This is a genomic window from Mycobacterium bulgaricum (assembly GCF_041287165.2).
Taxonomy (GTDB): Bacteria; Actinomycetota; Actinomycetes; order Mycobacteriales; family Mycobacteriaceae; genus Mycobacterium; species Mycobacterium bulgaricum.
Genome location: NZ_JBGGKV020000007.1, coordinates 1 through 226,904, shown reverse-complemented (window position 1 = coordinate 226,904; position 226,904 = coordinate 1). Strand labels below are relative to the sequence as shown.

219 protein-coding genes, 1 tRNA gene and 1 pseudogene (1 of these 221 running past the window's edge) are annotated in these 226,904 nt (G+C 67.4%); 125 read left to right on the top strand and 96 right to left on the bottom strand.

Annotated features, from left to right (window positions below; all coding sequences use genetic code 11):
* The 8 genes from ACAG24_RS19830 to ACAG24_RS19795 form a co-directional block, all read right to left on the bottom strand.
* Positions 1–793: the 5' portion of an acyltransferase family protein gene (locus ACAG24_RS19830; RefSeq protein ID WP_370475761.1), read on the bottom strand. 491 nt of this gene lie to the left of the window's left edge; the window shows 793 of its 1,284 coding nt (coding positions 1–793); its start codon is at positions 791–793; its stop codon lies off the left edge, out of view.
* Between the two features lie 125 nt (positions 794–918).
* The gene (locus tag ACAG24_RS19825) at positions 919–2,550 is read right to left on the bottom strand and encodes a monocarboxylic acid transporter (RefSeq protein WP_370475760.1); all 1,632 of its coding nucleotides are present in this window, start codon (positions 2,548–2,550) and stop codon (positions 919–921) included.
* Positions 2,547–2,897, bottom strand: coding sequence for a DUF485 domain-containing protein (locus tag ACAG24_RS19820; protein WP_370475759.1), 351 nt, complete (start codon positions 2,895–2,897; stop codon positions 2,547–2,549). The genes ACAG24_RS19825 and ACAG24_RS19820 overlap by 4 nt, the downstream gene beginning before the upstream one ends.
* Before the next feature lie 167 nt (positions 2,898–3,064).
* The gene (locus tag ACAG24_RS19815; protein ID WP_370475758.1) at positions 3,065–4,807 is read right to left on the bottom strand and encodes a sodium/solute symporter; all 1,743 of its coding nucleotides are present in this window, start codon (positions 4,805–4,807) and stop codon (positions 3,065–3,067) included.
* Positions 4,804–5,178, bottom strand: coding sequence for a DUF485 domain-containing protein (locus ACAG24_RS19810; protein WP_370475757.1), 375 nt, complete (start codon positions 5,176–5,178; stop codon positions 4,804–4,806). The genes ACAG24_RS19815 and ACAG24_RS19810 overlap by 4 nt, the downstream gene beginning before the upstream one ends.
* Entirely contained in the window at positions 5,168–5,959 is a 792-nt protein-coding gene (locus tag ACAG24_RS19805; protein ID WP_370475756.1) for a LytR/AlgR family response regulator transcription factor, read from the bottom strand. The genes ACAG24_RS19810 and ACAG24_RS19805 overlap by 11 nt, the downstream gene beginning before the upstream one ends.
* A 25-nt stretch (positions 5,960–5,984) precedes the next feature.
* Positions 5,985–7,193, bottom strand: a complete 1,209-nt coding sequence (locus ACAG24_RS19800) for a sensor histidine kinase (protein WP_370475755.1) — start codon at positions 7,191–7,193, stop codon at positions 5,985–5,987.
* Positions 7,194–7,253: 60 nt separating this feature from the next.
* Positions 7,254–7,556, bottom strand: a complete 303-nt coding sequence (locus tag ACAG24_RS19795; protein WP_370475754.1) for a DUF732 domain-containing protein — start codon at positions 7,554–7,556, stop codon at positions 7,254–7,256.
* A 119-nt stretch (positions 7,557–7,675) separates the two neighbouring features.
* On the opposite strand from ACAG24_RS19795, the gene ACAG24_RS19790 reads away from it, so the two are divergent.
* Entirely contained in the window at positions 7,676–8,251 is a 576-nt protein-coding gene (locus tag ACAG24_RS19790; protein ID WP_370475753.1) for an HhH-GPD-type base excision DNA repair protein, read from the top strand.
* Position 8,252: 1 nt separating this feature from the next.
* On the opposite strand, the gene ACAG24_RS19785 is transcribed toward ACAG24_RS19790, so the two are convergent.
* Both ACAG24_RS19785 and ACAG24_RS19780 read right to left on the bottom strand, forming a co-directional pair.
* Positions 8,253–8,645: a recombinase family protein gene (locus ACAG24_RS19785; protein WP_370475752.1), complete on the bottom strand. Its 393-nt coding sequence runs from the start codon at positions 8,643–8,645 to the stop codon at positions 8,253–8,255.
* Positions 8,646–8,676: 31 nt separating this feature from the next.
* Positions 8,677–9,300: a TetR/AcrR family transcriptional regulator gene (locus tag ACAG24_RS19780; protein ID WP_370475751.1), complete on the bottom strand. Its 624-nt coding sequence runs from the start codon at positions 9,298–9,300 to the stop codon at positions 8,677–8,679.
* A 68-nt stretch (positions 9,301–9,368) separates the two neighbouring features.
* Between ACAG24_RS19780 and ACAG24_RS19775 the strand changes: the two genes are divergently transcribed.
* The gene (locus ACAG24_RS19775; RefSeq protein WP_370475750.1) at positions 9,369–11,603 is read left to right on the top strand and encodes a glycoside hydrolase family 3 C-terminal domain-containing protein; all 2,235 of its coding nucleotides are present in this window, start codon (positions 9,369–9,371) and stop codon (positions 11,601–11,603) included.
* On the opposite strand, the gene ACAG24_RS19770 is transcribed toward ACAG24_RS19775, so the two are convergent.
* On the bottom strand, positions 11,563–12,228 hold the full coding sequence (locus tag ACAG24_RS19770; protein ID WP_370475749.1) for a nitroreductase family protein: 666 nt from the start codon (positions 12,226–12,228) through the stop codon (positions 11,563–11,565). The genes ACAG24_RS19775 and ACAG24_RS19770 overlap by 41 nt on opposite strands.
* A 68-nt stretch (positions 12,229–12,296) precedes the next feature.
* Here ACAG24_RS19770 and ACAG24_RS19765 point away from each other — a divergent pair, with 68 nt between their 5' ends.
* A complete protein-coding gene (locus ACAG24_RS19765; RefSeq protein ID WP_011893038.1) occupies positions 12,297–12,443 on the top strand; it encodes a DUF1059 domain-containing protein in 147 nt (48 codons plus the stop codon).
* A 77-nt stretch (positions 12,444–12,520) separates the two neighbouring features.
* On the opposite strand, the gene ACAG24_RS19760 is transcribed toward ACAG24_RS19765, so the two are convergent.
* Both ACAG24_RS19760 and ACAG24_RS19755 read right to left on the bottom strand, forming a co-directional pair.
* A complete protein-coding gene (locus ACAG24_RS19760; protein WP_374150791.1) occupies positions 12,521–13,540 on the bottom strand; it encodes an Rv1157c family protein in 1,020 nt (339 codons plus the stop codon).
* Positions 13,541–13,599: 59 nt separating this feature from the next.
* A complete protein-coding gene (locus ACAG24_RS19755; protein WP_370474977.1) occupies positions 13,600–14,214 on the bottom strand; it encodes a hypothetical protein in 615 nt (204 codons plus the stop codon).
* A gap of 159 nt (positions 14,215–14,373) precedes the next feature.
* On the opposite strand from ACAG24_RS19755, the gene ACAG24_RS19750 reads away from it, so the two are divergent.
* Positions 14,374–15,591: a mannosyltransferase gene (locus ACAG24_RS19750; protein WP_370474998.1), complete on the top strand. Its 1,218-nt coding sequence runs from the start codon at positions 14,374–14,376 to the stop codon at positions 15,589–15,591.
* Here the strand turns inward: ACAG24_RS19750 and ACAG24_RS19745 are convergent.
* On the bottom strand, positions 15,539–15,820 hold the full coding sequence (locus ACAG24_RS19745; protein ID WP_370474976.1) for a 4a-hydroxytetrahydrobiopterin dehydratase: 282 nt from the start codon (positions 15,818–15,820) through the stop codon (positions 15,539–15,541). The two genes, ACAG24_RS19750 and ACAG24_RS19745, sit on opposite strands and share 53 nt — an antisense overlap.
* Before the next feature lie 27 nt (positions 15,821–15,847).
* Between ACAG24_RS19745 and ACAG24_RS19740 the strand changes: the two genes are divergently transcribed.
* From ACAG24_RS19740 to ACAG24_RS19725, 4 genes are all read left to right on the top strand, one after another.
* Positions 15,848–16,249: a (deoxy)nucleoside triphosphate pyrophosphohydrolase gene (locus ACAG24_RS19740; protein WP_370474975.1), complete on the top strand. Its 402-nt coding sequence runs from the start codon at positions 15,848–15,850 to the stop codon at positions 16,247–16,249.
* Positions 16,250–16,336: 87 nt separating this feature from the next.
* Positions 16,337–17,413: a hypothetical protein gene (locus ACAG24_RS19735; RefSeq protein ID WP_370474974.1), complete on the top strand. Its 1,077-nt coding sequence runs from the start codon at positions 16,337–16,339 to the stop codon at positions 17,411–17,413.
* 11 nt (positions 17,414–17,424) lie between these two features.
* The gene (locus ACAG24_RS19730; protein ID WP_370474973.1) at positions 17,425–17,730 is read left to right on the top strand and encodes a hypothetical protein; all 306 of its coding nucleotides are present in this window, start codon (positions 17,425–17,427) and stop codon (positions 17,728–17,730) included.
* Positions 17,731–17,776: 46 nt separating this feature from the next.
* A complete protein-coding gene (locus ACAG24_RS19725; protein ID WP_370474972.1) occupies positions 17,777–17,995 on the top strand; it encodes a hypothetical protein in 219 nt (72 codons plus the stop codon).
* Here ACAG24_RS19725 and ACAG24_RS19720 read toward each other — a convergent pair whose 3' ends face one another.
* Positions 17,996–18,268 carry a hypothetical protein gene (locus tag ACAG24_RS19720; protein WP_370474971.1) on the bottom strand — a complete coding sequence of 91 codons (273 nt, stop codon included), beginning with the start codon at positions 18,266–18,268 and terminating at the stop codon, positions 17,996–17,998. It lies immediately after the preceding gene.
* 287 nt (positions 18,269–18,555) lie between these two features.
* Between ACAG24_RS19720 and typA the strand changes: the two genes are divergently transcribed.
* Entirely contained in the window at positions 18,556–20,463 is a 1,908-nt protein-coding gene (gene typA, locus ACAG24_RS19715; RefSeq protein WP_370474970.1) for a translational GTPase TypA, read from the top strand.
* 35 nt (positions 20,464–20,498) lie between these two features.
* Positions 20,499–22,364, top strand: coding sequence for an ABC transporter family substrate-binding protein (locus tag ACAG24_RS19710; protein WP_370474969.1), 1,866 nt, complete (start codon positions 20,499–20,501; stop codon positions 22,362–22,364).
* On the opposite strand, the gene ACAG24_RS19705 is transcribed toward ACAG24_RS19710, so the two are convergent.
* Positions 22,348–23,580, bottom strand: coding sequence for a chloride channel protein (locus ACAG24_RS19705; RefSeq protein WP_370474997.1), 1,233 nt, complete (start codon positions 23,578–23,580; stop codon positions 22,348–22,350). The genes ACAG24_RS19710 and ACAG24_RS19705 overlap by 17 nt on opposite strands.
* 69 nt (positions 23,581–23,649) lie before the next feature.
* Between ACAG24_RS19705 and mshB the strand changes: the two genes are divergently transcribed.
* The 4 genes from mshB to ACAG24_RS19685 all read left to right on the top strand — a co-directional run bounded on the left by mshB (position 23,650) and on the right by ACAG24_RS19685 (position 28,780).
* Positions 23,650–24,504: an N-acetyl-1-D-myo-inositol-2-amino-2-deoxy-alpha-D-glucopyranoside deacetylase gene (mshB, locus tag ACAG24_RS19700; protein ID WP_370474968.1), complete on the top strand. Its 855-nt coding sequence runs from the start codon at positions 23,650–23,652 to the stop codon at positions 24,502–24,504.
* Between the two features lie 112 nt (positions 24,505–24,616).
* Positions 24,617–25,075, top strand: a complete 459-nt coding sequence (locus ACAG24_RS19695; RefSeq protein WP_370474967.1) for a hypothetical protein — start codon at positions 24,617–24,619, stop codon at positions 25,073–25,075.
* 96 nt (positions 25,076–25,171) lie between these two features.
* Positions 25,172–27,751 carry a bifunctional FO biosynthesis protein CofGH gene (locus tag ACAG24_RS19690; protein ID WP_370474966.1) on the top strand — a complete coding sequence of 860 codons (2,580 nt, stop codon included), beginning with the start codon at positions 25,172–25,174 and terminating at the stop codon, positions 27,749–27,751.
* A gap of 120 nt (positions 27,752–27,871) precedes the next feature.
* Positions 27,872–28,780 (top strand): fumarylacetoacetate hydrolase family protein, encoded by a 909-nt coding sequence (locus ACAG24_RS19685; protein ID WP_370474965.1) that lies wholly within the window; start codon positions 27,872–27,874, stop codon positions 28,778–28,780.
* Positions 28,781–28,819: 39 nt separating this feature from the next.
* Here ACAG24_RS19685 and ACAG24_RS19680 read toward each other — a convergent pair whose 3' ends face one another.
* A complete protein-coding gene (locus tag ACAG24_RS19680) occupies positions 28,820–29,365 on the bottom strand; it encodes a YceI family protein (protein WP_370474964.1) in 546 nt (181 codons plus the stop codon).
* A gap of 99 nt (positions 29,366–29,464) precedes the next feature.
* Between ACAG24_RS19680 and ACAG24_RS19675 the strand changes: the two genes are divergently transcribed.
* The 3 genes from ACAG24_RS19675 to dapC all read left to right on the top strand — a co-directional run bounded on the left by ACAG24_RS19675 (position 29,465) and on the right by dapC (position 32,100).
* Positions 29,465–30,229: a glycoside hydrolase family 16 protein gene (locus ACAG24_RS19675; protein WP_370474963.1), complete on the top strand. Its 765-nt coding sequence runs from the start codon at positions 29,465–29,467 to the stop codon at positions 30,227–30,229.
* A gap of 381 nt (positions 30,230–30,610) precedes the next feature.
* A complete protein-coding gene (gene fdxA, locus ACAG24_RS19670; RefSeq protein ID WP_370474962.1) occupies positions 30,611–30,934 on the top strand; it encodes a ferredoxin in 324 nt (107 codons plus the stop codon).
* A gap of 11 nt (positions 30,935–30,945) precedes the next feature.
* A complete protein-coding gene (gene dapC / locus ACAG24_RS19665; RefSeq protein ID WP_370474996.1) occupies positions 30,946–32,100 on the top strand; it encodes a succinyldiaminopimelate transaminase in 1,155 nt (384 codons plus the stop codon).
* Positions 32,101–32,139: 39 nt separating this feature from the next.
* Here dapC and ACAG24_RS19660 read toward each other — a convergent pair whose 3' ends face one another.
* Positions 32,140–33,063, bottom strand: a complete 924-nt coding sequence (locus ACAG24_RS19660) for a LysR substrate-binding domain-containing protein (RefSeq protein WP_370474961.1) — start codon at positions 33,061–33,063, stop codon at positions 32,140–32,142.
* 71 nt (positions 33,064–33,134) lie between these two features.
* On the opposite strand from ACAG24_RS19660, the gene ACAG24_RS19655 reads away from it, so the two are divergent.
* Complete coding sequence (locus ACAG24_RS19655) at positions 33,135–36,581, top strand: bifunctional proline dehydrogenase/L-glutamate gamma-semialdehyde dehydrogenase (protein WP_370474960.1); 3,447 nt, start codon at positions 33,135–33,137, stop codon at positions 36,579–36,581.
* An 18-nt stretch (positions 36,582–36,599) separates the two neighbouring features.
* On the opposite strand, the gene ACAG24_RS19650 is transcribed toward ACAG24_RS19655, so the two are convergent.
* Positions 36,600–37,100, bottom strand: a complete 501-nt coding sequence (locus ACAG24_RS19650; RefSeq protein ID WP_370474959.1) for an Rv2253 family sensor-like surface protein — start codon at positions 37,098–37,100, stop codon at positions 36,600–36,602.
* Between the two features lie 177 nt (positions 37,101–37,277).
* Positions 37,278–37,865 carry a TetR/AcrR family transcriptional regulator gene (locus ACAG24_RS19645; protein ID WP_370474958.1) on the bottom strand — a complete coding sequence of 196 codons (588 nt, stop codon included), beginning with the start codon at positions 37,863–37,865 and terminating at the stop codon, positions 37,278–37,280.
* 192 nt (positions 37,866–38,057) lie between these two features.
* Between ACAG24_RS19645 and ACAG24_RS19640 the strand changes: the two genes are divergently transcribed.
* From ACAG24_RS19640 to ACAG24_RS19615, 6 genes are read left to right on the top strand one after another with little or no spacing between them, the layout of a single operon-like run.
* Positions 38,058–38,723: an HAD family hydrolase gene (locus ACAG24_RS19640; RefSeq protein ID WP_370474957.1), complete on the top strand. Its 666-nt coding sequence runs from the start codon at positions 38,058–38,060 to the stop codon at positions 38,721–38,723.
* A gap of 31 nt (positions 38,724–38,754) precedes the next feature.
* Positions 38,755–39,978, top strand: coding sequence for a sedoheptulose 7-phosphate cyclase (locus ACAG24_RS19635; protein WP_370474956.1), 1,224 nt, complete (start codon positions 38,755–38,757; stop codon positions 39,976–39,978).
* Positions 39,975–40,814 carry an O-methyltransferase gene (locus tag ACAG24_RS19630; RefSeq protein ID WP_370474955.1) on the top strand — a complete coding sequence of 280 codons (840 nt, stop codon included), beginning with the start codon at positions 39,975–39,977 and terminating at the stop codon, positions 40,812–40,814. The genes ACAG24_RS19635 and ACAG24_RS19630 overlap by 4 nt, the downstream gene beginning before the upstream one ends.
* Positions 40,811–42,157 (top strand): ATP-grasp domain-containing protein, encoded by a 1,347-nt coding sequence (locus tag ACAG24_RS19625; RefSeq protein WP_370474954.1) that lies wholly within the window; start codon positions 40,811–40,813, stop codon positions 42,155–42,157. The genes ACAG24_RS19630 and ACAG24_RS19625 overlap by 4 nt, the downstream gene beginning before the upstream one ends.
* A complete protein-coding gene (locus ACAG24_RS19620; protein WP_370474953.1) occupies positions 42,147–43,187 on the top strand; it encodes a D-alanine--D-alanine ligase family protein in 1,041 nt (346 codons plus the stop codon). Before ACAG24_RS19625 ends, ACAG24_RS19620 begins: the two co-directional genes overlap by 11 nt.
* A gap of 6 nt (positions 43,188–43,193) precedes the next feature.
* Positions 43,194–43,970 (top strand): TauD/TfdA dioxygenase family protein, encoded by a 777-nt coding sequence (locus ACAG24_RS19615; protein WP_370474952.1) that lies wholly within the window; start codon positions 43,194–43,196, stop codon positions 43,968–43,970.
* Here the strand turns inward: ACAG24_RS19615 and ACAG24_RS19610 are convergent.
* Positions 43,967–44,500, bottom strand: coding sequence for an NUDIX domain-containing protein (locus ACAG24_RS19610; protein ID WP_370474951.1), 534 nt, complete (start codon positions 44,498–44,500; stop codon positions 43,967–43,969). The two genes, ACAG24_RS19615 and ACAG24_RS19610, sit on opposite strands and share 4 nt — an antisense overlap.
* Positions 44,501–44,541: 41 nt before the next feature.
* On the opposite strand from ACAG24_RS19610, the gene ACAG24_RS19605 reads away from it, so the two are divergent.
* Entirely contained in the window at positions 44,542–45,960 is a 1,419-nt protein-coding gene (locus tag ACAG24_RS19605; protein WP_370474950.1) for an acyl-CoA synthetase, read from the top strand.
* A gap of 131 nt (positions 45,961–46,091) precedes the next feature.
* Complete coding sequence (locus tag ACAG24_RS19600; RefSeq protein WP_370474995.1) at positions 46,092–46,619, top strand: M15 family metallopeptidase; 528 nt, start codon at positions 46,092–46,094, stop codon at positions 46,617–46,619.
* A gap of 80 nt (positions 46,620–46,699) precedes the next feature.
* Here ACAG24_RS19600 and dapD read toward each other — a convergent pair whose 3' ends face one another.
* Positions 46,700–47,683: a 2,3,4,5-tetrahydropyridine-2,6-dicarboxylate N-succinyltransferase gene (dapD, locus tag ACAG24_RS19595; RefSeq protein WP_445206222.1), complete on the bottom strand. Its 984-nt coding sequence runs from the start codon at positions 47,681–47,683 to the stop codon at positions 46,700–46,702.
* A gap of 58 nt (positions 47,684–47,741) precedes the next feature.
* On the opposite strand from dapD, the gene ACAG24_RS19590 reads away from it, so the two are divergent.
* The 5 genes from ACAG24_RS19590 to ACAG24_RS19570 all read left to right on the top strand — a co-directional run bounded on the left by ACAG24_RS19590 (position 47,742) and on the right by ACAG24_RS19570 (position 54,084).
* Positions 47,742–48,659, top strand: coding sequence for a LysR family transcriptional regulator (locus tag ACAG24_RS19590; protein WP_370474947.1), 918 nt, complete (start codon positions 47,742–47,744; stop codon positions 48,657–48,659).
* A 105-nt stretch (positions 48,660–48,764) separates the two neighbouring features.
* Positions 48,765–50,267: an APC family permease gene (locus ACAG24_RS19585; RefSeq protein WP_370474946.1), complete on the top strand. Its 1,503-nt coding sequence runs from the start codon at positions 48,765–48,767 to the stop codon at positions 50,265–50,267.
* 19 nt (positions 50,268–50,286) lie between these two features.
* Positions 50,287–51,303, top strand: coding sequence for an aminotransferase class IV (locus tag ACAG24_RS19580; RefSeq protein WP_370474944.1), 1,017 nt, complete (start codon positions 50,287–50,289; stop codon positions 51,301–51,303).
* Positions 51,304–51,334: 31 nt separating this feature from the next.
* Positions 51,335–52,399 (top strand): succinyl-diaminopimelate desuccinylase, encoded by a 1,065-nt coding sequence (dapE, locus tag ACAG24_RS19575; protein ID WP_370474943.1) that lies wholly within the window; start codon positions 51,335–51,337, stop codon positions 52,397–52,399.
* 77 nt (positions 52,400–52,476) lie between these two features.
* Positions 52,477–54,084: an ABC-F family ATP-binding cassette domain-containing protein gene (locus tag ACAG24_RS19570; RefSeq protein WP_370474942.1), complete on the top strand. Its 1,608-nt coding sequence runs from the start codon at positions 52,477–52,479 to the stop codon at positions 54,082–54,084.
* On the opposite strand, the gene ACAG24_RS19565 is transcribed toward ACAG24_RS19570, so the two are convergent.
* The gene (locus tag ACAG24_RS19565; protein ID WP_370474941.1) at positions 54,081–54,818 is read right to left on the bottom strand and encodes a type VII secretion target; all 738 of its coding nucleotides are present in this window, start codon (positions 54,816–54,818) and stop codon (positions 54,081–54,083) included. The two genes, ACAG24_RS19570 and ACAG24_RS19565, sit on opposite strands and share 4 nt — an antisense overlap.
* A 298-nt stretch (positions 54,819–55,116) precedes the next feature.
* Positions 55,117–57,102, bottom strand: a complete 1,986-nt coding sequence (locus ACAG24_RS19560) for an AAA family ATPase (RefSeq protein WP_370474994.1) — start codon at positions 57,100–57,102, stop codon at positions 55,117–55,119.
* A 43-nt stretch (positions 57,103–57,145) separates the two neighbouring features.
* Here ACAG24_RS19560 and log point away from each other — a divergent pair, with 43 nt between their 5' ends.
* The 7 genes from log to ACAG24_RS19525 all read left to right on the top strand — a co-directional run bounded on the left by log (position 57,146) and on the right by ACAG24_RS19525 (position 62,877).
* A complete protein-coding gene (gene log / locus ACAG24_RS19555; protein WP_370474940.1) occupies positions 57,146–57,709 on the top strand; it encodes a cytokinin riboside 5'-monophosphate phosphoribohydrolase in 564 nt (187 codons plus the stop codon).
* Positions 57,710–57,743: 34 nt separating this feature from the next.
* Positions 57,744–59,549: a long-chain-acyl-CoA synthetase FadD6 gene (gene fadD6, locus ACAG24_RS19550; RefSeq protein ID WP_370474939.1), complete on the top strand. Its 1,806-nt coding sequence runs from the start codon at positions 57,744–57,746 to the stop codon at positions 59,547–59,549.
* Positions 59,550–59,626: 77 nt separating this feature from the next.
* Positions 59,627–60,502, top strand: a complete 876-nt coding sequence (gene folP, locus ACAG24_RS19545; RefSeq protein ID WP_445206221.1) for a dihydropteroate synthase — start codon at positions 59,627–59,629, stop codon at positions 60,500–60,502.
* A complete protein-coding gene (locus ACAG24_RS19540) occupies positions 60,499–61,458 on the top strand; it encodes a glucosyl-3-phosphoglycerate synthase (RefSeq protein ID WP_370474938.1) in 960 nt (319 codons plus the stop codon). The genes folP and ACAG24_RS19540 overlap by 4 nt, the downstream gene beginning before the upstream one ends.
* A gap of 32 nt (positions 61,459–61,490) precedes the next feature.
* Positions 61,491–61,856 (top strand): DivIVA domain-containing protein, encoded by a 366-nt coding sequence (locus ACAG24_RS19535; RefSeq protein WP_370474937.1) that lies wholly within the window; start codon positions 61,491–61,493, stop codon positions 61,854–61,856.
* The gene (locus tag ACAG24_RS19530; protein ID WP_370474936.1) at positions 61,853–62,461 is read left to right on the top strand and encodes a DNA-3-methyladenine glycosylase I; all 609 of its coding nucleotides are present in this window, start codon (positions 61,853–61,855) and stop codon (positions 62,459–62,461) included. Before ACAG24_RS19535 ends, ACAG24_RS19530 begins: the two co-directional genes overlap by 4 nt.
* Positions 62,462–62,709: 248 nt before the next feature.
* Positions 62,710–62,877 carry a DUF3117 domain-containing protein gene (locus ACAG24_RS19525; protein ID WP_003931055.1) on the top strand — a complete coding sequence of 56 codons (168 nt, stop codon included), beginning with the start codon at positions 62,710–62,712 and terminating at the stop codon, positions 62,875–62,877.
* Between the two features lie 26 nt (positions 62,878–62,903).
* On the opposite strand, the gene glgA is transcribed toward ACAG24_RS19525, so the two are convergent.
* Positions 62,904–64,067 carry a glycogen synthase gene (gene glgA, locus ACAG24_RS19520; protein ID WP_370474935.1) on the bottom strand — a complete coding sequence of 388 codons (1,164 nt, stop codon included), beginning with the start codon at positions 64,065–64,067 and terminating at the stop codon, positions 62,904–62,906.
* A 128-nt stretch (positions 64,068–64,195) separates the two neighbouring features.
* On the opposite strand from glgA, the gene glgC reads away from it, so the two are divergent.
* Positions 64,196–65,410, top strand: coding sequence for a glucose-1-phosphate adenylyltransferase (gene glgC / locus ACAG24_RS19515; RefSeq protein ID WP_370474934.1), 1,215 nt, complete (start codon positions 64,196–64,198; stop codon positions 65,408–65,410).
* 15 nt (positions 65,411–65,425) lie between these two features.
* On the opposite strand, the gene ACAG24_RS19510 is transcribed toward glgC, so the two are convergent.
* The 7 genes from ACAG24_RS19510 to ACAG24_RS19480 all read right to left on the bottom strand — a co-directional run bounded on the left by ACAG24_RS19510 (position 65,426) and on the right by ACAG24_RS19480 (position 71,326).
* Entirely contained in the window at positions 65,426–65,908 is a 483-nt protein-coding gene (locus tag ACAG24_RS19510) for an MSMEG_6728 family protein (RefSeq protein WP_370474933.1), read from the bottom strand.
* Positions 65,909–65,946: 38 nt separating this feature from the next.
* Positions 65,947–66,537, bottom strand: coding sequence for a DUF4126 domain-containing protein (locus ACAG24_RS19505; RefSeq protein ID WP_370474932.1), 591 nt, complete (start codon positions 66,535–66,537; stop codon positions 65,947–65,949).
* A 36-nt stretch (positions 66,538–66,573) separates the two neighbouring features.
* Positions 66,574–67,248 (bottom strand): methyltransferase family protein, encoded by a 675-nt coding sequence (locus ACAG24_RS19500; protein WP_370474931.1) that lies wholly within the window; start codon positions 67,246–67,248, stop codon positions 66,574–66,576.
* A 9-nt stretch (positions 67,249–67,257) separates the two neighbouring features.
* On the bottom strand, positions 67,258–68,877 hold the full coding sequence (locus ACAG24_RS19495; RefSeq protein ID WP_370474930.1) for an ABC transporter permease: 1,620 nt from the start codon (positions 68,875–68,877) through the stop codon (positions 67,258–67,260).
* Positions 68,874–69,776 carry an ABC transporter ATP-binding protein gene (locus tag ACAG24_RS19490; protein WP_370474929.1) on the bottom strand — a complete coding sequence of 301 codons (903 nt, stop codon included), beginning with the start codon at positions 69,774–69,776 and terminating at the stop codon, positions 68,874–68,876. The genes ACAG24_RS19495 and ACAG24_RS19490 overlap by 4 nt, the downstream gene beginning before the upstream one ends.
* Positions 69,769–70,428 carry a TetR/AcrR family transcriptional regulator gene (locus tag ACAG24_RS19485; RefSeq protein WP_370474928.1) on the bottom strand — a complete coding sequence of 220 codons (660 nt, stop codon included), beginning with the start codon at positions 70,426–70,428 and terminating at the stop codon, positions 69,769–69,771. Before ACAG24_RS19485 ends, ACAG24_RS19490 begins: the two co-directional genes overlap by 8 nt.
* A gap of 217 nt (positions 70,429–70,645) precedes the next feature.
* Positions 70,646–71,326: an O-methyltransferase gene (locus ACAG24_RS19480; RefSeq protein WP_370474927.1), complete on the bottom strand. Its 681-nt coding sequence runs from the start codon at positions 71,324–71,326 to the stop codon at positions 70,646–70,648.
* Positions 71,327–71,493: 167 nt separating this feature from the next.
* On the opposite strand from ACAG24_RS19480, the gene sigE reads away from it, so the two are divergent.
* From sigE to tatB, 4 genes are all read left to right on the top strand, one after another.
* On the top strand, positions 71,494–72,309 hold the full coding sequence (gene sigE, locus ACAG24_RS19475) for an RNA polymerase sigma factor SigE (RefSeq protein WP_370474926.1): 816 nt from the start codon (positions 71,494–71,496) through the stop codon (positions 72,307–72,309).
* A gap of 96 nt (positions 72,310–72,405) precedes the next feature.
* On the top strand, positions 72,406–72,801 hold the full coding sequence (rseA, locus tag ACAG24_RS19470) for an anti-sigma E factor RseA (RefSeq protein WP_370474925.1): 396 nt from the start codon (positions 72,406–72,408) through the stop codon (positions 72,799–72,801).
* Between the two features lie 94 nt (positions 72,802–72,895).
* A complete protein-coding gene (gene htrA, locus ACAG24_RS19465) occupies positions 72,896–74,389 on the top strand; it encodes a serine protease HtrA (protein WP_370474924.1) in 1,494 nt (497 codons plus the stop codon).
* Positions 74,390–74,391: 2 nt separating this feature from the next.
* Positions 74,392–74,808 carry a Sec-independent protein translocase protein TatB gene (tatB, locus tag ACAG24_RS19460; RefSeq protein ID WP_370474923.1) on the top strand — a complete coding sequence of 139 codons (417 nt, stop codon included), beginning with the start codon at positions 74,392–74,394 and terminating at the stop codon, positions 74,806–74,808.
* Here the strand turns inward: tatB and ACAG24_RS19455 are convergent.
* The 4 genes from ACAG24_RS19455 to ACAG24_RS19440 all read right to left on the bottom strand — a co-directional run bounded on the left by ACAG24_RS19455 (position 74,805) and on the right by ACAG24_RS19440 (position 79,280).
* Positions 74,805–75,932, bottom strand: coding sequence for an Mrp/NBP35 family ATP-binding protein (locus tag ACAG24_RS19455; protein ID WP_370474922.1), 1,128 nt, complete (start codon positions 75,930–75,932; stop codon positions 74,805–74,807). The genes tatB and ACAG24_RS19455 overlap by 4 nt on opposite strands.
* 52 nt (positions 75,933–75,984) lie before the next feature.
* Positions 75,985–77,364, bottom strand: a complete 1,380-nt coding sequence (locus tag ACAG24_RS19450) for a lytic transglycosylase domain-containing protein (RefSeq protein ID WP_370474921.1) — start codon at positions 77,362–77,364, stop codon at positions 75,985–75,987.
* An 87-nt stretch (positions 77,365–77,451) separates the two neighbouring features.
* On the bottom strand, positions 77,452–77,985 hold the full coding sequence (locus ACAG24_RS19445; RefSeq protein ID WP_370474920.1) for a DUF1003 domain-containing protein: 534 nt from the start codon (positions 77,983–77,985) through the stop codon (positions 77,452–77,454).
* The gene (locus ACAG24_RS19440; RefSeq protein WP_370474919.1) at positions 77,982–79,280 is read right to left on the bottom strand and encodes a magnesium transporter MgtE N-terminal domain-containing protein; all 1,299 of its coding nucleotides are present in this window, start codon (positions 79,278–79,280) and stop codon (positions 77,982–77,984) included. The genes ACAG24_RS19445 and ACAG24_RS19440 overlap by 4 nt, the downstream gene beginning before the upstream one ends.
* 38 nt (positions 79,281–79,318) lie before the next feature.
* On the opposite strand from ACAG24_RS19440, the gene ACAG24_RS19435 reads away from it, so the two are divergent.
* Positions 79,319–80,281: an HpcH/HpaI aldolase/citrate lyase family protein gene (locus tag ACAG24_RS19435; protein ID WP_370474918.1), complete on the top strand. Its 963-nt coding sequence runs from the start codon at positions 79,319–79,321 to the stop codon at positions 80,279–80,281.
* On the opposite strand, the gene ACAG24_RS19430 is transcribed toward ACAG24_RS19435, so the two are convergent.
* Complete coding sequence (locus tag ACAG24_RS19430; protein WP_370474917.1) at positions 80,278–81,012, bottom strand: DUF4190 domain-containing protein; 735 nt, start codon at positions 81,010–81,012, stop codon at positions 80,278–80,280. The genes ACAG24_RS19435 and ACAG24_RS19430 overlap by 4 nt on opposite strands.
* 124 nt (positions 81,013–81,136) lie before the next feature.
* On the opposite strand from ACAG24_RS19430, the gene ACAG24_RS19425 reads away from it, so the two are divergent.
* From ACAG24_RS19425 to ACAG24_RS19415, 3 genes are all read left to right on the top strand, one after another.
* Entirely contained in the window at positions 81,137–81,667 is a 531-nt protein-coding gene (locus ACAG24_RS19425; RefSeq protein ID WP_370474916.1) for a YflT domain-containing protein, read from the top strand.
* An 85-nt stretch (positions 81,668–81,752) separates the two neighbouring features.
* Positions 81,753–82,928, top strand: coding sequence for an ABC transporter ATP-binding protein (locus ACAG24_RS19420; protein WP_370474915.1), 1,176 nt, complete (start codon positions 81,753–81,755; stop codon positions 82,926–82,928).
* On the top strand, positions 82,925–83,518 hold the full coding sequence (locus ACAG24_RS19415; RefSeq protein WP_370474914.1) for a suppressor of fused domain protein: 594 nt from the start codon (positions 82,925–82,927) through the stop codon (positions 83,516–83,518). The genes ACAG24_RS19420 and ACAG24_RS19415 overlap by 4 nt, the downstream gene beginning before the upstream one ends.
* An 83-nt stretch (positions 83,519–83,601) precedes the next feature.
* Here the strand turns inward: ACAG24_RS19415 and corA are convergent, their stop codons facing one another.
* Positions 83,602–84,720, bottom strand: a complete 1,119-nt coding sequence (gene corA / locus ACAG24_RS19410; RefSeq protein WP_370474913.1) for a magnesium/cobalt transporter CorA — start codon at positions 84,718–84,720, stop codon at positions 83,602–83,604.
* Between the two features lie 146 nt (positions 84,721–84,866).
* Between corA and ACAG24_RS19405 the strand changes: the two genes are divergently transcribed.
* Positions 84,867–86,036, top strand: a complete 1,170-nt coding sequence (locus ACAG24_RS19405) for an NAD(P)-dependent malic enzyme (RefSeq protein ID WP_370474912.1) — start codon at positions 84,867–84,869, stop codon at positions 86,034–86,036.
* Positions 86,037–86,041: 5 nt separating this feature from the next.
* Positions 86,042–86,893, top strand: coding sequence for a glycine betaine ABC transporter substrate-binding protein (locus tag ACAG24_RS19400; RefSeq protein WP_370474992.1), 852 nt, complete (start codon positions 86,042–86,044; stop codon positions 86,891–86,893).
* A 95-nt stretch (positions 86,894–86,988) separates the two neighbouring features.
* Here ACAG24_RS19400 and ACAG24_RS19395 read toward each other — a convergent pair whose 3' ends face one another.
* On the bottom strand, positions 86,989–87,819 hold the full coding sequence (locus ACAG24_RS19395) for an SDR family NAD(P)-dependent oxidoreductase (protein ID WP_370474911.1): 831 nt from the start codon (positions 87,817–87,819) through the stop codon (positions 86,989–86,991).
* Positions 87,820–88,116: 297 nt separating this feature from the next.
* On the opposite strand from ACAG24_RS19395, the gene ACAG24_RS19390 reads away from it, so the two are divergent.
* A complete protein-coding gene (locus tag ACAG24_RS19390) occupies positions 88,117–88,470 on the top strand; it encodes a DUF732 domain-containing protein (RefSeq protein WP_370474910.1) in 354 nt (117 codons plus the stop codon).
* Positions 88,471–88,561: 91 nt separating this feature from the next.
* On the opposite strand, the gene ACAG24_RS19385 is transcribed toward ACAG24_RS19390, so the two are convergent.
* Together ACAG24_RS19385 and ACAG24_RS19380 are read right to left on the bottom strand one after the other, a co-directional pair.
* Complete coding sequence (locus tag ACAG24_RS19385; protein WP_370474991.1) at positions 88,562–92,323, bottom strand: multifunctional oxoglutarate decarboxylase/oxoglutarate dehydrogenase thiamine pyrophosphate-binding subunit/dihydrolipoyllysine-residue succinyltransferase subunit; 3,762 nt, start codon at positions 92,321–92,323, stop codon at positions 88,562–88,564.
* 272 nt (positions 92,324–92,595) lie between these two features.
* Positions 92,596–93,339, bottom strand: coding sequence for a hypothetical protein (locus ACAG24_RS19380; protein WP_370474909.1), 744 nt, complete (start codon positions 93,337–93,339; stop codon positions 92,596–92,598).
* A gap of 222 nt (positions 93,340–93,561) precedes the next feature.
* Between ACAG24_RS19380 and ACAG24_RS19375 the strand changes: the two genes are divergently transcribed.
* Together ACAG24_RS19375 and ACAG24_RS19370 are read left to right on the top strand one after the other, a co-directional pair.
* Positions 93,562–94,764 (top strand): multidrug effflux MFS transporter, encoded by a 1,203-nt coding sequence (locus ACAG24_RS19375; protein ID WP_370474990.1) that lies wholly within the window; start codon positions 93,562–93,564, stop codon positions 94,762–94,764.
* A gap of 94 nt (positions 94,765–94,858) precedes the next feature.
* Positions 94,859–96,685 carry an MFS transporter gene (locus tag ACAG24_RS19370; RefSeq protein WP_370474908.1) on the top strand — a complete coding sequence of 609 codons (1,827 nt, stop codon included), beginning with the start codon at positions 94,859–94,861 and terminating at the stop codon, positions 96,683–96,685.
* Here the strand turns inward: ACAG24_RS19370 and ACAG24_RS19365 are convergent.
* The 4 genes from ACAG24_RS19365 to ACAG24_RS19350 all read right to left on the bottom strand — a co-directional run bounded on the left by ACAG24_RS19365 (position 96,682) and on the right by ACAG24_RS19350 (position 103,525).
* Positions 96,682–98,070: an NAD(P)-binding protein gene (locus ACAG24_RS19365; RefSeq protein WP_370474907.1), complete on the bottom strand. Its 1,389-nt coding sequence runs from the start codon at positions 98,068–98,070 to the stop codon at positions 96,682–96,684. The genes ACAG24_RS19370 and ACAG24_RS19365 overlap by 4 nt on opposite strands.
* Positions 98,071–98,088: 18 nt before the next feature.
* Positions 98,089–99,447: an FAD-binding oxidoreductase gene (locus tag ACAG24_RS19360; RefSeq protein WP_370474906.1), complete on the bottom strand. Its 1,359-nt coding sequence runs from the start codon at positions 99,445–99,447 to the stop codon at positions 98,089–98,091.
* Positions 99,444–102,860: a TM0106 family RecB-like putative nuclease gene (locus ACAG24_RS19355; protein WP_370474905.1), complete on the bottom strand. Its 3,417-nt coding sequence runs from the start codon at positions 102,858–102,860 to the stop codon at positions 99,444–99,446. The genes ACAG24_RS19360 and ACAG24_RS19355 overlap by 4 nt, the downstream gene beginning before the upstream one ends.
* A 104-nt stretch (positions 102,861–102,964) precedes the next feature.
* Complete coding sequence (locus ACAG24_RS19350) at positions 102,965–103,525, bottom strand: LppP/LprE family lipoprotein (protein ID WP_370474904.1); 561 nt, start codon at positions 103,523–103,525, stop codon at positions 102,965–102,967.
* A gap of 102 nt (positions 103,526–103,627) precedes the next feature.
* On the opposite strand from ACAG24_RS19350, the gene ACAG24_RS19345 reads away from it, so the two are divergent.
* The 3 genes from ACAG24_RS19345 (at position 103,628) to ACAG24_RS19335 (ending at position 107,254) form a co-directional block, all read left to right on the top strand.
* Positions 103,628–105,316: a DEAD/DEAH box helicase gene (locus tag ACAG24_RS19345; protein ID WP_370474903.1), complete on the top strand. Its 1,689-nt coding sequence runs from the start codon at positions 103,628–103,630 to the stop codon at positions 105,314–105,316.
* The gene (locus tag ACAG24_RS19340) at positions 105,313–106,464 is read left to right on the top strand and encodes an acyltransferase family protein (RefSeq protein WP_370474902.1); all 1,152 of its coding nucleotides are present in this window, start codon (positions 105,313–105,315) and stop codon (positions 106,462–106,464) included. The genes ACAG24_RS19345 and ACAG24_RS19340 overlap by 4 nt, the downstream gene beginning before the upstream one ends.
* 73 nt (positions 106,465–106,537) lie before the next feature.
* The gene (locus ACAG24_RS19335) at positions 106,538–107,254 is read left to right on the top strand and encodes a siderophore-interacting protein (protein ID WP_370474901.1); all 717 of its coding nucleotides are present in this window, start codon (positions 106,538–106,540) and stop codon (positions 107,252–107,254) included.
* Here the strand turns inward: ACAG24_RS19335 and ACAG24_RS19330 are convergent.
* From ACAG24_RS19330 to ACAG24_RS19320, 3 genes are read right to left on the bottom strand one after another with little or no spacing between them, the layout of a single operon-like run.
* The gene (locus ACAG24_RS19330) at positions 107,239–107,829 is read right to left on the bottom strand and encodes a TetR/AcrR family transcriptional regulator (RefSeq protein ID WP_370474899.1); all 591 of its coding nucleotides are present in this window, start codon (positions 107,827–107,829) and stop codon (positions 107,239–107,241) included. The genes ACAG24_RS19335 and ACAG24_RS19330 overlap by 16 nt on opposite strands.
* A complete protein-coding gene (locus tag ACAG24_RS19325; RefSeq protein WP_370474898.1) occupies positions 107,829–109,070 on the bottom strand; it encodes a cytochrome P450 in 1,242 nt (413 codons plus the stop codon). The genes ACAG24_RS19330 and ACAG24_RS19325 overlap by 1 nt, the downstream gene beginning before the upstream one ends.
* A 45-nt stretch (positions 109,071–109,115) precedes the next feature.
* On the bottom strand, positions 109,116–109,700 hold the full coding sequence (locus ACAG24_RS19320; protein ID WP_370474897.1) for an SDR family NAD(P)-dependent oxidoreductase: 585 nt from the start codon (positions 109,698–109,700) through the stop codon (positions 109,116–109,118).
* A 166-nt stretch (positions 109,701–109,866) separates the two neighbouring features.
* Here ACAG24_RS19320 and ACAG24_RS19315 point away from each other — a divergent pair, with 166 nt between their 5' ends.
* Positions 109,867–112,626 (top strand): helix-turn-helix transcriptional regulator, encoded by a 2,760-nt coding sequence (locus ACAG24_RS19315; RefSeq protein WP_370474896.1) that lies wholly within the window; start codon positions 109,867–109,869, stop codon positions 112,624–112,626.
* Here the strand turns inward: ACAG24_RS19315 and ACAG24_RS19310 are convergent.
* From ACAG24_RS19310 to ACAG24_RS19285, 6 genes are all read right to left on the bottom strand, one after another.
* A complete protein-coding gene (locus ACAG24_RS19310; RefSeq protein WP_370474989.1) occupies positions 112,623–114,002 on the bottom strand; it encodes an ATP-binding protein in 1,380 nt (459 codons plus the stop codon). The two genes, ACAG24_RS19315 and ACAG24_RS19310, sit on opposite strands and share 4 nt — an antisense overlap.
* 112 nt (positions 114,003–114,114) lie before the next feature.
* On the bottom strand, positions 114,115–114,765 hold the full coding sequence (locus ACAG24_RS19305) for a nitroreductase (protein ID WP_370474895.1): 651 nt from the start codon (positions 114,763–114,765) through the stop codon (positions 114,115–114,117).
* Positions 114,766–114,775: 10 nt separating this feature from the next.
* On the bottom strand, positions 114,776–115,498 hold the full coding sequence (locus ACAG24_RS19300; protein ID WP_370474894.1) for an SDR family NAD(P)-dependent oxidoreductase: 723 nt from the start codon (positions 115,496–115,498) through the stop codon (positions 114,776–114,778).
* Positions 115,495–116,235 (bottom strand): SDR family oxidoreductase, encoded by a 741-nt coding sequence (locus ACAG24_RS19295; RefSeq protein WP_370474893.1) that lies wholly within the window; start codon positions 116,233–116,235, stop codon positions 115,495–115,497. The genes ACAG24_RS19300 and ACAG24_RS19295 overlap by 4 nt, the downstream gene beginning before the upstream one ends.
* Positions 116,232–116,645, bottom strand: a complete 414-nt coding sequence (locus ACAG24_RS19290; protein ID WP_370474892.1) for a cupin domain-containing protein — start codon at positions 116,643–116,645, stop codon at positions 116,232–116,234. Before ACAG24_RS19290 ends, ACAG24_RS19295 begins: the two co-directional genes overlap by 4 nt.
* Positions 116,638–117,801, bottom strand: coding sequence for an NAD(P)/FAD-dependent oxidoreductase (locus ACAG24_RS19285; protein ID WP_370474891.1), 1,164 nt, complete (start codon positions 117,799–117,801; stop codon positions 116,638–116,640). The genes ACAG24_RS19290 and ACAG24_RS19285 overlap by 8 nt, the downstream gene beginning before the upstream one ends.
* 172 nt (positions 117,802–117,973) lie before the next feature.
* On the opposite strand from ACAG24_RS19285, the gene ACAG24_RS19280 reads away from it, so the two are divergent.
* On the top strand, positions 117,974–118,753 hold the full coding sequence (locus tag ACAG24_RS19280; RefSeq protein WP_370474890.1) for an alpha/beta hydrolase: 780 nt from the start codon (positions 117,974–117,976) through the stop codon (positions 118,751–118,753).
* Between the two features lie 59 nt (positions 118,754–118,812).
* Entirely contained in the window at positions 118,813–119,838 is a 1,026-nt protein-coding gene (locus tag ACAG24_RS19275) for an NAD-dependent epimerase/dehydratase family protein (RefSeq protein WP_370474889.1), read from the top strand.
* 33 nt (positions 119,839–119,871) lie between these two features.
* Here ACAG24_RS19275 and ACAG24_RS19270 read toward each other — a convergent pair whose 3' ends face one another.
* Complete coding sequence (locus ACAG24_RS19270; RefSeq protein ID WP_370474888.1) at positions 119,872–121,233, bottom strand: FAD-binding oxidoreductase; 1,362 nt, start codon at positions 121,231–121,233, stop codon at positions 119,872–119,874.
* 61 nt (positions 121,234–121,294) lie between these two features.
* On the opposite strand from ACAG24_RS19270, the gene ACAG24_RS19265 reads away from it, so the two are divergent.
* Positions 121,295–121,639, top strand: coding sequence for a hypothetical protein (locus ACAG24_RS19265; protein WP_370474887.1), 345 nt, complete (start codon positions 121,295–121,297; stop codon positions 121,637–121,639).
* Here ACAG24_RS19265 and ACAG24_RS19260 read toward each other — a convergent pair.
* Entirely contained in the window at positions 121,614–122,702 is a 1,089-nt protein-coding gene (locus ACAG24_RS19260) for an NAD(P)H-dependent amine dehydrogenase family protein (protein ID WP_370474886.1), read from the bottom strand. The genes ACAG24_RS19265 and ACAG24_RS19260 overlap by 26 nt on opposite strands.
* Positions 122,699–124,732: a molybdopterin-containing oxidoreductase family protein gene (locus ACAG24_RS19255; protein WP_370474885.1), complete on the bottom strand. Its 2,034-nt coding sequence runs from the start codon at positions 124,730–124,732 to the stop codon at positions 122,699–122,701. The genes ACAG24_RS19260 and ACAG24_RS19255 overlap by 4 nt, the downstream gene beginning before the upstream one ends.
* Before the next feature lie 59 nt (positions 124,733–124,791).
* On the opposite strand from ACAG24_RS19255, the gene ACAG24_RS19250 reads away from it, so the two are divergent.
* Positions 124,792–125,385: a TetR/AcrR family transcriptional regulator gene (locus ACAG24_RS19250; protein WP_370474884.1), complete on the top strand. Its 594-nt coding sequence runs from the start codon at positions 124,792–124,794 to the stop codon at positions 125,383–125,385.
* 18 nt (positions 125,386–125,403) lie between these two features.
* Here ACAG24_RS19250 and tap read toward each other — a convergent pair whose 3' ends face one another.
* Positions 125,404–126,642, bottom strand: a complete 1,239-nt coding sequence (gene tap / locus ACAG24_RS19245; protein WP_370474883.1) for a multidrug efflux MFS transporter Tap — start codon at positions 126,640–126,642, stop codon at positions 125,404–125,406.
* 67 nt (positions 126,643–126,709) lie between these two features.
* Positions 126,710–127,384: a sensor domain-containing protein gene (locus ACAG24_RS19240; protein ID WP_370474882.1), complete on the bottom strand. Its 675-nt coding sequence runs from the start codon at positions 127,382–127,384 to the stop codon at positions 126,710–126,712.
* 162 nt (positions 127,385–127,546) lie between these two features.
* Here ACAG24_RS19240 and ACAG24_RS19235 point away from each other — a divergent pair, with 162 nt between their 5' ends.
* A complete protein-coding gene (locus ACAG24_RS19235; protein ID WP_370474881.1) occupies positions 127,547–128,332 on the top strand; it encodes a uracil-DNA glycosylase in 786 nt (261 codons plus the stop codon).
* Between the two features lie 76 nt (positions 128,333–128,408).
* The gene (locus ACAG24_RS19230) at positions 128,409–129,458 is read left to right on the top strand and encodes an LLM class flavin-dependent oxidoreductase (protein WP_370474880.1); all 1,050 of its coding nucleotides are present in this window, start codon (positions 128,409–128,411) and stop codon (positions 129,456–129,458) included.
* Here ACAG24_RS19230 and ACAG24_RS19225 read toward each other — a convergent pair.
* From ACAG24_RS19225 to ACAG24_RS19215, 3 genes are read right to left on the bottom strand one after another with little or no spacing between them, the layout of a single operon-like run.
* Positions 129,455–129,913: a nitroreductase family deazaflavin-dependent oxidoreductase gene (locus ACAG24_RS19225; RefSeq protein ID WP_370474879.1), complete on the bottom strand. Its 459-nt coding sequence runs from the start codon at positions 129,911–129,913 to the stop codon at positions 129,455–129,457. The two genes, ACAG24_RS19230 and ACAG24_RS19225, sit on opposite strands and share 4 nt — an antisense overlap.
* Positions 129,914–129,917: 4 nt before the next feature.
* Positions 129,918–130,355, bottom strand: coding sequence for an HIT family protein (locus ACAG24_RS19220; protein ID WP_370474878.1), 438 nt, complete (start codon positions 130,353–130,355; stop codon positions 129,918–129,920).
* 9 nt (positions 130,356–130,364) lie between these two features.
* The gene (locus ACAG24_RS19215) at positions 130,365–130,838 is read right to left on the bottom strand and encodes a VOC family protein (protein WP_370474877.1); all 474 of its coding nucleotides are present in this window, start codon (positions 130,836–130,838) and stop codon (positions 130,365–130,367) included.
* 27 nt (positions 130,839–130,865) lie between these two features.
* Here ACAG24_RS19215 and ACAG24_RS19210 point away from each other — a divergent pair, with 27 nt between their 5' ends.
* Entirely contained in the window at positions 130,866–131,702 is an 837-nt protein-coding gene (locus ACAG24_RS19210) for a DUF6597 domain-containing transcriptional factor (RefSeq protein ID WP_370474876.1), read from the top strand.
* On the opposite strand, the gene ACAG24_RS19205 is transcribed toward ACAG24_RS19210, so the two are convergent.
* Complete coding sequence (locus ACAG24_RS19205; protein ID WP_370474875.1) at positions 131,680–132,183, bottom strand: DNA-deoxyinosine glycosylase; 504 nt, start codon at positions 132,181–132,183, stop codon at positions 131,680–131,682. The two genes, ACAG24_RS19210 and ACAG24_RS19205, sit on opposite strands and share 23 nt — an antisense overlap.
* A gap of 25 nt (positions 132,184–132,208) precedes the next feature.
* Between ACAG24_RS19205 and ACAG24_RS19200 the strand changes: the two genes are divergently transcribed.
* The 4 genes from ACAG24_RS19200 to ACAG24_RS19185 all read left to right on the top strand — a co-directional run bounded on the left by ACAG24_RS19200 (position 132,209) and on the right by ACAG24_RS19185 (position 137,045).
* Positions 132,209–133,324, top strand: coding sequence for an adenylate/guanylate cyclase domain-containing protein (locus ACAG24_RS19200; protein ID WP_370474874.1), 1,116 nt, complete (start codon positions 132,209–132,211; stop codon positions 133,322–133,324).
* A gap of 40 nt (positions 133,325–133,364) precedes the next feature.
* A complete protein-coding gene (locus tag ACAG24_RS19195; RefSeq protein ID WP_370474873.1) occupies positions 133,365–134,354 on the top strand; it encodes a DUF222 domain-containing protein in 990 nt (329 codons plus the stop codon).
* 866 nt (positions 134,355–135,220) lie between these two features.
* Positions 135,221–136,102: a hypothetical protein gene (locus ACAG24_RS19190; RefSeq protein ID WP_370474872.1), complete on the top strand. Its 882-nt coding sequence runs from the start codon at positions 135,221–135,223 to the stop codon at positions 136,100–136,102.
* Entirely contained in the window at positions 136,095–137,045 is a 951-nt protein-coding gene (locus ACAG24_RS19185; RefSeq protein ID WP_370474871.1) for a DUF2971 domain-containing protein, read from the top strand. The genes ACAG24_RS19190 and ACAG24_RS19185 overlap by 8 nt, the downstream gene beginning before the upstream one ends.
* Before the next feature lie 132 nt (positions 137,046–137,177).
* On the opposite strand, the gene ACAG24_RS19180 is transcribed toward ACAG24_RS19185, so the two are convergent.
* The 4 genes from ACAG24_RS19180 to ACAG24_RS19165 all read right to left on the bottom strand — a co-directional run bounded on the left by ACAG24_RS19180 (position 137,178) and on the right by ACAG24_RS19165 (position 139,642).
* Complete coding sequence (locus tag ACAG24_RS19180) at positions 137,178–137,375, bottom strand: hypothetical protein (protein WP_374150790.1); 198 nt, start codon at positions 137,373–137,375, stop codon at positions 137,178–137,180.
* Between the two features lie 386 nt (positions 137,376–137,761).
* Positions 137,762–138,625 carry a recombinase family protein gene (locus ACAG24_RS19175; protein WP_370474869.1) on the bottom strand — a complete coding sequence of 288 codons (864 nt, stop codon included), beginning with the start codon at positions 138,623–138,625 and terminating at the stop codon, positions 137,762–137,764.
* A 256-nt stretch (positions 138,626–138,881) separates the two neighbouring features.
* Positions 138,882–139,007, bottom strand: a complete 126-nt coding sequence (locus ACAG24_RS19170; protein ID WP_370474988.1) for a recombinase family protein — start codon at positions 139,005–139,007, stop codon at positions 138,882–138,884.
* A 140-nt stretch (positions 139,008–139,147) separates the two neighbouring features.
* On the bottom strand, positions 139,148–139,642 hold the full coding sequence (locus ACAG24_RS19165) for a hypothetical protein (protein WP_370474868.1): 495 nt from the start codon (positions 139,640–139,642) through the stop codon (positions 139,148–139,150).
* A gap of 17 nt (positions 139,643–139,659) precedes the next feature.
* Between ACAG24_RS19165 and ACAG24_RS19160 the strand changes: the two are divergent.
* Positions 139,660–140,173, top strand: a pseudogene (locus tag ACAG24_RS19160) (HNH endonuclease signature motif containing protein); the annotation flags it as partial.
* Here the strand turns inward: ACAG24_RS19160 and ACAG24_RS19155 are convergent.
* Genes ACAG24_RS19155 through ACAG24_RS19145 form a run of 3 tightly spaced genes read right to left on the bottom strand, consistent with a single transcriptional unit; the run spans position 140,174 to position 142,751 of the window.
* Positions 140,174–142,384, bottom strand: coding sequence for a heavy metal translocating P-type ATPase (locus ACAG24_RS19155; protein WP_370474867.1), 2,211 nt, complete (start codon positions 142,382–142,384; stop codon positions 140,174–140,176).
* Positions 142,381–142,551, bottom strand: a complete 171-nt coding sequence (locus tag ACAG24_RS19150) for a hypothetical protein (protein WP_370474866.1) — start codon at positions 142,549–142,551, stop codon at positions 142,381–142,383. The genes ACAG24_RS19155 and ACAG24_RS19150 overlap by 4 nt, the downstream gene beginning before the upstream one ends.
* A complete protein-coding gene (locus ACAG24_RS19145) occupies positions 142,548–142,751 on the bottom strand; it encodes a heavy-metal-associated domain-containing protein (RefSeq protein ID WP_370474865.1) in 204 nt (67 codons plus the stop codon). The genes ACAG24_RS19150 and ACAG24_RS19145 overlap by 4 nt, the downstream gene beginning before the upstream one ends.
* 89 nt (positions 142,752–142,840) lie before the next feature.
* On the opposite strand from ACAG24_RS19145, the gene ACAG24_RS19140 reads away from it, so the two are divergent.
* From ACAG24_RS19140 to ACAG24_RS19130, 3 genes are all read left to right on the top strand, one after another.
* Positions 142,841–143,485, top strand: coding sequence for a DUF305 domain-containing protein (locus ACAG24_RS19140; protein ID WP_370474864.1), 645 nt, complete (start codon positions 142,841–142,843; stop codon positions 143,483–143,485).
* Positions 143,486–143,494: 9 nt separating this feature from the next.
* The gene (gene dtd, locus ACAG24_RS19135; RefSeq protein WP_370474863.1) at positions 143,495–143,926 is read left to right on the top strand and encodes a D-aminoacyl-tRNA deacylase; all 432 of its coding nucleotides are present in this window, start codon (positions 143,495–143,497) and stop codon (positions 143,924–143,926) included.
* A 99-nt stretch (positions 143,927–144,025) separates the two neighbouring features.
* Positions 144,026–144,220, top strand: coding sequence for a hypothetical protein (locus tag ACAG24_RS19130; RefSeq protein ID WP_370474862.1), 195 nt, complete (start codon positions 144,026–144,028; stop codon positions 144,218–144,220).
* A gap of 4 nt (positions 144,221–144,224) precedes the next feature.
* Here ACAG24_RS19130 and ACAG24_RS19125 read toward each other — a convergent pair whose 3' ends face one another.
* Complete coding sequence (locus ACAG24_RS19125) at positions 144,225–145,085, bottom strand: AIM24 family protein (protein ID WP_370474861.1); 861 nt, start codon at positions 145,083–145,085, stop codon at positions 144,225–144,227.
* Positions 145,086–145,162: 77 nt separating this feature from the next.
* Between ACAG24_RS19125 and ACAG24_RS19120 the strand changes: the two genes are divergently transcribed.
* Both ACAG24_RS19120 and abmR read left to right on the top strand, forming a co-directional pair.
* Positions 145,163–145,366, top strand: a complete 204-nt coding sequence (locus ACAG24_RS19120; RefSeq protein WP_370474860.1) for a hypothetical protein — start codon at positions 145,163–145,165, stop codon at positions 145,364–145,366.
* 67 nt (positions 145,367–145,433) lie between these two features.
* A complete protein-coding gene (gene abmR / locus ACAG24_RS19115; protein ID WP_370474859.1) occupies positions 145,434–146,009 on the top strand; it encodes an ATP-binding transcription factor AbmR in 576 nt (191 codons plus the stop codon).
* On the opposite strand, the gene ACAG24_RS19110 is transcribed toward abmR, so the two are convergent.
* The 3 genes from ACAG24_RS19110 to ACAG24_RS19100 all read right to left on the bottom strand — a co-directional run bounded on the left by ACAG24_RS19110 (position 146,010) and on the right by ACAG24_RS19100 (position 151,878).
* A complete protein-coding gene (locus tag ACAG24_RS19110; protein WP_370474858.1) occupies positions 146,010–148,172 on the bottom strand; it encodes a molybdopterin-containing oxidoreductase family protein in 2,163 nt (720 codons plus the stop codon).
* A 62-nt stretch (positions 148,173–148,234) separates the two neighbouring features.
* The gene (locus ACAG24_RS19105) at positions 148,235–150,139 is read right to left on the bottom strand and encodes an ABC transporter ATP-binding protein (protein WP_370474857.1); all 1,905 of its coding nucleotides are present in this window, start codon (positions 150,137–150,139) and stop codon (positions 148,235–148,237) included.
* Positions 150,136–151,878, bottom strand: coding sequence for an ABC transporter ATP-binding protein (locus ACAG24_RS19100; RefSeq protein WP_370474856.1), 1,743 nt, complete (start codon positions 151,876–151,878; stop codon positions 150,136–150,138). Before ACAG24_RS19100 ends, ACAG24_RS19105 begins: the two co-directional genes overlap by 4 nt.
* A gap of 117 nt (positions 151,879–151,995) precedes the next feature.
* On the opposite strand from ACAG24_RS19100, the gene ACAG24_RS19095 reads away from it, so the two are divergent.
* Together ACAG24_RS19095 and ACAG24_RS19090 are read left to right on the top strand one after the other, a co-directional pair.
* Positions 151,996–152,604, top strand: coding sequence for a DUF3558 domain-containing protein (locus ACAG24_RS19095; protein ID WP_370474855.1), 609 nt, complete (start codon positions 151,996–151,998; stop codon positions 152,602–152,604).
* On the top strand, positions 152,601–153,146 hold the full coding sequence (locus ACAG24_RS19090; RefSeq protein ID WP_370474854.1) for a DUF3558 domain-containing protein: 546 nt from the start codon (positions 152,601–152,603) through the stop codon (positions 153,144–153,146). The genes ACAG24_RS19095 and ACAG24_RS19090 overlap by 4 nt, the downstream gene beginning before the upstream one ends.
* On the opposite strand, the gene ACAG24_RS19085 is transcribed toward ACAG24_RS19090, so the two are convergent.
* Positions 153,143–153,661 carry a SixA phosphatase family protein gene (locus ACAG24_RS19085; RefSeq protein ID WP_370474853.1) on the bottom strand — a complete coding sequence of 173 codons (519 nt, stop codon included), beginning with the start codon at positions 153,659–153,661 and terminating at the stop codon, positions 153,143–153,145. The genes ACAG24_RS19090 and ACAG24_RS19085 overlap by 4 nt on opposite strands.
* A gap of 121 nt (positions 153,662–153,782) precedes the next feature.
* Between ACAG24_RS19085 and ACAG24_RS19080 the strand changes: the two genes are divergently transcribed.
* Genes ACAG24_RS19080 through ACAG24_RS19070 form a run of 3 tightly spaced genes read left to right on the top strand, consistent with a single transcriptional unit; the run spans position 153,783 to position 158,894 of the window.
* Positions 153,783–154,931, top strand: a complete 1,149-nt coding sequence (locus tag ACAG24_RS19080) for a metallophosphoesterase family protein (RefSeq protein ID WP_370474852.1) — start codon at positions 153,783–153,785, stop codon at positions 154,929–154,931.
* Complete coding sequence (locus ACAG24_RS19075) at positions 154,928–157,582, top strand: AAA family ATPase (RefSeq protein WP_370474851.1); 2,655 nt, start codon at positions 154,928–154,930, stop codon at positions 157,580–157,582. Before ACAG24_RS19080 ends, ACAG24_RS19075 begins: the two co-directional genes overlap by 4 nt.
* Positions 157,583–157,628: 46 nt before the next feature.
* A complete protein-coding gene (locus ACAG24_RS19070) occupies positions 157,629–158,894 on the top strand; it encodes an alpha/beta fold hydrolase (protein ID WP_370474850.1) in 1,266 nt (421 codons plus the stop codon).
* On the opposite strand, the gene oppA is transcribed toward ACAG24_RS19070, so the two are convergent.
* From oppA to ACAG24_RS19045, 5 genes are read right to left on the bottom strand one after another with little or no spacing between them, the layout of a single operon-like run.
* The gene (gene oppA, locus ACAG24_RS19065; protein WP_370474849.1) at positions 158,884–160,557 is read right to left on the bottom strand and encodes an oligopeptide ABC transporter substrate-binding protein OppA; all 1,674 of its coding nucleotides are present in this window, start codon (positions 160,555–160,557) and stop codon (positions 158,884–158,886) included. The two genes, ACAG24_RS19070 and oppA, sit on opposite strands and share 11 nt — an antisense overlap.
* Positions 160,558–160,568: 11 nt before the next feature.
* Positions 160,569–162,404, bottom strand: coding sequence for an oligopeptide ABC transporter ATP-binding protein OppD (gene oppD / locus ACAG24_RS19060; protein ID WP_370474848.1), 1,836 nt, complete (start codon positions 162,402–162,404; stop codon positions 160,569–160,571).
* Positions 162,401–163,294, bottom strand: coding sequence for an oligopeptide ABC transporter permease OppC (gene oppC, locus ACAG24_RS19055; protein WP_370474847.1), 894 nt, complete (start codon positions 163,292–163,294; stop codon positions 162,401–162,403). Before oppC ends, oppD begins: the two co-directional genes overlap by 4 nt.
* The gene (oppB, locus tag ACAG24_RS19050; RefSeq protein WP_370474846.1) at positions 163,291–164,268 is read right to left on the bottom strand and encodes an oligopeptide ABC transporter permease OppB; all 978 of its coding nucleotides are present in this window, start codon (positions 164,266–164,268) and stop codon (positions 163,291–163,293) included. The genes oppC and oppB overlap by 4 nt, the downstream gene beginning before the upstream one ends.
* 53 nt (positions 164,269–164,321) lie before the next feature.
* Positions 164,322–164,828 carry a hypothetical protein gene (locus tag ACAG24_RS19045; RefSeq protein ID WP_370474845.1) on the bottom strand — a complete coding sequence of 169 codons (507 nt, stop codon included), beginning with the start codon at positions 164,826–164,828 and terminating at the stop codon, positions 164,322–164,324.
* 178 nt (positions 164,829–165,006) lie between these two features.
* Here ACAG24_RS19045 and ACAG24_RS19040 point away from each other — a divergent pair, with 178 nt between their 5' ends.
* The 8 genes from ACAG24_RS19040 (at position 165,007) to ACAG24_RS19005 (ending at position 176,126) form a co-directional block, all read left to right on the top strand.
* The gene (locus ACAG24_RS19040; protein ID WP_370474986.1) at positions 165,007–165,711 is read left to right on the top strand and encodes a response regulator transcription factor; all 705 of its coding nucleotides are present in this window, start codon (positions 165,007–165,009) and stop codon (positions 165,709–165,711) included.
* The gene (locus ACAG24_RS19035) at positions 165,689–167,308 is read left to right on the top strand and encodes a sensor histidine kinase (RefSeq protein WP_370474844.1); all 1,620 of its coding nucleotides are present in this window, start codon (positions 165,689–165,691) and stop codon (positions 167,306–167,308) included. The genes ACAG24_RS19040 and ACAG24_RS19035 overlap by 23 nt, the downstream gene beginning before the upstream one ends.
* A gap of 22 nt (positions 167,309–167,330) precedes the next feature.
* The gene (locus ACAG24_RS19030; protein ID WP_370474843.1) at positions 167,331–169,244 is read left to right on the top strand and encodes a glycosyltransferase family 39 protein; all 1,914 of its coding nucleotides are present in this window, start codon (positions 167,331–167,333) and stop codon (positions 169,242–169,244) included.
* A 4-nt stretch (positions 169,245–169,248) separates the two neighbouring features.
* Positions 169,249–170,523, top strand: coding sequence for a bifunctional glycosyltransferase family 2/GtrA family protein (locus ACAG24_RS19025; protein ID WP_370474842.1), 1,275 nt, complete (start codon positions 169,249–169,251; stop codon positions 170,521–170,523).
* Positions 170,520–172,379, top strand: coding sequence for a glycosyltransferase family 39 protein (locus tag ACAG24_RS19020; protein ID WP_370474841.1), 1,860 nt, complete (start codon positions 170,520–170,522; stop codon positions 172,377–172,379). The genes ACAG24_RS19025 and ACAG24_RS19020 overlap by 4 nt, the downstream gene beginning before the upstream one ends.
* A gap of 230 nt (positions 172,380–172,609) precedes the next feature.
* Positions 172,610–173,539, top strand: coding sequence for a sulfate adenylyltransferase subunit CysD (gene cysD, locus ACAG24_RS19015; RefSeq protein WP_370474840.1), 930 nt, complete (start codon positions 172,610–172,612; stop codon positions 173,537–173,539).
* Positions 173,539–175,395: a sulfate adenylyltransferase subunit CysN gene (gene cysC, locus ACAG24_RS19010; protein ID WP_370474839.1), complete on the top strand. Its 1,857-nt coding sequence runs from the start codon at positions 173,539–173,541 to the stop codon at positions 175,393–175,395. Before cysD ends, cysC begins: the two co-directional genes overlap by 1 nt.
* Positions 175,392–176,126, top strand: a complete 735-nt coding sequence (locus ACAG24_RS19005) for a 3'(2'),5'-bisphosphate nucleotidase CysQ (protein ID WP_370474838.1) — start codon at positions 175,392–175,394, stop codon at positions 176,124–176,126. The genes cysC and ACAG24_RS19005 overlap by 4 nt, the downstream gene beginning before the upstream one ends.
* Here ACAG24_RS19005 and ACAG24_RS19000 read toward each other — a convergent pair.
* Positions 176,113–176,571 (bottom strand): hypothetical protein, encoded by a 459-nt coding sequence (locus tag ACAG24_RS19000; RefSeq protein ID WP_370474837.1) that lies wholly within the window; start codon positions 176,569–176,571, stop codon positions 176,113–176,115. The genes ACAG24_RS19005 and ACAG24_RS19000 overlap by 14 nt on opposite strands.
* An 80-nt stretch (positions 176,572–176,651) precedes the next feature.
* Between ACAG24_RS19000 and ACAG24_RS18995 the strand changes: the two genes are divergently transcribed.
* The 3 genes from ACAG24_RS18995 to ACAG24_RS18985 all read left to right on the top strand — a co-directional run bounded on the left by ACAG24_RS18995 (position 176,652) and on the right by ACAG24_RS18985 (position 178,668).
* Positions 176,652–177,305, top strand: coding sequence for a hypothetical protein (locus tag ACAG24_RS18995; RefSeq protein ID WP_370474836.1), 654 nt, complete (start codon positions 176,652–176,654; stop codon positions 177,303–177,305).
* Positions 177,306–177,338: 33 nt separating this feature from the next.
* On the top strand, positions 177,339–177,938 hold the full coding sequence (locus ACAG24_RS18990; protein WP_370474835.1) for a cysteine hydrolase family protein: 600 nt from the start codon (positions 177,339–177,341) through the stop codon (positions 177,936–177,938).
* Positions 177,939–178,191: 253 nt separating this feature from the next.
* Positions 178,192–178,668, top strand: a complete 477-nt coding sequence (locus tag ACAG24_RS18985; RefSeq protein ID WP_370474834.1) for an Rrf2 family transcriptional regulator — start codon at positions 178,192–178,194, stop codon at positions 178,666–178,668.
* Here ACAG24_RS18985 and ACAG24_RS18980 read toward each other — a convergent pair.
* Positions 178,665–179,051, bottom strand: a complete 387-nt coding sequence (locus ACAG24_RS18980; protein WP_370474833.1) for a VOC family protein — start codon at positions 179,049–179,051, stop codon at positions 178,665–178,667. The genes ACAG24_RS18985 and ACAG24_RS18980 overlap by 4 nt on opposite strands.
* Positions 179,052–179,123: 72 nt before the next feature.
* Here ACAG24_RS18980 and ACAG24_RS18975 point away from each other — a divergent pair, with 72 nt between their 5' ends.
* Positions 179,124–180,146: a nitronate monooxygenase gene (locus tag ACAG24_RS18975; protein ID WP_370474832.1), complete on the top strand. Its 1,023-nt coding sequence runs from the start codon at positions 179,124–179,126 to the stop codon at positions 180,144–180,146.
* 82 nt (positions 180,147–180,228) lie between these two features.
* On the opposite strand, the gene ACAG24_RS18970 is transcribed toward ACAG24_RS18975, so the two are convergent.
* From ACAG24_RS18970 to ACAG24_RS18960, 3 genes are read right to left on the bottom strand one after another with little or no spacing between them, the layout of a single operon-like run.
* A complete protein-coding gene (locus tag ACAG24_RS18970) occupies positions 180,229–181,113 on the bottom strand; it encodes a DUF4097 family beta strand repeat-containing protein (protein WP_370474831.1) in 885 nt (294 codons plus the stop codon).
* 18 nt (positions 181,114–181,131) lie between these two features.
* Positions 181,132–181,776 (bottom strand): response regulator transcription factor, encoded by a 645-nt coding sequence (locus ACAG24_RS18965; RefSeq protein WP_370474830.1) that lies wholly within the window; start codon positions 181,774–181,776, stop codon positions 181,132–181,134.
* Entirely contained in the window at positions 181,764–183,101 is a 1,338-nt protein-coding gene (locus ACAG24_RS18960) for a sensor histidine kinase (RefSeq protein WP_370474829.1), read from the bottom strand. Before ACAG24_RS18960 ends, ACAG24_RS18965 begins: the two co-directional genes overlap by 13 nt.
* 98 nt (positions 183,102–183,199) lie before the next feature.
* Between ACAG24_RS18960 and ACAG24_RS18955 the strand changes: the two genes are divergently transcribed.
* The 3 genes from ACAG24_RS18955 to ACAG24_RS18945 are packed head-to-tail and all read left to right on the top strand — an operon-like array spanning position 183,200 to position 185,952.
* Positions 183,200–184,327, top strand: coding sequence for a TDT family transporter (locus ACAG24_RS18955; RefSeq protein ID WP_370474828.1), 1,128 nt, complete (start codon positions 183,200–183,202; stop codon positions 184,325–184,327).
* 50 nt (positions 184,328–184,377) lie between these two features.
* Positions 184,378–185,253: an LLM class flavin-dependent oxidoreductase gene (locus ACAG24_RS18950; RefSeq protein ID WP_370474985.1), complete on the top strand. Its 876-nt coding sequence runs from the start codon at positions 184,378–184,380 to the stop codon at positions 185,251–185,253.
* Between the two features lie 18 nt (positions 185,254–185,271).
* The gene (locus ACAG24_RS18945; protein WP_370474827.1) at positions 185,272–185,952 is read left to right on the top strand and encodes a DUF899 domain-containing protein; all 681 of its coding nucleotides are present in this window, start codon (positions 185,272–185,274) and stop codon (positions 185,950–185,952) included.
* Here ACAG24_RS18945 and ACAG24_RS18940 read toward each other — a convergent pair.
* Positions 185,949–186,170, bottom strand: coding sequence for a hypothetical protein (locus ACAG24_RS18940; RefSeq protein WP_370474826.1), 222 nt, complete (start codon positions 186,168–186,170; stop codon positions 185,949–185,951). The two genes, ACAG24_RS18945 and ACAG24_RS18940, sit on opposite strands and share 4 nt — an antisense overlap.
* Before the next feature lie 338 nt (positions 186,171–186,508).
* Here ACAG24_RS18940 and ACAG24_RS18935 point away from each other — a divergent pair, with 338 nt between their 5' ends.
* A complete protein-coding gene (locus ACAG24_RS18935) occupies positions 186,509–187,276 on the top strand; it encodes a peptidoglycan-binding protein (protein ID WP_370474825.1) in 768 nt (255 codons plus the stop codon).
* Between the two features lie 18 nt (positions 187,277–187,294).
* Positions 187,295–189,799, top strand: a complete 2,505-nt coding sequence (locus ACAG24_RS18930) for a M50 family metallopeptidase (protein WP_370474824.1) — start codon at positions 187,295–187,297, stop codon at positions 189,797–189,799.
* A gap of 15 nt (positions 189,800–189,814) precedes the next feature.
* On the opposite strand, the gene ACAG24_RS18925 is transcribed toward ACAG24_RS18930, so the two are convergent.
* From ACAG24_RS18925 to ACAG24_RS18915, 3 genes are all read right to left on the bottom strand, one after another.
* Positions 189,815–190,921, bottom strand: coding sequence for an acyl-CoA dehydrogenase family protein (locus ACAG24_RS18925; protein ID WP_370474823.1), 1,107 nt, complete (start codon positions 190,919–190,921; stop codon positions 189,815–189,817).
* Between the two features lie 8 nt (positions 190,922–190,929).
* On the bottom strand, positions 190,930–192,087 hold the full coding sequence (locus tag ACAG24_RS18920) for an acyl-CoA dehydrogenase family protein (RefSeq protein ID WP_370474822.1): 1,158 nt from the start codon (positions 192,085–192,087) through the stop codon (positions 190,930–190,932).
* Between the two features lie 196 nt (positions 192,088–192,283).
* Complete coding sequence (locus ACAG24_RS18915; RefSeq protein WP_370474821.1) at positions 192,284–192,727, bottom strand: nuclear transport factor 2 family protein; 444 nt, start codon at positions 192,725–192,727, stop codon at positions 192,284–192,286.
* A 73-nt stretch (positions 192,728–192,800) separates the two neighbouring features.
* Here ACAG24_RS18915 and ACAG24_RS18910 point away from each other — a divergent pair, with 73 nt between their 5' ends.
* Positions 192,801–193,691: an SDR family NAD(P)-dependent oxidoreductase gene (locus ACAG24_RS18910; protein ID WP_370474820.1), complete on the top strand. Its 891-nt coding sequence runs from the start codon at positions 192,801–192,803 to the stop codon at positions 193,689–193,691.
* 4 nt (positions 193,692–193,695) lie between these two features.
* Here ACAG24_RS18910 and ACAG24_RS18905 read toward each other — a convergent pair whose 3' ends face one another.
* Entirely contained in the window at positions 193,696–194,496 is an 801-nt protein-coding gene (locus tag ACAG24_RS18905) for a DUF1460 domain-containing protein (RefSeq protein ID WP_370474819.1), read from the bottom strand.
* Between the two features lie 108 nt (positions 194,497–194,604).
* Between ACAG24_RS18905 and ACAG24_RS18900 the strand changes: the two genes are divergently transcribed.
* The 3 genes from ACAG24_RS18900 (at position 194,605) to ACAG24_RS18890 (ending at position 196,596) form a co-directional block, all read left to right on the top strand.
* Entirely contained in the window at positions 194,605–195,528 is a 924-nt protein-coding gene (locus ACAG24_RS18900; RefSeq protein WP_370474983.1) for a lytic transglycosylase domain-containing protein, read from the top strand.
* 55 nt (positions 195,529–195,583) lie between these two features.
* Positions 195,584–196,216, top strand: a complete 633-nt coding sequence (locus ACAG24_RS18895) for a GIY-YIG nuclease family protein (RefSeq protein WP_370474818.1) — start codon at positions 195,584–195,586, stop codon at positions 196,214–196,216.
* 92 nt (positions 196,217–196,308) lie between these two features.
* Positions 196,309–196,596 carry a hypothetical protein gene (locus ACAG24_RS18890; RefSeq protein WP_370474817.1) on the top strand — a complete coding sequence of 96 codons (288 nt, stop codon included), beginning with the start codon at positions 196,309–196,311 and terminating at the stop codon, positions 196,594–196,596.
* A 4-nt stretch (positions 196,597–196,600) separates the two neighbouring features.
* On the opposite strand, the gene ACAG24_RS18885 is transcribed toward ACAG24_RS18890, so the two are convergent.
* The gene (locus ACAG24_RS18885; protein WP_370474816.1) at positions 196,601–197,308 is read right to left on the bottom strand and encodes a DUF899 domain-containing protein; all 708 of its coding nucleotides are present in this window, start codon (positions 197,306–197,308) and stop codon (positions 196,601–196,603) included.
* A gap of 160 nt (positions 197,309–197,468) precedes the next feature.
* On the opposite strand from ACAG24_RS18885, the gene ACAG24_RS18880 reads away from it, so the two are divergent.
* A complete protein-coding gene (locus tag ACAG24_RS18880; RefSeq protein ID WP_370474815.1) occupies positions 197,469–197,888 on the top strand; it encodes a hypothetical protein in 420 nt (139 codons plus the stop codon).
* 209 nt (positions 197,889–198,097) lie between these two features.
* Here the strand turns inward: ACAG24_RS18880 and ACAG24_RS18875 are convergent, their stop codons facing one another.
* Positions 198,098–198,328 carry a hypothetical protein gene (locus ACAG24_RS18875; protein WP_370474814.1) on the bottom strand — a complete coding sequence of 77 codons (231 nt, stop codon included), beginning with the start codon at positions 198,326–198,328 and terminating at the stop codon, positions 198,098–198,100.
* 101 nt (positions 198,329–198,429) lie between these two features.
* Here ACAG24_RS18875 and ACAG24_RS18870 point away from each other — a divergent pair, with 101 nt between their 5' ends.
* Complete coding sequence (locus ACAG24_RS18870; RefSeq protein ID WP_370474813.1) at positions 198,430–199,182, top strand: MspA family porin; 753 nt, start codon at positions 198,430–198,432, stop codon at positions 199,180–199,182.
* A gap of 8 nt (positions 199,183–199,190) precedes the next feature.
* On the opposite strand, the gene ACAG24_RS18865 is transcribed toward ACAG24_RS18870, so the two are convergent.
* A tRNA-Arg gene (locus tag ACAG24_RS18865) sits at positions 199,191–199,266 on the bottom strand.
* A gap of 203 nt (positions 199,267–199,469) precedes the next feature.
* On the opposite strand from ACAG24_RS18865, the gene argS reads away from it, so the two are divergent.
* The 6 genes from argS to rho all read left to right on the top strand — a co-directional run bounded on the left by argS (position 199,470) and on the right by rho (position 208,200).
* Positions 199,470–201,122, top strand: coding sequence for an arginine--tRNA ligase (gene argS / locus ACAG24_RS18860; RefSeq protein WP_370474812.1), 1,653 nt, complete (start codon positions 199,470–199,472; stop codon positions 201,120–201,122).
* Positions 201,119–202,546, top strand: coding sequence for a diaminopimelate decarboxylase (gene lysA, locus ACAG24_RS18855; protein ID WP_445206220.1), 1,428 nt, complete (start codon positions 201,119–201,121; stop codon positions 202,544–202,546). The genes argS and lysA overlap by 4 nt, the downstream gene beginning before the upstream one ends.
* Positions 202,543–203,871: a homoserine dehydrogenase gene (locus tag ACAG24_RS18850; RefSeq protein WP_370474811.1), complete on the top strand. Its 1,329-nt coding sequence runs from the start codon at positions 202,543–202,545 to the stop codon at positions 203,869–203,871. The genes lysA and ACAG24_RS18850 overlap by 4 nt, the downstream gene beginning before the upstream one ends.
* Entirely contained in the window at positions 203,868–204,947 is a 1,080-nt protein-coding gene (thrC, locus tag ACAG24_RS18845; RefSeq protein ID WP_370474810.1) for a threonine synthase, read from the top strand. Before ACAG24_RS18850 ends, thrC begins: the two co-directional genes overlap by 4 nt.
* Before the next feature lie 11 nt (positions 204,948–204,958).
* Entirely contained in the window at positions 204,959–205,903 is a 945-nt protein-coding gene (thrB, locus tag ACAG24_RS18840) for a homoserine kinase (protein WP_370474809.1), read from the top strand.
* A gap of 287 nt (positions 205,904–206,190) precedes the next feature.
* Positions 206,191–208,200 (top strand): transcription termination factor Rho, encoded by a 2,010-nt coding sequence (gene rho, locus ACAG24_RS18835; protein ID WP_445206219.1) that lies wholly within the window; start codon positions 206,191–206,193, stop codon positions 208,198–208,200.
* 41 nt (positions 208,201–208,241) lie between these two features.
* On the opposite strand, the gene ACAG24_RS18830 is transcribed toward rho, so the two are convergent.
* Positions 208,242–208,661 carry a MarR family winged helix-turn-helix transcriptional regulator gene (locus tag ACAG24_RS18830; protein ID WP_370474808.1) on the bottom strand — a complete coding sequence of 140 codons (420 nt, stop codon included), beginning with the start codon at positions 208,659–208,661 and terminating at the stop codon, positions 208,242–208,244.
* A 71-nt stretch (positions 208,662–208,732) separates the two neighbouring features.
* Between ACAG24_RS18830 and ACAG24_RS18825 the strand changes: the two genes are divergently transcribed.
* Positions 208,733–209,341, top strand: coding sequence for a maleylpyruvate isomerase family mycothiol-dependent enzyme (locus tag ACAG24_RS18825; RefSeq protein WP_370474807.1), 609 nt, complete (start codon positions 208,733–208,735; stop codon positions 209,339–209,341).
* 67 nt (positions 209,342–209,408) lie between these two features.
* Here ACAG24_RS18825 and ACAG24_RS18820 read toward each other — a convergent pair whose 3' ends face one another.
* Entirely contained in the window at positions 209,409–210,071 is a 663-nt protein-coding gene (locus tag ACAG24_RS18820; protein ID WP_370474806.1) for a TetR/AcrR family transcriptional regulator, read from the bottom strand.
* Positions 210,072–210,167: 96 nt separating this feature from the next.
* On the opposite strand from ACAG24_RS18820, the gene fadD1 reads away from it, so the two are divergent.
* The 16 genes from fadD1 to ACAG24_RS18740 all read left to right on the top strand — a co-directional run bounded on the left by fadD1 (position 210,168) and on the right by ACAG24_RS18740 (position 224,718).
* Positions 210,168–211,748: a fatty-acid--CoA ligase FadD1 gene (fadD1, locus tag ACAG24_RS18815; protein WP_370474980.1), complete on the top strand. Its 1,581-nt coding sequence runs from the start codon at positions 210,168–210,170 to the stop codon at positions 211,746–211,748.
* Between the two features lie 163 nt (positions 211,749–211,911).
* Complete coding sequence (rpmE, locus tag ACAG24_RS18810) at positions 211,912–212,124, top strand: 50S ribosomal protein L31 (protein ID WP_370474805.1); 213 nt, start codon at positions 211,912–211,914, stop codon at positions 212,122–212,124.
* An 87-nt stretch (positions 212,125–212,211) separates the two neighbouring features.
* On the top strand, positions 212,212–213,285 hold the full coding sequence (gene prfA, locus ACAG24_RS18805; protein WP_370474804.1) for a peptide chain release factor 1: 1,074 nt from the start codon (positions 212,212–212,214) through the stop codon (positions 213,283–213,285).
* A gap of 23 nt (positions 213,286–213,308) precedes the next feature.
* On the top strand, positions 213,309–214,136 hold the full coding sequence (gene prmC, locus ACAG24_RS18800) for a peptide chain release factor N(5)-glutamine methyltransferase (protein ID WP_370474979.1): 828 nt from the start codon (positions 213,309–213,311) through the stop codon (positions 214,134–214,136).
* A 13-nt stretch (positions 214,137–214,149) separates the two neighbouring features.
* A complete protein-coding gene (locus ACAG24_RS18795; protein WP_370474803.1) occupies positions 214,150–214,815 on the top strand; it encodes an L-threonylcarbamoyladenylate synthase in 666 nt (221 codons plus the stop codon).
* Positions 214,816–214,877: 62 nt separating this feature from the next.
* A complete protein-coding gene (locus tag ACAG24_RS18790) occupies positions 214,878–216,044 on the top strand; it encodes a glycosyltransferase family 4 protein (protein ID WP_370474978.1) in 1,167 nt (388 codons plus the stop codon).
* A gap of 263 nt (positions 216,045–216,307) precedes the next feature.
* Positions 216,308–216,754, top strand: coding sequence for an ATP synthase subunit I (locus ACAG24_RS18785; protein ID WP_370474802.1), 447 nt, complete (start codon positions 216,308–216,310; stop codon positions 216,752–216,754).
* Positions 216,755–216,764: 10 nt separating this feature from the next.
* The gene (gene atpB, locus ACAG24_RS18780; protein ID WP_370474801.1) at positions 216,765–217,538 is read left to right on the top strand and encodes a F0F1 ATP synthase subunit A; all 774 of its coding nucleotides are present in this window, start codon (positions 216,765–216,767) and stop codon (positions 217,536–217,538) included.
* Between the two features lie 88 nt (positions 217,539–217,626).
* The gene (locus ACAG24_RS18775; RefSeq protein WP_024449289.1) at positions 217,627–217,872 is read left to right on the top strand and encodes a F0F1 ATP synthase subunit C; all 246 of its coding nucleotides are present in this window, start codon (positions 217,627–217,629) and stop codon (positions 217,870–217,872) included.
* Positions 217,873–217,881: 9 nt separating this feature from the next.
* On the top strand, positions 217,882–218,397 hold the full coding sequence (locus tag ACAG24_RS18770; RefSeq protein WP_370474800.1) for a F0F1 ATP synthase subunit B: 516 nt from the start codon (positions 217,882–217,884) through the stop codon (positions 218,395–218,397).
* Positions 218,398–219,735 (top strand): F0F1 ATP synthase subunit B/delta, encoded by a 1,338-nt coding sequence (locus ACAG24_RS18765; protein ID WP_370474799.1) that lies wholly within the window; start codon positions 218,398–218,400, stop codon positions 219,733–219,735.
* Between the two features lie 50 nt (positions 219,736–219,785).
* Entirely contained in the window at positions 219,786–221,432 is a 1,647-nt protein-coding gene (gene atpA / locus ACAG24_RS18760; RefSeq protein ID WP_370474798.1) for a F0F1 ATP synthase subunit alpha, read from the top strand.
* A gap of 35 nt (positions 221,433–221,467) precedes the next feature.
* Positions 221,468–222,400 (top strand): F0F1 ATP synthase subunit gamma, encoded by a 933-nt coding sequence (locus ACAG24_RS18755; RefSeq protein WP_370474797.1) that lies wholly within the window; start codon positions 221,468–221,470, stop codon positions 222,398–222,400.
* A 35-nt stretch (positions 222,401–222,435) separates the two neighbouring features.
* A complete protein-coding gene (atpD, locus tag ACAG24_RS18750) occupies positions 222,436–223,863 on the top strand; it encodes a F0F1 ATP synthase subunit beta (protein ID WP_370474796.1) in 1,428 nt (475 codons plus the stop codon).
* Positions 223,864–223,899: 36 nt separating this feature from the next.
* Positions 223,900–224,265, top strand: coding sequence for a F0F1 ATP synthase subunit epsilon (locus tag ACAG24_RS18745; protein WP_370474795.1), 366 nt, complete (start codon positions 223,900–223,902; stop codon positions 224,263–224,265).
* A 6-nt stretch (positions 224,266–224,271) separates the two neighbouring features.
* Positions 224,272–224,718, top strand: a complete 447-nt coding sequence (locus tag ACAG24_RS18740) for a DUF2550 domain-containing protein (RefSeq protein ID WP_370474794.1) — start codon at positions 224,272–224,274, stop codon at positions 224,716–224,718.
* 19 nt (positions 224,719–224,737) lie between these two features.
* Here the strand turns inward: ACAG24_RS18740 and ACAG24_RS18735 are convergent, their stop codons facing one another.
* Positions 224,738–225,313: a cob(I)yrinic acid a,c-diamide adenosyltransferase gene (locus tag ACAG24_RS18735; RefSeq protein ID WP_370474793.1), complete on the bottom strand. Its 576-nt coding sequence runs from the start codon at positions 225,311–225,313 to the stop codon at positions 224,738–224,740.
* A gap of 82 nt (positions 225,314–225,395) precedes the next feature.
* On the opposite strand from ACAG24_RS18735, the gene murA reads away from it, so the two are divergent.
* Positions 225,396–226,649 carry a UDP-N-acetylglucosamine 1-carboxyvinyltransferase gene (gene murA, locus ACAG24_RS18730; RefSeq protein ID WP_370474792.1) on the top strand — a complete coding sequence of 418 codons (1,254 nt, stop codon included), beginning with the start codon at positions 225,396–225,398 and terminating at the stop codon, positions 226,647–226,649.
* Positions 226,650–226,904 lie beyond the last annotated feature (255 nt).

The window sequence follows — 226,904 nt, the reverse complement described above, 5'->3', positions numbered from 1 at the left end:
GCGTCGGCGGGGACATGTTCTTGAGCTGCTGCGTCTCGATGCCGACCAGGCTCAGCTCATAGGGGCCGACCGCCACAAGTGCCACGTTGACCGCGAACATCGCGGCGCCCAGGAGCAGGGCCGCCTTCGCGGTCAGGAGCCTGCGCCGGTACGCCACGCCGAACATGCCAGGGATCAACCACATCGACAGGTTGAGATAACCGACGAGCGTGGGCACGTCGCCGTTGATCCGGACGGCGTCGACGACCGCCACGACGGCGTACCCGGTCGCCGCCGCCGCGACGAACCGTCCGGTGGTCGTGATGCGGGCCAACAGCGGGACCGCGGCGAGCACCAGAACATAGGCGCCCAGGAACCACAGAAGCTGCGTCGAGATTCCGGCGACGGGCTCGTAGACGTGGATCGGCAACAGCAGCTTCAGCACCACCAGCGTTGCCGCCCAGAACGCGAGGTAGTAGAACACCGGCCGGTACAGCCGGGTGCAGCGGCGCAAAAGCCAATTGCCCCACGGGCTCCCGGGCGTCCAGGACTGCACCGACGCGGCGACGCCCGCGAAGAAGAACAGCGGCATGATCTGGAAGACCCACGTCAGCGCCTGGAAAACCGGCGACGCGGTGAGGAGGTTGCTCCAGATGAACACGTCGTCGCGGATGATGCTCGTCGCCATGACCGTGTGACCGACCACGACTGCCAGCAGCGCGACGATGCGGATGACGTCGATGGCCCGGTCACGGCCGGGTGGGGTGTTCGCCTCGACATCGCCGAGGCGGGGGAACAGCGTGGCTGCGCTCATACATCGATTCTCGGCGCGTGTGGCGCCGCGGGGTCTGAGTAAAACCACCTAGCCGCCGGAATTGCATTCCAGCAGGTGTCATCTCGACCATTTCCTGCTGGAATGCAATTCCGGCTGGGTGTGCCCTAGTGGGCGACCGCCTTCTCGGCACCGATACCGGTCAGCGAGCGGACCTCCATCTCGGCGTTGACCTTCGGGTCACCCCGGTCCGGCGAGGTCAGCGTGCCGACGATGCCGAGGACGAATGCCAGCGGGATCGACACGATGCCCGGGTTGGCCAGCGGGAAGAAGTCGAAATCCGCTCCGGGGATCATGGCTGTCTTGCTGCCCGACACCGCCGGAGAGAAGACGATCAGCACGATGCAGGAGATCAAGCCGCCGTACATGCTCCACAGCGCGCCGCGGGTGTTGAATCGCTTCCAGTACAGCGAGTACACGATGGTCGGCAGGTTGGCCGACGCCGCGACCGCGAACGCGAGCGCCACGAGGAACGCGACGTTCTGGCCGTTGGCGAGGATGCCGAGGCCGATCGCGAACACACCGAGCACGACGGCGGTGATACGCGAAACCTTCACCTGCTCGGCCTCGGTCACCTTGTGAGACTTCAACACGCTTGCGTAGATGTCGTGCGCGAACGACGCCGACGCGGTGATCGTCAGGCCGGCGACGACCGCGAGGATCGTCGCGAACGCGACCGCGGAGATGATGCCGAGCAGGATCACCCCACCGAGTTCGAACGCGAGCAGCGGGGCCGCGGAGTTCACACCGCCCGCGGCGCCGAGAATGCGGTCCGGGCCGACCAGCGCGGCCGCGCCGTAGCCGAGCACGAGCGTGAACAGGTAGAACGCGCCGATCAACGCGATCGCCCAAACGACGGACCGCCGCGCTTCTTTGGCGGTGGGCACCGTATAGAACCGCATCAGCACGTGCGGCAGACCCGCGGTGCCGAGCACCAATGCCAGGGCCAGCGAGATGAAGTTGATCTGCGAGGTCAGCGAGCCGCCGTACTGGGCGCCGGGTGCCAGGACGTCGCGGTCGGCGACGCCGGCAGTGGTGGCGCCACTGATCGCCGACTGCGCCGAACCCAGGATCTCCGAGAAGTTCACCCCGAACTTCACCAGCACCATCACCGTCATGAAACCGGCGCCGGCGATCAACAGGACGGCTTTGATGATCTGGACCCAGGTGGTGCCCTTCATACCGCCGACAAGGACGTAGAGGATCATCAGGATGCCCACCACGGCGATGACTACCGACTGCCCGGCCCGGCTGTTGATGTCGAGCAGCAGCGCAACCAGGCCGCCGGCGCCGGCCATCTGGGCCAGCAAATAGAACAGCGACACCGTCAGTGTGCTGGTCGCCGCGGCCAGCCGCACCGGCCGCTGCTTGAGCCGAAAGCTCAGCACGTCGGCCATGGTGAATTTGCCGGTGTTACGCAGCAATTCGGCGACCAGAAGCAGCGCGACGAGCCACGCGACAAGGAAACCGATGGAATACAGGAAGCCGTCGTAGCCGTAGACGGCGATCGCCCCGGCTATGCCGAGGAAGCTGGCGGCTGACAGGTAGTCGCCGGCGATCGCGATGCCGTTCTGCGGGCCGGAGAAGCCGCGGCCGCCGGTGAAGAACTCGGCGGCGGTGGCGTTGCGCTTGCTCGCTCGGATGACGACGATCATGGTGACGACGACGAAAAGGCTGAAGATGCCGATGTTGGCCAGCGGGTTACCGACCGTCTCGGCGGCCAGCACGGTGGTGGTCATTTGATCTCACTCTCCAATTGCTCGCGCAGCGCCCCGGCGCGCGGATCCAGCTCACGGTTGGCGAATCGGACGTAGAGCCCGGTGATGAGGAAGGTGGACAGGAACTGGCCGAGGCCGATGAGCAGGCCGACGTTGATGTCTCCCCAGACCCTGGTGGCCATGAAATCGTGCGCGAACGCGCCCAGTAGCACGTAGACGGCGTACCAGATCAGGAAGACGGCCGTCATGGGAAAAACGAAGCGGCGCAACCTACTTCGCAGTTCCTGGAACTCCGGGCTGGCTTGCACTTCCAGATAGCGATCGCCACTGATGGCTTCCGGGCGAATCGGAAGGTCTGTTTCGGACACCTTGATCTCACGCTCCTACGACGTTGTGAACCGGTTCTGGGGTGAACGTAGTTGAGATGCAGGTCACATACCCAGCGTTGACGCAGGTCACACGGTGAGCTCGGGGGTGCGTGCGGTGAGCGGTCGATCGGCGACGACGAACGGTGGGCAAGGTGGATCTGGGCGCGTCAGTTCCGAGGCATGCGCTCGATGCCCATGCCCAGGTTCTCCGGCACGTGCATCCGCGCGAACGTCTGGGCCACATCGTCGGGGATGCTCGCGCGGGTCAACCGGCTGACGACGATCATCGTCGCGAACGCCAGCGGCACGCTGACCGCCGCCGGATAGCCGATCAGCACCGCCGGCCAGCCCCCGAGCACGTCCTCGTCGACGCCGCCCACCACCGCGACCGTCACCGCCACGCCGGAGAGCAACCCGCCCACCGCGAGGCCCCACATGGCGCCTCTGGCCGTCAACCCTCGCCACCAGATGCCGAGCACCAGCAGTGGACACAGGGTCGACGCGGCGACGGCGAACGCCAGCCCGACGCTGCGGGACAGCTCCAGGCCGCCAGAAGCCGCCAGCGCCAACGGAATCGGAATCAATCCACCCACCACGGCGGCGATCCGGAAATCGCGGACCCGGCCGGGAAGCACGTCGGTGGCCAGCGCCCCGGCGAAGCTGACCAGCAGCCCCGACGAAGTGGCGAGGAACGCGGCGATCGCGCCGGCGGCCACCAGCGCGGCCAGCAACTGGCCGACCGGCCCCCCGATCGCCGAGCCTGGCGCGAGCAGCACTGCGGCGTCGGCGGTTCCGGTGATCAGCAACTGCGGCACGTACAGCCTGGAGAAGACGCCCAGCAGGGTGGGAAACACGTAGAACAGCGACAGCAGCGCGATCACCGCGAGCGCGGTCCGCCGCGCCGCGCGCCCGTCGGGGTTGGTGTAGAAGCGCACGAGCACATGGGGCAGGCCCATCGTGCCCAGGAACGTCGCGACCATGATCGACAGCACCTGGAACAGCGGGTGAGCACCGCCGAGGCCACCGCCGGACGCGATCCAGTCACCGCCCGCGCTCGGCGTGCCGGCGACGACGGGAGTGGCCGCGCCGGCGGCCAGCGTCAGGGTGCTGCCCGCACCCAACGTGTGCGCGCCGGAGGGGCCGATGGTCGCGTCCTGCACCGGCCGGTCGTCGAGGGTGCCGGTGACCGTGATCCCCGTCGGTTCGGCCACCTGGACGACGACGTCGGTCTCGATGGCCACCGTGGTGTCCTGCTGGACCGTCGGGGGAAGCGGTCCGCCGAGTTCTCCGCCCCGATCGGTCAGGAACAGACCCGTCAGGGCGAGCGCGGGGATCGCGACGGCGGTGAGTTTGAGCCAGTACTGGAACGCCTGCACGAACGTGATGGAGCGCATGCCACCGGCGACGACGTTGGTGATGACGATCGCGCCGACGGCGACCGGGCCGAGCCACACCGGCGTGCCCAGAAGGGTTTTCATCGCCAGACCCGCGCCCTGGTATTGGGGGACCAGGTAAAAGATGCAGACCACGACGACGACAAGCATCGCGACCTTGCGCAGTCGTGCTGAGCCGAGCCGGAATTCGGCGAAGTCAGGGACGGTGTAGGCGCCCGAGCGTCGCAGCGGGGCGGCCACGAACAGCAACAGGCCCAGATAGCCGGCGGTGAAGCCGACCGGATACCACAGCGCGTCGGCGCCGTACTTCGCGATCAGCCCCGCCACCCCGAGAAAGGAAGCGGCCGAGAGGTATTCCCCCGAAATGGCGGCGGCGTTCCACTGTGAGCCGACGGTGCGCGAGGCCACCAGGAAGTCGGAGGTGGTGCGCGAGAACCGGACCCCATAGGCGCCGATCGCGACGGTGGCCACGGCCGCGGCGATCAGCGCGGCAGCCGTCAGCGGTGAGCCCGTCATGGTTCCGCGTCGACGACGCCGACGAAGTCGCGCTCTCCCTGCTCGGCGAGCCGCACGTAGAACCAGCCGATGCCGTAAAGCAGCGGATACACCAGACCTGCCAGCACAAGCCAGTTCAGACGCAGGCCGAACACGGTGACCGCACCCAAACCGGGGAACACCGCGTTCAGCAGGGGGATGGCGCCGATCAGCGCGACCACCACGGCGGCCAGCCGCAGCGCCAGGCCGAGCTGCGCGCGCACGAGCCCGCGCACCAGCGCGTCACCGACCTGGGTCTGTTCCTGGACCTCGACGCGGGTGCGCACCATGCGGGCACCGCGTCGGTGGGCCAGCACGACCCGCTGACGTTGCGGCCGTTCGTTACTGGTCATCCGAACTCCCGGCGGGGCGCAGGCTGCGCATCGGGTTGCGCACCAGCCGGTCTCGCAGTTCCCGGGCCTGCCGTCTGCTCACGGGGAGCTCGACGGCCGGCGACGCGCCGTTGGCTCGCAGCCGTACCAGGACCGCACCGTCGGCGGTGCGCAGACCCGTCACGAGGCGCAGTGCCACGAGGTAGGACCGGTGAACGCGCTGGAAACCGTGGTCACGCCACCGGGTTTCGAGCGTGCTCAGCGGGATGCGCACCAGGTGCGAGCCGGACGCGGAATGCAGCCGCGCGTAGTCACCTTCGGCTTCGACCCAGCCGATGCTGTCACGCGGGACGAGGTGGGTCACCCCGCCCAGCTCGGCGGGGATCACGTCGGACTCCGGCTCCTCGTCGTCCGGCAGCGCGGGGGCTGCGGTGTGCGCGGCGGCGGCGCGGCGCACCGCCTCGTCGAGGCGGTCTTCGCGAATCGGCTTGAGCAGATAGTCGACAGCGCCGACGTCGAAGGCCGCGACGGCTTTGTCGTCGTGGGCGGTGACGAACACGATCGCAGGCCGCTGCGCGTAGTTGGCCAGAACGCCGGCCAGTTCGATCCCCGAGAGGCCGGGCATGTTGATGTCGAGGAACACTGCGTCGATGGAGCGCAGATTGAGTTCTCGCAGTGCCGAAGTCGCGTCGCCGGCACGGAAGACCTCGGCAATGCACGGATGTCTGTCGAGAAGATAGGCGAGCTCGTCGAGGGCGGGGGCCTCGTCATCGACGGCGAGAACGGTGAGCGGCTTCGTCACAGTTCGGTCTTTCGACGCTGTAGCCTCACCCGAATCCACCTCCGCTGGCCCGCACGCCCGACCGGAACTTCGGCACTCTCATGACGACCTTGGTGCCCGCGCCGATCGCGGTTTCGACCACCAGACCGTAGTCGTTGCCGAACGCCGCCCGCAGCCGATGGTCGACATTGGTCAGCCCGACGTGGGCGCCTGCGCGTTCGTTGTCCGCGGCGCTGTCGGAGAGGGCGTCACCGGGTCCGGCGCGCAGCGCGTCGGGATCCATTCCGACGCCGTCGTCTTCGACGGTGATGACGCAGTCGGAGCCCTCGTCGCGCGCGATCAGTTCGATGGATCCGCTGCCGCGTCCCGCGAAGCCGTGCCTCACCGCGTTCTCCACCAGCGGCTGCAACGCAAGGAAGGGGACGACGACGTTGAGCACCTCGGGGGCGACGCGCAGCGTCACCTTCAGTGCTGTCCCGAACCGGGCCCGCTCGAGGGTCAGATAGCGGTCGATGTTGCGCAGTTCGTCGGCCAGCGTGGTGAATTGGCCGGCGGCGCGGAACGAGTAGCGGGTGAAGTCGGCGAATTCGAGGATGAGCTCGCGGGCGCGGTCGGGATCGGTGCGGACGAACGACGCGATCGTGTTGAGGGCGTTGTAGATGAAGTGCGGGCTGATCTGTGCGCGCAGCGCCAGCACCTCGGCGCGGTCGAGCCGGGCGCGCGACGCGTCGAGTTCGGCGAGCTCGATCTGGCTCGCGGCATAGCGGGCGACTTCCCCGACGGCGCCGAGCGTTCCGGGCCCGGGGGAGCGGGTGGTCACGATCACCAGCACGCCGAGCATGTCGCCGGCCTCGTTGACCATCGGCTGGCCCACGACCACCGAGGTCCTGGCGTGCGTCATCACCCGGCGTTCGCCGGAGATCGACTGGCGCGCCGCACGCTCGCAGGCCTCGACGAGGTCGTCGTCCCAGTCGTCGTCGGGGTCGCGGGCGAGCAGTTGGCTGTCGCCGCCGAACACCGCCAGCGCATCGCTGCCGGTGAGGTCGCGCAGGAACGGAGCGGCGGTGCGGGCGGAGTCGCTGGTGAGGCCCCGACGCAACGCCCGGGCGGCCAGGGACGCGGTGTGCAGGGCCGCGTGGACAGCGCGTTCGGTGGGCGTCGCGACGACGCGGCGGGTGCGGACGGCGAGGACGACGGCGGCGACGGCAAGCAGGATCAGGGCGGCGGTCAGAGCGATCGCGAGCTCGCCGGACATCTGTTCTGCTCCTCGCGTGCGGGTGGGCCCAACCCTACGGCGTGGTCGAGGAGCCCCCAGCTACTGGACCGGGCAGGCGTACGTCCTGGCCACGTCGAACACCCGCTCCTGAGCTCCGGGGCCGATCACGCCCTGAGCGGCCAGTTCCAGCCCGATGTAGCCCGGTATGCCGCCGATGCATGCCTGGTGCGAAACACGCCATGCCGTGTCGGGATTGAGGGTGTAGCCATTGCGTTGCAGGCCTTGAAGATAGGCGTCGAACTCCGGCGTGCCCTGGTCCGGTATCGCGTGTGCCGCGGGCGCGAAGGCGAGAGCGGCGGCCGCCGCTGCGGCAAGAGTTGCGAGCACACGTTTCATGTCCATCCCCCACGGATCGGGTCGCGACAGTTCGATACACGGTCGCACACTCCACCGGCACACAAGCCCGGATTTGCGCCAGTCGTCTGTGCCCGAGGGTTCCCGGCACGACTTAGACTCGCCGCGTGGCGAAACTGCAGTTAGTTCAGGAACCCGCGGCCGATGCGCTTCTCGAGGCCAACCCGTTCGCGCTGCTGGTCGGCATGCTGCTTGATCAGCAGATCCCGATGGAGGTGGCGTTCGGCGGCCCGAAGAAGCTCGAGGACCGCATCGGTAGCTTCGTCGCCCGCGTGATCGCCGACTACGACCCGGAGGAGTTCGCCGCGCTGTGCGCACAAACGCCTGCGGTGCACCGCTTTCCGGGTTCGATGGCCAAGCGGGTCCAGGCCTTGGCGCAGGTGATCGTCGACGAGTACGGCGGCGACGCGGCCGCGCTGTGGTCCGACGGCGCCGACGGCGCCGACGTACTGCGCCGCCTCAAGGCGCTGCCGGGGTTCGGCGAGCAGAAGGCCAAGATCTTTCTGGCACTGCTCGGCAAGCAGTACGGCGTCGATGCCAAAGGCTGGCGCGCCGCGGCCGGCGATTACGGCAAGGCGGGCACGCACATGTCGGTGGCCGACGTCAAAGATCCGGGGACGCTGCAAAAGGTGCGGTCGTACAAGAAAGAAGCGAAGGCGGCAGCGAAGGCCGCCAAGGGCTGATTCACGACCTCTGCGCACTCTCGGACGGGCCGACGTCGAGTGCGGCCAGATCGGTCAGCACTTCGGCGACCACACGTCCCGTCGACGTGGCCGTGTCCAGCCCGTTCTGCAGACAGCGCAGCGTGATTCCGCGCGCGGTCAGGTCGGCGACGGTCTGCGCCACCTCGGCCACGGAACGTCCCAGCCGTTCCAGCGCCGCCACGACGACCACATCGCCGGGGCGGGCGTAGCTGAGCAGGGCGAGCAGCCCCGCGCGCATCTTGTCCGCCGAGCCCGCAGTCCTGTCGGTGAAGATTCGCCGCGGATCGACCCCCGCGTCCGCCAGTTGAGAGAGTTGCTCGTCGAGGTCGCCGCGACCGGGTACGGCCGTGGCATAACCCAACGTGACCGTCACCTGTCCAAGGTCTCATGCGGCAGGCGTGCCGTCACCCAGACGCGCCGTCGACATCGGCGGCGAAGAGGGTGCGGCTGACGCGCCGCCACTCCGCTGCCAGGTCGATCTCCCCGTCGGCTTCCAGCCATTGCAGCTGCAGGCCGTCCATCAGTGCCACGACGTGACGTGCCAGTGCGCGGGGATCCGCGGCGAGCGCGGCGAATGCCGCCGCGAACAACGCCAGCGTCCGTTTCCGCCGGGCCCGGAAGAAGTCGTGTGCGGGGTGGTCGGGGGTGAGCGCTTCCGCGCCGAGGACGACGAACAGTCGGATCAGTTCGGGCTGCCGGGCGTTGCGCTCCATGATGGCTGCGCAGACCCTGTGCGCCTGCACGCCGTCGAGTGCCACCGGCTCCTGCGTCTCGCCGAACTGGGCGGCCAGTGCGGCGGCGTCCTCACTGTCGCGATGCGCGAGTACTGCCAGCAGCAGTTCGTCCTTGGAGGGGAAATGGTGCAGGACTCCGGGCACCGTCAGCCCGCACGCGTGGGCGACGTCCTGCACCGACAATCCGAAATATCCGCGCTGCGCGATGAGAGTGGCTGTGGCCGAGAGTATTTGATGCCGCCGGTCGGCGGCGGGCAGGCGGGTGCGCGTACGGGGGGTTACTGATGCAGTCATCTCGCGCCTCTCGTCCCGACAATGCTACCTAGTACCTTATAGGTAGTAAGTAAGAGAAGGGAGACGCTGTGCCGACTACGGAACAGCTCACGCTCGAGGAAAAAGCAGCGCTGCTGTGCGGACGGGACTTCTGGAGCACCACGCCCATCGAACGCGTCGGTGTCCCGTCGATCGTGCTGACCGACGGGCCGCACGGTGTCCGTCTTCAGGAGGGTTCGCCGGATCATCTGGGCTTGCACGACAGCCGCCCCGCGACGTGCTTCCCGCCGGCGGTAGCGGTGGGCAGCAGCTGGAATCCGGCCGTCGCAGAACGCGTCGGGTCGGCGGTCGGCAGGCAGGCTCGGGCGCTGGGTGTGCACGTGGCCCTCGGGCCGGGCGTGAACATCAAACGCTCACCCCTATGCGGGCGCAATTTCGAGTACTACTCGGAAGATCCCCTGCTGACAGGAGTGCTTGCGGCCGCACACGTCCGGGGGCAGCAGGCGCACGGTGTCGGGGCATCGATGAAGCATTTCGCGGCCAACAACCAGGAAACCGACCGCATGCGCGTCAGCGCCGACGTCGACGAGCGCACGCTGCGGGAGATCTACTTCCCGGCTTTCGAGCGCGTTGTCACGGACGCGCGACCCGCGACGGTGATGTGCTCGTACAACCGGATCAACGGTGTTCACGCCTCCGAGAATCGTTGGCTGCTCACCGATGTGTTGCGTGAACAGTGGGGGTTCACCGGGGCGGTGGTTTCGGACTGGGGCGCCGTGCGGGACCCTGTCGCCGCGCTGCGGTCCGGGTTGGATCTGCAGATGCCGGGGACGGGCGGAGCAGGCGCGCGGCGCATCGTCGAAGCCGTGCAGGCGGGCGAACTCGACGAGTCGGCCGTCGACGCCGCCGTCGACCGCGTGTCGACGTTGACGAGGCTGGCGGCTGCCTCCGGCGGCGAGCTCGATCTGGGCGCCGACCACACGCTCGCCCGCGAGCTCGCGACCGAGTGTGCGGTGTTGCTCAAGAACGACCACGACACGTTGCCGCTGGCCGCCGGCGCGCGCATCGCCGTCGTCGGGGAGTTCGCCCGGACGCCGCGATTCCAGGGCGGCGGCAGTTCCCACATCAACGCCACCCAGGTAGACGCGGCCCTCGACGCCATCCGTGAGTTGTGCTCGGGAAGCGTGGCATTCGCGCCCGGATTCAGCACTGACGGGTCCGGTGAGGCCGCCGAGATGGTGGACGACGCGGTGGCAATCTCTCGCCGCGCCGACGTCACCGTCGTGTTCGCCGGGCTGGCCGAGCAGGACGAGTCCGAGGGCTTCGACCGCGACGGAATAGCACTGCCGGACAACCAGATCGCGCTGATCCGCGCCGTTGCCGCCGTCGCTCCCCGAACGGTGGTGGTGCTGTCCAACGGTGGCGTGGTCTCGCTGGAACCCTGGCACGACGACGTCGATGCGATACTCGAAGGGTTCCTGCTCGGCGAGGCCGGCGGCGGTGCCCTCGCAGACCTCTTGTTCGGTGTCGCCAATCCCTCGGGACGACTCGCCGAGACCATTCCGATGCGGCTGGCCGACACCGCCAGCCATGTGAATTTTCCCGGCGAGCTGGGGCATGTCCGCTACGGCGAGGGCGTGATGGTGGGTTACCGCTGGCATGAGACCGTGGGTCTGCCCGCACGGTACCCGTTCGGACACGGGTTGTCCTACAGCACGTTCGACGTCGGTGGGCTCAGTGTGGAGGTCACCGGTGACGACACCGCGCGCGTGTCGGTGACCGTCACCAACGCCGGCGGCCGGGCAGGAAGCCATGTCGTCCAGGTCTATGTGTCGACGTCGGCCGGTCCCGTTCGCCGACCGCGGCGCGAGTTACGCGCGTTCGCCAAGCTTCACTTGGGAGCCGGTGAAACCCGAACCGCAACAATGGAATTGGACCGCCGCGCCTTCGCCTACTGGAACGTCGACCGCGCAGGGTGGGTTGTCGCGCCCGGTGAGTACACCGTGCAGGTGTGCGAGAACGCCGCGACCGTGACCCTCCAGGAATCGGTCACGCTCCACGGCGATCACCTGGTCGACGCGCTCACCATGGAGTCGACGGTCGAACAATGGTTCACCCACCCCGTCGCAGGCCCCGCGCTACTCGCCGAGTTCGCGGCCGGGGCGGACGCTGCCGAGCAGGCGCCCGACATGCTCCGGATGGTCGGATCCATACCGATGAGAACGATCGTCGCCATGCTCGGCGACGCGGCGCCGGTCGCCAAGCTCGAGGAGATGATGGAACTCAGTCGCCGAGAGGCCGACCGTCGAACCTCTCTCGCGTGACGAACTCCGAAACCGGCCGGCGCGTGAGCTTGCTGACCTGGTGCAGCGGCTTGCCCAGCGGCAGCACCGCGGCCACGGCGTAGCCGTCGGGGATGCCGAGCAGTTCCTTGACCCGCGGCTCCTCGGCGACGGCCATCGTGGTCAGCACACCGCCGAAGCCCTCGTTGCGCGCGGCGAGCAACACGTTCCACACGAACGGGTAGACCGACGCGCCCGCGATCACGCCGACGCGGTCGAGGTCCTGGTCGAAGGCTGCCACCACGCCGAGATCGACGCACACGACCAGGACCACGGCCGACGTCAGCAGCGGCGTCGACAGCTCGGCGGGCACCTCGGTGGCCGCGAGCTGCTCGACAGATATCTGCATGGGCTGCAACGGGTTCCACGGGCCTTCGCCGTTGCGCTTCTGCGCGATGTAGCGGCGCGCGCCCGTCGCACACAGTGCGCCGAGGGCCTCCCGCGTGCCCAGGTCGCGCAGCGCGATCACCCGCACGCCCTGGCGATTGCCGCCGCTCGGCGCGAACCGGGCGTTGTCGAGGATGCGCCCGAGGACGTCGTCGGGAAGCGGATCGTCGGTGAACCGCCGCACGGCTCCGGTCGTCCGCATCACGTCGTAGAGGTCCATGTCGACGATCTTGTCTCATGCCGCGGTGGACGCTGCGCCATGGTGAACTGCTGTGCCATTGTGAAGTCATGAAGACTCACCTCAACTGCCCCTGCGGCGAAGCGATCACCGGCAAGGACGAGGAAGACCTCGTCGAGAAGGCTCAGGCGCACCTGTCAGAGGTGCACCCGGGTCGCGACTACGATCGCGACGCCATCCTGTTCATGGCCTACTGACCCCTTCGCGAAATATCATTCCGGGCTGCGCCCGACGCACGGATCACAGCCCGGAATGATATTTCGCGGTTCGGGGGTCAGGGAACGACCGTCGAGCCAATCGTCGGCATGAACTGGCACTGCTTCTCGGTCGTCGTGACCTGACCGAAGATCGTCGACATGATGCTTCCCGATCCCGTGTCGGCGATCGCAGTGAGCGTCGTCGGGCCCTGGGGGTTCAGGTCGGGGCGCGGCTTCAGGGTGACGCTGCCCGATTTGCCGGTCGTGAGGTTCACCCAGGTGGCGTTCAGCGGCAACTTCTGCTCGGCCGCGGGGCCGGGAGTCCCGATCGCGGTGAACACGTAGGCCGTCTGGCCCGGGCCGGGGCCGGGCAGCGGGATCGTCGCCGGGCCCGCCACCGAGATCGCGGCCGCGAGCACATTGCCGCCGTCGGCGAGGCAGCCGTTGCTGATCGACGGGTAGAGAAAGTCCTGCGTGACGGGCGCGTTCGGACCGGTCAACCCCGGTGCAGCAGCCCCGGGGGCCGGTGCGGCCCCAGGCGCAGCGGCAGGAGCGGGCGCGGCGGCAGGCGCGGGAGCCCCCGGCACGCTCACGGGTGTCGCGACCTCAGGTCCCGGCGCGGGCCCGGGCGCCGGCGCAGCGCCGGGCGCGACGGCGGCGGTCGGGGCATGCGCCACCTCGGGCAGCGCCTCCGGCGCGGGGCCGACGGCGTGCGCGGGGTTGATGCCGGCCGGAAGATGCGCCTCCATCCCCGGCACCGCGCCGGTGGCGGGAACGTGGGCGACGGGTTGCGCGGCAAACGTGTTGACCGCCGACGCGACGTCGCGGGAGGGCTGCGGTGCGGCCATGTCTCCCGCGAACACCGCGGCGGCGGCCATCAACATCGATGCCGCATTGGTGGGATCGGACGCGGCCTGCTGGATCACCGGGCCGAGGCTCTGCATCGCGGGCAGGCCGGGGGCCAAGGTCCCGTCGATCGGCAGCGGTGCGGGCAGCGGCGCTGCCGGCTGGGCGTGAGCTACTGCGGTCACGCCGACCGTCAGCAATGCAGCAGACGTGCCCACTGCCATCGCGGTGATGAGCCGGTTCGTGGTCATGATCCCCCAATGCGTCATTGGTTCACTGGATTTCAGGTGGCCTGGATGAGTTCAGCGGGTCACGGCAGAGCCGCGAGCGGGGTGAACATCGGCGGAATCGCAGGAGCGGCCGCAGGTGCGGCGGCCGGCGCGGTTGCCGCCGGTGCCGTAGCGCCGGTGGGCAGCAGGCCGGCCAGCAGGTTGCCTTCGGGCATCAGCCCCGCGAGTCCGAGCTGATCGGTCAGGCCGGCCAGCGGCGACACCGGTGCGGCGGCCGGCGCAGTCGTCGTGGTGTTCGCGACGGGCACCGTCGTGATGTTGCCGCCGGGCAGCGCGGTCGCGCCGGGCAGCGCGGTGGTCGCCGGCACTGCAGTTGCGCCCGGCAGCACGGCTGCCGGCTGGGGCAGATTGATCGACGCCGTCGCTCCCGGGCCCGTCACCGGCGTCGCCGGGGTGGTGGTCGCGGTCGCGGCGGGCGCGTTGCCCATCAGGTTCGTGAAGCCCTGCATCAGCTGCGTGGCGGCGGCCGGGTTGGCGGCCAGCTGCTGGAGGAACGGCAGGCCCGGGATCTCGGGCGCCGGGGCCGGCGCGGGTGCGGGCTGCGCGGTGGCCGAGGCGCTGAACGCCACCGCCGCCGAGACCGCCCCAGCTGCGGCGATCATCGTTGTTGCGAACAATTTCGGGGTGCGGTGCATCAGAGATCTCCCAATCCTTGGTCGGCCGTGAATGACATCGATGTCATGCCTGCACCCGAAGCTAGCCTGTTACTAGAGTTACTCAAGTGACACTTGTGGCATTTATGCAACCGTTACGGCCTTGAAGGCGGATGGTGACCGCTCGCTAGAGTCGGTCGGATAGACACCACCGAATCTGAGGCGCCGACGCTCGGAGCCCGTCTGGCACGGCTCGCGCCCGCGCTTCTGATCCTCAGCATCGCCGCCCGGCTCGCCTGGACCTATCTGGTGCCCAACGGCGCGAACTTCGTCGACCTGCACGTTTACGTAGGGGGCGCCGCCGAACTGGACGGCCCCGGCACCCTCTATGAGTACGTCTACGGCGACCAGACTCCGGACTTCCCGCTCCCGTTCACCTATCCGCCGTTCGCGGCCGTGGTCTTCTTCCCGCTGCACCTGCTGCCGTTCGGGCTCGTCGCGTTCGCGTGGCAGGTCGGCATCATGGCTGCGCTCTACGGCGTGGTGCGGCTCAGTCAACGCCTCCTCGGTGGGGGAGACCGGCGTGTCGCGATGCTGTGGACGGCGGTCGGCATCTGGACCGAGCCGCTGCGCAGCACTTTCGACTACGGGCAGGTCAACGTGCTGCTGGTGCTCGCGATCCTGTACGCGGTTCACACGTCGAAGTGGTGGCTGTCGGGTCTGCTGGTCGGGCTCGCCGCCGGCGTGAAACTCACCCCCGCGGTGGCCGGCCTGTATTTCGTCGGCGCCAGGCGGTGGGCCGCGGTGCTGTTCTCCGCGGTCGTGTTCTTTCTGACGATAGGCGTGTCCGCGCTCCTGGTCAGCGGCCAGACCCGGTACTACTTCACCGAACTGCTCGGCGACGCCGACCGCGTCGGCCCGGTCGGCACGTCGTTCAACCAGTCCTGGCGGGGCGGCATCTCGCGGATCCTGGGTCACGACGCCGGCTACGGGCCCGTCGTGCTGATCGGTGTGGCCGTGACGGCATTGCTGGCGCTTCTGGCGTGGCGCGCGATCGGCGGGGCGACCGACAAACTCGGCGGCATCGTCGTCGTCCAGCTGTTCGGATTGCTGCTGTCCCCGATTTCCTGGACACACCACTGGGTGTGGCTCATCCCGTTGATGATCTGGCTGCTGCACGGCCCGCTGCGCGCGCAGTTGGGTGCGCGAGTGCTGGGCTGGGGATGGCTGACGCTCACCGTGGTCGGAGTGCCCTGGTTGCTCAGTTTCGCGCAGCCGACGATCTGGGTGATCCCTCGGCCCTGGTACCTCGCGTGGGCCGGTCTGATCTACATTCTCGCGACGTTGGCGACGCTGGGCTGGATCGCTATCCGAGGATCCCGTCGATGTCCCGAGCCATCTGCAGATCCTTGTCGGTGATGCCGCCCTCGGAGTGCGTAACCAACGCGAAAGTCACTGTCCGCCAGCGGATATCGATATCGGGGTGATGGTCCTTGCTTTCGGCGTGCTCACCGACGCGCCGGACGGCGTCGATCCCGTCGAGGAACGCGGGGAACTCGACCGACCGCCGCAACGCGCCGTCGGCACGCTCCCAGCCGTTCAGTTCGGGCAGTGCGGCGTCTACTTGTTCATCCGTTAACACAGCCATGTCCTCGAAGGTATACCGTCTGCGCCGATGCCAAACCTGATCGTGGTGGCGGGGGCGCTGATCGAGGACGGGGCGCTGCTGGTCGCACAACGCAACCGTCCCTCCGAGCTGGCCGGGTTGTGGGAGTTGCCCGGCGGAAAGGTTGCGCCGGGGGAAAGCGAACAATCTGCGCTCGCCCGCGAGTTGCACGAGGAGCTCGGCGTGTTGGTGACGGTCGGTGATCGGATGGGAGAGGACATCGTGCTGAGCGCGTCGATGCGCTTGCGTGCCTACGTCGTCACCCGCACCGGCGGCGAACTGACCGCCCACGACCATCGGGCCCTGCGGTGGGTCCGCGCCGACGAACTCGACGACCTGCCGTGGGTGCCCGCCGACAAAGCATGGCTGCCGGATCTGGCGCACGCGCTCGGCGCGGGCGAATTCACGTAACGCTGCGGCGATTTCGCGGCCTCCTTTTCGCCACGGGGTTACGCAACCGGCCGGCCCGGCGTCGGTCGCGCACTATTGTCCCGACTCATGCGCGTGCTGCGGTTCATCTGGCGGGGGGTGCTCGCCTTCGACCGCATCGGGTCGCGCATCCCGCAACTGCTCCAGATGTGGCTGGTCGAACTGTTCTTCGCGCTTCCACTGACGTTCTTCCTCGCCAAGGCGATCGACATCCGCGGGGCATTCGGCGTGCCCGGCACCGGCGAGTCGATGCCGGGGGTCTTCTGGGGTGCGCTCGCGGTTGCGCTGGTGGCCGGCTTCTTCTTCTTTCGTGGGCTGGTTCGCCCGCGGATGGTGCAGGGCTCGTGGACCCCGACGGTCTCGGCCGACGTCGGTGACTTCACCGTCGTCGCGGGCAACCGTTCCTGGACCGCGCACTACGTCTACCTGACGAGCCATCCGTCGTACACGCTGCTCCTGCTGCTGACTGCGCCGATCCCGGCGGTCATGGTGCTCGCGACCGAGAACAACGGCGACAGCACCTTCTACTTCCGGGTGGCCGGATTCGTCGGCCTCATCGTGCTGGCGTGCATGGCGGTGGCGCGGCTGTCGGCCTGGTATCTCTTCCGTTTCGGGCGCAGCGCGCTCGATGCTCAGACGGCCGCGGCGGGGATGTCGCAGCGCAAGCTCGGGTGGGAGATCGCGTGGAAACCGGTGCTGATGTTGATCGTGATGATCTACGCGACCGTCGCGATCCCGCTGGGTTGGATGTTCTGGCAGGAGAAGCGGACGATCGACGCGCTGCCCGTGGTCGCTGCCGGGGACGACTCCGCCGCCGGCGAATATCGGCGGGTCGAGGGACGCTTGGCGGGCGAACCCGTCTACTGGGCCCCCAACGGCACCGGACGCGGTGGCAACAACTTCGCGGGAGCCGGTGTGCTGGTGGACATTCCGACCGGCGGTGAGGTGCTGCTGTTGGCCGAGTCGCTGTCGGTGCCCGACTTCGTCGGCGTCATGAAAGACGTGCGGGACCGCACGGTGCGCGCCCAGGGCAAGGTCATCGACGGCATCACCGAGGATCAAGTCAAGTACTACGGCTTCGATCTCGACGACTTCCCGGAACCGCCGGCCGACGGCCGCGTGATGGTGCTGCTGTCCTATCCCTGAGGAGGAAGACTATGACGACAGACGAACGAATGTGGAAGGCCGCGACGTGGTCCGCGCCGTTCGCCGTTCAGGTGGTGATCGCCGTAACCGGCGTGGCCGCATGGCTTCTGGGCACGATCCATGGAACGGAGGACGACGCGGACCGGCAGTTGGTCCTGCTTCTGGGGACCGCCGTCGCGGTGCTCGTGTCGGCCGTGGTCGGCGGTGTGCTGCTGACCCGGCCGGATCCGAAGCAACGCGGCATCGGCCTCGCGGTCTTCGCGTCGGCCGCGACGGTCCTCATCGGAGGTGCCGGCGTTGCCATCACCTTCTTCTGAGCAGAATCGTTTCGGCCCAGCCTCTTTCGTGGCGTGCGCGGTCAACATGCTGGTACTCGAACTGATCACCTGGTTCCTGATGCCGATGTGGATATTCGTACCGTTCATCGTGCTGCCGCTCGTCGCCGTCAACGCGGCGATCGCCTTCGGCCTGACCAGGATTCGCGCGGCAGCACAGATCGGACGCGGCATGCTGATCTCCTGCATCGCGGCGCCGCTGTCGATCGCGCTCGCCTTCGGCGCGATCGTGAACTTTCAGGTGTGACTAGTAGCGCAGGTGGTCGCTGACGACCCGCACATCCCGGCGAGTGCCCGGGTGGGATATCGCGTGGATCGGATGCGTGAGCACCGGATGCCGGCACTGTGGGCACGAGGCCTGGCTGCGGTTGGCAGAGCTGAACGTCAGGTGACGACACTCGCCGCACCGCACCACGTAGAACGCGCCGATCCAGTTGGCCAGACCCAGGAAGATCGCCAGCGTCGCGAGCGTGGCGAGCATCGTGATCAAAACGATGGTGAGTACCGAGTAAACCGTCATGAAGGCACCTCCAGAAAACGCCCGACGGGTGCTGTCCACGGTACGCCCGGACCCGAACCGGCGTCAGGCCTTCCGGGCTCGCTTGTAGACCTTTTCGAGCTCTTTGCCCCTGATTCCCAGGAGTTCGGCCTTGTGGACCTTGTGCAGGACGAGGGGGCAGCGCTTGCAGCGGGGCTTGCTGCGGCAACACTTTTTCTTCGGTTTGGCGCCGACAAGCTTCTCGATTTTCAAGTGACGGGAATCTCTCGTTTTCGCGATCGGTGCAGTGCACTGCGACAATCACCGGCGTGACTGCACGCCCCGATTTTCGCAACGTCGCCATTGTTGCTCACGTCGACCACGGCAAAACGACCCTGGTCGACGCGATGCTGCGCCAATCGGGTGCGTTGAGCCACCGCGGCGACGATGCGATCGAACGGCTGATGGATTCCGGTGACCTGGAAAAGGAAAAAGGAATCACCATCCTCGCCAAGAACACGGCCGTCCACCGCCACCATGCCGACGGCGGCATGACGGTCATCAACGTCATCGACACCCCGGGCCACGCCGATTTCGGCGGTGAGGTGGAGCGCGGGCTGTCTATGGTCGACGGTGTCGTGCTGCTCGTCGATGCCTCCGAGGGGCCGCTGCCGCAGACCCGCTTCGTGCTGCGCAAGGCGCTGGCCGCGCATTTGCCGGTCATCCTGGTCGTGAACAAGACCGACCGGCCCGACGCGCGCATCGCCGAGGTCGTCGAGGAGAGCCACGACCTGCTGCTCGATGTGGCCTCCGATCTCGACGAGGAGGCGCAGGCCGCCGCGGAGAAGGCGCTCGACCTGCCCACCCTCTACGCATCGGGCCGTGCAGGCATCGCCAGCACCACCGCGCCCGCCAACGGCGAGAACCCCGACGGTGAGAACCTCGATCCGCTGTTCGATGTGCTGCTCGAGCACATCCCGCCGCCGCAGGGCGATCCGGAGGCGCCGCTGCAGGCGCTCGTCACCAACCTCGACGCATCGGCCTTCCTCGGCCGCCTGGCGCTGATCCGCATCTACAAGGGCCGCATCAAAAAGGGTCAGCAAGTCGCCTGGATGCGCGACGTCGACGGCCATCCCGTCATCACCAGCGCCAAGGTCACCGAGCTGCTGCGCACCGTCGGCGTCGAGCGCACCCCCACCGACATCGCCGAGGCCGGCGACATCGTCGCGATCGCCGGTATCCCCGAGATCATGATCGGCGACACCCTCGCCGACCCCGAACACGCGCACGCGCTGCCGCGCATCACCGTCGACGAGCCCGCCATCTCGGTGACCATCGGCACCAACACCTCGCCGCTGGCGGGCAAGGTCTCAGGCCACAAGCTCACCGCGCGAATGGTCAAGAACCGTTTGGACTCCGAGCTCGTCGGCAACGTGTCGATCAAGGTCGTCGACATCGGCCGGCCCGACGCGTGGGAGGTCCAGGGTCGCGGCGAGCTCGCGCTGGCCATCCTCGTCGAGCAGATGCGCCGCGAGGGCTTCGAGCTGACCGTCGGCAAGCCGCAGGTCGTCACCCAGACCATCGACGGCAAGCTGCACGAGCCGTTCGAGGCGCTGACCATCGACAGCCCGGAGGAACACCTCGGCGCCATCACCCAGCTGATGGCTGCCCGTAAGGGCCGGATGGAGCAGATGACCAACCACGCCGCCGGATGGGTGCGGATGGACTTCATCGTGCCCAGCCGCGGCCTGATCGGGTTCCGCACGGACTTCTTGACGCTGACCCGCGGAACCGGCATCGCCAACGCCGTGTTCGACGGCTACCGGCCCTGGGCGGGAGAGATCCGCGCCCGCCACACCGGGTCGCTCGTGTCCGACCGCAGCGGTCAGATCACGCCGTTCGCGATGATCCAGCTCGCCGACCGCGGCCAGTTCTTCGTCGAACCCGGCCAGGAGACCTACGAGGGCCAGGTCGTCGGCATCAACCCGCGCGCAGAAGACCTCGACATCAACATCACCCGCGAGAAGAAGCTGACCAACATGCGCAGCTCGACCGCTGATGTCATCGAGACGCTGGCCCGCCCGCTGGAGCTCGATCTGGAGAAGGCGATGGAGTTCTGCGCCGAGGACGAATGCGTTGAGGTCACGCCGGAGATCGTGCGCGTCCGCAAGGTGGAGCTGACGGCCTCGCTGCGGATGCGGGCGAAGGCACGCGCCAAGCAGCAGGCGCAGTCGTAGCCGGCGCGCGGACGCGCGGTCTATACGCTGAGGACGTGCCGACCGCCCGCCGACTCTTGACCTGCGCGGTCGTGTCGAGTGTGTTGTTCACCGGCGGCTGCACGGTCAGCCCCCCGCCCGCGCCGCAGAGCACGGACACCACCGAATCGACTCCGCCGCCGCCGATGAAGGCGACGCAGATCATCATGGCGATCGATTCGATCGGGCCCGGTTTCAACTCGCATCTTCTGTCCGACCAGTCGCCGGTCAACGCGGCGATCAGCTCACTGGTCCTGCCGAGTGCGTTCCGTCCTGTGCCTGATACCCGGACACCTACGGGCTCGTCATGGGAGATGGACACCTCGCTGCTCGAGTCGGCCGAGGTCACCAGCCAGGACCCGTTCACGGTGACCTACAAGATCCGTCCGGAAGCGCAGTGGACGGACAACGCCCCGATCGCGGCCGACGACTTCTGGTACCTGTGGCGGCAGATGGTCAGCCAGCCCGGTGCGGTCGACCCGGCCGGCTACGACCTGATCACCGGTGTGCAATCCATCGAGGGCGGCAAAACGGCCGTCGTCACGTTCTCCAGGCCGTACCCGGCGTGGCGCGAACTGTTCAACGACATCCTGCCCGCACACATCGTCAAGGACGTCCCCGGCGGTTTCGCGGCCGGACTGGCGCAAGCGCTGCCGGTGACGGGCGGGCAGTTCCGGGTAGACACCATCGACCCGCAGCGCGACGAAATCCTGCTGGCGCGCAACGATCGCTACTGGGGCGAGCCGGCCACCCCCGATTTGATCCTGTTCCGCCGCGCGGGCACATCCGCCGCGCTGGCCGACTCGATCCGCAACGGCGACACCCAGGTCGCCCAGGTGCACGGCGGCTCGACCGCCTTCGCGCAGCTGTCCGCGATTCCCGACGTGCGGACCGCGCGCATCGTGACCCCCCGCGTCATGCAGCTGACGCTGCGCGCCCAGCAGCCCGCGTTGAGCGAGACCCGAGTGCGCAAGGCGGTCTTGGGGCTGCTCGACGTCGACCTGCTCGCCGCGGTCGGCGCCGGCGACGACAACACGGTCACGCTGGCGCAGGCCCAGGTGCGGTCGCCCTCGGATCCCGGCTACGTGCCGACGGCGCCGCCCGCGATGACGCGTGAGGAGGCGATGGCGCTGTTGGGGGAGGCCGGCTACCAGGTCGAGCCGGTCGAGGCGCCGGACCCGCCCGCACCCGCACCGCCGGAGAACAACCGCGGCAGGCTCGTCAAAGACGGTCAGCCGCTGACACTGGTGCTGGGGGTCGCCGCCAACGACCCGACGTCGGTGGCCGTCGCCAACACCGCAGCCGACCAGCTGCGCAACGTGGGCATCGCGGCTTCGGTGTCGGCGCTGGACCCCGTGACCCTGTACGGGGAGGCGCTCGTCGACAACACCGTCGACGCGGTGATCGGCTGGCACCCCGCAGGCGGCGACCTCGCGACGTCGCTGGCGTCGCGGTACGGATGCCCTGCCCTGCAGGCCACCGCGATCCCGACCACGGCGGGGGCGCCGTCGCCCACCCCGGACGCGCCGGAACCACCCGAGACGACGGAGCCGTCACCGCCTCCGCGCACCACGTCAACGCAGACGCCGCCTTCGCCGGCGCCGGAGGCGGGGCAGCTGGTGCAGGCGCCCAGCAACATCACCGGCATCTGCGATCGCAGCATCCAGCCCAGGATCGACGCGGCGCTGCACGGGACCGCCGACATCGCCGACGTGATCGACGAGGTCGAGCCACGGTTGTGGGAGATGTCGACGGTGCTGCCGATCCTGCAGGACACCACGATCGTCGCGGCGGGGCCCAGCGTTGCGCACGTCAGCCTGACCGGCGCGGTGCCGGTCGGCATCGTCGGCGACGCCGGCACGTGGGTCAAGCTTCCGCAGTAGACCTGCGTCGTCGGCGAAGGACGCCGATCCCGTACGACGCGTACGCGCCGACCGCGAACACGGCCAGCAGCCACAGCGGGGGACGGGCGAGCTCCCACACGAACAGTGCCGCGAACAGCGGGGAGCGTTGCGTGATCGCCAGCACGCCCGCCGCGCAGCTCAGCGACACCGCGGACACATGCAATTCCGTTCCCGCCCAATGGTTCACCGCCACCGTCACCAGTGCCCCGGCGGCCGCGCCGGTGGCCAGCGCCGGGGTGAGCAGGCCGCCCACCGCACCCGCCCGCAGGAACAGCGTGGTGAGCAGCGGCTTGAGAATCAGGATCAGCGCCGCCGAGGTCAGCGTCAGCTCGCTGTTCATGCTGACGTCGAGGATGCTGCGGCCGTTGCCCGGTAATTCGGGCAGCCAGATCGAACAGACCCCGGTCAACAAACCCGCGGCGGCGATGCCCGGAATCACCAGCCAGGAGCCGAGTTTCAGCTGCGGCAGCGCATTCATCACCCGGTCGAACGTGAACCCCACGGCCACCGCGAGGGGCGCCAGCGCCAGCGCCAGAAAGCCCAGCAGATACGACAGATCGGCCTCCGGCCACGACAGCGGGTGCTCCAGATGGGTCACGGGTGCCGCGACGGCGACCGCGATGCTCGACGTGATCAGCGCAGCGCCCAGTGCCCGCGGATGCCATGTGCCGAGCAGGATGCGCGCGGCGAACACCGCACCGCCCAGGGGAACGCTGTAGACGGCGCCGAGGCCCGCGCCGGCGGCGCAGGCGAGCAGCATCGTGCGGTCCGCCTCGGTCAGTGCGAGCCGGGAGACACCGAGATCGCCCCATGCCGCGGCCAGTTGGCGTGGTGCGCCCTCGCGGCCCAGCGAGGCCCCGGACCCGACCAGAAGCACCTGAAGGCCCGCGTCGGCGGACATCACCAGCCGCGGAACCGGTTGCTCGCCGGCGAGCGTCGCCGACAGCGAGGGCTGCCTGCAGCGCCTGCGCAGAACCCACCAGCCGAAGCCGGCCAACGCGCCGCCCAGCATCGGGCCCACCGCTCGGCGGACGGGGTTGCTGCCTTCGATGCCGTCGAGCAGCGAGCCGAACGTGTAGTGGTAGGTGAGGTGCTCGAAGCCGTGCAGCAGCAGCGTGGTGGCCGCGCCGGCAATCCCCGCGAGCACGCCGATGATGACGAGCGCGCACCCGAAGTGGACGGCGCGGCGGTGCACGGGAGGCACGAGGGGAATGTATGCCAGGGCGGGCGTCTGCGGCGGGCAACGAGCGGGCAAGCTGGTCGGATGGAGACGCCCCGGCTGCTTTTCGTCCACGCCCACCCCGACGACGAGACGATCACGACGGGCGCCACGATCGCGCACTACGTCGCGCGCGGGGCGCAGGTGCAGGTCATCACCTGCACGCTCGGTGAGGAGAGCGAGGTCATCGGCGACGAGTGGGCGCAACTCGCGGTCGACCACGCCGACCAGCTCGGTGGTTACCGCGTCGCGGAGCTGACCGCCGCGCTGGCCGCCCTGGGGGTCGACCGTCCCCGCTACCTGGGCGGGGCGGGCCGCTGGCGCGACTCCGGCATGGCGGGCACACCCGCCCGCGCGCAGGAACGGTTCGTCGACGGAGACTTCGCCGAACAGACACGCGTCCTCGCGGCGGCGATCGACGAGCTGCGCCCGCACGTCGTCGTCACCTATGACCCGAACGGCGGATACGGCCACCCCGACCACATCCACACGCACCGGGTGACGATGGCCGCCGTCGAGCAGGCATCGTGGCGGGCGCCCAAGCTTTATTGGACGGTGACGTCGGCGACGGCTCTGGCCGCCGGTCTGAGCGACATGGGCGACGTGCCCGACGGGTGGATCAGGGTGTCCGCCGACGACCTGCCTCAGTTCGGTTTCGCCGACGACGCGATCGACGCGGCGCTGGACCTGGCGCCACATTCGGCCGCCCGAGTGGAGGCGCTGCGCGCCCATGCCACCCAGGTGACGGTCGCTCCCGACGGCCGAAGCTTCGCGCTGTCGAACAACCTTGCGCTGCCGGTCGACTCGACCGAGTACTACGTTCTGGTTGCTGGAGACGCGGGCGAGCGTGACGACCGCGGCTGGGAAAGCGACCTGCTTTCGGGATTGACCCTGGGTTGACGGCATCCGAACGGGTAGGCTCCCGGCAACCGACGCGTACGGAGGGATAGGACATGGACCCGGATCTGGATCCCAACCTGCAGCACTGGCAGGACCGTCTCGACAACTACCAGTGGGTCGTCGGCTCGCTCGTCTCGCTGCTCGACAGCATCCCGACCTGACGGCGCCCGTCACGCCGGCCCACAACCGGCTCCGTGTCGTTCTTTTGACGCTGCTCGCCGTCGACGGTGTTCTTTCGGCTCTGATGGCCGTCTTCTTCCTCCCCCTGCGAATCGGCCCCGTCCCGTTCCCGATCAGCGCGCTGCTCAGCGGCGCCCTCAACGCGGCGCTGGTGTGGGCCGCATTCCAATGGACTTCGGTACCCCGTCTTGCTGCGCTTCCGCTATGGGCGTGGTTGGCGACGGTCGTGATGTTCACGGTGGTCAATCCCGGTGAGGACATCGTGCTCGGTGGCAGCGGTGTCATGGAGTTCGGCCCGGTGCTGCTCGTCGCGTTCGGGGCGCTGCCCGCGGCATGGATCGTGACCCATCCGCCGTCGGGTGGGGCGGGCGCCTCACGAAGCGTCCGGTGACTACTGTGATGTCCATGTCATGCGCACGGCAGGCACATCCGGTTTCACATCGTGAGACGCGCGGATGATCCGACACGACGCCGGGGTTACAGGGAAGTGGCTCTGAACAACCAGCGCGGCGCCGATCTGCCCAGCCCGGTAGTCCCACCGAAGTCCGACGCGCCCAGCCCTGCCGCTCTGCGGCGGGTGCTCCGGCGAGCGCGGGACGGGGTGGCCCTGAACGTGGACGAGGCCGCGATCGCGATGACCGCCCGCGGCGAAGACCTCGCCGATCTGTGCGCGTCCGCCGTGCGGGTGCGCGATGCGGGCCTGGAGGCCGCGGGACGCCGCGGGCCGGGTGGCCGGCTGCCGGTCTCGTATTCGCGCAAGGTGTTCATCCCGGTCACCCACCTGTGCCGCGACACGTGCCACTACTGCACCTTCGTCACGGTCCCCGGCCGGCTTCGGGCCGAAGGTCGCGGCATGTTCATGGAGCCCGACGAGATCCTCGAGGTCGCGCGTCGCGGGGCCGAAATGGGTTGCAAGGAAGCGTTGTTCACCCTCGGGGACCGGCCCGAGGCGCGCTGGGACGAAGCCCGGCAGTGGCTCGACGAGCGCGGCTACGACTCCACGCTGGACTACGTGCGTGCGATGGCCATCCGGGTGCTCGAAGAGACCGGTCTGCTGCCGCATCTGAACCCGGGCGTCATGTCGTGGTCGGAGCTCTCCCGGCTCAAGCCGGTGGCCCCGTCGATGGGCATGATGCTGGAAACCACGTCCAGGCGGCTGTTCGAAACCAAGGGCGAGGCGCACTACGGGTCACCGGACAAGGATCCGGCGGTGCGGCTGCGCACCCTCGACGACGCGGGCCGGCTCTCGATCCCGTTCACCACCGGCCTGCTGGTCGGTATCGGCGAAACCCTGACCGAGCGCGCCGAGACGGTGCACGCGATCCGCCGCTCGCACAAGGAGTTCGGGCATGTGCAGGAAGTGATCGTGCAGAACTTCCGCGCCAAGACCCACACCGCGATGGCCGGTGCCCCCGATGCCGGGTTGGACGATTTCCTCGCGACGATCGCGGTGACGCGCCTGGTGCTCGGGCCCAAGATGCGCATCCAGGCGCCGCCCAACCTGGTTTCCCGCGAAGAGTGCCTGGCACTCGTCGGCGCCGGAGTCGACGATTGGGGCGGGGTATCGCCGCTGACCCCCGACCACGTGAACCCCGAGCGGCCCTGGCCCGCCCTCGATGAACTCGCCGCCGTCACCGCCGAGGCCGGCTACGAGTTGGTGCAGCGGCTGACCGCCCAGCCGCAGTATGTGCAGGCCGGGGCGGCCTGGATCGATCCCCGCGTGATGGGGCACGTGAGCGCGCTGGCCGACCCCGACACCGGGTACGCGGTGGACGTCAACCCGGTCGGGCGGCCCTGGCAGGAGCCCGACGAGGCCACCGAGTCCCTGGGCCGGGTCGATCTGCACAGCGCGATCGATTCCGAGGGCCGGTTGACCGAAACCCGCAGCGATCTCGGATCGGCGTTCGGGGACTGGGAATCGATCCGGGCCAAGGTCGAGGAGCTCGCCGCCCGCGCCCCCGAACGTCTCGACACCGACGTGCTGGCCGCGCTGCGCTCGGCGGAGAAGGACCCCGCCGGATGCTCGGATGCCGAGTATCTGGCGTTGGCCACCGCCGAGGGCCCGGCGTTGGATGCCGTTGCGGCTCTGGCTGATTCGCTGCGCCGCGAGGTGGTGGGCGAGGACGTCACGTTCGTTGTGAACCGCAACATCAACTTCACGAACATCTGCTACACCGGCTGCCGGTTCTGCGCGTTCGCGCAACGCAAGGGCGATGCCGATGCCTACTCGCTGTCGACGTCCGAGGTCGCCGACCGCGCGTGGGAAGCCCACGTCGCCGGCGCCACCGAGGTGTGCATGCAGGGCGGTATCGACCCCGAACTGCCCGTCACCGGCTACGCCGACCTCGTACGCGCGGTCAAGGCGCGGGTGCCGTCGATGCATGTGCATGCGTTCAGCCCGATGGAGATCGCCAACGGCGTCACCCGCAGCGGAACCTCGATCCGCGATTGGCTCACCGAGCTGCGGGAAGCCGGCCTCGGTTCGATTCCCGGCACCGCCGCCGAGATCCTCGACGACGAGGTGCGCTGGGTGCTGACCAAAGGCAAGCTGCCGACCTCGATGTGGATCGAGGTCGTCACCACCGCCCATCAGGTCGGGCTGCGCTCGTCGTCGACGATGATGTACGGCCACGTCGACACTCCCAAGCACTGGGTCGGACATCTCAACGTGCTCAAGGGAATTCAGGACCAGACCGGTGGTTTCACCGAGTTCGTGCCGCTGCCGTTCGTGCACCAGTCCAGTCCGCTCTACCTCGCGGGCGGGGCGAGGCCCGGGCCCACGCACCGCGACAACCGCGCCGTGCACGCGTTGGCGCGGATCATGTTGCACGGCCGCATCCCGTCGATCCAGACCAGCTGGGTCAAGCTCGGCGTCGAACGCACCCAGGTCATGCTCAACGGCGGTGCCAACGACCTGGGCGGCACGCTGATGGAGGAGACGATCTCCCGCATGGCCGGCTCCGAGAACGGTTCCGCCAAGACCGTCGCCGAACTCGTCGCCATCGCCGAAGGGATCGGCCGCCCGGCGCGTCAGCGGTCGACGGACTACACCCCACTGGCCGCGTAACGTTCGTCGCCCCGCGAGCGCGCGTGTTTGCACGTCGACGCGCCGTGTGCCGCGGCGTTTCGCGCACGGTCGCGCCCGCTGAGTGCGCGCAGCGCGACGGACGACTGGTAGGACGGACTCATGAAGCTGCGACGCGTGCTCGCCGACGGACGACTGGAACTGCAAGTCCTCAACGCTGACGGCTCGTGGGACTCAGCACCGGACTCGTCAGCGCTGGGCGGGGCGGTGTTCGCACCCGACTGGGAGCTGGCCAATGCCGAACGCCATCACGAGGTCTCGGGCACTGTGCTGCCGTTTCAGCCCGCGTCGTTCCGCGACTTCATGCTCTACGAGAAGCACGCCGTGGACGCCGCGCGCGGACTGGTGTCCCGGTTCATGCCCGCCGCTGCGCCCGTCGCGTCCGTCTTCGAGAAGCTCACGAGGAAGCCGTTCCCGCCGTTCAAGCCGAAGCCGCTGTTCTACCGGCAGCCGATCTACTACATGTCGAATCATCTGAGCTTCGTGCCCAGTGGCACGCCGGTCGCATTTCCCGCGTACTCCGAAGCGCTGGACTACGAGCTCGAGATCGGCTTCGTCCTCAGGGCTCCACTACGGAATGCCGCACCGCAGGAAGCGCTCGACGCGATCGGCGCCTTCGTCGTCGTCAACGACCTGAGCGCTCGCGACGTCCAGCGCGCCGAGATGGTCACCGGGCTGGGGCCGCAGAAGGCCAAACACTTCGCCTCGTCGATGTCTGCCGTCGCCGTCACCGCTGACGAGGTCCTGCCGAAGATCGGCGGTCTGACCGGATCGGTGGTGATCAACGGCCGCACCGTCAGCACGGTCTCCAGCGCGGGTCCGCAATGGCAGCTCGGCGACATGCTCGCCCACGCCTCCCGCGACGAGACACTTTATCCCGGTGAGCTTTTCGCGACCGGGACGCTGCCCGGCGGCAGCGGCATGGAGACGGGGAGCTGGCTGCGCCCCGGCGATGACCTGACGCTGACGATCGACGGAATCGGCGAGATCACCCACACGATCACGCGGTGAAGCCGCTGCGGTGTCGACCGCAGCGGCCCCACCGTGTCGTCATGCCTGCTTGAGGGCCTCGATCTCGAGAGTGATCGTCACCTTGTCGCCGACGACGGCGCCGCCGGTCTCCAGCGGCGCGTCGAAGTCGATGCCGAAGTCTTTGCGGTTCAACACAACCGAGGCCTCGAACCCGGCGACCTCGCCGTGTCCCATGCCGGGGTTGACGCCGTTGAACTCCAGGGCCAGAGAGATCGGACGGGTCACACCCTTGAGCGTGAAGTCACCGTCGAGGACGTAGTTGTCACCATCGGGGCGCACCGCGGTCGACACGAACGTCGCGGTCGGGAAATTCTGGGCGTCGAAGAAATCCGCGGCCTTCAGATGGGCGTCGCGCTGATCGTTGCGGGTGTTGACCGAGCCGACGACGATCTCGGCGGTCACCGACGGGGTTCCGTCCTCGGCGACGGTGATCGAGCCGCTGAAGTCGTCGAAGCCGCCGCGGACCTTGCTGACGACGAGGTGGCGCACCGAAAAGTTGACGGACGAGTGCACGGGATCGATCGCCCAGGTTCCGGCGGGCAGCTGCGTGGTGGCGGTGGTCATTGGACTTCTTCTTTCCTCGACGGTCGGCCGGCGGGTCCGGCGGCTTCACCGCGTGAAACGGACCGTAGTCCGAATTCATTCCCCGGCTAATCTCCCGCTATGGAAGCCAGCAGCTTCGACGAGCGATTCTCCGCAATCGACCCCGGCATCTGGACCACCTCCTACCTGCCGGCGTGGAGTTCGCGGGATGCCGCGGCGGCGACGTTCGACGTCGGTCCCGATGGTCTCAACCTCTCGATCCCGGTGTCTCAGGGATTGTGGTGTCCGGACCTGCACGACGGCCCGCTGCGTGTCTCGGTGATCCAGAGCGCGAACCGTTCCGGTCCGCTCGGATCGACCGACGCTCCGCAGCCGTTCCGCGACGGCCTCGTCGTCCGCGAGGAGCAACCGACCGTGCTCGGCTTCGTCCCGCACTACGGCACCATCTCCGTGACGTGCACGGCTCACCTCAGCTCGCGGTCGATGTTCTCGGCGTGGATGGTCGGGCTGGAGGACGAGCCGGACCGGTGCGGCGAGATCTGTGTGATGGAGGTCTTCGGTGACACGGTGGCCGACGGCCGGGCTGCCGTGGGGCAGGGGATCCACCGGTTCAGGGACCCCGCTCTGCGTGAGGATTTCTCGGCCGAGACGCGGGACCTCGACATCGGGCAACCGCACACCTATTCGGTGGAATGGCGCCCGGATTCGGTCGAATTCTCCATCGACGGCGTGGTCACCCGCACGAGTGACCAGGCCCCCGGCTACCCGATGTTCCTTTTCCTCGGGGTGTTCGACTTCCCAGACCGGCCGGGACCCCGCGATCACGTGCCACGGATGACCGTCAGTCGGCTGACGTATACGCCGCTGCCGTCGCTGAGGTCGTAGTCGTGCTGAGGTCGTAGTCGCGGGCTGCGAACGTGCGCGAAATGCCAACCGCGGCGGCGTGTCGCCGTGCAGACCCGCGCGCTCGCGGTGCGGGGATCGTGGCCGGGTTTGCCGCGGGGTCGGCGTCGGTCGGGCACGCGAGCGGCGTGCGCGGGCGCATGGACCTCAGCGGCGTGGGTACTAGGCGAGCGGTAAGTGAGACGTTTAGTATCTGTAACCACGCGCAACCCTTAACCGGGTTTGCGCGGAAGTTAGGGCACACTGAGACACGCGTCCAACTAACGGCAGGGATACTTGCTGGGATTGGTTGCGGGATCAGCGAGTCCTGCCTAGTCAGCAGCCCACTGGACAGGTAGTTCGAGAGAACTTGAGGAGTAGTTCGTGACGTACGTCATTGCCGAGCCCTGCGTCGACGTCAAAGACAAGGCGTGCATCGAGGAGTGCCCCGTCGACTGCATCTACGAGGGCGCTCGCATGTTGTACATCCATCCGGACGAGTGCGTCGACTGTGGCGCCTGCGAGCCGGTGTGCCCCGTGGAAGCCATCTACTACGAGGACGATGTCCCCGACCAGTGGAGCGGATACACCCAGAACAACGCGGACTTCTTCGCGGAACTGGGTTCGCCGGGCGGCGCGTCGAAGGTCGGCCAGACCGACAACGATCCGCAGGCCGTCAAGGACATGCCGCCCCAGGGTGAGGGCTGAGCACGCCTGAGCTGACCGGCTGGCGACGGGAATCGAAGTCGGCGACCCTGCCGGTCTTCCCGTGGGACACCCTCGCCGACGTGACCGCGGCCGCGCGTGCTCACGAGGACGGCATCGTCGACCTTTCGGTCGGCACTCCTGTGGACGACGTAGCCCCGGTCATTCGCGAGGCGCTCGCCGCCGCGAGCTCGGCACCCGGTTATCCGACGACACACGGCACCCCCGCGTTGCGGGAAGCGGCAGTATCCGCGTTGCACCGGCGCTACGGCATCACCGGTCTCGATCCGGCCGCCGTGCTGCCTGCCATCGGCACCAAGGAGCTCATCGCGTGGCTGCCGACGCTGCTGGGCCTCGGCGCTGGCGATACCGTCGTCGTTCCCGAGCTGGCCTATCCGACCTACGAGGTGGGGGCGCTGCTGGCCGGCACCGCGGTGGTGCGCGCCGATTCGCTGACTCAGCTGGGCCCGTCGGTGTTGTCTGGTCTTCGCGCAAGCGGCTCATCCGCCCCCGCACTGCTCTATCTGAACTCGCCGAGCAACCCGACGGGCAAGGTGCTCGGCGTCGAGCACCTGCGCAAAGTCGTCGGCTGGGCGCGTGAACGAGGCGTCTTGGTCGCCTCCGACGAGTGCTATCTCGGTCTCGGCTGGGACGCGACGCCGCTCTCGGTCCTGCATCCTGACGTCTGCGACGGCGACCACACCGGTCTGCTGGCACTGCACTCACTGTCGAAGACGTCGTCTCTGGCCGGTTACCGGGCGGGCTTCGTCGCCGGCGACGCGGCGGTGGTCGCCGAGCTGCTGGCGATCCGCAAACACGCCGGAATGATGATGCCGACACCGATCCAGGCCGCGATGGTGGCTGCGCTAGCCGACGACGATCACGAGCGCGAGCAGCGTGCGCGGTATCAGCGACGCCGGGACCTGCTGCTCCCCGCGCTGCGGTCGGCGGGCTTCACCGTCGATGACTCCGAGGCCGGGCTCTATCTGTGGGCGACGCGCGGCGAGCCGTGCCGTGACACGGCCGCGTGGCTTGCCCAGCGGGGCATCCTGGTCGCGCCGGGGGAGTTCTACGGGGCGCGCGGCGCGTCGCATGTGAGGGTGGCATTGACGGCGACGGACGAACGCATCTCCGCCGCGGTGCGGCGATTGGCGAACCCGGCGCGCTGAGCGCCGCTGACCGTCGCCGCACGCGCCCGATCGGCGAATTCAGGGCACGGCAAGGTCTTTCGGTACGACGGCCGCGAGCGCCTCGCGGCACGCCCGGATCGCCGGTGTCCGGCGCAGCGCAGCCCTCGTCGCGGTGAACACCGCGCGGCGTCGTGGGTCGACGTCGATGACGCGCAGCGCCGGTCGTCGGCGTACCCGCATCAGATCCGGGAGGATCGCCACGGCGTTCCCGCTCTCGATCAGTGCGATCTGCGCTTCGAGGTCGTCGGTCACGAACCGCACGTCGGGCTCGAATCCGGCTCGCCGGCAGAGTTGTTCGGCCCAATGCCGTGACGCTGTGCCGGCCGGCTCCATGGCCCACGGCAGACCCGCCGTTTGCTCGACCGAGGTGATGCGATCCCAGGGCTCGCCACTGGGCGGAACCGCAAGGCGAAGAAGATCCGTCGTGAGGGGCTGGCGGTCCAGGTCGGGGAACGAGCGTGCGGCGTGGCCCGGATACTCCTCGGCGATCACGAGATCGAACTCGCGCATCCAGGTCTCGTAGAGCGCCTGCTCGGGCTCGCGCTGAGACATCGTGACGCGCAGGCGCGGGTGATGCGCCGCGAGCTCGGTCAGCATCTGCGGCATGAAGGCAGAGGCCGCGGACTGGAAGACGGCGAGTCGGACGGTGCCCGTCGCCTCGGAGCGCCGGGCGGCGACATCCGACGCCGCCACCTCGAGCCGCTCCAGGATGGCCGCGGTGTGCTCGACGAGCACCTCGGCCGCCGGGGTGAGCCGCACCCGGCGACCGACCTTCTCCAGCAGCGGGACGCCGACCTCGTGTTCGAGCTGGGTCAGCCCCTGGGACACCGACGACGGGCTCTGGTGCAGCGCTTCGGCGACCTCGGCGAGCGTGCCGCGCAGGCTCAGTTCGTGCAGCAGCCGAAGGCGGCGGATGTCGAGGAGGTCCGGGCGCCTTTTCATCACTTCTACTTACTGTTCGACGTCAGAAATCATCGCTTATTCTAAGGTTCGCGCGGGCTGATGATGAGTACATGACGCGTATGGGTATCGACGAGCGGCTGGTGACCGAGGTGGAAACCCTGGTCAGACAGTGGCTCGACGAGGCCGCCGGACAACCTGTCGCCCCGGCCGCCCGCCGCCTGGCCGACGTCTTGCGAGACCCTGCGGGGCTGGACTTCACCGTCGGGTTCGTCGACCGGGTGATCCGTCCGGACGACAACCGCGTGGCCGCCGCCAACCTGCGCGAACTCGCCCGCAAGACACCACGATTCCTGCCGCGGCACCTTCGCCTGTTGATCCGGCTCGGCGCGGCACTGTCGATGGTCGCACCCGGCATCGTCATCCCGATTGCCGCGCGGGCACTGCGCGAGATGGTGGGCCACCTGCTCGTGGATGCCACCGATGCGCGGCTCGGCCGATCCATCGCGCGCATCCGCGAACGCGGCGTCTCGCTGAACATCAATCTGCTGGGCGAGGCGGTTCTCGGCCGGCGCGAAGCAGCGCGGCGCCTGACGGGCACCGAGCGGTTGCTCGCGCGCCCCGACGTCGACTACGTGTCGATCAAGGTCTCCGCCACCGTGCCGCCACACTCGGCGTGGGCCTTCGACGAAGCGGTCGACCACGTCGAGCAGAGTCTGCTACCGCTGTTCACCCAGGCGGCGAAGTCCTCCGCGAACTCCGCGGCCAAGTTCGTCAACCTCGACATGGAGGAATACCGCGATCTGGAGATGACCATCGCGGTGTTCACCCGGCTGCTGGACCGACCCGAGCTGCTCGACCTGGAGGCCGGCATCGTGCTGCAGGCCTACCTGCCCGATGCGCTGGGCGCGATGGTCCGCCTGCAGGACTGGGCCCGCGCCCGCCGACAGCGAGGCGGCGCGGGCATCAAAGTTCGTCTGGTCAAAGGCGCCAACCTGCCCATGGAGCGGGTCGAGGCCTCGCTGCACGGCTGGCCGCCGGCCACCTGGTCGACCAAACAGGACACCGACACCAACTACAAGCGGGTGCTCGATTACGCGCTCCGGCGCGACCGTACCGACAACGTGCGGATCGGCGTCGCCGGCCACAACCTCTTCGACGTCGCGTACGCGTGGACACTGGCAGGACACCGCGGCGTTCGCGACCGCGTCGATTTCGAGATGCTCCTGGGTATGGCCGAGGCGCAGGCCGAGGCCGTCCGTCGGACCGTGGGCGGACTCCTCCTGTACGTACCGGTCGTGCATCCGAAGGACTTCGACGTCGCGATCGCCTACCTCGTGCGCAGGCTCGAAGAGGGCGCCAGCCAGGAGAACTTCATGTCCGCCGTTTTCGAATTGCACAGCGATGACACGCTGTATCGCCGGGAACGGGACCGGTTCGTCGCCTCGCTGGCGTCGCTCGATGCAGTGTCCGACGACGGCGGGGTTCCGCAGCGGAACCGCTGCCAGGACCGGCGCACCGACGACCCGGAACTCTCAGCGCGGCAACCCTTCTCGAACGTCGCCGACACCGACCCCTCCCTACCCGATAACAGGGCGTGGGGGCGGACGATCACCGAACGCATCGCCGAGTCGACCGCAGGTGTCGCGCTGGTCGACGAGCACACCATGACAACCGCCGACGCCCTCGAAAGTGCTATCGCCACCGGTGTTTCCGCGGGTTCGAGCTGGTCGGCCCACTCGGGGGCCGAGCGTGCCGCCGTCCTGCGCCGCGCGGCCCGCAGTCTGGAAGCGGCCCGTCCCGAACTGCTCGAGGTGATGGCTGCCGAGACCGGCAAGACCCTCGACCAGGGCGACCCCGAGGTCTCCGAAGCCATCGACTTCGCCAATTACTATGCCTGCCTTGCCGAGGAGCTCGATGAGGTCGACGGTGCGACGGCGGTCGCGGCGGGTCTCACCGTCGTCACCCCGCCGTGGAACTTCCCCGTCGCCATCCCTGCGGGCTCGACACTGGCCGCGCTCGCCGCAGGCAGCGCGGTGATCATCAAGCCCGCCACCCAGGCTCGACGGTCCGGCTCCGTGCTGGTCCAGGCGCTGTGGGATGCCGGAATCCCGCGCGAGGCACTGCAATTGGTGCACCTCGACGAGGGCGATCTCGGTGTCCAGCTGATCTCCGACCCGCGGGTCGGCAGGCTGATCCTCACCGGCGCGTTCGACACCGCCGCCCTGTTTCGCACGTTCCGGCCCGATCTGCCGCTGCTCGCCGAGACCAGCGGCAAGAACGCCATCGTGATCACGCCCCACGCCGACATCGACCTCGCCGTGAAAGACCTCGTGTCGTCGGCGTTCGGCCACGCCGGCCAGAAATGCTCTGCGGCGTCGCTGGGCATTCTGGTCGGGTCGGTGGCACGGTCGGCGCGGTTTCGCGACCAGCTCGTCGACGCGGTGACGTCGCTGAAGGTCGGCTATCCATCGGACCCGACCGTGCAGATGGGCCCGATCATCGAAGCGGCGCAGGGCAAACTGCTGCGCGCACTGACCACCCTGGCGCCGGGGGAGCAGTGGCTCGTCGAACCCCGCAGGCTGGACGGCACCGGACGGCTGTGGTCGCCCGGCGTGAAGACCGGGGTGCGGCGCGGATCCGAATTCCACCTCACCGAGTATTTCGGGCCGGTGCTCGGGCTCGTCGGAGCTGACGACCTCGACGAGGGCATCGCGATCCAGAACCAGGTCGACTACGGACTGACGGCCGGATTGCACTCCCTCGACCGCCAGGAGATCGAGCGCTGGATGGACCGTGTCGAAGCCGGCAACGTCTACGTGAACCGGTCGACGGTCGGCGCCGTGGTGCGGCGTCAGCCGTTCGGCGGATGGAAGAAGTCCGTGGTGGGGGCGGGCACCAAGGCCGGAGGGCCGAACTATCTGATCGGCCTCAGCGACTGGCGGACCACGTCTGCGACCAGAGCCGGTCGGCTCACCGCAAGGATGCAGAAATTCCTCGACGGCACAACACGATTCGGTCTTGCCGGAGCGGCGATGGAGTTTCTGGAACGGTCGCTGGAATCCGACGCGTGGTGCTGGGAAGAGGAATTCGGCGTCGCCCGCGACGTGACGGGGCTGGAGGCGGAGAAGAATGTGCTGCGCTACCGGCCGGTGCCGGTGACGGTGCGCGCCGAGGACGACGTGACGGCGGCACTGCTCAGGGTCGTCGGTGCGGGCGTTCTCGCCGGCTCCGACGTCACGGTGTCGACGCCGGAAGCGCTCGACACCGTGGTCGTCGAGCATCTGCGCTCGTTCGGGGTCGCATGTTGCATCCAGGACACAGGTGCATGGCGGACAGCGTTGCGGGGCAACGCTCCTGAGCGCGTGCGGTTGCTCGGCGGCAGCCGTCAGACATTCGCGGAGGCCAGTGCCGGCCGAGCCGACATCGCGTTGTACGCGCAACCCGTCGTCGAGGCCGGCCGCGTCGAACTGCTCACCTTCCTGCGCGAGCAGGCGGTCTCGGTAACCGCGCACCGGTTCGGATCGCCGACGCCGCTCGTCGCAGATCTGTTCGGCTGACAGTCGGCGGGCGGACCCCTATGCCGGGTACGCCGCGACGGGCATCACGACGGTGCCCTTGCACACGCCTTCCAGGATCTCGGTCCGCCATGTCCCGTACATCGATCCGTCGAGCGTCGGCGCGTAGAAGACCAGCGACCGCGCCGCGGCGTACTCGCGGGGCACGTCGTCGCCGCGGTAGCACTCCCACTGCCAGTTGTAGTTGAAGATCCACTGCCTACCGTCCCATGTGTAGCGGGTCGGCTGGGGAATGGTCGGGTTGGTCGGTACCGGCCCGTCGGACGCCGTGGCCACGCACTGACCGGCGCACGACGTGGTGAACGTGTACTGGGCGCTGAAGTCCGGCTCCGGCTGCTGCGTCGCGATGCTGGTGCCGATCTTGTCGGACGCGAAGGTCACCACCGTGTAGCGCCCGCTCCAGTCCGCCGGAGCCGCGAGTGCCGTCGCCTCGCCGCAAACACAGGCCGCCGCAACAACAGTCGCGGATGCAAGCGCGTGGCGAGCCCCTCGGGCAGACATGGTTCCTCACTGTTCTGGCGTGGCACATGAAACGTAATTGCCTCACCCGTCAAGGTGCCTGACCGACACGGCAGGTACGGGCACGGTTGGATCACGGCTTGGTATCGGAGCGTCGTTCGCGGTCTCAGGTCGAATGGTGTTCGTGCCGAACGGACCTCGGGCCGTGCCGCACGGGTGTCAGCTCGGCGATTGAACCGCGGTCAGCACCAGGTCGACGGCGGCCTCGATCACCGCATCGTCGGGCAGCGTGCCGAACATCAGGGTGGGGCACGCGACCACGCCGGTGAGCATCGACACGGAAGCCTCCAGTCGGGCGCCGTCGAGCACCTCGGAAAGCATGCCCCGGAGCGGGCGTTGACCGTCGCTGTTGATGCGGTCCCGGACGCGCGCCATCTCCTCGACCGAGGCCCATTGGGCCATGACGGACAGGATGTGGTCGAGTCGCAGATCGACGACCGCCTGCCGGAAGACGCGTAGTTCGCCGATCACATCGGCCCGCAGATCTCCTGAGCGCTCCTGGTGCGGCATCTCGCCCAAGGCGTCGAGAGCCAGCATGATCAGGTCGAGGCGCGCCGGCCAGTGGGTGTACAGGGTGGTCTTGGAGTACCCGGCGATCTCGGCGACGTGTGCGTGCGTCAGCGCTTCGCACCCTTCCTCGATGAGGACCTGCAGGGCCGCGCGGCTGACATCGGCGCGGGTGCGTGCCACGCGCGCGTCCTTGCCCTGGGCCTCGGAGGGCCCGTCGTCGGCCGGTACCACCGTCACCTCCCTACCGAGTAGCGCTACCAGTCCGCAGAAGTTATCTAATGGTCATTTTGTTCATTAGTGGTAGACAGGTTCAGGAATGAACGCTTTGATCAGTACTGTACTTCGAGTTCATTAGATCGACGAGGTTTATCGCGGGATCGCACCGCGCGGCACTCGTAACGGGTTCCGCGCACAACCGGAAGGATGCCCATGTCCGCACTGCTCTTCGGCTCCATCAGCACCGTGGCCGACACGTCGGAACTACAACGCCGCGCCTTCAACGAGGCCTTCGAAGCGCATGGCCTCGGCTGGAACTGGTCTCGTGACGACTACCGGACCATGCTGGGCAACAACGGAGGCGAGGACCGGATCGCGCAGTACGCGAAGGATCGCAACGAGGATGTCGACGCCGTCGCCGTGCACCAGACGAAGTCGTCCATCTTCCAGGAACTGCTGTCGTCGGCCGGCGTGTCCGCGCGTCCCGGCGTCGTCGAGACCATCCGGCGCGCCCAGCAGGACGGGGTGCGGCTGGGTTTCGTGACCACAACGTCAGCGGACAACATCAGCGCGCTACTGACGGCGCTGGCACCGGAGGTCAGCGCCGACACCTTCGATCTGATCCTCGACAGCTCGTCGGTCACCGCGCCCAAGCCCGACCCCTCGGTCTACCGCCACGCACTCGAGCAACTGGGTGAGGACGCCGCCCACGTCGTCGCCGTCGAGGACAACGCCGGCGGGGTGAGTGCCGCCACGGACGCGGGTCTGACCTGCATCGCCTTTCCGAACGAGAACACCGTGGGCGCCGACTTCGCCGCAGCCGAGACGACGGTGGAGTCGCTGCACCCCGACGAGGTGGTCGCGCTTCTCAGGTCCTGACCGAGCGCACCCTATTTCCAGGAGACCGAAGATGAGCACCATGAAGGCCCATGTGACCGTGTCCGACAGCACGTTTCACGTCGAGGGCTACGAAAAGATCGAGTACGACCTGCAATATGTGAACGGCGTCTTCGACATCGGGCAATCGGCGCTGGCCGACTGCTACCGGCCCTACGGCCGCGCCCTGATGGTCGTCGACGAGACCGTCTACGCGCTCTACCGCGCACAGATCGACGCGTACTTCGCGCACCACGGCATCACATTGACCGTCCTTCCGATCCAGATCCGGGAGACCGCCAAATCGCTGGAGACGTTCGAGCGGATCGTCGGCGAGTTCGACGCGTACGGGCTGGTACGCACCGAGCCGGTCCTGGTCGTCGGCGGCGGCCTGACCACCGATGTCGCCGGCTTCGCCTGCGCGAGCTACCGGCGCAACACCCCCTACATCCGGATCCCCACCACGCTCATCGGGCTGATCGACGCCAGCGTGTCGATCAAGGTGGCGGTCAACCACGGAAAGCACAAGAACCGCCTCGGCGCCTACCACGCCTCGAAGCAGGTGTTCCTCGACTTCTCGTTCCTGCGAACGCTTCCCGAGGATCAGGTGCGCAACGGCATGGCCGAGCTGATCAAGATCGCCGTTGTCGGCAACGCCGAGATCTTCGATCTGCTGGAAGCGCACGGAGCCGACCTGCTGCGTACGCGGTTCGGTCATCTCGACGGGACCCCCGCGCTGCGTCGCGCCGGCGACCGGCTGACATTTCAGGCGATCGCCACCATGCTCGAGCTGGAGGCGCCGAATCTGCATGAACTCGACCTCGATCGGGTCATCGCGTTCGGCCACACCTGGAGCCCGACGCTGGAGCTGACCCCGCAGCGGCCGTTCTTTCACGGACATGCGATCAACATCGACATGGCGCTGTCGACCACGCTCGCCGAACTGCGCGGTTATCTGTCGGCGGCCGACCGGGACCGCGTGCTGGGTGTGATGAGCACACTCGGGCTCGCGCTTGACAGCGAGTATCTGACGCCGGAACTGCTTGCTGCCGCGACGGATTCGATCCTCAAGACCCGTGACGGGCTGCTACGGGCCGCGGTGCCGGATCCGATCGGACAGTGCCGCTTCCTCAACGACGTCACCACCGAGGAACTGGCCGAGACGCTGACCCTGCATAAGAAGCTGTGCCTGGGCTTCGACCGCGCGGGCGACGGCGTGGACATGTTCACGCCCGCCGAACCGGACCACGCCGGGTGAGCGGGCCCACGGCTGCGAGGATCGCCCGGCCCGTCACGCCGACGACGATCCTGGCCGCTGAACTCGACGACCTCGCCCGTGAGATCGACGCCGCCGCTGGAGTGCCCGCCGATGTCGCCGAGCGGTTGCGGCGTGCCCGGGATCTGGCTGCCGGCCTGGACCCGTACGTGGCCGCCTGCACGACGCCAGAGTCGGCCGACCTGGCGAGGTTGGCCGAGCAGACGGCGGAAACCGACTGGGCCAACAGGGATGCGCCCGACGGCGCGGTGTTCCTGGAGCAGGAGATGCTGTCCGGGCACGTCGAGGGGCAGGCGCTGAAGTTCCTGGTCTGGCTCAGCGGTGCACAGCACGTCCTGGAGATCGGCATGTTCACCGGGTATTCGGCGCTGGCGATGGCCGAGGCGCTACCCGAGGACGGCTCGCTGCTGGCCTGCGAGGTCGACGCCGAGGCGGCCCGATTCGCACAGCAGAGCTTCGGGTCTTCCCCAGCGGGACAACGCATCACGATCGCCGTCGGACCGGCGATGGACACGTTGCAGGCCCTGGCCGGGACAGCCGGCGGCCGCACGTTCGACTTCGTGTTCATCGACGCCGACAAAGCCGGCTACCTGGACTACGTGAACTATCTGCTCGACAGCCCGCTGTTGAGCCCGGATGCCGTCATCGTCGTCGACAACACGCTCATGCAGGGTCAGCCGTACACGGGGCAACAGCGATCGGCCAACGGTGACGCGATCGCCGCGTTCAACACGGCGATCGCCGACGACCCACGGTTGGAGCAGGTTCTCCTGCCGCTGCGGGACGGGGTGACCCTGATCCGTCGGGCCGGTCAGTGACCGGGGTCGCGCACGCTCCCCGCGCCGCGGTTGCCACGCCGGGTTCGGCCAACCCGGGGCGCACCGTGCTGGTGATGGCCGGTCTGTTCGCGACCCTGCCGGTCGATCTCGCCGTCGTCACGGCGGCGCTGGTACGCGGCGCGATGTCGCCGCCGCGGCGTCCGCCCGCCGAGGACGCCAGGACTGTGCTGATCACCGGCGGCAAGATGACGAAGGCGCTGCAACTGGCCCGTTCGTTCCACGCCGCGGGGCACCGCGTCGTGCTGGTCGAGTCCGCCAAATACCGCTTCACCGGTCACCGCTTCTCGCGGGCCGTCGACAGGTTCTATGTCGTCCCCGATCCCGCCGACGCCGAGTATGCGCGGGCGCTGACCGACATCGTGCGTCGGGAGGGCATCGACGTGTTCGTGCCCGTGTCGAGTCCGGCGGCCAGCGTCTTCGACGCCGACGTCGGCGATCTGTTGCGCGGCTTCTGCGATGTGCTGCACGCCGATGCCGAGACGGTGCGCCGACTGGACGACAAGGACCAGTTCAGTGTGCTGGCACGCTCGTTGGGCCTCCAGGTGCCCGACTCGCACCGCATCACCGACCCCGCGCAGATCGAGCATTTCCAGTTTCCCGCCGGGCGCGACTACATCCTCAAACGCATCGCCTACAACCCGGTGGGTCGGATGGACCTCACCCGGCTCGGCGCCGACACCCCGCACCGCAACGCCGAATTCGCCCGGTCCCTCGACATCTCCGAGGACGATCCGTGGATTCTGCAGGAGTTCGTCGAGGGCCGGGAATACTGCACGCACAGCACCGTGCGCGACGGCGCCGTGCATCTCTACGGGTGCTGCGAATCGTCGGCGTTCCAGGTCAACTACGCCTATGTCGATCATCCTGAGATCCGTTCCTGGGTACACCGATTCGTGGCGGGGCTGAACCTCACCGGCCAGGTCTCGTTCGACTTCATCGAGTCGGCAGGTGGCGGTGTGTATGCGATCGAATGCAACCCCCGCACCCATTCGGCGATCACGATGTTCTACGACGACGCCCGCGTGGCGCACGCTTACCTCGACGACGGGTACCCGACCGTCGTGCCGGAACCCGTTGCGCGAGCGACGTACTGGATGTATCACGAGCTGTGGCGCCTGATCACCGGGCCGGGTCGGTGGAGTCGGTTGCGCGGCATCATCTCCGGCAAGGAGGCGATCTTCGACTGGAAGGATCCGCTGCCATACCTGATGGTGCATCATCTGCAGATCCCGTCGTTGTTGATGCAGAACCTCCGCAGCGGCCGCGGCTGGAGCCGCATCGATTTCAACATCGGCAAGCTGGTGGAGCCCGGTGGCGACTGATCTTCCCCCGGTGCGCACCGTGCTCCACCTCGTCGGGTCGCCGGTCGATGAGTTCTTTGCAGAGCTCTCGGCGCTCTACGCGCGGGCCAGCATGGAGGCGCTCGCCGACGCGCAGCGCTATCGGATGCTGGTGGCCTATGTGGCCCCCGGTGGTCGGTGGTCCTTCCCGGACGACCTGTCCCCGCCGTCGCTGGCCTCCGCATCGCCGATGTCGTTGCCGCAGGCGATGTCTCACATCGAGAAGATCGCCCCCGATGTCATGGTGCCGCAGATGTTCTGCCTGCCCGGGATGACCGTCTACCGGTCCCTGTTCGACGCGCTGGGGGTCCCCTACCTCGGAAGCCGCGGTGACGTGATGGCCCTCGGAGCGGACAAGGCGAAGGCGCGGGCGGTCGTCGCCGCGGCGGGCGTCAATGTCCCCGAGGGGTGTGTCGTACGCGACCGTAGCCGCACCCACCTCGAGTATCCGGTTGTGGTGAAACCTGTTTCGTCGGACAACTCCGTCGGGGTCACGCTCGTGACGTGTGACGACGACTACGGGCCGGCCGTCGACGACGCGTTGGCCCACGACGATGCCGCGCTCGTCGAGACGTTCGTCCCGCTCGGTCGAGAGGTGCGGTGCGGCATCGTCGTCCGCGACGGGGAGCTGATCGGTCTGCCTTTGGAGGAGTACGCCGTCGATGCGGTCGCGAAGCCGATCCGCACCCGTGCGGACAAACTCGACCGCGACGCGAACGGGGACCTGCGTCTGGTGGCCAAGAGTGCCGACCGGGCCTGGACAGTCTCCACCGACGACCCTGTGACGCAGAGGGTCTGGGCCGCCGCGCGGCGGTGCCACCAGGCGCTCGGCTGCCGCGACTACAGCCTGTTCGACTTCCGCATCGACCCGTCGGGTGAACCGTGGTTCCTCGAAGCGGGTCTGTACTGCTCGTTCGCACCGAGCAGCGTGGTCGCCACCATGGCCGCGGCCGCGGGTGTGGAGGTGCGCCAACTGTTCGACGACGCGTTGGCCGAACTGGCCGGAAGGTAGACACGTATGCATGCGAATGCCCTGACGCCGCTTGGCGCCGAGGTGACAGGAATCCGCGTCGACACCCTGGATGCGCCTGCGGTGCAATGGATGCGGACCGTGCTGGCCGAGCACGGTGTGGTGATCTTGCGGGACCAGCAGGTCGACGACGACGCGCTGCTGCGGTTCCTGAAGAGCTTCGGCGACATCCAGTTCACCGTCGGTGAGACGCCGGTGTCGACCCATCCCGATCTGAACGTGGTGACCAACGTGGGGCGCAGTCGTCCGCCGCGGTCCACCTTCCACGTCGACACCAGCTACGTGCGCACCCCTCCCGCGTACACCGCGCTACGCGCGGTGACGGTGCCGGAGGAGGGTGGGCAGACATTGTTCAGCAATCAGTACCGCGCCCACGACACGCTGCCCGACAACATCCGCGACGGACTCGTGGGCCGGGTCGTCACGCATGTGGCCACCGGCGTGACCCTCACCGACGGGCAGGAGTCCGCCGCCGAGCACCCCGTCCTGCACCGGCACCCCGTCAGCGGACGGACGTCGCTGTATCTGTCCGCGCTGCAACGCTGTGCCTCCCTGAGTGGCATGTCCGCCGACCAGTCCGCAGAGACGCTGTCGTATCTGCTCGCGTTCTCCACGCGGGTCGACAACGTGCTGCGCCACCACTGGGCCCCGGGAGACGTGGTGATGTGGGACAACCGCTGTGTCATGCACTGTGCGGACCACTCCGGGGTCGTCGGCGACCGCGTGCTGCACCGGGGGATGGTCAGCGACGCCGCCGCCTGCTAGTCGCGCAGCAGCATCTGGGTCCATGCAGCCATCGTCTGGGCATCGGTGATGACCCCGCTGCGCATCATCTCTTCGACCTCGGCGCGGGCGAACCAGGCGCTGCGCATGTCCTGCTCTTCGTGCTCGCGGTCGTGCGGGCCCTCGGTGATGCCGGTGGCCAGGAACACCCGGCCTCGCTGGCTGCTGATTCCCGGCGCGACGTCGAGCAGGCCGATCTCGGTCATCGTCGCGGCGATCAGCCCCGTCTCTTCACGCAGTTCGCGGGCGGCGAGTTCGGGCCCGTCGAGCTCGGCCCGGTCGGGGGCCGTGCCCTGCGGGAACTCCCAGCGGCGCAGCCCCAGCGGATACCGGAACTGCTCGACGAGATGGAAGCGATCGCCGTCGCGAGGGATCACCAGCGCGTAGGTCGGCCGATCTACCACCCCGTAGATTCCAGTGCTCCCGTCAGCCCTACGGACATTGTCCTCGCGAACCGTCATCCAAGGGTTTCGGTACACCTCGCGCGATCCGAGCGCCTCGATGTAATCCACGCCCACAGTATGGCGGGGTGGTGGGGGTAGCCTCACGTTCTGTGCTGCTGGCGTCCTTGAACCCCGCGGCCGTGGCGGCGGGGGCGGACCTCGACGACGCGGTGCGCATCGACGGGGTGTCCCTGAGTCGAAGTGATCTGGTCGGGGCGGCGACGTCGGTCGCCGAACGCGTCGGCGGCGCCTCCCGCGTTGCGGTGTTGGCCACGCCGACCGCCGCGACGGTGCTCGCCGTCACCGGTTGCCTGATCGCCGGTGTCCCCGTCGTCCCCGTACCCGCCGATGTCGGCGCAGCCGAGCGTCGGCACATCCTGGAAGACTCGGGGGCGCAAGCCTGGCTCGGTGAGCTCCCCGAGGACACCGGTGGGCTCGCCCATGTCCCGGTGCGGCTGCACGCCCGGTCCTGGCACCGCTATGCCGAACCGCCGCCGGACGCCCCGGCGATGATCATCTACACCTCGGGCACGACCGGACTTCCCAAGGGCGTGGTGGTCAGCCGCCGTGCGATCGCGGCCGACATCGACATGCTGGCGCACGCATGGCAGTGGACGCCCGACGACACCCTCGTCCACGGGCTGCCGATGTATCACATCCACGGTCTGGTGCTCGGCCTTCTCGGCTCGCTGCGGATCGGGAATCGCTTCGTGCACACCGGAAAACCCAAGCCCGAGTTGTACGCGCATGCGGTCGGTGAGCTCGGTGGCACGTTGCTGTTCGCGGTCCCGACGGTGTGGTCGAGGGTGGTCGACGACGGTGCCGCGGCGCGGGCGCTGGCGCCGGCCCGCCTGCTGGTCTCGGGCAGCGCCGCACTGCCGGTTCCGGTGTTCGACGGGTTGTCCTCTCTCAGTGGGCATCAGCCGATCGAGCGCTACGGGAGCACCGAGACGTTGATCACGCTCAGCACGCTGGCCACGGGGGAGCGCAGGCCGGGCTGGGTGGGGTTGCCGCTCGACGGAGTGACCACACGTCTCGTTTCCGACGACGGGACGGCGCTGGCCCATGACGGGGAATCGATCGGACAGCTACATGTGCAGAGCCCGACGCTGTTCGACGGCTACCTGAACCGCGCCGATGCGACGGCCGAGGTGCTCGGCGACGACGGCTGGTATCGCACAGGTGATGTCGCGGTGATCGACGAGGGGGGAATGCACCGGATCGTCGGACGCGAGTCGGTCGACCTGATCAAGAGCGGCGGGTTCCGGATCGGCGCAGGCGAGATCGAGTCGGTGCTGCTGGACCACCCCGGGGTACGCGAAGTCGCGGTGATCGGGGCGCCGGACGCCGACCTCGGGCAACGCATCGTCGCGTTCGTCGTCGGCGACGCCCAGCCCGATTTGCTGATCGACCATGTCGCACAGCAACTTTCGGTGCACAAGCGACCGCGGGAGGTGCGCATCGTCGACAGCCTGCCACGCAACGCGATGGGCAAGGTGCTGAAAAAGGAATTGGCGCAGTGGGTCTGAGGCCTGCACCGCGAGCGCGCGTGTCTGCTCGCAACACGCCGCCACTTTCCGTGATTATACGCGCGCTCGTCGCGATCGGCGGCGCGCTGACCGCCACGCTGCTGGCGGCGTGCGGGAACGCGCCCGAGGTGATGCTTGTGCAGACCAGCATCACCGTGCCCCCGGCGCCCATCCCGGCGGCGCCGCCGTCCGACACGCTGTCCATCGGCGCCGCGGCCGTCGACACCACCGGCGGGTGGCTGCCCGACGGCACCATGCTGTCGCCCTTCGACACCGCCAACCCGATTCTGTCGCAACTTGATCCGGCATTGCTGACAGCCGTACAGGACGCCACCCGCGCTGCCGAGGCGGCCGGGGTCGCGCTCATGGTCACCTCGGGCTGGCGGTCAAAAGGCTTCCAGCAGAGGCTCTTCGACGACGCGGTCGTCAGCTACGGCAGCGTCGAGAAGGCCGCCGAGTTCGTCGCCACTTCGGAGGTGTCCAAACACGTGATGGGGCAGGCGATCGACATCGGCCCCGTCGCCGCGGATCAGTGGTTGATCGCCAACGGCCGCCAATTCGGGCTGTGCCAGATCTATGCCAACGAGATCTGGCATTTCGAGCTGGCCGTCGACGGCCAGGGCAACTGCCCGCCGCTGAAGCCCAACGCCGCCGGGTAGCGCCGCGGCGAGCGTGCGCAAACTCGCCGAAAAACCCGGTGTGTCGGCCACAGACACGCACGCTCGCGGGGAGGCGCGAACTAGTTCGCGTGCAGCGCCTCGTTGAGCGTGATGCCCGTGCCGTCGCGCTTGACCACCTCGACCGCGCCGGTCACCGAATTACGCCGGAACAGAAGGTTGTTCGCCCCGGAGAGCTCGCGTGCCTTGACCGTCTCACCATCGGTGGTCGTGACCTTGGTACCGGCGGTGACATACAGCCCGGCCTCGATGACACAGTCGTCGCCGAGTGAGATGCCCAGGCCCGCATTGGCGCCCAGCAGGCAGCGCTCGCCGACCGAGATCACCTGCGTGCCACCGCCGGACAGCGTGCCCATGATCGACGCGCCGCCACCGACATCGGAGCCGTCGCCGACCACGACGCCCGCCGAGATGCGGCCCTCGACCATCGAGCTGCCCAGTGTGCCCGCGTTGAAGTTGACGAAGCCCTCGTGCATGACCGTGGTGCCCGCCGCCAGATGCGCGCCGAGCCGCACCCTGTCGGCGTCGGCGATGCGCACCCCCGAGGGCAGCACGTAATCGACCATCCGCGGGAACTTGTCGACGCCGTAGACGGCGACCTGGCCCCGGCGGCGCAGCCGGGCGCGCACGGTTTCGAACCCGTCGACCGCGCAGGGGCCGTGGCTGGTCCACACGACGTTGGTCAGCACGCCGAACAGTCCTTCGGCGTTGAGCCCGTGCGGTGCGACGAGGCGATGTGACAGCAGGTGCAGGCGCAGGTACGCGTCGTAGGCGTCGACTGCCTTGTCCTGCAGCGACGCGATGGTCGTGCGGACGACGACGACGTCGACGTCGCGGTCCTCGTCGCGGCCCGTCAGCTCGGCCAGTTCGGCGGGCACCTCGGCCACCGACAGGCGCACCGTTCCCGTTTCTCCGTCGCCGCTCAGTTCGGGTGCGGGAAACCAGGTGTCGAGGACGGATCCGTCGGCTGCGATGGTGGCGACGCCGATGCCGGACGCTCCAGAAACAGAAGTCACGGTGCCCAAGGCTACCGGTGGGCCTAGCATCGCTTGACGGGGTCCCGACCAGGCCAGGAGGAGAACCACGACCGCTGGAGTCCACGCCGTGACCTTGCGTCAGCTGCGCTACTTCGCCGTGCTCGGCGAGGAGCTGAACTACCGGCGAGCTGCCGAGAAGCTCTTCATCACCCAGCCGGCGCTGTCCACCGCGATCAAACAGCTCGAGCACCAGTTCGGTGTCGTGCTCTTCCACCGCAACACCCGCGAGGTGGCGCTGACCGACCTGGGGGCGGCCTGGCTGCCCCAGGTACAGCAGGCGATCTCGGGCGTGGACGCGATCGTCGACAACCTGATCATGCTGTCCGGTACCCGCCGCGGGGTGCTGCGTGTCGGGTACCTGATCGGCACCGGCGCCGATCTGCTGTTCCGGCTCGTCCGCCATTTCGAAGCCGCCTACCCCGACGTCTCCGTCGAACCCATCGAGTACGACTTCTCGGACCCGACAGCGGGGCTCGCGGACGGCACCACCGAGGTCGCCATCATCCGGCCGCCGGTAGACCTGCCCGACCACCGCATGCTGATCCTCGACTCCGAATCGTGGGTGGCGTGCCTGCCGCGCGACCACCGGTTGGCCGAGCGTCGCGAGGTCGAGATCGCCGAACTTCTCGACGACCCCATCGTGTGTGCCCCGCTGACAGCCGGCACCTGGCGCGACTACTGGCTCGCGATGGACGTCCGTGGCAACCGGCCGCCCACCATTGCCGCGGTTGCGGCGACCTACGAGGCCGAGACGACGGCGATCGCGCGCGGCCTGGGCATCAGCTTCACCACGTCTTCGGTCGCACGGTTCTACGACCGGCCCGGCATCGTCTACGTGCCGATCAGCGATCGACCGCACAGTCATACGGCGCTGGCGTGGAACCCCGCCGACCTCACGCCGCAGGCGGACGCGCTGGTCAGGCACGTGCAGGCGCAGTGGAGTTTCGGCGACGCACCCGATCAGCATGCCGACGGCCACCACTGATAAATCCGGTTTATGAGTAGATCAAAATATGAAACTTCCGGTGGCCGCCGGATGGCGGTTTCCTGTCCCCAGGTGTTCTTCCGACTGGTTTGACCTGGAGCGACCATGACCGACGCAATAGCCCCACCCACTCATTCACCGCAGCGTGGCCTCAGTGCCGAGGACGCGAAGCTCGCAGAGCTCGGCTACACGCAGAAGCTCGACCGCTCGGTCGGCAAGCTGGCGTCGTTCGCCATCGGCTTCGCGACGATCAGCGCCACCACCGCGGTCTTCACCGGATTCGGCGCGGGCTACTTCACCGCGGGCGCCCCGTTCGTGTGGACGCTGCTGCTCGCCGGAGCCGTGTTCGCGCTGTGGACGTTCATCGCCGCCGACCTGACCGCCAAGCTGCCGCTCGCCGGCTACTCCTATCAGTGGATCAGCCGGATCAACGGGCCCAACCTCGCCTGGTTCACCGGCTTCATCGCGTTGATGGGCTGGGTCTGCGGCATGACCGGCGTCGGCTTCATCCTGTCCGGCTACCTGGGCGGGCTCATGGGGTGGAGCATGACGCAGACGACGCAGATTCTGCTCGCCATCGGCGTCGTGTTCGTCTGCGTGCTGATCAACATCTATGGCGTGCGTTTCGCGACCATGGTCAACAACATCGGCGTCAGTCTCGAACTGGTCATCACCGTCGGCGCCACCGCGCTGATCGCCATCATCGCGTTCTCGGCGCCCGAGAACCACCAGCCGATCTCGGTGCTGTTCACCGGCGGCGAATCCGGTGACAAGGACTCCTACATGCTGGCGTGGCTGGCCGCCGCGCTCGGTCCGTTCTTCGGGCTGATCGGTGTGGAGTCCGGCGCCGACGTGGCCGAGGAGACCAAAGACGCGCGCCGGGTGGTGCCCAAGACCATGTTCTACGCGCTGGTCACCTCGATCGTCATCGAGTTCCTCATGTACGTCGTCTACGTCCTGGCCATCAAGGATCCCGTTGCGGTAGAAGCCAACTCGGCCGCGCCCATCGAGGAGATCATCACCCAGCAGGCCGGCCCCACCGTCACCAAGATCGTCGTGGCCATCGCACTGACCAACATTCTCGCGTGCCTTCTGGCCAACATCCTGGTCGCGACCCGACTGACGTACTCGATGGCCCGCGACAACATGCTGCCGTTCTCCCACGTGTGGCGGCACGTGTCGCCGAAGAGCAAGGCGCCGACGTTCGCCGTGCTCGGATTGGGTTGCCTGTCAACGCTTCTGCTGCTCTCAGCCCTGGTCAACGAGAAGGCGTTCAACTACATCATCGGCATCGCGTCCCTGCTGTTCTTCTTCGTCTACATCCTGCAGACCGTCGGGCTGCTCGTCGGCTACAAGCGCGGAACCATCCCCGCGGCCGAGCCCGGAACGTTCGACCTGGGACGGTGGAGATTGCCGCTGTACGTGACCGCGCTGGTCGTGTTCCTCGGCGTCGCCGTCGCCCTGCTCTTCCTCCCGCAGTTCACCAGCAACAAATGGGTGTTCCTCGGCATCGTCGTGCTCGCCGCCATCTGGTGGGCCACCGGCCTCAAGTCACGCCTGAGCAAGGGCGACGCCGGCGCTAACTACGCCAAGACCCACAACCTCTGAGATCTGAAAAGGACTGACAATGACCGTCACTGATCAAGGCACCTCCAACCTCGTCGCCGTCGAACCGGGCGCCATCCGCGAGGACACCCCTCCCGGCTCGGTGATCCAGTACAGCGACTACGAACTCGACACCTCCAGCCCGTTCGCCGGCGGCGTCGCGTGGATCGAGGGCGAGTACATGCCTGCCGAGGAGGCGAAGATCTCGATCTTCGACACCGGCTTCGGACATTCCGATCTGACCTACACCGTCGCGCACGTGTGGCACGGCAACATCTTCCGGCTCGGGGACCACCTCGACCGCCTGCTCGACGGTTCCCGCAAGCTGCGACTCGACCCCGGCTACTCGAAGGACGAACTCGCCGAGATCACCAAGAAGTGCGTGAGCCTGTCGCAGCTGCGCGAGTCGTTCGTCAACCTGACCGTTACGCGCGGCTACGGAAAGCGCAAGGGGGAGAAGGACTTGTCCAAGCTCACCCACCAGGTGTACATCTACGCGATCCCGTACCTGTGGGCGTTCCCGCCCGCCGAGCAGATCTTCGGGACGACGGCCGTCGTGCCGCGCCACGTGCGCCGCGCCGGCCGCAACACCGTCGACCCCACCATCAAGAACTATCAGTGGGGCGACCTGACCGCCGCGAGCTTCGAGGCCAAGGACCGGGGCGCCCGTACGGCGATCCTTCTCGACTCCGACAACTGCGTCGCCGAGGGTCCCGGATTCAACGTCTGCATCGTCAAAGACGGAAAGCTGGCCTCCCCCTCACGAAATGCGTTGCCGGGCATCACGCGCAAGACGGTGTTCGAACTCGCCGACCAGATGGGCATCGAGGCCACGCTGCGCGACGTCACCAGCCACGAGCTGTACGACGCCGACGAGCTGATGGCCGTCACCACGGCCGGTGGTGTCACCCCGATCAACAGCCTCGACGGGGAACCGATCGGGAACGGCGAGCCCGGCCCGATGACCGTCGCCATCCGCGACCGGTTCTGGGCCTTGATGGACGAGCCGTCGCCGCTGATCGAGGCCATCGAGTACTAGGAATCGGGGGCCGCCCGGCTAACGTGGTCCTGTGCTCGACTTACACGGTGACCCGATCGCGCTGACCGCGGCCCTGGTGGACATCCCCAGCGAGTCGCGCCACGAGAAGCGGATCGCCGACGAGATCGAGACCGCCCTGCGGGAGCAGACCACCGGCTTCGAGGTGATCCGCAACGATGACGCGGTTCTGGCCCGCACCGACTTCGGGAAGCCGTCGCGCGTGCTGCTGGCGGGCCACACCGACACCGTCCCCGCCGCGGACAACGTGCCGAGCCGGTTGGCCGACGGGGTGCTGCACGGCTGCGGAACCTCGGACATGAAGTCGGGCGATGCGGTGTTCCTGCACCTTGCTGCGACCGTCCCCGATCCGGCACACGACATCACGCTGGTCATGTACGACTGCGAGGAGATCGAGGCGACCGCGAACGGGCTGGGCCGCATCGAACGCGAGCTCCCCGACTGGTTGGCGGCCGACGTCGCCATCCTCGGTGAACCGTCGGGCGGATTCATCGAAGCCGGATGTCAGGGCACTCTGCGGGTCGTCGTCAGCGCGGCGGGGACCCGTGCGCATTCCGCGCGATCCTGGCTGGGCGACAACGCCATTCACAAACTCGGTGCGGTACTGGCACGGCTGGACGCATACCAGGCCCGCAGCGTCGACATCGACGGCTGCGTCTACCGGGAAGGGTTGTCGGCCGTGCGCATCGACGGCGGTATCGCAGGCAACGTGATTCCCGACGCCGCGACCGTCACCGTGAATTTCCGTTTCGCGCCGGACCGCAGCGTCGAACAGGCTTACGCGCACGTCCGAGAGGTGCTCGACGGACTCGGCGTCACGATCGAGCTCACCGACTCCGCCGCGGGCGCCCTGCCAGGTCTGACCATGCCCGCGGCCGCGGCGCTGGTCGACGCCGCCGGCGGGCAGGTGCGCGCGAAGTACGGCTGGACCGACGTGGCGCGGTTCGCGGCGCTGGGCATACCCGCCGTCAACTACGGGCCCGGCGACCCCAACCTGGCGCACCGGATCGACGAGCACGTCGACGTCACCCAGATCACCGCGGTCACCGACACGTTGCGGCGGTATTTAATCGGTTGACCCCGCCGATAACCTGAACACATGCTCTCGCGCTGACGACCCCGGGTCTTTCGTCCGCACTACATGAGAGCTTTCGCATGCCGTCGATCACCTGTACTCACCTGTCGTTTTCGTGGCCCGACGACACGACCCTGTTCACCGATCTCTCCTTCACCGCAGGCCCGGGCCGCACCGGACTCGTCGCGCCCAACGGCGCAGGCAAGAGTGCGCTGTTGCGGCTCATCGCCGGTGAACTTCAGCCCGCCGACGGCGCGGTCACCGTCGACGGCGTGATCGGTTACCTGCCGCAGACGCTGCCCCTGCTGGACGACCGCGAAGTCGCCGAAGTCCTCGGCATCGCAGCGGTCATCGCCGCGCTGAATGCCTTGGCCGCAGGCGATTCCAGCGAGGAGGTCTTCTCGGCGATCGGCGACGACTGGGATGTCGAGGAGCGCGCCCGCGTCCAACTCGACAAGCTAGGGCTCGAAGACGTCGGCCTCGACCGTTCACTGCGCACGCTGTCCGGCGGTGAGGTCGTGACCCTCGGGCTCGCGCGCGAGCTGCTGCGTCGACCCGACGTCCTGCTGCTCGACGAACCCACCAACAACCTCGACGTCGACGCCAGGCACCGGCTGCACGAGGCGCTCGACGACTTCGCAGGCTGTCTGTTGCTGGTCAGTCACGACCGGGTGCTGCTCGATCGAATGGACCGGATCGCCGAGCTCCACCGCGGTGGGATCGCCTACTACGGAGGAAATTTCACCGCATACCTGGAATCCGTGGCGGAGTCGCAGCGATCCGCCGAAGATGCGGTGCGCAGCGCCGAGCAGACATTGAAGCGGGAGAAGAGGCAACAGCAGCAGGCCCGCGAGAGGGCCGACAAGAAGTCGAGCACCGCCAAACGCACCGTCAAAGACGCAGGGCTGCCGAGGATCATCGTCGGCGCCATGAAGCGGCGGGCACAAGAGACGGCGGGGCGCACCGACGACATCCATGCCAGGCGGATCGACGACGCGAAGTCGCGCCTCGATGACGCCGAACGTACATTGCGTGTCGACGACGCGCTCGTCCTCGACCTACCTCAGACAACGGTGCCCTCCGGTCGAACGGTGTTGGACATCAACGGGTTACGGATCAGCCATGGCGGCCGCCGCGTGCTCGACGCCGTCGATCTGTCGGTGCGGGGCCCTGAGCGGATCGCGCTGACGGGACCCAACGGAGCGGGGAAGACCACGTTGTTGCGGGCACTTCTGGGGGAGATCGTCCCTGATGCGGGCACAGCCGGCGTCGCCGACGGCAGGGCCGCGTACCTGTCGCAACGACTGGATTTTCTCGACGATGACCGCACCGTCGCCGAGAATCTCGCGGTGTCGGCGCCGAGTCTTTCGATCACCAGACGCAGACACCTGTTGGCGCAGTTCCTGTTTCGAGGTGACGCCGTGGACCTCCCGGTGCGGGTCCTGTCGGGCGGCGAGAGGCTGCGCGCCACGCTGGCGTGCGTGATGTTCGCCGAGCCCGCGCCGCAGTTGTTGCTTCTCGACGAACCGACGAACAACCTCGACTTGGTCAGTGTCGAACAGCTCGAGAGCGCCCTGCTCGCCTATCGGGGAGCGTTCATCGTCGTCAGCCACGATGCGGCGTTTCTCGACAAGATCGGCGTCGATCGCGTTCTGCGGCTCGACGCGGACGGTCTGCGGGAGATCTAGGTGATCGCGGGCCGGGTGGGGGCGGGCCTGGGCTCGACGGGCGGCGGCATCGGAGCGGGGTCGAAAGGAGCCTCCGCGCCCGGTGCCGCAGCGGCCTCAGCGCGCTCGTCCGGCGTCTCTTCTTCGGACTCCTCGTCGTCGGGCACTGAGGCCTGCTCGTCGTCCGCCGGCTCGGCGAGTGCCGGCGTGTCGGGAATCTCCGGCGTCTCCGCACCCGTTGCGTTCGAAGCACTCTGCTGCAGGCCCGCCATCAGCTGCTGGGGCAGTTGCTGCAGCGGCTGGGCAAGGGCGGCCAGCGGCGCGGTGAGCGCCTGACCCAGCTGACCCAGCTGACTCAGCTGTCCGACCGCCTGGCCCAGCGCGTCCGTCGCGCCGGCGCCCGGTGAGCCCGCCGCCGCGCCGCCGGCCGACGCGCCAGGCCCCTGCGCGATCTGGTCGGCCGCAGCACGGATCGCGTCGCCGCCCTTCTGGTCGCCGCGCTCGTAGGCCGCCGCGGACTGATGCAACAACTCCGAGATGAGCGCTCCCGCGGACTGGGTGCTGGCGATGGTGCTCGATCTACTGCCCAGTGCCCCGCTCAACGCGGCGTCGACCGAGGCGGCGATGGTTCCGTGGGAAGTTCCGACCGAACCGGGCGGCGCCGCGACGAGCGAGCCGAGACCTGTGGCGACACCGGTGTGGATGTCCCCGAGGGAACGCACCCCGTTCGCATCCACCGACAGGGATTCGGTCATCGACACCTCCGGACTCGTCGGTCCGATCCTAAGTCGCGCTGTCCGAGCCCCGACGCACCAATTCGCGCCCGAACAGCCGCGCAGTCGTACCGTGACGTCGTGGACATCCTCAAGGTCGGGCTGCTGGTGTTCCTGGCCGTCGCGGTGCTGACGGTCGTCGCAGTATTCATCCGCGGGGTGCTGACGAAGGGTTTTCCCGACCGCCGGTCGTCGGGGCATTTCGATCAGATCTACTTCGGCGCCATGCCACCGACACCGAAGCCGCCCTGGCGGACGGACGCGACGACGGACCCGGAAGCTAGCCCCGGGCCGCCCTGGCCAGCGCTTCACGCCCGAACGCGCAGTCGACCTCGCGCGACAGGCGCTCCAGCGATTCCCGGGCCCGTGGGTCACCCAGCCGCACGCCGTCCCGCGATGCTCTCAACGCGACCGCTGTCTGACCGCCACGCTCGGCCGCTTTGACGGCTTCTCGTGCCGCCGCGACGGCACCGTGGTCGTCGCGGCGGGCCGCCATCGTCCACGCCCGCGCCAACGCCAGCTCCGGCGCGAACAGCATGGACTTCAGGCCGTGCCGAGATTCGGCGCGCGACAACGCTTTTCCCGCCTCCACGGTCTGCCCCAGCTGTCCCAGAGCCTGCGCGAGCAGCATCCAGGCCAGCGGTCCCCACGAGTACCCGGTAGGCGCGAGTGTTGCCGCGGCCTCGCGCAACAGGGTCACCGCACGGGGCAGCTCACCGGCGGCGATCAGCGCATCGGCGATCAGCACCTCGCCGATCGCGCGCCCCGGTTGCCGCCGCTGGGCGAAGTCGGTCAATTGCTGCGCCAGCTCCAGAGCTTTCTCCGGCGCGCCGGTCATCACCAGCGTCGACGTCTGACCGAACCCACTGGTGAAGCGCAACAACCCCGGCTGGCCGGCGCTCAGGGCACGTTCGGCCAGCGCGTCGACATCGGGGAAAAGGCCCATCCGCGCCGAACTCAGCGCCGCCGCCGACGCCGCCCAACCCACGGCGGTGTCGTCGGCATCGGGGGAGTCCAGCACCTCGGCCGCGATCTCCCGCGCCCGGGTCACGTTCCCGGCGTTCATCGTGAACGTCGCCGACAGCGCATCCAACGTGGTCCGCGCCGACGGCGACGACACCTTGCCCCGGGTGGCGCGCAGAAACGCCGTCGCCCGTTCCGGCTCGGACAGCATCCAGAACTGGTTGGCCGCCGTCGGCAGCGCCCACGCCATCAACTCGTCCTCGCTCAGCTCGCCGGGGTCGATCTCGGCGAGAACGGAATCGGCCTCCCGTCCGCGGCCCTGCCAGGCGAGCGCATAGCCGACGGTGAGCCGGGCGTCGAGATCCGGGGACTGCCCGAGCGCGGCCCGGCCCAGGCGTTCGCTGAGCTCCAGATCCCCGAGCCGAAGCGCCTCCCTGGCCGCGGCGCACACCTCGGAAGCCGGCTGCGGACGATCGCTGCCGATCGCCAGCGCCGCCATCCGCAGCTGACCGACCACGCCGGGGCTGCCCGCCTTGAGGCGTTCGACCATCGCGGTGCGCAGCCGCCGCAGGTCCGGGCCGCCCAGCGCGTCCCGGACCGCGGCGAGGAAAAGCGGATGCGCCGGGCGCAGCCCGTCACCCGTCTCGACGACCGCCCCGCTGTCGACCGCCGCGCCCACCGCTTCGGGACCCGCGAGCGCCTCGGCGTCCGCGCGCGGCAGCGGATCGGCCACGGACAGGAACTCCAGCACCCGGTGCGCCGCGGCGGGTAGCGCCTCGACGAACTCGTCGACCTGCGCCATCAGCCGGCCGTCATCGTGCCCGGGGGGCTGCAGGTCGACCCGTGTGACCAGACCGTCGCGCCACAGCGCGGTCACCTCGGCAGGCACCGGGCTGTCGCCGGCCGTCGCGGTGACCAGCAGGCGCACCGTGCCGGCCAGGGCCAGCTGATAGACCAGCGCTGCCGACAGCGGGTCCAGCAGGTGCGCATCGTCGACGACCAGCAGGCGCCCGTCGCCGAGCGCCTCCCGGGCCCCGCGCAGCACCGTCGTGGTCGTCCCCGTCTCCGGCACGTCCAGCAGTCCCTCGAACGCGGCGAACGGAACGGTCTGCCGTGACGCCGTCGCGCAGACCCAGTCGACGCGGGCGAAACCCGCCCCGACACGGTCGGCGGCCAGCCGCGCCAGTGTCGTCTTGCCGACGCCCGCGGGGCCGAGGAGCACCCCGCCCGCACGGGTGCGCACGCCGAATTCGAGCTGGTCGAGAGCCGGTTCGGCGGGGGCGATCACCCATCCGAGAGGCAGAGGCGCGGGCACAAGCCGGAGTCTATGTCGCTAGGTTGGTGGTGTGTCCCGAGATCCAGACCGTGAGTGGGCAGTCTGCGTCTATTGCGCGTCGGGCCCGCTTCATCCCGATTTGTTGGAGCTCGCGGGCAAAGTCGGAAAGGGCATCGCGGACCGGGGCTGGACCCTGGTGTCGGGTGGGGGCAACGTCTCGGCGATGGGAGCGGTGGCATCCGCCGCGCGCTCGCACGGCGGATACACCGTCGGGGTGATCCCGAAGGCGCTCGTGCACCGAGAAGTCGCCGACACCGAGGCCGACGAGCTCGTCGTCACGGACACGATGCGGGAACGCAAGCAGGTGATGGAGGACCGCGCGGACGCCTTCATCGCGCTGCCGGGGGGCATCGGGACACTCGAAGAATTCTTCGAAGCCTGGACAGCGGCCTATTTGGGTATGCACACCAAACCGATCGTGATGCTCGACACTGTGGGGCACTACGACGGTCTCCTGGCATGGCTGCGGGGGTTGGTCGGAACCGGGTACGTCGCTGAAGGTGCGATGCGGCGTCTCACCGTCGTCGACGACGTCGAAGACGCTCTGGCCGCCTGCGCTCCACCGCTAGGGTGACCCAACACAATTCGAAGCGGAGGAAATACGGCCGATGACCGAGCAGAAGTCCGGGACCCGCAGCAGCGTCGGGTTGATCGACATCGCCAAACAGGTGCCGGGTCTGCTGAAAGACACGCCGACGATGGTGCGCGGTGTCGTCACCGGCTTCGGCGCCAGGCCATCGGCGAAGACGTCGATCGGCAAGGTCTTCCAGGAGCGCGCAGCCCAGCACGCCGGCAACGTGTTCCTCAAGTTCGAGGACCGCGAGATTACCTACGGCGAGGCCAACGAGATCGTCAACCGCTACGCGGCGGTGCTGGCCACCAAAGGGGTCGGCCACGGCGACGTCGTCGGCATCATGATGCGCAACTCGCCTGAGCCGATCCTGCTGATGCTCGCAGCGGTCAAGTGCGGGGCGATTTCCGGCATGCTCAACTACCACCAGCGTGACGAGGTGCTCAAGCACAGCCTCGGCCTGCTCGACGCCGCGGTGGTGGTCGCCGAGACCGAGTTCGTCGAGCACATCACCGACTCCGGCGCCGACACCGACGGGCTGATCACCCTCGACGATCTCAAGCAGCTCGCCGAGACCGCGCCGACCACCAACCCCGCCACCACCGCGGCCGTGCTCGCCAAGGACAAGGCGTTCTACATCTTCACCTCGGGCACCACCGGCATGCCGAAGGCCAGCGTGATGACGCATTACCGCTGGCTGCGCGCCCTCGCCGGGTTCGGGGGCCTCGGGATGCGGCTCAACTCCCACGACACGCTGTACTGCTGCCTGCCGCTCTATCACAACAACGCGCTGACGGTCGCGCTGTCGTCGGTGCTCAACTCCGGCGCCGCGCTGGCCATCGGCAAGTCGTTCTCGGCATCGAAGTTCTGGGACGACGTGATCCGCTACGACGCGACCGCGTTCGTCTACATCGGCGAGGTGTGCGCGTATCTGCTCAACCAGCCGGAGAAGCCGACCGACCGCAAACACAAGGTCCGGGTCATCTGCGGCAACGGCCTGCGCCCGGCGATCTGGGACGACTTCACCAAGCGCTTCGGCATCAAGCGGGTCTGCGAGTTCTACTCCGCGAGCGAGAGCAACACCGCGTTCGTCAACTTCTTCAACCTCGACAAGACGACGGGCATCTGCCCGAGCCCGGTGGCCTTCGTCGAGTACGACGAGTCCGGCGATCCCGTCCGCGACGACAACGGTCGCGTCAAGAAGGTCAAGAACGGCGAGCCCGGCCTGCTGCTGTCGAAGGTCAGCAGCTTCCAGCCCTTCGACGGATACACCGACAAGAAGGAGTCGGAGAAGAAGCTCGTCCGCGACGCCTTCAAGGAGGGCGACACCTGGTTCAACACCGGCGACCTGATGCGGGCGCAGGGCTTCGGGCACGCGGCGTTCACCGACCGCCTCGGCGACACCTTCCGCTGGAAGGGCGAGAACGTCGCCACCACCGAGGTCGAGGCTGCCGTGTCCACCGACCCGCAGGTCGAGGAGGCCACGGTGTTCGGCGTCGAGGTGCCCGACACCGGCGGCAAGGCCGGAATGGTCGCGATCCAGCTCAAGGACGGCAAGGAGTTCGACGGTAAGGCGTTGGCCAAGGCCGCCTTTGACAAACTGCCCGGGTACGCGGTGCCGCTGTTCGTGCGCATCGTCGAGGAGCTGGCCCACACGTCGACGTTCAAGAGTCAGAAGGGCGACCTCCGCAAGGAGGGCTACGGCGGCTCCAGCGGTGAGGGCGACGAGGACGATGTGAAGGTCGAGGATCCGATTTACGTGCTGTCGGGTCGTGACGAGGGCTACGTCGAGTTCTACGAGGAGTACCTGACCGAGGTCAAGGACGGCAAGAAGCCCAAGTAGGTGGTGATTTCGGCGTGAAAATCGTCGCTCAGCGACGACGAGCACGCCCAAATCGCGGCAAAACGTAGCCTGGTGACGTGCAGTCGACGTTTCTCGGGCGCCCGGTGGCGGGTGATCGCGCGCTGATCATGGCGATCGTGAACCGGACGCCGGACTCGTTCTACGACCGCGGCGCCACATTCACCGACGACGCGGCCAAAGAAGCTGCCGGCCGCGTCATCCGGGACGGTGCGGACATCGTCGACGTCGGCGGGGTCAAGGCCGGCCCGGGCGCGATGGTCGACGTCGACGAGGAGATCGCGCGGGTCGTGCCGTTCATCGAATGGCTGCGCGGCACCTTCCCCGATCAGCTGATCAGCGTCGACACCTGGCGTGCCGAGGTCGCCAAGCAGGCGTGTGCGGCCGGTGCGGACCTCATCAACGACACGTGGGGCGGGGCCGATCCCGACCTGGCGGGGGTCGCGGCCGAGTTCAACGCCGGGCTGGTGTGTTCGCACACCGGCGGCGCGGTGCCGCGGACGCGGCCGTTCCGCGTCAACTACGGGCTGTCCGAGCGGGGCGTCGTCGACGACGTCATCGCCGAGGTGACCTCAGCGGCGGAGCGGGCGGTCGCCCTCGGTGTGCGTCGGGACGGCATCGTCATCGATCCGACCCACGATTTCGGCAAGAACACTTATCACGGTCTTAGTTTGTTGCGCCACGTAGAAGACCTTGTAAAAACTGGATGGCCGGTCCTGATGGCGCTGAGCAACAAGGATTTCGTCGGGGAAACTCTGGGTGTGAGCCTCACCGAACGCCTGGAGGGCACCCTGGCCGCGACGGCACTCGCCGCCGCCGAGGGAGCCGCGATGTTCCGGGTACACGAGGTGGGGCCCACACGTCGGGTACTGGAGATGGTTGCGTCGATCCAAGGCGCCCGTCAGCCGAAACACACGGTGAGGGGACTGGCATGACCGTTCTGTCCGATCGGGTCGACGAATTGACCGCGCACGGGGTGGCCGACCACCCGTGGCTCAACGACCACAGCTGGAGCCGGCCGAGCTGGACGCTCGCCGAACTGGAAGCCGCCAAGCGCGGACGCACGGTGTCGGTCGTGCTGCCCGCTCTCAACGAAGAGGAGACCGTCGCCAGCGTGGTGGAGACGATCACCCCGCTGCTCGGTGGGCTCGTCGACGAGCTGATCGTGCTCGACTCGGGCTCCACCGACGACACCGAGATTCGCGCGGTCGCCGCGGGGGCCAGGGTGGTCAGCCGTGAGGTGGCGCTGCCCGAAGTCGCGCCGCAGCCGGGCAAGGGTGAAGTGCTGTGGCGCTCGCTGGCGGCGACGACCGGTGACGTCATCGCGTTCGTCGATTCAGACCTGATCGACCCCGATCCGATGTTCGTCCCGAAGCTTCTCGGCCCGCTGCTCACCTCCGACGGTGTGCATCTGGTCAAGGGCTTCTATCGGCGACCTCTGAAGGTCAGCGGCAAGGAGGACGCCAACGGCGGCGGCCGCGTCACCGAACTGGTCGCGCGTCCGCTGCTCGCGGCTTTGCGCCCCGAGTTGATGTGCCTGTACCAGCCCTTGGGCGGGGAGTACGCGGGCACCCGCGAGCTGCTGACCGCGGTGCCGTTCGCCCCCGGCTACGGCGTCGAGATCGGTCTGCTCATCGACACCTACGACCGCCTGGGGCTCGACGCCATCGCCCAGGTCAACCTCGGCGTGCGCACCCACCGCAATCGCCCCTTGACGGAGCTGGCCGCGATGAGCAGGCAGGTCATCGCCACGCTGCTGTCTCGGTGCGGCATCCCGGACTCCGGTGTCGGGCTCACGCAGTTCTTCGCCGACGGCGAGGACTACACGCCGAGGACGTCGACGGTCTCGTTGGCCGACCGTCCGCCCATGGTCACGCTGCGGCCACGCTGAGATTTGTCGCCGCCTTCGGGCAGTATCGAGGGGTGACTCTCGTCCTGCTGTATCTCGTCGTGCTGGTTCTCGTCGGCATCGTGCTGTTCGCCGTCGGCTCGGTGCTGTTCGGCCGCGGCGAGGTGCTTCCGCCGTTGCCGAAGGGCACCACCGCCACGGTGCTGCCCGCGTCGGGGGTGACGGGCGCCGATGTCGACGCGGTCAAGTTCACCCAGACGCTGCGCGGCTACAAGACCAGCGAGGTCGACTGGGTGCTCGACCGGTTGGGCCAGGAACTCGACGCACTGCGCGGTGAGCTCGCGGCGGTGCGCGCCGCTCACGGCATCACCGACCCGGCCGACGAGGTCGCAGAGCCCGCACACGCGTTGCCGCCGGAGCTCGCCCGGGACGACGCGTGACCGCAGCCGAGGCCGACACCAGGATCCGCTGCGGGTGGATCGACCAGTCACGGTTGTCCGCAGACGATTTCGAGCTGTACCGCGACTACCACGACACCGAATGGGGCCGCCCGCTTCGTGATTCGGCGGCGCTGTTCGAGCGCGTCAGCCTCGAGGCATTCCAGAGCGGGCTGTCGTGGCTGATCATCTTGCGCAAACGGGAGAACTTCCGCGCCGCCTTCGACGGGTTCGACGTCGAACGCATTGCCGGCTACGGCGACCGCGACGTCGAGCGACTGATGGCAGATGCCGGAATTGTGCGCAACCGCGCCAAGATCGAGGCCACGATCGCCAACGCCCGTGTGGTCGCGGACATGGCCGACGACGGGGTCGACCTCGCAGAGTTGTTGTGGTCCTTCGCCCCAGCCGATCGCGCGACGCGGGTGCGGCCTGCGAGCCTGTCGGACGTTGCCGCGGTGACGGCCGAATCGAAGGCGATGGCCAAGGAACTCAAGAAGCGCGGCATGCGGTTCGTCGGCCCCACCACGGCCTACGCGCTGATGCAGGCGACCGGCATGGTCGATGACCATGTGTCCGCCTGCTGGGTGCCGCGCCCGGACAGCTGACGAAGGTCGGTCCTTGTCGTCGAGGCGATCCGGGAGAGCGGCACAGCGAATCGGAATGGACCATCCGGGCAGCTATAGCCGGGTCTTCGCACACGACCTGGCCCGGATAGGGAACAATGGAGGCCTGTAGCAGTTCAGAGTCGGGTGCTGTCAGAGCATGCGGATGGTGCCTGGCGCCGGCTCAAGGACAGACCGGTTCGTTGAAAGACCAAGCCCTGACGGGCGGCCCATGGTGGAGGGAGCACTCGATGGCGGCGATGAAGCCCCGGACCGGAGACGGTCCACTGGAAGCAACCAAGGAGGGGCGAGGCATCGTGATGCGGGTTCCATTGGAAGGCGGTGGCCGCCTTGTCGTCGAACTCACGCCGGAGGAAGCTGCTGCGCTCGGCGACGAGCTCAAGGGCGTGACGAGCTAGCTCCCCCTGTTCCGTACGCCTGTCGCCTACGCCGAGACTCTCCGGTAGATCTCCAGGGTCTGCTCGGCGATCTGTGCCCAGGAGAATTCGTCGATACACCGACGGCGTCCGGCCGCGCCGTACCGGTGAGCCCTGTCCGGGTCGGCGACCAGAGTGTTGACCGCGGAAGCCAGGTCCTGTTCGAAGGTCACGGTGTCGTCCGGGCTGTAGTGCACCAGCAGACCGGTCTGCTGGTCGGCGACGACCTCGGGGATCCCGCCGACGTCGGAGGCCACGACAGCCGTGCCGCAGGCCATCGCCTCGAGGTTGACGATCCCGAGCGGTTCGTACACCGACGGGCACACGAAAACCGTTGCTGCCGACAGTATTTCGTCGATCTTCGGCTGCGGCAGCATCTCCCGGACCCAGAACACCCCCGTGCGCGCGTCCGACAGGGCCTGGACCGCTGACGCGATCTCCTCGGCGATCTCGGGGGTGTCGGGCGCGCCCGCGCAGAGCACCAGCTGGACCTCGGGGGCGAACTGGTGGGCGGCGGCCACCAGGTGGGCCACCCCCTTCTGGCGCGTGATCCGGCCGACGAACGCGACGATCGGACGCGACAGATCGACGCCGAGGTCGGTCAACACGGAGTCCTCACCGCCGGGTTCGACCGGATGCCACTTGTCGGTGTCGATTCCGTTGAGCACTACGTGCACGCGCTCGGGATCCAGCGCCGGATATGTGCGCAGGACGTCCTCGCGCATCCCGGAGCTGACCGCGATGACGGCGTCGGCGGCCTCGACAGCCGTCTTCTCCACCCAGGACGAGATGCGATAACCACCGCCGAGTTGCTCGGCTTTCCACGGCCGCATCGGCTCGAGGGAATGGGCGGTCAGAACGTGGGGTATGCCGTACAGCATGGCTGAGAGATGTCCCGCCATCCCGGCGTACCACGTGTGCGAATGAGCGACCGTGGCCGCGGAGGCGGAGTTGACCATGGACAGGTCGGCGGACAACGTCGCCAACGCCGCGTTGGCGCCGGTGAGCGCGGGGTCGGGTTGGGCGACCGTCACCCCGGGCCGAGGCGCGCCCATGCAGTGCACGTCGACTTCGCACAGCCGTCGCAGCTGGGCGACGAGCTCCGTGACGTGGACGCCGGCCCCGCCGTACACCTCGGGTGGATATTCCCGTGTCATCATCGCCACCCGCATCCTGTGACCGTATCCAACTTCGCCACGCGGTGCGAAGCATCCCGAATTGTCTTGACGGACAGCCCGAGAACTCGCCGCAAAAGCACGAATGGGTGGCCCCTGTCCTTGCCTGCGGATAGGTTGGCATCATGAGGGAAGCGCCACATGTGCTGGGCATCGTCCTCGCCGGCGGGGAGGGGAAGCGCCTTTATCCGCTGACGGCCGACCGCGCCAAGCCCGCCGTTCCCTTCGGCGGCGGCTATCGGCTCATCGACTTCGTGCTCTCGAATCTCGTCAATGCCCGCTATCTGCGCATCTGCGTGCTCACGCAATACAAGTCGCATTCGCTGGACCGTCACATCTCGCAGAACTGGCGGCTTTCCGGGCTTGCCGGTGAGTACATCACGCCCGTCCCGGCGCAGCAGCGGCTCGGCCCGCGCTGGTACACCGGCTCGGCAGACGCGATCTATCAGTCGATGAACCTGATCTACGACGAGGATCCCGACTACATCGTGATTTTCGGTGCGGACCACGTCTATCGCATGGACCCCGAGCAGATGGTTCAGCAGCACATCGAAAGCGGCGCCGGTGCGACGGTCGCCGGGATCAGGGTGCCGCGCTCCGAAGCGAGCGCGTTCGGCTGCATCGACGCCGACGATTCGGGACGAATCCGGGGCTTCATCGAGAAACCGGCGAACCCGCCCGGAACGCCCGACGATCCGGAGCAGACGTTCGTGTCGATGGGCAATTACATCTTCACCACCAAGGTGCTGATCGATGCGATCCGGGCGGACGCCGACGATGACGACTCCGACCACGACATGGGCGGCGACATCATTCCCCGTCTCGTGGAAGACGGCATGGCCGCGGTGTACGACTTCAACAACAACGAGGTGCCCGGCGCCACCGAACGCGATCACGGGTACTGGCGCGACGTCGGGACCCTCGATGCGTTCTACGACGCGCACATGGATCTGGTGTCCGTTCACCCGGTGTTCAACCTCTACAACAAGCGCTGGCCCATCCGCGGCGGCGCCGAGAACCTCGCGCCGGCCAAGTTCGTCAACGGCGGCTCCGCGCAGGAGTCGGTGGTCGGCGCAGGCAGCATCATTTCGGCTGCGTCCGTGCGTAATTCGGTGCTGTCGTCCAATGTCGTCATCGACGACGGTGCGATCGTAGAGGGAAGCGTGATCATGCCGGGCGCCCGCATCGGGCGTGGCGCGGTGGTCCGTCACGCCATCCTCGACAAGAACGTCGTCGTCGGCCCCGGGGAGATGGTCGGGGTCGACCTGGAGAAAGATCGTGAGCGTTTCTCCGTCAGCGCCGGAGGTGTGGTGGCCGTCGGCAAGGGTGTCTGGATCTGACCGGCGTGACGACCGTCAGCTGACCGGTATCCGCCGCGGACGATCTGAGGCGGGCCAGACGTACATCAGGTCGTCGGGTACCGCGGGAAACAGCGCCCGATAGTGTTCCGGGTCCTTGCGCACCAGGGCCGACTGATGGCTGAGGTGAAACTCGGTGTCGCCGAGCCACGGTGGAAGCTCGTCGGCGGCGGCCAACTCGTCCTGGGTGCGGATCGACGACAGCCCGGTCGCTTCCGCGAGGTCGCTCTGCAGGGTCGCCGCGCAGGTGTCGTCGCGGCCCTGCGCGCACCACACGGCGCAGACGTCGAGTCCGTAGCGCACGAGCGCTTCCTCGTAGCCGGCCCACATCGCCGCGGCGGGGTGGCGACGCCAGCCGTAGCCGGGGACGGTCAGGGCGCGCAGCACCTGGATGGCCTCGACCCGCTGCTTGCCGAGTCGCTTCGTGTCGAGCACCCGCGCCGACTCGGTGAATCCCTGACAGGGCAGAAACGTCTGCATGACGGGCGGGATACCCGCGTTCGGCGGGTGGCCACGGCTCAGCGCCCGCCTGTGCGTTGTCTCGCCCGGCGGCGGCGGAGGATACTGACCGCTGCCCAACTCAGCGCAATCACTGCCACCAGCACGAGGACAGGCACCAGGATCGCGAAGAACACCAGCGCGACGCTGGCGAAATCCTCGACGGTGCTCAGCACCGGTGCGGCCATGCCCGCCGTCGCGACGTTGGCCGCGGGCCGCAACGTCGACTTCGTCAGCGACACCCCCAGTGCGACGGCCACTCCGACGGCCACCGGAATCCATTGGCCGGATTCCGCGAACGCACCGGGGTCGGTCACCGTCGCCGTCTGCGCGGCGGTCCCGGATCCGAACACGATGCCGCCCGAGGTCGGCCGCACGAATGTCTGGACGACGTCGTTGACGCTGTCGAGTGCCGGCACCTTGTCGGCGACGATCTCGACGACGAGCAGGACGGCGACGATCGTCATCACCCAGCCGTTCTCCAGCCACGACCAGCCGGCGGGCAGCGACACCAGGTCGGTGAAGCGCGCCAGGATTCCGAGTAAGAGCAGCGGGATGTAGGCATTGAGGCCCGCGGCTGTCGCCAGGCCGAACCCGGTGAGCAGCTCCATGGAACCAGTATGCGGCGGGTCCGGTCCGTCCCGCCGTCACCACACACCCGGGATCAGCCGATACCGCACCTGGTGCGTGTACTCGCGATAGCCGGCGAGTTCGGCGTCGAGCATCTTCTCCTCGTCGAGGATGCGGGCCGCCAGCACCGGCACCGCGACCGCGACGCCGAGCAGGCCCCACAACGAATCCAGTGCCGGTGGTATGCCGATCATCATGATCATGGTGCCGAGGTACATCGGGTGGCGCACCAGTCCGTACAGACCCGTCGAGACCAGCGGTTGGTCGGCCTCCACCCTGATCGTGGCCGCCGCGTAGTTGTTCTGAACGATCACCAGTTGCGCGATGCTCAGCCCTATCGCGACCGCGAGGTTGCCGACGATGATGAGCCACGTCGGCACCGACGACCAGCCGAAGCGGTGGTCGAGAGCCGACAGCGCTAACGTCGCGAACACCAGCACCACGGTCAAGGTGATGATGATCCGTTGCACGGGCCGACTTTCCGCTGTCGGTCCCGCCTTCATCCGGCGGGCGAGGGCGTCGGGGTACCGCGCCGCGAGCACGACGGAAGGCACAATCGTGGTCACCGCGAACACCGCCACGAAAATCCGTGCCTGCCAGTAGTGGATGGTGCCGGCGGGAACGAACAGTGCGACGCCGAAGAACGCGATGCCGAACACCGTCGACGCCAGCGCCTGCGCGGCCATCCTCATCTTCGGCTCCTACACCGCGTCTCGCCGCTGGTAGAACAGTCCGGCGACCACCGTCAAACCCGTTGCGATCACAGCCATGACGATCAACGTAGGGACGGACACGTCGACGGGCACCGTCGTGCGGCCCACCGGCGACAGGTCGATCAGCCACCGGGGCAGGCGCAGTAGCGCGCCCAGGTACAGCGACAGCACGACGAAAGCGACTGCCAGCCAACCGATCCAGGTCTGCCGCAGTGCGACGGCGAGAGCGGCCACCCCGGCCAGCACGGAAAGCGCCGGGATGAACGCCAAGGCGGCCACCGTCAGCTTCAGCACGGTGCCCGCGTCACCGACCGTGACGCCGGCGCCGAGGCCGTTGCCGAGGCCGGCGAAGAACATCAGCACCGCGGCCCCGAGGATCGCCGACACGAGGGCGGTCGTCAGCCAGCGCCGACGCGACACCGCACCCGCCAACACCACCTCACCGAGTCCGGACTGCTCGTCGGCATCGACCCGAAGCACCGCCGAGACCACGTAGGCACCCGCCGCTGCGGCCAGGAATTGCGTCATCGTCGTGTAGACGCCGTCCGTCCCCTGCGTCGAGACGACGCGGGCGATGAGCTCGTTGCTCTCCGCTCCTTCGAGCAGCGACTTCGTCATCGACCCGAATGCCAACCCGGCGACGAACAGACCGGTCGACCAGCCGATGGTCTGACCTCGCTGCAGGGTCAGGTGTAAGCCGAGTACCCCGCGCACGGGCCGCGCGCCGGGCCGCTCGCCCCGCGAGGCGACGGTGCCGTCGTCGTACTGGCGTCGCGCGTCCAAAGCGCCTGCCACCGCGACCAGCCCCGCGGTCAGCGCGACGAGAAGGGCCAACGGCCACCAGCGAAGGTCGACGAACGCCCGCATCTGTTGTGCCCAGGCGATCGGGGAGAACCAGCTCAGTGCGCTGCCGGAGTTGTCGATCACGTCGCCGATGCCGCGAATGAGCGCCGCGACGGCCAGGGTCGCCATCGCAGCCCCCGTGGCGGCGCGCGCGACGCGCCACATCTGTGCTGTCACCGCGGCGACGGCACCGAACACCATGGCCACCGCCGTGACGCCGAGACACATCGCCGCCGTGTCGGCGGGTTCGAAACCGGCGGCGACCATCGCCGCCGTCATCGTCGCGGCGAGGACGGCGTTGACGCCGGCCACCACGGTCAGCGCCGCGGTGGTACGTGCATAGCGGCCGACAACCGAGGCGAGGACGAGCTCGGCGGCGCCGCCCTCCTCTTCGGCGCGGGTGTGCCGAATCACCGTGAGAATCGACAGGATCGAGGTGGCGACGATGAGCGTCAGCATCATCTCGTTGGCGATCATGGCGCCGAGTTCGGTCTCATTGCCGCCGAACATGGGGCCGCCCAGCATCATTCCGGCGGGTGTCTTGAGTAGATCCACCCTGGCCTGGCGCTGCGCCTCCTCGGGGTAGGCGAGTGTGATCGCCTGCGGGGCATAGGCCATCATCAGTGTCAGCGCGACAATCCACACGGACAGGCGCACTCGGTCACGCCTGAGGGCGAGCCGGATGAGATGGCCGGTGCCGGTCCACGGCGACGCCGAGGGTGCGGCTGCGTGCCGGTGTTGCGCGGTCACCGTTGCGGTGCTCACCGCTGGGCACCTTGATATTCGCGCAGGAACAAGTCCTCCAATGACGCTGGTGCGACGGTCAATTCGTCGATACCGAGCCCGGTGAGATCGGACATCGCGCGGTCGAGGTGGTCGCGGTCCACCGAGAAATGCCACAGGCCGTCGTCAGCGCGCAGATCGTGGACATACGGCGCGCGTTCCAGGCCGCGACCGTCCCCCCGGGTGCGCGCCGTGACGGTGGTGCGCATCAGGTGGCGCATCTCGGCCAGCGTTCCCGACCGCACCGTGCGTCCGGCGCGGACGATGGTGACGGTGTCGCAGAGCTTCTCGACCTCGGCGAGGATGTGGCTGGACAGCAGCACCGCGGCGCCCTGTTCGGCGACCTCACGCACGCACTGCTGAAATGCCTGCTCCATCAACGGGTCCAGGCCGGAGGTCGGTTCGTCGAGAACGAAGAGCTCGCTGCGACTGCTGAACGCGGCCACGATGGCGACCTTCTGACGGTTGCCCTTGGAGTAGGTACGCGCTTTCTTGTGGGGGTCGAGCTCGAATCGGTCGATCAGCTGGTCGCGACGCTTGTCGTCGACGCCGTCGCCGCGCAGCGCGGTGAGGAAATCGATGGCCTGCATGCCGGTCAGGTTGGGCCAGAGGGTGACATCGCCTGGTACATAGGCGATTCTGCGGTGCAGGGAGACGGCGTCGCGCCACGGGTCCCCGCCGAGCAGGCGGGCGGTGCCGCCGTCGGCGCGCAGCAGGCCCAGCAGGACACGGATCGTCGTGGACTTACCGGCGCCGTTGGGTCCGAGGAACCCTGCCACGTCGCCGGGGGCCACCGTGAGGTCGAGGCCGTCGAGGGCCTTGGTGCGGCCGAACGACTTCTGCAGGCCACTGATCTCGACCGCCAATGTGGGATCACTCATCGTGCCTTCCTTCTGTCGAGGTGAACGGAATGCCCTGATTGCGCTGCGCGAGGAAGGCGTCATACATGGTCGGATCCACCATCAGCCCATGGGTGTAGAGCTCGAGAGCCGGAAGCACCATGTCCTCGCTGTAGTCGCGCAGAACCACGCGCAGGTCGGTGCTGTCATGCAACTGGAGGTAGAGCAGGAAGCCGCCGCCGTTGGCCATGGCCAGGAAGCGGGCCCGGGCTTTCGGATCCGCGCTCGGCTTGACGGTGCCGGCCTCGACACCTTCCTGCATGTACCGCTCGACGTTGTCGATCATGTTGCGCCACAGCTTCTTTGCGAACTCTCCGCCGGTTTGCAGACTGCGCACGAGGTAGGCCATCAGCGGCGCGTACTCCTCGATCTCGGCCATCTGCGCGAGCCACGTCGCGGGATCTGAGGTCTGGATCGACTCGCTCTTGCTCGCGTACACCGTCTCGATGACGTGGTCGTCGCAGGCCTTGCGCAGGCCGTCCTTCGAGCCGAAGTGGTGGATGACCAGCCCAGGGCTCACCCCTGCCGCCGTCGCGATCGTGCGCACGCTCACCGCGAAGCCGTCCCGGCCGAACAATTCGAGGGCGGCATCGCGGATGCGGGCCGCGGCGGTGAGATCGTCGGCTGAACGCATGTTCAGCACATTAAACGCACGTTCAGTCCAGCGTCAAGATCAAGGGAAGGGACTTGCACCGCGAGCGCGCGTGTCTGCTCGGCGACGCGCCGTGTATCGGGTGCACTTGCGCGCGGTGCCGGGCGTCGAGCGCGCGCAGAACGACGGCCTCACCGGCGTGTCGGCGCACAGACGCGCGCGCTCGTGGAGCGACGGAACGGGAGTGGAAAAGTGACAGTCAGTCGCGGGCGGCGGCCAGTAGTCCGTCGCCGAGCGGGATCAGCACCGGCGTCAGGCGCTCGTCCTCGGCGATCAGCCGTGCCGCCTCACGGACCGCGGCCACCTCGTTGTCCTTGGCCGCGGCGTCGCCCGCGCGTCCACCGAGCGCCGCGCGGTGCACGACGATCGCCCCGCCCTCGCGCAGCAGGCGCACACCCTCGAGCACGAACTGTGGCTGATCGGCGGGCTCGGCGTCGATGAACACCAGGTCGTAGGACTCGTCGGCAAGCCTGGTGAGCACTTCCTGGGCGCGGCCGCTGATCAGCCTCGTCCGCCCCGGGCCGACACCGGCCTCGCTGAATGCCTGCTTGGCGATGCGCTGGTGTTCGGGCTCGACGTCAATCGTCGTCAGCACGCCGTCCTCGCGCATGCCGGACAGCAGCCACAGCCCGCTGACCCCGGCCCCGGTGCCGACCTCGACCACCGCCTTCGCGCCGGTGAGTTTGGCCAGCACGCACAGCAGCGCGCCTACGGCCGGCGTCACCGCACCGGCGCCGATGTCGACCGCGCGTTCGCGCGCGGCCGCGACGATGGCGTCCTCGGAGATCGAATGTTCGGCGTGGTGGACGATCGCTTCCGCCTGGCTTGCCCGCGCGGTGGAATCGCCGGAGCCGGCTCCGGGCTCATCGGTGCTGGCCATGCCCGCAGCGTAGAGCCAAGCCCGGTCGCCGTCAGTAGCGACACGCCCGGTGCCCGCAGCCGGGATCACACCCGTTTTCCCTGGTGGAAAAAGGGGTAGCGCTGTTTCTCAGGAAATGTTCAGTTTGCTCATATACCTGCCATACGCGTACAGGAGACGGTGATCGCATGACAGACGGCGCACCCAGCGCACGCATCGGCACCGCGCTCCCGGGGAACAACACCGAGTCAGGTCGCGTTGTGCATTTCGAGCGGTCGCCGTCAATTGACCGCAGCCATCACGACCTGGAGGATCCGACGACCACCTCGAACGGCCCCACGACTGTCAATTCCACTGTGGCATCACCCGTCTCGATGGCCCATCTCGAGCAGTACACCGACGCCGAATGGGTGGAGCCGACCGACGAACTGACCGGCACCGCGGTCTTCGACGCCACGGGCGACATCGCGGCCATGCCCAGCTGGGACGAACTAGTCCGCCAGCACGCCGATCGCGTCTACCGGCTGGCTTACCGCTTGTCGGGCAACCAGCACGACGCCGAGGACCTGACGCAGGAGACGTTCATCCGCGTCTTCCGCTCGGTGCAGAACTACCAGCCGGGCACCTTCGAGGGCTGGTTGCACCGCATCACCACCAACCTCTTCCTGGACATGGTCCGCCGCCGTGGTCGCATCCGCATGGAGGCGCTGCCCGAGGATTACGACCGCGTGCCCGCCGACGAGCCGAACCCCGAGCAGATCTACCACGATTCGCGGCTGGGGCCGGACCTGCAGGCCGCGCTCGATTCGCTGGCGCCCGAATTCCGCGCCGCGGTGGTCCTCTGCGACATCGAAGGTCTGTCCTATGAGGAGATCGGCGCGACTCTCGGCGTCAAGCTCGGCACTGTTCGCAGCCGTATCCACCGCGGTCGGCAGGCGCTGCGTGAGTACCTGGCCAGGCATTCGGATGCGGGCAGTGGTCGCGACGTGGCCAAGTCCGCCTGACGTTCGCGCGATGCGACACGGGTTGCCGCGCTACATTCGACGTAAGGACTTCCGACTGGGCAGGCTGCACGACACCGACTGGAGAGGAGCTTGGTGGTGTTCGATCCCGGACATGCATTCCGCCGAGCGTTCTCCTGGCTCCCGTCGCAGTTTGCTTCGCAAAGCGATGCCCCGGTAGGTCCGCGGCAGTTCGGCTCGACCGAGCACCTCTCTACCGAGGCCATTGCGGCGTTCGCCGACGGTGAGCTGCGCATGACGGCGCACCTACGCGCCGCGCATCACCTGTCGCTGTGTCCCGAGTGCGCCATGGAGGTCGACGCGCAGCGGCAGGCCCGTGAGGCGTTGCGGGACTCGTGTCCGGTAGCCATGCCGAGTTCTTTGCTGGGGCTCCTGTCCCAGATCCCGAACCACACTCCGGTGGACACGCCGGACCCAGCTGAATCCGCGCAGTTGGCTGACGGCACAGAGCGTGCTCGTCGCAAGCGCCGGTAGGGTAGATACGACGCTGACCGTCGACGTGTGTCGGCGATTGCTGGCACCTCGACGCAGTGAGTGACAGCCAGGGTGACGGAAGGGCGATGAACGGGTGACCAATCTGGACGAGACCGGTCGGGAACGTCTTGCGCCGCGGCCGGTGTCGCGGCCTCCTGTGGACCCTGCGGCGCAGCGCGCGTTCGGCAGGCCGACCGGAGTGGACGGCTCCTTCCAAGGTGCCGACAAGTACCGGGACCAGGGCGAGTTCACACCGAAAGATGCGCCCCCCGACCCCGTCCTCGCCGAGGCATTCGGCCGCCCGTACTCCGGGAGCGACTCGCTGCAGCGGCACCCGACCGACGCCGGCGCCCTCGAGGCCGAGCGCGCCGGTGACGTCGACGAACCCGACGACCCGTGGCGCAATCCGGGTGCCCCCGCCGCGCTGGGGACTCCCGCGATCACCCAGACCGCACCCGCGGCCGCCCCGGGCGGCCCCGTCGGCAAGCTCGGTGTGCGTGACGTGCTGTTCGGCGGCAAGGTCTCCGTCGTCGCGCTGGTCATCCTGGGCATCTTCGCCCTGGTCATCGGCGTCGTCGGCGGTGTGGTCGGCCGCAAGACCGCCGAGGTCGTCAACGCGTTCACCACGTCGAAGGTAACGCTGGAGACCAGCAGCGACGGTGGCGAAGAGGCGCAGGGCCAATTCGCCAAAGTTGCTGCTGCTGTGGCTGATTCGGTGGTCACGATCGAAGCGGCCAGTGACACCGAGGGCTCGCAGGGTTCCGGCGTCGTGGTCGACGGCCGCGGCTACATCGTCACCAACAACCACGTGATCTCCGAGGCCGCCACCAACCCCAGCGACTTCAAGATGTCGGTCGTGTTCAACGACGGCAGCGAGGTCCCCGCGAACCTGGTCGGCCGCGATCCCAAGACCGACCTCGCGGTGCTCAAGGTCGACAACGTCGACAACCTCTCCGTCGCGCGGATGGGTGATTCCGAGAAGATCCAGGTGGGTGAGGAAGTGATCGCCGCGGGCGCACCGCTAGGCCTGCGCAGCACGGTCACCCACGGCATCATCAGCGCGCTGCACCGTCCGGTGCCGCTGTCGGGCGACGGTTCTGACACCGACACCGTCATCGACGGTGTCCAGACCGACGCATCCATCAACCACGGCAACTCCGGCGGTCCGCTGATCAACATGAATGCCGAGGTCATCGGCATCAACACCGCGGGCAAGTCGCTGTCCGACAGCGCCAGCGGCCTCGGCTTCGCGATCCCGGTCAACGAGGTCAAGCAGGTCGTCGAGACGCTGATCCAGAACGGCAAGATCGCCCACCCGACGCTGGGCCTGACGGCGCGGTCTGTGAGCAACGACGTGTCCAAGGGCGCGCAGATCGCCGACATCAAGCCGGGCAGCCCCGCCGAGGCGGCGGGTCTGGTCGAGAACGATGTCGTGGTGAAGGTGGGGGACCGCGAGGTCGCCGACGCCGACGAGTTCATCGTCGCGGTGCGCCAGCTCAAGATCGGCCAGCCCGCACCCATCGAGGTGGTACGCGACGGGCGTCCGGTGACGCTGACGGTGACGCCCAACGGCGACGACAGCACGTAACGATGTTCGCCAACGTCGGCTGGGGCGAGATGTTGGTCCTGGTGATCGCCGGGTTGGTGATCCTGGGACCTGAGCGGCTGCCCGGTGCCATCCGCTGGACGGCGGGCGCCGTGCGGCAGGCCCGCGACTACGTGACGGGTGCGACGAGTCAGCTGCGCGAGGATCTCGGCGCAGACTTCGACGATCTGCGGGAGCCTCTGTCTGAGCTGCAGAAGTTGCGCGGCATGACGCCGCGCGCGGCACTGACCAAGCATCTTCTCGACGGTGATGACTCGATTTTCACCGGCAAGTTCGATTCACCGCAGGAGGCGCAGAACGGTCAGAGCGCGCCGGAGAAGCCGCAATCGGGACCCGGTCCGGCTCCCGTCAATCAACCGGAGCCGACGGGATCCACCCCGTTCGACACCGACGCGACCTAACGACCTGCCGGGTCGAGTCCGAGTGACATCCCGGCGAGGCCGCGCTTGCGGCTCGACAGCGCATCGGCGATCTTGCGCAGTTCCTTGCCCGCGGCCGAATCCGGAGCGCTGAGCACCAGCGGGACACCGGAGTCGCCGGCGGCCACCAGTTCGGGGTCGAGCGGAACCTGGCCCAGCAGCGGCACCTCGGCGCCGACGGACCGCGACAGGCTCTCGGCGACATGCTTGCCGCCGCCTTCGCCGAACATCTTGATGACGGGCCCGTCGACCATGTTCTCGACGACTCCGGCGATGCGCTGGCGCGTCTGCAACGCGATCGCACCCGCGCGCTCGGCGACCTCCGCGGCCGCCAGCTGGGGGGTGGTGACGACCAGGATCTCGGCGCCGGGGATCAACTGGGCCACGGAGATCGCGATGTCGCCTGTCCCAGGGGGGAGGTCCAGCAGCAGTACGTCCAAATCGCCCCAGTACACATCGGCGAGAAACTGCTGAAGCGCGCGGTGCAGCATCGGCCCGCGCCACACGACGGGGGTGTTGCCCTGGGTGAACATCGCGATGGAGATCACCCGCACCTCGTGCGAGACGGGCGGCAGGATCATCGAGTCGACCTGTGTCGGGCGGTCGGCGGTGCCCATCATCCTGGGCACGGAGTGGCCGTAGATGTCGGCGTCGAGGAGCCCGACGGACAGGCCCCGAGCGGCCATCGCGGCGGCCAGATTCACGGTGACGCTCGACTTGCCGACCCCGCCCTTTCCGGATGCGACCGCGTACACGCGGGTCAGCGACCCCGGCTGGGCGAACGGGATGACGGGTTCGCGGGAATCGCCGCGCAACTGCTTGCGCAGCTCGGCGCGTTGCTCGTCATTCATCACGTCGAGGGTGACCTTGACCGAGCCGGTACCGGGCACGTCCTGCACCGCACGCGTCACCCGGTCGGAGATCTCGGTCTTCTTGGGGCAGGCCGCGGTGGTCAGGTACACCTCGACGTGGACCGAGGAGTCGGTGTCGACCGTGACGTTCTTGACCATGCCGACTTCGGTGATCGGCCGTCGAAGTTCGGGGTCGATGACCTTGTTCAGCGCAGCGCGGACGGCTGCTTCCAGGTCTGTCGGAGTAGAGGACATCACCCGCGAGTCTAGGCCGCGGTGCCCTCAGGACCCGAATTCAGGAGAGCGTTCAGCCCACGGGGCCCGGTGCTGGGCCGGGAGCAGGACCGGGTGCCGGCCCGGGAGCGGGGGCCGCGGCGGGTACCAGCGGGCCGGGGGCGGGGGGCACCGGACCTGCGGGGGCACCGGGCAACGCCGGTGCCGGTGCCAGGCCGAGAGGACCCGCGGGCGCAGGCGCGGGTGCGGGTGCGGCAGGCAGATCCTGAATGCAGAACACCGCGCACTGGGCCGGCTTCTGGGGCGGCGGCTGAACCCACGGCGGCACCCAGGTCGGCGGTGGGGGCGCGGCTGGCTGCGGCATCGCTTCGGGCATCGGACCCGGCAGCGGGCCCAGGGATTGGCCGGCGGCGAACCCGGGCAGAGGCGCGTTGATCTGACTGGCCACGTCGGTGCGTTCCATCAGCGGGATCAGCGACAGCGGATCGGTGGCGGGCAGGCCCGCAGCGTTGATGGGCAGCCCGGGGCCGAGCCCTGCGCGGCGGTCCAGATGGGTCAGGAGGTCGTCGGTAGTGGTCGCCGCCGACGACAGCTCGGGTACCGAGCCCGTGATCGGCGGGAGGTCCATGGGCACCACGCCGGTCGCGTAGGACGCGGCCCAGCTCAGCACGTTCCGGGCATACGCCATCGAGTTGTTGTAGCGCAGGATCGCGGCCATCACGTCGGCCTGGTTGCGCAGGTTCAACCCGCCGCTGCACAGGTAGCGCGCGGCCGCCAGTGAGGCGTCGTAGACGTTCTGGACGTCGGCCTTACCGTCTCCGTCACCGTCGGATGCGTAGCGCGACCATGTTCCGGGCAGGAACTGCATGGGGCCCATGGCGCGGGCATAGACGACCCGGTCGGCGGTCCGGCTCTCCACGATGACCTCGTTGCCGGCCAGGGTGCCGTCCAGCGTGGGGCCGTAGATCGGGCGCACCGCGTTTCCGCGGGAGTCCGTCGCGCCGCCGTAGGAGTGCATCGACTCGATGCGGCCGATGCCTGCCAGCAGGTTCCAGCTCACGCCGCAGCCGGGGTAGGCCGCCGCCATCATCGTCTCCGCGTTGCGGTAGGCGGCCAGGTTCACCGACGGAATCCGCAGTGTGCCAGGGGCATTCACCACGACCGGCGGCGGGGGAGCAGAGGCGGTGCTGGCGACGGTGCGGAACGGCGCCGGCGCCTTGGTGACCGCGACGACCGAGACGCCGGATTGATCGTCGGGTGCGGGGACGACGGCGGCCAGCGGCATGACTGCGGAATCCCGCGTGGGGACATTCGCACTCGGTGCCGAGGCGCCGACCGCGCCCGCCAGCACGAGAGGCGTCAGAACTGCGGCCACCCCGACGGCCGGCGTGCGGACAAACTGCCCTGCCCGACGTCGCGCTGCTCCGAGGGCAGGTCCTCCCCCTATATGCACTCAACCGTCCTAGCTGTGTGGTCGCCAGTGAACCTCGTCACCATACCCAGTCGATCACCGCGGTGTGACAGCAATCGCGCAGCCGTCTCATCCGGATTTCTTGGACTTGCGCTCACCTGCGTCTTGTTTGCTCGAGCCGGTCGACTGAGCCTGCATGTGTTGGAGCATGTCGCGAATTTCGTCCAATTCGCGGCGCACATAGTCACGGGTGGCGACCTCACCGACCGCGAGCCGCAGCGCGGCGAGTTCGCGGGCAAGGAACTCGGTGTCGGCCTTCGTCTGCTCGGCGCGTCTGCGATCCTCTTCCAGCGCGACTCGGTCGCGGTTCTCCTGCCGGTTCTGTGCGAGCAGGATCAGGGGCGCCGCGTAGGCCGCCTGGGTGGAGAACGCGAGGTTCAGCAGGATGAACGGGTACGGATCCCACTGCCAGGCGAACGCTCCCATGTTGAGCAGCACCCAGATGATGACGACGAGCGTCTGGATCGCCAGATAGCGTCCGGTGCCGAGGAAACGGGCAATCCGCTCGCTGAACTGGCCGACGGCCTCGATGTCGAGGCGCGGACCGAACGAGCGCGAAGTCCGTGGCGTGTCGAGTCGCTGCCGCGCCGACGAGTCGCTCATGTCGTCCTCTCAGCGGACACGATCACCGGTTCGGCTTCGTGTTCGCGCCAGTCGTCGGGCAGCAGGTGGTCGAGGACGTCATCCACCGACACCGCGCCCAGCAGATGGTTCTGCTCGTCGACCACCGGCCCGCACACCAGGTTGTAGGCCGCGAAGTATCGGGTCAGCGAGCCCAGCGAGTCTTCCGGAGCCAGGTTGGGCAGGTCGGTGTCGACGATGCCGCTGACCAGAGATGCGGGCGGTTCGCGCAGCAGCCGCTGCAGGTGCACGCAACCCAGGTAGCGGCCGGTCGGTGTCGCCGTCGGCGGACGCACCACGAACACCAGCGACGCCAGCGCCGGTGTCAGGTCTGGATCACGCACGCGCGCAAGGGCTTCGGCCACAGTCGTGTCGGGTGCGAGGACCACGGGCTCTGAGGTCATCAGGCCACCGGCGGTGTTCGGCGAGTGGCTCAGCAGGCGGCGGACGTCTTCGGAATCCTCGGGATCCATGCGGCGCAGAAACTGTTCGGCGTCGGACGGGGTCATCGTTCCGAGCAGGTCGGCGGCGTCATCGGGATCCATCGCCTCCAGCACGTCGGCGGCCCGGTCGGTCTTGAGTTGGCGCAGCAGGGCGACCTGCTGGTCTTCGGGCAGCTCCTGCAGCACGTCGGCGAGGCGTTCGTCGTCGAGCGCGTTGACGACCTCGTAGCGACGCTTGTCCGGCAGGTCCCGGATGGCGTCGGCGACCTCGACGGCGCGCTGCCCCTGGAACTGCTCGAGCAATTGGGCCACGCCCTGGTCGGGCATCGCCAGACCGGACGGGGTGAGGCCGTTGACGTGCTGCCATTCGGTGGAATACACGTTGCTCCGTCGGCCCAGGCGCCGCTGCGGACGCACCGCGACCCGGGTCACCAGCCAGTCGCGGGTGCGGGTCTGCTGCTCGACGGCCAGGTCGACGACCACGACGTCGAGGCCTGCGAGCATGGGCAGATCGGGGTCGTCGACGCGCACCCGCGTCTCGATGACCTGGCCCAGCACCAGCACCTCGCCGGGGCGCTGCGAGAAGCGGCGCAGTGACACGCTGCCCGTAGACAGCGTGACCGCGCCGGGCTCGATCGCGGTCACGCGCAGGATGGGCACGAAAATCCTTCTGCGGCTGAGCAACTCGATGACGAGACCGAGGACTCGCGGCTGGGCGCGCACCAGGCTGATACCGATGACCACGTCGCGGACGCGTCCGATGGATTCACCGTCGGGACCGAGCACCACCATCCCCGCGAGACGAGCCGCATAGACCCTGTTGACCGACGCCATGGTTGTAAAGGGTAGAAGAGTGTCCGGAGGTGCATGCAATGGAAAACCGGTATCGGCCGCGGCGGACCTGTCTGTCCGTGCCGGGCAGCAGCGAGAAGATGATTCGGAAAGCCAAGTCCCTCGCAGCCGACGAGGTGTTCCTCGATCTTGAAGACGCGGTCGCTCCCGACGCGAAAGCCCAAGCGCGCGTTCAGGTTGCGGCTGCGCTGGCTGAGCCGGGCTGGTCGGGTCAGCTGCGCGGGGTGCGGATCAACGACTGGACCACGCCGTGGACCCACGCCGACATCATCGAAGTCGTCGCCCGGGCGGGCGCGTCGCTGGACATCGTCGTGCTTCCGAAGGTGACCAACGTCTCTCATGTCCTGGCGCTGGATCTGTTGCTCAGCCAGCTGGAGGCGACCCATGATCTGCCGCCGGGCCGCATCGGCATCGAGGCGCAGATCGAGGACGCCAAGGGGCTGACCGACATCGACGCCATCGCCGCGGCGCCGCGGGTGCAGGCACTCGTGCTCGGGCCGGCGGACCTGATGGCCAGCCTGAACATGCGCACGCTGGTGGTGGGGGAGCAGCCGGAAGGCTATGACGTCGGCGACGCCTACCACCATGTGTTGATGAGGATTCTCGTCGCCGCCCGGGCCAACGGCATCGCCGCGATCGACGGACCGTTCCTGAAAGTGCGTGATGTGGCGGCATTCCGGCGTGTCGCGGGTCGGTCCGCCGCACTGGGCTATGACGGCAAGTGGGTGCTGCACCCCGACCAGATCGAGGCGGGCAACGAGATCTTCAGTCCGCGCCAGGAGGATTACGACCACGCCGAGTTGATCCTCGAGGCCTACGAATGGCATACGTCGCGGGAAGGCGGCGCTCGGGGCGCCGTGATGCTCGGGGACGAGATGATCGACGAGGCCAGCCGCAAGATGGCACTGGTCATCGCAGGGAAGGGACGCGCTGCCGGTATGCAGCGCACCGGCGAACGGTTCCAACCGCCCCCGCAGAGCTAGGCGGCGGCGATGAGAAGCGCCAGCACGAAGGCGCCGATCAGGCCGAGTGCGCCGATCACGATGCCTGCGATCGCCATCTCCTTGCCGCCCTGGCCGGTCTTCTTCACCTGGTTGAGGGCGACGATGCCGAGCACGATGGCGACGATCGAGGCGACGGTGCCCGAGAAGCACGCGATGTTCAGCGGTATCGCGAGCAGCGATGCGACCAGCGATCCGATGGCCAGGCCGTTGGAGCCTTGAGCGGCGGGGGCGCCGTATCCGTACTCGGAGCCCGGATAGCCGCCGGGATAGGCGCCGTAGGGCGACGGCGGCGGATAGGACGGACCGTAACCCGGCGTTCCGTAACCAGGCGCGCCGTGACCCGGGGCGCCGTAACCTGGCGCGCCGTAGCCCGGCGACGAGTAGGGCGGGGGCGCACCGGCGTCGGGGTACGGCGGCGGGAATCCCGCAGGCGGCGGCGGATAGGGCGGGTTCGAGAAGTCGCCGGACGGAGGGTAGCCGGAGCCGGGCTGATCGGGAGCCGGCGGCACGTAGCTCGGCGGGGGGTTGTATGCCGGCGGCGGCGTGTAACCCTGCGGCGGGGTGTCGTCCGGTCCCGGCTCAGGGGTGCTCGACGCGCTGTGCGACTGCTCGATCGGGGGTGCCTCGTAGCCGGCCGCCGACGGCTCGGACCCGCCCGCGGAGGAATCGGAAGAGCCGGCCCCGCCTGGTTCGTTGTCCGGACTTGTCATGGTGATCAACCTAGCCTAAGGGCAGGTAAGCCGAGGTGAGCGCGCATCGGGGCACCTTTGGGGTGCGCCGGGCGTTGTCGGAGGACTAGCGTGAAATGCGCGGTATCGAAGGAGTGAGTAGACGATGACCAGCCCGTTCCAGCCAGGACAGAATCCCGGCGCGCCTGCCGCGGGCGGCGCAGCGTCGGGACGCGGTCGCCCGGTAGGTCTTCCGACTCCGCCCAAGGGGTGGCCGATCGGTTCTTATCCGACCTACGCCGAAGCGCAGCGAGCCGTCGACTATCTGTCCGACCAGCAGTTCCCCGTCGAACAGGTCACGATCGTCGGCGTCGACCTCATGCAGGTGGAGCGCGTGACGGGCAGGCTGTCCTGGCCGAAGGTGCTCGGCGGCGGTGTGCTGACCGGCGCGTGGCTGGGTCTGTTCATCGGCCTCATCCTTGGCTTCTTCAGCCCCAACCCGTGGAGCGCGCTCATCACCGGCCTGATCGCCGGTGTGTTCTTCGGGTTGATCACCTCCGCGATCCCCTACGCGATGGCGCGCGGCACAAGGGATTTCAGTTCCACGATGCAGCTGGTCGCCGGCCGCTACGACGTCCTGTGTGATCCGCAGAGCGCCGAGAAGGGCCGGGATCTGCTGGGGCGCTTGGCCATCTAGGCCGGCAGCGATGTTGCGCATCGTGCGCCTTTGGCCCTAGTTTTGCCCCGCGGGACCCTACGCCCGTGCGGTGAAAGGGAGCTCGATGGCTGAGATCGTTCTGGACCGGGTGACCAAGAGTTACCCCGACGGTACGGCGGCGGTGGAGAACGTGACGATCACGATCGCCGACGGCGAGTTCGTCATTCTGGTCGGCCCTTCCGGTTGCGGCAAATCCACGACGCTGAACATGATCGCCGGGCTGGAGGAGATCTCGTCCGGCGAGGTGCGCATCGACGGCGAGCGGGTCAACGAGCGCTCGCCAAAACAGCGTGACATCGCCATGGTGTTCCAGTCCTATGCGCTCTACCCCCACATGACGGTGCGCCAGAACATCGCGTTCCCGTTGACGTTGGCCAAGGTTGCCAAGGAGGAGATCGCTCACAAGGTGGAGCAGACCGCGAAAAGCCTTGACTTGACCGATCTTCTGGACCGACAGCCCAACCAGCTCTCGGGTGGTCAGCGGCAGCGGGTGGCGATGGGACGCGCGATCGTGCGAAACCCGAAGGCGTTCCTGATGGATGAGCCGCTGTCGAATCTCGATGCCAAGCTGCGGGTCCAGATGCGCACCGAGATCGCGCGGCTGCACAAGCGTCTGGGTACCACCACCGTCTACGTCACGCACGATCAGACGGAGGCGATGACGCTGGGCGACCGGATCATGGTCATGCATGCGGGTTCGGTCCAGCAGATCGGCACCCCTGACGAGCTGTACAGGACACCGGTCAATCTGTTCGTCGCAGGATTCATCGGTTCTCCGGCGATGAACTTCTTTCCGGCTGCGCTGACCGAGATCGGGGTGCGGCTGCCGTTCGGCGAGATCCCGCTCACCGGAGCGATATACGACCGGCTCAGGGACCGTCGCTCGGCGGGCGACCTGATCGCGGGTGTCCGCCCGGAACACCTCGCCGACGCCGCGGTGATCGACGCCTACGCGCGGATCAGTGCGTTGGTCTTCGACGTCACCGTGGAGATGGTGGAGTCCCTCGGCGCCGACAAATACGTGTATTTCGGGGTCGACGGGCCCAGCGCGCAGGCTACGCAACTCGCCGAGGTCGCCGCGGAATCTGGGCTCGGCGCCGGCGAATTCGTTGCGCGGGTGCCGGTGCAGTCGACCGCCGCGGTCGGGCGGACGCTGCAGCTCGCACTGAATCCCGACGACGTGGTGATCTTCGATCCGCGCACTGGCGCGAATCTCTCGCTCCCGGGGGCTGGCAGGTGAGCGAGGTGACCGACCGGGTCCGGGCCCGTCTGCGCGAGCATTTCGCGCGCAACGGCGTCACCGCCGATCCAGATGAGGCGAGCGTCACCTTCCTCGGAACCGACCGCATCGGCGTCTTGCGCTTCGCGGGACCCGGAGACGGTGCGGTGCACTACGTTTCGCTTGGCTGTTCCCAGCACCCGATGGTCGACCCGGCGGAGATGGTCGCCGACCCCGTCGCCGGTCCCCGAGCTGAGATCGTGGTGGCATTGCGCGGGCCGTCGCCTGCAGGCCTGTCACGGTCGGTGGCCGTGGTGGCGGCGGCCCCGGCGGTCGAGGGGTTGATCCTTGCGCCCGATGCACTGGTCGACTTGGAGACGCCGCTGTGGGAGGGTGCGCCGTTCACGGCATTTCTGTTGGGGCGCAGCGATATCGACGACGTGGAGCTGCCGGAGCCGCTGTCGCCGGTCGTGGTGTTGTCGGCGGTGCCGATCACAGCGACGGAGGCTGCGTGGGTGCGGCTCAAAGGCGCCGACGCGATGAGGCAGGCGTGGGTGCAGGACGGGGTCGACCCAACCGATCCACGGCGGCGGGCCGCCAATCCGACCTGAGCGGCGGGCCGCCAATCCGACCTGAGCGGCGGGCCGCCAATCCGACCTGAGCGGCGGGCCGCCAATCCGGCCTGAGCGGCGGATCACAGCCAGTTGTTGCGGCGGAAGTTCCGGTAGAGCAGGGTGCATACCGCGGCCATGACGAACAGCACCAGTGGATAGCCGAAGGTCCAATGCAATTCGGGCATGTGATCGAAGTTCATACCGTAGATGCCTGCCAGCGCGGTGGGCACGGCGGCGATCGCGACCCACGCCGAGATCTTGCGCATGTCGACGTTCTGCTGCATCGCGACCTTGCCGAGTGCGGCCTGCACCAGGGAGCTGAGCAGTTCGTCGTAGCTGGCGATGCGCTCGGAGACCTTCTTGGCGTGGTCGAGAACATCGCGCATGTAGCGGCGGATCTCGACATTGATGAGGTCATCGTGTTCAGAACCCAGGCGAAGCAGATCGGGCACCAACGGGCTGACGGCACGCCGCAGTTCGACGACCTCGCGCTTGAGTAGATAGATGCATTCGATGTTGGTCTGTGCCAGGGGGGAGAAGATGTCCTCTTCCATTGCATCGATGTCGTGCTCGATGAGATCGGTGACGTCCAGATAGGAGTCGACGACGTGGTCGGCGATCGCGTGCATCACCGAGTACGGCCCCAGGCTGAGCGCCTCGGGTGTCTCTTCGAGGTGCTTGCGCACGCCGGCGAGTCCGCCATGCTCTCCGTGGCGGACCGTCACCACGAAATCGCTGCCGACGAAGATCATCACCTCGCCCGTCTCGACGATCTGACGTGCGTTGTTCATCGATTCGTGGGGGACGTAGGTCACCGTCTTGAGCACGAGGAACAGGGTTTTGTCGTAGCGCTCGATCTTGGGCCGCTGGTGTGCGTGCACGGCGTCCTCGACGGCGAGGGGGTGCAGGCAGAAAACGTCGGCGACGGCCTGCATCTGGTGTTCGTCGGGTTCGTGCAAACCGATCCAGACGAAAGCGCTCCTGCCCTCGGCTTCGATCTCGCGCGCCTTGTTCAACGCCGCGGCATGGGTGTATTTGCCAGGTAGTCGGGTGCCATCGCAGTACACACCGCAGTCGACGACCGACTGGGAGACCGGCACGTGAATCCGGCTCGCGTCGGGACCTTCGACGTGGCCGAGCCCCCGGGCCCGTGATGCTTGTTTGACCAAAGACGGTGGTAGAGCGCGAAACGAAGCCACGGGTCGACCTCCCCTCATTAGGGTGTACGCCCAGCCCACATCTGTTCGAGCGCCCCGGAGAATCGTACGCGCCGCGTAGGCGCTGTTCTCCTCACCGAGGGGGAACCCATTCCTGTGAGTTCGTGAGGTCGGTTACCCTGACGCCCGTGGCTGAACTGACACGCACACCGCAGGTTGTCATCGAGGACAACGAGATTTTCGAGGCTCACGAGGGCGGCAAGCTCTCGGTCGAGCTGAAATCGCCTCTGGACACGCAGCGGGCGCTGTCCATCGCGTACACCCCGGGGGTTGCGCAGGTCAGCCGTGCCATCGCATCGGACAAGACACTGGCCAAGAAGTACACGTGGGCCAACCGGCTGGTGGCGGTCGTCAGTGACGGTAGCGCCGTGCTGGGCCTCGGGGACATCGGCGCCTCCGCGTCGCTGCCGGTGATGGAGGGCAAGAGCGCGCTGTTCAAGACGTTCGGCGGCCTGGACTCCATCCCGCTCGTGCTCGACACGAAGGATCCCGATGAGATCGTCGAGACGCTCGTTCGCTTGCGCCCGTCGTTCGGTGCGGTGAATCTCGAAGACATTTCCGCACCCCGGTGTTTCGAGATCGAGCGCCGCGTCATCGAGGCACTCGACTGCCCGGTCATGCACGACGACCAGCACGGCACGGCGATCGTCGTCCTCGCTGCGCTCCACGGTGCCGCCAAAGTTCTCGACCGTGACATGCACGAGCTGCGAGTGGTCATCTCGGGCGCTGGGGCCGCCGGTGTGGCCTGCGCGAACATCCTTCTTGCCAAGGGTATTTCGGACATCACCGTGCTGGACTCGAAGGGCATCATCCACTCCAGCCGCGGCGACCTGAATCCGTTCAAAGCCGAACTCGCCGCCCGCACCAATCCGGCCGGCCGCACCGGCGGTCTCGCCGAGGCGCTCGACGGCGCCGACATGTTTCTCGGGCTGTCCGCGGGTGTGGTGCCCGAGGAGATCATCGCGACGATGGCGCCGAACGGGATCGTGTTCGCACTCTCGAACCCGGATCCCGAGATCCACCCCGATGCGGCGCGTAAGTACGCGTCCGTCGTCGCCACGGGCCGCAGCGACTTCCCGAACCAGATCAACAATGTGCTGGCGTTCCCCGGTGTGTTCCGCGGCGCGCTCGACGCGGGTGCGCGACGCATCACCGAAAAGATGAAAGTAGCTGCGGCAGAGGCAATTTTCTCCGTAGTGGGTGACGACCTCGCGGTCGACCACATCGTTCCGAGCGCACTGGATCCCCGGGTGGGTCCGGCCGTTGCGGCAGCTGTGGCCGCAGCATCCGAGGACTGAGTCGGCTGAGGCGTCTGCGCAGAGCCGTCGTCCTGGCCGTCGCGGCTCTCGTCGCGGCAGGTTGTGGCGGGCACGCTGCGGCGCCGCCGTCGATCCCGATCGGCGCGCCTGCCGATCCCGAATCCCAACTCGTCGCACAGCTGTATGCGTCGGCGTTGCGCTTCTACGGCAACCCGGCTCACGTGGTGGCGACCGATGATCCGCTCGGCGGATTGGACGCCGGTGACGTCCGCGTGGCACCGGGTTTTACCGGTGAGCTCCTGATGCGGTTGGCGCCCGAGTCGGCGGCTCGTGCGGACGTGCAGGTGTACCGAACCCTGTTGTCCGCGTTGCCCGAAGGCATTGCCGCGGGTGATTACACGACGTCGGCTGAGGACAAGCCCGCAGTGGCTGTGCCGGAGCGGACCGTCGAGGCGTGGGGCGGCAGCGACGTGTCGGCGGTGGCTCGCCGCTGCGGCGACATCGCGATCGGCGCGGTGGCCTCCGCGCCGCGGCCCGCTTCGTTGGCGACCTGCGAGCTGCCCGAGCCGCGCGAATTCCCGGACGACGACGCGATGTTCGAGGCGCTGCGGGTGGGCCGGATCGACGCGGCGTGGACGACGACCGCGGCGCCCGATGTGCCGCCGGAGGCGGTGGTGCTCTCGGACAAGACGTCGTTGATCCGTGCCGAGAATCTCGTGCCGCTGTACCGCCGCAACGAGCTGACCGAGTCGCAGGTGCTCGCACTCAACGAGATCGCCGGCGTGCTGGACACGGGATCGCTGTCCGATATGCGCAGGCAGGTGGCCGAGGGCACCGACCCGGGACTGGTGGCCGGCCGGTGGCTCGAGGAACATCCGCTCGGCGTCGGCAACTGAGCGCACGAAGACCCGCACCGCGCGCACGAAGACCCGCACAGCGGCGCGCCGCGATTGCCGGCAGTTGACGCGCGCTCGCCGCGGGCCCGGCGCGCTTACTTCGCCGGCGGTGTCAAGCGCGCGACCACCTTGGGGAACACGCTCTGGTAGTTCGCGCCGAGCGCCCGGATGGCGATCTCGAACATCTTGGCGTCGTTGCCGATCAGGATGCGGGCCTTGTTCTTGCGCACTCCGTCGAGGATGACCTTCGCGGCCTTCTCCGGTGTGGTGCTGGCCAGCTTCTTGTCGAAGGTCTTGGCGAGTTCTTCGGGGTCGAGACCCTCGGCGGCGGTGGCGTTGCGTGCGATCGCGGTCTTGATGCCGCCGGGATGCACGCAGGAGACCTTCACGGGATGCCCGGCCAGCGCCATTTCCTGCCGCAGGGCCTCGGTGAAACCGCGCACGGCGAACTTGGCCGAATTGTAGGCGGCCTGACCGGGAACGGAGAACAGCCCGAAGACGCTGGAGACGTTGACGACGTGACCGTCGCCGGACGCGATGAGGTGGGGGAGGAACGCCTTGGTGCCGTTGACGACGCCCCAGTAATCGACGTCCATCACCCGTTCCATGTCCTTGAACTGGCTGATCTCGATGTCGCCGGTGAACGCGATGCCCGCATTGTTGTAGATCTGGTTGACCTTGCCGAAGTGTTCGGCGACGGCGTCGGCGTACTGCAGGAAGGTTTCGCGCTCGGTCACGTTGAGCCGGTCCGACTTGACCTTGGCGCCAATGGCTTTCAGGCGCTCCTCGGTGACGGCGAGACCTTCGGTGTCGACGTCGCTGATCGCAACGTGGGCTCCGGAGCGTCCGAGCTCGATCGCCAGCGCCTGGCCGATGCCTGAACCGGCGCCGGTCACGACGGCAACTTTTCCGGCGAAGCCCTGCATGTGCACTCCTCGGTTGTTCTACGCGTGTTGAGTGAGTGGGAGCCTACCCGGTACTCGCGGTCCCGAATATGTCCGGGGTCACACACACGAAAGTGGCCGGTGAGCACGTCAGCGCTCACCGGTCTCCTCGGGCGAGCCGCCTATTCGGTGGGGCTGTCGGCGCCGTTGTTGCCGTCGTTCCCGGCTTTGCCCTGGTCACCTTGGGCGCCGGCCTTGCGATCTGGCGGCGGCAGGCTTTGCAGGTACTGCTGGACTCAGCCGAGTAATGCCGACCACTCAGCCGACGACATTCAAGGCATGATGTTGAAGTACCCCGCGGTCGCCGCGCTCGTCGCCTCGGCCGCCGTCGCCGCCACGATGTCCGCAGCACCCGCGCAGGCCGACCCGACCGCCGACGCATTCATCTCGACGCTGCAGCATTACCGCCTCGGCGATATCGATCCGGCGACCGCGGTGCGCGTCGGTCAGACCGTCTGCCCGATGCTGTCCGAGCCCGGCCAGAACATGGCGAACGTCGCCGCCGACATCGCCGACGATCTCGGTCGTCCGCTCGGCCCGGCGACGATGTTCACCGGATTGGCGATCTCGATCTTCTGCCCTCGTGCGGTCAATGCGATGACCGACGGGATTCCGTTCTCGTTCTTCCGCTAAACGCCGCTCGCCGGCCGCGACCGCGCGCAAAATGCGCGCGGTACGCGGCGCGTCGGCGTGCAGACACGCGAGCTCGCGGTGCCGGGCGACCCTAGGTGCCGAACGCCTCGTCGATGATCTCCTGCTGCTCGACGGCGTGCACCTTCGACGAACCCGACGACGGCGCCGACATGGCCCGCCGCGAGATGCGCTTGATGCCCGCCAGCTTCTCGGGCAGCACCTCGGGCAGTGTCAGGCCGAACGTCGGCCACGCACCCTGATTGGCCGGCTCCTCCTGCACCCAGAAGAACTGCTCGGCGTTCGGGTACTGATCGAGTGTCTCGTTGAGACGGCGCTTCGGCAGCGGGGCGAGCTGTTCGATCCGCACGATCGCCACGTCCTCGCGCTCGTCCTTCTTCTTGCGCGCCGCCAGCTCGTAGTACAGCTTGCCGCTGGTCAGCAGGATCCTCTTGACCTTGGACCGGTCGCCGGTGCCGTCGGAGTAGGTCGGCTCCTCCAGGATCGAGCGGAACTTCTGCTCGGTGAAGTCGCGGATGTCGCTGACGGCCGCCTTGTTGCGCAGCATCGACTTCGGGGTGGCCACGATCAGTGGCCGGTGGATGCCGTCGAGCCCGTGGCGACGCAACAGATGGAAGTAGTTGGCCGGCGTGGACGGCATCGCGATGGTCATCGAGCCCTCGGCCCACAGCAGCAGGAACCGCTCGATGCGGGCTGACGTGTGGTCGGGGCCCTGGCCTTCGTGTCCGTGCGGCAGCAGCAGCACCACGTCCGAGAGCTGCCCCCACTTGGCCTCACCGGAGCTGATGAACTCGTCGATGATCGACTGCGCGCCGTTGACGAAATCGCCGAACTGCGCCTCCCACAACACCAGTGCGTCCGGGTTGCCGACGGAGTAGCCGTATTCGAAGCCGACGGCAGCGAACTCCGACAGTGCCGAGTCGTAGACCATCAGCTTGCCGCCGGTCGGGTTGCCGTCGGAGTCGACCGTCAGCAGGTCCAGCGGGGTGAACTCCTTGCCGGTCTGCCGGTCGATGATCACCGCGTGACGCTGGGTGAACGTGCCGCGGCGGGTGTCCTGTCCGGAGAACCGGATCGTCTTGCCCTCGGCCAGGAACGTGCCCAGTGCCAGCAGCTCGGCGAAGGCCCAGTCGACCTTGCCCTCGTAGGCCATCTCGCGACGCTTCTCCAGCACCGGCTTCACGCGCGGATGGACGTTGAAGTCGTCACCGAATGCGAGGTGCGCGTCGCCGATGCGCGCCAGCAGCGCCTTGTCCACCGCGGTGTTCATGCCCGCGGGCACCATCTGGTCGGACTCGACCGACGAGCTGGGCTCGATCTCGTGCTTCTCGAGTTCGCGCACCTCGTTGAAGACCCGCTCGAGCTGGCCCTGGTAATCGCGCAGGGCGTCCTCGGCTTCTTTCATCGAGATGTCGCCGCGGCCGATCAGGGCCTCGGTGTAGGTCTTGCGGACACCGCGCTTGGTGTCGATGACGTCGTACATGTACGGCTGGGTCATCGACGGGTCGTCGCCCTCGTTGTGACCGCGCCTGCGGTAGCACAACATGTCGATGACGACGTCCTTCTTGAACTTCTGGCGGAAGTCGACGGCCAGCTTGGCCACCCACACCGCGGCCTCGGGGTCGTCGCCGTTGACGTGGAAGATCGGCGCGCCGATCATCTTGGCCACGTCGGTGCAGTACTCCGAGGAGCGCGAATCGTACGGCGAAGTGGTGAAACCGATCTGGTTGTTGACGATGATGTGGATCGTGCCGCCGGTGCGGTAACCCCGCAGCAGCGCCAGGTTCAGCGTCTCGGCCACCACACCCTGACCGGCGAACGCGGCATCGCCGTGCAGCATCATCGGCACCACGGTGAAACCGTCGGGGCCGTTGCCCTTGTCGAGGATGTCCTGCTTGGCGCGCACCAGACCTTCGAGTACCGGGTCGACGGCCTCGAGGTGGCTGGGGTTGGCGACCAGCGACACCGTGATGTCGTTGTCGCCGAACATCTGCAGGTAGGTGCCGTTGGCGCCGAGGTGGTATTTCACGTCGCCGGAGCCGTGCGCCTGCGACGGGTTCAAGTTGCCCTCGAACTCGGTGAAGATCTGGCTGTACGGCTTGCCGACGATGTTGGCGAGCACGTTGAGACGGCCGCGGTGGGGCATGCCGATGACGACCTCGTCGAGGCCGTGCTCGGCGCACTGGTCGATGCCGGCATCCATCATCGGGATGACGGTCTCGGCGCCCTCCAGCGAGAACCGTTTCTGGCCAACGTATTTGGTCTGCAGGAACGTCTCGAAGGCTTCGGCGGCGTTCAGTTTGCTCAGAATGTACTTCTGCTCGGCGACCGTCGGCTTCTCGTGCTTGACCTCGATGCGCTCCTGCAGCCACTGCTGCTGCTCGGGCTCGAGGATGTGGGTGTACTCCACGCCGATATGGCGGCAGTACGCGTCGCGGAGCAGGCCGAGGATGTCGCGCAGCTTCTTGTAGGTCTGCCCGGCGAAGCCGTTGACCTTGAACTCGCGGTCGAGGTCCCAGAGCGTCAGCCCGTGGGTGTTGATGTCGAGATCGGGATGGCTGCGGAAGCGGGTCTTGTCCAGCCGCAGCGGATCGATGTCGGCCATCAGGTGGCCCCGATTGCGGTATGCCGCGATCAATTCGATGACGCGGGCGTTCTTGTCCTCGATCGAGTCCGGGTTGTCGATGCGCCACCGGACCGGCTCGTACGGGATGCCGAGCTCGCGGAAGATCTCGTCGTAGAACTCGTCGTCGAGCAGCAGGGTGTGGATGGTCCGCAGGAAATCGCCAGACTCCGCACCCTGGATGATGCGGTGGTCGTACGTCGACGTCAGCGTGATCAACTTGCCGACGCCGAGCTCGGCAATGCGTTCCTCGCTGGCGCCCTGGAACTCGGCCGGGTACTCCATGGCGCCGGCACCAATGATCGCGCCCTGGCCCTGCATGAGCCGCGGCACGGAGTGCACGGTGCCGATCGTGCCGGGGTTGGTGAGCGAAATCGTCACGCCGGCAAAGTCTTCGCCCGTCAACTTGCCGTCACGCGCGCGCCGAACGATGTCCTCGTAGGCAGCGATGAACTGGCCGAAACGCATGGTCTCGCAGTTCTTGATGGCCGCGACGACGAGTGCCCGCTTGCCGTCCTTGCCGGGCAGGTCGATCGCGAGACCCAGGTTCGTGTGCGCGGGGGTGACGGCGTTGGGCTTCCCGTCGACCTCGGCGAAATGCCGGTTCATGTTCGGGAACTTCTTGACCGCCTGCACGATCGCGTAGCCGAGCAGGTGGGTAAACGAGATCTTGCCGCCACGCGTGCGCTTGAGGTGGTTGTTGATGACGATGCGGTTGTCGATCATCGCCTTGGCCGGGATGGCCCGCACGCTCGTGGCGGTCGGCACCTCCAGTGAGGCGGACATGTTCTTGGCCACGGCTGCCGCGGCGCCACGCAGGATCTGGTTCTCGTCTTCTGCGGAGCCCCCGGCCGACGGCTTGGCCTTCGGGGCGGGTGCGGCTGACTTCTCTGACTTCTCGGGGGCCTTCTTTTCGGCCTTCGGCTCCGTCTTCGCCGGTGCCTTTTCGGAGGCTTTCTCGGAGGCCTTGGGCGCGGGCTTCTCCGACTTCGCGGACTTCTCCGACTTCTCAGGACTCTCGGACTTCTCCTGCCGGGCAGGGGTGCCGTTGCTGCCGGCCGGCGGCGGGGCGGGCGCCGGCTCGGGCGGCGAGGTGGGCTTTCCGTTCGGACTGCTCGCGGGTTCGTGCGTGGGTTCGGGGGAGTAGTCGACGAGGAATTCGTGCCAGCTCGGGTCAACCGACGACGGATCCTCGCGGAACTTGCGGTACATCTCTTCGACCAACCACTCGTTCTGTCCGAATGGTGAAGGTGAGCTCACGGCTGCTATTCGCCTCAATTCTTCGCTTCGGGCCGACGCCCCGCGGCAGCCGGCCCCTCTTTGTTCAACCCGGTATGCGGTTACCCCGCTGTTTCCGCCGCATCAAGGCTAGCGCTTCTGCTGGGGCCCAGACCACGCAACGTACTTATGGTCATTTCGGTCACACCCCGGCAGTCGCCGAGCGGTCGTGAACGAGGGTTGAACGGTCGCTGACGCGCTCGAAGCTATTCGCGCGGCGCGGGCAGCAGATGCAGCGCCGAGGGCCACCGCGCGGGCGGGTTGCCGAACGCCGTGTGGGCGTTCGCGACGATCTTCTTGCCCATCAACCGGTTGCCGACGCCGCCGACGACGGCCCCGATCCCGACGGGCAACATCTTGCCGAACGCCAGCGCGCCGCGCTTGAGCGCGTAGCGCTTGACGAAGTAGCGCAGCAGCCGGGAATTCAGCTGAGACAGCGCGGGCAGCGGCAGCGTGGCAGCGCCATCGGACACCCAGGCCCCGCTGGTGCGTCCCGGGCCGAGCAGGTCGGCGACAGCACGCCTGCTGTCCTCCCCGACGAGGACGGACAGCACCAGGGCGCGGCGCCGTTCGCGGTGCTCGGCGGGGATGCCGTGCACCTCGGCCATGGCCAGCACGTAGAGGGCGGTGGCCTCGAGGAAGACGACGGTCTCGCCGGCGACGGCCGACATCGCCACCAGCGTGCCGATCCCCGGATACGCCGCGGCCGATCCGACGGCGGCGCCGCTGGCCATCACGGTCGCCATGTACTGCGTGTCCAGCTTGCGCTCAATCTCCGACGGTGTGGCTGCGGGATTGCTCTCGCGCAACCGCTCGACGTAGGCCCGGACCGCGGGCCCCTGCACGCGTGCGCCGCGCTCAAGAATCTGGGAGAGCACTTTGGCGGCGACGCCCGGATCCTCGTCGGGTACCGCAGGCAACTGCTTCTTGGCTCGCGACCTGGCACTCATGAGCGCTACCTCCCTGTGAACCTGATGTCAGGCTAACGCGTGTCAAACGAATGGCGGCGGGCGCGGCGTGCCCGAACGTGATCGCAGTCACTCTTCCCGAAATGGGGAAGAAAATATTGAGAAGCGTCGCTAATCAATTTCATGGCAATATCCCGGGTTGTGAAAGCGAGGCAGGACCAGATCGATTCGCCGGCGGCGGCGGTGGCGCCCGGTCGCACCCGGATGATCGTCGTTCTCGGTCTCCTCGTCGCCCTGGGCCCGCTGACCATCGACATGTACCTGCCCGCGTTGCCCAAGATCGCGGAGGAACTGAACGTCTCGTCGTCGGTCGCCCAGCTGACGCTGACCGGCACGCTCGCGGGCCTCGCGATCGGTCAGCTGGTCATCGGTCCGCTGTCGGACTCGCTCGGCCGCCGCAAGCCGTTGTTCGCCGGAATCGTGCTGCACATGCTGGCGTCGCTGCTGTGCCTGTTCGCGCCGAACATCGCGACCCTTGGGATCGCGCGCGGACTGCAGGGCATGGGTGCCGCGGCCGGCATGGTCGTCGCGATCGCAGTGGTCGGCGACCTCTACCGGGACAATGCGGCCGCGACGGTGATGTCGCGCTTGATGCTCGTCCTCGGCGTCGCACCAGTGCTGGCGCCTTCGCTGGGCGCGGCGGTACTTCTGCACGGGTCGTGGCACTGGGTCTTCGCCGCCCTGGTGGTCGTCGCGGGCGCACTGCTGTTGATGGCAGTACTGGCGCTGCCGGAGACCCTTCCCGCCGGTCATCGGCGCCCGCTCAAAGTGAAGGGCATCGCGATGACCTATCTCGAACTGCTGCGCGACACGCGTTTCGTCATCCTCGTGTTCGTCGCCGCGCTCGGAATGTCGGGGCTGTTCGCCTACATCGCCGGTGCGTCCTTCGTCCTGCAGGGCCGCTTCGGGCTCGACCAGACCGCCTTCGCGCTGGTGTTCGGCGCCGGCGCGATCGCGCTGATCGGCACCACCCAGTTCAACGTCGTGCTGCTGAAGCGGTTCACGCCGCAGCAGATCATGGTGTGGGCCCTGGTGGCTGCCTCGGCGTTCGGAGCGATCTTCGTCGCCCTGGCGGCAGCCCATATCGGTGGGCTCTACGGCTTCGTGATCCCGGTGTGGGCCATCCTCGCCGCGATGGGCCTGGTCATCCCGAACGCGCCCGCCGTGGCACTCACGCGCCATCCCGACGCGTCGGGGACCGCCGCGGCACTGCTGGGTGCCGTGCAGTTCGGAGGCGGCGCGGCGATCGCACCGGTGGTAGGGCTGCTGGGCAACGACGAACTCGCGATGGCTGTGGTGATGGCCGCAGGTGTCATCATCGCGCTGGCCGCGTTGTTGCTGACCGGTGTGCACCGCGCCTCGTCACCCGCCCGCGTCCCTGATGAGGCGGTCGCAGAGCCTGCCTGACGGTCGTGACGCGCCGTCACCGACTTGTCGGGACAACGCCCGGACCGTAGCGTCGGGCCGAAATGTGCTTCCCTCGATTGACTTTCAACCCGCAATGTCCGAAAACATGATGCCGCGTGCCCGGGGTGCCAACCCCTGGCACGCGCTGTGGGCGCTGTTGATCGGGTTCTTCATGATCCTGGTCGACGCGACGATCGTGCCGGTCGCCAACCCGGCGATCATGGCGCATCTGGGCGCGGGCTATGACGCCGTCATCTGGGTGACGAGCGCCTACCTGCTGGCATACGCCGTGCCGCTGCTGGTCGCGGGGCGCCTCGGTGACCGGTACGGACCCAAGAACATGTACCTGGCCGGTCTCGCGGTCTTCACCGCCGCTTCGCTGTGGTGCGGGCTCGCCGACTCGATCGGCATGTTGATCGCCGCGCGCGTGGTCCAGGGTATCGGGGCGGCGCTGCTGACACCGCAGACGATGACGGTCATCACCCGGACGTTCCCGGCGCACCGCCGGGGTGTCGCGATGAGCGTGTGGGGCGCCACCGCAGGGGTGGCGACACTGGTCGGTCCGCTCGCCGGGGGTGTCCTCGTCGACAGCCTGGGCTGGCAGTGGATCTTCATCGTCAACGTCCCGATCGGCGTCCTCGGCATGGCGATGGCCGTCTGGCTCGTGCCGACGCTGCCCACCGAGCGCAACCAGCGATTCGATCTGCCGGGCGTGGTGCTGTCGGGGGTGGGGCTGTTCCTGATCGTGTTCGCCCTGCAGGAAGGTCAGTCCCATGACTGGGCACCGTGGATCTGGGCGACCATCGGCGTCGGCATCGCGACCATGGTGGCCTTCGTGTACTGGCAGTCCGTCAACACCGGCGAACCGCTGATCTCGCTGAGCATTTTCCGCGACCGAAACTTCTCGATGTCGAATCTCGGAGTGGCGACGATCGGTTTCGTCGTCACCAGCATGATCCTGCCGCTGATGTTCTACGCCCAGGCGGTGTGCGGGCTGACGCCGACGCGCGCTGCGTTGCTGACCGCGCCGATGGCGGTCGCCACGGGAGTGCTCGCGCCGTTCGTCGGCAGGCTCGTCGACCGGTCGCATCCCCGGTCGGTCATCGGTTTCGGCTTCGCCATCGCCGCGATCGCACTGACGTGGCTGTCGATCGAGATGACACCCGACACCCCCATCTGGCGGCTGCTGCTTCCTCTGACGGCGATGGGCGCGGCGGTCGCGTTCATCTTCTCGCCACTGGCGGCGACCGCGACCCGAAACCTGCCACCGCAGCTGGCCGGAGCGGGCTCGGGTGTCTACAACACGACGCGTCAGGTTGGCTCGGTCCTGGGCAGTGCGGGCATGGCCGCGCTGATGGCCTCGCAGTTGTCCACGAAGATCCCCGGTGCGGCGGACGCCTCGCAGGCCGAGGGACAGGTCGCGCAGCTTCCGGAGTTCCTGCAGCCGCCGTTCGCCTCGGCGATGTCGCAGGCCATGCTGCTGCCGGCGTTCATCGCGCTGTTCGGCGTCATTGCCGCGCTGTTCCTGCTGCCGTTCCTCGCCGCTGCGGCGCCACCCCTAGACGAGCCTGCGCAGCCGCGCGAGCCCTACGACCCCGACCACGAGCTGTACTGGGCCGACGGGGAGGACGAGTACTTCGAGTACGAGGTGTCGTGGGAACACAGCGAACCTCATCAGCCGGCACCGGCCGGTGCCCTCGCCGACACCGATGTACTCGAGCCGGTCACCGAGCCGATGCGCGAGGAGCAGCCGCCGGCCGTGCACAACGGCGCGACGTCGGACAAGCACGAGTGGCGCAGCATTCTCGACCAGTTGCTCGACGATCCGGTGCACACGTCAAACGGTCACGCCCGCAACGGGTTCGACGTCCCTGAGGGCGAAGGTCAGGACCTTCCCAGGGGCAGGCACTCGCGCGACTAGCCGCCCATCAACGCGAGCAGCTCGTCGTTGGTCTTCTTCAACGCGACCGCAAGCGCCCCCATCGCCTTGTCACGCACCCGTTCCTTGCCGGGCGGAAAGACGGGGAAGAGGTCGCGCGCGGCGTTGAGGCGCGCCGTCTTCAGCCACGCCATCAGGTCATGGTCCTGGACCCAGCGCAGAATGGCGACGTTGTCCTCCATCGTCTGCCGCAGGTAGTCGATCGGCGCATCGGGGTGGACGATCGGCGCGCAGAGCCCGTTACGGGTCGCGTCGTCGCCGTAGGTCGCCTCCACGTGCGCGATGAACGCGGAGCTGAACACCTGCTGACAGCTGCGGACGCTCTGCAGGGTGATCCGATCCCCGTCGAAGACCGGCACCGACGGCGGGCGGGGGAGCCCCTGGGTGGTGCTGTCGACGTACAGCGACGGGGTCGCCGGGACGGATCCGCCGGTGAGACGGATCTGGTCGTGTTCGACGTGCTCGAGGTGCCCCAGCCGCACCACGTCCTCGATGAGACGGAGGTGTTCCAGCTCGCGATGAGACACGATCGCGCAGTGGTACATCGTCGGCTGCACGGAGGGGTCGACACGGAAGAGAACCTCGGCGGCCTCAAGCCTTTCGAAAAGGTCCTCGGGTGATCGCGCCTCGCTGACCGCCACCGCCCGCGCGCCGATCGACTCGCGGAGGTTCTCGGCGAACTCCGGTCCCGGTTGCACATTGGCCCGGTTGAGCAGCCATGAATCGCGGGGCTTGATCCAGCGGATCTTGTCGGCCGCCACCCCGTTGCGCAGCAGCCACAGGCAGCAGTCCATACCGGTCTTGCCGCCGCCGACGACCGTGAAGTGCTCGTGTTCGGCGGCACGGCGAGGAAGGTCGTTGGGTGGTATCACGGTGATCCCGTCAGCGACGGAGAACGGGGCCGATCTCATCGACTGGACCACCGTCAGCAGGTAGGTCGCATCCACGGTGCGCCGCCGCACTGTCACGGTGTGCTCTTCGCCGCCGAGGGTGCGGATCCTGTTGTCGCCCAGGTAGCGCGTCATCGGTAAATAGGTGAGCCGTCCGGTCGGCAGCATGTGGTTGCGCATCACCTGGTCGTAGTAGGCGCACACTTCGTGACCGGTGGCGAGCTCGAAGAACCCCTCGTTGAAGCCGCTGCGGTCGACCGCGTCCTCGTTGCCCAGGGCGTGCGAGTTGACGCCGTAGTAGGCAGAGGGCTGATGGAGACGGACGAAGGGATACACCGAGTTCCAGTGCCCGCCGGGCTGGTGGTTCTCGTCGACGAGCACGATCGTCGCATCGCTTTCGGCGAGCAGGGTGTCGACGAACGCCATGCCCATCGCGCCCGCGCCGACGACGAGGTAGTCAGCTTCGATGCTGGTCATCCCGCGCCACGCTACCTGTCAGCGGAACAGAACCGCGCGATTGAGGTAGCCGGTGGGGTCGAAGGCGTTCTTGAGGGCGCGCATCGCGGCGATGTCGGCGTCGGTGCGCGCCATCGACAGGTAGTCGCGTTTGCGGGTCCCGACGCCGTGTTCGGAGCTGACGTTGCCGCCGTGGTTCGCGATGAGCTCCATCATCGCGGAGTACAGCTGACGTTCGGCGTCGCCGGTGAGTGCGCAGCGCACGATGTTGAGGTGAAGGTTCCCCTCGCCGATGTGGCCGAACAGCACGGGGATCGCATCGGGCGCATGTTCGGCGATCAGGCGTGCGGCGTCTTCGGAGAACCCGTGGATCGCCGAGAGTGGAAGTGAGACATCGAATTTCAGCGGCGGACCGTAGACCCCGAGCGCCTCGGCGACGGCCTCGCGGACCTGCCACAGCCGCTGCTGGGCATTCGCGTCGACACCGACGGCGGGTTCGTCGGACAGCTCCGCGTCCTCGAGCGCATCGGCCAGCCGATCGGTGAGGTCGGTCTCCCCGGCGAGTTCGATCAACAGCTGCCACGCGCCCTGCACGGGGGCCGAAACCCCGGCGTGCTCGGCGGTCAGCGCACTCGCCCTGGCGTCGATGAGTTCCAGCGCCGCAATGCCTTCCATGTCGCGGAACACGCGGCCGGTCACGATCAACGCATCCAGGTCGGCGAAACCGCAGATGGCCGTGACACGTCGGCGGGGGGTCGGATGCAGCCGCAGGTCCAGCGCGGTGATCACCCCGAGCGTGCCTTCGGCGCCCACGAACAGCGACGCCAGGTCGTAACCAGTGTTGTCGCTTCGGACCTGGCTGTGGCGGTGCACCACCGACCCGTCGGGGAGCACGACGTCGAGCCCGATCACCTGCTCGCCCATGTTGCCGTAGCAGACCGTGCGCAGCCCGCCCGCGTTCGTCGACGCCATGCCGCCGACGGTGGCCGTATCACGGGCGGCGAGGTCGACCCCGAAGACCAGGCCGGCCGCGGTGGCCGCCCGCTGGACGTCGGCCAGTGTCGCGCCGGCGCCCGCCCGCACCCGGCGCTCCACCACGTCGACGTCTCCGATGTCGCGTAACCGCTCGGTCGAGAGCAGTACGTCGTCGTGCTCGGGCACCGTGCCCGCCACCAGCGACGTCCGCCCGCCCTGCACCGTCACGCTGACACCCGCCTCGCGACACTCCCGCAGCACTGCCGCCACCTCGTCGGTCGATCCCGGCCGCACCAACGCCGACGCATGTCCGCGATACCTGCCGGTGTGGTCGACGGATCGACCGTCGAGGACGTCGCCGTCGGTGGTCACGTAGGCCACTCCGACGATCGCCGCGAGCCGCTCGGTCAGCGCTTCGGTCACTGGCCCGGTGTATCACAGTCGGTGAGGCACAGGAACGAGCCCAATTCGACCAGCCGGTCCGGTGTCCCCGGCAGGTATTCGGTCAGCTGGTCCGAGCGCACGATCATCGCCAGGTACTTGGCCCGGCTCACCGCCACGTTGAGACGATTTCTGTTGAGCAAAAACGCGATTCCGCGCGGTACGTCGTCGATCGAGGACGCCGTCATCGACACGAACACCACCGGAGCCTGCTGTCCCTGGAACTTGTCGACGGTGCCTGCGCGGACCTCGGTCAGACCGGCGGCCTCAAGATGGCGACGGACCTGGACCACCTGGGCGTTGTAGGGGGTGACGACGAGAATGTCGGCCTGTGCCAGCGGACGGGTGCCTTTCTCGTCGGTCCAGGGTGTGCCGAGCAGCCCTTCGATCTCGGCGACGATCGCGGCGGCTTCCTCCGGGCTCTCGTTGGCGTTGCCGAGGTGTCTGACGCTCAGGGTGCGTACGCCGGGGGCGACGCCCTCAAGGCGGCGCGCGGCGGTGACCAGCTCATGGGAGTGCAGCCTGCGGTCGTAGGACAGCCGCGACACGGCCCGGCAGACCTCGGGATGCATGCGGTAGGACAGGTCGAGGAAATAGCCGCGTTCGGGCGGCAGGGTGTGGTGACCGTCGACGAGCCACCCGAGCGCCGAACCGTCGACAGGTTCGGGATGGGTGCCCTGGCTGACCTGGGGCAGCTGCTGCGGATCACCGAGCAGGAGCAGGTTGCGTGCCGCCCGGGACACCGCGACGGTGTTGGCGAGGCTGAACTGCCCGGCCTCCTCGATGACCAGCAGGTCGAGGCTGCCGCGATCGAACTTGTTGGCATTGGCGAAATCCCATGCGGTGCCGCCGACTACGCAGCCGCCCTGGCAGATGAACATGGCATAGTCGTCGCGATCCAGCTCCGTCCACCCGGTGCTGACCGTGTGCAGTTTCTTGCCGACCCGGGCTCCGTCCACACCGGCGTCCATGACACCGGCGAACAGGTTCTCCACCACGGCGTGCGACTGTGCGACCACACCAATCGACCAGTGGTGCTCGGTGACGAGCGCGGCGATGACCTGCGCCGAGGTATACGTCTTGCCGGTGCCCGGCGGACCGTGCACGGCGAGATAGGACGAGTCGAGGTCGAGTAGCGCCGCGGTGATGTCGGTGACGACGTCGCCGCTGCGGGGCAGAGGAGCGCCGCTGCGGGTGCGTGGTGGCCGCCGCAGCAGGATGTCGGTCAGCGCGTCGGCGGGCAGATTCGGCAATCCGCCTGCCATCAATCCCGCGGTGTCGGCGATGGCTTCCTGCAGCATGGTCGTGCTGATCGGCGGCCCGGGGGTCAGCGCGAACGGCACCTGGTCGAAGGTGTCACCGTCCTTGGGTTGCCGTTCGACGATGAGGACCTCGGTCGGGGCCTCGGGATCGTCGCACCCGGTGACGGTCACCGAACCGAATCCCCGGCGGTCGGGATCGTCGGTCAACCCGGCCGGTGACGGCGGGTCGTAAAGGGCGTACATCTCTCTGCCCAGTTCGCCGTTGGCGATCTCGCCGAACAGCCGCACGTGGCGCTGCGGTTTGCGTGCCTTGGGCGGCTTGTGCCAGTCGGCGACGATCTCATGGTCGTCGGCGATGAAGACATCGCCGTCGTCGGACCATTCGTCCACCGGATTGTTGACCCGGTCGAAGTGCGCCCACCAGAACGGCTTGTCCTCTCGCTTGTGAAAACCCTTGGCGGCAGCCATCATTGCGGCTGCGGATTGTTCGGGCGTGCGGATGTCGATGCCGTCGCCTGCGAACGTGAGCAGTGTGCGTTCGACGTCGTCGGGTTCTGCGACGGCGTGTTCGGTGCTGACGACCACAGGTCCGCGCGGGGGGACGCCGCATTCGATGGCGCGCGCCATCAGCCAATCCCGCAGCCTCCGCGTCGAACGGCAGTCGTAGCGGTTGTACTCCTCAATCTCCTTGAGCACAGTGGCGGCATCGTCGGTGCGGCCCTCGTCGCGAAGCTCGCAGTAGCGGGCGTACTCGGTGATCGACGCGGTGGCGGTGGTGACCTCACCGTCGCGCAGTTCGTTGCCCATGTACAGCGGTTCAAGCGATTTGATGCTGTAGTTCTCGGTGCCGACTCGAATGCTTTTGCGCACCAGGGGATACAGATCGACGAGCACCCCGTCGCGCAGCAGCTCGTCGACCTCGTGTTCGCCGACCCCGTAGCGGCCGGCCAGGCGCAGCAGCGTGCTCTTCTCGTAAGCCGCGTAGTGATAGACGTGCATGCGGGGGTAGCGGCGTCTGCGCTTGCGCACGAACGTCAGGAAGTCTTTGAGCGCCCGGCGCTCTTCTGCACGGTTGTGCGCCCAGAACGGCTGGAAGTCGTCGGAAACGGTGAGCACGCCCCACAGGTATTCGAGGCCCCAGTCCTGGCCGTCGGTGGTCCACAGCGGGTCGCCCTCGAAATCGAAGAACAGGTCGCCTCTGTCGACGTCGGGCAACACCATCAACGGCTGCGCGTCGACGAGCTCGTAGGGCGGCTTGCCGTCAGTCCGTTCGGTGGTCTGAAGCCGGGCTTGTGAGGTGAGTGCGGCGACGGTTCGCGTCGACAGTTCGGGCACCGGGCCGTCGTGCGCGGCAAGTTCACTGACGGTGGTGATGCCGGCGTCGATCAGGCGGGCCCGCTGGCTGACCCGCATGCCGGCGACCAGCAGCAGGTCGTCGTGTTCGCGGACCTTCGCCTCGCATTCGGAGCACCGGAAGCATGCCCGCACGTGCTCGTCCTCCCACGCGACTGCTCGTCCACCGGCGAGGTGCCCGTCGAGAAGCTGCTGCAGCGCGTTGCGGCGCGGCCGGTACACCGGCAGCAGTTCGTCGACGCCGTAGCTCACCACCGTGCTGTCGCCCAGTACCAGATCGACTTCCGGTGCCACCGGAACGCCTGCCGCGGTGAGGGTTTCGATGTATGCCGCCATCTGCAGCAGTGCCTCGACCTTGACCGACCGGGCGAGCTTCGTGTCGCGCAGGCGGTAGCGTCCGCTGTCCTCCAGCACCAGGAAATCGGCGAAGCCGGCGAAGCGCCCGTCGAACATGGCGGCTTGGTAGATGACCGGCGCGCGGTCCTCGATCGCACGCTGCGTCTGCTCGGCTGCAGCCGTCAGCCCCGCGACGGTGTACTTGGGCCTGCCGATGATGGCGACTTCGGCGGCCAGCCGGAGCTCGGCGAGGTGGCGCTGCTCGTGCTCGTCGCCGAGGGATGCGGTGCGGGCCAGCAGTTCATCGTCGCCCGAGACCGCCGGCCCCCACCCGAGCCGTGCGTCGAACGAGCGCAGCAGCGCGTACTCGCAGCGCGCCGCGGCAGCCAGGTCGGACGCGCTGTAGATGACACGGCTTTCGCCCGCATCGGTGGCCACGAACACGCAGCCACTGTAAGCGAATACACCGACAGCCCATCGCCGCGAAATATCATTCCGGGTCGCGATTCCGGCCTCGACAACGACCCGGAATGATATTTCGCGGAAGGTCAGCCGGGCGTGTTGCCGATCAGCTCGACCCCGCTGCCGTTCCAGCGGAACTTCACGACGCTGTCGAGCCCCGGCACGCCACCGGAGAACTTCAGCGCGACCGTGTCGCCGGTGGTCTGCGCGCTGTCGAGACCGTTGAAACCGTAGGTGTCGGGCACGCCCGTCGGAATGAACTTGCCTTGGTGGAACAGCAGGGCGCGCGTGTTCGGATTGTCTGAGTTGGTGTTCGCTTTGATGATGACCGCCGACAGCTGCGCGCACTCGTTGTAGTTGCCCGCCAGGGGTTCGGGATTCCAGGCCTGATTGCTTCGCGGGTCGCGGGGCAGTTCGGAGACGGCCTGCGCGATCTCGGGCGCCGCCAGGTCGGTCGCGCACGGGTCGTCAGCAGGGGCGGGTCCGGGCGGAGGACCGGTGGGCTGCCCCGGCGGCGGGGTGGCCGGCGCGGCGGCCGCCGGGGTGGTCTGGTCGGGCGTCTTCGACACCGTCGAGTCGCCGGGGCTGCAGGCGGTGGTGATCGCTGCTACGGCCACCACGGAGCCGACGACCGACGCCCATTTCACAGTTGGGCACCGTACCGGCAGGACGGGCGGGGCGCGGCGAGGCGCACCGCGTATCCGGCACTGGCCGGACGTCTCGCCGGTTGGCACTAGACTTCAACCTCGATGACGTCCTCGAATGCGGAGCAAGAGCCCGCAGACCTGACCTTTGCTGACCTGCAGATACACCCATCGGTGCTGCAGGCCGTCGCCGACGTCGGATACGAATCGCCCTCACCGATCCAGGCGGCGACGATCCCGGCCATGCTGGCGGGTTCCGACGTCGTCGGGCTGGCGCAGACCGGAACCGGCAAGACCGCCGCCTTCGCGATCCCGATCCTGTCCAAGATCGACACCGACAGCCGCAACACGCAGGCGCTGGTCCTGGCGCCGACCCGTGAGCTCGCGCTGCAGGTCGCGGAGGCTTTCGGCCGGTACGGCGCGCACCTTCGCGTCAACGTGCTCCCGATCTACGGCGGCTCGTCCTACGTGCCCCAGCTGTCCGGGCTCAAGCGCGGCGCCCAGGTCGTCGTCGGCACGCCGGGTCGCGTGATCGACCACCTGGAGAAGGGCAGCCTCGACCTCTCGCACCTGGACTACCTGGTGCTCGACGAGGCCGACGAGATGCTGCAGATGGGCTTCGCCGAGGACGTCGAACGCATCTTGGCCGACACCCCCGAGTACAAGCAGGTCGCGCTGTTCTCGGCGACGATGCCGCCGGCGATCAAGAAGATCACCGCCAAGTACCTGCACGATCCGGTCGAGGTGACGGTCAAGGCGAAGACGCAGACCGCCGAGAACATCACGCAGCGCTATTTCCTGGTGTCCTACCCGCGCAAGATGGACGCGCTGACTCGGCTGCTCGAAGTCGAGCAGGGCGACGCGATGATCGTCTTCGTCCGCACGAAACAGGCCACCGAGGAGGTCGCCGAGAAGCTCAAGGCTCGCGGGTTCGCCGCGGCGGCCATCAACGGCGACATCCCGCAGGCGGTCCGCGAGCGCACCATCAACGCGCTCAAGGACGGGACCATCGACATCCTGGTCGCCACGGACGTCGCGGCCCGGGGCCTGGACGTGGAGCGCATCTCCCACGTCGTGAACTTCGACATCCCGCACGATCCGGAGTCCTACGTCCACCGGATCGGGCGCACCGGGCGCGCGGGCCGGTCGGGCACGGCGCTGCTGTTCGTGACGCCACGCGAACGGCATCTGCTCAACGCCATCGAGCGGGTGACGCGCCAGAAGCTGGTGGAGTCCGAGCTGCCGTCGGTCGACGATGTCAACGAAAAGCGCGTCGCGAAGTTCAGCGATTCGATCACCGATGCACTGGCCAAGCCGGGTATCGACCTGTTCCGCAAGCTCATCGAGGGCTACGAGCGCGACCACGACGTTCCGATGGCCGATATCGCGGCCGCGCTCGCCCTGCAGAGCCGCGACGGTGAAGAGTTCCTGATGACGGAACCGCCGCCGGAGAAGCGCCGCGAACGCCCCGACCGTGGAGATCGAAGCGACGGCCCGCCGCGCAAGCAGCGTGAGCGGCGCAGCGATCTCGCGACGTACCGGATCTCGGTGGGCAAGCGGCACAAGGTCGCCCCCGGCGCGATCGTGGGTGCGATCGCCAACGAAGGCGGATTGCACCGCAGCGACTTCGGCCACATCACCATCAAGGTCGATCACTCCCTGGTGGAGCTGCCCGCCAAGCTGCCCGGCAAGACGCTCAAAGCGTTGGAGAACACCAGGATTCAGGGTCAGCTGATCCAGCTCCAACCCGATCGCGGTCCGAAACCGCACCGGGGGAAGCCCAAGACCAAGTGACCTTGCCCGCGAGCACGGGCAGGTCCGGCGTCGAGGCGGCGGGCGGACTCGAGTCGGTCACCACGGAGCGTGTCGCCTCGCTCACCGGTATTCGTGCGGTGGCCGCGCTTCTGGTGGTGCTGACCCACGCTGCGTACACGACCGGTAAGTACCCGCAAGGCTATGTGGGCCTGGTCTATTCGCGGATGGAGATCGGCGTGCCGATCTTCTTCGTGCTGTCGGGATTCTTGCTGTTCCTGCCCTGGGTCAGGGCCGCCTTCGCCGCAGAACCGGCGCCCTCGGTGCGGCGTTACGCCTGGCACCGGGTACGTCGCATCATGCCGGCCTACGTCGTCACCGTCGTCGCGGCGTATCTCGTCTACCACTTCCGCACGGCCGGACCCAATCCCGGGCACACCTGGGAAGGCCTGTTCCGCAACCTCACCCTGACCCAGATCTACACCGACAATTACCTGTATTCGTTTCTGCACCAGGGTCTTACGCAGATGTGGAGCCTCGCGGTGGAGGTTGCCTTCTACATCGCGCTGCCTGTGCTGGCCTACCTGCTCCTCGTGGTGCTGTGCCGCAGGCGTTGGCGCCCCGGGCTTCTGCTGACGGGGCTGGCCGTGCTGGCCATGGTGTCGCCGGCGTGGATGTGGCTGGTGCACAGCACCGACTTCCTGCCCGACGGCGGCAAGCTCTGGCTGCCCGGCTATCTCGCGTGGTTCGTCGGCGGGATGCTGTTGGCCGCGCTGCAGCCGATGGGTGTCCGTGCCTATGCGTTGGTGTGTGTGCCACTGGCGGTGGTCAGCTATTTCATCGTCTCGACGCCCATCGCGGGGGAGCCGACGACCTCGCCCGCCGGGCTGCACGAGGCGCTGTTCAAGACGGCGTTCTATGCGGCGATCGCGACGCTGGTGGTGGCGCCGCTCGCGCTGGGCGACACGGGCCTGTACTCGCGGCTGATGGCGAGCCGGCCCATGGTGTTCCTGGGCGAGATCTCCTATGAGATCTTCCTGATCCACCTGGTCACCATGGAGCTGGTGATGGTCGAGATCGTGCGGTATCCGATCTACACCGGGTCGGTGTGGATGCTGTTCTTCGGCACGCTCCTGGTGACCATCCCGCTGGCCTGGCTGCTGCACCGGTTCACGCGCGTGCGCAGCTGAGCGGCGACGCTCCGACTGCTCGACTAGTTAGGTTAAGCTGACCTAACTAATCGCAGGGAGGAGTGATGGGTCCATGTCGGACACCAAGTTGTCGCGCGGGTTCGCCGGTGCGGTTCTCAAGCTGCTGCGTGCGGGCGACTATGAGCTCACTGTCACCGGACGCACCGAGGTCAGCCCGCACTACCTGCGGCTGAGCTTCCAGGCAGGCGGTCTGCTGGAAGACCGTTCGCTACACCCGACGCAGTGGATCCGCATGTGGTTCACCGACGGCGAAAAGCTGCACCAGCGCGGCTACACGCTGGTCAACCCGGACCCGGCCAGCGACACCGTGGACGTGGAGTTCGCCCTGCACGACGGCGTTGCGTCGCGGTGGGCCGAGCAGGCGCAGCCGGGCGACACGATCGAGGCGACAGTGCTGGGCAGCAACTTCGCGCTGCCCGAGCCCCGGCCGGCCGGGTACGTGATTGTTGGTGACACGGCGTCGCTGCCCGCGATCAACTCACTGCTCGGTGCCATCGGCGACGCCCCCGCGCGGATCTTCCTCGAAGCTGCCCACGAGGACGACAGACAGCTGCCGGTTCGTCGCGGCGCGGATGTCACGTGGGTGGACCGTGAGAACGCCGGCGCCGGTCTCGTCGCGGCCGTCGGTTCGGCCGCCTTCGATGCGTCCGACCATTTCGGCTGGGTCGCATGCGACAACCGCACCACCCGAGCGGTTGCGAAACTGCTGCGCGAGGATTACAAGATCGCGCGCAAATCCGTCAAGGCACAAGCCTATTGGGTGGCCTGATCAGCTGGCCGTTTCGGTAGCACGATCGGCACCACGAACTCTTCGAGCATGGTGCGCTCGTCGTCTTCGTCGTGCCCGGGGAACAGCATCAGCGAGGTCATCACCCGAACCAGCCAGCGGGACCGACGGGCGACGTGTTCGGCGTCGTCGGCCCCGAGCGAGATGACGAATGCCTCCGTCAGCGCCTTGATGACCTCGGATTCCTCGGCCATCTCGGCCCCGATGGGCCGCTGGGTAGTCGCGAACCACGAAGACAGGGCAGGGCTTTCGCGCACATTGCGCAGCGACGCGAGCAAGCCCTCGATCAGCCGGTCCCGCGGATCGTCGAAAGACATGATCTGTTCGGTCATCTCCCGGTAGAGCCGGTAGCTCTCCCGGTGCACGTAGGCCGTGTAGAGCGCTTCCCGGTTCTCGAAGTACCGGTACAGCGTTGCGCGTGAACATCCGGCAGCCGAGGCGATCTCGTGCATCCCGACGGTCGCGGCGGCCTGGGATGCGAAGAGTTCGCCTGCCGCGTCGAGGATGCGGTCTGCGGCCACCTCGGTGCGCCGCTCGGCCAGCCAGTCGCCCGCCATCAGCGCGTCACCGAGAACGGCACAGACAACGGCCGCCGGACGTAGCTGCCTCCCGCCCAGACGATTCCCGACTCGTCGACTTCGAAATCGGGGATTCGGGTCAGGAGTTCGGTCAGCGCCACGCGCGACTGCATCCGCGCCGCGGCCGCACCCAGACAGTGGTGGGCGCCGTGGCTGAACGTCAGGATGTTCCGCGGCTTGCGCGTCACGTCGAGTTCGCCTGCGTCGTCGCCGAACTGGCGCTCGTCGCGGTTGCCGGAACCATAGAGGAACATCACGCGTCGTCCCTGCGGGACGGTCACATCGCCAACCGTCACATCGCGCGTGACGGTGCGGCCGAGCATCTGGACCGGCGAGGTGAGCCGCAGGAACTCGTCTACGGCATCCGGGATCAGCCCCGGATCGTCGGCCAGCAAGCGCCGTTGGTCAGGCCGCTGATGCAGTAATTGGACTGAGCCGCCGAGCATTCCGGTGGTGGTGTCGTTACCGCCGGTGACCATGGTGAAGGTGAACGCGAGGATCGACAGCACGCCGGCGATGTCGCCGTCTGCGCCGACTCCCGCCGCGACCAGGTGCGACACCGTGTCATCCTCGGGCTCGACCCTCCGCCGCTCGATCAGCGAGGTGAAGTAGCCCATCATCTCGCCGAGGGCATCTCCGAGGGTGTTCAGCGCCCCGCCGAGTCCGCCTTCGCTGGTGTTGGCCGCGACGATCGCATCGGTCCAGCCGTCGAATTTACACCGGTCTTCCTCGGGCACACCGAGATAATGTGCGACCACCATCGAAGGCAGCGGCTTGAACAGTTCGGCCACGATGTCCCCGCCGCCGTCGGCTTTGAGGCGCTCGATGCGTTCGATGACGTACTCGCGGACCGTGGGTTCCACCGCCTCGACCTGGCGGGGTGTGAAACCGCGCGCGACCAGCTTCCGGAATTCGGTGTGCACCGGTGGGTCCTGCATGACCATGGGCGGATTGTCCGCGAGACCGATGAGGTCGAGTTCGCCGTAGTTGACCGTCAGCCCCTGCGCCGACGAGAACGTCGCGTGGTCACGCGCGCCGGCCCAGATGTCGGCGTGCCGGGACAGCACGTAGTAGTCATGGTCAGGGCAGTCGGCCGGGACAACGTGATGGACCGGGTCGTGGTCGCGCAGCGCCCGGTACATCGGCCACGGTTCCCGCCACGTCGTGGCGTCGGCCGGCTCGAACCGCACCGGCGAACTATGAGACAAAGTGGCCGTCATGCCTCATTCGTAAAACAGAAGCGTGCAGATGTCAATGATTGCGGGTCAGACGATGCTCGCTCCGCCGTCGACGTGCAGCATGGCTCCGGTGATGAAGCTCGCTCGACCGGAGGCGAGAAAGGTGATCGCTTCGGCTATCTCAGCGGGTTTGCCGACACGTCCCAGCGCATTCGGCCGACTGGTGGTCACCACGGTGTTGACGCGGATACCGGCGGACCCGAACTCGGTGGCCCAGGTACGGGTCAGTGCTGCGACGGCACCTGTCGTCCCGGACGCGACGTTGACGATCGTTCCGCCACCTCGGCGGATCATGCCGGGGGCGACGGCGGCCACCAAGAAGTACATACCGGCCAATGTGTCGACGTCCGCCACGTCGGCGTTGTTGACCAGGATGTCGACCGGCATCTGCCGGGCGAGGTGGTCGACGGAAGCGAGATCGCCCAGGTCAACTGCGATGAACCGGGCGCCGGGGCCGAGTTCGTTGACGGCAGATCGTCCCGCGCGGGACTCCCGGCCGCTGACGATGAGCTGAGCGCCGTCGTGCTTGAGCAGACGTGCGGTGACCCGTCCCAACTCCGAGGTACCGTCGGTCACCAACGCGGTACGTCCCGGGACGTTCGGTGTGCTCACAACGTGCCCTCCGTCGGTGGGGTCCGACAACAGTGGCAGGTGCGTGGCCCGGCAGGGACCACGGAAAGCCCGTAGTCCGCCGGTCGCCCTGCATCCGACGTGCCGACGTGACAGGATTTGCCGGTAATCGCGGCCGGGGCGTTGGCTGCGCGGGCGTTCCAGACAGGTGGTCATCTCGATCGTGACGGCGATCCGCGACCGAAGCAATGAGGTGCTGTTGGGCCGCGCCACCGAATGCCAGGCGCTGCGGGAAATGGTGGACTCCGTGCGCTCCGGGCGCAGCGAGGTGCGGGTACTGCTCGGTGAGGCCGGCATCGGGAAGACGGCGCTGCTGGCGTTCCTGCGCGAGTCCGCGGCGGACTGCACCGTGTTGACCGCGGTAGGGGTCGAGTCCGACATGGAGTTGGCGTTCGCCGGTCTGCAGCAGTTGTGCGCGCCGGTGATGGATCGCCGGTTCGAGCTACCGCAACCGCAGCGGGAGGCTTTGGAGCGGGCCTTCGGGCTCAGCGAAACCGGCTCCGCTCCGAACAGGTTCCTGGTCGGGTTGGCCGTGCTCGGATTGCTCGCGTTCGCCGCTGCGGACCAACCCGTGCTGTGCGTGGTCGACGATGTGCAATGGCTGGACCAGGTGTCGGCGCAGACGCTCTTCTTCGTCGCGCGCCGTCTGCAGGCCGAGTCCGTGGGGCTGGCGTTCGCCACGCGTAGCCCGATCGACGGCACCGCGGGGTTGCCGACCGTGGCGGTGGGTGGGCTCGACGACGTTGACGCGCGCAGGTTGTTGAAGTCGACCTTTCCGGGCCGACTGGACACGGCGATCCTGGACCGGATCGTCGCCGAGGCGCGGGGAAATCCGTTAGCGCTGTTGGAGACTCCGAAAGACGTCACCGTCATGCACACCGCCACCGCCACCGCCGGTATCGAAGAGCGCTACCGCGCTCAGATAGCCGAGCTGCCCGAAGACACCAGGATGCTGTTGCTTGTCGCGGCCGCCGAACCGGTCGGAGACCCCGCTCTGCTGTCACGAGCGCTGGCGCACCTGGACCTCAAACCCGCTGTGATACAGCCCGCTTACGACCTCGGCCTCATCGCGGTCGGCACCCGGGTGCAGTTCCACCACCCGCTGGCGCGGTCGGTGGCTTACCGCTGTGCCACCGGCGCTCAGCGGCGGCTCGCGCACGCGGCGCTGGCGGCGGTCACCGATCCTGCTGTCGACCCGGACCGCCGGGCCTGGCATCGCGCGCTGGCCGCCGAATCGCTCGACGAGCAGTTGGCACTGGACCTTGAGCATTCAGCGGCACGAGCGCTGCAGCGCGGCGGAACCGCTTCTGCCGCTGCCTTTCTGACACGGGCCGTCGAGTTGACTCCCGACCCGGCTCTGCGTACCGGCCGGGCCCTGGCCGCCGCCGAAGCCCACCGCGAGATCGCATCCTTCGACAACGCACGCCGCCTGCTGGCCACCGCGGCGCTGGGACCGCTGTCGGACCTGCAACGAGCCCGGTCTGCGCAACTGCGGACCCGACTCGCGTTCGCCTCAGCACGCGCCGACGGTGACGCCGACGCGCTCGTGGCCGCCGTACCGCAGTTCACGGCCGTGGCGAGTCAGTTGATGGCGCTCGACACCACACTGGCCACCGAGGCGTACCTGGAGGGCCTCAGCGCGGCGATGTACGTCGGGCGCATCGCAGGCGGCCTGGCCGTCGAGGTCGCCGTCACGGCCCGTGCGGCACTGGCGAAACTGTCGCCGAAGGCCCCGCTGGACCTGGTGACGCACGCGCTCGCCGACCGGTTGGCAGTGGGGGCGGTCGAGGCGATGCCCGCTATGCGCCGCGCCCTTGACGCGCTCAAGGACTCCGCCGGCGATTCCGGCCGCGGATGGTTCTGGCGGGCATTCCCGCTTGTTCACGACTGCCTGATCCACGAGACGTGGGATGACGGCTGGCGGGACATCTCCGCGCATGCGGTGCAGTCGGCGACCGGCAGCGGGGCGCTGGCGTTGCTGCCGTCGGCTCTGTTGTCGCGCGCCGGCGCAGCCGTGGAGCACGGCGAATTGGCAACGGCCAGTGCGCTTGTCGCCGAGGCCAACGACCTCGCGGTCGCCATCGACTACGCACCGTTGAAGTACCACTGGATCATCGTGGCGGCGTGGCGGGGCGATGAGGCCGAGGTCACCCGGTTGGCGACGGCAGCCCTGGCTTCCGGCCGGGCCCGAGGTGAGGGACGGGTGATCGGGCTGGCGCACTACGCCACCGCCGTGCTCAACGTCGGGCTGGGCCGCTACGCCGAAGCCTTGGCCGCCGCCCGCAGTGCCAGTGAATACGACGACCTCGGCTTCTATCCCGAGGTGTTGGCCGAGCTGGTCGAAGCCGGCGTGCGCGGCGAGAACCGCGCGGTCGCCGAGCAGGCCTTCGAGTGCCTGCGGGACCGAACGCGGGCGGCCGGGACGGCGCGAGCGCTCGGCTCACTGGCTCGCGCGTCCGCCTTGTTGAGCAGCGGCACCGAGGCAGACGCGCTGTACCGGGAAGCGATCGCGCAGTACGGAGGGACTCCGCTGCGGATTCAGGCCGCGCGCAGCCACCTGCTCTACGGGGAGTGGTTGCGCCGCAACGGTCCTGCCACCGTCGCCCGCGAGCCATTGCGCATCGCCCACCAGGAGTTCGTTCACATGGGGTCGATGGCGTTCGCCGAACGGGCGCGCCGCGAGCTGCAGGCCGCCGGGCAGAAAACCCGCAAACATCCCACGGTCGTGGGTGACGAGTTGAGCCCGCAGGAGCATCAGATCGCCGAGCTGGCCGGCCAGGGCTTGACCAATCAGGAGATCGCCGGCCAACTGTTCATCAGTGCACACACCGTGGAGTGGCATCTGCGGAAGGTGTTCACCAAGATGGGGATTCGCTCGCGGCGGGAACTGCGGAAGAGATTTCCCTAGCTGCCGGGGGCGGGTGCCTCCAAGGGCAGGCAGACGATGAACCGGGTGTCGCCAGGCGCGGATCGCGCCGAAATGTGGCCGCGGTGCCGGTCTACGACGACACGCCACGCCAGGTCGAGCCCCAGTCCGGGGCCCGCACCCACGGGTTTGGTGGTGAAGAACGGGGTGAAGATGCGACCGATGACGTCGTCGGCGATGCCGGGTCCGTCATCGCAGATCTCCACTCGGATCATCGAGTCGCCTTCGCGTCGGGTACGCACCGTCAACGTGCCGCGACCGTTCATCGCATACAGCGCATTGTCGATCAGGTTCGTCCACACCTGATTGAGATCAGCGGGATAGCAATGTATTTCGGGCAACGACTGGTCCAGATCCTTGACCAGGGTGACGGGTTTGCCGACCGTGGCGATCTTGTCGCCGAACATCAGCACGGTGCTGCGCAGCATCTCGTGGACGTCGATGCACTGATAGGGGCCTCGGTCCATCTGGGAGTAGGGCTTGGCGCCGTTGACCAGAGCGGCGATCCGCGCGCCGGCCTCGGCGATCTCGCGGATCCGCATCTCGCTGTCGACGAATTGCTTGAGCCAGCTGACGGCGCATTCCAGTGACGCCGGGTCGACCGCTGCAGCCACTCGGTTCAGCCATTCGACATCGAGGTCGGCCTCCACCAGCGTCGAGGCGTAGCGCCAGCTGTCATCGATGCCGTGGTCGGTGAACCACGCGTCGATCTCGTCTTCGCGATCCGCGACCTCCAAGGGCGAGAGGGTAGCTGCTGCAGGCTTTCCGGTGAGATCGGCCTGGATGGCCACCAGTGCCGGCAGCGCATCGGGGTCTGTCGCCGCCAGCACCCCGAGATTGCGGTGTCCCTCGGCCAAGCTCTCACGCAGGTCGGCCACCGCGCGCACGGTGGCTGCAGCGGGGTTGTTCAACTGGTGGGTCAGTCCGGCGGTGACGGTGGCCAGCGCGTACTGCCTCTCCTGCAGGCCGAGGAGCTGGCGCTGGCGCAGTCCGCCGATCGTGGTGCTCTCCAGCAGATGCACGGCGACGGGCCATACCGCGTGCATGAACCGTGCGAAGAAGCCGGCCTCCACCACGAACAATCGCGACGGTCGCGTCACCCGCACGGTGACGTCGTAAACCGACGCGCAGCCGAAGACGGCGCCGAAATAGGTACCGCGTTCGGAGGTACGGTGCAGCTCGACGTCCTGCGCCCCCGAGCGTTTCGTCGTCACCACGTCGCCGCCATCGAGGAGTACGTAAAAGGACTGTGCCGGTTGGCCTTCCCGGCAGATCGAGCCGGCATCGACGGTGGTGATTGCGCCGTTGGCGCCGAGGACGTCGATTTGGGCGTCGGTGAGGAACCCGAACAGAAACACCGTGCGCAGTTCGTCTTTGACGTCTGGTGCCGCGGCACGCCGCTGCGGATCGAGGAGATGGCGCCAGTCGGGGACGGGCTGGCCGGTGTTCAGGGCAGTGTGATCGTCCACCTCAGTTCTCGAGGAAGACGACATTGTCGGTGACCGGGTTGCGAGGGGTGTTGATGCTGTTGGCTGCGAACGCCGGATCGGCGTAGCCGATGCAGATGCCGCACAGCACGGTGAGTTCGTCGGGAATGCCGAGCTCGTCGCGGACCACGTCCGGGTACAGGGCGGTGGATACCTGGACACAGCTGTCAATGCCCCGTTCGGTCAACGCCAGCAGCAGGGTCTGCAGGAACATCCCCACCCCGATGGCGTCGGGAAGCCCCAGATCTCGGTGCATACAGACGATTCCGGCTACCGGGGCGTGGAAGAAGTCCCAGTTGCGCAGCTGTGCGGTCCAGCGGCCCGCGTCGTCGTCGCGGGCGACGCCCATCGCTCCGTACAGCAGAGCCCCCAGTTGACGCCTCAGGTGGCTGTGGGATTCCGGCAGACCCAGCGTCGGTGGCGGCGTTTCGCGCACCTTTTTGGCCAACGCGGCCCCGAGGCGGACCCGCCGGTCACCCGCGGCCAGGAACAATCGCCATGGCTGGACATTGGAGTTCGACGGTGCGCGCATGGCCAGGGTGAGCGCCTCGTTCAGCAACCCTTCCGGGACGGGCTTGTCGGGCAGGAACATTCGCGTGGAATGCCGGCGCAGCACCAGCTCGTCGAAGTCCATGACTCTCCTTTCAGACGGCGGTGCCGCCGCCGTCGACGTGCAGGGTGGTCCCGGTGATGAAGCTGGCGCGCGGGGAGGCCAGGAAATAGATGGCTTCAGCGATCTCGGCGGGATTCGCGGTTCGCCCGAGCGGTAACGCACGGCCGAGCTTTTCGTTGGTCTCACCCCATTCGGCGGCAACACCTGCGGTGGCTGTCGGGCCTGGCGCGACGTTGTTGACCCGGATGTGGTGTGGACCGAATTCGACGGCCCAGGTTCGGGTCAACTGTTCCACGGCTGCTTTGGATGCGCTGTACACCGACGCGCCCGGGACACCTTTGGACGCCACCATGGAAGTGACGTTCACGATGGCCCCGCCGCCGCGGCGGATCATGGTGGGCACCGTCGCGGCCACCAGGAAATAGAGTCCACGGACATTGGCCGCGAAGGTGTGTGTGAACTCGCTTTCGTCCTGGTCGACGGTCAGGCCGGCCGGGAATCGGGCGGCGTTGTTGACCAGGATGTCGAACTCGTGTTCTCGGGCCAGCCGCTCGACACCGGCCTGGTCGGCCATGTCGACGGCGACGAATTTCGCCGCCGGGCCCAGTTCCTCTCTCGACTGATGTCCGCGCTGGGGGTTGCGGCCGGTGATGATCACCGCGGCGCCCGCATCCGCCAGCCGCCGGGCCGTCGCGAAGCCGATGCCGGCGGTACCGCCGGTGATCAGCGCGGTGCACCCGGCTAGCTCGGTCACCGTTTCTGCCACTCCGCGAGCCGGGTGGTGCCCAGCTCGGCGCCGTCGTCGGTGACGAGGCTGTTCCGCTTCAGCGGAACACCGAAGTAGGTGGCCTGCGGATCGACGACGACGGGCATGTCCTCGCCCTGGGCGGCGAAGACGGCACGGGCCAGGTCGGCGAACGACATCTTCTCCGGTCCACCGAAATTCAGCACACCGTCGCGGGGTGATTCGGTGGCCACCCGTGCGACCACGCCGGCCACCTCGGAGGCCGACACGGGCTGGATCAGGGCGTCGGGGGCGTGCACTTCGCCATCGACCACCAGCGACCCGACGATGCCCTCGGTGAACTCGTGGAACTGGGTCGCCCGCACGATGGTGTACGGGACGCCGGAGTTGACCACCATTTGTTCCTGCACATGCTTGCCGCGCAGGTAGCCGTCGGCCTCGATGTCACCGACTCCGACGATCGACAACACCACGTAATGCCCTACACCGGCCCTCTTGGCTTCTGCCAGCAACGTGGTGGCCGAGCGGGTGAAGAATTCCACAGCCGGACCCGGCTCGAGGGTGGGGGAATTGAGCACGTCGACGACCGCGTCGGCGCCCTCGAACGCGGCGCTCACGCCGTCGCCACTGACAGCATCTACCCCGGAGGACCGGGACGCGGCAGTGACGTCATGTCCTGCAGCCGTGAGCAATTCGACAACCTGGGCGCCGATCTGTCCGGTCGCACCTACCACGGTGATCTTCATTGGTGTCCCTTCTGAAAGCGGCGGTCTTTGCGTTGTTCGAGTTCTGCATCGTCGACGAGGACGAACATGTCGACGCCCGGCCGGCAGAGCATGGTCACGAGGAACCGTAACGGGATGTCGTCGCGGTTGTTGCCGTCGGAGTAGTGGATGACGTCACCGCCCGGTTCCCAGAACGCCTCGCCGGCTTTGATGACCCGCGGCGCTTCCCCCTCGAGCTCGAAAAGCATCTCGCCCTCCAGGACGTAGCCGAAGCACGGCCCACCGGGATGACGGTGCGGCGGTGCGCCTTTGTCGCCCGGGGCCCATTCGATGATCGCGGTCATCGCGTCCGCACTGTCGGGGATGTGCGGCGGTGTGACCGATTGGATGACGGTCATCGCCGTCATCAGCTTCTCCATGACGTCAGACATCCACTGTTCCTCTTTTCAGATTCTTCTGTCGCTGACCGCCTCTGGGCCAGAAGTAGCTGCCGGGTTTGCGAGCTTCTTTTGCCAGGAAGGACACGGTGCCGGCGCACACCGATTCTTTGATGACGCCGGCGAGGCGGCCGCCGATGTGCAGCGGTAGCGCCTGATCGTTGAAGTGCGACATCTGGATGGTGCCGGCGCGGCGGCCCAGGCTGATGCATTGGCCCACCGAGGCCGGGTTCAGGTTCCCGGGTTCCTTGCCTTCGAGCCGTGCCAGGACGGTATCGGCGGCGTGGGAGGCCAGCGGCATGGCGAGTTGGCAGCTCATCCGCAGCGGCTGTGCCGACGGTGAGGCCGCGTCTCCGGCGGCGATGATCGCGGGGTCGTCGACGCTGGTGAGAGTTTCATCGGTGAGCAGCCGACCGAGCCGGTCGGTGCTCAGGCCGCTGTCGGCGGCCAGGGTGGGAACCCCGAAGCCGGCGGTCCACACCGTGGCCGCACTCGGCAGTTCACGACCGTCCCGCAACGTGATTCGGTCTGGCTGCACCCGCGTGACGGTGTCATTGTCGACAACCGTGACGCCGAGCTTCCTCAGCCGCTTGGCCACCGAGCGGCGGCCGCCGCTGGCCAGCGAAGGGCCCAGCGCGCTGGTGACCAGCGTGACGCTGCGTCCGGCTTCGGCGAATTCGGAGGCGGCTTCGATACCCGTCAGACCGCCGCCGACCACCACGATCGGTGCCTGCATCGGGATGTCGGCCAGGTGGGCGGTCAGCCGCTGAGCAGCCTCCAATTCACCAAGCGGAAAAGCGAATTCGGCACCGGGCACCGCTGCCGGGACCGGGGCGGTGCTCCCGACGGCATAGATGAGGTAGTCGAAGTCGAGGGTGACGCCGGAGGCCAGCCGCACCGAGTGGGTGGCGAGGTCGATCCGTTCGGCGCGCTCGACCACCAACTTCACGGAGTCGGCCAGCACTGTCGCATAGTCTTCGACAGCGTCGTCGTTTCCGGCGACCAACTGGTGCAATCGAATTCGCTCGACGAACTGCGGCCGCGGGTTGACCAGGGTGACGTCGACATCGGTGCGTCGCCGCAACCGGTTGGCCGCCAGGACGCCGGCATATCCGCCGCCGACGACCACGACACGGGTGGCGATGCTCATCTGTTTCTCCTCACACCGATGACGCTGCCATCCAGGAGGCTGGTCAGGGACCACGGAAAACCCGTAGTCCTGTCGTTCGTGGCCGCCACAGACCAGCGCCACCGGCTGCGTGCAACGAGGACTACGGGTTTTCCGTGGTCCCTGCTCCGCACTGCGTCGGCAGGCTGCGGGTATGAGTGATCCCGTGTTGGAACCGGCGGCCCAGGAGTTCGCCGATGCGACTGCCACCCCACCGTTCCTTTATGAGCTTGGCCCCGAAGGCGCCCGCAAGGTGCTCGACGATGTGCAGGCTGCCCCGATCGACAAGCTCGACATCGACGAGCGCTGGGTCACAGTGCCCTGCGGCCACGGCGATGTGGCAGTGCGGATCGTGACGCCGCCCAGCGCGCGTCGCCCCCTGCCGGTGGTTCTCTACATCCACGGCGGGGGCTGGGTGCTGGGCAACGCGGCGACCCACGACCGGTTGGTGCGGGAGCTGGCGGTCGGTGCCCACGCGGCGGTGGCGATCATGGCCAGACAGCGTGGCGACGTCGCCTTCGTCCAGCAGTCGCTGTATTACCCGGTGACCGATGCCGGCCAGGACAGCGGCAGTTATCGAGAGTTCGCCGAGGGCCCGTTTCTGACCGCGAAGTCGATGGCGTGGTTCTGGGACTGCTATCTGCCCGACGTGCGGATGCGCGCGCAGATCACCGCCTCACCGCTGCGCGCCAGTGTCGAGGACCTGCGGGGACTGCCGCCGGCGCTGGTGATCGTCGACGAGAACGACGTTCTCCGCGACGAGGGCGAGGCCTACGCCCGCAAGCTCACCGAAGCCGGTGTGCGCACCACCAGCGTCCGGTTCAACGGCATCATCCACGATTTCATGATGCTCAACCCTCTCCGTGGGACTGCGGCAACCACCGCGGCGGTCGATCTGGCCGTCTCCGCACTGCGGAAAGCCTTCGGGCATTGAGCGATGTCTGAAAAGAATTGCAGGACAGCTGATTGCGCGTGGAGATGGTGAGGAGAACCATGAGCGAGAATTCCTTGGTGCTGGTGACCGGCGCCGCCGGCTACGTGGGCAGCCACGTCCTCAGTCAGCTGCTTCGCCAGGACTGTCCGGTGCGCGTTGCCCTGCGCAGCCGAGCCCGCGCCCGAGAACTCGCCGAAACCGTCGCCTCCCAGGGGCTGGACCCGGGTCCGATCGAGATCATGCTGGCCGACCTCACCGCTGACAACGGGTGGGCGGATGCGGTCACCGGCGTCACAGACGTCCTGCACATCGCCTCACCATTTCCGGCCGAGGCTCCTGAGGACGACGACGAGATCATCGTGCCGGCGCGCGAGGGCACGCTGCGTGTCCTGCGTCATGCCCGGGATGCGGGTTGCCGCCGGGTTGTCATGACGTCCTCGTTCGCGGCCGTGGGGTACTCCTCCAAAGCGGACGAGAACTGGACCGAGGAAGACTGGACCGACCCCGACGACGACAACACTGCCTATATCCGATCGAAGGCCATCGCCGAGCGCGCGGCGTGGGACTTCGTGGACAGGGAAGGCGGTGGCCTCGAACTGACCACGCTGGTGCCCGTCGGTATCTTCGGCCCAACTCTCGGAACACATTTGTCCACATCGGTGAAGTTCATCCAGTCGATGCTCACGGGTGCCCTCGACCGGGTGGCTCCCCAGTATTTCGGCGTCGTGGACGTACGTGACGTCGCTACCGCCCACCTGCAGGCGCTGACGACGGCCGGCGCCGCGGGCGAACGGATCCTGCTCACAGCCGACGGACCGGCGGAGAGCTTCCTCGGAATCGCGCGCATCCTGCGCGAGGGTCTGGGGGCCGCCGCGTCCAACGTGCCCACCAGCGAATACAGCGAAGCCGAGGTCCGCGAACTCGCGCAGACAGAGCCTGCTTTCCGGGAGGCAGTGTCTCGGCTCGGTCGGCGACCGCAGATCAGCAACGCCAAGGCCAAAGCGGTACTGGGCTGGGAACCGCGCCCGGTCGACGAGACCATTCTCGATACCGCGCGCTCGCTGATCGCCAACAACCTGCTGTGAACGACGGGGTCAGGCGCGGGAGTTCGGCCGCGTCTAGATCGCCGCGCCCGGATTCAGGATGCCGTCGGGGTCGAGAGCCTGCTTGATCCGGTGATTGAGTTCCATCGCCTCGGGCCCGAGTTGACCCGCGAGCCATGGCCGCTTCATCCGGCCGACGCCATGTTCGCCGGTGATCGTGCCGCCCAGCGCCACCGCCAGGTCCATGATCTCGCCGAACGCCTGCTGGGCGCGCTGTTCCATCGCGGCGTCGGCCGGGTCGAACACGATCAGTGGGTGGGTGTTCCCGTCGCCGGCATGCGCGATCACCGAGATCATCAGGTCGCGGTCGGCGGCGATCTTCTCGACACCGCTGACGAGGTCGGCCAGCGCGGGCAGCGGGACGCCGACGTCCTCCAGTAACAGCGACCCCTTGGCCTCGACGGCGGGGATCGCGAAGCGCCGCGCCGCGACGAATGCCTCCCCCTCGTCGGGATCGGACGTCGAAAAGACTTCCTTGGCACCGTGTTCGGTGAACACCTCGGCCATGAATTCGGCGTCCTGGGCGCCCGACGGCCCCCGGTCGTCGCTTGCGGCGACCATCATGGCGCCGGCCTCGCGGTCGAGCCCCATCTTGAGCTTGTCCTCGACGGCGTTGATCGCCGCGGAGTCCATGAACTCGAGCATGGAGGGGCGAATTCTGCCGGTGATGGTGACGACCGCGGCCGCCGCATCCGCGACCGAGTCGAAGGTGGCGACGACGGTGCACGCGGGGTTCTGGGCGGGCAGCAGCTTCAACGTGACCTCGGTGACGACCCCGAGTGTGCCTTCGCTGCCCACGAACAGCTTCGTCAGCGACAATCCGGCGACGTCCTTGAGGCGCGGCCCGCCGAGGCGTACCGCGGTGCCGTCGGCCAGCACCACTTGCAGCCCGAGTACGTAATCGGTTGTCACGCCGTACTTCACACAGCACAAGCCGCCCGCATTGGTTGCGATGTTGCCGCCGATGCTGCAGATCTCGAACGACGACGGGTCTGGTGGATACCAGAGGCCGTATTCGGCGACGGCCTTCTTGACCTCCGCATTGAGCAACCCGGGCTGCACCACCGCGGTGCGGGTGACGGGGTCGACGGCGATGTCGCGCATCCTCTCGGTGCTCAACACGATGCTGCCGTCGAGAGCTGTTGCGCCACCGGACAATCCGGTGCCCATGCCGCGGGGTACCACGGCTACCCGGTGTGTGCTGGCCCACCGCAGGACGGTCTGCACTTCATCGGTGCGCTGCGGCCGGACCACGGCCAGCGGGACGCCGGCGCTGGGATCGGCCGCGCGATCCTGACGGTAGGACTCCAGGATGTCGGGATCGGTCACGACCATGCCCTCGGGGAGGTCGGCGACGAGGCTGCCCAGCGCGTGCATAGCGCCAGTGTAGGGACGGGCGATGTGATGTTACGGCCGTGTTACGGCTATTGTTCGACCCATGCGGGACAGTGCGGTCTTCGCCCAGGTGAAGACGTTGCAGGGCATGCGCCGGACGGCGCAGTTGTCGGCGGGTGCGTTGGAGATCCACGTGCGCGCCGTGGCGGACCGGATCGGGTCTTCCTACCCGGCGTTCGTGCCCGACGAACGCCTCGACGCGATCGCCCCCGGCCGGGTCACGACGATGGCCGCGATCGAGTTGTGCATGGCCGGGATGTGGTACCGCGCCTCCGACGGTTATGTCGTCGCCGATCTCGACCTGATCGAACATTTCGCGCTGCCGGTGCGGCGCCGCTGGCTGCGGGCGGTCGGCCGCTTCTTCAAGGAGTACCTGCTCCCGGTGTAGGGCGATCTCCGGATTCCGCGTGAGCGGGACTGTGCAATCGGGCCACCGGACACGCCAGGTCGACGACCGAGAGGATGCCGGGCCGGGCGGCGCAGACCGCCTCGACAAGGTTCACGGCACGGTTGGCGGTGTACCCGGGTGTCGTCTCGGCCATCTGGTCGAGCGGTATCGGCATTCGGATGGTGACATCGAGCGGGGCGTCACCCTGCACGGTGACGCGCCATCCGGTGTCGTCGACTTTCCAGGCCGGCTCAAGGCGACGGGTGCAGTACCAGGTGGCCCGGAACTCGATGAGCTCGCGTCCGCCTCGCCAGCCCGTCACGGTGATCCGCTGTGCAGCAACAGAATGTGCTTCGAGCGTGCCCGCGGCGATGTGGACCTCGGTGGGCGTCGCCGCCAGTTCCCCGTGTGCGGTCACGTTGTCGAGAGGCAGGTTGAGTGCCTCGGCCAGGGCCTGAAGCGACGGCCCGAAACTCGCGCACAGGAAGTCGGCGCGGAACTTTTCGAACGGGGCCATGGCGCGGCCGAAACCCATCAGATCGAACAGCATCTCGGGTGAATCGCGTTGGGACAGGTCACCGTATTCGTCGATGACGAGTCGATCCAGCCGGCGCTGCGCCGTCGTCAGCACCAGCGGCACGGCTTCGGAGATCAAGCCCGGGCTGCTTCCGGTGCTGTGGATCGACGACCCGCCGATCTGACAGGCGGCTTCCACGGCTTGGCGCAGGGCGGGGTCCATCGCTGCCGGATGCCGGAACTCGCCGCAGGTCGTCACGACGTTCGTGCCGTTCTCGAGGATCCTGCACACGTCGTCGGCGTTCAGGGTCCGCGGCATGTAGAGCACGCAGTCGGCGTCGAGCGCGACGACGTCGGCAGGGTCGCTGACTGCCCGAATACCGACGGGCGCAACGCCGCAGAGGTCACCGGCGTCGGTACCGATCTTGTCGGGGTGGTACACGAGCACGCCGGCCAGCGACAGTGTCGGATGTTCGAGCGCGCCACGCAGCGCCTTGCGGCCGATGTTGCCGGTCGCCCATTGGACGACGCGGAGGTCGGCCGTCACGCTCCTGCCTCCAGACTCACCGGCACACCGGAGTAGCGCACCATTCCGGTCACGACGTCGACGTCGTTCCTGTCGGTCAGCCCGTTGACGTTGGCGTTCACGTGGCCGTGCGGCATCGACACCGCTCCGCGCCGGATGGTCGGGTCGATCTTGGCGGTCGCGGTGATCCGTCCCCGTGCGCTGCGCACTGTGACGGGGGCGCCGTCGGCCACACCGGCGGCCTCGGCGTCATCGGGATGGATGAGCACGGTGGCCAACTCGCCGAGGAAGTCCAGCTGCGCATTGAGCCGCTTCATCTGCCGGCGTGGTGTCAACACCAGCTGCCCCGGTTCCGGAAGTGCCGCCAGGGATTCGACGAGCAGCGGTGGCGCCAGCCTCCAGCCGCCGAGCCGCTCGAGGTGACGCTCCACCCACGATGCGGGCAGGTCGTGTCCCGCGTCGAACCACCCGGTCTGAACGAGCTCGGAGAACGAGCAACGACCGTGGGCCGCGACATCGGCGAGCACTGTGTCGTCCGGCAGGTCGGGGTCACCGATGTCGTAGCCGAGTCGTCGTCCGAGTTCGGCGAGGAACCACCACATCGAGCGTCGATCCCCGATCGGCGGCACCACGGCGGGAGTGTGCTGCGCCGACACCCGCGAGCTCAAAGCGTCCCAGATCGTCACATCGGAGCGTTCGAGCTGGTCTTTGGTCGGGAGCACGTGGGTGGACATCGCTACTGTCGCGTTGGCGATGATGTCGGTGGTGGCCAGGACGTCGAGCTTGCGCAACGCCCGCTCCAGAGCAGCGGTGTCGGGAAACGACGTCAGGAGGCTGCCACCGAGGTTCAGGACAGCGCGAATATGGCCTGCCTCGATTTCATCCGGTAACGCGGCACAAGGCCATTCGTTCATGAACGACCGGGTCTCCGGCCTGCTGCGCGGACCCGGCCCGAACGACCCCTCGGGTGGGGAGATCGGCAACTCGAAAGCTTCGAGCTGGTAGGCGAAGCCAGGATGGAACCACAGCCCGCCCGGCCGGTTCATCGACCCCGTCAGGATCATGACGACCCACGCCAGCCATTGGGTGACATTGGCCCTGTCGGCGGTCATCGTCACCCCGGTGCCGGTTTCGATGGCGATGCGACCTGCCCTGCGTACGGCGTCCCGGAAGGCTGACAACGCGTCGGCCCGGACGTCCGAGAGCGCGGCGGTGCGTTCGAGGGTGAACGGCGCGACAGCCCGTCGGAGACGGTCGGCGTCTTGGACGGGCACGTCGGGATCGGCCCCGTCGATGAGCAATTCGCGGACCAGATAGGCGAGCAGAGCGTGGTCGGTACCTGGTTTCGGAGCGAGGTGGCCGGTGGCCAACCGGGCGGTTTCGGTGCGACGCGGGTCGATGACCCACACCTGCCCCCGCCGCGCGATGTCACGCACCGTCCCGGTCGGATTCGGCACGGCGATCGCATGCCCGTGCGAGATCACCGGATTGGTGCCGATGAACACCACGAAGTCGGCGCGGTCGTAGTCCGGGCGACCGGAGAGGCCGACGAATCCACCGACCAGATCGGAGATCAACGGTTTCGCCGTGCCGTCGATGGTCAGCGGGCTGAACCTCGCGGGTGTCCCGAGTGCTGCGTGCAGTGCTTCGGCCTTCCGGGTTCCGGTCGCGTCCATCCCGACTCCCGTGCCGAAGAAAATGCCGACGGATTCGGGTCCGTCGCGGTCGATGATCCGGCGCAGGCGCGCGGCGAGGTCGTCGAGGCACTCGTCCCACGTGACGTCCCGCAGGACACCGTCGACGCGCAGCTGCGGTCGTTCGATGCGGGCCGGATGATGATGCATCTGCGGCAGGGCTCGCCCCTTCGGACAGGTGTAGCCGCGCGAGAGGGGATGCTCCCGGTCGCCGCGCACACGCGTGACGACGTCGCCGTCCACGTCGACGAGGATTCCGCACAGCGAGGTGCAGATGCGACAGAAGCTGCGTACGGTTCGCCCCGAGCTGACCGCCATCATGTCCTTTCGCCGGAGCCGGGTGGTGATCCGGCTCACACGAAAGTAGTCAGTGACAACAATGATGTCAACGACAACATTCCTGGTATCGTCCGGCCATGCGCGCGCGGGCCTACCACCACGGCGACTTGAGATCTGCGCTCTTGGCCGAGGCTCAGTCGACGCTGCGGACGTCGGGTCTCGACGGCCTGTCGCTACGGGAACTCGCTCGGGCGGTCGGTGTGAGCCATGCGGCGCCCCGCCGGCATTTCCCCGACAAGGCAGCGCTGTTGGAGGCGCTGGTCTCGGACGGATTTCAGCGGTTGGGGAGCGCGCTGGAGGCGGCGGTCGCCTCCGAGCGCCGCGAGTTCGACGACGTGCTCGACGAGGTCGCGCTCGCCTATGTGCGCTTCGCGACCGCCAATCCACCTCTGACCGACCTGATGTCCCAGAGTCGCTTCCTGTCGGACGCATCCGAACAGCTGGTCGTCGCACGGGAAGCGAGTTTCGCGCCGGTCCGAAAAATGGTCGAGGCCGGGCAGGCGGCCGGTGTGTTCGCGCAGGGCGACACGGTCCGATTGGGGACCGTGATCTTCGGAATGCTGCATGGGCTGGCGTCGATGGTGAACAACGGCATGGTCGATCCGACGGACGAGGATCTGACGCATGACGCTGCGCGAATCCTGTTGCGCGGTCTGCGCTCTGGCTCGTGAGTGAATGCCATTGCGGGGTCAGGTGTTCGGCGCATCCAGCTCTCGCAGCCCCGGCAGGAACACCGCGACGATGCCCAGCGCCAGCATCGGTAGCGACAGCGCGAGGAACGTGGCATGCAGCCCGGTGGCGTCCGCCAGCGGGCCGGCCAGGATGAGGCCGAGCGGACCCGCCGCGTAGGCCAGCGACCCCATGACGCCGACCACGCGCCCGCGCAGGTGCTGCGGCGCGCGCGTCTGCATCACGTAGTTGTAGATCGGTGCGATCGGCCCGTAGACGAACCCGACGAGCGCGCACAGCACCAGGATCACCGGTAGCGGCGGCAGGAACGCGATGACCGTCATGGCCACGCCGAGCGTCAGCACCGCCGCGAGCATCACGGTGCGCCGCTTCATGTATGTCGACATCACCGCGTAGCCGAGCGCACCGATGAGCCCCCCGATGCTCAACGCCATCAGCACCCAACCCAGCTGTGCCGGCTCGTTGCGGTCGGTGAAGTATTTCGGGAACAGCACGCTTTCCATCGGCATGTACAGCCCGGTGGCGGCAAGGTCGACGAACGCGAGCGTGCGAAGCACCTTGTTGTTCCACACGAAGCGCAGGCCTTCGAGGATTCCGGCCCACACCCCGTCGGACATCGCCGACGGGTCAGGCCTGCCCGCACCCTCCAGCTTCAACACCCCGATGGCGGCGATCGACAATCCGAACGCCGCGGCGGTCACCCACATCGTGTTGATGCCACCGAGTGTGGCGATCAGCAGGCCGCCGATGCCAGGTCCCACGATGTAGGCCAGATTGAAGATCGCCTCGTAGAAGGAGTTGGCGTGGTCGAGCGTCCAGCCCGCCTTGTGCGCAGCTTCGGGGAGCATCGTCTCGCGGGCCGTCAACCCCGCGGGGTCGAAGAATGCGCCGAGGGCCGCCAGGCACGCCAGCACGGCGACGTTGATGACGTCGACTCCGAAGGTCAACGCCAGCACCGGCACCGCCGCGACGGAGACCGCCGAGAGCGCGTCCGCGATCATCGACACCCGTCTGCGCCCGAGCTTGTCGACGGCGGCTCCGGCGATCAGCGTCGCAGCGAGCAGCGGAAGGGTGCCCGCCATCGCGACTATCGACGCGTCGAGTGCAGAACCGTTGCGCTGCAATACCAACCACGGAAACGCGACGATGGAGATGCCGTTGCCCGCCCCGGCCATCAGCGCCGCGAACAGGATCAGAAGCAGCGGGACGCGCCTACCGCGCGTGGTGTCGGTCGTCATGGGATATCGCCGGGAATGTAGCAGTGCCCCAGGGCGTCTGACGACCGAGTTTTCGGCTGCTAGCGGCTCACCATTGCGCGTCGATCTTGGCGGCGATCTGGTCGGCGATCCGCAGCGCCGAATCCCCGGGGACCGCACTGCAGGTGTTGACGTCGACGATGACGTTGTTGCGGTGCACCAGTGCCCGTCCGCAACCCCAGCCCGGGGCGGCGGCGTCCTGCTGCATGGCGACCGTGCTCAATCTGTTGTCCTCACGGACGATCGGGCCCGGGTTCCAGCGTGACCCGCTCTGGGTGTGGGTGTACTCGTGGCAGGCCGGCCACTGCGCGGCAGAGGCCTCGAAGAACTCGCCGGCCTTCTCCAGATAGGGGAACAGCACGACAGCCTGCTTGACGTACGTCTTCCAGCCTTCACCGTCGTTCAGGCTCTGGTCACGTTCTGCCTGGAAACCGCTGTCGGCATAGACCTGTGACTCCGCGGCGCCGTCGATCGCGAGGCATTCACGGGGCTCCATGATGTCGCTGTGGTCCGACATCGCGGTCTGGGATTCGGTGACTGTCATGGCAGGCACACCCATCACCGCGGCGGCGTCCTCGGGATTGAGAAGCACCTCGCCCAGCTCACGTTCCACGAGGGGGCGGGGGATCATTGTCCTGGTCGGTGTGGTCGACTCCGCACTACTCGTGCTGGCGCATCCGCTGACCACGATGCAGATCCCTGCAATTGCTGCCGCTCGTCGCATGAAAACCCCCAATCGAAACCTTGCGGGGTCAATGGTGGGCCAATCGCGGCGGCACTGCTGTGAGGGAAACGGCGTTTCGTGGTAACGATGAACGGTGCTTCTTGGTAACAAATCTTGACTCCCCTCCCACATCCACGAACCGGTGATCTTTTCGAGACCCCGGTGCGACCCGGTCGTGGTTGGCCGGGCGACCCCGCGACGGCGCGCACGGCGGTGGCCGCGACGCCCGCCGACGTCGTGGCGCTGGCCGAGGCGGCCAAGACCCCGAAGCAGGTCGACGCAGGCGTGTCGGTATGCCGGGCGTGCCCGCGGCTGGTCGAGTGGCGCGAAGAGGCGGCCAAGGTCAAGCGCAAGTCCTATGCGGACCAGCCGTACTGGGGCAGGCCCGCCCCGGGCTTCGGCGCGGCGCGGCCGCGGATCATGATCGTCGGCCTCGCCCCCGCCGCTCACGGCGCGAATCGGACGGGTCGTGTCTTTACCGGTGACCGCTCGGGCGACTTCCTGTTCGCATCACTTCACCGCAGCGGGCTGGCGAATCAGGCGACCTGCACCGACAGCGCAGATGGCTTGCAGCTCAACGATGTTCGAGTGGCGGCCGCGGTACGCTGCGCGCCGCCGGACAATGCGCCGTTGCCCGTCGAGCGGACGACGTGCGCGCCGTGGCTGGACGCCGAATGGCGCCTGACGGGCGCCGAGGTGCGGGTGATCATCGCCTTGGGCGGCTTCGCGTGGCAGTCGGCGTTGGCGCTGATCCGGCGGACCGGCGGGACGGTCAGCAAGCCCGCGCCGAAGTTCGGGCATGGTGTGACGGCCCAGCTGGCCACTCCCACCGGCACCGTGCACTTGCTCGGCTGCTTCCATCCCAGCCAGCAGAACACCTTCACCGGCCGGCTCACACCCGCGATGATGGACGACATTTTCGCCACCGCCCGTGCGATTTCGGCGTGAAAATCGTCGCTCAGCGGCGAAAAGCACGCCGAAGTACCGCGGGAACGTAATGCCGGCGCGCAGCGTTGCACCCTCAATGCGTCTTTCTGTCCTCGATCTCGTTCCCGTGCGCTCCGACCAGAGCACCTCTGATGCGATCGCCGCCTCGACGCTGCTGGCGCAGGCTGCTGACCGGCTCGGATATACGCGCTACTGGGTGGCCGAGCATCACAACATGCCGGCCGTCGCGGCGACCAGCCCGCCTGTCCTGATCGCCCATCTGGCGGCACATACGTCGTCGGTGCGCCTCGGTTCGGGTGGCGTGATGCTGCCCAACCACGCGCCGCTGGCCGTCGCGGAGCAGTTCGCCCTGCTGGAAGCAGCCCACCCCGGACGCATCGACCTCGGGATCGGGCGCGCACCGGGCTCGGACCCCGTCACGTCGCTGGCCCTTCGCGGTGCCGCCGGACGCGACGAACGCGACATCGAGGCGTTTCCCGAGTACCTCGACGATGTCGTCAAGCTGATGAGCAGCACGGGCGTGCGCGTGCCGTTGCCCCGCGACCTGATGCGGGACAACTACATTCTCAAGGCCACCCCGGCCGCCGCCTCGGAACCGACACTGTGGCTGCTCGGGTCGTCGATGTATTCGGCCAGGCTGGCCGCGGCAAAGGGTTTGCCGTACGTGTTCGCCCACCACTTCGCGGGCCAGGGCACCCTCGAGGCGCTGCAGCTCTACCGCGACAACTTTCAGCCCAGCGAACTGGCGCCCGAACCTGTCACGTTCCTGACCGTGAACGCCGTCGTCGCCGAAACCCGGGACGAGGCACTGCGTCTGATCCTGCCGAACCTGCAGATGATGGCCCGGCTCCGCACCGGAGCCCCGCTGATTCCCATCGACCTCGTTGAGGACGCCGAAGTCACCGATCTCGGCCCGCGCGCCCGGTCGGTGATCGACGGGGGATTGCGCCAGGCCGTCGTCGGCTCACCCGCCGAGGCCGCCGACCAGGTGCGCGCGCTGGCAGAGCACTTCGGCGTGGACGAGGTGATGGTGCACCCCGTCGCCTCAGCTCACCGCGGTGTCGACCCGGCGACCGCGCCGGCCCGCGAGGCCACGCTGGAACTGCTCGCCAAGGAGCTCTTCTAGCTCTTCGGTGTCAGACGGACCAGCGGGATCTTCCGGGACGTCCGCTTCTGGTAGCCGTTGTACCGGTTCGAGTTGCCGTCGTTGACGATCTTCCACAACCGCGGGTAGTCGGGATCGTCGGCGAGCACCGGAGTCGCCTTCACCGCGAATCTCTTTGGCCCGACGTTGATCTCGACGTCCGGATCGGCCTTGAGGTTGTGGTACCAGCCCGGCGCCTTGGGATCACCGCCCTTGGATGCCACGACGTAGTAGTTGCCGGCGTCGGGGAAATAGGACAGCGTGTTCGTACGCGGCCGGCCGGTTTTCGCTCCGACGGTGTGCAGCAGCAGGCTGGGTGGAGTGCCGGGCAACGGGATCTTGTGGCCGATGCGCCCGTTCGTGCGCTTGTAGATGGCGTCGTGCGTCATGAGCAGCCGCCAGCCGATGTTGCGTTCCATCCAGAGCGCTATGTTCATGCGCTCAATCCTTCTCCGCGGCGTCGACGTGCGCCAGTGCCTCCCGCAGCAGGCGCCCGGTCTCTTCGCGGTCGCCGTCGCGGCGTACCAGCATTCCCTTCGCGAACGACAGCTTGTCGCCGTCGCGGCGCGGCACGACGTGCAGGTGGATGTGGAAGACCGTCTGGAAGGCGGCCTTGCCGTCGTTGATGGCGATGTTGTTGCCGTCGGCGTGTAGACCCGACAGGCGTGCGGCCTTGGCGATGCGTTGGCCGATGGCGGTCATCCGCCCCAGGGTTTCCACCGGCGTGTCGGTCAGGTCGACGGTGTGGACCTTGGGAATGACCAGGGTGTGCCCGCGGGTGAAAGGGCGGATGTCGAGGATGGCGAGGCAGTCGTCGTCTTCGAAGATCGTGATGGCGGGAGCCTCACCGGCGACGATGGCGCAGAACACGCAGGACATCCCGCCACGCTAGTTCACATTCTGTGCCGCCCACTCGCCCAGGCGGCGGTCCCGCTCGTCGGCCGAGACGTCCTCGATGCGTGTCATCACGGTCCACCGCACGCCGAACGGGTCCCGGATCGACGCGAACCGGTCTCCGGTGGCGAAGTTCTGCGGCGCCTCCCGCACCGTGGCACCGGCCTGCTCGGCCCGTGCCACCACCTCGTCGACGTCGGGGCAGTAGTGCGCGACCGAGTACGTCACGACGTCGCCATCTGACGCCGGCGCGGTGATGCCGTAGGCGTCGGCCGGATCGCCCAGTTGCAGCCGGCCGGTGCCGAAGTCGAGCTCGGCGTGGGCGACGGTGCCGTCGGGGCCGTCCATTCTCTCGACGACAGTCGCTCCGAACACCGAGGTGTAGAAGTCGATTGCGGCGGCGGCGCCGGCGACGCACAGGAAGGGGGTCAGGCTGGTGTATCCGGCGGGGATGGGTTCAACAGACATGGCCTCGAGTTTCGTAGTCTCGTCACCGTGGGTGCTTGGAAAAACCCGACACCGGCGCAACCTCTGCGCGGCGTGGTCGGCCGCCCGGCCAGCTCTTCGGTGTTCGATCTCCGGCGTTGGCAGCCGGGCTCCCGGATCCAGTGGTTCGTGGAGCATTTCTGGTCGGTCACGTGGGATCTGCGCGGTGGAGCGTCGTTCGACAGCTCAGTCATCACCTTCCCGTCGATGCACATAACCCACGAATGGGGTTCCGACATTGCACGGCATGGGTTTTCGCTACCGAACACTTTGGTGCACGGCGTGGTCGAGCGGGTCTTCCAAACCACCATCAGCGAGCAGGGCTGGGTTGTCGGGGCCCGGTTCAAGCCCGGTGGCTTCACGGCGCGCTTCGGTGGTGACGCATCGACCATGACAGGGCGCGTGCAACCGGTCGGCACCGACCTGTTCGGGTCGTCGATCCGGCTGGAGAACGACGTCGACGCCGCGGCCGCCCAACTCGAACGTCTCATCGCGCAGAGAGGCGAGCCGGACGACACATTTCGGCCGCTGAACGCTCTCGTCGACCGGGTCCGCGACGACCGCGACATCCATCGGGTGGAGCAGGTGATGGACCGCTCACCGTGGAGCGAGCGGACCACGCAGCGGGTGTTCCGGCGCTACGTCGGCGTCTCCGTGAAATGGGTGCTGTGCCGGTACCGCCTGCAGAACGCCGCACTGGAAATCGAGACCGATCCGGGGTTGGACTTCGCCGAACTCGCGGTCCGGTTGGGTTGGTATGACCAGGCGCACTTCATCAACGACTTCCGGGCCATGCTCGGGAGCACGCCGGGGGAGTACGCCGCTAGGTACGGACCTCCGTCGTGATCTGGCGCCACGCGGCCAGTTTCGCGTCGAAGGACATCGTCTGCGCGGGACTGCTCGAGGGCAGCCGGGTGTACCGGAGGTGACCCGGCGCGGTGACGAGCCGCCGGTAGTTCTTCTCTGCTGCGGCGCCGTTGAAGTACACGTGGGTGATCGCCGGGTGCGCGATGTAGAACGTCTCGAAATCGTTGGCCACCATGCTGTCCGGTTCGACGGCTGAGTCGAGGCTGCCGATCCGGCGGCAATGCTTGAGCACATCCCAGACCGCCACTGACGCACCGGTGAGGGCGGCGACGCGGTCGTCGTAGGGCGCGTTGGCGTCGAATCCGAACAGCGCAGCCGTGAGACGCCAGAATGCATTGCGGTCGTAGGCGTAGTAGCGCTGCGCCTGCAGCGACGCGACACCGGGCATGTTGCCGAGAATCAGGATGCGGGCGCCGGGGGCGGCGAGGGGCGGAAAGCTCTCCAGCATCGGCGACGTCATGAAGGCGACCGTATACGTTGAGCACGTGGCCGAAGACTTCGATCTGGAGACATCCGGGCTGCTCGACGGGCTCGAAGGCAACGCACGCGCCGAACGCGCCGAGTTGATCAGCTGGTTGATCGAGCGCGGCGTACGCGTCGAACAGATTCGCGGCAATCCCGCGCCGATGCTGCTCGCGTCGCGACGTGTCATCGGTGACGACGGCGAGTACGTGTCGGCGCGACAGGCTGCAGACAAGGCCGGTGTCGAACTCGGGCTTTTCGAACGTACACAACGGGCGATGGGGCTGCCGCGGGTCGATGACCCGGATGCCGAGGTGTTCCTGCGCGCCGACGCGGAGGCGGCCAAGTTCACGCGGGAATTCCTCGACGTCGGGATCGACCCCGACGAACTCGTGCAGATCACCCGACTGCTCGGCGACGGCCTGTCACGCGCGGCCGAGGCGATGCGCCACGCGGCACTTGCCGCCGTGATGCGTCCGGGCGCAACGGAATTGGAGATCGCACAGGCATCCGAGACGCTGGTGGGCAATGTGGCGCCGCTGCTGGGTCCGATGATCCAGGAGGTCATGATGCTTCAGCTGCGGCATGCCATCGAGACGGAAGCCATCAACGCGACCGAGCGCGCCGAAGGGCAGCATCTGCCGGGTGCGCGAATGGTGACGATCGGCTTCGCCGACCTTGTCGGGTTCACCCGGCTCGGCGAAGCGCTACCGCCCGAGGAGCTCGAGCGGCTGGCCCAGCACCTGGCGGACCTCACACGTGAATTGGCCGTTGCGCCAGTGCGTTTCATCAAGACGATCGGGGACGAGGTGATGCTGGTCAGCTCCGAACCGGCGCCGATGATCGAAACGCTGCTGCATCTCGTCGATGCCACCGAAGGCGAGGACGACTTCCCTCGACTGAGGGCGGGTGTCGCGACGGGTATGGCCGTGAGCAGAGAAGGCGACTGGTTCGGAAGCCCGGTCAACCTTGCGGCAAGGGTGACGGGTGCGGCCCGGCCGGGGACGGTGCTGGTCGCCGAATCGTCGCGGGAGGCCATCGGCGATGACGGCCGCTTCACCTGGTCTTTCGCAGGCGCCAAGCACCTCAAGGGCATCAAGCCGGACGTGAAGACGTTCCGGGCGCGACGAGCGGAGTAGCGCACGAAATTTGTCGACCGATCGAACTAGTGTTCGATATGTGGAGGTTGTGTCGGAGGCGTTGGCGGGGATGGGCGAGCAGGTCGCCGTCCTGTCAAAGGCCTGCGAGGAGTTGTCCCATCGCGAGTTGGTTCGGCTGTTGGCTGAGTTGACGGCGGTGATGCGCACGGTTCCGTCTGTCGAGCATCGAATTCTGGCGCGGTTGACCAAGGAGGCCGAGCCGGGTGCGTTGGGGGAGGCGTCGTGGAAGAAGGTGTTGACCACCGCGTTGCGCTGCAGTGAGAAGGACGCCAAACGGCGGCTTAAGCGGGCGGCCACACTCGGTCCGCGGCGAGCGATGACGGGGGAGCCGTTGGCGCCGCTGTTCGAATCGACCGCAGCTGCCCAGGAGCGGGGTACACTCGATGAGGAGCATGTGAAGGTGATCGCTGACTTTCACGATGCGTTGCCTTCGTGGGTTGATGTTGGTACCCGCGTCGATGCCGATCGGCAGCTGGCGGAGTTGGGTGGCGGGTTGGGTCCTGAGGAGTTGCGTGGAGCGGCGGCCCGGTTGATGGGCATGATCGATCAGGATGGGCCTGAGCCCACCGAGAAGGACATTGCGCGCAAGTGCGGGGTCACGTCGGGGCCGCAACGCCCTGATGGGACGCGGTCGATTCGGGGTCTGGTGGATGCCGAGACCGGAGCGTTGCTGGAAGCGGTGTTGGCCAAAGAGGCGGCCCCGGGCGTGAACAATCCCGACCACGAGCCGAGCGCCGATGGCGAGCCGAGGGCCGATCTGGAGCCGGGCGCCGACCCCTGGCCCACTATCGATCCCGAGCCGAGCGCGCCCGCGCCTGAGCCGGCGCGCCTCGACACGCGCACTCAAGCGCAGCGCAACCACGATGCTCTGAAGGCCTTGGCGCGTCGTGCGCTGGAAGCCGGGCTGGGCACCCACAACGGGCTTCCGGTGACTGTCGTCAACGTCGAGTTTTCACGTTGTGTGCGGGCCGCATTTCTGGACCTGATTAAGCGGGATCTGCGGGTCTAACCTCCCTAGACTGGTGGAGGGGTGAGAATATGACGCCCATGTCAGCCTCGAAGGCGACAACGCCATCAGAGTCGGAGTCGTCAGAACAACCACCGCTCCAGACAACTGCGCCGACCTCGTCCCGGACACAATCTGACTCGAAATCATCATCCGGGACACGAAAGCTAAAGACGGCTCTTACCGCCGCCACTGCATTGGTCACCTTTGTAGGCCTGATCGCGACAACAATTGGGTCCGTCTACGTAGCACTCCGTGCGATTGCTCCTGATCTCGCCCCGCGGGAGAAGCTCGGCGCAACAATTGACCACGTCGCTGTCGAACATGGCGTCAGCTATGCCGAATACCGCCGCCGTATGTCGTACGCGAGCGAGGAAGATCCTCGGACGGATGGACGGGTGGGTGACATGGTCTTCGTTCGGGTCACGATGGCGGGGTTCAAGGAGCGCAGCTATACGATGACGCTGCACATGCTGGACGAGCGCGGCACAGCCCTATTTGCGGGCACGGAGCCGGGAATCACGGTGTCGACCTGCGAGAACATAAGTCCCCAAGCGGATGAAGACGGCTTGTCATGGCGTTGCTGGATACAGGGTCCACCTCTCGGCACGAAGTACCGCATACGCGCAGAACTTTATGACGTGGGACTTGCGCGGGAACTACCCCCTGGGCCTACGAACTTCGAAACGTTGCTCGATTTCGTGGAAACTACGCAGTTGTCGACTCCGTAGACGCGCGCGGCGTGGTCTCGCGTTGTGTGGATGTCGTTAGCAGGGATGCGACCGTATCAATTCGCTCAACGCAGCTGCCGCGAGAATGTCGGGCGCGTCCCCACGTGCGTTGTCAGTGCGCAGCCATATGTTCGAGTTGTGATCGGAGTACTCGACCTCTCAGAGTCGCGCATCAGGCTGGCGGCAGCTAGGGATCAGTGCGACGAACTCTTGGCGGTGTTCAAGGGATGGATGGCCAGCGATGGAATCGCCGTCGTCACCGTCCGAGATCCCCAGTTTGTTCACTACAGCTGGCAGGTGCGCGTTACCAATCCTCCGACGAAGAATCTGCCGCTGATGACCGGCGAGATCATCAACAACGTGCGCTCAGCGTTGGAGTACTTGGCGTTCCAAATCTATTTGAAGGCCGGCTCCCCAGACGGCAAGAAGGCCGGGAGCGTCGCGTTCCCCATCCTTAACACCCCCGGCTCGTGGGATTCGGTCGTGAAGAAGAAGGTCCCCGGCGTGTGGGCAGAGGCGGCTGATCGCCTGAAGGCTGCGCAGCCGTTCTCTCAACACGGCGAGGACGTACATGCTTTGCCGACCCTGCGCGGGCTGGGCGGAACGGACAAGCACCGCAACCTCGTCCTCTGCGCAGCTGCGGCCTGGTCAGTAGGCGCAGTCGGCCCAAAAGGTCCGGGGTTTGGCGTGCAAATGCGGATGAACCGAGCCGACGGCGACCTCGATAAAGGGCTTGTCGTCCCGATTGTCCCCGGCACCGCCGTCGAAGTGGCTGCGGTGTTCGCTTATCCCGACCCGAAACCCTTCCACGATTCAGTGATGAAGTGGACTTCAGAAATCGCATTCCACGAGCCGCCGCCTCCTGATGTCGACTTCGGGTTCCGCGCCAATAACGGAGTGGAGATCAGCCTGTTTGGCCTACCCGATCTCGTTGACCATGTCATCAGCATCGTTGAAACATTCGATGACCTGCCCGGCCCACCACCCTCACCGGAAACGGACGATGCCAGTCATGACTGAGCGACCCATATCTATGGACGATCTCCCGCCGGTCCTTTACCACTACACCGGCGCGGGAGGCCTCACAGGCATCCTGGACCCTCGGTTGCCCGATGAGATGATCTCGTCATCGGGAGACACAGGCGGTGTGGCTCTGTTCCAGGCCTCTGACGTGCGATTCATGAATGACACGAAGGAGCTTCGGTACGGGGCTGACCTTCTGGTAGAGCGACTTCGGGCCGACGCCGAGGCGAATCCGGACGTCATGGGCGAGATCTTCGCGGAGCTTGCGGATCACTTTGTGTCTGATCTTTTCACCAGCACGAGACCGAAGTACCGGGTGTTCGCCGTCTGTTTCTGCGTGAACGGCGACCTTCTAAGCCAGTGGCGCGGCTACGGCGGCAGCGGCGGCTACGCGATCGGCTTCCCCACTGACGTTCTGCTGTGGCGATCTTTCTCCGTTATCCGGCGGCCACCGAACGCAACAACGTCCTCGAACACCGTTCCACGCAAAGTTCTGTACGGCCCCGATGCCGAGTCGGAGGTTGATGACTTCATCGCTCGCTCGCGTGAGGCATGGGCGGGCGGAAGACTCATAGGTGACGGCTCCGGTCGGCCATCGCTGGACTGGCTGTTGGGCAACGTGTATCGCTTCATTGCCCAACTGAAAGACGATGCCTTCTCCGAAGAGCAGGAGTACCGGCTCATTCAGCCAACAGAGCCGGGAAGCGGGCAACTCGCGTCGGTTGCGCTCCGGGGTTCTCGGCTCGTTCCGTACGTGGATATTGTGCTCGACCGGCTCAACCCGCCCGGAGTTTCAGTCGAGCTGCCAAGTCTTGCAGAGATCGTGGTCGGACCCGGCGGTGATCAAGACGGCAGAGTGATCGCAGTACGTGATCTACTGCGGTCGGCAGGCTATCCGGAGACACCCGTCAGGAAATCGAACGCGACTTACCGGGGTTAGTCGATCAACTGTCGAAGTTGCTGCGTTTTGTCTGCTGTTGCTCAGCCCACCTACGGGCCTGCTTCGCCACCTTGTCGTATGCCTTTTCTTCACTCTTGCCGTAGCAAATAGCGGCGATGTGCGGACCAGGAGCTATATCGTGGCCAGTCTGCCGGTCGATGATTCTGCTGATTTGACCTCGTGTGTTTGGGCGTTCGGGCTATCGAGCTTGCGCACGTGGTCGTCCAGTTCGACAGCGCCGGTACCGGGTCGCGTGAGGTTGTCGGCGATCCACTCGGAGGTGATATCGAGGTCGAAGTACAACTTCGCGCCGATGTGCACGCAGGGCATGCCTTGCCGGTATTGCGGGATGCCGGTGTGCTCCGACGTCGCAGCTGTGGGTAGCAGTTGCGACGGGTGGACGTAGTTGTGGTGGTCGCGGTGGCGGGCACGCTCGGACTCCTGAAGATCGCCGGTGTCGGGCAGACATCACCGGGTGGTGTGTCCGCTCAGCGGGTCTGTCCCGCGTCCGTCGCATCCGCAGCAGGAAGTCCTGCCTCCGCAGGGCGGGGCTGTCCCGCCGTCGTGCCCGAATGGGCCGGAGAATTCAGCCGCATGGGCTGCATGTGGCTGACTATAGCGATCGGTCGTGCAATCTGGTCAACCATCGGGGTTCGCGAGTGTCGACAATGCACTAGCGCGACAACGGTTTACAGATCAGTTCCGCTGAGCTGGCGTCAGGCGCGGCGCGGCTTCGCGAACTCGATGAACTCGCGTTTGAAATAACGGCCCCTGGGAGCGGGCTGCACCACGACGGTGAACAGTTCGTCAATAACCTTGCCGCGCATGTCCGGTGATGCCGCCTCCCAACGCTTCTCGATCTCCTCCGCACCATCAGCTGTCATTGCGGCCAGCGGGCTGGTAAGGGCCAGCTCCGCCAGCGTGGTGTCGATCGCGCTGACCTTGGTCCGCAGTTCCGCTGAGCCCCGCTTGAGCTGACTCGCGTCGATTGCACCCTCGGCGAACAACCCGGCCAGGTCATCAAGTCGGGCTTGCAGCGCAGTTCGGCGAGTGCGTAGCTCGTTGACGTCGATCTCATTGCCGTTGTCGCTGAGTTTGTCTGCCAGCGCCTCGCCCCTGCGTAGGTACTGCAACGCGACTTGCTCGACATAGGCGTCGAGTTCGGGCTGGGACCGGGACAGGTGGGTAGCAGCGGTGCATCGGTAGTTGTGAAACGACTTGCCGTTGGCGTGGGTGCTAACGGTGTGCTGCATCTTCGCCCCACAACGCCCGTACAGATAGCGATAGCTACCGATGTACTTCCGTTCGTAGGACACCGCAGCCCCACGGGTCGGGTCGCGCAGCACCGACACGAGACCGCGATGGGTGTCAGTGTCGATGATCGCCGCCCACTTGCCGGGTGCGGTCTCGCGACCGTTGTAGGTGCGGATTCCGGCATACCGGGGGTTGACCAACATCCGCATAAGACGACCGGTGTTCCACGCTGCGCCGCGCACCGACGTCACGCCTTCGGTGTTCCAGCGACGGGCGATCTGACGCAGCGACATGCCCGCGAGCACGTCAGCCGCAGCCTGACGCACCAACGCCGCCTCGGCGACGTCGATCTCGCCGTTGTCGGTGTAGCCGAAGCATCGCCGCGACGACCACCAGACGCCGTCCTCGGCGCGCTGGGCGTTGGCTCGGCGCTGCCGCTCAGCCTTGTGCTCACTCTTAGCTGGGCGACCGATCCGAGGATGCGAGCGAGCATCTTGCCCGTCGCTGTGGACAGATCGAGATCACCGCCGTTGACCGTGCGGATGACCACACTGCGCGACTCGGCGATGTCGATCAGTCGCTCTAGATCCTTGGGCTGCGGTACAGGCGGTCGCTGTGCCAGCACAACAGGGTGTCGAACTGATGGTTCTTGATGGCGTCGAGCATGTCCTCGAAACCCGGGCGACGGGTGCCGCTGTACGCGCTGATGTCGTTGCCCTCGTAGACCGTAACGATCTACGCCGAGCTTCTCCGCTAGCGCGGTGCAGTCCTCTCGCTGGCGCGTCACCCCGGCTTCCTGGCCGGTGGGATCGTTGGAATGCGAAGGTAGATAGCGGCTCTCATGTTTATCAGCACCACCTTGTGCGGCTGCAGATCCAGGGCTTGTCGACGTCTGGGACGTTCACGTTCGGAAGATCGGCATTCGGCATCGGGCCGGACGGCGCTACCGGCTCGCGCAGATCACACGGTGCATCGGCTGGCGGGTCAACAAAGAGCGTCTCGGAGAAGCGGGCAGTCTCCGCGAACGGGCGTCCGGCCAGCGTGTTCGCCGCGATCATCCAATGGCCTGCAGGTTGGAGGGGCGGATAGCTTCGACAGCCGCGCTCGTACCTCTGCTGAATACTGTCGCTGGACTCGCGCACCACGATGTTGGCGTTGGCGAATAGAGCCATTATCGCCGCCTGCCCCTGGTCTGTGGTCATACCGGCGACGTTCGGCATCGTGATCATCGGGGCCGCCGGTGGCTGCTGCGCCTCGTCGGGCTCGTCGCATGCGACGCTCAGGATCGGTATGGCCACGATGCCGATAAGGACAGCCCATAAGGCCGCACGCTTGGGGTTCACGCTTACAACGTTAAACCCTGACGTATGTCATCATAGTATCGACGACGCTGCAAGAGTTGGAGAAGGGTGCCGGGGTCGCGGTCACTGGCGGCGGTTCACTGCTTCCCATGCGGGGTCTGATCCGCATGGCGGCCAATGCTTTTCACTACCTGTATGTATACGACGCGCACACCAGCGAATCCTTGTACCTGGGCCGTACGAAACGGTTGGCCAGTGCGGCGCAGCGGATTGTGTTGCACGCCAAGGACCGTGGCTGCACCCGTCCGGGCTGCGGTGCGCCCGGGTATTGGTGCCAAGTTTCATCACGCCGTCGCCGACTGGAAGGACGACGGCCAGACCAACATCGACGACCTCACCTTGGCCTGCGGACCCGATCACCGCATGCTCGACAAGACCGGTTGGCGCACCCGCAAGAACACGAAGAATCAGACCGAATGGCTTCCACCACCTGACCTCGACACCGGACGACACCGCGTCAACGGCTACCACCACCCCGAGCGCTACCTGCTGCCCGAAGCTGGGGATCCGTAGTCAGCGCGACGGAGTGAACGCGCGCAGACGCAGGCTGTTGCTCACCACGAAGACGGAGCTGAAAGCCATTGCAGCGCCGGCGATCATCGGGTTGAGCAGACCCGCCGCAGCCAGCGGCAGCGCGGCGACGTTGTACGCGAACGCCCAGAACAGATTGCTCTTGATGGTGCTCAACGTCTTGCGAGACAGTCGAATTGCATCGGGAACAGCACGCAGGTCGTTGCTGACCAAGGTCAGGTCGCTCGCCTCGATCGCGACATCAGTGCCGCCTCCCATCGCCAATCCGAGATCCGCCTGCGCCAGCGCGGCCGCATCGTTGACACCGTCGCCGACCATCGCCACGACCTTGCCGTCGCCCTGCAGTCGCTTGACGGTGTCGACCTTGTCCTGCGGCAGCACTCCCGCGACGACCTCGTCGATGCCGACTTCGGCCGCCACCGCGCGTGCCACCGCTTCGTTGTCGCCGGTCACCATGATCGGCATCAACCCGATCTTCTTCATCAACGAAACCGCCTCGGCCGAACTCGGTTTCACCGCGTCAGCCACCATCAGCACGCCGCGCGCGCTTCCGTCCCAGCCCACGACGACTGCCGTCCGGCCGTCAGACTCCGCGCGCTGCACCGCCGCACGCAGCTCGTCGGGAATGCCGAACGTCCGGTCCGACAGCAGCCGCAGCCGTCCCACCAGCGCCCGGCGGCCCTCGACGAAGCCCTCGACTCCGAGGCCCCTCAGGTTCACAAACGCCTCGACCGGGGGCAGTTCGCCGAGCTTCTCCCGAGCTCCCGCCGCAATGGCCGCAGCGATCGGATGCTCCGACGGACTCTCGACGGCGCCCGCGATCCGCAGCACCTCGTCGGGCTGCTCGCCCTCGACGGCGAACACGTCCACCAGCGTCATGCTTCCCGTCGTCACAGTGCCCGTCTTGTCGACGATCACGGTGTCCACCCGCCGCGTCGACTCCAGTACTTCGGGCCCCTTGATCAAGATGCCCAGCTGCGCCCCGCGGCCGGTCCCGACCATCAGCGCCATCGGCGTCGCCAAGCCCAGCGCGCAAGGGCAGGCGATGATCAACACCGCCACTGCCGCGGTGAAGGCCGCGGCGACCGACAGACCACTGCCGATCCAGAACCCCAGCGTGGCCACCGACAGAGCGATCACGATCGGTACGAAGACACCGGAGATTCGATCGGCGAGCCTCTGTGCCTGCGCCTTGCCGTTCTGGGCGTCTTCGACCAGGCGCGCCATCTGCGCCAACTGGGTATCGGCGCCGATCCGTTCTGCGCGCACCACCAGCCGGCCGTCGACGTTGACGGTCGCACCGACCACCTGGGCGCCCGGCTGAACGTCGACAGGCACCGATTCACCGGTCAGCATCGACGCGTCGACGGCAGACGCGCCTTCCACGACGACACCGTCGGCGGCGATCTTTTCTCCCGGCCGCACGATGAACTCGTCGCCGGTGGCCAATCGGTCGATCGGAATACGTTGCTCCGCACCGGCTCTGCGCACCGTGACCTCTTTGGCACCCAGTTCCAGCAGGGCCCGCAACGCCGCACCCGCCTGTCGCTTGGCCCGCGCCTCGAAGTATCGGCCGGCCAGGATGAACGTCGTCACCCCGGCGGCGGCCTCCAGGTAGATGTTGCCGCTGCCGTCGGTACGGGTGATCGTCAGCTCGAACGGATGGGTCATCCCCGGCACCCCCGCGGTGCCCCAGAACAGCGCATAGATCGACCACCCGAATGCCGCGAGCGTACCGACCGAGATCAGCGTGTCCATCGTCGCTGCGCCGTGGCGCAGGTTCACCAGCGCCGCCTGGTGGAAGGGCCAGGCGCCCCAGACCACGACGGGCGAAGCCAGCGTCAGCGAGAGCCATTGCCAGTATGTGAACCGCAGCACCGGCGCCATCGCCATCGCGATCACCGGCACCGACAGCGCCACGCAGATCAGTAGTCGACGGCGGAGCGCTGCAGTGGAATCGGACTCGGGCGCGGCTTCCTCGACCACCGACGGGAGTTCGGCCTGATAACCGGCCGACTCGACGGCGGAGACCAGCTGATCGGGCGAGACTCCTTCGCCGAACTCCACACGTGCCTTCTCCGTCGCGAAGTTCACCGTCGCGGTGACACCGTCGAGCTTGTTCAACTTCTTCTCGACGCGGGCCGCGCACGATGCGCACGTCATGCCGCCGATCGTCAGCTCCACGGTGTTCACCGGCCACCGTCCGATGGCGGGTGCAGATGCTCACTGGTCCCAGGGTGGGGGACCGCGACGTCGGGATTCGGGCCGACCACCCTTCCCGCCCACAGCGCGATCGCGAACACCACGACGAGCATCGCCGCGAACGCGGCGATCTTGGCCGGGGCGGTCATCGCAGTCATCCGGCGAGTGTGTAGCCGGCTTCTTCGACCGCTGCGCGGATGGCCTCGTCATCGACGGGGCTGTCGCTGGCGATCGTCACGGTGCCGCTCGAGACGTCCACGTCGACGCCGTGGACACCGGGGATATGGGTGAGCTCGGCACGCACAGAGTTGGCGCACCCGCTGCAGCTCATACCCTCGACGGTGATGGTGGTCGTCATGGTGCTCCTTCCAGCGCCGGGTGACTACTGTGTACCATACCCCCCTAGGGTATTCAATGAGGCCGGGGACGTCACGAAGGGAGCATGAAGTGTTGTCGAACCGCAGTCTGCTGGCAGGAACCGCCGCCGTGGGGGCCACCCTCGCGCTACTCCTGTCCGGATGCAGTGACGTCGGAACCGAATCTGCAGGCCATGACCACACGACGCACGAGCACGAGCCGACCTCGCAGGCCGGCGACGGCGCGCACGCGCACAACGATGCGGATGCGACGTTCGCCCGCGACATGATCCCGCACCACGAGCAGGCCATCGTGATGAGCGACATCATTCTCGCCAAGCAGGACATCGACCCGCGGGTGACCGACCTGGCGAACCAGATCAAGGCCGCACAGGGTCCCGAGATCGTGACCATGCAGGAATGGTTGACGCAGTGGGGCGCGGAGGCGCCGTCCGGGCACGAGGGCCACGACATGGGCGGCGACATGGCTGCCGACCACGCAGCGATGGGAATGATGAGCGAGGAACAGCTCGAGCAGCTGCGCCAGGCTCAGGGCGCCGACGCCAGCCGTCAGTTCCTCACCGGCATGATCGCCCACCACGAAGGCGCGGTCGCGATGGCGCAGACCGAGGTCGACAACGGGCAGGCCGAAGAGGCCATCCACCTGGCGCACGAGATCATCGAGACCCAGCAGCGTGAGATCGACGCGATGAAGGGCATTCTCGGCTCACTGTAGGTTCGCGGCATGCGAATCCTCGTGCAGCGCGTCACCTCCGCCCGCGTGACCGTGGCCGGTGACATCGTCGGTGAGATCAGGCCGCGGTCCCAGGGGTTGCTCGCGCTGGTCGGTGTCACTCACGACGACGATGCTGTCAAGGCCCAGCGGTTGGCCGAAAAGCTTTGGGCGCTCAGGATTCTCGACGACGAGCGGTCGGCGAGCGACATCGGCGCACCGATACTGGTGATCAGCCAGTTCACGCTGTACGGCAACACCGCGAAGGGGCGGCGGCCGACGTGGAATGCCGCTGCACCGGGCGCGGTCGCCGAGCCGTTGGTCGACGCATTCTCCGCGAAGCTGACAGCTCTGGGCGCCCAGGTGCAGACCGGTGTCTTCGGGGCGGACATGCAGGTCGAACTCGTCAACGACGGTCCGGTCACTGTCCTTCTCGAGCTTTGAGCACGCCCACGGTAGGAGTGGGTGGTCCTACCGTGGGCGTAGATCAAAATCGGCCTTCGGCACGATGTGTACGGGTGTGCTACTTCGTAGCGTCGTGTCATGGCAGCAATCACTCCCGGAATCGGCCGGGCCCGCAACCCAATTCGCTATCGACTGCTCTACTGGCTTTTCGGCGCCGCCGACACCGTCGGCGGTCGGCACGACCCGCCTGCCGCCAAGAAATCGCCTCGGCGACCACGGCGTGAGGACTTCATCGAGGAGGCCGCGATGATGCGCGAGATGCACCGCCTCTGACGCGCTACGCGGTCGGCGTGACGGGAATTCCCTCGGACGGCTGCACGATCACGAACCCGTTGCCGTAGAACGACACCTGCATCGCCTCGCCTGAACCCCGGCCGATCAGCGCGCCCGCTTTGAAGCTGGTCTTCAGCTGCGTTTGCAGGTTTGCCGACCATGCGACGATCGCGTTGGTGTCGGCGAATGTCGGAGCCTCGGCGGCATTGAGGACGACCGGGGCGCCGTCGGTGGTCAGCGCCACCCAACCGGTTCCGCGCAGCGTGGTGTTGAACAGCCCGCCGGCGACCATGCTGCCGCCCCTCACCCGCTCGACGTTCCAGTCCAGGCTCGACGAGAATGCCAGCACGTTCTTACCGCTGATCGACAGACCGGAGTTGTCGAGGTTCAGCAGGTGGACATCGAAGGCCCGCTCGGCGAGGAACACGTCACCCTGCCCGGAGCACCGCATCAGCGGCAGGCCCTCACCGGTGAGGGCCTTCTTGATGAACTTCGACGCTCCGCTGCCCTCGTAGGCGAAGTCGACATTGCCCTGATAGGCCACCATCGAACCTTGACGCGCCATGAACGGTTCGCCGAGCCGCACCCGGAGAAGCTTCGCGTTCTGATTGGCGATCGGCTTGGCTTCCTTCTCGCTGAAGCGTCCGTCGACGAGATCCCCACTGATGCCGGAGAATCCGTCGGCGCCACCGAGCGGTTGGGCCTGCTGCGTCTGCGCCTGCGGGGCGGGGGGCCCGCCGAGTGGCGAACGCTGCACCTGACCCTGCTGGGACACCTGATCAGTCCACTGCTGTCCGTCGTGCCACCGGTAGTCGAACCGCCCCTCGGGGTCGGGCTGCCAACTGCCCTGGCCAGGTCCTGTCATCGCCGCCTCCTTTAGCGAGTTTGTCGGGCTACACCCTATGCGGCGCAAGGCCGCCGGTCAGCTGGCATTCTGGTGAGATGGCCAAGGAAATCGACCGGCAGCGCGCCCAGGGCGCGCTCGCGGTCATCAAGCAGCACCCCGGCATGGTTCTGTTCGCGCTGTCGCCGGTCATCCTCGGGATCGGGCTGGTGTGGTGGCTGCTGGGCCCGGGTTGGGCCATGGTGCTGCTGGTCGCCGCCGTGCTCGGCGGCGGTGCTGCGACACTGCTCAAGCGCGGCTAGAAACAGTTGAATTCTGCTCGGGGCGAACGTCGCCCCGGGGATGCTGTAACAGTGTAAGCATGTAATCATGCGACATAGTTCCTACAGCCGACGGTCGAGCCGCGCCGGCGGCTGGCAGCAAGCCGACCAACCCGACGCCACCGATGCCCCCGACTGGATCGCGGGCCGCCTCCCCGACAGCTGGTTTGCCGGAGACCCCCAGGTCATCATCGACCGCGAAGAGATCACCGTGATCGGCCGGCTCCCCGAGTCCGAGAACCCCGAAAGCGAGGCACGCGCCTCCGGACGAGCCGCCCGCTTCCGTGAGCAGACCCGCGCCGAGCGCATGCAGATCGCCGACGAGGCGGAGGCGCGGTACGGCCGCAAGGTCGCCTGGGGCCTGGACGTCCCGGTGGGCGCAGGTGATGCGCAATACGAACGAATCCTGTTCACCCATCTGGCCGTTCCGGTGATGACGCGGCTGCGCCAGCCCGAACGGCAGGTGCTCGACACACTCGTGGACGCAGGCGTCGCCCGGTCCCGGTCCGATGCGCTCGTGTGGTCGGTGCGGCTGGTCGGCGAGCATGCCGACGAGTGGCTCGGCAAGCTACGCGACGCGATGCGCGAGGTCGACGACCTGCGCACGGAGGGCCCGCAGCTCTAGTCAGACCCGCGCGACGGCGACGTACGACGAGTTCAGCGCCGCCGTCTGCGACAGTGGATCGACCGGGCCGGCATCGACCAGCAAGTTCCGGTTGACGCCGAAGGACTCAGGAGCGGAGCCGCCGCGGGGATCGAAAACCCTTGACCCCCAACCGTGGTCGATGACGATGACGCCGGGGCGCGGCTGATCGGAGATCGTCGCCGTCAGCTCGACGGCGCCGACGGGGGAGTGAACTCTCACGCGGTCGCCGTCGCCGATACCCAGCCGGGACGCGTCGTCGGGATGGATGACGACCTCGGTGCCCTTGCCGGACGGGTGCAGGCTGGGGAGATCGTTGAGCCACGAGTTCATCGAATGTCGGTGCCTTCGGTTTGCCAGCTGGAAGGGATAGTCGACGGGCGGCCGCGGCGCAGGTTCGGCGAGCAATTCTTCTGCCCGCGAGACGAATTCAAGCGGCGCCACCCGCACCTTCTTGTCGGGTGTGCGTAGCGCGTCCCGAAAATGGCCGAACTCCCGCGGTCCCAACACCCACCCGTGCGGGTGTGCCATCACCTCACGCCAGGAGATTCTGCGGCCGTTGAACTTCCGGCCCGTCGCGACCACCAGTCGGTCGATCCAGTGCGGGTTGAACTCCAGGCCCGGTTTCCGGGTGAGACGCGCCGCTCGGCGGGTGGCCTTGATGAAACCGTTGAGACCCTTCGCGCGGAACATCGGCCTGCCCATCGCGATCGCGAGATCGACGAAGATCCGCCATTCCTGGCGCGCGCCGGGCGGCGGATCGACGGCCCTGGCGCCGTAATGCAGATAGGGCTCGTCGTGCATGTTGCTGGTGAAGGCCAGCAGATCGTCGCGCTCCAGCCAGTGCACCGCCGGCAGCAGCCAGTGCGCGTGTCGGTGGCTCTCCCGCTGGACGAAATCGATGGCCACCAGCAGGTCCAACTGTGCCAGCGCTTCGTCGAGCCTGGCGCCGTCCGGTCCTGATACCACCGGATTGCCGCAGTTGATGACCATGGCCCGGATCTGGCCCGACCCCGGCGTCATGATCTCGTCGGGAAGCTCCGACAGTGCGTGGGCACCTGCGACCATCGCCCTGCCCGACAGGCGGTTGTGGTGCGGGCTGCTCTTGACCATGCCCGACATGCGGATCGCGTCCACATAGCCCGGTTCGTAGCGGCGGCCACCCGGCCGGTCCATTCGCCCCGTGATGACGTTCAGCACGTGGCCCAGCCACTCTGCCACGGTGCCCGTCAGATGCATCGAGACGCCGGTGCGGGTGACCACCATCGCCGCGCGTGCGGTTGCGAAATCCCGTGCCACTTTCTCGATCCGGCCCCGGTCGAGATCGCAGCGGCGGGCGAGGTCGTCGAGGTCGGCACTGGCGACGAGCTCCCGCAGCCTTTCGACGCCGTCGGCGAGTTCGGCGCAGTCCTCGACGTCCTCCAGGCCCTCGTCGAGGATCACCTTCACCATCGCCAGCAGCAGCGCCCAGTCCTGGGCGGGCCGCACCGCGAGGTGCACGTCGGCCTTGGCCGCCGATTCGGTGCGCAGCGGATCGACGACGACGATCGTGGCGCCCTGCGCCTGTCGCGCCAAGGCGCGTCGCCAGCCTCCCGGCACGGTCTCCAACCAGTTCCAGGCGCTGACGGCTGGGTTGGTCCCGACGAGCAGGAAGTAGTCGCAATTGTCGATGTCTGAGACCGGTGCCATCAGGATCGACCCGTACATGGCCTGCGCGACGACGTGCATCGCGTTCTGGTCGATCGAGCCGACGGAGTAGCGGCTGTGCGTGCCGACCGCATCGAGCCAGCCGTTCATGAAAATGATGTTCGACGACGAGAAGCCCGCAGGATTGCCGTAATAGAGTCCGACGGCATCGGGACCGTCGGCGTCGATGACAGCGTTCATCCTGGCTGCGATGTCGGCGATCGCGTCGTCCCAGGTGGCTTCCTCGTAGGTGTCCCCGACGCGGCGCATCGGGGTGAGTATCCGGCGGGGGTGCTCGACGAGCTGCCCCGCGGTGCGGCCCTTGGCGCAGAAGTCGTGCCAGCTGTGCGGGTTCTGCTTGTCGGCCGAGATCTTGAGAACGCGGTTGTCCTCGACCGTCACCTCGACGCCGCACGAGGCCAGGCAGTACCGGCAGAAGGTGTGCACTGTCCGGGTCATGCCGCCATGGTGCCCGAGCGCCGCGCGGCCGTCCGCAGAACGGAATTAGGCGTTCTGCCTAACTAGCGGTTGACCATCGTCCAGTACTCGCCTCGGCGCTCCAACAGCTCACTGTGCGTGCCGCTCTCCACGATCTTCCCCGCTTCCATCACGAGGATCACGTCGGCGTCCCGGATCGTCGAAAGCCGGTGCGCGATGATGAAACTCGTCCGGTTTCGGCGCAACGTCCGCATCGCCTGCTGGATGAGCACCTCGGTGCGCGTGTCGACCGAGCTAGTGGCCTCGTCCAAAATCAGTAGCTGCGGCCTGGCCAGCACCGCGCGTGCAATCGTGATGAGCTGCTTCTCCCCGGCGCTGATGTTGGTGCCGCCGTCGTTGAGCCGGGTCTCGTAACCGTCTGGGAGGGTGTGCACGAACCGGTCCACGTACGCGGCCGTCGCTGCCTCGATCACCTCGTCATAGCCCGCCCCGGGGCGTCCGTAGGCGATGTTCTCGTAGACCGTCCCGGCGAACAGCCAGGTGTCCTGCAGCACCATCCCGATCCTGGAGCGCAGCGAGCTCCTGCTCACCGACGAGATGTCGACACCGTCGAGCAGGATGCGTCCCGAGTCCACGTCGTAGAACCGCATCAGCAGGTTCACCAGCGTCGTCTTGCCCGCCCCGGTCGGGCCGACGATCGCGACGGTGGTTCCGGGTTCGGCGACCAGGGAGAGATCCTCGATCACCGGGGCGCCCGGCTGATAACCGAACGACACCCGATCGAATTCCACACGCCCACTTCGGCGGTCATCGCCCGCGGGCAACTCGCGGGAGGGATCGGCCGGCTCCTCCTCGGCGTCGAGGAGGTCGAAGACCCGTTCAGCGCTGGCGATCCCGGACTGCATCGTGTTGTACATGCCTGCGATCTGGGTCAGCGGCTGATTGAACTGACGCACGTATTGGATGAACGCCTGGATGCTTCCGAGGGTGATCTGGCCCGTGGCGACCTGGAGACCCCCCACAACCGCTACCGCCACATAGCTGAGGTTGCCGATGAAAATCGTCGCGGGGGAGATGAGCCCGGACAGGAACTGGGCGCCGAAGCTGGCGTGGTAGACGTCGTCGTTGAGCTCGCGGAATTGGTCCTCGGCACGGGCGCGGTGACCGAACGTCTTGACGACCGTGAACCCGCTGTAGGTCTCCTCGATGTGCGCGTTGAGCTTCCCGGTGTTGGCCCACTGCGCGACGAACAGCTTGCGGGACCGCTTCGCGATCGAACGGGTGACCCACAGCGACAACGGCACCGTCACCACGGTGAGCAGAGTCAGCAGCGGTGAGATCGTCAACATCATCACGAGTACCGCCACCACGGTCAGCACCGAGGTGAGCAGCTGGGTGATCGACATCGACAGCGACTGCTGCAGGTTGTCGACGTCGTTGGTCACCCTGCTGAGCACCTCGCCCCGCTGCCGGGAGTCGAAGTAGCGCAGGGGAAGTCGATGGATCTTGGCCTCGACGTCAGCACGCAACGACACCATCGTGCGCTGGACGACGACGTTGAGCAGCCGGGCCTGCACCCAGACCATCAGCGCGGCAACCAGATACAGCGCCAGCGCCAGCATCAACGTGCGGGCGACGGCGCCGAAGTCGACGCCCTGACCCGGCACGACGTTCATGCCCGACAGCAGGTCGGCGAACGTGCCGTCGCCGCGCGCCCGTGCCGCCTCGACAGCCTGTTCCTTGGTCAGGCCTGCCGGGAGCCCGCGGCCGATGACCCCGTTGAACAGCAGATCCGTTGCGTGTCCCAGAATGCGCGGTCCCACCACGCCGACCGCGATGCCGCCGACGCCCAACACCATCACCGCGATGGTCATGCCGCGCTGCGGGGTCAGGCGTCTCAGCAGCCGGACGGCCGAGCCCTTGAAGTCACGAGAACGGGCCTGCGGCGGTTCGCCCATCCGGATCCCACGTGCCAACGGTCCGCTCATCGTTCCCCGACCGGCACCGACTGCGAGTCCGCGAACTCGCGGTAGGCGTCACACGTCTGGAGGAGCTGATCGTGCGTTCCGGTTCCGACCACCCGGCCGTCGTCGACGACGACGATCAGATCCGCGGTCGCAACCGTGGAAATGCGTTGCGAGACAATCAGCACCGTCGCAGACTCGGACGCCTCTCGCAGGCGTTCCCGCACGCGCGCGTCGGTGTGCACGTCGAGCGCGGAGAAGGAGTCGTCGAAAAGGTAGATCGCCGGACGGCGGATCACGGCACGGGCGATGGCGAGACGCTGACGCTGCCCGCCGGAGAAGTTCATCCCGCCCTGGGCGACCCGCAGCGACAGACCGTCAGGGTGGCCCCCGACGAAGTCGTCGGCGCACGCCACCCGCAACGCCTCCCACATCTCCTCCTCCGTCGCGACCGTTCCGGGGGCGGCGCCGAACTGCAGGTTGTCGGCGACCGTGCCCGAGAACAGGTAGCCGCGCTGCGGAACCAGTCCGATGGCCGCCCACAGCGTCTCGATGTCGAACTCACGCACGTCGACGCCGTCGACGCTGACCGAACCGGCGGTCACGTCGTAGAGCCGGCAGATCAAGGAGATCAGAGTGGATTTTCCCGAGCCGGTGGACCCGACGATCGCCGTCGTCGTTGCGGGCCGCGCCGTGAACGAGACCTCCTGCAGCACAGGGCGGTCGGCGCCTGAATAGCTGAACGTGGCACCGTCGAAACGGATCTCGCCCGCGACCTTCTCGGGGGACACCGCCGACGGCGAGGTGGTGATGGCGGGTTCGGTGGTGAACACCTCGGTGATCCGTTCCGCGCACACGGAGGCACGGGGGATGATGACCAGGATGAACGTCGCCATCAGCACCGCGACGAGGATCTGCATGAAGTAGGCCAGGAACGCGATCAACGAGCCGACCTGCATCTGGCCGGCGTCGATGCGCAGGCCACCGAACCAGATCAGCGCCACGCTGGAAACGTTGATGACCAGAGTGGTCACCGGGAGCATCAGCGCCTGCCAGCGCCCGGCCTCCAGGGCGCTGCCCGCCAGCGCGGTGTTGGCTTCGGCGAAGCGGTTGCGCTCGAACGGTTCCCGCGCGAACGCCCGCACCACCCGCAGGCCCGTCAGCTGCTCGCGCATGACGCGATTGATCCCGTCGATCTGGCCCTGGACCCGCCGGAAGATCGGCAGCAGTCGGGTGACGATCCAGTAGTTCGTCCCCGCGAGCAACGGCACGCTGACGACCAGCAGCCACGACAGGCCCGCGTCCTCGTGGATTGCCATGAAGATGCCGCCGACGCACATGATCGGCGCGGTGATCAGCATCGTGGCTGTCAGCTGGACGAGAAGTTGGATCTGCTGAACGTCGTTGGTGGTCCGGGTGAGCAGCGACGGGGCGCCGAAGCGCGCCGTCTCCTCCGCCGAGAACCCGGTGATGTGGTGGAACAGGTCTGAACGCAGATCGCGGCCGACGCTCATGCTGGCGCGGGAGCCGAAGTACACCGCGCCAGCCGCGCACAGGACCTGCAGGGCGGTCACGGCGAGCATCACCCCGCCGAGTTCGACGATGAGGCCCAGATCGCCCTGCGAGACGCCGTCGTCGATGATCGCCGCGTTGACCGTCGGCAGGTACAGCGTCGCCAGTGTGCTCACCACCTGAAGCGCCGCGACCACCGCCAGCAGTGCGCGATACGGCCGTGCGTACCGCCGGAGCAGGCCCCAGAGCATCCCGCTACTGTCGCACATCCGGTGGCGGTGCGGCTGTGCGGTCGCCGCACCTGAGAATCGGATAAATGGGCTGGTCAATCGGCATGTCGGTGGTTGACGCCCAGGGCTGCCGCTACAGTGCATGGCGTGACCCCGAGCTACCGCACGCATCGCCGGCCGCCGGCGCCGGCTTGCGCTCCTCGCGTGCGCCGGGCCCTGGCTGTTACTGCTGCAGCCCTGATTCCGGTGCTCGCAGCGTGTTCGGACTCCGAGCCGCAGGGCCCGTCTGTGCCGTCCACGGAAGCGCCGCAGCAGAACGTCTCGCACGGCCCGTTCTTCCCCGAGTGCGGTGGAATCAGCGACGAGACGATCGCGCAGCTGACCGAGGTGCCCGGTCTGGTGAACACCGCGAAGACCTCAGTCGGTTGCCAATGGCTGTCCGGAGGGTCCATTGTGGGTCCGCATTTCTCGTTCTCGTGGTTCCGCGGAAGCCCCATCGGCCGCGAGCGCAAGACCATGGAGTTGTCGCGCACCAGCGTCGAGGATCTCAACATCGAGGGCCATGACGGCTTCGTCGGTATCAACGAGGACCCTGACCCGAAGGTCGGCGTGAACCTCTGCGAGGTCGGCATCCAGTTCGGCGACGACTTCATCGAGTGGTCGATCAGCTATTCGCAGCCGCCCTACCCGGACGCCTGCGAAGTGGCCAAGGAACTCACCCGCCAGTCGATTGTGAACTCCAAATGACCCGTCGCCTGCTCTCGGGAGCGATCGCTGCGATGGCCGGCCTGGTCGTGCTGACCGGCTGCACCCAGACGGTCGAAGGCACCGCAGCCAAATCAGGTTCCGGTGATGTCCCCCGCAACGACAACTCGGAGCGCAAGTACCCGAACCTGCTCAAAGAGTGCGATGTCCTGACCGAGGACATCCTCGCCGAGACGGTGGGCGCCGATCCGCTCGACATCCAGAGCACGTTCGTCGGCGCGATCTGCCGCTGGCAGGCCGCCAACCCGGCCGGGCTGGTGGACATCACCCGTTTCTGGTTCGAGACGGGCAGCCTCGACAACGAGCGCAGCGTCGCCGAGCAGCTCCAGTATCAGATCGAGAATCGCTCGGTCGCCGGTATCGAGTCGTTCGTGATGCGCCCCAACGACCCCAACGGCGCGTGCGGTGTGGCCAGCGATGCCGCCGGCGTCGTCGGCTGGTGGGTCAATCCCCAGACGCCCGGCATGGACGCCTGCGGTATGGCGATCAAGCTCATGGAGCTCACGCTCGCCACCCGCGCCTAGCGGGCGGTATGGAAGTCCACGAGCTCCGCGCCGCGCAGCGCCCACTGATCCCAGGGTGACGTGGAGCGCAGCACTGCGACCGACGACGTGGGGAATTTCGCCGAAAGTTTCTGGGCGACAGGACCGTTGCTGGACGCCTCGTCTGCCAGCCCGAGTGCCAGCGAGGACATCACCGGTTCGTGCCCGACGACCAGCAGCGTGGAGACCTCGTTGTCGAAGCGCGCCTGAACTCCGTTGATCTCCTCGATGACGACCCCCGGTGTCGCGTCGTAGATCCGGTCGACGAACTCCACGGCGCCGGTGATGCCGGCGCGCTCCAGCGTCTGCCGCGTGCGAGTCGCGGTGGAACACAACACCGCGTCGACACCATCGACGTTGGCCCTGATCCAATCGCCGGCCAGCGCGGCCTCCTTGACCCCTCTCGGCGCCAGGGGGCGGTCGTGGTCGGACACCTCGTCCGGATAGTCCGACTTGGCGTGGCGCAGCAACAGCAGGGTGCGGTATCGGTCGCTCATCCCATTAACCGTAGGGCATGCCGGTGCGCGTCCACGGACTTGTCGGGGGCCGGACCTACAGTAGCGATGCCCTTGCGGAAACGAGGGCATCCAGGGAACCTGACGGGAAGGACGGGCTGAGATGCGATTTCTCCACACGGCTGACTGGCAGCTCGGAATGACCCGTCACTACCTCAACGGGGATGCGCAGCCACGTTATTCGGCTGCGAGGCGTGGCGCCGTGGCCGCCCTGGGGCCGTTGGCCGCCGACCTCGGCGCCGAGTTCGTGGTGGTCTCCGGTGACGTGTTCGAGCACAACCAGCTCGCCCCGCGCGAGGTCAGCACCGCGTTGGAGGTGATGCGCGGCATCAAGGTGCCGGTGTACCTGCTGCCCGGCAATCACGATCCGCTCGACGCGTCGTCGGTGTACACCAGCGCGCTGTTCGCGTCCGAGAAGCCAGACAATGTGATCGTGCTCGGCACCCCCGGTGTGCATGAGGTGCGGCCGGGTCTGCAACTCGTTGCCGCACCGTGGTTTTCCAAGGCCCCCACCACCGATCTCGTCGCCGAGGTGCTCGAAGGGTTGCCCGCCGACGGTGTCACGCGCATCGTCGTCGGCCACGGCGCCGTCGACATCCTGGTGCCGGACAAAGACCGGCCGTCTCTCATCGGGCTCACCGCAGTGGAAGCCGCCATCGCGCGGGGTGCAGTGCACTATGTCGCGTTGGGGGACAAGCACTCCCGCATGAGCGTGGGTTCGACAGGGCGCATCTGGTACTCCGGTTCGCCGGAGGTGACGAACTACGACGACATCGAGCCCGATCCTGGCCATGTGCTCGCGGTGGACATCGAGGACTCGGGCGACGGACGCCCGGTACATGTCGAGGCGCACCGAGTCGGCGCCTGGCGATTCATGTCGCTGCGGCATTCCGTGGACAACAGCCGAGACGTGGCCGACCTCGACATCAACCTCGATCAGATGCCGGACAAGGAGCGCACGGTGATCCGGCTGGGGCTCACCGGCTCGCTGACGGTCACGGACCGGGCGGCGCTGGACACCTGCCTGGACCGGTACGCGCGATTGTTCGCGGCGCTCGTGCCGTGGGACAAGCAGACCGACATCGCGGTGATGCCCGCCGACGGGGAGTTCGACGACCTCGGCATCGGAGGGTTCGCCGCGGCCGCTGTCGAAGAGCTGGTGGGCACGGCTCGTTCGGCGGGTGACGATGCCGAGGACGCCCGCGCCGCGCTCGCATTGCTGCTGCGGCTGGCCGAAGGAGGGGCGGCGTGAAACTGCATCGTCTGGTTCTGACGAACTACCGCGGAATCACCCACCGCGACATCGAGTTTCCCGATCGCGGCGTGGTGGTGGTCAGCGGTGCCAACGAGGTCGGCAAGTCCTCGATGCTCGAGGCGCTGGATCTGCTGCTGGAGTCCAAGGACCGCTCGTCGAAGAAAGAGGTCAAGCAGGTCAAGCCCACCCACGCCGACGTGGGAGCCGAGGTGACAGCCGAGATCTCCGCCGGCCCTTACCGGTTCGTGTATCGGAAGCGGTTCCACAAGAAGCCGGAGACGGAGCTGACGGTCGTCACACCGAAGCGCGAACAGCTCACCGGCGACGAGGCGCACGAGCGGGTGCGGGCGATGCTCGCCGAAACTGTAGACCTCGACCTGTGGCAGGCGCAGCGGGTGCTGCAGTCCTCAGCCACGACGGCCGCGGATCTCTCCAGCTGCGACGCGCTGTCGCGGGCGCTCGATGTGGTCGCCGGTGAGGTCGACGACGATCCGACCCCGGGCGGTGCGGCGGACAGCCTTCTCGTCGACCGCATCGAAGCGGAGTTCCGACGCTATTTCACCTCCACTGGGCGGCCCACCGGAGAATGGGCCGCCGCGACCACCCGCCTGCAGAACGCCGATCAGGACGTGGCCCGCTGTGCGGCTGCGGTGGCCGAAGTCGAGGACGCCGCCCGCAGGCACGCCACGCTGACCGCGGACCTCGCCGTCGTCAGCGACGAAAGCGCCGCTGCCGCAGAGCGATTGGCGACGGCGACGAACGCCGCGCAGGAGGTGGCGGGACTGCAGGGCGAGCTCGACCGGGCGACCGCCCGTGCCGAAGCCGCGGCGTCCACTCATCTCGCATCGCAGACCGCGCTCACCGAGCGGCGCAGGACCCGTGCGGACATCGACGAGCGCACGGCGGTGATCGAGCGGCTGAAGGCCGAATGCGACATCGCTACCGACGATCTCGACACCGCGCGCGAGATGAAGGTGGCTGCCGACGAGACGGCCGAGCACGCCAAGACGGTTGTCGCCGCCAGTCAGGAGCGTGTCGACGCGGCGCGTAGTGCGGTGCAACGGCTGGCCGACCGCGAAGAAGTGGACCGCCTGACCGGCAGACTCGCCACCCTCGAACGGCACCAGCGCGAGTTCGCGGCTGTGCAGCGCGAACTCGCGTCGATCGCGCTGACCGACACCCTGATGGCCACGGTCGAAGAGGCTGCGGCCGCCGTGGACCGCGCCGCGGCCGCCGTCGAGCAGACCTCGGCGCACATCGAACTGGCGGCTGCCGCCGAGGTGGAGATCCGCATCGGCGACGACGTCGTGACGCTGAGCGCCGGTGACACGTGGTCGGCAGGCATCTCCTCCGAGACCGGCTTCGACGTGCCGGGTGCCCTGTCGATGCGGGTTGTGCCCGGTGCATCGGCCACCGCGACCAAGGCGAAGCTCGACACGGCGACAGCCGCGCTCGCCGATGCCCTGCAGCAGGCCGGCGTCGCCGATCTCGCCGCGGCCCGGGCACTCGATCTGCGCAGGCAGGAGTTGCAGGCGGCCCGTCGGCAGGTGCGGGCTGTTCTTGAGGCGCTGACCGGCGATGACTCCGCCGACGAGCTGCGCGAACGGCTGGCGGCCGTTTCGGCCCGTCTGCCCGCTGACGACGGCCTGTTCGATCCCGCCACCGGACAATCGACGGACCCCGGTGCGCAGCGTCTCGAGCTGATCGAAGCCATCGCCGCGAACCAGGAAGCCGTCCGCGACTGCGAGACTCACGCGAAGGTCGCCGACCAGGCAGGCAAGCTGCTCGCCAAACGGGAACTGCACGGCGCGCGGCTCATGGAGAAGCTGCAGTCCGCGCAGGCCGAACTGACCGCTGTGAGCCGGCGTCTCGCCGAGCAGCGGGAGGCGATCGGTGACGACGAACTGGCCGTGAAGACCGAGGCCGATGCGGAGTCGGCGGGCAGCGCCGCGGCGCTGGTCGCGCAGCTTGGCGAGGATCTGGCGCGGCACCACCCGGCGGAAGTGGCGGCTGCGCTGGCCGACGCAGAGCGCAGTGCCCGGGTGGTCACCGTGCGGCGCGAAGCGGTGACGGAAGCGCTGCGGGAGGTCGCCGCGCAGTTGAAGGTGTTCGGCACCGAGGGTCGCAAGGGCAGCCTCGATGCCGCCGAGACCGAACGCGAGCGGGCCGAGGCCGAGTTCATCCGGGTGCAGCGCCGGGCGCGGGCCGCGCAGCTGCTCAGGTCGGTCATGGGCAGACACCGCGACGCAATGCGGCAGCGCTACGTCGATCCCTACCGCGGTGAGGTGGAACGGTTGGGACGCATCGTGTTCGGGGAGACCTTCGAGGTCGACGTCGACAGTGCGTTGTGCATCGGCCACCGCACGCTTTCCGGACGCACGGTGCCCTACGAGTCGCTCTCCGGAGGTGCCAAGGAGCAGCTGGGGATCGTCGCCCGTCTCGCGAGCGCGGCGCTGGTCGCCAAAGAGGACAGTGTCCCCGTGGTCATCGACGACGCGCTGGGATTCACCGACGCCGACCGGCTGACGAAGATGGCCGAGGTGTTCGACGCCGTGTCAGGTGACGGGCAGGTCATCATCTTGACGTGCAGCCCGCAGCGCTATGCCGACGTCCGAACGGCGCGGCACATCGAACTGGTCGCCGGGTGACGGTGTCGCGTGCCGGGCGATGGCGCGCGGGGCACAATGTGCGGTGATGACGATGAATGCCCGGCGTCGCCGGGCGCATGACAAGCTCGCGGCGCTGCCGGGGGTGCGGCCGGTGCGCAGGCCGATCCGCCTCGGCGGAGACGCGCGATTCGACGTCTTCTACGTGCGGACGGGCCGGAAGTCGCCGCACCCGTTCGTCGTCGTCCCCGGCGGGCCGGGCGCGGCGTCGATCGCGCTCTACCGGGCGTTCCGCAGACGTGCCGCCGTCTCCGGGCTCGACGTCATCATGGTCGAACACCGCGGTGTCGGCCTGTCCCGCCACGACGACGCCGGCAACGACCTGCCGCCGGAGGCGTTGACCGTCGACGCCGCGGTCGACGACATCGCTGCGGTGCTCGACGACGCCCAGGTGGACAAGGCCGTCGTCTACGGCACCTCGTACGGCTCCTACCTGGCGGCAGGCATGGGAGTGCGGCACCCGGGCCGCGTGCACGCGATGGTGCTGGACTCGCCGCTGCTGTCGGCCGACGACATCGATGTCGTTCGCGCGCAGACCCGCAAGGTGCTGTGGGATGGCGCCGTTCCCGGCAGCGCCGACCTGGCCTCGCGGGTGCGACGGCTGGCCGCCGAGGGCGTGCTGTCGTCCAAGGATGTCCAGTTGATCGGCGACATGTACGGCGCAGCCGGCCCCGATGTCCTGCGTCGCCAACTCGACCTGCTGCTGGCGGGCCGCGATCTGTTGTGGGCGGCGGTCGGCCTCGGCACCCGCAAGCTGTTGGAGCGCAAGACGCCGTACCACCATGAGCCGGATCTGGTGGAGCGCATCGCCTACCGCGAGTTGAACTACGGCGCTGTGCCCGACGGCGGGCCGCTCGACCCGGCGGTCGCTTTTCGCGAAATGGCCTCCGGCGATGTCGAATTCGTCGCCGAGCCGTACGACCTGCCGTCCACGATGCCGGGATTCGCGTGGCCCACGGCGGTGATCTCGGGAGGTCGGGATCTGACCACGCCGCCCGACGTGGCGCGTCGCATCGCCGACCTCATCCCGGACTCCGTACTCGTCGACCTGCCGACGGCCGGCCACAGCATCCTCGACACCCGCGAGCAGGCCGCGTTGGAGATCTGCGCGGCGATCAGGGCCGGCCGGATACACGAACTTCCGTCCCGGTCAGCAGAACTCGACGCGTTGCCCGCCAACCTCACAGTCCGGCTGCTGGTGCGGGCCATCGCTGTGGCGGCCCGCGCCGAGTCGGCGGTGCCGGGAGTGGTGCCGAAGGCCGTGCACCAGATCGCCGACTCGGCTACTTCATGAAGCCGATCGCCGAGTAGTTGATGTCGCCGATGCCGGCCGGGCCGTAATTGGCGAGATTGCTGCGCACCGCCACGTTTCCGGGCGCCTGGAACAACGGCAGGCTGTGGCCCTCCGTCCAGATCATCGTGTCCAGTTCATTGGCCAGCGTGCGCGCCTTGGCCGGGTCCAGCTCCGAGAGCGTCTCCTCGATCTTCGCGTCGATCTCCGGGCTGCCGATCTTGCCGTAGTTGCTCTCGCCGTTGGAAGCGAAGATCTGTGTGAGGCTCGCCAACGGGAAAGCGTCACCGCCCCAGGCGAACTGGGTGATATCGAAATTGCCGGGGGTGACGTAGTCGGTGAACAGGCTGCCGCCCGCGGCCGGAACCAGCTGCATGTCGACGCCGATCTGCGCCAGCTGGTTCTGCGCGATCTGCGCGACCGCGCGGGTGCTCTGTCCGTCGTAGAAGACGTTGCGGATCGTCAGCCGCTTGCCGTCCTTCTCGCGGAACTGACCGTTCAATGTCCACCCGAGCGCATCCAGCTCGCGCTTGGCTGCCTCAGGGTCGAAGCCGATGCTGTTGTCCTGGTACCCCTCCTGGCCCGCCAGGTAGATGTGGTTGTTCAACGCCGCCGGGTTGTCGGCAAGCCCGCGCTGCGTGACTGCTGCGATGGCCTGCCTGTCGATGCCCTTCGTGAGGGCTGTTCGCAGTCCCGGATCCGACAGCAGCGCACCTTGCGCCCCGTTGATCGTGAAGTGATACCAGTTGGGCGCCGGAGCGCGGCGAATCGAGACGCCCTGCGTGCGCCGGGCCCGCTCCAGTTCGTCGAGCGACGCCAGCGCGACGGCGTCGACAGCGTTGTTCTCCAGCGCGGGGATGGTGGCCGCATCATCGAGCACCGAGTACGTGATGGTGTCCAGCACCGGGGGGGTACCCCACCATTTCGGGTTGCGGCTCAGGACGATTCGCTGCGCGCCGCGATCGACCGTGGTGATGATGAACGGTCCCGCCGAGGGAGGAGGCCCGTTGAGAAAGCCTTTGTTGAACGCCTCGGGATCGGACGTCACGGCCTTCGGCGCCAGCATGGCGTTGCCCGCGAACATGCCCCGCCAGTCCGCGAAGTGGCTCGCGAACGTGATGACGGCCTGCCTGTCGTCGACACCCTTGGTGACCGACGCGACCCGCTCGCTGCCGTTGGGTGAGGCGAACAGGAACCGCTTGTCCTTGCCGCTGGTCGCGTTGATCTGAGCGGCGAGGTCCTCCCACGTGACCGGAGCCCCGTCCGACCAGGTCGCCTTCGGGTTGATCGTGTACGTCACAACCTGAGGTTCGGTGCTGGTCAGCTCGACGCTGGTGAAGTAGTCGGTGTTGACCGTCATCTCCCCGTCGGGCTTGATGAAGAACGCTCGCGGCATCGTCGCCCGCAGCATCCTGCCCAGTTCGCCGAGGTTGCCGTCGACATGCAGGTAGTTGAAGTTCGGTGGGAAGCCGGTCAGCACCAGCCGCAGGTTGCCGCCCTGCTGCAAGGTGGCCGGGTCCTGCGGGTTGATGTCGGCGGTGGCGCCCAGTTCGGCGTTGCCGCCGGCGGAGGGGACCTCGTTCGTTCCGCTGGAGCAACCGGCCAGGACGAGTGCCGCCGCCAGTCCGGCGGCGAACAGACGTGACACGGATGCTCGGTATCTCATGCGCAATGACTCTAACCGGGATCGCGTGGCGGGCGGGGAACCGCGGCGAGCAGGCGGCGGGTGTATTCGTGCTGCGGGTCCTCGAACACCCGGTCGCTGTCGCCCTGCTCGACGATGACACCCTTGTGCATCACGGCCACCCGGTGGGCGAGGTGGCGCACCACGGACAGGTCGTGCGACACGAACAGATAGGCGAGCCCGAAGCGGTCCTGCAGGTCCAGCAGAAGGTTGATGATGCCGGCCTGGATCGACACATCCAGAGCCGACACGGGTTCGTCGAGGGCCAGGATCTTGGGTTGCAGCGCCAGCGCCCTCGCAATTCCGACGCGCTGCTTCTGCCCGCCGGAGAACTCGGCCGGGTACCGGCTGGCGTCCTCGCGGCGCAGCCCGACCACGGTCAGTAGCTCGCCGACCCGCTCGCGGATCTGTGCGCGGTCGTAACCCTTGGCCTGCAACGGTTCTGCCAACACATCGAAAACAGGGAGACGAGGGTCCAGTGCTGCCACCGGATCCTGGAAAACCACCTGCAGGTCACCGCGCAAAGCACGGCGTCCGGCACGGTCCAGCGACGCGACGTCATGGCCGAGCACCTCGATCGAGCCGGATTGCGGGGGCTTCAACTCCAGGATCTGGTGCAGCGTGGTCGACTTGCCCGAGCCCGATTCGCCCACGATGCCGAGGGTTCGGCCCGCAGGTAGCTCGAAACTGATGCCGTCGACAGCCCGCACCTCCCCGATCCGGCGCCGGAACACCATCCCCTTGGTCAGCTGATAGGTCTTCGACAGGTCGGTGACGCGCAGGACGACGGAGTCATCGGTTGTCAGCGATTGCGGCGGCGCATCCGTGGACACTCCGTAGATCTCGGCCGCGCTGCGGCCCTGGACATGTTCGCTGCGGATACACGCGACCCGATGATTCGGGCCGACGTGCGCCAATTCCGGTTCCGCAGTGCTGCATTCGTCGATGGCCAGCGGGCAGCGTGGAGTGAACGGGCACCCCGGCGGCAGCGCGGACACCGACGGGGGAGCGCCAGGGATGGGCACCAGGCGCGCCCCCTGGGATGCGTCGAGCCTCGACACCGAGCCGAGAAGCCCGACGGTGTAGGGCATTCGGCGGGTTCGGTACAGGTCGGCGACAGGGGCGGTCTCGACGGCCCGGCCCGCGTACATCACCAGTGCGCGGTCGGCGAACTCGGCCACCACCCCGAGGTCGTGGGTGATAATCAGCACTCCGGCGCCGGTGACGTCACGGGCCGTGCGCAGCACATCCAGGATCTGGGCCTGCACGGTTACATCCAGCGCGGTGGTCGGCTCGTCGCAGATGAGCAGGTCGGGGTTGTTGGCGATGGCGATCGCGATGACGACGCGTTGACGCTCGCCGCCGGACATCTCGTGCGGGAACGCCCTGGAGCGCTGCTCGGGCTGTGCGATGCCGACGAGCTCAAGCAACTCGATGGCGCGGCGGCGTGCTGACCGCGCGTCGATGTTGCGCTGATGGATCCGGAGGGCTTCGGCGATCTGGTCGCCGACGGTGTAGACCGGCGTCAGCGCCGACATCGGATCCTGGAAGATCGTACCGACCTTGGCGCCGCGGATCTGGGACATCTGCCGGTCGCCGAGCCCGAGCAGCTCTTCGCCGTGCAACCGCACCGAGCCCGACACGTCGGCGTACTCGGGCAGCAGGCCGACGACGGCCATGGCGCCCGCTGACTTTCCCGCACCTGATTCGCCGACCAGCGCGACGACCTCGCCGGAGTCGACGTGGTAGTCGAGGCCGCGCACCGCGGGGATCTGACCGTTCTCCGTGGGGAAGGTCACGTGCAGGTCGCGCACCTCGAGCAGGCTCACGAGCGGCTCCGCTTCCGGCTGCGTGCGGGCCGCACCCCAGGGTCGAGCGCGTCGCGCAGTCCATCGCCGACGAGGTTGGCGCAGAACACGATCAGCACCAGCACGCCGGCCGGGAACAGGAACACCCACGGGAACGTCGTCACCGAGCGGGTGCCGTCGGCGATCAGCGTGCCCAGCGACACATCGGGGGGCTGCACGCCGAAGCCGAGGAAGCTCAAACTGGTTTCGGCGAGGATCGCCAGGCCGACGTTCAGCGTGGTGTCGATGATCAGGATCGACGCCGTGTTGGGGATGATGTGCCGGACGATGATCCGCCAGTTGCTGACACCCATGTACCTTGCGGCGGTGACGAATTCGCGTTCACGCAGACTCATTGTCAGACCCCGCACGATGCGGGCGCTGATCATCCAGCTGAAGACCGCCAGCAGCAGAATCAGCCAGAGCTCGGTGCTCGATCCCCTGATGCGTGGCGTCACGATCATGATGAGCAGGAAGCCGGGAATGACGAGGAGCAGATCCACGACCCACATCAGGGCCGTGTTGCGCCATGCCCCGAAGTACCCCGCGATGGCACCCACCGTCGCCGCGATCAACGTGGACAGGAATGCCACGCAGACACCGATCAGCATCGACTTCTGCATTCCGCGCAGCGTCTGGGCCAGCACGTCCTGGCCGAGAGCGTTGGTGCCGAACCAGTGCGTCGTGGTCGGTGGCTGCTGCAAGGCGTAGTAGTCGAGATCCGTGTGTGAGTAGGGCAGCAGCGGCGGCAGCGCATAACAAGCGATGAACAGCGCGGCGAGCACGAACAGCGATACCACCGCGGGGCGGTTGCGCAGGAACCGCCGCCACACCAGCGTGCGCCGCGAGACGAATTCTTGTTGCTCGGTCACGCCACCCTCACCCGCGGGTCCAGCGCCGCATACAACACGTCCGACAGCAGTCCGGCCAGCAGCACCGTCGCGCCGGTGAACACCGTGATGGCCACGATGATGTTCGTGTCCTGCGTCGTGATGCCCTGCACGAACCACTCACCGATGCCGTGCCACCCGAAGATCTTCTCGACGAACACCGCGCCGGTGAACAGCCCGCCGACCCCGTAGGCGAACAGCGTCGCCATCGGGATCAATGCCGTACGCAGGCCGTGCCGGAACAGTGCTTGCCGTCGGGTGAGCCCCTTGGCGCGGGCCGTGCGGATGAAGTCCTGGCCGAGCACGTCGAGCATTGCGTTGCGCTGATAGCGGCTGAACCCTGCGATCGCGCCCAGCGCAAGCGTCAGGGTCGGGAGCACCAGGTGCTGCAGCCGGTCGACGAATTGGTTGAACGCCCCGCCGACGGCATCGGTGGACGTTTCGCCGGTGTACTCGAACACCTGCATCCCGAGGATCGAATTGCCCCGCAGCGCCGCCAGAATCAGCAGGTTGGCGATCACGAACGTCGGCGTGCTCAAGATCAGCAGCGCCAACGTGGTGATGACGCGGTCGGAGAGTCGGTACTGCCGGACCGCGCCCCACGCACCGGCCACGACGCCGAGGAAAGTGCCGACGATGGAGCCGATGATCACCAGCCGCAGGCTCACCCCGATGCGGCGCCACAGTTCGTCGGACACCGGTTGGCCTGCGACGGTGGTCCCGAAGTCGCCGCGGACGGCGCCGGACACCCAATCGGCGTATCGGATCGGGATGGGTTTGTCGAGGTTGAGCTCGGCGGCTTTGGCGTCGATGACGGCCTGCGGCGGTCGCGGATTGCGCTCCAGCAGGCTGTCCAGGGGCGAGAACGCGAGCGAGGTCAGGGCGAACGTCAGAAACGATGCCAGCCCCAGGAGGACGGCATAGTTCAGCAACCGGCGCGCGAGGAAGCGGGTCATCCGGCGCTTCCGCCGTGGGGTTGCATGCGCCCCAGGTTAGGAGATGCGTGTTGCTACAGCCCGCCAGGCGCGGCCGATCGGGGCATCCGCAGCGGGTCGAGTACCTCGGTCACCGTCGGTGTGGCTTCCGCTGCGGCCTGCCGGCCCTGGACCATGACGCTGTCGTCCACGTCGAATCGCGACCCCTGGCCTGGCGACGTCGCCCAGGTCTGCGTGAACCCGTCCTCGCTGCGTACCGTAAGGGAGTCCGGCGTCGTGGCGGTGATGATCCCGGATTGACTGATCATCGTGATGAACCCGCCGGAACCGTCGGCGACGACGATTTGGCCGTGCACCGGTGGATCGTGCTGCGTACCGCCGCCGATCCCCGGCCCGTGCGGTGGCGGCCCCGAGAACTGCGATGACGAGTCACCGGTGGCTGCGTAGACCGCGGCGCCCCCCAGCCCGGCGATCACCGCGGCGATACCGACGGCCATCACTGTTTCGCGCAGTCCCCAGGCTTTCGGTTCGACAGGCGCGGTGCCCCATACCGTGTCGTCGGGGCCATGCTCGGTGGTCATGCCACCAGACTGGCCGCCGTAGATGTGGGCCAGCTGTGGGGGCGTTCAGCATCGGGTATGACGATCTCTTCACAGCTGGCGCATAGGAACGGCACAGTGCGCGCCTAGCGGCCCGTCAGATAATGGGTCGGTGGCCAACCCGCGCAGCGCTCCGTCTGATGACTCCGGACGGGTCGTGATGCGCCGCGCGGACGGCAGCCCGATCCACGTCCTTGTCGTCGACGACGAAGCCGTGCTGGCCGAGCTGGTGTCCATGGCGTTGCGCTACGAGGGCTGGGATATCTCGACCGCCGGCGATGGCGCGTCGGCCATCGCGATCGCCCGCCAGAACCCGCCTGACGTCGTCGTGCTCGACGTGATGCTTCCCGACATGAGCGGGCTGGAGGTGTTGCGCAAATTGCGCGAGCAGATACCGGGCTTACCGCTGCTGTTGCTCACCGCGAAGGATTCGGTCGAGGACCGTATCGCGGGCCTGACTGCCGGCGGCGACGACTACGTGACCAAACCGTTCAGCATCGAAGAGGTCGTGCTGCGGTTGCGGGCGCTGCTGCGGCGCACCGGCGTGGCGACCGAGGACGGTGGCGCCAAGATCGTCGTCGGAGACCTCGTCCTCGACGAGGACAGCCACGAGGTCACCCGTGCGGGGGAGATCATCACCTTGACCGCAACGGAATTCGAGCTTCTACGCTTCATGATGCGCAACTCCAAACGAGTGCTCAGCAAGGCCCAGATCCTCGACCGCGTCTGGAGTTACGACTTCGGGGGACGCTCCAACATCGTCGAGCTGTACGTGTCCTATCTGAGGAAGAAGATCGACAGCGGCCGCGAGCCCATGATCCACACGTTGCGCGGTGCGGGGTATGTCCTCAAGCCTGCGCGCTGAGCGCGTGCGACTGTCTACCCGTGGCTGGTCGCTGCGCACCCGCCTCATCGTCACCCAGGTGGTGTTGCTCGCCGTGGTCTGTGCGGGCATCGGCATCGCGACAGAGTTCGCGCTGCAGCGGTTCCTGATGAATCAGCTCGACGAGCAGGTCGTCGAGGCGGGCAAGCGGTCGTCGGTGATCTTCGAATTCGGGCCGCCGCCTCCGCCGGGCATGGCGCCCCTGCCGCCCGGCCTACGCCTGCCGACTGCGCCTGCGCTGCCGCTCCCACCGCACCCGGGTCACGGTCCCCGCATGGTGATCCGCGATGACCGGGGACCGGGGCCGGCGTTCCTGAACGCGCCCGGCCAGGCGATCCTCACCGTCGGAGCGGTGGTGTCGGACGGTCGCGCACAGGAGGCCGGGATGATCTCCTCCGACGGCTCGCGCACCGAAATATCCGCAGCCGCGGCAACAGAACTCGCAACGGTGCCGGTCGATCAACGGCCGCGAACCGTGGACCTCGAGGGGCTCGGGCGCTACCGCGTCGTCGCGTTCCCATCGCACATCCCCGGTGAGGCCGTGGTGGCCGGCCTGCCCACCTCTGACGTCGACGACACGCTGTTCTGGGTGGTGGTGATCTTCTGCGTCGTGGCGGCGGTCGCCCTGGTGGGCGCGGGCACCGCAGGGGTTGTCATCGTCCGGCGCCAACTCGCCCCGCTGGCAAGGGTTTCCACGGCGGCCCAGCAGGTCGCCGACCTGGAACTCGACCGCGGTGAGGTGAGGTTGCCCACCCCGATCGTCGACGTCGATCCGGCCGCGGCCCAGACCGAGGTCGGACAGCTCGGCGCGGCGCTGAACCGGATGCTCGACCGTATCGCAGGTGCGCTCTCGGCCCGGCACGCCAGCGAGACCCGGGTGCGCCAGTTCGTCGCCGACGCCAGCCACGAGCTGCGGACGCCGCTGGCCGCCATCCGCGGCTACACCGAACTGGCGCAACGCAAGCAGGCGCAATTGCCCGACGATGTCGCTCACGCGATGAACCGCGTCGAATCCGAGACGGCCCGCATCACACGCCTTGTCGAGGACATGCTGCTGCTCGCGCGTCTCGACACCGGACGACCGCTGCAGCGCGACAGCGTCGACCTGACCCGGATGGTCGTCGACGCGGTCAGCGACGCTCACGTCGCCGGGCCCGAACACCGCTGGGAACTCGACCTTCCCGACGAACCGGTGACCGTCACAGGCGACGAAGCGCGTCTGCAGCAAGTGCTGGCGAACCTGCTCGCCAATGCGCGCACGCACACCCCGCCGGGGACGACGGTCACCACGTCGCTTTCCGCCACAGAGCACGGCGAGGTGGTCCTGACCGTGGTCGACGACGGCCCGGGTATCCCGCACTGGTTGCAGCCGAACGTGTTCGAACGCTTCGCGCGCGGGGACACCTCGCGTTCGCGCCTCGGCGGCAGCACCGGTCTCGGGTTGGCCATCGTGGCTGCGGTCGTGCGAGCGCACGGCGGCACGATCGACCTGCAGAGTGTCGAGGGCAGAACCGAATTCCGGGTCAGACTGCCCGGCGATTCACAGCTGCGGCACAGTTCACCCCCATCAGACGCCTAGCGGGGTCACCGATGATCGTCGGGTGACCCTGCTGATCCCGGACGGGCAGACGCACACTCGCACCCGTGATCGCGCAGGCGTACGAGTTCGCGTCTGCTCGTCGCGAATCGGCTTTACCGTGCTGCTCCTGGCGACCGCGGGCCTGTACCTGTGGGGCCTCGGCGCGAGCAACTGGGCCAACGCGTATTACTCGGCGGCCGTGCAGGCGGGCTCGCAGAGTTGGACCGCGATGTTCTTCGGGTCCAGCGACGCCGCGAATGCGATCACGGTCGACAAGCCGCCCGCGGCGCTGTGGGTGATGGACATCTCGGCCCGTCTCTTCGGGGTCAACCCGTGGAGCGTGCTCATACCTCAGGCCCTGATGGGCGTGGCCACCGTAGCGGTGCTGTACGCGGCGGTGCGGCGCGTGAGTGGGCCGGGGGCGGGCCTCCTGGCCGGGGCGATCATGGCGCTGACACCCGTGGCGGCGTTGATGTTCCGCTTCAACAATCCGGATGCGCTACTGGTGCTGCTGCTTGTCGTCGCCGGGTATTGCACCCAGCGCGCCTGCGAGAAGGGGGCGAGCCGCTGGTGGCTGATCGCGGCCGGCGTCGCTGTCGGGTTCGGATTCCTCGCCAAGATGCTGCAGGCCCTGCTCGTGCTGCCCGCGTTGGCCGGTTCCTATCTGGTCGCCGCACAGCGGCCGCTGCGGCGCCGCATCACCGATTCTCTGCTCGCGGCCGTGGCCGTCGTGGTGTCGGCCGGATGGTATGTGCTCGTAGTCGACCTGTGGCCGGCAGGGATGCGGCCCTATATCGGCGGCTCGCAGACGAACAGCATTCTCGAACTCGCGCTGGGCTACAACGGAATCGGCAGGCTCACCGGTGACGAGCCGGGTGGTCTCGGGAACCTCAACCACGACGTCGGCTGGGGGCGCCTGTTCGGGTTCGGCATGGGGTCCGGCATCGGCTGGCTGCTGCCGGCCGCACTCATCTGCGCGGTCGCTGGACTGGTCATCACGTGGCGGCGGCCGTGCACCGACCCCACCCGTGCCGCACTGATCCTCTGGGCCGGTTGGCTTTTCGTCACCGCGGCAGTCTTCAGCTACATGAACGGGATCGTCCACCCCTACTACACGGTGGCGCTTGCCCCGGCCGTTGCCGCTGCAGTGGCGATCGGTGCGGCGCTGCTGTGGCAGCGGCGCCGTGACATCAGGTCGGCCGCCGCGCTGGCAGGCGCCGTGGCCGTCACCGCGGCCCTCGCTGTTGTGCTGCTCGGACGCCACGGCGACTGGATGCCGTGGCTGCGGGTCGTCGTCACGGTCGGCGGATCGGGAGCCGCCGCGCTGCTTCTGGTCGCCGGCAGGCTGCACCGGCGCGTTGCGGTTCTCGTCGCGGGGCTGGCAACCGTGTCGTGTCTCCTGGCCCCCGCGGCGTTCTCGTTGGCGACGGCCGCGTCGCCGCACAGCGGGGCGCTCCCGTCGGTCGGACCGTCACATGGCGGCCACGGCAGCATCACCGGCGGAGGGCTGCTCAGCGCACCCAACCCCCGCCCCGATCTGATCGGTCTGTTGAAGCAGGGCGCCGACGAATTCACCTGGACCGCAGCTGTTGTCGGATCGAATAACGCGGCGGGCTACCAGCTGGCCGCCGGAGCGCCGGTCATGGCGGTCGGCGGGTTCAACGGCACCGACCCGTCACCGACGCTCGGCGACTTCGTCCGCTACGTCGATGAGGGACGCATCCACTACTTCATCGTCGGCCCGACGGTGATGATGGGTCACCGCACCGGCAGCGACACCCATGAATCGACGGCGATTCGCGAATGGGTCGAAGGGCGCTACCCGGAGCTGACGGTCGACGGGACCGCCGTGTACGACCTGACACAGACGCCCGCCAGCTCACAGCCGGCGCATAGCTCCGGCCCACGGTGCGCACACCTCCGCGCACCAGCATGATGACATGACAGAAGCTGTTCTTGAGAACTTCGGTGTAGCAAGCTGTTTCGAAGCCCGCCCCAACGCGGCGGCAGCAGCGCGGGACACGGTCGCTCCGGTGCTCGACGTCGTGGTCCCGGTCTACAACGAGCAGGCCGCACTGGCGGATTCGGTGCGTCGCCTACACCGCTATCTGAACGAGTCCGTACCGTTTCCCGCGCGGATCACCGTCGCCGACAACGCCAGTGTCGACGACACCCCGCGCATCGCGGCGGAGCTTGCGGCCGAACTCGCCGACGTGCGCGTCGTCCGGCTGGAGGAGAAGGGTCGCGGCAGGGCACTGCACCAGGTGTGGTCGCAATCCGACGCCGCGGTCCTCGTCTACATGGATGTCGACCTGTCCACCGACCTGGCTGCGTTCGCTCCGCTCGTGGCCCCGCTGATATCCGGCCATTCCGACCTCGCGATCGGCACCCGGCTGGCGCGCGGCGCTCGCGTCCGCCGTGGCCCGAAACGGGAGATCATCTCGCGCTGCTACAACCTGATTCTCAAATCCACACTGTCGGCCGGCTTTTCCGACGCCCAGTGCGGCTTCAAAGCGATCCGCTCCGATGTGGCCGCGCAACTGCTTCCCCACGTCGAGGACACCGGATGGTTCTTCGACACCGAACTGCTCGTCCTCGCAGAACGCAGTGGGCTGCGCATCCACGAGGTTCCGGTCGACTGGGTCGACGATCCGGACAGCAGCGTCGACATCGTCGCCACCGCGGCCGCCGATCTCCGCGGAATCGGCAGGCTGCTGCGCGGCTTCGCGACCGGAGCCATCCCGGTCAACACGATCGCCGCCCAGCTCGGCAAGGCCGACGGCTCCGCGGCACCGGGATCGCTGTTGCGACAGGCGGTTCGGTTCTGCACCGTCGGTGTCGCATCCACCGCCGCCTACATCCTGCTGTTCGTCATGATGCAGGGATGGGCCGGTTCCCAGTGGGCCAACGTGATGGCCCTGCTGGTCACCGCGATCGGCAACACAGCAGCCAACCGGCGCTTCACGTTCGGCGTCGGCGGACGTTCACAGCTTGCGCGCCACCATGTCGAAGGCCTGGTCGTGTTCGGCGTGGCATTGACCATCACCAGCGGCGCCCTCGCAATCCTGCACGCCGCGACAGAATCCCCGCACCACATAGTCGAACTCACGGTTCTCGTCGCAGCGAACCTGCTCGCGACCGCGGTGCGCTTCGTCCTCCTGCGCGGCTGGGTCTTTCATCCCCGCCGCACCACCACTGAAGGAATCACCCGATGACCATGACTGCACCGACTGTCAGCGCGCACGCAGCGCCGCAACCTGTCGAGCCGCCGCAGCCGCGCTGGGTGCGGCCGGCACTGTTCGCGCTACTGGCCGCCACCGGGTTGCTGTACCTGTGGGGGTTGGGCTCCTCGGGGTGGGCCAATACGTACTACGCGGCCGCCGCCCAGGCGGGCACCCAGGATTGGAAGGCGTTGCTGTTCGGCTCCCTGGACGCGGGCAACGCGATCACCGTCGACAAGCCGCCGGCCGCACTGTGGGTGATGGCGTTGTCGGGCAGGCTGTTCGGGTTCAGCCCGTTCACGATGCTGCTTCCGCAGGCGCTGATGGGCGTCGCGGCGGTCGGGGTGCTGTTCGCCGCGGTGCGGAGGGTCAGCGGCCCGGGAGCAGGGCTTCTCGCCGGTATCGCACTGGCCGTGACGCCGGTGGCGGCGCTGATGTTCCGCTACAACAATCCGGACGCGCTGCTGGTGCTGCTGCTCGTGGTGGCCGCATATCTGATGGTTCGCGCGATCCAGACCGGCGGCACGCGATGGGTCGTACTGGTCGGCGTGGCGCTCGGATTCGCCTTTCTGACGAAGCTGTTGCAGGCTTTTCTGGTGATGCCCGGCCTGGCGCTGGCGTTTCTCGTTGCCGCGCCGATCGGTATGTGGCAGCGCATCGGGCGGCTGCTCGTCGGGGCCCTCACCATGGTCGTCACCGCGGGTGCGTTCCTGGCGATGGTGAGCCTGTGGCCCGCGGATTCGCGGCCTTACATCGGGGGCTCGACCGACAACAGCCTGTTGCAGCTCGCGCTGGGCTACAACGGGATTCAGCGCGTCCTGGGTGATGAAGAACTGCCGGGCGGCCACAGCATGCCCGGCGGTGGGTCGAACCTGTTCTTCGGGGGTGATCCCGGAATCGGCAGGCTCTTCGGAGCCTCGATGGGCGCCGAGGCATCGTGGCTGCTTCCCGCGGCGTTGATCGGCCTCGTGGCGGGGCTGTGGTTCACCCGTCGCGCGCCGCGCACCGGTGCGGTCCGCGCGAGCCTGCTGCTGTGGGGTGGCTGGGTACTCGTGACCGGCGTGGTGTTCAGCTTCATGGACGGGATCATCCATCCCTACTACACCGTGGCGCTGGCTCCGGCGATCGCGGCACTGGTCGGACTCACCGTCGCCGAACTGTGGCGCGGCAGAGCGTATGTGGCGCCCCGGGCCGTACTGGCCACGATGTCGGCGGTGACGGGCACGTGGGCGTTCATTCTGCTGGCGAGGACTCCGGACTGGCAGCCGTGGCTGCGCTGGGTGGTCCTGGTGGGTTCGATCGCCGTGGCGGCCGTCATCGCGGTGGGTGTTCATCGGCTGGGGCGTGTCACCGCGGCGGTGGCGGCCTCGGCGCTCTTGCTCGGCGGTGCCGCGCCGGCGGCGTACGCGATCGAGACCGCGATGGCGGCCCAGCACGGTCCGGTGGCGATGTCGGGTCCGGCCCGATCCGACGCCGCCCCGGGCGCATTCGGTGGTCCCGGTGGCCCTGGCGCATCGGTCTCGGACAACACCGAACTGCAGGATCTTGTCCGTGCTGTCGACAACCGGTGGGCGGCAGCCAGCATCGGGTCCATGACTGCGGGAGACCTCGAATTGGAGACCGGTGCGTCGGTGATGGCGATCGGTGGTTTCACCGGCAGCGACAACTCGCCGACCCTGCAGCAGTTCCAGAACTACGTCGCCGACGGCCAGGTTCGCTATTTCATCGCAGGCGGGCATCGGGGGCCGGGAGGCGACTCCGGTACGTCGAGCCAGATCGCCGCGTGGGTCGAGCAGAACTTCGAACCCATGGACGTCGGCGGGACCACCGTCTACGACCTGTCGAAGTAAAGCTCCGAACCAACAATCGTCGAGCGTGCGTTGAGGGCGGAATTTCGGCCCAGAACCCGCCCCCAATGCACGCTCGGCGCAGCGGTCAGCCTGATTCAGGCTCGTGACCATCACCGGCGGCCGAGGTGTTCCCGGATGTGGGGGAAGTTGTTGACAGGCATCCACGCCGCTGGTTTCATATCAGGTTATGACCGTAAATATGGTCAAATCTACCAACTTTATGGGGAATGATGACCGCGACCGATGAGCTCACGCAGAATGCGGGCCGCTACGAGCTGAGCCACCTCCGTGCACTGGAGGCCGAGGCGATCCACATCATCAGGGAGGTGGCCGCGGAGTTCGAGCGGCCGGTGCTGCTGTTCTCGGGCGGCAAGGACTCCATCGTGATGCTGCACCTCGCCCTCAAGGCATTCCGGCCGGGCCGGCTGCCGTTCCCGGTGATGCACGTCGACACCGGCCACAACTTCGAGGAGGTCCTGCAGGCCCGCGACGAGCTCGTCGCCGAATCGGGCGTGCGCCTCGTGGTCGCCAAGGTGCAGGACGACATCGACGCCGGTCGCGTGGTCGAGACGATCCCGTCGCGCAATCCGATGCAGACCTTCACGCTGTTGCGGGCGATCCGGGAGAACAAGTTCGACGCCGCCTTCGGTGGCGCCCGGCGCGACGAGGAGAAGGCGCGGGCGAAGGAGCGTGTGTTCAGTTTCCGCGACGAGTTCGGTCAGTGGGATCCGAAGAATCAGCGGCCCGAGCTGTGGAACCTGTACAACGGCAGGCACCGCAAGGGCGAACACATCCGGGCGTTCCCGCTGTCGAACTGGACCGAGTTCGACATCTGGTCCTACATCGGCGCCGAGAAGATCACGCTGCCGTCCATCTATTACGCGCACCAGCGCAAGGTGTTCGAGCGCGACGGCATGCTGCTCGCGGTGCACAAGTACCTGCAGCCGCGCAAGGACGAGGACATCATCGAAAAGACCGTGCGGTTCCGCACCGTCGGCGATGTGACCTGCACCGGCTGCGTGGAGTCCACGGCGGCAACGGTTTCCGAGGTCATCGCCGAGACCGCGATCTCGCGGCTCACCGAGCGTGGCGCGACTCGCGCCGACGATCGAATTTCTGAGGCAGGCATGGAAGACCGCAAGCGCGAGGGGTATTTCTGATGGGTAGCTCGACCACACTTCTTCGCATCGCGACCGCGGGTTCGGTCGACGACGGCAAGTCCACTCTGATCGGCCGGCTGCTCTACGACAGCAAGGCCGTCATGGAGGACCAGCTCGCCGCCGTCGAGCGCACCTCCAAGGAGCGCGGTAACGACTACACCGATCTCGCTCTGGTCACCGACGGTCTGCGGGCAGAGCGCGAGCAGGGCATCACGATCGACGTCGCGTATCGCTACTTCGCCACGGCGAAGCGGAAATTCATCATCGCCGACACCCCGGGACACATCCAATACACCCGCAACATGGTGACCGGCACGTCGACTGCTCAGCTCGCGATCGTACTCGTCGACGCCCGCCACGGACTGCTGGAGCAGTCGCGTCGACACGCGTTCCTCGCATCGCTGCTCGGCATCCAGCACATCGTGCTCGCGGTCAACAAGATGGACCTGATCGGCTGGGACAGAGAGCAATTCGAAAAGATCCGCGACGACTTTCATGACTTCGCGGCCCGTCTGGACGTCCACGACGTCACCACGATCCCGCTCTCGGCGCTCAACGGCGACAACGTCGTCACCAAGTCGGATGTCACACCGTGGTACGAGGGACCGTCCCTGCTCGCGCACCTCGAAGAGGTGTACATCGCGGGTGACCGCAACCTCACCGACGTCCGGTTCCCAGTCCAGTATGTGATCCGGCCGCAGACCCGCGACCATGCCGACCACCGCAGCTACGCGGGGACGGTTGCCAGCGGTGTGATGCGGCCCGGCGACGAGGTGGTCGTGCTGCCCACGGGCAAGACGTCGCGCATCACCGAGATCGAAGGGCCGAGTGGGCCTGTCTCGGAGGCGTTCCCGCCGATGGCCGTCTCGGTCAGCCTGGCCGACGACATCGACATCTCGCGCGGCGACATGATTGCGCGCCCGAACAACCAGCCGCGCGTCGCCCAGGAGTTCGATGCAACGGTCTGCTGGATGGCGGACGGGGAGTCGCTGGAGCCCGGACGGGACTACGTCATCAAGCACACGACTCGCACCACGCGGGTCAAGGTGACCGGTCTGGACTACCGTCTCGACGTCAACACCCTGCACCGCGACAAGTCGGCCACCGCCCTCAAACTCAACGAGCTGGGCCGGATCTCGCTGCGCAGCCAGGTGCCGCTACTGCTCGACGAGTACAGCCGCAACGCGGCGACAGGCTCGTTCATCCTGATCGATCCGAACACCAACGGCACCGTCGCGGCGGGCATGATCCTGCCGTACGTGTCTGCGCGGACCTCCAGCCCGAACACCGTGCGCCACGAGTCGCTGTGCAAGTCCGAGGATCGGCTCACGAAGGGGCGGACGGTGTGGTTCACCGGCCTCTCGGGTTCGGGCAAGTCCTCGGTGGCGATGCTGGTCGAACAGAAGCTGCTCGAAAAGGGCGTTCCCGCTTACGTTCTCGACGGGGACAACCTGCGCCACGGTCTCAATGCGGACCTGGGGTTCTCCATGGACGACCGGGCGGAGAACCAGCGTCGGCTGGCCCATGTGGCAGCCATTCTCGCCGATTCCGGCCAGGTGGTCCTGGTTCCGGCGATCAGCCCGCTGACCGAGCACCGTGCGCTGGCACGCAAGGTGGCCACCGACCAGGGGCTCGACTTCTTTGAGGTCTTCTGTGACACCCCGCTGGAAGACTGCGAGCGCAGGGATCCGAAGGGCTTGTACGCCAAGGCCCGTGCGGGGGAGATCACGCACTTCACCGGGATCGACAGCCCGTATCAGCGCCCCAAGGACCCGGATCTGCGATTGACCCCGGATCGCACGCCCGACGAACATGCGGACGCGGTGATCGCGTTGCTGGAGAGCCGTCTCCGGTGACCAGCGATCATGACCTGGCGGCGCGGCTCGCGACCGAGGCAGGAGCGTTGCTGCTCGAGGTCCGTGCCGAGCTCGCCCAAGCCACCGCGGAGGAGCGGAAAGCAGCGGGGGACAAGCGTTCTCACGACTTTTTGCTCGCCGCGCTGACGGCCGAGCGGCCCGACGATGCAGTGCTGTCAGAAGAGGGTGTCGACGATCCGGTGCGGTTGTCCGCGCGCAGGGTGTGGATCGTAGACCCCCTCGACGGCACGAGGGAGTTCTCCGAGCTGGGCCGCGCCGACTGGGCGGTGCACGTCGCTCTCTGGGAGGCCGGTGAGCTGGTCGCCGGTTCCGTGGCCCTTCCGGCGCAAGGCGTCACCCTCGCCACCCCGACTGTTGTCGCACCGCCGGTCAGCCCCGAAGCGCCGCGCGTCGTCGTGTCGCGCACCCGCCCACCGGCCATCGCGTTGCAGGTCAGGGATGCACTCGGCGGGACGCTCGTCGAAATGGGTTCGGCAGGAGCCAAAGTCGCGTCGGTCGTGCAGGGTCTCTCCGACGTCTACGTGCATGCGGGAGGCCAGTACGAATGGGATTCCGCAGCGCCTGTCGCTGTCGCGCGCGCAGCCGGGCTGTTCACCTCCCGGCTCGACGGATCCCCGTTGGTCTACAACCAGCGCGACTCGAAGCTGCCCGACCTGATCGTGTGCCGCCGGGAACTCGCCGACGCCGTGCTGGCGGTCACGGCGGGCTGACGGCCGGATCGCCGATACCCGGGCACGCCTTCACCAGGTCGTGGATGGATGTGCCCATGTCTTGCACCGCACCCATGAATTGCTTGTCCGGTGGTGCGGCGGGGTCGACGACGGCCGTTCGGCTTCGGCTCATCGCTTCCAGATCGTCGGCTATGGCGATCACGCGTGCGCGCAGTGAAGGTGCGTCGATCGTCGCGGCGATCGAACGAATATCGTTGGCCGCCCTGGCCTCGTCGTCGGGTTGGGACGGATCGGCTGGGCGGCGGGGGTGCCCCGGCATGTTGACGAAGGCATCGAGTCGGGCGGGCAGGGCTATCCGCAGGGCTGAATCGACCTTCGCGCAATTGTTGTCCTCGCGATCTGAACGGCTCATCAATGCCGCGAGAGCGGCCGTCGACAACAGCGCCACGATGATGGCGCCGGCGACGAGCAGGCGCGTCCTCATTCGGCGAAGTCTAGGGTGCCCGCCGGCGAAGCCGATACAGTGCGTTGGTCAGCAGATTGCGGCACCGATCGGGGGATCACATGGTTCGTGTCATCCACATTGTCGCGGCGGCAACGGCGGTCGCGCTCACGCTCAGCGGGTGTGGCGGCTCGGACACGTCGGACACCGCGGACTCGTCGGCGTCCTCCGCATCGTCGTCGGCGCCGGCCTCGACGACTGTCGCTGCGGCAGGTGACGAGCAGCAGATCCGCGATCTGGTTCAGGCGCAGGCCGATGCGTTCTCCGAGGGCGACTGGGATGCGCTCGCGGAGATGACGTGTGCGCAGTACCGCGAGCAGATGAGCGATCCTGGTACGACACTCGTCCCGCCGATCACCGAGTTCGGCACGAAAGAGCAAGCAGCAACGGTGGATCCGGTGACGCTGTCCGGACAACTTCGGCAGGAATTCGGCAGCAACGTGTCGCAGGAAACCGCGGACCGGGTGGCGCAGGCGATCGTCTCCTATGACGAGCCCGCCTACCAGGCGGCCATGCTCGATCTGATGGTGGAATCGTCCACGATGACCGTCGACAACGTCGAGAACATCGTCATCACCGGTGATACGGCCACCGCCGACGTCACGATGACGCAGGCAATGGGCGACCGGACTCCCGAAACCAAGACCGAACCCACGCCCTATGTGCGTGAGGACGGGGTGTGGCTCGACTGCACACCCCCGCCCGCGGGGTCCTGACGCACCGAGCGTGCCGCCAGTAGGCTCCGACGGGTGTCTGAACCTCACACCCTGCGCGCGCTCGCAGGACTGCCTCTCGACCCGGTCAGCCTCGCGGACTCCGTGCTGGTGCTGATCGACTGTCAGAACACCTACACCCGGGGCGTCATGGAACTCGACGGAGTCCAGCCTGCGCTCGACGAGGCCGCGACACTGCTCGACCGGGCCAGGACGGCAGGCATCCCCGTCGTGCACATCCAGCATGACGACGGCCCGGGCTCGCTCTACGACATCGAGGGCGAAAGCGACGCGATCGTCGACAGGGTCGCTCCACGCAACGGCGAGGCCGTTGTCGTCAAGAACTATCCGAACTCGTTCGTGCAGACCGACCTCGACGACATCCTCAAATCCGTCGACGCGTCACATCTGGTGCTCGCGGGCTTCATGACGCACATGTGCGTGAACTCGACGGCCCGCGGTGCGTTCAACCTCGGGTATGCACCGACGGTGGTGGCTGCCGCGACCGCGACCCGCACGCTTCCTGGCGTCGGTGGCGAGTCGGTGCCTGCGCAAGCACTGCACACGGCCAGCCTCGCCGCGGTGGCCGACCTGTTCGCCGTCGTCGTGCCGAACGCGAGCGACATCCCCGACTGACAGCCCAGCCTGCGCGCCGAAATCCACCTTTTGCGGCTCGCCACTCGCACTTCTGCTGCAAAAGGTGGATCTCGGCGTGCTTGCGACCGGGCGCACACCCGAGATACGGCGTCCGACTAGATCCAACGTGTCGGACTCCTCAACGCGGCTCCTTCGTCGCAGCTTGATCGTCGTCCGACTAGATCCAACGTGTCGGACTCCTCAACGCGGCTCCTTCGTCGCAGCTTGATCGTCGTCCGACTAGGGTTGCCCCATGCGGATGTCGGCCAAGGCGGAGTATGCCGTCCGGGCGATGGTCCAGCTGGCGACCGTCGACGACGGCGCCCTGGTCAAGACCGACGACCTGGCCAAAGCTCAGGGCATCCCGCCGCAGTTCCTCGTCGACATCCTGTCCGACCTGCGCACCGACCGGCTGGTCCGCAGCCACCGCGGCCGGGAGGGGGGCTACGAACTCGCCCGTCCCGCGGCCGATATCAGCGTCGCCGACGTGCTGCGCTGCATCGACGGACCGCTGGCCAGCGTGCGCGACATCGGGCTCGGCGACCTTCCGTACTCCGGGCCTACCGCCGCACTCACCGACGTGTGGCGCGCGCTGCGCGCGAGCATGCGCTCGGTACTGGAGCAGACGAGCCTCGCCGACGTCGCGTCCGGCGAGCTGCCGGATCATGTCCGAAGCATGGCCGACGACTACCGCGGCCAGGAAGAAGCGCGCGGTCACTCGATCGGCTAGGAGCCGGATCCGTACGGGCGGGTGATGATCTCCAGGTAGTGCCCGCCGGGATCCTGGAAGTACACGCCGCGACCGCCGTCGTTGTGGTTGATCTCGCCAGGACGGGCGCCTCTCGGGTCGGCCCAGTGCTCCAGCCCGCGCCGGCGAATCTTGCCGTAGATGGCGTCGAACTCGTCTTCGGAGACCAGGAATGCGTAGTGCTGCGGCGGTATCGGCGCGTCCGGGCCCACCTCGGCGTAGTCGAGGCTGACGTCTCCGATGCCGACGACCAGGAAGTGTCCGAAGGGCCGGGGTGCCGGTAGATCGAACAATTCCGTGAGGAAGGTCGCCGACTCCGTCTTGTCCCGGGCCGCGACGATGGTGTGGTTGAGGGTGATGACCATTACTTCGAGGATAGAACCGCCGACGACTGTCGTTCCAGCCAGAACTCGATGTGAGCATGATACGAAAGGCACGTGATGTTCGACTTGCGCGAACTCAGCACCCCGGTACTCGCCGCCCCGATGGCCGGTGGGCCGTCGACACCTGAGCTCGCCGCAGCGGTGTCGAGCGCAGGCGGGCTCGGCTTCATCGCCGCCGGATACCTCACCGCGGATGCCTTCGCCGAACGGCTGCTGGCTGCCCAGAAGCTCACCGCGGCCCCCGTGGGTGCCAATCTCTTTGTGCCACAGCCCAGCGCGGCCACGCCCGCCGCAATCTCGGTATACGCCGCCGCGCTTGAATCAGAGGCTCGGCGCTACGGGGTCAGCCTCGGCGAACCACGGTTCGACGACGACCACTGGGCCGCCAAGCTCGATGTGCTGCTCGACTTACGGCCTGCCGTGGTCTCCTTCACGTTCGGGCTGCCCAGCGTCGAGGAGCGACGCCGCCTCACCGAAGCAGGCATTGCGACCGCAGGCACGGTCACCACGCTGGCCGAGGCGCGGGCCGCAGCCGATGTCGGCGTCGACGTCCTTGTTGCGCAGGGACCGTCGGCCGGCGGGCACCGCGGCACGTTCGACGCCACCGCGGCGCCGTCAAAGGAATCGCTGGACGATCTGCTCGCGTCGCTCGTCGCCGAGCTGGAACTTCCGGTCGTCGCGGCGGGCGGGTTGATGACCGCCGCGGACGTCGGCCGGGTGCGGCGGGCCGGCGCGGTGGCCGTGCAGCTGGGGACGGCGTTCCTGCTGGCCGACGAGGCGGGGAGCACCCCCGTGCACCGGGCTGCGCTGCAGGACCCCCAGTTCACCGAAACCGCCGTTACACGGGCTTTTTCCGGGCGGTACGCCCGCGGCCTGCGCAACCGATTCATCGTCGAGCATGAAGCCGACGCTCCGTTCGGCTATCCGGAGGTGCACTACATGACGAGCCCGGTGCGGGCGGCGTCCGTGCGCGCCGGGGATCCTCACGCGGTGAATGTCTGGGCGGGAACAGGTTTCCGGAAAGCCGCGAGCGGTTCGGCGGCCGACATCGTCGCCGCATTGACCGGCGGGGATTGATGGTCTCGATGACGCGGCGACAGGCCCGGCTCGGTGACACCCCTGTCCTGACCGGATTGCGAAGAGCAGAACGAATTCTCGGTTAGTCCGCCTCGGTGATCACCACGTCGCCGGTCTCGGTCCGGCCGGTGACGACGGCGGCGGCATTTCCGCGGTCCCTCGTCTGCGGCACGTCGACCACTGTCGAGCTTCCGGGCACCGCGCTCGTGGCGTCGACGACGTAGGGGCCAGGCGGGGGCAGCGAGATCACGACGTCGCCGTGCTCGGTTGTGGCGTCGACGGTTTTCGGCGGTTCGGCGAAGCGGACGCTGACGTCCCCTGTGGTGGTGGTCGCGCGGAAGGATTCGGTGACCGCGATGGGTCCGCGTGTGGTGACGTCGCCGTGCTCGTTGATGATGTCGATCCGTCGCGCCGAGCCGCTCAGCACGACAGCGCCTTCCACCGTTCGCGCCGTCAGCTGGTCGATGTCCGCCTGAGCGAGCAGAACACCCATCTCCTGCTGCGTGGTCACCGAGACTCTACGGGCCAGTTCCGGGGGCAGGACCACGGTGATCTCCCCGGCCCTGCCCCATCGCAGGAACTCGGAGGCTTCGCCGTCGATGGTCACACGCGCGGTGGCGCCATCGGCGGCGACCGCCAACGGATTCGACCCCGCCCGTGTCGAATTGACCATACGCATGTCCACCCGCGGCTCGCGGACCTCGCGGTCGGTGGTGATGCGCACCGACGCGGGTACCGACCCGGTGTCGATGGTGACCGAGGTGAGCGTGTTCGGCAGTGCCATAAAATCTTTGACGACCCGGAACGTGCTGATGCCCCATGCGGCCGTGCCCAGCGACACCACCACCGCTACCACCAGCGCTGTGGCGGCGATGATGAGCAGTGCGCGGACCGCGCTGCGGCCGCCGGGGGAAGTCGGGGGAGGCGGTGACGCAGGGGCCGGCGCGGGGGAGAGTGCTGTGGTCACGGGAGTCCTTTCAGTACTTCAGGATTCGAGGTATCGGAGCACCGCGAGGACACGGCGGTTCTCGCTCTCGTCGGGAGCGAGGTTGAGCTTGGTGAAGATGGACGCGATGTGCTTCTCGGCCGAACCGACGGACATGTGCAGACCGCTCGCGATGGCAGAATTCGTCTTGCCCTCCGCCATCAACTGCAGCACTTCGTTCTCGCGGGGTGTCAGCGCATCGAGCACATTGCGGCGGTGTGAGCGGACGAGTATCTGCGAGACCACCTCGGGGTCGAGGACGGTTCCGCCGGCACCGACGACGTGCACCGCGTCGAGGAATGCTGGTACGTCAGCGACCCTGTCCTTGAGCAGGTATCCGAAACCCCGCGTGTCCGAGGCGATCAGGTCGGCGGCGTAGCGCTCCTCGACGTAGTGCGAGAGCACCAGAACGGGCGACTCCGGGTTCTGGCTGCGCAGCAGAGCAGCGGCTCGGATGCCCTCATCGGTGAACGTCGGCGGCATCCGCACGTCCAGAATGGCGAGGTCGGGCCGCGTCTCGTTGACCAGACGCAACAGGTTCGTCGCGTCGGGCACGCCGGCGACCATCTCGTGGCCGGCGTCGGTCAGGATCCGCTCGATACCCGCCCGGAGCAGTGCCGAATCCTCGGCGATCACGATCCGCATGGCAGCACCGCCGTGATGATGGTCGGCCCGGTGGCGGGGCTGGACACGGTGAACGTCCCGCGGGCGGCGCGCACGCGTTCGTCGAGCCCGCGTAGGCCGGTCGCCTCGTTGTCACCGTCGTCCTCCACGACGCGAGCGCCGCCGCGTCCGTCGTCGAACACGCTGACGTGCAACTGATGTGCGACCTCGTCCAGGCGAACCGTGACCGCGGCGTTCGCGGCTCCGGAGTGGCGGCTGACGTTGGTGAGGGCTTCGGCGACGACGAAGTAGGCGCACGCCTCGACCTCGTCGGGCAACCGGCGTGGCAGATACACGCTCAGTGTGGTCGGCACCCCGGAGTTGACGGAGCGTTGCACCACCGAGGACAACGCCGCATCGAGTCCGCGGTCGGACAGAATGGTCGGCGCGATGCCGCGCACGACATTCCGCAATTCCAGCAGCGCGTTCTTGGCTTCGTCGTGGGCCTCGGAGATCAGCGCCTTGGCCGCAGGCAGATCGGAGTCGAGCTTGGTCTGTGCGAGGCCAATCGTCATCGCCAGGGACACCAGTCGAGGTTGCACGCTGTCATGCAGATCCCGTTCGATGCGGTGCCGTTCGGTCTGCGCGGATGTGACCGCCCCCTCCCGCGCATCGGCAAGGGCGCTGACCTCGTGCTGGAGTGCGGCAGTGGGGGACGGAGGCAGCAGCCAGCGGTCGATCGCCGCGTCCACGGCGGGCGCGAAGATCACCAGGGCGACTGCGGCGGCGACTGCCACCACCGCCAAGACGAACGCCAGCGGGGTCGGGATGAACGACAGTCCGGCCTCGGGGTCGCTGTGGCCGATCGCGATCGCTGCCGCAGGCGCCAGGAATGCGAACACCAGTAGCGCGAACGCCAACCCGGTCACGAACGCGTCGTAGAGCATTCTCAGGTAGTGGTGGGCAAATGCTTTCCAGAACCGGCCGCTGCTGACGTCCAGCCAGAGTTGATGTGCCCAGCCCTGGAAACCGGTGTGGTGCGAGAGCCTGCGAGGCGGGACCCCGATGCCGAGGCCGAAGACCGCCTCGCTGCGCATGCGCTCGACGAAGTCCACGCCGCGTATCAGATAGATGAAAATGACGCCGCACACCGCGAATCCGATGATGCTCGGGATCGACGAGAGACCGATCACGAGGAGAGCCAACGGAATCCAGAACCACACCACCGCGAGAGTCCCGCCGACGAGCAGGGACGCGCTTGCCGCGGCGCTGAAGGGCCGGGTGCGAGCCGCGGTCGGCGGATCGGACTGGTCGTGCCCTGCCACAGGGGCTGTCTCCATGGCGTCTGTGTCGGTGACTGCGGACATGTCACCAACCTATGGACCTGCGCACAGTGGCGACACAGCGTTTTCCCGAGATTCCCCCGGGGGATAACCACCCCCTCACGGTCGCCATACTGAGCGCCATGACCGCCGACACGGCCGACCAGCGCCCCGAGATCCTCGGTTACCTCGGGCCCAACTGGTTCGCCTCGGTGATGGGCACCGGCATCGTCGCCAATGCCGGTGCCACCCTTCCGGTCCACGTGCCGGGCCTGCGCACATTCGCCCTCGTGGTGTGGGTGGCTTCAGCGCTGTGGCTCGTGGTCGTGATCCTGGCGATGCTCGCGCACTGGCTGCGCAATCCGACGGTGGCACGCAGTCATCACCACAACCCGACCATGGCGCATTTCTACGGTGCCGCCCCGATGGCCCTGCTCACCGTCGCCACGGGGGCGCTGGTGGTGGGCCACGACCTGATCGGCGACCGGATCGCCGTCGACGTGGCCTGGGTGCTCTGGACGGCAGGCACACTCGGCGGTCTGTTCACCGCGATGAGCATTCCGTATCTGATGTTCACCCGATACCGCGTCGAGCCGGACGCCGCCTTTGGCGGCTGGCTGATGCCGGTGGTACCACCGATGGTGGCGGCCGCCACCGGCAGCCTGCTGATCCCGCACATGGCCGCCGGGCCGGGACGCGCGACGATGCTCTACGGCTGCTACGCGATGTTCGGTCTGTCGCTGGTGGCCTCGCTCATCATCATCACGATGGTGTGGAGTCGTCTCGCGCACTTCGGTACGTCGGGCACTGCGCGTGTTCCCACTCTCTGGATCGTGTTGGGTCCGCTCGGCCAATCCATCACCGTCGCAGGACTTCTCGGCACCGACTCGGCGCTGGCCGTCGAGGCCGAGCTCGCCGAGGGCATGCGTGTCTTCGCGGTTCTCTACGGCGTGCCGGTATGGGGTTTCGCTGTCCTGTGGATCTCGCTGGCCACGGCGCTGACCGTGCGCACGCTGCGGCGCGGGATGCCCTTCGCGTTGACCTGGTGGAGTCTGACGTTCCCCGTCGGCACCTTTGTGACCGGCACGACGCAGCTCGCCGTCCACACGTCGCTGCCCGCATTCCGCTATGCGGCCGCCCTCGCCTATGTCGGCCTGCTCTGTACGTGGGTGCTGGTGGCGGTCCGCACGATCCGTGTCGGCGTGCGTCGCGGGCTCTTCGCACCGCCGGGGACCGAGCCCGTTCGGGCCTACAAGGACCCGCCGGCCTAGACGCCGTCGGGCGGCGTGCCAGAATCGCCGACGTGCGTATCGGGATGACGATGCCGGTGATGGAGCCCGATCTCGACAGGGCGACGTTGAAGTCGTGGGCGCAGCTGGTCGACGGCGGCCCGTTCTCGTCACTGTGCTGGGGCGAGCGGATCGCGTTCGACAACCCGGAGAGCCTGACGCTGCTGGGTGCGCTCGCAGCGTGGACGGATCGGGTTCGCTTGGTGACGACGGTGGTGATACCTCAACTGCACGACCCGGTGATGCTCGCCAAACAGCTGGCGACCGGCGACCTGCTCAGCGGCGGACGGTTGACCGTCGGCATCGGCGTCGGTGGACGCCACGAGGACTACCTCGCCGTTGGTGCCGACCCTGCCACGCAGACGATGCGCCAGATGGCCGAGCGTGTCGCCATCATGAGACGCGTGTGGGCGGGGGAGAAGCTCACCGACTCGACTCTGCCCGTGGGTCCGCCGCCGGTGCAGCCGGGCGGCCCAGAGTTGCAGGTCGGGACGCTGGGCCCGAAGACGATCCGCAGTGCGGCGTCGTGGGCGGACGGGGTCGCGGGCACCACCTTGGATCTCGCCGTGGACAAACAGAGCGAGTTGTTCGACGTCGCCCGGGACGCGTGGCTTGAGGCCGGTAAGGCGGCGCCCCACCTGGCCACGTCCTTCTGGTTCGCCCTCGGCGACGGCGAGGCGCCGCGCGCGCAGGTGCACCGTCATCTACGGCGCTACATGAACTGGATTCCGTCGGAGTTCGTCGACGCCATGGCGCCGACCACCGGCTTCGCGGGGACGACCGAAGACCTGCGCGACGTGCTGCAGCGGTTCGCCGACATCGGCACCGACGAGGTCCATCTGATTCCGACGAGCTCTGACATCGATCAGGTGCGCCAGGCGGCCGAGGTGGTTGCCGACCTCGCCTGACGGCGGCAAGCTCGTCGCATGGACACCGCCCCTGCGTTGCCGCCGATAGTGTCGCGTGCCGAGTGGGAACAGGCCCGAGCCGAACTGTTGGTCCGGGAGAAGGAGCTGTTCCGCCTCAAGGACGCGGTCAGCGCGCAGCGCCGCACACTGCCGATGGTGCAGATCGACGAGCCCTATGTGTTCGACACCGAATCGGGCCCGCTGACTCTGCTGGACTTGTTCGACGGCCGACGCCAACTGATCGTCCAGCACTTCATGTTCGGATCCGATTGGGACGAAGGGTGTTCCGGCTGTTCGATGATGGCCGACCACCTCGGTCCGCTGTCGCATCTCTACGCCAAGGACACGTCTCTGGTGCTCGTATCCCGTGCCCCGGTCGGCAAGATCGTGGCGTTCAGGGACCGGATGGAATGGGATCTTCCGTGGGTGTCATCCGGCCGGAGCACGTTCAACGAGGACTTTCACGTCACCGTCGACGGCGAGGAACGCCATTCGATCAGCGCGTTCCTGCGGGACGGCGACCGCGTCTTCCACACCTGGCAGACGTTCGACCGCGGCGAGGAGCCGTTCATGATGGTCTTCGATCTCCTCGACCTCACGGCCTACGGACGTCAGGAGAACTGGGAGAAATCACCGCAGGGATGGCCTCAGCGGCCACCCTACGAGTGGATCCGGCTCCATGACGCGTATGGCGACTAGTTGAACCACTTCCACGGCTTGTCCCAGTGGCCGGGGGGAACTCCGACCCACTGACCGATGTGCCCGGGCGGGACGTTCACGACCTGGCCGACGTGTCCGGGTGGCGGGGGCTCGGGCCACCAATGCGGATCGGCGGCTGCCTGTCCGGCGCCGGCCATGATTCCGACGCCCAGTCCGCCCGCAGCTATCGCGGCCAACACATACTTCTTCGCCTGCATCGTGCACTCCTTGCCTGTTGGATGCTCGTTTCAGGGTTCTTTTCCGTTATATCGCGCGACCCGTCTCTGTCGTTAACCGCTACCGGCGCCGAGATAGTCCCGGGGGCGATCTGACGCTGACGACAAATTCTGGATCCAGTCCAGCAAATCTCTCGCGCTAAACGTCCGCAAACTTCGCTGATCGGAGGCTTGCTTAGCTCATCACCGTTTCCCCAGATCAGATTGATCGCATTTCTAGATTTGATCTTGAGGGATCGGGGGTAATCCCCGCGGCACACGATCCAGAGCGCGACTGGCGAGCCACAGCAACGCCGTCCAGGTATGAAAGCGAGAATCGGATGAGTACGCAAGGACTGAGTCCAGAAGAGTTGATGGCAGAGAGCGCGATCGCACTGCCGGACAAAGAAGTGGTGTCGATCCTCGATCTCAACGCCGATGTCGACGTTGCCCTCGATGCCGCCTCACCCATCGATCTGGCCGCCGCGGCGAACCTGAACGTCGCGGCTCCGATCGACGCGGCCGCGGGCGCCAATGTCCTGGCCTATGGCTCGGGCGCCCAGGCCACTGTCGATCAGGGCACGTCGATCGAGCAGATGTTGGACGCCGACGCCTATGCGACCTCCACCCAGGCGAGTGGTATCGACCAGGGCGGCATGGACACCGATGCTGACGAGGTCCCGCCTGTCGTCGGCACCGATACCGACGGCGACGGTACGACGGACGGAACCGATGTGACCGACACGTCGGTCGACACCAGCGCCGGCGGGCTGCTGGACGGCAACCTGCTGAACGTCAACGTCAATGTGGACCTCGATGCCGACCTGGCGGCGCCCATCAGCGGTGCTGTCGCGGCCAACGCGAACGTCGCTGCGCCGATCAATGCCGGCGTGTCCGCCAACATCGGTTCCATCGACTCCGATGCGATCTCGGTGGCCGAGCAGGACGCGATCATCAAGCAGACCGTCATCGGCGAAGCAGTGGCCGAGGCCGACCAGGACTCGACGATCTCGCAGGGCGACGGCGACGCGGATGCCGGCACGGACACGGCGTCGGATTCCGGATCGTCCGATGCCGGCGGCGACAGTTCTGCAGGCGGATCTGCCTGACGGGCCTAGGGAACACCCATGACCACCATGGGCGCCGAGCCGACTCAGGTCGTGCTCCGACGCGCCGACGGCGTCGAACTCATCGGCGAGATGGTGGGATCCGGATACCGGGTCCCACCATCGCTGGCGCGACGGGGCGACGGTCAGACCGTCCAGTTGACGCCGTTGCTGTATGCGGTGCTGCACGAGATCGACGGGGAAAAGAACGCTGCAGAGGTGGCTGCGGCGGTGTCGGAGTCGACCGGACGGCCGATCAACGAGGACAACGTCTCTCAACTCGTCGACGAGAAGTTGCGTCCGCTCGGGCTGCTGACACTGAGCGACGGAAGCCAGCCCGCGGTGCGCAAACGGGATCCTCTGCTGGGCTTGCGGTTTCGCTACGCCGTCACCGATCCCGAGCGCACGAGACGGTTCACGGATCCCTTTCGCATTCTGTTCCGGCCCTGGGTCACGGTTCCCGCCCTCGCGGCGTTCGCCGTCGTGTGCTGGTGGGTGTTCTTCGAGAAGGGCCTGGCTTCGGCCACGCATGACGCGTTCGAGCGTCCCGGTCTCCTGATCCTCGTCTTCGTCGTCACGATTCTGTCCGCGGGCTTTCACGAGTTCGGGCACGCGGCGGCGGCGCGCTACGGCGGCGCCACTCCCGGCGTCATGGGCTTCGGCGTCTATCTCGTGTGGCCGGCCTTCTACACCGACGTCACCGATTCCTATCGCCTCGGCCGATGGGGACGGATTCGGACCGACCTAGGGGGCCTGTACTTCAACGCCCTCGTGGCCATTGCGATCACGGGGCTGTGGCTCTGGCTGGGGTACGACGCCCTGCTTCTGGTCGTCGCCACTCAAATTCTGCAGATGCTGCGGCAACTCGCTCCGTTGGTGCGCTTCGACGGCTATCACGTACTTGCTGACGTCACGGGAGTGCCGGACCTCTACTCCCGCATCAAGCCGACGCTGCTGGGTGCCCTGCCGTGGCGATGGGGCGACCCGCACGCCCGCCTGCTGAAGCCCTGGGCGCGAATCGTGGTGACGCTCTGGGTGATTCTGGTCGTCCCGCTGCTTCTCGCCACGGTGGCGATCGCGGTGTGGGCACTGCCGAGGGTGCTCGGCAGTGCGTGGGCGGGTCTGCACAAGCAGCAGGACGTCCTCGCGGCGGCATGGGGCGACGGCGACTTCATCCAAATGGTGGCCCGCGTGCTGGCGATGATCGCCATCGTCATCCCGGTCGCGGGAGTCCTCTACATGCTGGGCAGGCTCGTACGCCGCACCACGGCCGGGGTCTGGAAGTCGACCGCGGGCAAGCCGCTGATGCGCATGGTCGCGGTGGCTGCCGGCATGGCCATCGGGTGCGGTGTCGCCTATGCGTGGTGGCCGGGAGAGGCCAATTACCGGCCGATCCAGCCGTGGGAGCGTGGGACGATCGGCGACATCGTCTACGCATTGGACGTCGGTCGCCTGTCAGATCCCGCTGGCGGGGGCGCAGATCCACGCCCGGTGGCGTCGTCGCGCACGTTGGTCAACGGTCAGCAGGGTGTCATGCGGGCGGTCTGGGACACCAGCTCTGCAATGCCCACCAAACAGTCGCCTCAGCTGGCGCTGGTGCTCACGCCCCGGTCGGGGCCCGAGATGCGCGGCGGAAGCGGCGGCGGCGGGTCGACAGCCGCCGCACCCTCGCGTCAGGGCTGGGTCTTTCCCGTCAACAAGCCGCTGGCCCCTGAGGCAGGAGATGTTCAAGCGCTCGCGGTCAACACCACCGACGGCACCACCGAGTACGAAGCCGCGTTCGCGATGGTGTGGGTGACCGACGACTCCGACGCGATGAACGTCAACGAGGCGCAAGCTTATGCGTCCTGCAATTCCTGTGCCGCAGTCGCTGTCGCCTACCAGGTCGTCTTCGTCGTCGACAACGACGACGCCGACGACAACGTGGTGGCCCCGCAGAATCTTGCCGGAGCGCTGAACTACGAGTGCGTGAACTGTCTGACCTACGCGCTGGCGCGCCAAGTGTTCGTCACCCTGGACGAGCCGCTGTCGGATGACGCCATGCGGCAGCTCGACAAGGTGTGGTCGGAGATGAAGATGTTCGAGTTGCAGATCGAGCTCGGCCTGATCCGTCCCGAGCAGATCGAAGCTCAGTTGGGTGAGTACACCGAGCAGATTCTCGGCATCGTCGCTGCCGAGCAGCCCGAAGCCGTTGCATCGCAGACGGAATCGTCGACGGCGCCGACGACCACGACCAGCGGTGCACCCACGACCACCAGTTCATCCACGTCGACGGTGGCCACGACGTCGGCACCGACGAGCGCGCCCACCACCAGCGCCCCGGCGGAGTCCAGCGTGCCGACGACATCGGGCGCGAGCACCGTTGTCGCCGAGCCGACGCAGACGGCTACGTCGGCGCCTGCCGCGCCCGAGGAGACCGCGACGAGCGACTCCAGCACGTCGACCAACACCACGGTGGACAACACCGCCGACACCGGAACCACGTCGGACACGGATGCGTCTGCGGGCTCGGCGGAGTCACCCTAGGGCGAGGAACCGCCCCTAAACGGACACGACCTCGTAGTCGCCGAGCTGGCCGATCAGCACGTGCAGCTGGTCCTGCGTTGAGCCGAAGGTGTTCTCGATCGCAGTGAGCCGGGCGGCATAGTGGGCAATGGGGTATTCGGCGGTCACGCCGATGCCACCGTGCAGCTGGATGGACTCTTGGGCGATGTGGCGACCTGAGCGGCCGATCTGCAGCTTCGCCCTGGCGGCAATGCTGGGAGCGAGATCTCCGTCGGCAACCGACATCGCCGCATACAGCGCCATGCTTCGGGCGAGCTCGAGCGACACGTACATGTCGGCCGCGCGCTGGGTCAGTGTCTGGAACTTGCTCAGCGTGACACCGAATTGCTTGCGCTGCGTGAGGTATTCGGAGGTGAGGCGCACTGACTCCTCCATCGCGCCGAGGGCTTCGGCGCTCAGGCCGGCCAGGATCCGCACCACGGCGCGCGAGACAGCGTCCGTTGCGTCCGCGAGCTCACCGAGCGGTTCGGCCGACACCGTGTCGAAGTCGATCTCGGCACCGCGTTGACCGTCGAACGTCCGATAGTTCTTGCGTTGCACCGCGGCGGCGTCAACGAGGAACAGCCCGGTGCCGCCGTCGGGGAGTGCGGCGCTGACGATCAGTGTGTCTGCGCAGTCGCCGGCCAGGACCGGGTTCTTACGGCCGGAGATCATCCACGAATCTCCTTCTGACACAGCCTTCGTGGAGACCGGGGCGAGGGGCTGCCGCATTCCGGGCTCGAGGTGGGCGAACGCGAGCAGACGCTCGCCGGCTGCCACCTCGTCCAGCAGGGCCCGCTGCTCGTTGGTGCCGATGTCCGCGATGATCGCACCGGGTCCCAGCGCGGCGTGTAGTACCGGCTCAGGGGCCAGCCGTCTTCCGACCTCGGTCAGCACGACCTGGATCTCGATCTGGCCGCCGGCGTCTTCGTCGAATCCGAGCCCGAGAACCCCGACTTCGGCCAATTGAGTCCACACGTCGCGGCTCCAGCCGGGATCGCTCTCGATCGTCTTGAGCCGGCTCTCGGGGTCATATTTGCGCGACAGCATGTCCCGCGTGGTGTCGCGGAGCAGGACCTGTTCTTCGCTGGGTTGAAAGTCCATGTCTTATCTCACAATCCGAGGATGGTCGACGCGATGATGGTGCGCTGGACCTCGTTGCTGCCGCCGTAGATGGAGGTCTTGCGGTAGTTGAGGTAGCGCGGAGCGCTGTGCTGGGCCCACCCGGCCGAGGCGATGCCCTCGCCGTCGAACGGCAGCGCGTCGGGACCGGCGACTTCCACCAGCAGCTCGGTGGCGACCTGCTGCAATTGGCTACCCCGCAGCTTCAGCACCGACGACGCCGGATTGGGTTTTCCGTCCTTCGACCCCGAGGCCACCCGCATCTGCGTCAGCTCCAGGGCGAGGATGTCGTTCTCCAGTTCGGCAAGGCGTGCCGCGAACAGCGGATCGTCGATGAGGCCGCTGCTCTGTGCGCGTTCTTTGATCTCGGAGATCCGGAGTTTGGTGCGGCCCACCTGGGCGATGCCGTTGCGTTCGTTGCCCAGAAGGTATTTCGCGTAACCCCAGCCCTGGTTCTCCTCGCCGACGAGCTGATCGGCGGGCACCCGGACGTCTTCGAAGAAGACCTCGTTGACCTCGTAGCTGCCGTCGATGAGCTTGATGGGCCGCAGGGTGATACCCGGGGTGTTCATGTCGATGAGCAGAAACGAGATCCCCGCCTGCTTCTTCGGTGCGTTCGGGTCGGTGCGCACCAGGCAGAAGATCCAGTCCGCGTACTGACCGAGCGTCGTCCATGTCTTCTGGCCGTTGACGACATAGGTGTCGCCGTCGCGCAGCGCGGTCGTGCGCAGTGACGCCAGGTCCGACCCGGCTTCGGGCTCCGAGAAGCCCTGGCACCACCAGATGTCGACGGCGGCTGTCGGTGGCAGAAACCGTTCCTTGAGCTCCTGGGACCCGAACTCGGCGATCACCGGACCGACCATGTTGGCGTTGAACGTCAGCGGCTCCGGCACACTGGCCAGCTGCATCTCGTCCAGCCATATCTGCTGCTGGATCGGCGTCCAGTCCTTGCCGCCCCACTCGACGGGCCAGTTCGGGACCATGAGCCCGTGGTCGTTGAGGATCTTGTTCGCCGTGACGATGTCGTCGCGGTTGGCCTCGGAGCCGGTGCGGGTGCGCTCGCGGATCTCGGCCGGAATCTTGGTCCGGTAGAACTCGCGGAGCTCATCGCGGAACTCGGCTTCCTCGGGCGTGAGCGCCAGCTGCATGTGCGGCCTCCTGGTTCGTCGGCGTACCAACGGCCAGACTAACCGCTTGGTTGGGAGCCAAACAGGGTGCCCGGGCTGTTGTCACAATGCCGTCCCCGATGAACACCCGTTCACGTGCCCCAGCGGAGCTAGAGGCCCTCCTTGTGCTGTGCGTCGGTCATCAGCGACGCCGCGTCGAAGGGGCGCCCCACCGCTGTCAGAACTTCAGGTGATGGCTGGTGTCGCCGACCTGGTCGACGAACATGGTGCGGGTGTCGAACCACCAGGTGCCGTCGACGCGGTGAAAGGTGTCGCGATACCTTCCGGTCACGATGATTTGGAGCGGGAACTCCGGAGTCGCCTGCGTGACGCAGTAGTACGCGCTGCCGCTGGCGGTTCCGGCGTCCTCGTCGACGCGCACGATCACGTTGGTGGTGAAGTGCTTGGTCTTCGGAGTGCCGTCGTCGTAGAGACGGGGCGCCATGTCATACATCTGCCGGACCCGTGTCGTGCCCTCGAATATCGTCTCGGGCGGACCGTCCTCGACGCCGCAGATCCGCCCGTGCGCGAACAGCGCGGCGACACCGTCCAGATCGCCCGCGTCGATCCGCTCGGCGTATGTGTACACCAAGTTCTCGATCTCACGGGCGGCATCGCTCATCGCCGGTAGACAACCAGTCAGGAACTGTCATGTCAACGCTTGCGGCGGTTGTCGGCGCAGCTACTGTCGGGGCGTGGCAACGACATGGTCAGCGAATCGGCTCGGCGACATGACCGGCAAGCGCGTCATCGTCACGGGGGCGACGAACGGGGTCGGTCTGGGAACCGCTACGGCGCTGGCCCGCGCTGGAGCCCACGTGATTCTCGCCGTCCGAAATCTCGATCTGGGCGCGCAACGCGCGGCGGAGATGGGCGGCGACACATCCGTGGTCAAACTCGACCTCGCCGACCTGTCGTCAGTCGAAGCCTTTCCCGGACTCTTCGACGGTGATGTCGACATCCTGATCAACAACGCCGGCGTCGTCGCCCAACACCGTGACGAGACCGTCGACGGCTTCGAAATGACCATGGGCACCAACTTTCTCGGCCCGTTCGCGCTGACCAATCTGCTCTTCGACCGGGTGCGGTCGAAGATCGTCAACGTGGGTTCCGACGCGCACAAGTCGGCGTCGATCGCCTTCGATGACCCGCATCTACGGTCACGAAAGTGGTCGGCGTTCCCGGCCTATGGACGTTCGAAGCTGGCTGTGATGCTGTGGGGCCTCGAACTCGACCGCCGACTGCGCGTCGCCGACTCGCCGGTCACCACATACCTGACACACCCCGGCTGGGTGTCGTCGAACCTGGCAAAGATGTCCGACACCCGAATCATGACCGCCTTCCATTCGGCGGTGAACCGGATGGCGGACATGGTCGGCAACGACATCCATGCCGGCGCCGCCCCGACGCTCTACTGCATCACCGAGCCGATCCCGCCGGGAAGCTATGTGGGAATCGCCGGGAAGTTCGGCTTGCAGGGCCCACCGACGCTCAGCGGCCGCGCGCCGGCCGCCTGTGATTACGAGGACGCGCAGAAGCTGTGGGAGTTCGCCGAACGCGAGACCGGCACCACTCTCAGGATCTAGCGCCTCACGCCACCGGACGAAGCACGACGATCCCGGGGATGGTGTCGAGGTAGGCCGACAACGCGGTGTCGACGACACCGCTGTTGTCGCTCCTCGAGGACGCGTGACGGAAGACGGGGCCGTTCTGTGTGTCGATGAAGATGCCGACGTGGGTGACGTCGAGCCCGCCGTCCTCGGCATACGCCCCGACGTAATCGCCGGTGCGAAGCCGGCCCACGACGTCGTCGTCCACCTGCTCACTGGGGATGTAGGTCACCGTGCGGGGCACGACAGGCAAGCCCGGCAGGTACACGCCGCCGGCGTCCTTGCTGTTGAGGTTCTTGGGCGATGAAACTGCGTTGTCGCTCAGCGTCGCGGTGACATCGGTGGCGACGGCGGGCGTCGACGCGGACCAGTCCGTGAAGAAGTGCTTCCGGTTCTCGAACGACACATCGCCGTTCTTGTACCGGACGGCAACGAGGTTCGTGACGAACTCATCTCGATCGTCGGACCGTTTGAGTGCTTCGACGTAGTCGGCGTAGGTGAAGCAGTCGACGCGTTCCAGCTCCACGACATGCTCCTCGGGCACGGTCGCCGAACCGACGAGAGTGTTTGCGCCGTAAGGCGTTCCCAGGAACAGCCGGGAGATGGACTCCGCCTGCGCACCCGGATCGGCATTCGGGTCGTCGTCGATCGCGGCGAGCATCGACTGCAGGATCTGGTCGCTTCCGTCGGAGATGCGAACCGCGGGCGCCGCCGAGGCCGATCCGGCGCCCATGGCGACGACGGCGGTCAGCGCCAGCCCGACACCCGCAACTCGGGCCATGGTTCTGATACACCGCAGCATCCGGCCACTCTACGTCGAATGCCCGGGCTCATCGGTCAGACTGGAGGTCGTATCGCCTCACCCATCGAGCCCACCGAGGAGAAGGCATTGAGCTGCAACCGGGTTGGCATCGCGGCGCTGACCGCATCTGTCCTCGTCGGCTGCTCCGCGACGACACCGCCGAGCAGCGAAACGGCACGCCCCGAGACGATCGGCGCCGAGGTGGCAGCACCCGCCCAGGAGCCGCCGCGGCCGACCACGGCGCAGCCCGTGCTCGCCGCAGATCCGGCCCGGATCGTCGATGACCTCATGGCCGATGAGCGCGCTCTGCGCGATCCGCGGGCCTCGGAAGCGGCGCTGACCGCCGCGGCGCGGCGGCAGCAGAAGTCTTACCGCGTCCTCGCCAGGCACCCGGAATGGGATGCGATCACGCGCCCCCGTGTTCCTCGTGCGCTACTCGAGGTGTTCGACCGCAATATCGATGCGCGAAGGCAGCTCGCTGCGATGGGGCGGGGCAAACCCACATTGCCCGCGTGGCGGATAGATCCGCCGCGCCCCGCGGAGGAACTACTGGCCTACTACCGCAAGTCCGAGGCGTCCTCGGGCGTCGGGTGGAACTACCTGGCGGCGATCAACTTCGTCGAAACCGCCTATGGTCGGATCTCCGGTGTGAGCACCGCCGGCGCGCAGGGCCCCATGCAGTTCATGCCCTCGACGTTCGCGACCCACGGCGCAGGCACCGATATCTTGTCCCCGCACGACAGCATCATGGCGGCCGGACGGTTCCTCGCTGCTCACGGCTTCGCGCGGGATCGCGATCACGCGCTGTATCGATACAACAACTCGCGCCAGTACGTGCGCGCCATCAATCAGTACGCCGCGTTGATCGCAGCAGACCCCGCTGTCTTCGCGGGCTATCACCGGTGGGAGGTGTATTACAACTCGGTCGCCGGCGACGTCGTCCTGCCGGTCGGTTACGCCGCAGAATCACCGATCCCCGTCGAGGAATATCTGAAGCGCCACCCGCAGTGAAACGGCTTCCTGCGGAGACGGTGGGCCGTCAACCAGGCGGACTACGCTGAATTCCATGGCTGAGTCGATGTCCGCGAAGCGCAGCGCCCGAGCTGTCGCCAACTTTGTTGACGCTCAGCGGTATACGCGCGAGGAAGTGTTCGCAGACGCTGATCCGGTGCCCGCCGCGGCAGGTGCTCACGGATGGTGGTTCCGCGAGATCCCAGGTGACATCGACGTCTCCGGCTGTGAGCAGCGGGACGGGTGGACGCTTCTGTATGTCGGGATCAGCCCGGGGCCGCCGCGCGCGGACGGCAAGCCACAGGCTCCGCAGGATTTGCGCAAGCGCATCCGTTTCCATTTCGGGGCAGGCAATGCCAGCGCGGACGGATCCACGCTGCGCAAATCGCTGGGTGTCCTGCTCGGCGACGACCTCGGCTTCGCGTTGCGTCGAATCGGCTCAGGCAAGCGACAGTCCTTTGCCGGTGGTGAAGCCGTCCTGACCCGGTGGATGGCCGAGAATGCCGCGGTGTCCTGGGTACTGCACCCGGAACCGTGGTACCTCGAAGCCAAGCTGATCAGCGCGCTGGATCTGCCGCTGAACATCCAGAACAACGAAAGCAACGCCTTCGCACCGACATTGAAGAAGTTGCGCAAGGACGCCGCGGTGAAGGCGGGCAAGATGCGCATCCTGGCGGAATGGTCCTGAACGCCCCGTCGCGCAAGCGGGATGAACGCAGCGCGCTGCAGGACTAGGATGTGAGTGCGCAGTGGGTCGGGGTTCATCACAGGAGGCCCGGGATGCGAAGACGAATGTTACGAGCGGTATCGCCGGTTGCCACGGCGGTGGCGCTGCCGGCGGCGTGGCTGCTGGTATCCGCGGGTAGCGCTCAGGCGGCCGAGTGTGGCGTCGGCACCGTGTACGACGCCCCGTCGAATACCTGTGTCGTCGCGCCACTTCCACCGGCACCCCCGCCACCCCCTCCGCCTCCGCCCCCGCCGCCGCCGTGGAATGGCGACCCGACGCCGGGCTTCTCGATCGGCATCTGCGCGCCGATTCCGTTCGTGTCGTTGTGTACGGGGATCTGACCGCTCAGTTCGTGGGTCCGTACTCATCGTGTAGCCGCCACCAGACGTACGGTTCTCCCTGAGGACGCCCCCGCGGGGTGTCCTCCCATGTTTCCTGACGGCCGAGTGGGGTGAGATCCAGCATCGTCATCGGGTGCCCGATGTTCTCGACACCTCGCCCGTTGACGAAGTACGTGCGGAACACCTTGTCTCCGTCACGGATGAAGACGTTGAGCCCGAAGTATTCCTCCACGTCGAAGTCGCGGGAGAAGTCCTCGCCGGTGAGTGTGTACCAGGGCACACTCCAGCCCATCCGGCGGCGGAAGGCTTCGATGCGCTCCTGCGGGGCCGCAGACACGAACGCGAAGGTGGTGTCGCGAGCGTTCACATGTGCGGGATGCGGTGTGCTGTCGGCCAGCATCGAGCAGCCGGTGCATCCGGCCTCCGGCCAGTTCTCGACATCGGGCTCGTAGAAAAAGCGGTAGATCATCAGCTGGCGGCGCCCTTCGAAGAGATCCAGCAGGCCGACCTCGCCGGCGGGGCCGACGAATCGGTAATCGCGCTCGACCGACACCATGGGCATCCGACGCCGCTCGGCCGAGAGCTCGTCGCGCGCGGCCGTAAGCGCTTTCTCCTTGACCAACAGCGCATCGAACGCAGCCTGCCATTCAGCCGCAGACACCACTGTCGGAAGTTCGATGTTGTCGTCGCCGACCGAGGGGGCATTTGTCATCGGGGCACCGTGCCTTTCTCTCGAAATTCGTGAGTCTCCGATGAAGACCGCGTGGGACCCCGCAACTCATCGAGTCGCCGGCGTCGGCCAAAACGATCCGGTGCGCGCAGCTGGATTCCTACACTGCTCTCAATGCGCTGACCAGCGCCGAGGAGGCATCATGAGAAATCTGACCGTGGGCGTGGTGAGCGTCGGGGTGTGCGCCACCGGCCTCGCTCTGGCCGCGCCGGCACACGCCGATCTCGCTCCCGGCCTCTATCAGTACCGGGCCGTCATGGCCACGGGCGCCACCGAGGACATCAGCATGCGAGTGGACAGTTGCGGCCCAGGCTGCATCAGCCTGTTCAACCTCGAGAACAACAGGGATCAGGGTCAGGCGCGAATCCAGGGTGCGCAGTACGTCCTGGATCAGTTCGTCCCCGGTGGGGCGTTCTGTCCGGACGGCCGCACCGTCGACGTCGTCGCCCGGTACACGTTCAACCTCGACGGCACAAACGGGCTGTACACGCTGAACGGGCCGAATCCCTGTGGCAACAGCGGACCTGTCGGGTCAACCACCTTCGTCCTCGTCCCGTCCTGACGAACGGTGTGAGGGTTCGGCCGGCCGGCCGTGGTCAGAGCGAGGCCGAAGGGATGTCTGTGTAGCGCGGAGCGACGCCGCATGCCGGACCGTCTAACGAGCCCGATGGCATGCCCCGGGCATTCTCCAGTTCGAACGTGAAGTCTGTTGTCTACGAACGTATTTCGGTAAACGCACCTTTGGATTGAGCGTGCCGACGGCGGCCGTCGTCAGTCGGTGCGCCTGCTGCGTGTGGACTTGGGCACGTCCTGGGTGCCGCGACGGTCGTGTGGCGGTACGCGTGGGATTTCGCGCACCGTTCTCCCGTAGCCGGCCACCGTGCTGAACGCTCTGTGGCAGCCGGGGCAGATCGGCTTGCCGTCCTTGTTCACCGACCAGCCTTTCCCGCCGCCCTTACACGCATTGCTCGGCTTCATCAGCGCATCATCCTCACGTGCCATCGCGCGACGTCTCGAGGCCGCACATCACAATATGCTTGCAGCGCATCACAAATTGATAGTGGTGAGCCGCTCTAACCGAATCCGATAGTAGGTTTCGTCCCGTGAAGCTGAGGTGGCTCGGTGCACTCAGCATCGTCTGGGTCCTGGTGCCGACGCCTGCGTTTCCGGCGGCCGCCGACCCCGCACCCGATGTTGTCGCGCCGGTGCTCGACCCCGCTGCGGGGGGCGCAGCGCCCGTTGCCCATGCATCAGGGGTCATAGCGCCCGGTGCGGACGCCCTCATCATTTCCGCGCCGCCGTCGACGACAACGGCGCCCAACGGCTGGGCGCTCACCGTCGGAGCAAGAGACGAGGTGATACAGAACACCAACCCCTTGACCACCGCGTTGTCCTCGCGCAATTACCAGGTCAGCGGTGTGTTCAACGGCTCGTTGCGCGGACCGGAAGGCTCCGAACCGCCGCGGGGGGTGCTGGAGGTGGGTTACCAGATCGGCTGCGGCATCGACATGGGCGCCAACGGCGTCACCATCACCGGTTCGGCAGGTGTCACGCCTTCCGTGGGCCTGTTGGGTCTCGATGGAGAAGGCGAGTTCATCGACGGCATCGCTCCGGTGCTGTCGACACCGTTGCAAGGCGGCATCGCGGTCGGCCTGCGACCCGGTCTCATCAACACCGTGCCCGTGGGACGCAAGGAGTTCACGGGTAACGACCCGTGGGTGTCGGTCAGCGGGTTCAACGTGAAGATCGATGGCTGCGTAGGGGAGTCGTTCATCAGGTCCTACGCGGTGCTGACGCACGCGACCGACCAATCCGATTCGATCCTGGGGTACTACGGGACCACACGGAAAGTGTGATTCCGAGGTGGTGCCCCCGGCAGGATTCGAACCTGCGGCCTTCTGCTCCGGAGGCAGACGCTCTATCCCCTGAGCTACGGGGGCGCGTGCTGTGACAGCTGCGCCGGTCGGGCCTGAACAGACTAGCGCATCGACAACAAGATCAATCCGCGCCTCGATACCAAAGCGACGGCACCGGCAGGCGCCGTCGCCGATCGATGCGGCCCCACACCGCGCCCAACCCCCATCGCCCGGCGGCTGGGAAACGGATTCGGCCGGGAACGGGCCAGACCATAGGATGGACCCTCGTGACCCCCGCCGATCTGGCCGAACTGCTCAGGGCCACCGCAGCCGCGGTGCTGGCCGAGCACGCTCTCGACTCTGCCGCACTGCCCGACGTCGTCACCGTCGAGCGTCCGCGCAACCCCGAGCACGGCGACTACGCGACCAACCTGGCGCTGCAGCTCGGCAAGAAGGTCGGCGTCAATCCCCGTGAGCTGGCGGGCTGGCTGGCCGAGGCGCTCCTCGCGAAAGACGGCATCGCCGCCGCGGACGTCGCGGGCCCCGGCTTCGTCAATCTGCGCATCGAGGCATCGGCCCAGAACGTCATCGTCGGTGACGTGATCGCCGCCGGCGCGACCTACGGACACTCGGCTGAGCTCGGCGGCAAGAAGGTGAACCTTGAGTTCGTCTCCGCCAACCCGACCGGCCCGATCCACATCGGCGGCACCCGGTGGGCCGCCGTCGGCGACGCGTTGGGGCGGCTGTTGACCACCCAGGGCGCCGAGGTCGTCCGTGAGTACTACTTCAACGATCACGGCGCTCAGATCGACCGCTTCTCCAATTCTCTGATCGCCTCCGCGAAGGGGGAGCCGACGCCGGAGGACGGGTACGCGGGCACTTATATCGCCGATATCGCCGGCCAGGTTCTCGCGAAAGAACCGGACGCGCTCGACCTGCCCGACGCCGAGATGCGCGAGACGTTCCGGGCGATCGGCGTGAACCTGATGTTCGACCACATCAAGGAATCGCTGCACGAATTCGGCACCGACTTCGACGTCTACACCCACGAAGACTCGATGCACACCTCCGGCCGCGTCGAACAGGCCATCGCGAAGCTGCGCGAGACCGGGTTCGCTTACGAGAAGGACGGTGCAGTGTGGTTGCGCACCACCGACTTCGGGGACGACAAGGACCGTGTCGTCATCAAGAGCGACGGCAAGCCCGCCTACATCGCCGGCGACCTCGCCTACTTCCTGGACAAGCGCAAGCGCGGGTTCGACCTGTGCATCTACATGCTCGGAGCCGACCATCACGGCTACATCGCCCGGCTCAAGGCCTCCGCGGCCGCGCTCGGTGACGACCCCGACATCGTCGAGGTGCTGATCGGTCAGATGGTCAATCTGGTGCGCGACGGTCAGCCGGTCCGGATGAGCAAGCGTGCAGGCACGGTCATCACGCTCGACGACCTCGTGGAGGCGATCGGCGTCGACGCCGCCCGCTACTCGCTGATCCGCAGTTCGGTCGACACCCCGATCGACATCGACCTCGCGCTGTGGTCGTCGGCGTCGGCCGAGAACCCGGTCTACTACGTGCAATACGCGCACGCGCGGCTGTCCGCGCTGGCGCGCAACGCCGCCGAGCTCGGAATCGCCCCCGACACCGCGCATCTGGATCTGCTGACCCATGACAAGGAAGGCACTCTGATCCGCAACCTCGGGGAGTTCCCGAGGATCCTCAAGACCGCGGCGAGCCTTCGTGAGCCGCATCGTGTTTCGCGCTATCTGGAAGATCTCGCCGGGGATTACCACCGCTTCTACGACGCCTGCCGGGTGCTTCCGCAGGGCGACGAAGAGCCCGGCGACCTCCACGCCGCGCGCCTTGCGCTCTGCGCCGCGACCCGCCAGGTGATCGCCAACGGTCTGAGCATCCTCGGCGTCAGTGCACCGGAGCGGATGTGATCGCGCACCCCGCCGGACCGAGGCACGCCGAAGAAGTTCAGGCCGCCGCGACGCCGGAGCGTCCGCTGACTGCCGGTGAAGTGCTGCAGCTTGCCCCGAATGTGTGGCCGCAGAACACTGTTCGTGGGGACGGTGGTCTCGTCTCCATCGCCGGCGTGTCCGTCGCCGACATCGCCGCCGAGTTCGGCACCCCGCTCTTCGTGATCGACGAAGCCGACTTTCGTGCCCGCTGCCGCGACATCTCATCGGCATTCGGCGGAGGTGAGCACGTCCACTACGCGGCCAAGGCATTCCTGTGCTCGGAGATCGCCCGGTGGGTCGACGAGGAAGGGCTGTCGCTCGACGTGGCCACCGGGGGAGAGCTCGCGGTGGCCCTGCACGCAGGCTTCCCGGCCGAGCGAATCACCATGCACGGCAACAACAAATCGGTCTCCGAGCTGACAGCCGCGGTCAAGAACGGCGTCGGCCATGTGGTGGTCGACTCGATGATCGAGATCGAACGCCTCGACCGGATCGCGGCAGAGAACGGCGTCGTCCAAGACGTCCTGGTGCGCGTCACTGTCGGCGTCGAGGCGCACACCCACGAGTTCATCTCGACCGCACACGAAGACCAGAAGTTCGGCCTGTCCTTGGCTTCCGGCGCCGCGATGGACGCGGTGCGCCGGGTCTTCGAGACCGGCCACCTGCGACTTGTCGGGCTGCACAGCCACATCGGTTCCCAGATCTTCGACGTCGCCGGCTTCGAGATCGCCGCCCACCGGGTGATCGGCCTGCTGCGCGACGTCGTGGCCGAGTTCGGCGTCGAGAAGACCTCGCAGATGGACATCGTCGACCTCGGTGGGGGATTGGGCATTTCCTACCTTCCCGGCGACAACCCCCCGCCGATGAGCGAGCTTGCAGGCAAGCTGAAGGAGATCGTGCGCAGCGAGTCCGAAGCCGTCGGCCTGCCCGCACCGAAGCTCGTGGTCGAGCCCGGTCGTGCGATCGCCGGGCCGGGCACCATCACGCTGTACGAGGTCGGCACCGTCAAAGACGTTGCCGTCAGCCCGACCGCGCACCGTCGCTACGTCAGCGTGGACGGTGGAATGAGCGACAACATCCGCACCTCGCTGTACGGCGCCGAGTACGACGTCCGGCTGCTGTCGCGGACCAGCGACGCGACCCCGACGCTGTCCCGGGTGGTCGGCAAGCATTGCGAGAGCGGGGACATCGTGGTGCGTGACGCGTGGCTGCCCGGTGATGTGACCCCGGGGGACCTGCTCGGCGTCGCCGCGACCGGCGCATACTGCTACTCGATGTCGAGCCGCTACAACCTGATCGGCCGGCCGGCCGTGGTGGCCGTGCGTGACGGGCGGGCCCGTCTGATCCTGCGCCGGGAAACGGTCGACGATCTGCTGAGTTTGGAAGTAAGGACAGGTAAGTGAGTGACCCGCAAGATTCTGCAATCGGAGTAGCCGTACTGGGGCTCGGCAATGTCGGCAGCCAGGTGGTGCGCATCATCGAGGAGAGTGCGGCCGACCTGGAGGCCCGCATCGGCGCCCCCTTGGTCGTGCGCGGCATCGGTGTGCGCCGCGTCGGCGACGACCGCGGTGTGGCCCCGGACCTGCTCACCGACGACATCGAGAAACTGGTCTCCCGCGACGACGTCGACATCGTCGTCGAGGTGATGGGGCCGGTCGAACCCGCCCGCAAGGCCATCCTCGCCGCGCTCGAACAGGGCAAATCCGTCGTCACCGCCAACAAGGCGCTGATGGCGGTATCAGCGGGTGAGCTCGCCCAGGCAGCCGAGAGCGCGCACGTCGACCTCTACTTCGAGGCCGCCGTCGCCGGCGCGATCCCCGTCATCCGCCCGCTGACGCAGTCACTGGCCGGCGACACCGTCCTGCGGGTAGCCGGAATCGTCAACGGCACAACGAACTACATCCTCTCCGAGATGGACAGCACCGGTGCCGACTACACGAGTGCGCTTGCCGACGCCGGCGCGCTCGGATACGCCGAGGCCGATCCGACGGCCGACGTCGAGGGCTACGACGCCGCCGCCAAGGCGGCGATCCTCGCATCGATCGCCTTCCACACTCGCGTCACCGCCGACGACGTCTACCGCGAGGGCATGACGAAGGTGTCGGCGGCAGACTTCGCGTCCGCACGTGCCCTCGGCTGCACGATCAAGCTGCTCGCCATCTGTGAGCGGTTGATCGACGACGAAGGGCGAGAGCGGGTCTCGGCCCGCGTCTATCCGGCGCTGGTGCCCCTCGAGCACCCGCTGGCCTCCGTCAACGGCGCCTTCAACGCGGTCGTCGTCGAAGCCGAGGCGGCGGGCCGGCTGATGTTCTACGGCCAGGGCGCAGGCGGTGCCCCGACGGCGTCGGCGGTCCTGGGCGATCTGGTGATGGCGGCACGCAACCGCGTGCAGGGCGGCCGCGGGCCTCGTGAGTCCAAGTACGCCAAGCTTCCTATCGCGCCCATCGGCTTCATCCCCACCCGTTATTACGTGAACATGAATGTGGCCGACCGACCCGGTGTGCTGTCGGCCGTGGCCGCGCAGTTCTCCAAACGGGAGGTCAGCATCGCCGAGGTGCGTCAGGAAGGGATGGTCGACGAGGAGGGGCAGCGGTGCGGCGCCCGCATCGTCGTGGTGACCCATCAGGCCACCGACGCCGCTCTGTCGGAAACCGTTGCTGCGCTTGCCGATCTGGACGTCGTGCAGAACATCAACAGCGTCCTGCGTTTGGAAGGGACCACAGAGTGAGCACCACCCGTGCCGTACACCAGCCCTGGCCGGGGCTGATCGAGGCCTACCGCGACCGGCTGCCGGTCGAGGACACCTGGACTCCGATCACGTTGCGTGAAGGTGGTACCCCGCTGCTACCTGCGCCGAGGCTGTCCGAATACACCGGCTGCACAGTGCATCTGAAGGTCGAGGGGCTCAACCCGACCGGGTCTTTCAAGGACCGCGGCATGACGATGGCCGTCACCGAAGCCGTGTCGCGCGGCCAGCAGGCGGTCTTGTGTGCCTCCACCGGCAACACGTCGGCATCGGCGGCCGCGTATGCGGCCCGCGCCGGGATCACCTGCGCGGTGCTGGTGCCCCAGGGCAAGATCGCGATGGGCAAGCTCGCCCAGGCCGTCATGCACGGCGCCAAGATCATCCAGATCGACGGCAATTTCGACGACTGCCTGGAGCTTGCCCGCAAGCTCACGTCCGACTTCCCTACCGTGTCACTTGTCAACTCGGTCAACCCTTTCCGCATCGAGGGGCAGAAGACGGCCGCCTTCGAGATCGTCGATGCGCTCGGCGACGCCCCCGACATCCACGCGCTGCCGGTCGGCAACGCGGGCAACATCACCGCCTACTGGAAGGGTTACACGGAGTATCACCGCGACGGCCTGGCCGCACGGTTGCCGCGCATGCTCGGCACGCAGGCCGCGGGCGCGGCGCCGTTGGTGCACGGTGAACCCGTCAGCGATCCCGAGACGATCGCCACCGCGATCCGCATCGGCTCACCGGCGTCGTGGACCTCGGCGGTGGAGGCCCAACAGCAGTCGGACGGTCGCTTTCTGGCCGCAACCGACGAGGAGATCCTCGCCGCATACCACCTCGTCGCCCGCGCCGAAGGCGTGTTCGTCGAGCCCGCCTCGGCCGCCAGCATCGCCGGCCTGCTGAAGTCGATCGAAGAGGGTTGGGTGGCCAAGGGTTCCACCGTCGTGTGCACCGTCACGGGCAACGGCCTCAAAGATCCCGACACCGCACTCAAGGGCATGCCCGCGGTCATCCCCGTCCCGGTCGACCCGGTTGCCGTCGTCGCCAAGCTCGGCCTGGTCTAGAACGGAACGACGTGAGCCGCACCCTGCCACCCGGTCTGACGGCGACCGCCGAGGTGCCCGCCTCCAGCGCCAATCTCGGGCCCGGCTTCGACAGCATGGGCCTGGCGGTCAGTCTCTACGACGAAATCGTGGTGGAGACAACGGAATCCGGTCTGACCGTCGAGGTCGAAGGCGAAGGTGCGGGGCAGGTTCCGCTCGACGGATCCCATCTGGTGGTGCGCGCCATCGAGCGAGGCCTGCGTGAAAACGGTGTCGCTGCGGCTGGGCTGATCGTCCGGTGTCGCAACAACATTCCGCATTCACGCGGGCTGGGCTCGTCGGCAGCGGCGGTGGTCGGCGGCCTAGCTGCCGCCAACGGCCTTGTCGCACAAATCGATTCGACCACCATGTCGACGGACCGACTGGTGCAGGTGTCATCGGAGTTCGAAGGACACCCGGACAACGCCGCCGCTGCAGTTCTCGGGGGTGCGGTGGTGGCGTGGACCGAGGACCGCGATGGTGTCGCCGGGTACGCCGCAGCGCAGATCCAGGTGCACCCGGACATCGCCGTCTTCACCGCGATCCCGCAGGAACGTTCGTCGACCGCCGAGACCCGCGTGCTTCTGCCCGACCACGTCGCGCACACCGATGCGCGTTTCAATCTGAGCCGTGCCGCTCTGCTGGTCGTAGCGCTGACGCAACGGCCCGATCTGCTGATGGTCGCGACCGAGGATGTGCTCCATCAGCCTCAGCGGGCCGCAGCGATGCCGGCCTCGGCGGAATACCTCGCTGTGCTGCGACGTTGTGGAGTGGCGGCAGTGCTGTCAGGTGCTGGACCTGCAGTGCTGGCAATGAGCACCGAGGCGGAGTTGCCCGCAGAGGCCCTCGAGTACGGCACCGAGAGCGGTTTCTCGGTGGACAGGCGCTCGATCGGGCAGGGCGTCACGTGGAGCTCGGGCGTTGCTGTAGGCAGCTAGTTCTGCGAGTAACACGGGCACCACGCGAATCACGGGGTTTCTTGCTTCCGACTCAGATGCGGGTTATTCTCGCTTTCGTCCGGCAATCGCAGCTTCTTCACCTGCGCCGACACTAGGACGACTCTTCTTTCAGGTGTTCAAATTTGTGGACTGACGGTTCGCCGTATCCCGGCGAAGCCCGGCGATCATCGTTGCAGTGGCAATGGTGTGACCTAGGCGTTCAGCGGATTGGCTGAGCGCATTGAACCCCCGCGTCACTCATCAGCGCGAGGGAAGAAAGGAAATCCGTGACTGATACGGACCTCATCACGGCTGGTGACAGCACCGAGAACGGCGTGCTGCCGAATACCGTGCCTACCGACACTTCGACTTCCGCAGAATCTGGGGCGCCCGCCGCGGCGCCCGCTGCGGACGACGCCCCGGCTGCGGCAGCCCCCGCCCGCCGTGGAGCTCTGAGCAGCCTCGTTCTGCCCGAACTGCGCGCTCTTGCCAAAGAGATCGGCATCGAGGGCGCCTCGGGTATGCGCAAGGGCGAACTGATCGCCGCCATCAAGGAACGCCGCAGCGAATCCAACGGCACATCCGTGGCCAAGAGCGGCACGGCCGAGGCGCCGAGTGCACCCGCCGAGCCGCAGGCCCAGAGCGACCAGCCCGGCGAAGCGCAGCCACAGCAGCGACGCCGCGAACGCCGCGGGGCGTCCCGTGAACAGGGCGGCCCCGGCGGCGGCGAACAGGCCGCGAAGGACCAGAGCCCCGAGAAGAGCGCCGCGAAAACCGAGAGCCAGCAGTCCGACGCGGGCGAACAGGCCGGCCGGGACACGAAGTCCGAACAGGACGATCGCGGCCGCGACGACAATCGTGACACCAAGAACAACCAGGGCAACCGGGACGCCAAGGCCGACTCCGATTCGGACAACCGCGGCGACAACGACCAGCAGGGCGGCCAGAACCGCAACCGTGGCGGCGACAACAACCGTGGCGGCGACAACCGCGGTGGCGACAACAACCGCGGCGGCGACAACGACGACGACGGCGACGGCCGGCAGGGGAGGCGCGGCCGCCGATTCCGCGACCGCAGGCGCCGCGAGCGCGGCGGCGACGGCAGCGGCGGTGGCGGCGGCGAGCGCGACACCGAGCTGCGCGAGGACGACGTCGTCCAGCCCGTCGCCGGCATCCTCGACGTGCTCGACAACTACGCGTTCGTCCGCACGTCGGGTTACCTGGCGGGCCCCAACGACGTCTACGTCTCCATGAACATGGTGCGCAAGAACGGCCTGCGCCGCGGCGACGCCGTGACCGGGGCCGTCCGCGTCGCCAAGGAGGGTGAGCAGGGCAACCAGCGCCAGAAGTTCAACCCGCTGGTGCGTCTCGACACCGTCAACGGCGGCCCGGTCGAGGACGCCAAGAAGCGGCCCGAGTTCACGAAGCTCACCCCGCTCTACCCGAACCAGCGGCTGCGTCTGGAGACCAGCGGCGACAAGCTGACCACGCGTGTGATCGACCTGATCATGCCGATCGGCAAGGGTCAGCGTGCCCTGATCGTGTCCCCGCCGAAGGCCGGCAAGACGACGATCATGCAGGACATCGCGAACGCGATCACCCGCAACAACCCCGAATGCCATCTGATGGTCGTGCTCGTCGACGAGCGTCCTGAAGAGGTCACCGACATGCAGCGCTCGGTCAAGGGTGAGGTCATCGCCTCCACTTTCGACCGCCCGCCGTCAGACCACACCCAGGCCGCCGAGCTCGCGATCGAGCGCGCCAAGCGGCTCGTCGAGCAGGGCAAGGACGTCGTCGTATTGCTCGACTCGATCACCCGCCTCGGCCGCGCCTACAACAACGCCTCCCCGGCGTCGGGGCGCATCCTCTCCGGTGGTGTGGACTCGACCGCGCTGTATCCGCCGAAACGATTCCTCGGCGCGGCGCGCAACATCGAAGAAGGCGGCTCGCTGACGATCATTGCCACGGCCATGGTCGAGACCGGTTCGACCGGCGACACGGTCATCTTCGAGGAGTTCAAGGGCACCGGTAACGCGGAGCTCAAGCTCGACCGCAAGATCGCCGAGCGTCGCGTCTTCCCGGCCGTCGACGTCAATCCGTCGGGCACCCGCAAGGACGAGCTGCTGCTGTCCACCGACGAGTTCGCCGTCGTCCACAAGCTGCGCCGTGTGCTGTCCGGGCTCGACCCGCACCAGGCCATCGACCTGCTGATGAGCCAGCTGCGCAAGACCAAGAACAACTACGAATTCCTGGTCCAGGTCTCCAAGAACACCCCCGGCGGCAACGACCACGACTAGTCGGTGATTCGGGTGCAGTAGGTCAACCTGGCGTTGACCTACTACACCGAATTCACCTTCAACAGCGCGGCGCGCATCGCATCGAATGCCCTGTCGCCGAGCTGTTTTCGCCATTCGGTTTCGACGCGGAGAACCTCGGCGTTCGCGCGGCGGCACACCTCGGCGCCCTTGTCGCTCAGCGTGACCAGCCGTGCGCGTGCATCGGTCGGGTCGGGCAGGCGCGTCACGTATCCGGCTCGTTCCAGCTGATCGATGAGGGCGCCGGCGGTCTGTTTGGTCACCCGGGCCTGTTCTGCGAGCTCGGTCAGGCGCATGCCCGCTGGATCGAGTCGCTGCATCAGCCGTGACTGCGCAATCGTGATGTCGTCAAACCCTTCTCGGGCAATCGTGGCCATCACACGGCTTTCCACGTCGCGATGGGCCATGAACATCAACACCGCGGTTCCGGGCTTTTCGACCATGCGTTGACTTTAGTACGAAGTCCTGACTATATTCGTCAGGTATCCTGACTAAATCCGACCCGGGGGGCGCCATGGACCGCGACACCGTGTGGCATCACATCCAGCAGCAGCGCCTTGAGGTCGCCGACCTCATCGACGCGATCGACGACCGCGGTGCCGCGGTGTGGGAGACGCCCTCGCTGTGTGCCGGGTGGACCGTCCGGAACGTCGCCGCGCACCTCACCCACTCCAGCTTGAGCATGCCGCGCATGACGCTCGAAGCTGCGCGCAGCGGATTTCGTTTCAATGCGCTCGTGAATCGGTTGGCGACGACCGATCCCCGATCACCCGCAGAGCTTGCGGCCGGGCTGCGCGAATCGGCGGGATCACGCCGGCATCCGCCGGGCACGACCGAAATGGAGCCGCTCATCGATGTGCTGGTGCACGGCCAGGACATCTGCGTGCCGCTCGGAATCGACCGGCCGATGCCGACCGACGCCGCGGCCGCGGCCGCGCAGCGCGTCTGGGCCATGGGGTTCCCGTTCCGGGCGCAGAAGCGGCTGGCGGGCACCAGGCTCGTCGCCACCGACGCTGATTTCGCCGTCGGCGACGGCCACACCGTCTCCGCGCCCATCGGCGATCTGCTCATGCTGCTGACCGGACGACAGGTCGCCGTGGCCGGCGGCGCTCCGCCGAACTGAGATTCCCGGTCGCGATCTAGGCCGAAACCGCAACCGGGAATCTCAGTTCGGCGAAGAGGGCGAGGCGTCAGGTTCCCGCGGGATCGCTTCGTAGCGCCGCGACGATGTAGCGGCGCGCGTGCCGCAGCACCGAGTCGTGGTCGTCGACGTCGCACTGCTCGCCGGGCACTGTCGCGAGGCTCATCGTGATGCGCGCGATCCACTCCGCCGCTTCGGCCCGGTCGGTGTCGGGGTGGATCTCGGCGCGGTCGATGGCGGCCTGGACATAGGACTCCCAGAACGCGGCGATCTCCGGGATGAGGCCGCGTACGCCGAGGCCGACGCAGGCGGTGAACGCCTCGGGTTCCTCCTGGCGCAGCTTCAGCACGAGGGCGCCGGGCGTCTCGGACTCCTTGCGGGCCAGGACGACACCGACGGCGATCTGCTCGTCGAGGCCGGTGACCGCGTCGAGGCGAGTGCGCGACTCGGTCCAGAACGCATCATTGAGTCGCACGATCGCGGCGCCGAGCAGTTCGGCCTTGTCGGGGAAGTGACGGTAGAGCCAGCCGCGGCTGACGCCCGCCACCTCCGCCACCTCGGACACCGTCGTGGCGCGAATCCCCTTGGCCATCAAGCACTGTTCGGCGGCGTCGATCAGCCGATCGCGGACAGGCCGCGTCTCGGTCTTGGCGGCCGGGTCGGTTTCATGACTCGGCACTGGATTGGCTACGGCGCCCACGCTCATCGACATATCTTCGCAAATGAACGGCCTGTTGTGGCTGAGGTAGGCTGCGCGCGGTCGGGATGTAGACAGATATTTGAAACTGTTCACCAGGTGGAGGGCGTGTTGGCCGAGACAGTTCAGCAACTGCTGCGCGAACGTGCGGCCGACGACGGTGTCGCGATGAAGTACGACGGCCGGACCTGGACGTGGCGCGAGCATCTCGGTGAGGCCGCGGCACAGGCGGCTGCGTTGATCTGCCTTGCCGATCCCGAGCGCCCGCTCCACGTCGGCGTGCTGCTGGGCAACACCCCGGACATGCTGACGGCGATGGCGGCGGCCGGGCTCGGCGGCTACGTGATCTGCGGCATCAACAACACCCGCCGCGGAGAGGCGCTGGCCCGCGATATCCGCAGGGCCGACTGCCAGATCCTCGTCACCGACGAGGCCCATCGCGACCTTCTCGACGGGTTGGACCTGAGCGGCGTCCGCGTGCTCGACGTCGGCAGTTCCGAGTGGGCGGAGCTCACCGGACGGGCGCCCGAACTCACGCCGCACCGCGAGGTGGCCGCAACCGACACCTACATGCTGATCTTCACGTCGGGGACCAGCGGTGACCCCAAGGCCGTCAAAATGATGCACGCGATGGTGCTGCTCGCCGGCGCAGCGCTGGCAGGCCGCTACGAGCTGACCCCCGAAGACGTCTGCTATCTCTCGATGCCGCTGTTCCACAGCAATGCCGTGCTCGCCGGGTGGTCCGTCGCCCTGAACTCGGGCGCTGCCATGGCGCCCGCGCAGTTCACCGCGTCCGGGTTCATCGACGACATCCGCCGGTACGGCGCCACCTACATGAACTACGTGGGCAAGCCGCTGGCTTACATCCTGGCCAGCCCCGAGAAACCCGACGACATCGACAACCCGTTGCGCGTCGCGTTCGGGAACGAAGCCAGCGACAGGGACATCGTCGAGTTCGCCCGACGGTTCGGCTGCGAGGTGTGGGACGGGTTCGGGTCGACCGAGAACGCGGTGACGGTGACCCGGGAGGACGGCTGCCCGCCCGGCTCGATCGGGAAGGGCTTTCCCGGCGTGGCCATCTACAACGCCGAGACGCTCACCGAATGCGACGTCGCGGCGTTCGATCGACACGGTGCGCTGACCAACGCCGATGCCGCGATCGGTGAACTCGTCAACACGCAGGGCGCAGGCATGTTCGCCGGTTACTACAACGACGAAGGCGCCACCGACGAGCGGATGCGGCACGGCATGTTCTGGTCCGGTGACCTCGCGTACCGCGACGCGGACGGCTGGATCTACCTCGCAGGCCGCACCGCCGACTGGATGCGGGTGGACGGCGAGAACATGACGTCGGCACCGATCGAACGCATCTTGATCCGGCTTCCGGCGATCAGCAGGGTGGCCGTGTATCCGGTTCCCGACCAACACGTCGGGGACCAGGTGATGGCCGCGATCGTGCTGCAGGACGAGGCCACGCTGACACCGGAGGAGTTCGGCGCGTTCCTCGCCGACCAGCCGGACCTGTCGCCGAAAGCATGGCCGCGCCACGTCTGGGTTGCCGCGGATCTGCCCAGCACCGCGACCAACAAGGTGCTCAAACGCGAGCTCGTCGCGATGGGCACCGACCCCACCGGCCGGATGCTGTGGACGCGCGACGGCCGGGACTACAGAGCGGTCGCAGGACAGGAATAGAGCCCACCGAATGCACGTTTAGGCTGCTGGCGGTTGATTTGGCATAATAGGTGCCGGTCTTCCGGTCTCCGACCGGGTGCCGCCACCCTCGGTTCCGGTTCACGCCGCAGCCTCCCGACAGATCGGGCAGGGCGACCCGGGTCCCACGATGGAAGAGGAAACCATGAAATCAGGCATTCACCCTGACTATGTCGAGACCAACGTGCTGTGTGGTTGTGGTGCCAGCTTCACCACCCGTAGCACCAAGAAGAGCGGCAACATCACCGTCGAGGTCTGCTCGCAGTGCCACCCGTTCTACACCGGCAAGCAGAAGATCCTCGACAGCGGCGGCCGTGTGGCCCGCTTCGAGAAGCGCTACGGCAAGCGCGCCAAGTAGCTCACCGATCGGCGTCCGCTCTGCGCTGTGCGCGCAGGCCGGGCGCTGTTTCGTGCTATCTGCCGCAGCAACGTAGGAGGAGGCGAGATGTCCGACACCGCACCGGCGATCGAGGCGCTTCTCGCTGAGTACGCCGAGCTGGAGCAGCGCCTCGCCGAGCCCGAACTGCACGCGGATGCGGGTGCGGCCCGCAAGGTCGGCCGTCGATTCGCCCAGGTGTCGCCGATCGTGGCCACCTACCGCAAGCTCGAGGCCGCGCGCGGCGATCTGGAAGCCGCCCGCGAACTGGCCGCAGACGACTCGTCTTTCGCCGAAGAGGTCGACGAACTCTCCGCCAGGGTCACCGAGCTCGACAGGCACCTCACCGACCTGTTGGCGCCCCGCGATCCGCATGACGCCGACGACATCGTCTTGGAGGTCAAGTCGGGCGAAGGTGGCGAGGAATCGGCTCTGTTCGCGGCAGACCTGGCCCGCATGTACATCCGCTACGCCGAGAGGCACGGCTGGACGGTCACGATGCTCGGCGAAACCGGTTCGGACCTCGGCGGATACAAGGATGCGACGCTGTCGATCCGCAGCAAGGGCGATTCGGCGGACGGGGTCTGGGCGCGACTGAAGTTCGAAGGCGGCGTGCACCGCGTGCAGCGCGTGCCTGTCACCGAATCCCAGGGTCGCGTGCACACGTCGGCAGCAGGCGTGCTCGTCTATCCCGAGCCGGAAGAAGTCGAGCAGGTGCAGATCGACGAGTCCGATCTGCGCATCGACGTCTACCGTTCGTCGGGCAAGGGCGGCCAGGGTGTCAACACCACCGACTCCGCCGTACGGATCACCCACCTGCCGACGGGCATCGTGGTCACCTGTCAGAACGAGCGATCGCAGCTGCAGAACAAGGCGCGCGCGATGCAGGTTCTCGCTGCGCGGCTGCAGCTGCTCGCCGAGGAGCAGGCGCAGGCCGACGCCTCGGCGGACCGCGCCAGTCAGATCCGGACCGTGGACCGCAGCGAGCGGATCCGCACCTACAACTTCCCCGAGAACCGCATCGCCGACCACCGCATCAACTACAAGTCGCACAACCTCGACCAGGTGCTCGACGGTGACCTGGACCCGTTGTTCGATGCCTTGGCCGAAGCCGACAAGCAAGCCAGGCTGCAGAACACGTGAACGTAGCCGACCGGCCGGTGACGATGCGTCAGGTGATCGACGATGCCGCAGACGCGTTGGCCGCCGCGGGCGTCGGGTCGCCACGGGTCGACGCCGAACTCCTGGCGGCTCACGTCGCGGGCGTTGATCGCTGGCGCGTCGCCTTCCTCGAACCCGACGCCGAGTTCGCAGCTCGCTACCGGGCCCTCGTTGCGCAGCGTGCGCACCGGGTGCCGTTGCAGCACCTGACGGGCACCGCGGCCTTCGGGCCGGTCACCCTGCACGTGGGCCCCGGCGTGTTCGTGCCGAGGCCCGAAACCGAAGCCCTGGTGGAATGGGCTCTCGCGCAACCGCTTTCCGACACTCCGGTGATCGTCGACCTGTGCACCGGGTCCGGGGCGCTCGCGCTCGCACTCGCACACCATTTTTCGGACGCGCGCGTCGTCGCCGTCGACGACTCCGACGACGCGCTCGCCTATGCCCGGCGCAACGCGGCCGGCACCGGCGTCGAGGTGCGCCGGGCCGACGTCACGAGCCCTGACGTGCTCGACGACCTCGATGCCGCCGTGGATCTGCTGGTCTCCAATCCGCCCTACATTCCGGACGATGCTCAGCTGGAACCTGAAGTAGCGCAACATGATCCGGCGCATGCGCTGTTCGGTGGGCACGACGGGATGGCTGTGATCGACGGCCTGGTCGATGTGGCTGCCCGTCTGTTGAGGCCCGGCGGCATCTGCGCCGTGGAGCACGACGACACGACGTCGCAGCGCACGGTCGACGCCTTCGCGCGCACCGGCGGCTTCGTCGACATCACTGCACGACACGACTTCACCGGCAGGCCGCGTTTCGTGACCGCGGTGCGGGTCGGGTGAGAGGCTGGCTGGCATGAGCGCAGCGTTGTTCGACTGCACCGATCCGGCGCAGCGTGAGACGGGGATCGCGTCGGCGATCAGCGCCCTCAAAGGCGGCCGTCTCGTCGTGATGCCGACCGACACCGTCTACGGCATCGGCGCCGACGCGTTCGACAGTGAAGCGGTGGCGTCGCTGCTGGCGGCCAAAGGCCGCGGACGTGACATGCCCGTACCCGTGCTGGTCGGCTCCTGGCACACCATCCAGGGACTCGTCTATTCGGTGCCCAACAGTGCCAAGGAACTGATCCGGGCCTTCTGGCCGGGTGCGCTCAGCCTGGTCGTGCGCCAGGCTCCATCCCTGCAGTGGGATCTCGGCGATGCGAACGGCACCGTCATGCTCCGGATGCCGCTGCACCCCGTCGCCATCGAACTGCTGCGCGAGGTCGGTCCGATGGCCGTGTCCAGCGCCAACATCTCCGGCAGGCCGGCCGCGGTCACCGCTGGGCAGGCCCGCGATCAGCTCGGTGATCTCGTCGAGGTCTACCTCGACGGCGGCCCGGCCCAACAGCAGGCCGCATCGACCATCGTCGATCTGACCGGCGCGCACCCGCGGGTGTTGCGGCAGGGGCCGGTGACGCTCGACGCCATCGCGGAAGTGCTGGGCGTCGACGCGGGGACACTCACCGACCGCACCGAGTGACCTGGAGTTCCGTGCACCTGGGTTCTGCGACGATCACCGCCACGCAGGCGGGGGAGAGCTTCATGGCGCTCTCCGACCGCGGTGCCGGTGTGCCGCTGCGCGAGCTCGCCCTCGTCGGACTGACCGCGGCGATCATCACCTATCTCGCGACAGGGTGGGTCCGCGTGGTGGCGACCCGCTGGGGAGCGGTGGCCAATCCACGCGCGCGCGATGTGCACCTGCAGCCGATCCCGCGGATGGGCGGCCTCGCGATGTACGTCGGAGTCGCGGCGGCGGTGCTCCTGGCGTCTCAACTTCCGGCGCTGACCCGCGGGTTCGTCTACTCATCGGGCCTGCCCGCGGTCGTGGTCGCCGGCGGGCTGATCATGGTCGTCGGGCTCATCGACGACCGGTGGGGCCTTGATGCGCTGACCAAATTCGCGGGCCAGATCACCGCCGCAAGCGTCCTCGTCACGATGGGTGTCGCCTGGAGCGTCCTCTACATCCCGATCGGCGGGGTCGGCACGATCGTCCTCGACCAGGTCGCGTCGATCCTGCTGACCCTGGCTTTCACCGTCGCCCTCGTGAACGCGATGAACTTCGTCGACGGCCTGGATGGCCTCGCCGCCGGGCTCGGCCTCATCACCGCATCCGCCATCTGCATCTTCTCGGTCGGGTTGTTGCGCGACCACGGCGGGGACGTGCTGTTCTATCCGCCTGCGGTCATCTCGGTCGTCCTGGCGGGCGCGTGCCTCGGCTTCCTCCCGCACAACTTCCACAGAGCCCGGATCTTCATGGGCGACTCCGGCTCGATGCTGATCGGCCTGATGCTGGCCGCCGCGGCGACCACCGCAGCAGGCCCGATCTCGCAGACCGCATACGGGGCGCGCGACGTGTTCGCGCTGCTGTCGCCGTTCCTGCTCGTCATCGCCGTGGTCTTCGTGCCGGCACTGGACATGCTTCTCGCCATCATCAGACGCACCCGCAAAGGTCTCAGCCCGTTCAGCCCCGACAAGATGCACCTGCATCACCGTCTGCTGGAGATAGGGCATTCACATCGGCGGGTGGTGCTGTTGATCTATCTCTGGGTTGGCATCGTCGCGCTCGGTGCGGCGAGCACCATCTTCGTTGATCCTCGGCACACCGCGATCGTCATGGCGGGTGCCATCGTCGTGGCGATCGTCGTGACGCTGATACCGCTGCTGAGACGCAGAAACGACCCCGTCGAAGGGTTATACGACGAAAAGTAGTAGGCCCTCTTTTGTGGCTCTCACCATGTGTTAAGGTTCAGGCAGAACCCGAAAAGACCTCGCGGGTTGCCGGCCCCCGGGCCGTTCGGAGCGAGAAATTCATGCGCCGGCCGGAACGGAACAACGACCGACATTTTGACCGAAACAGGGAGCTGCCCCTTGGGTGATTCCAGCGCGCTTGCCGCCCTCCGTTACGCTACGGGCGCCACGCACAGGATCATCGGGACACGCTCCGTTGACGACCGCGGGATTGAGGTGAAGCAGTGACGACGCCAGCGCAGGACGCGCCGTTGGTGTTTCCGTCCGTTGCTTTCAGGCCAGTGCGCCTGGCCATCATCTGCGCCGCGCTGACCGCGCTGGCACTGGTTGCCGCCGGGTTCGGCGGCAACATCCTCTACGGCGTGTTCTTCGGCGTCGGTCTCGGCCTCGGCCTGATCAACGCGCTGCTGGTGCGCCGGGCGGTCGAAAGCATCACCGCCGAGGACCATCCGCTCAAGAAGAAGATGGCACTGAACTCGGCGACGCGACTGCTCGTCATCACGGTGATCGCGCTGACGGTCGCCTTCATCTTCAGGACCAACGGTGGTATCGCGGTGTTGTTCGGGCTCGCGATATTCCAGGCATTGCTGGTCATGAGCACCAGCATCCCGGTGCTGCGCAAGATTCGTAGCGAGGGGCTCGACGTGGCAGACACGGAAGCGAAGGATTGAGCTAACCCCAATGACGCAGATGACTGTCCTCGCCGCTGAGGAAGGTGGAGCGCCCATCCACGTCGGGCACCACACGCTGGTGTTCGAACTTTTCGGCATGACCTTCAACGGCGACACCATCCTCGCCACCTCCATCACCGCGGTGATCGTCATCGCCCTGGCCTTCTACCTCAAGTCGAAGGTGACCGCGACCGGCGTGCCCGGCGGCGTGCAGCTGTTCTGGGAAGCGCTGACCATCCAGATGCGCGGACAGATCGAGCAGGCCATCGGAATGAGGGTCGCGCCGTTTGTGCTGCCGCTGGCGGTCGCGATCTTCGTCTTCATCCTGGTCTCGAACTGGCTGGCCGTGCTGCCCCTGCAGTACGGGGGATCCGACGGCGCCGCCGGTGAGCTTTACAAGCCCCCCGCCTCGGACATCAACTTCGTACTGGCGCTGGCGCTGTTCGTCTTCCTCGCCTACCACGCGGCGGGCATCTGGCGCCGGGGCATCGTCGGCCACCCCATCAAGGTCGTCAAGGGCCACGTCGCCTTCCTCGCGCCGATCAACATCGTCGAGGAACTCGCCAAGCCGATCTCGCTGGCACTCCGACTTTTCGGCAATATCTTCGCCGGTGGCATCCTGGTCGCGCTGATCGCGATGTTCCCCTGGTACATCCAGTGGCTGCCGAATGCCGTCTGGAAGACCTTCGACCTGTTCGTCGGCCTCATCCAGGCATTCATCTTCTCGCTGTTGACGATCCTGTACTTCAGCCAGTCGATGGAGTTGGACCACGACGAGCACTGAGCGCACTGACATACGTATGACCGTTTGCCGTTAGGACCACAGAAACCCCTGGCAGAGACGCTCTGCCAGATATCAAGGAGGATAGGAAATGGATCCCACAATCGCTGCCGGCGCACTCATCGGCGGTGGTCTGATCATGGCCGGCGGTGCTATCGGCGCCGGTATCGGTGACGGTATCGCCGGTAACGCGCTGATCGCGGGCATCGCCCGGCAGCCGGAGGCCCAGGGCCGTCTCTTCACACCGTTCTTCATCACGGTGGGTCTGGTCGAGGCCGCCTACTTCATCAACCTGGCCTTCATGGCACTGTTCGTCTTCGCCACCCCGGTCGGCTAATTCAGCGACATGGGTGAAGTGACATCGACGATCCTCGCCTCCGCCACACTCGCGGCGGAGGAGGGGGGCGGGACAAGCAACTTCCTGCTCCCCAACGGCACCTTTTTCGCCGTGCTGCTCATCTTCTTGATCGTGCTCGGCGTGATCGCGAAATGGGTTGTGCCACCGATCAGCAAGGTGCTGGCCGAGCGTGAGGCGATGCTGGCCAAGACCGCCGCTGACAACCGCAAGTCGGCAGAACAGGTGGCCGCGGCCCGGGAAGACTACGACAAGAAGTTGGCCGAGGCGCGTGGCGAGGCCTCGTCGATTCGCGACGAGGCGCGCGTGGCCGGCCGTCAGGTCGTCGACGAGAAGCGCGCGACGGCCAGTGGTGAGGTTGCGGAAACTGTGAAGACAGCCGACGAGCAACTGTCGCAACAGGGTTCGGCCGCTCAGTCGGAACTGCAGTCGTCGGTGGACGGGCTGTCGGAGACGCTGGCGAGCCGCATCCTTGGTATCGACGTCAAATCAGGTGGGAGCCAGTAGATGTCGACTTTCATCGGGCAGCTGATCGGCTTCGCCGTCATCGTCTTCATCATCGTGAAGTGGGTGGTGCCCCCCGTACGCAACCTGATGCGCAAGCAGCAGGAGGCAGTCCGGGCCGCACTGGCCGAAAGTGCCGAAGCCAGCAAGAAGTTGGCCGACGCGGACGCGATGCACGCCAAGGCCGTCGAGGATGCGAAGTCCGAAGGGCAGAAGGTCACCGACGAGGCGCGGCAGGACTCCGAGCGCATCGCGGCTCAGCTCGCCGAGCAGGCCGACGCTGAAGCCGAACGCATCAAGGCGCAGGGCGCCCAACAGGTTCAGCTGATGCGCCAGCAGCTGATCCGCCAGCTCCGCTCGGGTCTCGGCAGCGAGTCCGTGCAGAAGGCCGAAGAGATCGTGCGAAACTACGTGGCCGATCCGGCCGCGCAGGCCTCTACCGTCGATCGCTTCCTCGAGGAGCTCGACGCCATGGCGCCCTCGCCGGTGGTGCTAGAAGCCGGCGCGTCGCTGAATTTGCGGGCCGCCAGCCGCGAGGCGCTCGCCGAGGTGGTCAAGAAATTCGAGTCGGGTGCCGAGGGCGCCGACAGCGCGGCGTTGACCACGGTGGCCGACGAACTCGCTTCTGTGGCAAAGCTTCTGCTCCAGGAACCGACGCTCAACAAGCACCTCGCCGAGCCGACCGAGGACGCCGCACCCAAGGTGCGCGTCGTCGAACGGCTCTTCGACGGCAAGGTCGACGGCAGCACGCTGGAGATCCTCAAGACCGCAGCGCAACAGCGCTGGTCGGTGGAGGCGAACCTCGTGGACGCGATCGAACACGTGTCGCGACTGGCACTGCTGGAGCGCGCAGAGCGTGACGGACAGAGCGAAGAGGTCGAGGATCAGCTGTTCCGCTTCGGCCGCGTACTCGACTCCGAATCGGAGTTGAGCCGTCTGCTCGGCGACACCACCGTGCCCACCGAAAAGCGGGTCGAACTACTCAAGAAGGTGCTCGACGGCGCCGGCGGCGTGAACGCCTCTGCGGCCGCCCTGCTGACGCAGACGATCGAACTGCTTCGCGGTGAGACCGCCGACAACGCGGTCAATGACCTGGCCGAGCTGGCGGTGTCTCGCCGCGGCGAGGCGGTTGCGCAGGTCACCGCAGCCGCAGAGCTGACCGACGAGCAGCGCACCCGGCTCACCGAGGTGCTCAGCCGGATCTATGGCACCCCGGTGTCGATCCAGCTCGACGTCGACCCCGACGTGCTCGGCGGTCTCCTGATCACCGTCGGCGACGAGGTCATCGACGGATCCATCTCATCGCGGTTGGCCGCGGCCCGGGCCGGGCTGCCGGACTGACCCCCAGAACTCGCGCAGAAACAAACACGAAGGCAGGAAGACGAAAAGCCATGGCAGAGTTGACAATCTCCGCTTCCGACATCGAAGGGGCGATCGAGGACTACGTCTCCTCCTTCACCGCTGACTCCGACCGCGAAGAGATCGGCACCGTGATCGATGCCGGTGACGGCATCGCCCACGTGGAGGGCCTACCCTCCGTCATGACGCAGGAACTGCTCGAGTTCCCCGGCGGCGTCCTGGGTGTAGCGCTGAACCTCGACGAGCACAGCGTCGGCGCGGTCATCCTGGGTGAATTCGAGAAGATCGAAGAAGGCCAGCAGGTCAAGCGGACCGGTGAGGTCCTCTCGGTGCCCGTCGGCGACGCGTTCCTCGGCCGCGTCATCAACCCGCTCGGCCAGCCGATCGACGGGCAGGGCGACATCGAGTCCGACACCCGCCGCGCCCTCGAGCTCCAGGCGCCGTCCGTCGTCCAGCGCCAGGGCGTTTCCGAGCCGCTGCAGACCGGCATCAAGGCCATCGACAGCCAGACCCCGATCGGTCGCGGCCAGCGCCAGCTGATCATCGGCGACCGCAAGACCGGCAAGACCGCCGTCGCCGTGGACACGATCCTCAACCAGCGTGAGGCGTGGGAGACCGGTGACCCCAAACAGCAGGTGCGCTGTGTGTACGTCGCGATCGGCCAGAAGGGCACCACGATCGCCTCGGTGAAGCGGGCTCTCGAAGAGGGTGGCGCGATGGAGTACACCACCATCGTCGCGGCCCCCGCCTCCGACGCCGCGGGGTTCAAGTGGCTCGCGCCCTACACCGGTTCGGCCATCGGTCAGCACTGGATGTACGACGGCAAGCACGTGCTCATCGTCTTCGACGATCTGACCAAGCAGGCCGACGCCTACCGCGCCATCTCGCTGCTGCTGCGTCGCCCGCCGGGCCGCGAGGCATTCCCCGGTGACGTCTTCTATCTGCATTCGCGGCTCCTGGAGCGTTGCGCGAAGCTTTCCGACGAGCTCGGCGGCGGTTCGATGACCGGTCTGCCGATCATCGAGACCAAGGCCAACGACATCTCGGCCTTCATCCCGACCAACGTCATCTCGATCACCGACGGCCAGTGCTTCCTGGAGTCCGATCTGTTCAACCAGGGTGTTCGTCCGGCCATCAACGTCGGCGTGTCGGTGTCCCGCGTGGGTGGCGCCGCCCAGATCAAGGCCATGAAAGAGGTCGCGGGCTCGCTGCGCCTCGAGCTGTCGCAGTACCGCGAGCTGGAGTCCTTCGCGGCCTTCGCCTCGGATCTGGACGCCGCGTCGAAGGCGCAGCTGGATCGCGGTGCCCGCCTGGTGGAGCTGCTCAAGCAGCCGCAGTACACCCCGTACGCGGTCGAGGACCAGGTCGTCGCGATCTTCCTCGGTACCAAGGGCCACCTGGACTCGGTTCCCGTCGAAGACGTCGCCCGTTTCGAGCAGGAAGTGCTCGAGCACGTCAAGGGGTCGCACGACGACATCCTCAAGGAGATCCGCGAGACCAAGAAGCTCTCGGAAGGCACCGAAGAGAAGCTCACGAACGTCATCAACGACTTCAAGAAGGGCTTTTCGGCGTCTGACGGCAGCTCGGTCGTCGTGAACGAGGCCGAAGCCGAGGCTATGGACGAAGCGGATGTCGAAAAGGAATCCGTCAAGGTCCGCAAGCCGGCGCCCAAGAAGTGATGCCCGACAGGGCGTCAAAGGTCCAGGAGAGCTAGATGGCTGCAACACTGCGCGAGCTACGTGGGCGCATCCGTTCCGCCGGGTCGATCAAGAAGATCACCAAGGCCCAGGAACTGATCGCCACGTCGCGAATCGCCAAGGCGCAGGCCCGAGTCGAGGCGGCTCGGCCCTTCAGCACCGAGATCACCAACATGCTCACCGAGCTCGCCAGTGCTAGCGCGCTGGATCATCCGCTGCTCGTGCCGCGGGAGAACCCGAAGCGAGCCGCGGTTCTGGTGGTCTCGTCCGATCGCGGGCTGTGCGGTGCGTACAACGCCAACGTGCTCCGTCAGTCCGAGGAACTGTTCTCGCTGCTGCGTGAGGAGGGCAAAGAGCCGGTTCTCTACACCGTCGGCCGAAAAGCGCTGGGGTACTTCAGCTTCCGGCAGCGCGAGGTCGTCGAGTCGTGGGCCGGCTTCTCGGAGCGTCCCACCTACGAGAACGCGCGGGAGATCGCCGACACCCTGGTGGCGGCGTTCATGTCCGGTGCCGACGACGAAGGCGACGACGCCGGAGCCGACGGCATTCTCGGCGTCGACGAACTGCACATCGTCTTCACCGAGTTTCGGTCGATGCTGTCGCAGTCGTCGGTGGCACGACGAATCGCCCCGATGGTGGTGGAGTACGTCGGAGAAGACGAGCCCGAGGACGGCCCGCAGACGCTGTTCTCGTTCGAGCCCGATCCTGAGACGCTGTTCGACGCATTGCTTCCCCGCTACGTCGCAACCCGCGTGTACGCCGCGCTGCTCGAGGCCGCGGCGTCGGAGTCGGCTTCTCGTCGTCGCGCGATGAAGTCGGCGACCGACAACGCAGACGACCTGATCAAGGCGCTGACCCTGGCGGCAAACCGGGAACGTCAGGCGCAGATTACCCAAGAAATCAGCGAGATCGTCGGTGGCGCCAACGCGCTCGCCGACTCGAGCAAATAGAAGCCCCGTCGGAAGCTGAGAGAAGCGAAGAGGAAATGACTGCTACCGCAGAGAAGACCGCAGGCCGGGTCGTCCGCATCACGGGCCCCGTGGTCGACGTGGAGTTCCCGCGAGGCTCCGTGCCTGAACTGTTCAACGCATTGCATGCCGACATCTCCTATAAGGAGCTGTCGAAGACGCTGACGCTGGAGGTCGCGCAGCACCTCGGGGACAACCTGGTGCGCACCATCTCCATGCAGCCCACCGATGGTCTCGTCCGCGGTGTCGAGGTGACCGACACCGGCACCTCGATCTCGGTTCCCGTCGGTGACGGCGTCAAGGGCCACGTGTTCAACGCCCTCGGCGACTGCCTCGACGAGCCGGGCTACGGCAAGGACTTCGAGCACTGGTCGATCCACCGCAAGCCGCCGGCCTTCGCCGAGCTCGAGCCTCGCACCGAGATGCTGGAGACCGGCCTCAAGGTGGTCGACCTGCTCACCCCGTACGTGCGCGGCGGAAAGATCGCCCTGTTCGGCGGCGCCGGCGTGGGCAAGACGGTGCTCATCCAGGAGATGATCAACCGTATCGCCCGGAACTTCGGTGGTACCTCGGTGTTCGCCGGCGTCGGTGAGCGCACCCGTGAGGGCAACGACCTCTGGGTCGAGCTCGAAGACGCCAACGTGCTCAAGGACACCGCGCTGGTGTTCGGTCAGATGGACGAGCCGCCGGGCACGCGTATGCGCGTCGCCCTGTCGGCGCTGACGATGGCGGAGTTCTTCCGCGACGAGCAGGGCCAGGACGTGCTGCTGTTCATCGACAACATCTTCCGGTTCACCCAGGCCGGTTCCGAGGTCTCGACGCTTCTCGGTCGTATGCCGTCCGCGGTGGGTTACCAGCCCACCCTGGCCGACGAGATGGGCGAGCTGCAGGAACGCATCACCTCAACCCGCGGCAAGTCGATCACCTCGATGCAGGCCGTGTACGTGCCCGCCGACGACTACACCGACCCGGCTCCGGCGACGACGTTCGCGCACCTCGACGCCACGACCGAGCTTTCTCGTACCGTGTTCTCGAAGGGCATCTTCCCCGCGGTGGATCCGCTGGCGTCGTCCTCGACGATCCTGGACCCGGCCGTGGTCGGCGACGAGCACTACCGCGTCGCCCAGGAAGTCATCCGAATCCTGCAGCGCTACAAGGATCTTCAGGACATCATCGCGATTCTCGGTATCGACGAGCTCGCCGAAGAGGACAAGCAGCTGGTCAACCGTGCCCGCCGCATCGAGCGCTTCCTGAGCCAGAACATGATGGCAGCCGAGCAGTTCACCGGCCAGCCGGGTTCGACGGTGCCGCTGAAGGAGACCATCGAGGCCTTCGACAAGCTCACCAAAGGCGACTTCGATCACCTTCCCGAGCAGGCGTTCTTCCTTATCGGCGGTCTCGACGACCTGGCGAAGAAGGCCGAGAGCCTCGGCGCCAAGCTGTGATCGACCGATTGACGACTGCGCGAAAGGTGGTGTGACATGGCGGATTTGCATGTCGAGATCGTCGCCGTGGAGCGCGAGCTGTGGTCGGGTGACGCGACGTTCGTGTTCACCCGGACCACTGCGGGCGAGATCGGAATCTTGCCGCGACACATCCCGCTCGTCGCGCAGCTCGTCGACGACGCCATGGTGCGCGTCGAGCGTGAGGGCGAGGACGACCTCCGTATCGCGGTCGACGGCGGATTCCTGTCAGTGACCGAGGAAGCCGTCCGGATCCTCGTCGAGAACGCCGAGTTCGAGTCGGAGATCAACGCCGACAGCGCCAAGCAGGACTCCGAGTCCGACGACGAGCGGACCGCGGCATGGGGTCGGGCGCGCCTGCGCGCCCTCGGCCAACTGGACTGACCGCCGATGAGCGCGTCCATGCTGTTCATGGTCGCGCTCGTCGGTGTGCTCCTGCTCGCCGTCGTCGCACTGACCTACCGGCTCTGGAAGCTGCGTCAGGTGGGTGGGACGGCGGCGATTCTGCGTGATGTGCCTGCTGTCGGAGGTCATGGATGGCGGCACGGTGTGATGCGCTATCGCGGCGGTGAAGCCGGCTTCTACCGGCTCTCGAGCCTGCGCTGGTGGCCCGACCGGACCCTGACCCGGCGAGGGCTCGAAGTGGTGTCGAGACGGTCCCCGCGTGGCGATGAATTCGACATCATGACCGAGGAGATCGTCGTGCTCGAACTGCGGGACACCGGGCCGGAACGCGGGCGAGGCTACGAGATCGCGCTGGACCGGGGCGCGTTGACGGCTTTCACGTCCTGGCTCGAATCGCGTCCGTCTCCCCGGACGCGGCGCCGCTCGATGTGAGGCCTGCTGCCTCGTACAGCTACTGGCGTTTTCCGCCCGGCTGCCACAGAACGTCTCCGTCTGGATTGGCGACTCGTGACAAGATGAACAGCAGGTCAGACAGCCTGTTGAGATATTTCGCGGGGAGCACGCCGACCGAATCACCGTAGGTGTCGATCGCGTGCCAGGCGGAACGTTCCGCCCGGCGCGCCACGGTTCTCGCCACGTGCAGCAGCGCTGACAGTGATGTGCCGCCGGGCAGGATGAACGAATTCAGCGCCGGCAGCGGCTCGTTGAACTCGTCGCACCACTGCTCAAGCCTGTCGATGTAGCTCTGCTGAATCCGCAGCGGCGGATACTCGGGATTCTCGACCACGGGTGTCGACAGGTCGGCGCCAGCATCGAACAGGTCATTCTGGATCTGTCGCAAGACCGGCAGGATTCGCTCGTCAGGGTTTCCCAACGCCACCGCGACGCCGATCGCGGCGTTGACTTCGTCACAGTCCGCATACGCCGCCAGGCGTGCATCGTTCTTAGACACCCGGCTGAAATCACTCAGGCCTGTGCTGCCATCGTCGCCGGTCCGCGTATAGATCCGCGTCAGGTGGACTGCCATGGTCGAAACGGTACCGGGCTGTGCGTGCGGCCCGCGGCTCGGCAGCCTGACACGGTCCTGCGGCCTGTTTACACTAACCGGCGTGAGCGACCGATTCGTGGTGACCGGCGGCGGTCGGTTGTCGGGTGAAGTTGCTGTTGGGGGCGCCAAGAACAGCGTGCTGAAGCTGATGGCCGCTGCGCTGCTCGCCGAAGGCACCAGCACGATCACCAATTGCCCGGACATTCTGGACGTGCCGCTGATGGCCGAGGTCCTGCGCGGCTTGGGCGCGACGGTCGAACTCGACGGCGACACTGTGCGCATCACCTCGCCGGATGAACCTAAGTACGACGCCGATTTTGCGGCGGTGCGGCAGTTCCGGGCGTCTGTCTGTGTCCTGGGTCCGCTGGTGGGCCGCTGCAAGAAAGCGAAGGTGGCTCTACCCGGCGGGGACGCCATCGGTTCGCGGCCGCTCGACATGCACCAGGCCGGTCTCCGGCAGCTTGGTGCCCGGTGCAACATCGAGCACGGATGCGTGGTGGCCGAGGCGGATCACCTGCACGGCGCGGAAATTCAGCTTGAGTTCCCTTCCGTGGGAGCCACGGAGAACATCCTGATGGCCGCGGTGCTTGCCGACGGGGTCACCACGATCCACAACGCGGCCAGGGAGCCCGACGTGGTCGACCTCTGCACGATGCTCAACCAGATGGGCGCGGAAATCACCGGCGCAGGCTCCTCGACGATGACGATCACCGGTGTCGAGCGTCTGTATCCGACGGAGCATCGGGTGATCGGGGACAGAATCGTCGCGGCCACGTGGGGAATAGCTGCTGCGATGACACGCGGCGATATCTCGGTCACCGGCGTGGATCCGGCGCATCTGCAGTTGGTATTGCACAAGCTGCACGATGCGGGCGCGACCGTCACCCAGAGCGATGACGGGTTCCGCGTCGTTCAGTACGACCGACCCAAGGCCGTGAACGTGGCGACGCTGCCGTTCCCCGGATTTCCGACAGATCTACAGCCGATGGCCATCGGCCTCGCGGCGATCGCAGACGGGACGTCGATGATCACCGAGAACGTGTTCGAAGCGCGCTTCAGATTCGTCGAGGAGATGATCAGGCTCGGCGCCGACGCCCGAACCGACGGTCATCACGCCGTGGTGCGGGGTATTCCGCAGCTGTCGAGCGCGCCGGTGTGGTCCTCTGACATCCGCGCAGGTGCCGGGCTGGTGCTCGCCGGTCTCGTCGCCGATGGTGACACCGAGGTGCACGACGTCTTTCACATCGACCGCGGGTATCCGAAGTTCGTGGAAAATCTTGTCGCATTGGGCGCAGAGATCGAGCGCGTCCAGTAGCGTCGGAAGGCTAGAAGGCCTCTGTACTGGGCATTTGGGCCATTGGCCGACAGCGCGTAGTATTTCCGACAGAAGCCGGAAGGCCGGTCCGATCGGACAACGATCGGACCGAAGAACCAGGCTTGACCGCCTTGCCAATACGATGTAAGCTGGCAGGGTTGCCCGAAAAAGGGCTCTGTTGTTTGAGAACTCAATAGTGTGTTTGGTGGTTTTTGTTTGTTGTTTTTGTCGTGCCCCGGATTTTCCCGTTTGTGG

Coding starts and splice junctions, on each gene's coding strand:
- ACAG24_RS19825 (WP_370475760.1), bottom strand. CDS start 2,550: ATGACCACCACCGTGCTGGCCGCCGAGACGGTCGGTAACCCGCTGGCC.
- ACAG24_RS19815 (WP_370475758.1), bottom strand. CDS start 4,807: ATGACGGGCTCACCGCTGACGGCTGCCGCGCTGATCGCCGCGGCCGTG.
- ACAG24_RS19810 (WP_370475757.1), bottom strand. CDS start 5,178: ATGACCAGTAACGAACGGCCGCAACGTCAGCGGGTCGTGCTGGCCCAC.
- ACAG24_RS19800 (WP_370475755.1), bottom strand. CDS start 7,193: ATGTCCGGCGAGCTCGCGATCGCTCTGACCGCCGCCCTGATCCTGCTT.
- ACAG24_RS19795 (WP_370475754.1), bottom strand. CDS start 7,556: ATGGACATGAAACGTGTGCTCGCAACTCTTGCCGCAGCGGCGGCCGCC.
- ACAG24_RS19780 (WP_370475751.1), bottom strand. CDS start 9,300: ATGACTGCATCAGTAACCCCCCGTACGCGCACCCGCCTGCCCGCCGCC.
- ACAG24_RS19770 (WP_370475749.1), bottom strand. CDS start 12,228: ATGGACCTCTACGACGTGATGCGGACGACCGGAGCCGTGCGGCGGTTC.
- ACAG24_RS19765 (WP_011893038.1), top strand. CDS start 12,297: ATGAAGACTCACCTCAACTGCCCCTGCGGCGAAGCGATCACCGGCAAG.
- ACAG24_RS19760 (WP_374150791.1), bottom strand. CDS start 13,540: ATGACCACGAACCGGCTCATCACCGCGATGGCAGTGGGCACGTCTGCT.
- ACAG24_RS19755 (WP_370474977.1), bottom strand. CDS start 14,214: ATGCACCGCACCCCGAAATTGTTCGCAACAACGATGATCGCCGCAGCT.
- ACAG24_RS19745 (WP_370474976.1), bottom strand. CDS start 15,820: ATGGCTGTGTTAACGGATGAACAAGTAGACGCCGCACTGCCCGAACTG.
- ACAG24_RS19740 (WP_370474975.1), top strand. CDS start 15,848: ATGCCAAACCTGATCGTGGTGGCGGGGGCGCTGATCGAGGACGGGGCG.
- ACAG24_RS19735 (WP_370474974.1), top strand. CDS start 16,337: ATGCGCGTGCTGCGGTTCATCTGGCGGGGGGTGCTCGCCTTCGACCGC.
- ACAG24_RS19730 (WP_370474973.1), top strand. CDS start 17,425: ATGACGACAGACGAACGAATGTGGAAGGCCGCGACGTGGTCCGCGCCG.
- ACAG24_RS19725 (WP_370474972.1), top strand. CDS start 17,777: ATGCTGGTACTCGAACTGATCACCTGGTTCCTGATGCCGATGTGGATA.
- ACAG24_RS19720 (WP_370474971.1), bottom strand. CDS start 18,268: ATGACGGTTTACTCGGTACTCACCATCGTTTTGATCACGATGCTCGCC.
- mshB (WP_370474968.1), top strand. CDS start 23,650: ATGGAGACGCCCCGGCTGCTTTTCGTCCACGCCCACCCCGACGACGAG.
- ACAG24_RS19685 (WP_370474965.1), top strand. CDS start 27,872: ATGAAGCTGCGACGCGTGCTCGCCGACGGACGACTGGAACTGCAAGTC.
- ACAG24_RS19680 (WP_370474964.1), bottom strand. CDS start 29,365: ATGACCACCGCCACCACGCAGCTGCCCGCCGGAACCTGGGCGATCGAT.
- ACAG24_RS19675 (WP_370474963.1), top strand. CDS start 29,465: ATGGAAGCCAGCAGCTTCGACGAGCGATTCTCCGCAATCGACCCCGGC.
- ACAG24_RS19660 (WP_370474961.1), bottom strand. CDS start 33,063: ATGAAAAGGCGCCCGGACCTCCTCGACATCCGCCGCCTTCGGCTGCTG.
- ACAG24_RS19655 (WP_370474960.1), top strand. CDS start 33,135: ATGACGCGTATGGGTATCGACGAGCGGCTGGTGACCGAGGTGGAAACC.
- ACAG24_RS19650 (WP_370474959.1), bottom strand. CDS start 37,100: ATGTCTGCCCGAGGGGCTCGCCACGCGCTTGCATCCGCGACTGTTGTT.
- ACAG24_RS19640 (WP_370474957.1), top strand. CDS start 38,058: ATGTCCGCACTGCTCTTCGGCTCCATCAGCACCGTGGCCGACACGTCG.
- ACAG24_RS19635 (WP_370474956.1), top strand. CDS start 38,755: ATGAGCACCATGAAGGCCCATGTGACCGTGTCCGACAGCACGTTTCAC.
- ACAG24_RS19615 (WP_370474952.1), top strand. CDS start 43,194: ATGCATGCGAATGCCCTGACGCCGCTTGGCGCCGAGGTGACAGGAATC.
- ACAG24_RS19600 (WP_370474995.1), top strand. CDS start 46,092: ATGCTTGTGCAGACCAGCATCACCGTGCCCCCGGCGCCCATCCCGGCG.
- dapD (WP_445206222.1), bottom strand. CDS start 47,683: ATGCTAGGCCCACCGGTAGCCTTGGGCACCGTGACTTCTGTTTCTGGA.
- ACAG24_RS19585 (WP_370474946.1), top strand. CDS start 48,765: ATGACCGACGCAATAGCCCCACCCACTCATTCACCGCAGCGTGGCCTC.
- ACAG24_RS19580 (WP_370474944.1), top strand. CDS start 50,287: ATGACCGTCACTGATCAAGGCACCTCCAACCTCGTCGCCGTCGAACCG.
- ACAG24_RS19570 (WP_370474942.1), top strand. CDS start 52,477: ATGCCGTCGATCACCTGTACTCACCTGTCGTTTTCGTGGCCCGACGAC.
- ACAG24_RS19565 (WP_370474941.1), bottom strand. CDS start 54,818: ATGACCGAATCCCTGTCGGTGGATGCGAACGGGGTGCGTTCCCTCGGG.
- fadD6 (WP_370474939.1), top strand. CDS start 57,744: ATGACCGAGCAGAAGTCCGGGACCCGCAGCAGCGTCGGGTTGATCGAC.
- ACAG24_RS19540 (WP_370474938.1), top strand. CDS start 60,499: ATGACCGTTCTGTCCGATCGGGTCGACGAATTGACCGCGCACGGGGTG.
- ACAG24_RS19525 (WP_003931055.1), top strand. CDS start 62,710: ATGGCGGCGATGAAGCCCCGGACCGGAGACGGTCCACTGGAAGCAACC.
- glgA (WP_370474935.1), bottom strand. CDS start 64,067: ATGCGGGTGGCGATGATGACACGGGAATATCCACCCGAGGTGTACGGC.
- glgC (WP_370474934.1), top strand. CDS start 64,196: ATGAGGGAAGCGCCACATGTGCTGGGCATCGTCCTCGCCGGCGGGGAG.
- ACAG24_RS19510 (WP_370474933.1), bottom strand. CDS start 65,908: ATGCAGACGTTTCTGCCCTGTCAGGGATTCACCGAGTCGGCGCGGGTG.
- ACAG24_RS19505 (WP_370474932.1), bottom strand. CDS start 66,537: ATGGAGCTGCTCACCGGGTTCGGCCTGGCGACAGCCGCGGGCCTCAAT.
- ACAG24_RS19500 (WP_370474931.1), bottom strand. CDS start 67,248: ATGAGGATGGCCGCGCAGGCGCTGGCGTCGACGGTGTTCGGCATCGCG.
- ACAG24_RS19490 (WP_370474929.1), bottom strand. CDS start 69,776: ATGAGTGATCCCACATTGGCGGTCGAGATCAGTGGCCTGCAGAAGTCG.
- ACAG24_RS19485 (WP_370474928.1), bottom strand. CDS start 70,428: ATGCGTTCAGCCGACGATCTCACCGCCGCGGCCCGCATCCGCGATGCC.
- ACAG24_RS19480 (WP_370474927.1), bottom strand. CDS start 71,326: ATGGCCAGCACCGATGAGCCCGGAGCCGGCTCCGGCGATTCCACCGCG.
- sigE (WP_370474926.1), top strand. CDS start 71,494: ATGACAGACGGCGCACCCAGCGCACGCATCGGCACCGCGCTCCCGGGG.
- tatB (WP_370474923.1), top strand. CDS start 74,392: ATGTTCGCCAACGTCGGCTGGGGCGAGATGTTGGTCCTGGTGATCGCC.
- ACAG24_RS19455 (WP_370474922.1), bottom strand. CDS start 75,932: ATGTCCTCTACTCCGACAGACCTGGAAGCAGCCGTCCGCGCTGCGCTG.
- ACAG24_RS19445 (WP_370474920.1), bottom strand. CDS start 77,985: ATGAGCGACTCGTCGGCGCGGCAGCGACTCGACACGCCACGGACTTCG.
- ACAG24_RS19440 (WP_370474919.1), bottom strand. CDS start 79,280: ATGGCGTCGGTCAACAGGGTCTATGCGGCTCGTCTCGCGGGGATGGTG.
- ACAG24_RS19435 (WP_370474918.1), top strand. CDS start 79,319: ATGGAAAACCGGTATCGGCCGCGGCGGACCTGTCTGTCCGTGCCGGGC.
- ACAG24_RS19430 (WP_370474917.1), bottom strand. CDS start 81,012: ATGACAAGTCCGGACAACGAACCAGGCGGGGCCGGCTCTTCCGATTCC.
- ACAG24_RS19425 (WP_370474916.1), top strand. CDS start 81,137: ATGACCAGCCCGTTCCAGCCAGGACAGAATCCCGGCGCGCCTGCCGCG.
- ACAG24_RS19420 (WP_370474915.1), top strand. CDS start 81,753: ATGGCTGAGATCGTTCTGGACCGGGTGACCAAGAGTTACCCCGACGGT.
- ACAG24_RS19395 (WP_370474911.1), bottom strand. CDS start 87,819: ATGCAGGGCTTCGCCGGAAAAGTTGCCGTCGTGACCGGCGCCGGTTCA.
- ACAG24_RS19390 (WP_370474910.1), top strand. CDS start 88,117: ATGATGTTGAAGTACCCCGCGGTCGCCGCGCTCGTCGCCTCGGCCGCC.
- ACAG24_RS19385 (WP_370474991.1), bottom strand. CDS start 92,323: ATGTACCGCAAGTTCCGCGAGGATCCGTCGTCGGTTGACCCGAGCTGG.
- ACAG24_RS19380 (WP_370474909.1), bottom strand. CDS start 93,339: ATGAGTGCCAGGTCGCGAGCCAAGAAGCAGTTGCCTGCGGTACCCGAC.
- ACAG24_RS19375 (WP_370474990.1), top strand. CDS start 93,562: ATGATCGTCGTTCTCGGTCTCCTCGTCGCCCTGGGCCCGCTGACCATC.
- ACAG24_RS19370 (WP_370474908.1), top strand. CDS start 94,859: ATGTCCGAAAACATGATGCCGCGTGCCCGGGGTGCCAACCCCTGGCAC.
- ACAG24_RS19365 (WP_370474907.1), bottom strand. CDS start 98,070: ATGACCAGCATCGAAGCTGACTACCTCGTCGTCGGCGCGGGCGCGATG.
- ACAG24_RS19345 (WP_370474903.1), top strand. CDS start 103,628: ATGACGTCCTCGAATGCGGAGCAAGAGCCCGCAGACCTGACCTTTGCT.
- ACAG24_RS19335 (WP_370474901.1), top strand. CDS start 106,538: ATGTCGGACACCAAGTTGTCGCGCGGGTTCGCCGGTGCGGTTCTCAAG.
- ACAG24_RS19330 (WP_370474899.1), bottom strand. CDS start 107,829: ATGGCGGGCGACTGGCTGGCCGAGCGGCGCACCGAGGTGGCCGCAGAC.
- ACAG24_RS19325 (WP_370474898.1), bottom strand. CDS start 109,070: ATGACGGCCACTTTGTCTCATAGTTCGCCGGTGCGGTTCGAGCCGGCC.
- ACAG24_RS19305 (WP_370474895.1), bottom strand. CDS start 114,765: ATGGACTTCGACGAGCTGGTGCTGCGCCGGCATTCCACGCGAATGTTC.
- ACAG24_RS19295 (WP_370474893.1), bottom strand. CDS start 116,235: ATGAAGATCACCGTGGTAGGTGCGACCGGACAGATCGGCGCCCAGGTT.
- ACAG24_RS19290 (WP_370474892.1), bottom strand. CDS start 116,645: ATGTCTGACGTCATGGAGAAGCTGATGACGGCGATGACCGTCATCCAA.
- ACAG24_RS19285 (WP_370474891.1), bottom strand. CDS start 117,801: ATGAGCATCGCCACCCGTGTCGTGGTCGTCGGCGGCGGATATGCCGGC.
- ACAG24_RS19280 (WP_370474890.1), top strand. CDS start 117,974: ATGAGTGATCCCGTGTTGGAACCGGCGGCCCAGGAGTTCGCCGATGCG.
- ACAG24_RS19275 (WP_370474889.1), top strand. CDS start 118,813: ATGAGCGAGAATTCCTTGGTGCTGGTGACCGGCGCCGCCGGCTACGTG.
- ACAG24_RS19270 (WP_370474888.1), bottom strand. CDS start 121,233: ATGCACGCGCTGGGCAGCCTCGTCGCCGACCTCCCCGAGGGCATGGTC.
- ACAG24_RS19265 (WP_370474887.1), top strand. CDS start 121,295: ATGCGGGACAGTGCGGTCTTCGCCCAGGTGAAGACGTTGCAGGGCATG.
- ACAG24_RS19250 (WP_370474884.1), top strand. CDS start 124,792: ATGCGCGCGCGGGCCTACCACCACGGCGACTTGAGATCTGCGCTCTTG.
- tap (WP_370474883.1), bottom strand. CDS start 126,642: ATGACGACCGACACCACGCGCGGTAGGCGCGTCCCGCTGCTTCTGATC.
- ACAG24_RS19240 (WP_370474882.1), bottom strand. CDS start 127,384: ATGCGACGAGCGGCAGCAATTGCAGGGATCTGCATCGTGGTCAGCGGA.
- ACAG24_RS19230 (WP_370474880.1), top strand. CDS start 128,409: ATGCGTCTTTCTGTCCTCGATCTCGTTCCCGTGCGCTCCGACCAGAGC.
- ACAG24_RS19225 (WP_370474879.1), bottom strand. CDS start 129,913: ATGAACATAGCGCTCTGGATGGAACGCAACATCGGCTGGCGGCTGCTC.
- ACAG24_RS19220 (WP_370474878.1), bottom strand. CDS start 130,355: ATGTCCTGCGTGTTCTGCGCCATCGTCGCCGGTGAGGCTCCCGCCATC.
- ACAG24_RS19215 (WP_370474877.1), bottom strand. CDS start 130,838: ATGTCTGTTGAACCCATCCCCGCCGGATACACCAGCCTGACCCCCTTC.
- ACAG24_RS19205 (WP_370474875.1), bottom strand. CDS start 132,183: ATGACGTCGCCGATGCTGGAGAGCTTTCCGCCCCTCGCCGCCCCCGGC.
- ACAG24_RS19185 (WP_370474871.1), top strand. CDS start 136,095: ATGACTGAGCGACCCATATCTATGGACGATCTCCCGCCGGTCCTTTAC.
- ACAG24_RS19180 (WP_374150790.1), bottom strand. CDS start 137,375: ATGCCCTGCGTGCACATCGGCGCGAAGTTGTACTTCGACCTCGATATC.
- ACAG24_RS19150 (WP_370474866.1), bottom strand. CDS start 142,551: ATGACTGCGATGACCGCCCCGGCCAAGATCGCCGCGTTCGCGGCGATG.
- ACAG24_RS19145 (WP_370474865.1), bottom strand. CDS start 142,751: ATGACGACCACCATCACCGTCGAGGGTATGAGCTGCAGCGGGTGCGCC.
- dtd (WP_370474863.1), top strand. CDS start 143,495: ATGCGAATCCTCGTGCAGCGCGTCACCTCCGCCCGCGTGACCGTGGCC.
- ACAG24_RS19130 (WP_370474862.1), top strand. CDS start 144,026: ATGGCAGCAATCACTCCCGGAATCGGCCGGGCCCGCAACCCAATTCGC.
- ACAG24_RS19125 (WP_370474861.1), bottom strand. CDS start 145,085: ATGACAGGACCTGGCCAGGGCAGTTGGCAGCCCGACCCCGAGGGGCGG.
- ACAG24_RS19120 (WP_370474860.1), top strand. CDS start 145,163: ATGGCCAAGGAAATCGACCGGCAGCGCGCCCAGGGCGCGCTCGCGGTC.
- abmR (WP_370474859.1), top strand. CDS start 145,434: ATGCGACATAGTTCCTACAGCCGACGGTCGAGCCGCGCCGGCGGCTGG.
- ACAG24_RS19110 (WP_370474858.1), bottom strand. CDS start 148,172: ATGACCCGGACAGTGCACACCTTCTGCCGGTACTGCCTGGCCTCGTGC.
- ACAG24_RS19105 (WP_370474857.1), bottom strand. CDS start 150,139: ATGAGCGGACCGTTGGCACGTGGGATCCGGATGGGCGAACCGCCGCAG.
- ACAG24_RS19100 (WP_370474856.1), bottom strand. CDS start 151,878: ATGCTCTGGGGCCTGCTCCGGCGGTACGCACGGCCGTATCGCGCACTG.
- ACAG24_RS19090 (WP_370474854.1), top strand. CDS start 152,601: ATGACCCGTCGCCTGCTCTCGGGAGCGATCGCTGCGATGGCCGGCCTG.
- ACAG24_RS19085 (WP_370474853.1), bottom strand. CDS start 153,661: ATGAGCGACCGATACCGCACCCTGCTGTTGCTGCGCCACGCCAAGTCG.
- ACAG24_RS19080 (WP_370474852.1), top strand. CDS start 153,783: ATGCGATTTCTCCACACGGCTGACTGGCAGCTCGGAATGACCCGTCAC.
- ACAG24_RS19070 (WP_370474850.1), top strand. CDS start 157,629: ATGACGATGAATGCCCGGCGTCGCCGGGCGCATGACAAGCTCGCGGCG.
- oppA (WP_370474849.1), bottom strand. CDS start 160,557: ATGAGATACCGAGCATCCGTGTCACGTCTGTTCGCCGCCGGACTGGCG.
- oppB (WP_370474846.1), bottom strand. CDS start 164,268: ATGACCCGCTTCCTCGCGCGCCGGTTGCTGAACTATGCCGTCCTCCTG.
- ACAG24_RS19045 (WP_370474845.1), bottom strand. CDS start 164,828: ATGACCACCGAGCATGGCCCCGACGACACGGTATGGGGCACCGCGCCT.
- ACAG24_RS19040 (WP_370474986.1), top strand. CDS start 165,007: ATGCGCCGCGCGGACGGCAGCCCGATCCACGTCCTTGTCGTCGACGAC.
- ACAG24_RS19035 (WP_370474844.1), top strand. CDS start 165,689: ATGTCCTCAAGCCTGCGCGCTGAGCGCGTGCGACTGTCTACCCGTGGC.
- ACAG24_RS19025 (WP_370474842.1), top strand. CDS start 169,249: ATGACAGAAGCTGTTCTTGAGAACTTCGGTGTAGCAAGCTGTTTCGAA.
- ACAG24_RS19020 (WP_370474841.1), top strand. CDS start 170,520: ATGACCATGACTGCACCGACTGTCAGCGCGCACGCAGCGCCGCAACCT.
- cysD (WP_370474840.1), top strand. CDS start 172,610: ATGACCGCGACCGATGAGCTCACGCAGAATGCGGGCCGCTACGAGCTG.
- cysC (WP_370474839.1), top strand. CDS start 173,539: ATGGGTAGCTCGACCACACTTCTTCGCATCGCGACCGCGGGTTCGGTC.
- ACAG24_RS19000 (WP_370474837.1), bottom strand. CDS start 176,571: ATGAGGACGCGCCTGCTCGTCGCCGGCGCCATCATCGTGGCGCTGTTG.
- ACAG24_RS18995 (WP_370474836.1), top strand. CDS start 176,652: ATGGTTCGTGTCATCCACATTGTCGCGGCGGCAACGGCGGTCGCGCTC.
- ACAG24_RS18985 (WP_370474834.1), top strand. CDS start 178,192: ATGCGGATGTCGGCCAAGGCGGAGTATGCCGTCCGGGCGATGGTCCAG.
- ACAG24_RS18980 (WP_370474833.1), bottom strand. CDS start 179,051: ATGGTCATCACCCTCAACCACACCATCGTCGCGGCCCGGGACAAGACG.
- ACAG24_RS18965 (WP_370474830.1), bottom strand. CDS start 181,776: ATGCGGATCGTGATCGCCGAGGATTCGGCACTGCTCCGGGCGGGTATC.
- ACAG24_RS18960 (WP_370474829.1), bottom strand. CDS start 183,101: ATGTCCGCAGTCACCGACACAGACGCCATGGAGACAGCCCCTGTGGCA.
- ACAG24_RS18955 (WP_370474828.1), top strand. CDS start 183,200: ATGACCGCCGACACGGCCGACCAGCGCCCCGAGATCCTCGGTTACCTC.
- ACAG24_RS18950 (WP_370474985.1), top strand. CDS start 184,378: ATGCCGGTGATGGAGCCCGATCTCGACAGGGCGACGTTGAAGTCGTGG.
- ACAG24_RS18945 (WP_370474827.1), top strand. CDS start 185,272: ATGGACACCGCCCCTGCGTTGCCGCCGATAGTGTCGCGTGCCGAGTGG.
- ACAG24_RS18940 (WP_370474826.1), bottom strand. CDS start 186,170: ATGCAGGCGAAGAAGTATGTGTTGGCCGCGATAGCTGCGGGCGGACTG.
- ACAG24_RS18935 (WP_370474825.1), top strand. CDS start 186,509: ATGAGTACGCAAGGACTGAGTCCAGAAGAGTTGATGGCAGAGAGCGCG.
- ACAG24_RS18930 (WP_370474824.1), top strand. CDS start 187,295: ATGACCACCATGGGCGCCGAGCCGACTCAGGTCGTGCTCCGACGCGCC.
- ACAG24_RS18925 (WP_370474823.1), bottom strand. CDS start 190,921: ATGGACTTTCAACCCAGCGAAGAACAGGTCCTGCTCCGCGACACCACG.
- ACAG24_RS18920 (WP_370474822.1), bottom strand. CDS start 192,087: ATGCAGCTGGCGCTCACGCCCGAGGAAGCCGAGTTCCGCGATGAGCTC.
- ACAG24_RS18915 (WP_370474821.1), bottom strand. CDS start 192,727: ATGAGCGATGCCGCCCGTGAGATCGAGAACTTGGTGTACACATACGCC.
- ACAG24_RS18905 (WP_370474819.1), bottom strand. CDS start 194,496: ATGGCCCGAGTTGCGGGTGTCGGGCTGGCGCTGACCGCCGTCGTCGCC.
- ACAG24_RS18895 (WP_370474818.1), top strand. CDS start 195,584: ATGGCTGAGTCGATGTCCGCGAAGCGCAGCGCCCGAGCTGTCGCCAAC.
- ACAG24_RS18890 (WP_370474817.1), top strand. CDS start 196,309: ATGCGAAGACGAATGTTACGAGCGGTATCGCCGGTTGCCACGGCGGTG.
- ACAG24_RS18885 (WP_370474816.1), bottom strand. CDS start 197,308: ATGACAAATGCCCCCTCGGTCGGCGACGACAACATCGAACTTCCGACA.
- ACAG24_RS18880 (WP_370474815.1), top strand. CDS start 197,469: ATGAGAAATCTGACCGTGGGCGTGGTGAGCGTCGGGGTGTGCGCCACC.
- ACAG24_RS18875 (WP_370474814.1), bottom strand. CDS start 198,328: ATGGCACGTGAGGATGATGCGCTGATGAAGCCGAGCAATGCGTGTAAG.
- ACAG24_RS18830 (WP_370474808.1), bottom strand. CDS start 208,661: ATGGTCGAAAAGCCCGGAACCGCGGTGTTGATGTTCATGGCCCATCGC.
- ACAG24_RS18825 (WP_370474807.1), top strand. CDS start 208,733: ATGGACCGCGACACCGTGTGGCATCACATCCAGCAGCAGCGCCTTGAG.
- ACAG24_RS18820 (WP_370474806.1), bottom strand. CDS start 210,071: ATGTCGATGAGCGTGGGCGCCGTAGCCAATCCAGTGCCGAGTCATGAA.
- rpmE (WP_370474805.1), top strand. CDS start 211,912: ATGAAATCAGGCATTCACCCTGACTATGTCGAGACCAACGTGCTGTGT.
- prfA (WP_370474804.1), top strand. CDS start 212,212: ATGTCCGACACCGCACCGGCGATCGAGGCGCTTCTCGCTGAGTACGCC.
- prmC (WP_370474979.1), top strand. CDS start 213,309: ATGCGTCAGGTGATCGACGATGCCGCAGACGCGTTGGCCGCCGCGGGC.
- ACAG24_RS18795 (WP_370474803.1), top strand. CDS start 214,150: ATGAGCGCAGCGTTGTTCGACTGCACCGATCCGGCGCAGCGTGAGACG.
- ACAG24_RS18790 (WP_370474978.1), top strand. CDS start 214,878: ATGGCGCTCTCCGACCGCGGTGCCGGTGTGCCGCTGCGCGAGCTCGCC.
- atpB (WP_370474801.1), top strand. CDS start 216,765: ATGACGCAGATGACTGTCCTCGCCGCTGAGGAAGGTGGAGCGCCCATC.
- ACAG24_RS18775 (WP_024449289.1), top strand. CDS start 217,627: ATGGATCCCACAATCGCTGCCGGCGCACTCATCGGCGGTGGTCTGATC.
- ACAG24_RS18770 (WP_370474800.1), top strand. CDS start 217,882: ATGGGTGAAGTGACATCGACGATCCTCGCCTCCGCCACACTCGCGGCG.
- ACAG24_RS18765 (WP_370474799.1), top strand. CDS start 218,398: ATGTCGACTTTCATCGGGCAGCTGATCGGCTTCGCCGTCATCGTCTTC.
- atpA (WP_370474798.1), top strand. CDS start 219,786: ATGGCAGAGTTGACAATCTCCGCTTCCGACATCGAAGGGGCGATCGAG.
- ACAG24_RS18755 (WP_370474797.1), top strand. CDS start 221,468: ATGGCTGCAACACTGCGCGAGCTACGTGGGCGCATCCGTTCCGCCGGG.
- atpD (WP_370474796.1), top strand. CDS start 222,436: ATGACTGCTACCGCAGAGAAGACCGCAGGCCGGGTCGTCCGCATCACG.
- ACAG24_RS18745 (WP_370474795.1), top strand. CDS start 223,900: ATGGCGGATTTGCATGTCGAGATCGTCGCCGTGGAGCGCGAGCTGTGG.
- ACAG24_RS18740 (WP_370474794.1), top strand. CDS start 224,272: ATGAGCGCGTCCATGCTGTTCATGGTCGCGCTCGTCGGTGTGCTCCTG.
- ACAG24_RS18735 (WP_370474793.1), bottom strand. CDS start 225,313: ATGGCAGTCCACCTGACGCGGATCTATACGCGGACCGGCGACGATGGC.